Raw genomic sequence first — 230,686 nt, 5'->3', positions numbered from 1 at the left:
CGGGTTTGGACTAAGGAAATCTCAAACAGTAATAATGCGAATTCTATCTACATCCCAACGCACTTATTTTACAGCACATTAAATAATAAATTATATCTATGGGGAGCCTTTAATTCAAGAGTAAATGTATTAGGAAATATTTTTAACAGCTCTGTTTTCCAAAGTCTTTTAAGCGAATTCAATTCAGACAACGGTGCATTATTAAGAATTAAAAGATTTGACAATAACTCAGGCGCTGCTATACCAAGCGTACTTGGCAGCTCATCGGGAAACAACGCTTATATTGCTGAAAAAAATAACGAACTATATATCCTATCAAGTTTTCGAAGTACAATGAATTTTCCCAATTCATCTGTAACAAGTACTACTCGTGCTGAGGATTTGATTCTTTTTAAAATCGACCTAGCGAATTTTGAACCCGAATATTTATTAAAATCATATGGTGTTCAAAATTTAAATCATAATGTAAATAACTTTGCCGGACCAATATTATTTAAAAATGATGATCTGTACATCACGTCTATATTCCAAAGCAAACCTATTTCATTAAATAACAGTACAATTAACAACAATAGTGGCAATAATAATTCAGATGTTCTATTTTACAAGTATAATACTGATGAAAATTTGAATAATGAAATACTAGTAACAAACACTTGCTTGAATAATAGTACGGAATTTGAAATGACTGGAACATTTGATAATATCACTTGGAATTTTGGTGACAATTCATCAAACAACAACACATCGACCAGCAATACTGCCTCACATTTATTCAGTAGTCCTGGAAATTATCATATATCTGCTACAATTACTTGCGGAACTTCCAACATTACAATTGCAAAAGATATTGTAATTTCACCATTACCGGTAGCATTTCCCGTTCCTACACAAAACAAATGTGAAAGCATATCTGGTTCAGGAATTTCAACAGATTTTAATACTTCCAATTTTCAATCAGTTATAATTGGTAATCAACAAAATGTTATTGTTAATTATTATTCTTCTGATGGCAATCCTTTACCTAATCCTTTGCCTAATCCTTATACAAATCAAAACATTGGTGGCGACAGTATCTTGGCTAAAGTATTTTATCCAAGCAATCCTAACTGTTATGCAGAAACAACAATACAACTTAATGTATCGACGAAACCTACAATTCCAATAACAACCAATAACCCAGTATTTTGTTTAGAACAAAATGCAACTTTAAACAATATAACCATTACCGGTCAAAACATCAAATGGTATGATGCACCAACCGGAGGAAATTTATTGGCAAGCATCACCCCTTTGCAAAATGGGGTAACCTATTATGCTTCCCAAACGGTTAACAGTTGTGAAAGCGCAAGAGTTCCTGTAACTGTCACTATTCAAAATACGCAGGCTCCAACAGGGAATATAGCTCAGAGTTTCTGCAGTTCCCAAAATGCGACTTTGAATGACATTACTGTTTCGGGAAGTAACCTTATCTGGTATAACAGTGCCACGGGAACAAATGTTTTACCTGGGACAACTTTGCTTGCAAGTAACACAACCTATTATGCCACCCAAACGGTAAACGGTTGTGAAAGCCTTACCCGATTGGCAGTAACGGTTATACTAATCAATACATTAAGCGCCAACAACTATGCTGAAACACTTTGCGATGATTTAAATAACGGAAGCGAAACCGTAAATCTTTCCAATTACAATTCCGATTTAATAGCAACGACAAACGGCAACACATTTACGTACTATCATTCTCAAAATGGTGCCGAAAACCAAATCAATTCTGAGGCAATTACCAATTTTGCTAATTACAATCTGTCTGTCGGAAACAATGTGATTTTTGTCCGAATTGATTCCAATAACGGCTGCCATCAGGTAGTGGAATTAAATCTTACTTTAGTCAGTAAGCCCGTTATCCCGATTACCGATATCATGCCGATTTGCGAAGGCAGTTCCATAACCGTAAATGCCGGCAATGGTTTCGACAGTTATCTATGGTCGACTGCGGAAACCACGCCTTCCATCACGATTTCGAATCCTGGGAATTACTCGGTTTCGGTTTCTGAAAATCATGGATCGTTAACCTGTACCTCGGTTAAAAACTTTACGGTGGTGAATTCGAATGCCGCAACGATAGCCGAAATCATTACTTCGGATTGGACAAACAATCAAAATACAATCACGGTTTTACTCACCGGAAACAGCGCGGGTGATTATGTGTATTCACTTGACGGAACTCATTATCAATCAAGCAACACATTTACCGGATTACAAAGCGGGGAATATATCGTTTACGTTAAAGATAAAAATGGTTGTGGCATAAAATCGGAGGATTTTTATTTACTGATGTATCCGAAATTCTTCACTCCGAACGGAGACGGCTACAACGATTACTGGAAAATCGTATTATCGGAAAAAGAACCAAACATGAAAATCATGATTTTTGACCGATTCGGAAAACTGATGAAAGAGTTAGGAGCCGATTCACAAGGTTGGGATGGTACTTTTTCAGGAAGCCCGGTTCCGTCAAGTGATTATTGGTTTGTGGTGGAGCGACAAAATGGTAAAGAATACAGAGGGCATTTCAGTTTAAAGCGATAAGAACATTTCCCAATGCGATGTTAAACCGATTTCCCCTACATTTATTTTTTTTAATTTAGCAGAAATAAAAATGAGACCATGCCGACCGACCCCATCAGTTATCAGAATTCAGGATATTTTTCAAAACTTATCGTCGATTATTTGAATCAGGAACCTGAAGTACAGTCGTTGTACCATCGTTTCCCTACGCTGGAAAACTTCAGACTTCAGGCGGAAGAAAAAACAAACCATTTCTCAGAAGAAAACCGAAATATACTGGTAAATGCATTAGAAAAACAGTATTCCGGTTTTGAGATTTCACAGGCAACTAAAGCAAATATTGCATTATTGAAGGATAATAAAACGCTTACCATAACCACAGGGCATCAGCTAAACCTGTTCACCGGTCCGCTTTATTTTCTTTATAAGATTGTTTCGACCATTAATCTGGCAAAACAATTAAAAACCGCTTATCCCGAATTCAATTTTGTGCCAGTTTACTGGATGGCTACCGAGGATCACGATTTCGAAGAAATCAACTACTTTCAGTTTAAAGACAAAAAAATTCAATGGAACCGTGAAAGTCAGGGACCTGTCGGAAGGTTTTCCACTGAAGGATTAGAAAATGTTTTTGAAGCCTTTTCAAAAGAATTAGGCATCGGAGACAATGCAGCGTATTTAAGGGACTTATTCAAAAAAGCGTATCTGGATCATTCCAACTTAACCGATGCTACACACTATCTTGCCAATGAACTTTTTAAGGAGCATGGCTTGGTAATTATCGACGGAGATGATGCCGCTTTAAAAAAACTATTCGTTCCTTATGTTAAACAGGAGCTGATTGAACAAACTTCATTCACGAAAGTTTCCGAAACAATTAAAGAGTTCAAAAACTATACAGTTCAGGTAAACCCGAGAGAAATAAACCTTTTCTACATTGACGACAATTTAAGGGAGCGCATTCTTTTTGAAGAGGGCATCTACAAAATCAATAACACAAATCTAACTTTTTCAGAAAGCGAACTGCTTGCCGAACTTGAAAACAACCCTGAAAAGTTCAGCCCCAATGTAATTTTACGTCCTCTATACCAGGAAGTGATTCTGCCTAACATCTGTTACATTGGCGGTGGCGGGGAAATAGCGTACTGGATGGAACTGAAATCCACGTTTGAAGCTAATGAAGTTCTGTTTCCGATACTCTTATTGCGAAATTCGGTTTTACTGACCACGGAAAAACAGGCTGCTAAAGCCGATAAATTAAACATGAAATGGAGCGATTTGTTCTCAAAGCAGCATGATTTGCTTAACCGAAAAACCGCTGAGTTCTCTAATTTCAATTTGGATTTTTCAGGGCAGAAAGTAATTTTAAAGCAACAGTTTGAAAAACTAACTGATATTGCATCCCAAACGGATAAATCGTTTTTAGGAGCCGTAAAAGCGCAGGAAACGAAGCAGTTAAAAGGGCTAGACAGTTTAGAGAAAAGATTACTAAAGGCTGAAAAAAGAAAGCACAGCGAAGAATTACTGCGAATTTCAACCCTGCAAAACGAACTTTTCCCGAATCAAAGTTTACAAGAGCGAAAAGCCAATTTCTCAGAATTTTATCTTGAAAACGGATCAGGTCTCATCGCACGACTTATTGAAAACCTGCATCCGCTTTCAAACACATTCCAGGTAATCACCCTATAAGTACGTTTTATTTTTTCACTAAAATTTGCACTTACTATTTTTTATTTCAGATGACAATCTTATCCTGAATATTACCTGGAAGCAGGTTATTCAATATTGTAAGCTAAATTGGAATCCAATCAGTACAAACGAGTTCTTTGATTTGGAAATAACAGGAATAATTACCAAATAATTTTCTGTTAACTGAATTGTTTTTCAGTAATAAAACAGTAATTTTGCACCCAAATTAAAAAAAAACAAACAAAAATGGCAACTAACAGAACATTTACAATGATTAAGCCTGATGCGGTTGAAAAAGGACACATCGGTGGAATTTTAAATATGATTACTGAAGGTGGTTTCAGAATCGTTTCTATGAAATTAACTCAGTTGACTGTAGCTGACGCTCAGAAATTTTATGCTGTACACAGCGAAAGACCTTTCTACGGAGAATTGGTTGAATTCATGAGCAGAGGTCCGATTGTTGCTGCGATCTTGGAAAAAGACAATGCTGTAGAAGATTTCAGAACTTTAATCGGAGCTACTAACCCTGCTGAAGCTGCAGAAGGTACTATCCGTAAAAAATATGCTACTTCTATCGGAGAGAATGCAGTTCACGGTTCAGACAGCGATGACAATGCTGCTATCGAATCTGATTTCCACTTTGCAGGAAGAGAGCAATTCTAATATTCGAATTACCTTTTTTAGATAATAAAAAATCCCGGTTCTTATGAATCGGGATTTTTATTTGGTTTTATTCTTAAGCTAACAGCAAAAGGAACAATATCGGAAATACAATTCCCGCAAGTGCTAACTTCCACCCTCTGCGCTTAAAAGTATGCTTCCCGGCAGAAATCATTAAAGCCCCTGTAACCGCGATAGTAATTAAAGACAGCCCGAAAATATCCGAATAATAAATCCACCAATTCGATGTATTTTTATGCAACTTCATGGCCTGACTTATTAGTGGTGTCTTTTTAAATGAAACGATTTCCCCTTTTCCGGATTCGATGTCGATTTCCACATCGGTATTCTCGAAAGAAATCTTCAGCATTCCCTTTTTTACGTTTGATCTTCTGAATTTATCGTCGACTCCCATTTCCTTCGCCAGATTCTCGGCATATTTTTCGGTAATCTGATCTTCCGGCAGTAATTTGGTTTGAATTGCTTTAGTTTCAATTGTATATTTTTCAGGATGCCAACTGTCTCTGTGGTTCATCAAAACCCCAGATGCAGCAAATGAAATTATCAGCCCTAAATAAAAATACCCCAAATCGCGGTGGATAGCCCTGATGTTTTTTTGCTTCTTCATATTTAAAATTGATATTTTAATGTTGTCATCACCTGACGCGGCGCTATCGGGTTCACACTATAATTCTCATGAACAGTGTAATTCAGCTCATTTGTGATATTGGATAGCCTGCATAGGATGGAAAATTGTCTCCATTTGTAACCTGCAGAAACATCAATCGTAGTATAACCGTCAAGCGGAATGGTCCTGTCGGGAATTGTCTGTCCGTTAGTGTTATTCCAACCGGCGATTCTTTCTCCTATGTAATTAGCTATAGTTCCTACTGAAAGTCCTCTGAATTTCCCATCAGGAATAGTGTAGAAAAAGCTCATATTAGCCGTATTCGCAGGAGTTCTCACCAAACGGTCCCCTTCAATATAACTTCCAGTTAAGCCGCTTGTTTTGGTATAGCGCATATCATTATAACTGTAACCTGCAACAATGTCCATACCTTCGATTGGTCTAACAGTCGCCCCCACTTCAATTCCTTTGCTTGTGGTTTGTCCGGACAGCGCTTTAACGTTCGGATCGGTGTTATTTGTCCCATCTGCCTTGAATTCAGCGGTCTGTGCCAAATTATTATTCACAATCTGATACAAGGTCAAATTAGCTGTTAAAATACCATTCCAGAAATCTTTTTTAACGCCTGTTTCAAATTGATCAATAATGGATGCCTCCAGCGGCTGATTGTAAATATCAACCCCAGTATTTGGTGTAAATGAATTGGCATAGCTGGCAAAAATCGAAGTGTTTTTAACCGGCTGGTATACCAAACCTACTTTTGGCGAAAAAGCGGCGTCAATGCGTTTTGGATCTGTTTTGGGATTTGGATCGTCCTCAGGCGCATATTCATTCGCTTTATAATTATAGGTGGTTGCCTCCGACTGCTGCCAAGACCATCGAATACCTGCCAATAACTTAATTTTTTCGGTAAAAGAAACTAAATCCTGTGCATAAACCCCAACGCGATTAGCCTCTGTCTTCACAATTTTAGTATTCGTAGCCTCAGGAATTCCGTGATCGGTTTCATAGGTTGACGGATCATAAATATTTACCGTATCGTAGTTGGCCGGGCTGTAAACATAGGTATAGCCCTGAGTGAAGGAATAGTCCGTATCAACACCGGTCGACAATTGATGCCTTACGGAACCCGAGTTAAAAGTTCCCTGCAAATTGAATTGCTGACCCGCTATGCTTTCTAAATTTTTATTTTTTCCCAGTGGACGGTTCAGAGTACCGTCAGCAGCCGGCTGAATACGTTCTGTTCCTTCTGACGATCTTCCGTAATCCTGAAACGAAGTGTTGGAACTGAATTTCCAATTCTTATGAAATTTATGGCTGATTTGCCCTGTGAAAGAAGCCTGCGTAGTTAAACCATTGGACCATCTTGCTCCCAAATAAGTGTTACGTGGTAAATCGACTACTTCTCTGCCAATGGCTCCCGTTCCAAAATCAGGAGTCCAATTATCCCGCAGATAATCACTCTGTAATAAAAAGTACGTTCTCTTTCCGGCTTTAAAAAGCACCGACGGATTTACATAGAAACGCTCTCTAGTAACAACATCCCTGAAACTTTCGGCATTTTCATAAGAACCAATAAATCGGTAAGCAATTGTTGAATTTAAGGGGCCGTAAAAATCAACCGTCGGTTTGTAATATGCGTAGCTTCCCGCCTGAAATGAAACCGATCCGCCTCTGGTGAAATTAGGGGTTTTAGTTACCATATTAAGGATTCCCCCAGGTGCAACATTTCCGAATAACAGAGCGGAACTCCCCATTAAGGCTTCCACCTGTTCCAGAGAAGCTACCTCTGGCATCGATCCTCCGTTGTAACGAAAACCGTTTTTAAACATATTATTCGCCGTCATGTCATATCCTCTGGACCACAGAGATTCCTGAGCACCTCCGCGCGCCGAACCAACATAAACACCATTTACATTTTTGATGACATCACTTAGTCTTGTAACTTGCTGTTGTTCCAGCATTTTTCGGTTGATGACCTGAACACTTTGCGGCAGGTCGATGGTTTTGATACCTGCTTTACCGTTAGCCAGCGTCCTATTAATGACGCTTCCCGATACGATTACTTCCGATAGGGTATTCGAAGCTTCAACTAAAACGATTTGGGGCACTACTGAAATTCCTCCTGCTTTTACACTAACCTGAGCGTTTGCAGATATAAATCCGACATGAGAAAAGATCAATGTGTATTTTCCGGGTTTTACATTTGAGATACTGAAATTACCTTCGGCATTCGTCATCCCACTAAAATCTCCATTTTTAGTCGTAATTGTAACCTTCTCAAGCGGTAAATTTTTAGAAGTAATGACTTCACCTTTTATCGTTCCGTTGTTTTGAGCATTAAGTTGTAAGGTGAAAAATATAATCGCTAACAAAAATTGAATAGGGCTTTTCATTGTTTTAAGCTTATTTAGATTGATTAAACTTAATACAAAACTAAATAAGCCCTGGATAGCAAAACATGATTTATATCATCAAATCAAGATAATTATATCTTTTATTCACGATTACCTAAAAACCAACTCTCTAACAACCTCTTTTCGAAGCTCTTCATTGATCATTTTGATGATTTTTTGCTTACCATAGCTCAATTCTTCCCTCAAAACAGCGGAAGAAAGAGCCACATAAAGTGTACTGTTTTTTAAAAGAATTTCGGTGGTATAATTATTTACCCCGTTGCCCATAAGATTTTTCCAGGCGTCCCTTACGTCAATTTTATCCATTCCGGCCTGCAATTTATTCTCCTGAATAAAAAGCTTTAATACGTCTCCTATTGAGTTCTCTTCACTAAAACGCTTTGCCATTATTTTACCGAAAAAGGTTTTGCTCTTTTGTAATAGTATTCTATATCCTGATCGTTTTTTACAACCAGTTTTTCATCTGTAATTGAGACGATTGTTTCTTCCCATTTAGCATAAGGCGTGGTATAGTTAAATATTACATCACCATCTGCAATGTCTACCACAATGGTTTCGGATAAGTCATTCATCATGTATTTCCCGTCAAGCTGAGGCATTACTTTTTTTCTGAAACCTTTCTTTCCTTTAATTTCAAAAAAATCGATTGTTGAATTAATCTTATATTCTTTCTTACTGCCATCGGGCAATTCTGCTTTTTCAATTTCCCAATACCCGTTTATTTTGGCCAGATCTTTTTCGGTTATATCTTGTTTACAACCTACCAGCAGTACAGCGGCAACAACAGCAATAAAAAAATTTTTCATTGGATTTTACTTTTTGCAAAGTTAATTTTTAAAACCATTCGAAAAAGACAAAACCATTAAACTATTTGCTGATTTTAGAGTTTGATTTAAACAAAAAACTATATCACTATTACGAGAAGTGTGGCACTTTCTGATTTGATGAAGTTATATTGCAAAAAAAAGGCGCTATATGAATAACGCCTTTACTTTTATTTTTTGCTGAAGAATTTTATTGTTGCATATATAACCAACATAAAACTGATTAGTCGTAATGCCAAAAAACCATTTGGAAATGATTTTTCAAGAAACATAGAAACAAAACCTATTAAAAACGTAATCAGAATAATTTTAATTGGCGATGCCCTTTTAAAAAAATCAATTACTTTATTCATGCCGATTTTTATTTAAAGAAAGAATCTACAAATTCGTATTTATTGAATACCTGCAAATCCTCAATTCCTTCTCCTACTCCGATATATTTTACAGGAACCTGAAACTGATCGGAGATTCCGATAACTACTCCACCTTTAGCCGTACCGTCTAATTTTGTAACTGCCAAACAGCTTACTTCCGTTGCCGCGGTAAACTGTTTTGCCTGTTCGAAGGCGTTTTGTCCTGTAGACCCGTCCAAAACCAATAAAACATCATGAGGTGCATCTTCTACCACTTTTTGCATTACGCGTTTTACTTTGGTTAACTCCGCCATCAATCCTACTTTATTGTGCAGACGACCGGCTGTATCAATGATTACCACATCAGCATTTTGTGCTACAGCGGATTGCAATGTATCAAAAGCTACAGAAGCAGGATCACTTCCCATTTGCTGACGAACGATAGGTACACCCACCCTGTCAGCCCAAATTTGCAGCTGGTCAATGGCAGCGGCACGGAAGGTATCGGCAGCACCAAGCACTACGCTGTGTCCGGCTTTTTTGAATTGGTATGCTAATTTTCCAATGGTTGTAGTTTTACCAACACCGTTTACACCAACCACCATAATAACATAAGGCTTTTTATCGGCTGGAATTTCAAACTCGGAAGCTTCACCGGAATTCGTTTCTGACAACAATCCGGCAATCTCCTCGCGAAGAATTCCGTTTAGCTCATCGGTACCTAAATACTTATCTTTGGAAACGCGTTCTTCGATGCGCTCAATGATTTTCAGGGTCGTGTTTACCCCTACGTCTGAAGCGACCAGAATTTCTTCCAGGTTATCCAATACCTCATCGTCTACTTTCGATTTTCCCGCAACGGCTTTGGTCAGTTTGGAGAAAAAAGAAGTTTTGGACTTTTCAAGGCCTTTGTCTAATGTTTCTTTCTTTTCGGATGAAAATATTTTTTTAAAAAAATTCATTTTTTAAATTATGAATTACAAGTTATAAAATGCGTTTAATAGAAGCCGAGAACTTTCTTCAGCCCTGATGGGAGCGGCATCCTTTTTTGATGATCATTGAGGCTCTCGAAATGATTATCTAAAAAGATTACTCCGTCAATTCGCTACACTCGTGTCAGCGGACAGCAGGAACTACGCATAAAAAATGCCCAAGCGATTGGCTCCTAAATTTCAACAAACCGAAATAAATTTCGATTTCCCCTCAAAAATATAAATTTTTTACGAGGTTCTTTTCTTCCTTAGGCTAAATAATGCCAAGGAAATAATCTAAAAATAAAAAAGCCACTTCCGGATGAAAGTAGCTTTTCTATATATTGTATAACGGAATTATTTCTTTTTTAAGAACTCATCCACTTCTTCAGGAGACATTACTGCTTCAACGAAAGTATAAGCACCAGTTTTAGGTGATTTTACCATTTTGATAGCTTTAGTCAATCTCTTTGAAGCTGTCTGTAACGATGCAACGGTTTTCTTTGCCATGACTTACTATTATTTAATTTCTTTATGTACAGTTACTCTTTTCAAGATTGGATTGAATTTTTTAATCTCTAATCTGTCTGGAGTATTCTTTTTGTTTTTAGTTGTGATGTAACGAGATGTTCCTGGTACGCCAGAAGTTTTGTGCTCTGTACACTCTAAAATAACTTGAATTCTATTACCTTTCTTTGCCATTGTGATATATATTTAAAGGTTACGGAATTATTTAACTAATCCGTTAGCTTTAGCTTCTTTCAAAACCGCAGCGATACCATTTTTATTAATCGTTTTTAAAGCAGATGTAGATATTCTTAAAGTTACCCATCTGTCCTCCTCAGGAATGTAGAAACGTTTCTTAACTAAGTTTACACTAAACTTTCTTTTAGTTTTATTCATAGCGTGAGAAACATTGTTTCCAACCATTGCTCTCTTACCTGTAAGTTCACAAACTCTTGACATTGTACTTATCTTTATATTTCGTTATTCAAAATCAGGGTGCAAAGAAACAAAAAAGAAACCTATTACACAAACTATTTCGACTAGTTTTTTAAAATTTGTTGATAAATTTTTTCCAATGCCTTGCTAACCGCCCTATCAATCACTTTCTCACGGGGCTGTCCAAAGTTATATTCTTCGGTCTCCACGCCTTTGGGAGTCGCTACTGCGACGATAACCGTACCTACTTCGGCATCGGCATCACCTTTGTTTGGACCGGCATTTCCGGTTGTAGCAATTGCATAGTCAGTTTTCATAATTTTCTGAATATTCAGCGCCATTGCTTCGGCCACTTCCTTACTCACCACCGAATAATCGTCAATCGTTTTTTGAGAGATTCCGAGTACATTTACCTTCGTTTCGGTAGCATAACTTACCACACTGCCTTTAAAATAATTCGACGAACCTGAAACAGATGTCAATGTTGCAGCTATTTTCCCACCAGTACAACTTTCTGCCGTTGAAATCGTAAGTCCTTTTTCCGTAAATAATTTCCCTAAAACCACCTCGATGCTTTCATCATCATCATAACCAATTATAGACTCTCCGATAATTGCATCCAATTTCAACACCTCATCTGAAATCGCCTTATATAACAAAGCTTCATCGCTTCCGCGGGCAGTAAGACGCAAACGCACCTGACCAGCATGCGGCAGATAGGCTAATTTTATAAATCCGGGTAAATTATCCTCCCAGGTTTCAATTTTTTCAGCTAAAAGGCTTTCGCCGATCCCGTAAGTACGAATGGTTTTATGGACAATATAAGGCCGTTTGAATTTTTCCACAAGCCTTGGAATCACCTCGTATTCTACAAGATGCTTCATTTCAAACGGAACGCCCGGCAAGGAAATAAAAACAGTATTTTCTTTCTCCATCCACATACCGGGAGCGGTCCCAACAGGATTAAACAACACCGTACATTTCGAAGGCACCAGCGCCTGATCTTTATTGATTTGTGTTATGGGACGTTTAAAATAATTCTCAATCAAATTGGTTACGTGCGCCAGAACAACCTCGTCCGTCACTAGTGCGTCCTGAAAATAATCGCAGAATGTTTTTTTGGTAATATCGTCTTTGGTAGGTCCTAACCCACCAGTCATAATGACCACATCTGAATGGTTTTGAAGTTTGGAAAACGTATCCAAAATATGCTGCTTATCATCTGTAATGGACAGCATTTCATACACGCCAATACCAATTTTATCCAGAGCCTTAGCAATAAACCCCGAATTAGTATCAATTATTTGACCGATGAGAATTTCATCGCCTATAGTCACAATAGTTGCTTTCATTTTGTCTTTAACAGATAAGCAACAAATATACTATGCTTTATGCACAATAATGTAAGGAAAAACAATCATTAACATTTATATTGGGAATCGCTAATGATTTTGAAATAACACAAGGAAATTTATTGAAAAAGACTAAGGCTTTACGATGGTATCTATCACTTTAAGCATTAAAAGCAAAACGATAAATACACCGACCAATTTAATATAAAGCCCCATAAAATTTTTCTGCTCACTCAAATCAGCAAATTGGAGCGTTTCATAATTGGCGACAATTTCGTTTTTCCGAAGCAAATCCTCAACCTCCGGTCTGTCTTTTTGGGATAAATAATAAGACACTAAAGAACATTGTGAAGACTCATCCTTACAATTTAAATAAAAGTCCAATCCTTTATTGTTCAATTCGTTCTCGAATGAAACAACGTCTTTGTATTGAACCGCTACTCTAAAATGTTTTCCTAATTTTACTCGAATGGTTTTAGGCATTATCGCTGAAAGTTAAATATTGTACTCTTTCTTTACTTCTTTCAGGGCGTTTTCAATGTGTTCTTTTAAGCTTTTAAAAACTTCTTTTATTTCTTTTTTCTTGCCTTCGGATTTTGTCCATTCCATAACCTGCAGGTTTTCTTCATAGGCAGCATCCATTCCCAATAAATCCAAGGTAGGTTTGATCTTATGGGAAGAGGCATATGTTTTTGCATAATCTTTTTCTTCAATACCTTCTTTGATGGATTTTAATTCCACAGGCACTTCTTCAACAAAAAGATTTATGATTTGTAGAGCGAATTCGGTATCATTGTCCGAAATTTCGTAGACTTTTGATAAGTTATAATGTAATGGCATCTGCTTTACTTTACCTGTATTTTAAAAAGTTGTTTTCCTTCTATAAAACCTTCCAAAACGTCATCCGCCTGAACTTTCGCTACTCCGGCGGGTGTTCCTGTAAAAATAACATCTCCTGTTTTCAAGGTGAAATATTGTGAAACATAAGCAATTAACTCGTCTATTTTCCACAACATCTGGCTGGTATTTCCACTTTGAACGACCTTACCGTTATTCGTTAACTCAAAGTTAACATTTTCGAGTGAACTGAAATTTTTTTTCGGTAAAAAATCACTTATTATCGCTGAATGATCAAATGCCTTTGCTTTTTCCCATGGAAGTCCTTTGCTTTTTAACTCAGTCTGTAGATCACGAGCTGTAAAATCAATACCCAATCCGATTTGATCATAGTATTTATGTGCGAATTTCGGATCAATATACTTCCCCACCTTATTGATTTTCACTAAAACCTCTACTTCGTGATGCACGTCATTACTAAACTCGGGAATAACAAAAGGGGTTTGTTTCGGCAAAACCGCCGTATCCGGTTTCATGAAAATTACCGGTTCGCTCGGACGTTCGTTTTGCAATTCGGAAATGTGGTCGGCGTAATTCCTCCCAATGCAGATTATTTTCATTTTTTTGAGTGGTTAAGTTACTGGGGCGCTGAGTTACTAAGTCTTCTACAGTTTTGTATTGAGTTTTCTAAGTTTAATTGCGGTCAGCACCTTTTTGGTATATAATGGGAAATCGGCGTTTTGAATCCATCCGAAATAACCCGGTTCTTTTTCCAATACCTCATCTACCAAGGCACCTTTGTGCTTTCCGAAAGTAAAAATTTCCTTTCCTTCATTATTCAAAGCAATAAAGCCGGCAAAATCAACCGATTTTTTTCTTGTGGTGAATTCCGACAGCGCTTTCATATCGTTTTCCAGATCCGGATAACGTTCTAATTGGGCTTTCAGGATTTCGTAAGTCGCCATAGTATCTGCTTCCGCACTATGAGCATTGTTCAGAATCTCTCCACAGTAAAATTTATAGGCCGCACTTAAGGTACGCTCTTCCATTTTGTGGAAAATGGTCTGCACATCCACAGAAACACGGTTTTTCATATCAAAATCAACTTCAGCACGAAGCAATTCTTCTGCTAAAAGCGGAATATCAAACCGATCTGAATTGAAACCGGCCAAATCCGAATCCTTAATCATATTGTGAATCTGAGAAGCCAACTCTCTAAAAGTAGGCTCATTGGCTACCTTTTCATTGGTAATTCCGTGAACTGCCGTAGCATGCGCCGGAATAGGAATTGTAGGGTTTACCAACCAAGTCTTACTTTCCTTATTTCCGTTGGGATATATTTTTACGATTGCAATTTCAACAATTCGATCCTTACCCACATCAATACCAGTGGTTTCTAAATCGAAAAAACAAATCGGTCTGTTTAATTTGAGTTCCATTTTTACATTTTGAATCGATACAAATGTAATTTTTAAACCCAAATATTACTAATTTATTTCGGTAAAAAAAGAAAGGCGGTATCTACAAAACCGCCTCTCAATTCCTAGCATCTCCTATCGATTCACAATAATACACCGAACCTCTTTTTTCCCTTCACTTTGAAATTGAATAAAATAAACCCCGGTATTAAAATCCTGAGTATCCATAACCAGCATATTATCGGCCATGGAAGAATATTGGATCTTCATTTTTTGTCCAAGGGAATTATACATGGAAACCTCATATTGGCTGATCCCTTCTAATTCAATAATCAGTTTATCATTGGCAGGTACAGGATACAGTTTAATATTTGCGGCCGTATTTCCATAAGTACCCAACGTTGACTGCACATCAATTGTATGCAGCAAATTATTATACCCTGTATTGATTTCCCAAGTAGACTCGTTGGAAAAACGCAATGAATATTCCGGGCGCAGTGCCAAATTCTCTTTTCTGTCTGGGAGGTATAGATACATTTTATAATTCCCGGCAACCATATTAGATGGCAGCACTACCTCTTCGCTAATAACCTGTTCTGTTTTACTCGACCAGAATCGGGGATCAGTAATCAAAGGAAGTCTATACTCCTGACTATTGGAGGTGTTCCTTAAAACCAAAAACACCGTTCTGGCATTAAATAATGAGGCAAAACCAGAATTTTTCACCTTAAGACCAACAGTCATAGCTGTACCGGCGCGGGCCGTTTTCAAAAAAGTTCCACTAATCAATTCAAACCGGTATCCTAATTTTTTCTGCATATCCGGAAAACAACCCTCAGCCTGAAAACCGCTTGTCACCGCAGGATTAAAACTGACATTCAGATAGGTCCAGTGAAATTTTTCCATTTCAGACAATGCGGTGACACATTTTGACCTTGGTTCGTTTACGGAACAGGTTTCTCCTCCCATAACCAAATACTTGGTTTCCTGTTCCAAATAAGGATATTCGACAGAAACATTTTCATACGTTCCATAATCAGTAGAACTGGCTAAAAAACAATCATTATGATGCCCTATTCTCGCCAAATCTGTCCCCTTAAAAGCCTGATCTTGAGACAAAGGATCTGTCACATTATAGGTTTTCTGCTTTAACTTAGGCGTCCTGATCTGAACCATTTTTGAACTGGGCAGCGATGTCAGTATTGCATCAACCACTTCTTTTCTGTTGGCATAATCTGAAGCAGAAGGCGGCCTTCCAAAGTGATCCGTATAATACCATTCTCCCCAGGCACCTATGAAGCCCGCCTGCAGTGAACAAATAACATCCTCATTTGAAACCAACAGGTTTTTCAGCTGGGAAATATGCTGTAAAACAACTGATTTAGGAGCATCGAGAACCCCCGCATCTTTATTATCGGAATAGGCAAAACGGACTATGCATTTCAACCCGGCATTCCTAATTTTATTAAAATCAGACTGCATATTACTTAAGTAGGAATCCGAGATAGGCCCATTTACAAAACTTTCCATATAAAAAACCCGCAGTATCAAAGTAATATTATTATTTTTCCTGTAACCTTCTAATGTTGACTGATTTAACCCTATATAACTCGAGGAATGTACTTCGGTATGCCTGTAAAACCCTCTTTCCGGATTAGCAATATTTTCCGAAGACGGAGTATAATTTACCATAGCTGTTGTTTGAGCAATTACCGCAAAAGGCAACAGTAGCAAGGTAAGAACAACTCCTTTGAAAGATCTCTTAAATATGATTGTATTTTTCATTTCTAAATTGTTTAATTCTGATTTTTAGCACATTATCATTACATCTTGATAAAACGCCGCAGTTTCATACGCTGAAATTTATAGTCCAGCATTGTAACCGCTCCATTTTAAATTCCATGATCATTTGCTACTATCTTCCTATTCCTGAATCATATCGCTGTATCACAAAATGAGGATGGTATGACATGAGACCTTCCCCGGACTCACCTCCGATTAAAATCTTCCCGTCCGGCTGTATCAGGACACAGTTAGCCTGACTGCTGGTTTCCGGGCCATCAGTAGTAACCACAACACCGTTCGTTCCAAATGTGGTGTCTGGTGTGCCATCGGCCTGCAGACGAATCATCGCAATATCATGAGCGCTTGTTGTTGAAACTGCACCTACAACCAGTATTTTAGAATCGCTTTGAAACTGAATAAGCTGTTCGTGTGCATTGAATTTAATTGGCGAACTAAACACCCCGGATTCACCGAAACCAGTATCTATATCGCCATTTGGAAAAAGCCGAATTACCTGAAAAGAAGTCGTTTGTCCCGAAATGGAAGAAGACCAGCCACTAAATACTATTTTATCATCAGACTGCATTTTTACAGATTGTGCTTCATCCATATCATCAATATCTATTATTTTGATTCCGTTGGTTCCGAAAGAGGTATCCAGATTTCCGTCACCAAAATATCGGACAATAGCAAAATCGCTATGATATTCTCCGCTAATATTTTGGACCGCTCCAACCAACACAATTTTTCCATCAGATTGTATTGTAATGTCATGTGCAAAATCTTTTGCCCCTACTGATGTAGTTACCACGCCGTTAGTACCAAAACCGTCGTCTACACTTCCATCGGGATTGAATCGAAGCAATACGAAATCTCTGTTCGAATCAGCAATCGAAAAGCCGGCTACCAGAATTTTTTCGTCCGACTGAGCAATTATCGATTTTACATTCAGAAAATTTCGTAAAACAAGACCGTCCGTTCCAAAAGAGTTATCAAAATTTCCGTTGCTGTCAAATCGGGTCATGACAAATTGCGAATCCACATAATCATTATATACAATTCCTCCGGTTACTATCATTCCGCTTGATTGTAATAATGCGGAATTCAATGAAATCTTACCGGTTGAAAAATTACCAATCACTAAACCTGCGGTTCCAAATGTAGGATCAAGTTTACCACTGCTATCGAACCTAGCTAATGCAAACTGTGAAAAAAGGCCATGATTTGATACGGTACCTCCTGCAATTATCTTTCCGTCCGGCTGCAGAAGCATGGAATGCACGGCGGAGTCGAAAACATTAAACGTAGCCAAAACCCTCCCGTTACCGTTAAAAGTGGGGTCAAGGGTTCCATTCTGCGCAACTATTATTTCTGTTATCAGAAACAGTAGTAAAAAAAACCAATATTTCATCTTTTTACAATTTAATTTACCGATAGATGTACGTAATACTGCAAGAACCTACGACTGCCTGCCAGTAACAATTAATAAATCACTTCAAATATTATTTCCACACACAGGTTCGAAAAAAGTACTTGTACAAAAAAAAATCAGGCATTTAACAACTGTATGTCTTGCAATACAGCATCCTTACTTTTAAATTTTTACCACCAGAACTCTTTACATCTGAACCAAAGACTCACTTGAAAACCATTCATGACAAATCAAAAAACAGTCTCAATTACATTGCTTAGTTTCAAAAGAAACGACTTTAAATTTGGGGGGAATCTCCATCGCTTTGACGTGCTTTAACATCACCATTATTGGGGCAGTATTGTCAAAAAAATCCGAGCTGGGCAACTCTATGAAGAACAGAATCCGTGAGAATGGATTATTATAAATTGAATCCATGATAACAGACTATTTACATCAAAATTCAATATAAAAAGAAGCAAAACTTTTAACTTCATTTTGCTTTACTTATTTTTTCACTATTCTAAAATTTTTGGTTTCATTCTCACCCGAAACCGTTATGAAATAAATACCTGCAGCCAACGTTCCGGAAAAATCCAGTTTCTGAGAATTAAATCCTGCCTTAAAACCTTGATCTTTCAGCAAAGCAGTTACTTTTCTGCCGTCGAAGCTGTATAAATCCATAGAAAGCACTTCAGGCTGATTGAGGGTAAAATCAAATGTCAGGGTTTCCCTGAAAGGATTTGGGTAAATCAGAAAGGGATGATTTTTGTCAAATTCCGAAACCACAAGCCTTCCGCTTGGATCATTTCGAAAAACCACAGTATGACGGTGACAAGAGAACCAGGCTTCACAAAAGGTTGCTCCCGAAAGAATTTTACCATCAGGCTGAATAGCTAATTTGCCATCTAAGGCTCTGCTGTTTATCAGTATTGAGGTTATATACCCCTTATTGCCAAAATTCGAATCTAAATCTCCGTTCGTTTTAAAATGCACGATTCCTAGTGCAACCGGCTCAAAATTATTGGTTGGATCAGGATTTTCACTTGTTTCATAAGTTCCTGCAGCTATTAACTCTCCGTTTTCAAGTTCTTTGAGTGACTGCAATCCCAGAATCGGATATTCTATTACTTTAATTCCGTCTGTACCGAAAGTATCATCCAAATTCCCTTCCTCATTTAAACGTACCAGTCTATTTACGACTCCGATACTGGGAAATAACCCATAGCTGGAGCATAAAAATACCGTTTTCCCACTGGACTGAACCAAAACATCTGTTGTGTCATCTACATCCAAAAAATTAAAACTTCTCACCCCTTCATCACCGAAAGTTGTATCCAAATTGCCATCATCTTTTAACCTCATAAAAAAAACGTCTCTTTGATAGTCATCAGGATTAGCACTTCCATAGTTTCCGCTTATCATAATTTTCCCATCCTTCTGACTTATAATATCATGCAGCGTAATATTTGTCTGAGGCATCAAAAAATCAATCACTCCATTACTTCCGAAATCAGTATCCGGCATTCCGTCCGGTTTATATCTCTCCGCTGTGAAACTAACAAAGGCTCTGGCACTTCCAGCCTCTTTAACTGCCAAAATTCTGTCATCTGCCTGAACTGATATTGATTTTATAATATTTACCGGATCTGTTATGGTTCCGTTTGTTCCGAAAGAGTCATCTATAGAGCCATCCGGATTTAAGCGAAATATATAACTGGACAAAGAGTTAAAATCTCCCTGCCAGACTAGACCAATAATTTTACCATCCGACTGTAATTCAACATCTTCAATATTATTCTGTAAACTACTTGTAACAAATCCTTTAATTCCGAATGCCGGATCTAAAACACCATTTTTGTCGTATCTGTTAATAACATATCTAGGATCCGTGCCGCGCAGATTAAAATTTATAGCAGTGAGGAACGATCCGTCCGGCAGTAATACAATCGATTTAAACTCAGATTCCAAATCCATAGTATTATCACTATACATCTGAAATATGATTCCGTTTGTTCCAAAACTCTGATCAAGAAACTCATTTTGGCTATACAACGAAAGCGGAGGAAATAAAAGGTACACTAACGTACATAAAGTAATCTTTTTCATAACCTTTTTTTGAAACCATTACTCTTCAAATACTAACTTGCAAAATTTGCGAACCTCAAAAACAATAAATTGGAGTCATCCGAAATAAATATCCCTTTCGTCTTACTTCACAATTTTAATAGTCACGGCGTTATTTCCGTTGAAAACTTTCAAAAATGAACGTCATGTTTGGAAACCGCCCCCCTCAATTATTTTTACATTCAATTTAATTATCAGTTGAATAAATAGAAGAATCACAGAAATAAAATAACGTAAAGATCATCATTGTTCTATTAAATGAACCATCTGACATTCGTTCGGAATTGAGCCGACAATAAATTCATTGTAAAAAAGCAATGTAAAAATCGACTGCCTTTTTTTAAATCCCAACAACTTAACAACCTTAAAACCACACCTTACTCAGCTATTTATGGTAAATAAATCCATATTTTCATTTAAAAACACTTTATTTTTTCTATAAATGCAAATAATCATAGATAAAAAAAACGACTCCTATTTTACTATTTTAAAAACTTTAGTACCTGAATCTGAATTGATATTTAAAAAATACACCCCTTTGGACAAATGCGCTGGGACAACCAATTCCATCTGATTGTTACCATGAGAGAAAAACTCATCTTTCATCAAATTCGATATCACTTTCCCGCTTACATCTAATAAATCTACCGAAACTTTTTCGGAACCAGAAAGCGTAAAATCAACTTTCAACGGAGAGCCATCCCTAATTGGAATAGGATACAGCTTAAAGGAATCGTCAATAAAATTACTCGCTGTATTTAAAGAACTGCCCATTGTATAACGTAAAAGCCAACCTCCACTCACAGAAAAAAATGTATTGAATCCTACTGTTATAGTATTTGGCAATTGAAAATCGGGTTCGATGAAAAAATGGGTATCATACCCAAGAGCGGTTGTTACAGTCCCATTAGTACCAAAAGTAGTATCCTTCGTTCCATTTGGATTTAAACATGTCATTGAAAATAAATTGCGTGAGTTCCCAGAAATCCCTCCAGTAATAATCTTGCCATTAGGTAGTCCCCACAAAAACGGATGAATAAAATACGAAGAATAATTAAGATAATACTCATTAACGTTGATTACACCGGTCGTGCCAAAATTCAAGTCTAATGAGCCATTATTCGTCAATTTTACTATTTTGGAAAATCTATTGCCCAAATCCGTCATAAAATTGTAGGAAAGCAAAATTTCACCAGAAGACAAAACCCGCCAACAAGAAAATGTTCCGTTTGTGACCTCGGCAACAGAATTCAGGTACCTGATCCCATTAGTCCCAAAAGAGGAATCCAATCCTCCTGCACTTGTCAGTCTGACAATGTAGTCTCCACCAAATTCCCGTGGAAAACCAAATGTATATTCGTGTTCGTTTACACTTAAAAATAATTTATCATTTGAATCTGCCGCCATAGCAAGTGTTAAACCATCTGTACCTGCTGGATTCCAACTAAATTCCCCGTCTACACCAAAACTTAAATCTTTACTACCATTACTATTAAAACGCAACAATAAATACATTGTATCTTCATTAGTATTATTGGTAAATTTTAAAGAAACCGTTATCTTCCCGCTACTATGCAACACGGATCTAATTTCGTCCAAACTATCAAAACCCTTAGGCCGTGAATTCCAATATACAACTCCTCCCACCCCAAAAGATGGATCTAATGAACCGTTTGTATCATAACGTGCCAAAATATTACCTCCCGTATCCGGCCAGCCTGCGATTAAAAATTTATTATCCGCTTGCAAATTGATTGAATAGTTATCACTGGACACCGGTGATATGATGTACCCATTATTTCCAAAACTTTTATCTTTGGTTCCGTTGGCATTGAACCTCATTACATAACCATAGTTTGCTACCAATATTTTGGAATCTTGTTGCACCGCCATTGCCTGTATCCCTATCGGAGATTCATTAATGGTAACTTCTTGAAATCCATTAGTACCAAATGTCGTATCCAAAACCCCATTTTGCGGAAAAACCCCACTCAAGGAGGTACTTAATACTACTATAACAATTAATATAAACCTTTTCATTATTTCTTACTTTTATACTTTAAAATCATAAATTTTCATAATCCCAAAAAACTTACAACCTAAGTTTAACAGTAGTTATCACATGCCACAAAATCTCTTTAAAAATAATATTGATCTATAAAGATTCTGACAGCAATAATATTTTAGTAATTTTTAAAAGATTACAAACCAACTAAAAACAACATCTTTTTTAGATTTTCAGCAAATCAAAATAGCCGTCGAAGATATGTCATGTTTAGTAGTGTGATAAAAGTGAAGCAATTTCTGAGTTTCCTATTTTACTACTTAAAAAAACTTTCTTCCCAATATTTGAATGTATTTACAGGAAATACACTCCCAGTGATTGTAGTCGGTACTTTAAGGTTCAACTGATTACTACCAGGGAAAAAGTTTGTTTTTTAATTAATTGTTTAATTAATTTTCCATCCAAATCATATAAATCGATGGAAAGATCATCCGTTTGACCAAGATTGAAATCAACGCTTACACCATTTTCTTTAATTTGGTTAGGATAAAACATAAAACCATTTTTAAAGGAGCTAAATTCAGACTGTTCCAAAAGCCTTGAATTATATTTTAACAAAAAAGTACGTGGATAATAAGATGAAAGATAAACTTCTGAAAAATTGGCTCTTACAATAATTTTATCATCCGTTTGAACCAATACCCCTCCAAATTTTGATTCGCTATAGCCAATAAAGTGAAGGCACGGTTTTCCGTCTTCGTCAAATGATGCATCGAGTACACCATCCCGGGAATAGGAAACCGAAAAAGCTAAAATCAGCATCCATAAAAAAAGGAAAGTAATTTTACTCATGATTTCTAACTTTTTGATTGCCATAAAGTTACAAAAATATAACCCGTTCTAAATTTACTTTAGTGTTAAAAAAAAAGACCTCAAAAATGAGGTCTTTTACAAAGCTATCAATGCCATCATGGGATTTGGATAGTAACTTAAGTTTGAGTTGTCAAATTCTGAAGAATGCAAAAAAGTTCCCGAAATAAACATTACTTTCTTCCTACTTCACAATTTTAATGGTAACAGCGTCATTTCCGTTGAAAACCTTCAAAGAATAAACGCCATCTGCCAGCGCTCCCGGAAAATCCAGTTTTTGGGAATTGTATCCCCCTTGAAATTCCTGATTCTTCATTAAATTGGCCACTTTTCTGCCATCATTACTGTACAAATCCATCGAAAGTATTTCAGGATCGTCAAGCGTAAAATCTATCGTTACTGACTCCTTGAAAGGGTTTGGATAAACACGAAAAACATCCGTTTCATTAAATTCTGAAACTGCAAGTCTTTCTCCCGCATCATATCTTAAAACCACAGTATACGGATGACTAGACATCCAGGCCTCACAAAAAGTTGCCCCTACAAGAATTTTATCATCACGCTGCATAACTAATCGGCTTCCTAAGGCCCTGCTATAAGGCAACGTGGTCCTTATATAACCATTTTGACCAAAACCCGCATCCAATTCTCCATCCCAATTAAAGCGTGAAATTACTATACCGACAGGTTCCTGATTATTTTCCGGTGTCGGATTTTCACTTGTCTGATAAGTTCCGATAGTCATTAGTTTTCCGTTTTCAAGTTCTTAAAACGACGAAAATAAAGGGGGATATTTCATTATTCTAATTCCGTTTGTTCCGAAAGTATAATCAAAATCTCCATCCGCATTTAAGCGTATTAATCTTATTACACGTTCACTACTGTCTGACGATAACCCATAACTCAAAGTTAAAAACACCATTTTCCCATCGGAGTTAACCAAAACTTTTGAAGCATAATCAGTATCGTCAAAATTAAAAACCCTCAACCCTTCTTCACCGAAAGTTGCATCGAAACTGCCATCCTCATTTAATCTCACAAAAAGAATGTTAGTTCGATAGTCATCGGGATTGGCAGTTTTAACAAGAACATTTAGCAGTATTTTTCTATCCGCCTGGCTTACAATACCCAGCAACGACAAATTCGCCTGAGGCAGTGAAAAATCAATTGCTCCTTTATTTCCGAAACCAGCATCCGGCGTTCCGTCCGGTTTGTATCTTTCGACTGTAAAACTAGGGAAGACCCAATCATACCCGATGGTTTTGCCAACCAAAATTTTATCGTCTGACTGAATTGTTAATAACCGAAGAGAATTTACCTCATCCGTAACGGCTCCATTAGTTCCGAAAGAGTCATCTGGCGAACCATCTGCATTATAGCGAAATAAATAATGTGTTAAAGATGGATAAATTCCTTCCGCGGCAAGACCAATAATCTTTCCGTCCGATTGAAATTTGATGTCGACAATATTATTATTCACTTCACTGGCAATAAAACCATTTTCTACAAATGCCGTATCTAAAGCTCCGTCATTATTGTACCGGATTATTACATATCTGGGATCCCTGCCGTGGAGATGATAATTTGAAGCGGTAATAAACTTATCATCAGGCTGCAAAACAATCGACACAAAGTTTGACTCGCCACCGTGACCTGTTTGCAGATCAGTATAGTTTTGAAATATGATTCCATTTGTCCCGAAAGTTGGGTCGAGAAATTCATTTTGGCTAAACAACCAGAGGGGATTAAAAAAAAGGTTAACCAGCAAACATAATATAATTTTACCCATATTTGCTAACTTTTTGATTACCTTAAAGTTACAAAAATAAAGCCCTCCCTAAATTCGCTTCAGTGTAAAAAAAAGACCTCAAAAATGAGGTCTTTTAAAAAATTGTATACTTATTTTTAGAAATCTCTATTGATATCCCAAGCCTCTAAGTACTCGGCAACACGTTTCACAAAACTTCCTCCTAATGCACCATCCACAACTCTGTGATCGTAAGAGTGCGACAAGAACATTTTCTGACGGATTCCGATGAAATCACCATCCGGAGTTTCAATAACCGCCGGCACTTTTCTGATAGCACCTAAAGCTAAAATACCTACTTGCGGCTGGTTGATAATCGGAGTTCCGAAAACAGAACCGAAAGTTCCAACGTTAGTTACTGTATATGTTCCGCCTTGTGTATCGTCTGGTTTCAATTTACCTGCTTTAGCACGGTTTCCTAAATCGTTTACCGCTTTAGCCATACCTACAAGGTTTAACTGGTCTGCATTTTTGATCACTGGAACAATAAGGTTTCCGTTTGGTAAAGCCGCAGCCATACCTAAGTTGATATTTTTACGTTTGATGATGTAATCACCATCAACAGAAATATTCATTCCAGGGAAATCTTTCAGCGCTTTGGCAACTGCTTCCATCATAATTGGCGTGAAAGTCAATTTCTCACCTTCTCTCTTTTCGAACGCATTTTTCACTTTATCTCTCCATTTCACGATGTTCGTCACATCCACTTCAATGAACGACTGAACGTGAGCCGAAGTTTGTATCGAAGCCGTCATGTATCCGGAAATCAGCTTACGCATTCTGTCCATTTCCACGATTTCGTCACCACCGTTAACAGAAACAGGGGCTGCCTTAGCAACTTCTGGAGCAGCAGCTTTTGGAGCAGGAGCCGCAACCGGAGCCGGTTGGCTTCCTCTATTTTTAACGTAATTTAAGATGTCTTCTTTATTTACACGGCCGTCTTTTCCGGTACCTTGAATCGACTCTAATTCCGCTAGTGAAATTCCTTCTTCTTTAGCAATGTTTTTCACTAGTGGAGAGAAGAATTTATCAGAACCAGAAAAATCTGCTGGGGCTGCTGTTTCTTTAGCCGCCTCAACCGTTTTAGCTACTTCTGCAACAGGTGCTGCAACGGCCTCCGCTTTTGGAGCTTCCACCGCCCCGCCTTCAGTTTCGATGATAGCAATGGTTTGTCCTACTTGTACCACATCATCTGTGTTGAAAAGAATTTCAACAAGTGTTCCCGCCACTTCAGAAGGTACTTCACTGTCTACTTTATCGGTAGCAATTTCAAGTACTGCTTCGTCCATTTCAATTTTATCTCCAACCTTTTTTAACCAGTTGGTAACGGTTGCTTCAGCAACACTTTCCCCCATTTTGGGTAATTTCAATTCAAACTTTGCCATATCTTTAAACTAAAGTTGTGTTTTCGTCTTTCGTTTGCAAAATTAATAAATATTTTGAGCCTTAGCGACGAATTAAACAAATTTGCGTGATTTTTTTATATTTTTCAAAATTACGAATCTTTTAATTCGAATTTTTAAGCATAATTACCTCTCCTCTGTCATTACTGTTATTACTCCCTATTATAAAAGAAGACTTTTCAGGAAGAATCTTAAAAGTAAAACCCTTGTTTTTATTTTTCTCCAGAATGCCGATGATTTCCATAAACGAAAAACGGTTGTTATCCAATACGATTTCCAGTCGGCCTCCTTTCGGAATTTCCTGCGAAAATAAGTCATTTTCATCAATATCAGCAGCCTGAATTACCTTTTTTTGCAACTGTTTTTCCAATTTTCCCCCCAAGCTTTCATCGGAAGAAATAAGCACATATTCATCTGGTTTGGAAAAGATTTGTTGCTGTTGCTGTTTTTTTAGTATCGCAAACAGGAAGGCTCCGATTTGCATGAAAACATCGAAAACAAAAGAACCTCCAAAATGCTTTTTGTAGAAAAAATGCATCGCTTCACGGAAACGCTTCATATAGGTTCCGTCTCGCACCGTACTTTCTCCTTTATAATGGATTACCGAAGTTTCATGAAAGTAATAATTCGATTTTCCCGTTTTTAAAACCGTATAACTCAAATCGATATCATCCGAATACATAAAACAGTTTTCGTCAAAACCGCCGACTTCAAGGTACAAATCGCGCTTCATCACCATAAAAGCCCCGACGAGTATATCTACTTTCCCGGTTTGGTTTTCGGATAAATGCTGGGCATAATATTTATTGAAGAGACCCGATTTCGGAAAAATTTTATATAACCCGAAGATTTTTGTAAAAGCCACCCAAGGTGTAGGGGTTCCGCGTTTGCATTCCGGAAGGAAGTTCCCCGTACCGTCAATGAGTTTGCAGCCTACAATCCCCAAATCGGATTTTGATTCGGCGAAGGCCAAAACTTTTTGAAATGTATCTTCAGCTACGACGGTATCCGGATTTAAAATACATATGTATTTCCCTTTTGCTTCGGCCACACCGATATTATTCCCTTTAGGAAAACCAAGATTGGCCTTGTTTTCGATGAGTCGGACGTTTGGAAAACGCAGCTTCATCATCTCGCAGCTGCTATCCACAGAAAAATTATCAACAACGATAATTTCACCTTCAATACCCGAAAGCGCTTTCTGAACGCTCAAAACACATTGCTCGAGAAAATAACGTACGTTGTAATTAAGTATGATTACGGATAGTTGCATCCGACAAATATAACGCGAAATTAATCGATTCTGAAAATTAGAAATTCTCAGCCAAACTGACACGCAATGACCAGTCGTTTTTACTCACCCCAAAGTCCAGGGTTACATTATTATTGTTTTTCTTGTTCCATTTCACGCGCAATCCCGTTCCCACTGCGGGGTGCCATTTGGTAAATTCCGAAGTATATAATTTTGAAACTGAAGAGACATTCGCAAAAAAAACAGCTCCAAAAAAACCATCTCTGGTAATATCTGTCCTGTATTCACTCTCAAAATACAATAAGCCGTTACTTCTGAATCTGTTTCGGGTAAAACCTCGCCCCGTTTTCCCAAAACGGTCCCAACCGATACTCGGCAAATCCAGATAATGCGGATCTCCCCAAAAAGTAGACCAGTAAAAGAACCTACCTGCCAATACTCTATGAAGTTTTTTATGCAAGGAATAATACTTTCTCAAGTCAACATATATCGATTTCCAGTCCTGATTATCCAACCCTCCATTAAAATTATTACGATAATCGAGCTCTGCATAAAACCCTTGCTCCGGATTAATCACATTGATTCTTGAATCATATAAAAGTTGAAGCGCAATCCCAAAAGAACTCACATTGGAGAAATCCCCTTTCATGTATTTAACGTAATCAGTTTCTCCTTCAATAAACGATTCTTCTGAAATACCTTCATAACTATCAAATAAAACACCAAGCCCCATCCTGAAATTTCCGGCAACTTTTCGGGTAGCAAACTGATAAAAACGCCACTGTTTGTACTCTAATCTTGATATTTCCGTTTCCGAATTATTATTCCCTAAACCATATGTAGGCTGCGGATAGATCATGTAACGATAATCACCTGTAAAATTGTAAATGTTTCTATTGGTATATAAATAAGTCGTAATCGGAAAAACATATTGGCCATCCAGACTGAAATAAGGCGTAAAAATCACCTCAGACATCCTGGTATTTTTAGTGTCTTCACCGAGGTAAAAAGTTGTCAAAAATGAAATTACAAATCCACCACCGGCATCTGATCCTGCAGGTGAAGGAAACAAGGAAAATGCAATTCTTTTATCTTTAAACTTGTTAATCGAGTCGTTTTTCACAAAAATCTTTTTGTAAATATCCCGAATGTCCTTACTGTTATACTTAATTGAATCACTTTGCGAATAACCAATATCCGTTGAAAAAAGAAATATCGCCAGTATCGCTACAAATAAATGATTCATCTTTTGTTTTTTTTACAACACCATTATTACAAATTTAAGCTATTTATTGAACTGTACGTAAACACTTAACAACGTAAATCAAAATTACCTGAATCCGACATCGCTATTAGCCTAAAGAAAACATAAACTCTCCTTGAATCACCGTTAATTGATTACTTTTGCACCCGAAACCTTTTTAGGTTCGAATTGTACGAAGTAAAAAAATATATCAGGTGAATTATCTTTCAGTAGAAAATATATCGAAATCATTCGGAGAGCGTACGCTGTTTGAAAACATTTCGTTTGGGATTAACAAAGACCAAAAAATCGCTTTTATTGCCAAAAACGGTTCAGGAAAAACCTGCATCATGAAGATTATCAATGGTGAGGATGAACCTGATACGGGTCAGGTTGTGGTGCGTAAGGACATCAAAATGGCGTTTTTGTCGCAGGACCATAATCTGCAGGATGAACTGACGATTGAAGAAAGCATTTTCGCTTCAGACAACGAGATCCTGAAAGTGATTGAACAATACGAAAAAGCGTTGGAACATCCGGAAGACGAAGAAGCCTATCAAAAAGCTTTCGACAACATGGACCGTCACAATGCCTGGGATTTTGAAACGCAATTCAAGCAGATTTTATTCAAACTGAAGCTGGAAGATTTCAAACTGAAGGTAAAAAACCTTTCGGGAGGACAGAAAAAACGTTTATCATTAGCCATTATCCTGATTAACCGCCCGGATTTATTGATTCTGGACGAGCCGACGAATCACTTGGATCTGGAGATGATCGAATGGCTGGAAAGTTATTTTGCCAAAGAAAACATCACGTTGTTCATGGTGACGCACGACCGTTTCTTTTTGGAGCGCGTTTGTAACGAAATCATCGAATTGGACAACGGAAAATTATACCAATACAAAGGGAATTACTCCTATTATCTGGAGAAAAAAGAAGAGCGTATCGCTTCGGAAAATGCCACTATCGACAAGGCGCAGAACCTTTTCGTCAAGGAATTGGCCTGGATGCGCCGCCAACCGAAAGCGCGTACTACCAAATCGAAATCGCGTCAGGATGATTTTTATAAAATCAAGGAAGTAGCCGAAAGCCGCAGAAAAGAGAATGTGGTCGAACTGGAAATCAACATGGAACGCATGGGAAGCAAGATTATCGAGCTTCACAAAATCTCTAAAAAATTCGGTGACAAGGTTATTTTAAATGATTTTACTTTTGATTTTCAACGTGGGGCACGAATTGGCATCATCGGGAAAAACGGAACAGGAAAATCTACTTTCCTTAATTTACTGACAGGCACTATTCCGCTTGACGGTGGAAAAGTTGTGGTTGGTGATACGATTAAAATAGGTTACTACACCCAAAGCGGCATCAACCCGAAACCGGGACAACGTGTTATTGACATTATTAAAGAATACGGGGAATACATTCCGCTGGCAAAAGGAAGGATTATATCGGCTTCGCAATTGTTGGAACGTTTCCTTTTTGATGCTAAAAAACAATACGATTACGTAGAAAAACTGAGCGGTGGCGAATTGAAACGTTTGTATTTGTGTACGGTTTTGATTCAGAATCCGAACTTTTTGATTCTGGATGAGCCAACAAATGATTTGGATATCGTAACATTAAACGTTTTAGAAAGTTTCCTTTTGGATTATCCGGGATGTTTATTAGTCGTTTCACACGACCGTTACTTCATGGATAAGATTGTAGATCATTTGTTTGTTTTCAGAGGTCAGGGCGAGATTGAAAACTTCCCAGGAAACTATTCCGATTTCAGAGCGTATGAAGACAGCGCCGACGTAGCCCAGAAAGAAGAAAACAAAGCCGAAAAGAAAGACTGGAAACAGCAAAACAACACTAGCGGCTTATCGTTTAACGAACAAAAGGAATTCCAGAAAATAGAACGCGAAATCAAAGATCTGGAATTCAAAAAGAAAGAAATCGAGCAATTGTTTTCAGACGGAAAAGTAGCCGATGCCGATATTGAAAAGAAAGCGAACGAATTGCAGAACGTCATCAAAAAAATAGAAGAGAAAGAAGAACGTTGGTTTGAACTTTCTGCTAAGATTGAAGGCTAAAAGAAGAAAAAAGAAATAGGTTAAAACAAAAACCACAGCAGATTTTTATTTTGCTGTGGTTTTTTATTAAAAATTTGTGCAGACTACCATGAAATGGGCCTATAATCTTTTAAGAATTTTCCGCACCAGTGTTTTCCTGTATTAATGCCGTCAAACAAAGGATCCATGACTCTGGCTGCTCCATCAACAATATCTAAAGGTGGCTGAAAATCTTCTTCCTCTTGTTTTCTTTTTGCCATTTCAGCAGGATCTTCGTCAGTAACCCAGCCCGTATCTACCGCATTCATAAAAATACCCTGTTTCGCCAAAGCCCCTGCAGCAGTATGGGTTAACATGTTCAGTGCTGCTTTAGCCATATTGGTGTGCGGATGACGGGCATCTTTATAACCATAATAAAACTTGCCTTCCATAGCGGAAACATTAATGATGTGCTTTTGTCCTGTATTATCTTTCTTCATTACCTCTGCAAGGCGGTTACACAAAACAAAAGGCGCCACAGCATTTACGAGTTGTACTTCTATCATTTCAGTAGTTTCTATTTCACCCAATTTTAAACGCCAGCTGTTTGTTTTTCTTAAATCGACTTGCTGCAAATCGGCATCCAGCTCTCCTTCCGGAAAAACTTCATTTGCTACCAACGTATTATCGAAAGAATAAGGGATTTGCGACAATTTAGCCGAAGCCCGTAATCCAATTCCCGGTTCCGGTCCATGCCAGGTAACCGGCATATTTTGATTGGATGAAGCTCCCGAAGTCAATATTTTCAATTCCTGTAAACAATCGGTATGGTCCAATAATAAATCTTGCACCTGTTTTGGTAAAGAGATGACAGGACGCTCTTCGTTCTCCATTAAATGAGCATAAAACCCGGCGGGACGTCTTACTGTTTGCGCCGCGTTATTGATCAGAATATCCAAACGACCATATTTTTGCTCAATAAAATTGCAAAAAATCTCTACGCTCGGAATATGTCGTAGATCCAATCCGTGAATTTTTAAGCGATGCCCCCATTCCATGAAATCCTCTTCCTGAGCAAAACGCAAGGCAGAATCGACCGGAAAACGAGTCGTTGCAATAACGGTTGCTCCTCCGCGTAAAAGCATCAGCGTAATATGATACCCTATCTTTAAACGAGAACCTGTTATCACCGCTATTTGTCCTTTTACATTTGCTGTCTGAAAACGTTTGGCATAATTAAAATCGCCACAATCGCTGCACATCGTATCATAAAAATGGTGCAGCTTAGTAAATGATGTTTTGCAGACGTAACAATTTCTGGGTGTTTCCAGTTCCAATTGTTCCTTATTGGCAAGATCTGTTAGTGCCAGTAATTTTGGAGCAATAAAAACACTTGCTTCGCGCGCATGGCGTATTCCGGTTTCTTTTCGGGCGGTTTTGTCCTTGTTTTCCTTTTTGCGTTTGGCGGCTAATTTCCCGTCTTTTTTTCTACGGGAAAGCTCCTCCCGATCGGGTCTGGAAAATTGCCCGGCCACTTTAATCAAAGCCGTTCTTTGCGCTTTCGGAATATCAAATATCTGATCGGTATCCGTATTTAATTGCGTTAATATTGCAATGCATTTGTCAATTTCTTCCAAAGTTATTGCATTGGTAATTTCTATTTCATCTTTCACTTTCATAAAACAAGGTGTCGATTTTGGCGTAACTGCCAAAGCTGCAAATATAGTTTTAAAATCCGGTTTCAACTTTTTACTATAAAAGATTCAGTGTTTCTAAAATGGCTTTGTATCTTCGTCTCCTGTTTGTAAAACCTTGTGTAATGTTATTTCAAATCAAAGCATATCTAAACTTCCTCTGGAACTCCAAAAACCAACATGGAGTACATTCACCGTTTGTCTATTCTTTGGTAACCAAATGTTTTTACGATAAAAAACCGAAAGCGGAATATAAAATTCTGAAACAATACCGAAACAATCTGCTTCAAAACAAAAAAACGATTGAAGTGACAGATTTCGGAGCCGGATCGCGTGTTTTCAAATCAAATAAGCGACAAATTTCAAAAATTGCCGAAACAGCCGGAATTACTCGAAAAAGAGCCGAATTATTATTCCGTATCGTAAATTATTTTCAGCCTGACCCGAGCGACAGCGAATTGGCGGAGCAAAGCATTTTAGAAATTGGCACTTCGTTAGGGCTGGCCACTTCTGCCCTTTCTTTAGGAAATCCGAAAGCGAAAATTACCACTTTAGAAGGCTGTCCGGAAACCTCTGGAGTTGCACAAAAGCAATTTCAAAAATTCAACTTTAACAATATTGAAAGCGTTGTAACCGAGTTTACCGAGTACTTCAAAAACTCCCGGCTAAACACTGAACACTACCAACTGATTTACTTCGACGGCAATCATTCCAAAAAAGCCACATTGGAGTATTTCGAGTTTTTACTTCCAACCGTTACCAACGACACGGTTTGGATTTTTGATGACATTCATTGGTCCGAAGAAATGGAAGAAGCCTGGGAAGCCATAAAACAACATCCTAAAGTAAAAGTGACCATCGACACATTTCAGTGGGGACTGGTATTCTTCCGTTACGAACAGGAAAGGGAAGATTTCATTATCCGAATCTGAGTTTTTAGTAATTTTGATGTTCAGAAAGCAAGCGACAAGAGAGACTTAAAGGTACATGGCTGGATATTCGAATTCATACCGGAAAACTCGTTGACTTAAAAATTGATTTTCCAAAAATCCTCGAAGGAATAAAGGAAATTTACACAATTTCACTATAACTTTTTAAAAATCAGAATTTTAACAAACAAATAACATCGATAAAAAATCGTAACTATTTAAAAATCAATATCTTTGTGTTGCGTTAAAATCACATCTATAGATGATTAATAGCAATCATACTTTTTTGGAACTCCTCATCTTATCAATGAGGAGTTTTTTTATACCTTGTTGTAACAATATTCCGCATTTAACTACTTATACCTTATCCAATTCGTTTTTGGACTTCTAAAACCGAAAAATCACGAAAATGTCAAAACCCATCATTGAAATAAAAGGTATTACACGAGACTTTCCGCTAGGAAATGAAATTGTTTACGTGTTGAAAGGTATCGATTTACACATCAATAAAGGCGAATATGTTGCCTTAATGGGACCATCGGGTTCAGGAAAATCAACCCTGATGAACCTTTTAGGCTGTTTGGACACTCCTACCGCAGGCTCGTACGTTTTAAACGGAAAAGACGTAAGCAAAATGAAAGACGATGAACTGGCCGAAATCCGAAACAAGGAAATCGGGTTCGTTTTTCAAACCTTTAACCTCATGCCGCGAACGACTGCTTTGGACAATGTCGCACTACCCATGATTTATGCCGGGTACGACAAAAACAGCCGAACCAAACGCGCCACTACAGTTTTGACTCAGGTCGGACTGTCAGACCGTATGGACCACAAACCCAACCAGCTTTCTGGTGGACAACGCCAGCGTGTAGCTGTTGCAAGAGCTTTAGTGAACCATCCTTCAATTATCCTTGCGGATGAGCCTACGGGTAACCTGGACAGTAAAACTTCCGTGGAAATCATGAACCTTTTTGACGAAATCCATGCGAACGGAAATACCGTGATTCTGGTTACGCACGAAGAAGATATCGCCAAACACGCCCACCGCATCATCCGTTTGAAAGATGGAATGATTGAAAGCGATAATCCGAACAGGTAGCGAGAGACAGTATTCAGTGATTAGATTGCAGAAAGCACAGGGCAAGTTGCAGAAAAATTCTATCTGAAAATCCGTAAAAAACCGCATTCCCAAAAGTTTTTTTTGAAGCGAATGGTCCCGATAGCTATCGGGAGGGCTTTATCAGCAGTCCTTATTCCCGCTTTTCACTTTACTTCGTGCCGTTCCAAATGCGAAGCATTCACTGAACTCCTATAAAAATAAAAATTTAGTGAAGTAATCGGGGCTAGCCAGGAATTGTATTGAATATTTGCAAACTTCCGAAAAAACCTCAGTAACTTAGCGACTCACAAACTCAGAAACTTTAAAGATGAAACGAGCTTTCAGCGAGTTCCATCGAATACCAATAACAAATAAACCATAATGAGATGAAAGTATACACCAAAACCGGAGATAAAGGAACCACGGCACTTTTTGGCGGAACACGCGTTCCCAAACATCATATCCGCATCGAAAGTTACGGAACAGTGGACGAATTAAACTCATACATCGGACTTATCCGTGATCAGGACATTAACCCGCTTTACAAAAATGTATTGATTGAAATACAGGACCGACTTTTTACCGTGGGGGCCATTTTAGCTACTCCGCCGGAAAAAGAAGTACTCAAAAACGGGCAACAACGCCTGAACATCAACCGCATTTCAGATGAAGATGTCCATTTTCTTGAAAACGAAATCGACACTATGGATGGCTCATTGCCACAAATGACACATTTTGTGCTTCCTGGAGGCCACACAACCGTGTCATATTGTCATATCGCCCGTTGCGTTTGCCGCCGCGCTGAGCGTTTAGCCACACATCTTCACGAATTAGAACCGACAGATATGCAGGTTCTCACCTATTTAAACCGACTTTCTGACTACCTTTTTGTATTGGCACGAAAGTTGTCCAATGACCTGAACGCTGACGAAGTGAAATGGATTCCCAGAAAACAGTAATCAGTCGCGGTATTCAGCTGGAACACACAGTGTAAGAAAATGCTAACCATTACTGAAAACTGAATCCAAAAAACAACGTTCTTAACTTTTTTTAAAATAAAAGAAATTTTACTTGATTTTTTCAGTATAAAATTTATTTTTGCATAAAACTATAAATCAATCAAAGATGTATTGGACATTAGAACTGGCATCATATTTAAGCGATGCTCCGTGGCCAGCCACAAAGGATGAACTTATCGACTATGCTATCCGAACTGGAGCTCCTCTTGAAGTAGTGGAAAACTTACAGTCAATAGAAGACGAAGGTGAAATCTACGAATCAATGGAAGAGATATGGCCAGATTATCCGACCGACGAAGATTACCTTTGGAACGAGGATGAATATTAAAAAATAAAGCACAGCGAAAAAGTCTCTCACGAGGCTTTTTTTTTGTGTAAATTTGCACACTATTATCAGAATATAAACCAAACCAGATTATGAGTTTCATAAACAGCATATTAAAAGCTTTTGTGGGTGACAAATCCCAAAAAGACGTAAAAGCAATTCAACCGATTATTGCCAAAATCAGATCATTTGAACCTGCTTTAGCGGCCTTATCAAATGACGAACTGAGAGCAAAAACAACCTATTTTAAAGAGCAGATTAAAGCCGCTCGTGCTGAAAAAGATGCTAAAATAGAAGCGTTAAGACAAGAAGTTGAAGCTACGGAAGACATCGACAAAAGAGAAGATATCTATGCTACTATCGATGCTATCGAAAAAGAAGCTTATGAAATCTCTGAAAAAGTATTGGGCGATATTCTGCCGGAGGCATTTGCAGTGGTTAAGGAAACGGCTCGTCGTTTCAAGGAAAATACGCAAATCACCGTTACAGCTACTCCTAAAGACCGCGAATTATCAGCAGCAAAATCATACATCACCATTGAAGGAGACAATGCTGTTTGGGCAAACTCATGGGATGCTGCCGGAAAAGCCATCACTTGGGATATGATCCATTACGACGTACAGTTAATTGGTGGAACGGTTTTACACCAAGGTAAAATTTCCGAGATGCAAACGGGAGAAGGTAAAACGTTGGTAGCAACCCTGCCAATCTATTTAAATGCCTTGACTGGAAACGGAGTTCACTTAGTAACCGTGAATGATTACCTTGCAAAACGTGACAGCACGTGGAAAGCGCCTTTATTCGAATTCCACGGATTGACTGTTGACTGTATTGACAACCACCAACCAAATACCGATGCAAGACGCCGTGCTTATGAGGCTGATATCACTTACGGAACGAACAACGAATTCGGTTTCGATTATTTGAGAGATAACATGGCACATACGCCTGGTGAATTGGTACAAAGAAAACACAACTACGCGATTGTCGATGAGGTGGATTCCGTATTGATTGACGACGCACGTACACCGTTGATTATTTCTGGTCCGGTGCCACAGGGAGACCGTCACGAGTTCAACGAATTGAAACCGAAAATCGAAAACTTATATAACCTTCAGCGTCAATTAGCCAACGGTTTCCTTACCGAGGCAAAACGTTTGATGAAAGAAGGAAATGGCAAAGATGCCGGATTCCAGTTATTAAGAGCGTTCCGTGCTTTACCGAAAAACAAAGCATTGATCAAATTCTTATCTGAAGAAGGCGTTAAACAATTACTTCAGAAAACGGAAAACGAATACATGCAGGACAACAACCGTAAAATGCCGATTGTTGACGAAGCCTTGTATTTCGTAATTGAAGAAAAAAACAATCAGGTTGAACTGACAGATAACGGAATCAAATTCCTTTCTCAGGATACTTCCGATGATTTCTTTGTCCTTCCGGATATTGGTACTGAAATTGCCAACATCGAAAAACAAAAACTTTCGAAAGAAGCCGAAGCGGAAGTGAAAGAACAACTATTCCAGGATTTCTCTGTAAAAAGTGAGCGTATCCACACATTAACGCAGCTTTTAAAAGCTTATACCTTGTTCGAAAAAGATACGGAATACGTTATCATGGATAACAAAATCCTTATCGTAGACGAGCAAACAGGACGTATCATGGATGGCCGTCGTTATTCTGACGGTTTACACCAGGCGATTGAAGCGAAAGAAAACGTAAAAATTGAGGCTGCTACGCAAACGTTTGCAACCATTACATTACAGAATTACTTCCGTATGTACAGCAAATTAGCGGGTATGACCGGTACTGCTGTTACAGAAGCAGGCGAATTCTGGGAAATTTACAAATTAGACGTAGTGGAAATTCCAACCAACAGAGGAATTGCCCGTAAAGACAAAGAAGATTTAATTTATCGTACAGTTCGTGAAAAATTCAACGCGGTTGCGGAAGATGTTCAGCAATTGGTTGCGGAAGGCCGTCCGGTATTGATCGGTACGACTTCAGTTGAGATTTCCGAATTATTGAGCCGTATGCTTAAAATGAAAGGCATCCAGCACAACGTATTGAACGCGAAATTACACAAACAGGAAGCACAGATTGTTGCCGAAGCAGGTAATGCAGGGGTAGTAACCATTGCAACAAACATGGCCGGTCGTGGTACCGATATTAAATTATCTCCGGAAGTAAAAGCAGCAGGTGGTTTAGCTATCATTGGTACAGAACGTCACGATTCTCGTCGTGTAGACCGTCAGTTACGTGGTCGTGCAGGACGTCAGGGAGATCCGGGAAGTTCACAGTTCTATGTGTCTTTGGAAGACAACCTGATGCGTTTGTTCGGCTCTGAAAGAGTAGCAAAAATCATGGACCGAATGGGAATCAAAGAAGGTGAAGTAATTCAGCACTCAATGATGACCAAATCTATCGAAAGAGCTCAGAAAAAAGTAGAAGAAAACAACTTCGGTACACGTAAACGTTTATTGGAATATGATGATGTAATGAACGCACAACGTGAAGTGGTTTACAAACGTCGTCGTCATGCATTGCACGGAGAACGCTTAAAAGTGGATTTGGCAAACATGATGTATGACTTGGCTGAATTGGTTGTGGAAAACAACAAAATTGCCAAAGCTTTCAAAAACTTCGAATTCGAGTTAATCCGTTACTTTGCTATTGAATCTCCGGTTTCCGAAAGTGATTTCAACAGACTTTCCGATATGGAATTGGCTGGTAAAGTGTACAAAGCCGCACTAAAGCATTATGACGAAAAACAGGATCGTAATGCCAGAGATGCTTATGCTGTAATCAAAAATGTATACGAAAACAACAATGGTCAGTTTGAACGTATCGTTGTTCCGTTTACTGACGGCATCAAGACACTTAATGTAGTAACCGATTTAGAGAAGGCTTATATTTCACAAGGAAAAACGCTTTTGACTGATTTCGAAAAGAACATCACTTTAGCCATTGTTGATGAAGCATGGAAAAAACACTTGCGTAAAATGGACGAATTGAAACAATCGGTTCAGTTAGCCGTTCACGAGCAAAAAGATCCATTGCTGATTTACAAATTTGAAGCATTTAACCTGTTCAAGAAAATGCTGGACGGTATCAACAAAGAAGTAATTTCATTCTTGCTTAAAGGTGATTTACCTTCACAAAATCCTGACAATATTCAGGAAGCACATGAAGAGCCAATACAAGAAGATTATACTATTTCAAAAGAAGAAGTATTAAACACTGACGAAATCGCTGCCAAGCAACGTGAAGCTGCTCAAATGCAACAACAGCAACATCATCATCATGTTACTGAAACCATCGTTCGCGATCAACCTAAAATCAACCGCAACGACAACGTGACGATTAAACACGTTATGAGCGGAAAAACAGAAACCATGAAATTCAAAAAAGCTGAACCTATGTTAGCTTCAGGAGAATGGATCGTTGTTAGCGAGTAAGTAAAATCCTAAATAAAATTAATCCCCAATTACGGCTGTAGTTGGGGATTTTTTATATATTTATCCAAAATTTTCCCAAAAAATGAAGCTAAAAATCACATTAGTAACTTTATTTATTGTCACGGGTATTTCCGCGCAATCAATAGACGAATTAAAGCGTGACTCAAAAGCACTATATGATGCTACCTACAACATGTCATTTGACACAATGCTCGATTTCACCTACCCGCTTGTTTTTAGATTTGTGGAGAGAGCAGATATGTATGGAGCATTAGAAAGTTCTTTCGATAACGACACGTACAGCATTCAATACCTGTATACCACACCTCATTTTTCATATTCAAATATTCAAATGACGGAAAATGGTCTATACTGTGTCATAAGTTATGAAAATTCAATGGTTATGACCTATAAGCAACCCATAAACAATGAAGCCACATTAAAAAGGATTATGGAAACGTTGCATAAAAACTTTCCGAATTCGGTCATCCAGTTTTCAAAAGAAATCAATGCCTTTAACATCATTAAAACAGATAAATTGGTTGCCATTTCTGATGACTTTACAGAAGGCAGATGGAAATTCATAAGCTTCGACCCTAATTACAAGGAATTACTTGATGCTGTTATTACTGAAAAAGTACGCAAACAATTAGGTTTATGAATCGGTTCTGATTTTTACAAGTTTAGCTATTTAATCCAAAAAAAATCCCCAACTACAGCCGCAGTTGGGGATTTTTATAGCGATTGTTCATTATCTTCCCGCTACACTTTTATTTTTTACTGATTTGCTGATTTTACGATTTCCGATGCGGACTGTCCTATACCCCACTTTCCCATCTTTACCTCCCTGACTCCATGCTACCAGAACTTCTGTTTCGCTCAAAGATTTCACTATGGGGAATGTAGACATACCTTCGGCAGACGACGTTACAAATTCGGTTTCGAGAACTTTACCGTTTTTAGCTCTGTGCTGCAGCCCAATTCTATTGAAATAATTACCGCTAATTTCTGCACTTTCGTCCCATACGATGACTACATTACTATTCTTCAAAGCAGAAATCTGAGGATGTTTTGCGGAAGGATTTGCACTGACATTATCCCTTTTCGAAAAACTCTTTCCGTTATCGGATGAATTAGCATAAAACACCCCGGCTCCTCCGCCCATGGTAAACCAGGCAAAGTGCAATCCGTTTTCGTTTTGCGTCATGGTCGGCCCCGTATGAGGACAGCCGTTTATTTTCCAATCATCGGCGCTTATTCTTTTTGGTTTTGAAAATGTTTTTCCGTTATCCGAAGAATAACTGAGTACCATATCTCTGATTTCTTCGTTGATAATATCCCTGTAAGCTGCATAAATGACTCCGTTTTTCCCAACAAATAAATCCGTACGGCAGCATTGGCATGTCGTTTCTCCTATGACTTTTTCATTTTGAAAACCTTTTTTCCCTTTGGTAACTGCATAATACAATGTAGAACCATCCAAATCCGTTTTAGTGCGGTTATCCAACCAGATAATAGCCACTTCTCCACTAGGGAGCAGGTCAATATCAAAATAGCGCTGATCGATTCCGCTTTGATCATTCACCAATCGCTTTGCCGGTGTCCAGTTTTTTCCGCCGTCAAACGACTGGGAATACTGAATCAAACCTCCATATTTTTTCTTGGGTGTCGGGTTATCGATTCCCCAAACTGCAATGATTTCACCATTGGGTTTGAATACCATCTTCGGCATATTCTCACCATGAAGTTCTACCCCTTTACTGGATGGGATTTCAATTGGGACGCCAAAACTTCTTGCTTTAGTATTGAAAACCGCATAATTAAGAACAGCATCCTTTCCTGCGGTTTCATTTCCGTAGGTCATCACAGTCCGCCCTTTTCTGTCAGAGGTAAAAAACGGACAGCTTGTTGTAGTCCCATTTTCGGAAGAAATATATTTTGTTTGGGTTTCCCTAGTTTGGGAATTACTGTTTTGCGCTGCAAACAATGTTATCGTAAACAGCAAAAGAAGTTTATTTTTCATCGTTTTTTTTCTTGTTAAGTTGTAACTGATACTGCAAACCAAAAACAAAAGTGCGTGGCGCCGCAGGGGTATAACTAGGTGCAGATGTAGGCGTATTACCTCTGGTCACATTATAAGCATACAATTTATCAGTAAAATTCATCACATTCATATACATTTCCAACCCCTTAAACTGGTAACCGATTCGTCCGTTAAACACATTATATCCATCATATTTTACGGTATTGATTTGATCCTGATACCAGCTTGAAACCAATTGCCATTCTACTCCCGCTCTTAAATTTGGCAGCCATTTCGGATAATAAGTGACTTCCGAATTCGCCACCCAGTGGGGAGCCGACGGCATTTCCTTTCCATCTAAATTCTGAACCGGATCGGTAGGTCGATACGACAATTTAAAATCTTCAAATTCATGTATAGCATAGGTCCCTCCTGCCCTGATTTTAAATTGGGAATTCGGAAAATAATTTACAGCAAATTCAACTCCTTTGTGAAGTGTTTCTCCGGCTGAACGATAATCAGTTGAATTGTCAGGAAGGCGAACATTAAGCAGTTCGTTTTTTCCCTCCATATAGTACACCGAATACTCAATATTCATCTTTTTCTCCAGGCAGCCAATCCATCCTCCCACTTCATAATTATCGAATTCGGCTGGTTCCAAGTTATAATAGAATTCGGCCGGAATACCTGTACTTCCTCCTGTTCCCGGTTTAGCCCGGAAAACGGAAGTCAGTCCCGGAGGCGCGAATCCCTGTGAATAATTGGCATAAAATCCTGCACAAATGAATGGATTGTAATTAACACCTCCCTTAAAGGTAAACTGATCATAAACTTTACTTCCAGTAGAATGATCAATATTGTTGTTGTAGTCAAAAGTCATGTTATCGTAACGTACACCACCAGTAATAATCAGGTTATCGACAGGTCGGAAAGTATACTGTGCGAAACCGGCCGCATTGTAAATTCGGGCATTGTAGTCTGCGAGCTTAATATCAGGACGCTCTGCAATAATCTCATAACTGCTCACCGTTTGCCCACCCGGATTTAAATTGGCTTTCAAATCCAACTGATAGGCATTATAATCCACGGGGGAATTATCATATAAACCCCCTGCAACCAAGGAACCGTCAAAAAAATCAAACTTCTGAGTGTGCTGCGCCAATACGCCGTAACTCTTAAAATTATTGGAGTTGATTTCCCCTTTGGCAGTGGTTTGTCCCGGCGTCCATTTAATGCCACCGTTATATGCCGGACTTTGCTCTAATTCATTGTCTCTGGTGAAAACCGTTACCGATGTTTGTGCCTTGGAATTCCATTCTTTTTCAAAAGTTAATCTGCTTCGCAAGGCATCCGATTTTCTATAAGTGAAATCAGTGGTACTTTTATAAGTGCGGTTGTAAAAATCAGATTCGTTTACAGGACTGCTCATATCCGAATAATATTTTCCGTAGAATAACGTCCAGATTAAACGGGTGCTTTTGTTGATATTATAATCCAGCCTCGCGTTGATATTGTCTTTGTTGTAATCGGAGTATGTCATCCATGAATCGCGCTGTGCACTGGTCAAACCGGCAACGTACATTCCTACCTTTCCAACGGTCGCTCCTGCAGCAGCCTGTAAGCGTATGTAACCCCACTGATCAGCCTGAACACCTACTTTCATTTCCGGCTGCAGTGATGGTTTCAGCGATATCAAATTCACTGCACCGCCAACTGCTTCCGGCCCGTAAAGCGACGAAACCGGTCCTCTGACCACTTCAATATTCTGCAGGTTGAACTGATTAATCTCTAAAAGCGCATTGTGGTTAAAAACCCCCATCGGACGAATCGACAAACCATCTTCCAGATACAAATAATAAGGATTCGTGGTCATTGGCTGGCGAATAGCCATAGAATGCTGTTCGTTCCCCAGGTTAACCATTAAAACACCTGGCGTTTTATTTACGATCTCATAAACCGCCGTGGCTTTGGTTTCATTTATAGTTTTAGTTGTTACTTTCGAAATAGCTACCGGCACTTCCCTTCTCAAAGCGGCTCCTCGGTTAGCTGTAATCACAACATTATCAAGTTGTTTTGATGCGGCAGAGTCTTTCTCTGTTTTATTTTGACTGTACAGTATTTGTCCAAATACCAATACGGCAAAGTATATTTTTTTCATGGTATATGTCTAGTTATAGGATACACCTGTCTCATTGCTGTAAATCAATGAACAGTGCTTTCCTTTTAAGAACAACGAAATTGAAAACCTTCGAAGTTTTCCGTCTTGGGTCTGAAACTGCAAGCTCAAGTACTAATACAATTTAAAATATGTATGTAATTAAGCCTGCGCCTAAAAAAAGACACCCGAAATCAGCATGACGGAATAAAAAAACAACTAAACTGTAGGGGGATGAAAAAAGGCGTTTGTATTTTCGTAAAAGTACAAATCAGAGTATTTCATGTTGATTTCTTTCTGAACAGGAGAATTCAGATTTACGATTTCAAATGAAGGTGATTTTTCTAAAAAGAGGATTTCAAATTCGACATGTGACGTTTTTTTATCCTGAGAAACCGGATTATCCGTATCGGAAGCTTTTGCCAATTCTTTCATCAAGTGACATTTACCGTTACATTTCATTTCCGGCTTAGCTTTGTTCTCACAAAGTTCTTTTACAATATAATCGTAATTGAAAACGTATTCCAAAACCGGAAGGATCGGCTTAAGGAAGAAAAGGAATACAACTATTACAATTACTTTTTTCATGAGGTAAAGATAATCCATAATTCTTTTGAAAAACCTGATTTAAATCAGATTTCTATAAATTCAACATGATAATCCATTTAAAAAGAAACAATACCACTTTGGTCATAATCAAAAAAGTTATTTTTGCAATACAATTACTGTTACAAATTCAAACAGAAACTAAAAAATGATAAGCAATCCGACCTATACCGAATTTTTCGACAGCGTAAAAGCCAGCATCCAGGATGGGACTTTTGCAAAACTGACATTAACCAAAACCATTGGCCGTCCCGAACTGCAAAACATTTACGTAAGGACTGCTGTGGAAAACGGCGTTTTAAAATTATCCGTGATCCATAAAATTTACAAAGAAGGTTTGCAGGAAATCGAAAAGATTGTGGAACTGGACGAAATGGAATCGGAGCTGACACCCTACATCAATAATCCGTTCATGTGGGTTTTACTGTTTACGACAGAAGCCGACATTACCATGAAATTAAACAAAAAGCGAATTGCCAACATTACAGAACATCCACCTACTTTTAAGCATCCGGATGCTGTTTTGGCTGAGTTTAGAAACGGTGATACCATTTAATTTCAAAAGACTACAACAAGACTATCACTAAATACCCTGTCATTCCGACGCAAGGAGGAAGCTCTTTTGTTATTCATATTATGAGCTTCCTCCTTGCGTCGGAATGACAAAAAGTAATGTATAAATTCCAGTATTTTTAAGATTAGATTGTGTCCGGAAAAATTTTCCCCGGATTCAGAATGTTGTTCGGATCGAAAACCTTTTTAATATTTTTCATCAGGACCAACTACGAATTATCGAAAGCTATATTCATGAAATTCTTCTGCATATAACCAATTCCGTGTTCGCCCGATAGAGTTCCTTTCAATGAAACCCGATAGCGCGGACTCGGTTTTGGAGGAGTTTAGAAGTAATAATTAAAATTGTACTATTGGCCTTAAATTCTTTGTGGACACGGATTGCAAATCCGCGCTATCGGGAGCTATCGGGATAAAAACATATTTTCCTTAATTCATAGCTTAACAATAAGATTGCAAAGCTAACTTTCAATTCAAATCAAAAAATCAAAGAACGAGTGTAATGCATTGGTATTTATGCTGTTGCGATTTATTTTTAAAAATTAACGCATCACTAGTATTTCTGCATTAAAAACATTTTCTATCTTGCCCGAAAACTATTTTACAGAAACGGATACGTTTGCTTCGGCACGCAAAACCTTTTTAATTACCATGAAAACGCTATTTTTAACACCATTGATTTTGCTGGGAACCCTTAGTGTTTTCGGGCAGCGAAAAAGCATTGCGATACAGCAGACCGACACCCGCTTTACCATTTCTGCGGAACGGACAGGACTGAGCTCCGGATATGAAAGCTATTATTTTTATGTCCAGAATAATACCAATCGGGAGTACAAAATTGTTGTAAATGTGACACTTGACCTGGCCTGTGAAGGAAGCAAATCGTATGTTCTTGGGAATAATGACATTCTTCAGCTAAAACCTAACGAACGATATTCGTCTTCAAGTCGCGGAGAAGTATATAACAATTTTGGAAATAAAAATTGCGCTATTGCAGAAGGACAATCGTTCACGCTTTTCAGGGGAATGCGTTACAGTATTGGGAATGTGATCGATGTAACCAAAGAGAATGAAGATGCGGCCACAAAAAAGAAAGCCGACGAAGCCAAAAAAAATCCAGTGACACAAGAGCAAACTCACAGCCCAGCCAGGCCGCAAGCAGGATCAACGACAAGTTCATCTTCATACCCAAGCAGGAATTCAGATCAAAATACAACCTATACTCCAAAAGTAACCGCTGTTGATGTCTGGAATAAACAAGTAGAGCAAGATAAGCAGGCAGAAAAACAAGCGTTAGATAACTTTGGGACACTTTTAGGCAATCTTGTGAACCCGGAGCAGCCAAACGATGACGAGCTCGCAGCACAAGAAGAAGCAGCACTGATCGAAAATATCCAAAGACGACAACGGGAAACCGCCGAGCGTAATCAGAAAGTAGCCAATCGAAAAAATGCTTTTGCACAATTAGATGCAGCCGACATTCCACTTGCGTCAATAGAAAAAGCCACCAGCATATATTATTTTGTCTATGCTTATGACAATCTGGCTAATGATAATCCAACGGTGTATGTCAGCAACGTCTTTGAAATAGGAAAATATAAAGACGGCACCCGTGCTTATACGGCAACTGTTAAAAACGAAATTGCAAACCTTACAGGCCTTACAGAAGTATTACACGGTTATTACTACTCACAACAACAAGCCCAACAGGTGCACAACAATCTTATAAGCGAGCTGCAAAATAATGGCGTCGCTGTAAAAAACATCTATTATAAGGGCAAACCTTCCGCTTCAACTACAGGAAATACCAGCAATGGATCAAAATACGGTACGGTTATCGGCACTGCAAAAATTGACACAAGGCCCACCAATGGCGTCATGCCGAATAATAAAATAGATGAAGACAAACCAAAAAAAGATTACGGAAAAATTATTAAATAGATGAAAAACTTAATCCTTACCATTTTTCTTTTAATAAGCACATTAACCTTCGCGCAAGGCGGCGCTCTGGCTGATTTAAAATTTGAAGATGCAGAAGCCGCTTTTAATAACGGCGATTATAATCTTACACTAAAAAAAGTAGATGAGTTTGAAAAAGCATTGGGTAACATGACGAGCAAGTCGCTGTATTTGCGTGTGGTTTCACAGGATAAGTTATTTAATCCCGGTATTTATAATGAAAATCAATACCAGTTCTATAATTCATTGATATCAAATGTTGAAAAATACCTGAAATCGATGGAAAGCGAAGGCCTGGACGATAAATTCCGGGAAGTATATGCCATCAGCGAAAAACTCAACGATCTGAACCTGCCAAAAGACAAAGCGGGTTTTGAAAAGGCGCTTAAAGCGAGAGCATCGCAGAACGCAGCGCTAAACGCAGAAAATGAAAAGTTTCAAAAACAGGCCAATTATGTCAATAGTCTCACTGCTAAATATAAGTTTAAACGGGATTTAACATTAAATCAGTTTTTACAATACAATCCTGATGCAAATCGTTTGGTCCAGACATCGAAATTCAGAGACCCTAATGGCAAATTGTATAGCAACGACGGCTATTTGAATGACAGATCAGGAAACCCGAATCCTGAAGGTGCGTCTACTATTGTCCTTTCCGAAGGTTTTGTAAACATTTATGGATACACAATAAAATCAGGCAAAAATATCCATACAGAAGTCCACAGCATGTACCAAGCCTTAAGGCAGGAAATAATTAATAATATTGACGCGAAATATTTAAAACAGGAAACGAATTTCATACTTATTGAATTTCCTGGTGTCGAAGCAAATCGCATAACAGTGTCGCTACAAAATTTCTCCGAAAAATTCCCTGCATATACTATCACTTTCAGCAATAAAAAACAATGAAAACCTTACTCTTTATTTTCCTTTTAATAAGCTCATTTGCCTTTGCCCAAGGCGGCGCAATAGCTGACCTAAAATTTGAAGAAGCCGAAACAGCTTTTAATAATGGCAATTACAATCTTACGCTAAAAAAAGTAGATGAGTTCGAAAAAGCATTGGGCAACATGACGAGTAAGTCGCTGTACTTGCGCATACTTGCACAGGATAAGCTATTCGCTCCTGAGAACTTTTACGCCGATGAAAACCAACTTACGAAATACAATGAATTAACTGCCAATGTGAATAAGTATCTGTCAGCCATGGAAAGTGAAGGGCTGGACGACAAATACCGTGAGATATATACCCTTGGCGGAAGACTCAATGACCTGAATCTGCCAAAAGATAAAGCAGGTTGGGAAATGGGAAATAAAGCGTTAGAAGACCAAAAACAACTTGCAGAAGAAAAGGCGAAAAAAAAATTAAAGTACGCCCAGGATTTTATGCTTTTGCTTGCTCAAAAAATGGACTTTAAGCCCAACATGACACTGAGCGAATATGCAGGCTTAAGTGCCCAAAGCAAAGAAATGGCAGACAAGAAAGTTAAAAGTTCGTTTAACGGCATTGTAAGGGAGAAGACAATTCATCAAACCCAAGCTCCATTTTATTTAAAAACCGAGAAAAACGCTTCAGGTGAGGAAATTGTAACTGAGCTTCGGTATTGCATTAGTGGCGATCTACGGGAAAAATACAACGATGATGTAAAGAGAAGTTTCGAAGACAAACTAAACGTGATGATACAAAATTTAGGCAACGACCAGTATGTGAAGCGAACTACCTGTGAGCAATGCGTTCCGCCATACAAAGATGAGCTTGAAATAGTTGTTCCTGGTTTAGAATTTAGCGCCGCTTTCCGTTACACGGCTGACGACGATATCGAAATGTGGTTTGAGATGATCCGCAAAAAGTAACCATGTCCTGATTTCAACACCCGATAGCGCGGATTTGCAATCCGTGCCCGCAATCAAATTCAAAGCCAACAAATAAAAGGAAAAAGAAAATACTGACAATATCCCTTTTTATGCATTTTCACTTTTAAATGTTATCCGGGAAAATTTTCCCAGGATTCATAATCCCATTCGGGTCGAAAACTTTTTTAATATTTTTCATCAGAACCAACTGTGAATTATCGAAGGCAATGTCCATAAAATTTTTCTGTACATAACCAATTCCGTGCTCACCCGACAAGGTTCCTTTTAACGAAACCGTCAGTTCAAAAATTTCACGAATACCTTTTGGCACTTCTGTTTTCCAGTTTTCGTCTGTCATATCGGCCTTGATGATGTTCACGTGTAAATTTCCGTCACCGGCATGACCGTAACAAACCGATTTGAAACCGTATTTGTTTCCGATTTCTTTAATCCCTTTTAGCAGGGTTGGTAATTCATAACGAGGCACCACTGTATCTTCTTCTTTGTAAACCGAATTTGATTTGACGGCTTCAGCAACGCCGCGGCGCATTCTCCATAAAGCGTTTTTCTGGTCTTCCGTATCGGCGAAAAGGATTTCATCGATTTCGAATTGCTCGACTACGCCCATTATTTTTTCCGCTTCAAGCATTAAGATTTCAGGGTAATTGCCGTCGACTTCAATTAACAGATGCCCCTGAATATCGTCTTTAATATCCACGTTTACGCCTTCAATGAATCGGATGGCCCAATCTATGGCATCGCGCTCCATGAATTCCAAAGCGCTCGGCACTATTCCTGCCCTGAAAATCGCCGAAACCGCTTCACATGCCTGCTCTGCTTTGTAAAAAGGAACAAGCATCAGAACGTTATGCGAATTTTTAGGCCATAATTTCAGAACTATTTTGGTAATGATTGCCAACGTCCCTTCACTACCCACCATTAATTGTGTCAGATTGTATCCTGTGGAATTTTTAAGCGTGTTGGCGCCTGTCCAGATGATTTCCCCGGTTGGCAAAACCACTTCCAGATTCAGCACATAATCTTTGGTAACGCCGTATTTCACTGCTCTGGCACCACCGGCATTTTCGGCTACATTTCCGCCGATGAAACAACTTCCGCGGCTGCTTGGGTCTACGGGATAAAACAATCCTTTTTCCAGAACCTTATCCTGTAAAACCTGAGTGATAACCGCCGGTTCGGTGATTACCTGTAAGTTTCTTTCGTCGATTTCCAGAATTTTATTCAGACGGTCGGTCGACAAACCAATGCCCTGATGAATGCTCAGCGCACCACCGCTCAATCCGGTTCTCCCTCCGATAGGAACCACAGGAATTTTGTACTCGTTGGCTAACTTAACAATTTCTGATATTTCCTTGGCTGAAGCCGGTTTTATCACGACACTCGGCGGAAAGACATAATCTTCGGTTTCGTCGTGACCGTAATTGTTTCGGGTTTCTTCGTCGGTAAATACGAATGATTCGCCAACAATATGCTGTAATTTTTGAAGTATTTCGGGTGTGATTTGCGTTGTCATAACTATGCTACAAAGATGTTAGTGTCAAAGTTACAAAGTTATTTCATCAAATCGCAATCTTCATTCGCCCCGTTTACTTCACTAAATTTTATTTTTTAGCGGAGTTCAGTGAACATAAATGTTTGCAGCGGTATCATTTTCAAACGTTCATTTCGAGAGCCTCAATGACCGTTTTGAAAAGATATAGCGTCCCGATAACTATCGGGAAGCGGGAACAAGCTCCTAAAAAAACTAATGCTTCTTCTTAAGATTCGGCAAGAAATAAGCAATCATTCCGATTAATGGCAGGAACGAACAGATGCCGTAAACAAATTCAATAGAGGTCACATCGGCCAGATACCCCAGAACTGCAGAACCCAAACCACCTACTCCGAAGGCAAAACCGAAGAACAATCCGGAAATCATACCCACACGTTCAGGCATTAATTCCTGTGCATACACCAAAATGGCGGAGAAAGCCGAAGCGATTATGATTCCGATGGCAACTGAAAGAATTCCGGTCCAGAACAAATTGGCAAACGGCAGCATCAAGGTGAACGGTGCCGCTCCCAAAATCGAGAACCAAATAATGTATTTTCGTCCGAACTTATCTCCTAACGGACCTCCAATCAACGTTCCAACTGCAACTGCTCCCAAGAACCAAAACAAGTGGTACTGCGCCTGCAATACGGAAATATGGAATTTTTCTATCAGATAGAACGTGAAGTAACTCGACATCGAAGACGTGTAAAACGATTTCGAAAAAATCAGGATCAGCAGTAAAACCACTGACAATTTTACCTTCATCGGAGAAAGATTATGAATTCTCTCCCCTCCTTTTTTCTTTCCTTTAATGGAAATCAGTTTCTGTTGGTACCAAAGGGCGATTCTGCTCAACACTATGATTCCGACCACGGCTGCTAATACAAACCAGAGAATATGCGACTGTCCGCGAGGCACAACTATTAATGCCACCAACAACGGTCCGATTGCTGTTCCAGTATTTCCACCCAATTGGAAAATGGATTGTGCCAAACCTCGTTTTCCGCCTGACCCCAAGAACGCTACGCGGGAAGCTTCGGGATGAAAGATGGACGAGCCAACTCCAACCATTGCTACCGAGGCTAAAATAAGTGGAAAACTGGAAGCCTGCGAAAGCATTATGATTCCGCTTAGCGAGAACAACATCCCGAAGGCCAGCGAATACGGTTTCGGTTTTTTATCGGTATAAATTCCAACGAAAGGCTGCAACAAGGAAGCGGTAACCTGATACGTAAAAGTTATCAGACCGACTTGTGTAAACGTCAGGCCGTAATTGGCTTTCAAAACCGGGTACATCGCCGGGATTACCGCCTGTAACAAGTCGTTGATCATGTGCGCGAAACAAATCGAAAACAAAATGGAATACATCGTACTTTGTACTTTGTTTTCTTTCTCGATCGTTGCTGTTGCCGTTGCTGTTTTCATCAGATATACTGTAAAATATAATACCAGAAAATTAATGTGATAAACGAAATCGGGATCCCGAAGCCAATCATCATACTGCTGAGTTTAGGTTTTAATCCGTAAGTGGATGCCACTATGGTTCCTGTTATCATAGGAGCCATGGCCGCTTCAAATATGGAAACCTGTACTTCCAGCCCCTTTCCATTTAATAACATCACATACAACAAATAGAAAAAAGCCGGAGTTATGAATAATTTAAAAAGTAATCCCAAAGTAAGGAACTTATAATGCTTACTTTTTCTGTCGAATTCCAACTGCATTCCAACCGAAACCAGTGCTATTGGGGTTACGGTACTTCCTAAACGCTGAAAAACCGATTGCAGTATCAGAGGGAAATCCATTTCTAAAACGATTAACAGGCAAGAGATTGCAAAGGCTATGAATGGCGGGAAGAACAGTATTTTTTTCAGAATCGTATTGGTGCTTGTGGTTCCGCGGGAACACATCGTCGCTACGAGAACTGCTAAAGTTGAAACCACTACGAACGAACCCGGCTGATCTACGATAACAGCCGTTTCAAGTCCCTGCTTCCCGTAAACGGCTTCAACCAATGGGAAACCCACGAAAGATGTATTTCCAAGTCCAGCCGTGATAATCAAACAACCTGTGAGTTTTTTGGACCAGCCGAACAATTTTCCTAAACCGGTAAAAAAAACGTACGACAGCGCGAATCCTAACCATGCAATTCCGAGTGGAAACAACAATTTTGAACTGATTTCCAGTTTCGGAATATAATACAGCGCAATGGACGGCAGCGATACGTAAATCACAAACTGATTAAGTGTTTTATAACTTAGCGGAGGAAATGCCGGAACTTTTTTGAGTAAAAACCCCAAAAGCATGCAAACGAAAATGAGTAAAATATTATCCATAGTGATTTAAAGCAGGGCAAAATTACAAGTAAATCCACTATCTGACGGAGGTTTTCGTTTTTTAACTAAATTTTAATCCATACATGATCTTTGGATCTGAAAAGTAATAGAATCTTCAAATATCCTTGAACGCTGTGTCCTTTTTCCTTATTTTTACTGCTCTAATTCATTCTTGTGGCACTTAAAAAAACACATCCTTCGGCTTTAAAAGAAAATGACGGCATTGAACAGCCGGACAGCATTAGTTCAGCTTCTGTGGAGCATATACAGCAATTCCGCAGAAAACAACCGTCTGCCGATGAATTAGTGGCCAATATCCTGAAGGGGGACAAAGTTGCCTTGAGCCGTGCCATTACTTTGGTGGAAAGCACAAGTTCAACTCATCTGGAGAAAGCCAATGAAGTCATCAAAGGCTGCTTGCCGCACGCAAACAATTCGCTCCGAATTGGTATTACGGGTGTTCCCGGCGTTGGAAAAAGCACTTTTATAGAAGCTTTCGGAAAATACCTGACTTCAATTGGGAAGAAAGTTGCGGTTTTAGCGGTCGACCCGAGCAGTTCTATTTCGCACGGAAGTATTTTGGGGGACAAAACCCGAATGGAAGAATTGGTTAGAGACGAAAATGCTTATATCCGTCCGAGTGCTTCAGGTGAAAGTTTGGGAGGTGTGGCAAGAAAAACACGTGAAGCGATTATCCTTTGTGAGGCTTGCGGATTTGATACGATACTGATTGAAACCGTTGGCGTGGGTCAGAGTGAAACTGCCGTTCACAGCATGGTCGATTTCTTTTTATTGCTGAATCTGGCCGGAGCCGGAGATGAATTACAGGGAATCAAACGCGGAATCATGGAAATGGCCGATGCCATCGTAATCAACAAAGCCGATGGCGATAATGTAAAACGTGCCCGATTGGCCAAAGTCGATTTTAATCGTGCGTTACACTTGTTCCCACTAAAAAGTTCAGGCTGGTCTCCAAAGGCAAACACCTGCAGTGCACTGACGAACGAAGGCATTTCAGATGTTTGGGAAACGATTACCGACTATTTCACACTTACCAAAGAAAACGGTTTCTTCGACAAAAAACGTAAGGAACAGAGTCAGTACTGGATGCTGGAAACCATCAACGAGCAATTAAAACTGAATTTCTACAACCATCCTGAAATCCAGAAACTGCTGGAGGAAAATAAAAAAGCGGTGCAAAACAATGAAATATCACCGTTTGCAGCCGCTCAGTTGCTTTTGAATTCCTATTTTAAATAATTGAAATTTGTTTTACTAAAGCAGAAACACTATTTTATGTCATTCCGACGAAGGAGGACTCGAGAGCTTGCTCGACTGGCGAAGCAATCTCATAAACTGAACTTCTGAATAAGATTCCTCCTTCGTCGGAATGACAAACAGGCAACATATTCACTGCCTTCTTTTATCTGCTTTCTGCTTCCTGAAAACTACTCCTCGTAACGTTTCATTTCCCTGTCATAGAACTCGCCTGCGTGGTTGATTAGTCTTTCCATTTCCGCTTCGATTTCTTCCTCTTCTTCTTCGTCCAATTCTTCTAAAAACTCAATTTCATCGTCCTTAAGGTTTATGATGAATCGTGGGTAATCCAAGTGAATGATGAAGATATCGTCCGGAAAATCGGTGTTGTCTGCTAAAACGAATTTTGGTAATTCCATATATTTTGAATTTGATTATTTGTTGATTTGTCTATTCGTAGAGCAAAGAAACGAATAAATTTGGCATAAAAAAACCGCCTGAATCATCAGACGGTTTTTGAATTAAATTTTATGATTATCAATATTATTTTTTAATCACTTTAATTGCTTTAACAGCATCATCAGCAACAACCTTAACTAAATACATTCCTTCGTTCAAACCAGACATATCAATAGAAGCCGATATCGCGTTTACAGTCTTAACCAAAACTCTTTGGCCCGTAATACTGTAAACCTCAACAGTAGAAATTGTTTGCTCGTTCTCAATATTCATTATATCTGTAACCGGGTTCGGATATAATTTCAGGTTATTTAAAACAAAGTCATTTACTCCCATTGTAGTGCCTGTTTCGTTATAACGAGCCACAAAAATAGCTTTATTATGCAGCGTTGTTAAATTATAAGTAGATACAGAAGGATCAAAATCGGCGGTATTTTGAAAAGAACCTGTGATATAAATGTTTCCTACGCCGTCGATAGCCAGAGAATAACCAATATCTTCACCATACCCTCCCATTGATTTTGCATACACATAATTCCCCGAACCATCGTATTTTGCGATAAAAATTTCAGCCCACCCTGAACCCTTCAGGTTAGCCACACCAGCAGAAGGATCAAAATCAACAGTACCCGCAAAAGAACCCGTCAGATAAGCATTCCCACTACCGTCTACCGCAATATCCCTACTGTCGACACCATATGTTCCCCCTATCTTTTTTGCATACACATAATTCCCCGAAGAATCGTATTTCGCAAGAAAAACATCAGAATATCCGCCGGTACTAGTCAAGTTAGCCACGCCAGCAGAAGGGTCAAAATCGGCCTCCCCTCGAAAAAATCCTGTAACATATGTATTTCCGTTGCCATCTACCGCTATACCACGACCTAGCTCAGAAGATGTCCCTCCAATGGAAATCGCATAAACATAATTGCCCGAAGTATCGTATTTCGCCAGGAAAGCATCTTGATCTCCAGCGCTGACAAGGTTCGCCACACCTGCAGATGGGTCAAAATCTACAGTATTTTGAAAATATCCTGTAATATATGCATTTCCGCCGGTGTCTATCGCAATATCATGACTCTCGTCAGAAGATGCTCCACCAATTTTTTTCGCATACACATAATTGCCCGAACTATCATATTTCGCCAGGAAAATATCACGCTGTCCGGCACTGCTCAGGTTAGCCACACCAGCAGAAGGGTCAAAGTCAGCAGTACCACTAAAAAAACCTGTCACATAAGCATTTCCGCTTGCGTCTACCACTATACAACGATCTTCGTCATGATCTGCTCCCCCAAGCTTTTTCGCATACACATAATTCCCCGAAACATCGTATTTCGCCAGGAAAATATCACCCTGTCCGGAACTGCTCAGGTTAGCCACACCAGCAGATGGGTCAAAATCAGTTGTGCTAGCGAAATTTCCCGTAATATATATATTCCCACTGCCATCTATGGCAATACTATTTCCAAACTGTTGACCCGAACCACCAAAAGATTTTGCAAACACATAATTACCCGAAGCATCATATTTTGCAAAGAAAATATCATACATACCGTCAAAACTTACAAGGTTTGCCACCTCACCAGATGGGTCAAAATCAACAGTCCCTGTAAAAATTCCCACTACATAGGTATTACCTAAAGCATCTCGGGTTATACCATGCCCTTCAGCGTAATCAGGTAAACTATCATAGCCTCCCAAACTTTTGGCCCATATATAATTCCCGGTACTGCTATATTTTCCAATAAAACAATTATCCTGGCCCCCACCGGATATCAGGTTTGCTGTCGCTGCAGAAGGGTCAAAATCAGCAATATAGCAGAACCCACCCGTTACATAAGCATTACCGCTGCCGTCTACCGCTATACCACTACCATTGTCATGCTGTAATCCTCCCAAGGCATTCGCATACATATAATTACCCGCAGCATCAAATTTCGCCAGGAAAATATCATTCCATCCGGCACTTCTCAGGTTAGCCACACCAGCAGATGGGTCAAAATCTACGGTATACTGAAAACCACCTGTAATATAAGCATTTCCACTGCCATCTACCACTACACAGCTACCCCAGTCAGATCCTTCATCCCCAAAGGATTTCGCATACACATAATTGCCCGAGGCATTGTATTTCGCCAGGAAAATATCGTCACTCCCTCCGACACTAATCAAGTTGGCGACACCTGCAGATGGGTCAAAATCAACGGTTTCAGAAAAACTACCTGTTATGTAAGCATTTCCGTTGGTGTCTACCGCTATACCACCCCCTCCGTCAAAATCTGCCCCCCCTAAGGATTTAGCATACACATAATTACCCGAACTATTGTATTTCGCAAAGAAAATATCCTTATATCCGGCACTAGTCAGGTTTGCCACACCCGCAGATGGGTCGAAATCAACGGTTTCAAAAAAAGATCCTGTAATATAAGCATTGCCACTGCCGTCTACCACTATACCGCTACCTGAGTCAGAAGATGCCCCCCCTAAGGATTTCGCATACAAATAATTGCCCGAACTATTGTATTTCGCCAGGAAAATATCCTCAATCCCGGCACTGCTCAGGTTAGCCACACCAGCAGAAGGGTCAAAATCAACGGTGTCAGAAAAATATCCCGTTACATAAGCATTCCCGTTGCCGTCTACCGCAATAGCCGTACCTACGTCATCACTTGTTCCCCCAATCTTTTTAGCATACACATAATTGCCCGAAGCATTATATTTCGCAAGGAAAATGTCATTACTACCTCCGGCACTAATCAAATTAGCCACGCCCGCAGAAGGGTCAAAATCAGCGGTTCCAGAAAAATATCCCGTAATATATACATTCCCGCTGACGTCTACTGCAAGACCAGCAGACTGATCCCAAAAAAATCCTCCTAAGGCTTTCGCATACACGTAATTCCCAGAGGCATCGTACTTCGCCAGGAAAATATCCCAAGCCCCGGCACTAGTCAAGTTAGCTACACCTGCAGATGGATCAAAATCGGCAGTATTTTGAAAACTCCCCGTAACATAGGTATTTCCCGAAGCGTCTCTTTTGATATCGGACCCATAAATTGCTCCTCCGCAAATATTGTTATGGCGCAAAGCATTTGCCCAATTAAGCAACAAATCGTTTTGCCCCCAGGCAGCAGGCAGGCAGCCTAAAATAAGAAGCAGTATAAAGTAATATTGTTTATTCATCTTCCAAAATAATTTAATCGCATAAAAATAATACTTTTTTTTCTTACATATTAAACTATTCAAAAACAACTGTTAATCATTGTATTCTTATTTACTGGAAAGTAATAGCGATTGGTTAACCGCAAAGAAAGCTAACAAAACTTCATCCATAATAATTGAAGTTTTGTTTATAGAAATATTTTAAAAATATAATGATTTATATAATAGTTTGGAGGTTGTTGTGCCTGTTATTTTGATGTTGCTAAAAGGCACGGATTGCACCGATGCTTTAGCCGAACTAACGAGGTAAATCCTTACTGTCGATTGGTTTCTAGCTCGCACAAAATTTCATTTGTGGCATTTTATTCGTGGCGAAAATTTTGCCACAGAAATTTTGCCACAGAAATGCGGCAACAATTTACATCTGATCTTTTTGCCACAACTCTGGTAGAGGAGTTAAAAATTATGAGTTGCGAACAATCAACTTATTGCTTAAATGATTGAAGCGTAGATACAAAAATATTGCAGCTGCAGTTAGTCCGGCTAAAAGTCCGATCCAGATTCCCACCGCTTTCAGGTCGGTGTATAGTCCCAGATAAATCGAAATCGGAAACCCGATAAGCCAGTATGAAACAAATGTCATATACATCGGGATTTTCACATCCTGCAAGCCGCGAAGCGCTCCTAAAACCACAACTTGGATACCATCTGAAATCTGGAAAATAGCTGCTATAATGATTAATTGAGACGCGATTGAAATCACTTCGGCATTGTCTTTCAAATGTGCCATATTCTCGGCATTCATAAACATCTCCGGCAAGTAACTATGGAAAATCACGAATACCAAAGCGAAAAACACCTGAACAATAAGAGCCAGCAACAATATGGAACGCGCCACGATTCGCAGCCCTTCAAAATCCTGCGCCCCTTTAAAATTGCCCACACGTACCATCCCCGCAACGCCGAATCCGGACACGAACATAAAGGTAAATGTAGCCAAGCTCAATGCAATCTGATTGGCCGCCTGACTGGTTGTACCGACTACTCCGGAAAGCCATACAGCACCTGTGAACAAGGCTACTTCAAAAAACATCTGCATGGCAGAAGGTAAACCAAGGTTCACAATTTTCTTCACGATATCTTTCCTGTATTCACTGAATGAAAACTGCTCAAAATAAGTCTGAAAACGTTCTTTATGTTTTAAGGACAAGTGTATGAAAATCAGCATCACAAAACGGGAAATCACAGTCCCGTAAGCCGCGCCCAGCATTCCCATTTTCGGGAAGAACCAAAGTCCGTAAATAAGTACGATATTTAATAATATGTGAACGATGTTACAAAGCAGGTTCGCCCACATGGCCACTTTCGTCTCCGATTTACCGTCTGCGAATTGTTTGTATCCCTGGAACATGATTAAGGGAATCAATGAAAAGGCCACTACATCCAAAAACGGCTTGGCCATCTCTACAACCGCTTCCGGCTGACCCATATAAACAATCAGCGGTTTTGAAAAATAGATTATCGAGAACAACGCAATTCCCAAAATGGTACATAACACCAATCCATGATGGAAAATGGTGCGCTCTTTCTCTACGTTTTTTTCCCCGTCGGCTTCGGCAACCAAAGGTGTAATCGCTGTAGAAAACCCTATTCCGATCGACATGGCTATGAATACGAAACTGTTTGCCAAAGAAGCAGCTGCCAATTCAGTCGGACCTAATTTTCCAACCATGATGTTATCGACAATCCCCACTAAGGTATGCCCCAACATTCCGAGGATAATCGGATAGGCTAATTTTAAATTATTGGAGAACTCTTTGGTGTATACAGACAAACGCATTTTTTAAATTTTGCGCAAAGGTAATCACTAGATTTTCAGAAAATGTTATTAAAAATTAAAAAATCCATCCAATTTTGATTTTTACGTAAAAATTTAAAAGTCAAAACAATACACACTCCCAGCAGTAAACCTTAAGAAACTTTAACACTTCACTACAAACTAAAAAACCGATTTTTCTGTTCTCATACTGAAAAACTAACCCAAAATGTATTTTTAGCATGAGAACGATCCCCAAAATCTCAAGTCTGTTTGCTGTTGTGGCTGCAGTATTATTCACCATCGAAACCAAGGCACAAGCACAAGAGGAACAGCCTCTGAAACCAGAATACCTCCGTCACTGGCGTATCGGGTACGGACTCAACTTAGGCATCCCTTTCAACAATGATTACAATTTCACTTTAGGAGCCGATGCCCGTTTGCAGTATGATATCACTACCAAAACCTCTTTGGCCTTTACCACAGGGTATACCCATTTATTCAGCCCAGATAAAGATTCCGGGTTTATCCCTGCGAAATTAGGCTTTAAGTCCTTTTTAGGTAACCAGTATTATGTATTGGGGGAAGCCGGGGCGGCTTTCGGAGTCACCAAAGAACTGGGAAATTCTTTTTTATGGGCACCGGGAGTTGGAATAGCGACCAAACATATCGATATCAGTCTGCGTTATGAAAACTATTCAGGTTTTGACATGGGACAGATTTCACTGCGTCTGGCATACGGTTTCAGTTCTAAAAAAATCAACAACTATCAAAACAGCAAGTTGAAAAACAAAAAAACGCCGCGATAGGCGTTTTTTTTTATTTCTTTAACTGCTCTCTGTATAAAGCAAAATTAGCTTTCACTTTTTCGTCCAATTCCGGTTCTTTAATATCCTTATATTGTTTCATTTCTTCCCAGATGATTTTAGCCACCATATAACGGGCCATTTCCTTGTCATCGGCCGGAATCACATACCAAGGCGCATGCGGTTTTGAGGTTTTGTTGATGGCTTCTTCATAAAACTTCATATAATCATCCCAACGTTCGCGTTCTTTCAGGTCTCCGGGAGAAAACTTCCAATGATGCTCCTCTTCTTCCAATCTTCGCAACAGGCGTTTGCGCTGCTCTTTCTTGCTCATATGAAAATAGAACTTCAATATGATGGTTCCGTTTTGTGTGATGTGTTTTTCAAAATTATTGATTTGCTCAAAGCGGTTTTCCCAAAAATCAGCAGGAATATCTTCTACTTTTTCGATTCCGGGCAGGTTTTCGTTTAAAATATATTCCGGATGCACACGGGTAACCAATACGTTTTCGTAATGTGTACGGTTGAATACAGCAAACTTCCCTTTTTCGGGTAAAGCCAAATAATGGCGCCATAGATAATCATGTTCCAGTTCGGTAGAATTTGGTGTTTTAAAACTGTGTACCACCACGCCTCGCGGATTGAACTCTTTAAAAACCTCCCGAATCAGACTGTCTTTCCCTGAGGTATCCATTCCTTGAAGGCAGATTAAAACTCCATACCTGTTGTGGGCATACATCGCGTCCTGCAGTTCGCTCAGCTTTGCCTGAACCTTGTCGAGTTTCTCTTCTTTTTCGTCGTCATCTAGGTGGGTTTGCAATACCGTTGGAAAATCATTGATATAAAAAGGAACGGTAATTTTAAAATTGTCGGGATTAAATACTGCCATCTTTTTCAGTTTATATTCGTAAATATAAGTATTTTTAGAAGCTTTTTCCCGCTGTGCGCTGTATCTTTTTCCGATGGCTTCGAGACCCTCAGCCACCGGAAAAAGGATTTCGTTGCTCCGATAGCTATCGGGACGGGGCTAAACCAAAAAAACAAGACATGCATAAATTCACCTTAGAAATACTGTTTCAAATTGTTGGGATTGGCTCGGCCTCCGGACTTATCTTTAATAACAACCAATTGTACATTATTGGCGACAACAGCAATTATCTGTATGAATATGCAATAGGAACCCAAGAATTAAAGCGATATCCGCTAGCTGAAAATCCTTCGGAAAACATCCCAAAAGCAAACAAACCCGATTTTGAAGCGGTAACCGAATACGATGGGAAATTATATGTGTTCGGTTCCGGATCTACCGAAAACCGAAATAAAATGGTAACCCTTGATTCCAAATCCAAGGAAATCATCGCGACCTCCGACTTGAACGATTTGAATCTCGCCATGCAATCGTTTGCCGGACTACCTCAAAATGACCTTAATATCGAAGGCGCGGTTTATAATGGAACCGAGTGGTTTTTCTTTAATCGCGGCAATGGGGCCAGTGGAAAAAACATTGTTTTCACAGTCCAAGGAAAAAATCTCACTGAAGAGTTCAATATCATTTCCACAGAATTCAAACTCCCTAAAATAAAAGGCATCCGTTCCAGTTTTACCGATGCGGTTTTGGTGAAAAATAAAATTTACTTTCTGGCCACCGCCGAAAACACGACTTCAACGTACAATGACGGAGAGGTCTTGGGCAGTTTTATCGGCTGCATCGATCTTGAAAAAATGAAGATTGATTTTACTCAAAAAATCACAGATACAATTAAATTGGAAGGACTGACATTGTACAGAGAAACAGAGAAAGAAATCACTTTTCTGCTATGTGAAGATAACGACACCTCCAAATTAAAAACCGCGGTTCACAAGCTCGTTCTGACAAAAAAATAAGAAGCTTCTTTTCTCTTCATTAAAACTAAAAAGTCTCGCCTATCCTTACGATCTATGCGTTTTATAAGCAATACGGAATTTTCTGTTTTGCACAAGATAATATTTTTCCTAACAAATTACCTGATATTCAATTTTTTATAGTAATTTTAAGTATGTGTTTTTAAATCTTTACTCTATGAAAAATATGACCATTAAAGGAGTGTTATTAGGAAGTATGCTAACCTTACTGTTTTCCTGCAATAACAAGAAAGAAGAAACCGCGGCGCCGGTGGTAGACAAAGAACAAATAAAAAAAGAAATACAGGCGAAGGAAGATGAATTTGCCGCAACGTATAATGCCGGAGAATTAAAAGACATTGGCTATTATGCAGACGATGCGACGACTTTCTTTCAAAACAGACCTCCTTTAGTAGGCAAACCGGCCATCATAGAATTTTTAAAATCCGATTTAAATGGAGGTTCCAAAAACAAAATCTCATTTCAGACCAACGATGTTTTTGTGTCAAACGACGGAAATCAAGTTGTAGAAGTAGGCTCTTATAAAGTAGTTGACTCCACCAACACTACCGTTAACAGCGGAAATTACATGAGTCTTTTTGAAAAGAGAGACGGCAAATATGTGTGTGTTAGAGACATGAGCGCTTCTGATATGCCTCTGCGATAAAAGTTTCGAAATGATATAAAAAAGAGTGGGAGAACAGCTGTTCTCCCACTTTGTTTTTATTGCCATTACAAATTCCTGCGAATTATCTTCTTCGGCCGCCGCCACCGCCGCCGCCTCGCATTCCACCGCCGCCGCCGCCGTAGCCTCCACCTCCTCCGTAGCTGCCACTGCTTCTGGTACGGCCTGAGCTCATTGAACTAGAACTCGTAGATGGACGTGATGACGATCCGGAGTAGCCTGAAGAGGGACGTGTAGATGCTGAAGTTCCCATGGATGAGCGGTCTGATGTTCCTGCAGATGGGCGTGTTGACGCAGCATTCCCTGTTGACGGACGATTAGAAGTTCCGGCTGATGGACGATTTCCGCCTCGATCAGAAGTTCCGGCTGAAGGACGATTACCACCTCGATCGGAAGTCCCTGCAGAAGGGCGGTTGCCACCTCGGTCGGAAGTCCCTGCAGAAGGGCGATTGGAACTCCTGTCGCCAACACTGGAGTTGTTTCGGTAACTTCCATCACGGTTGTATTGGTTTACAGTATTGGAACGGTTTCGGTTACTATTATAGTTATTGTATGTATTATGATTGTGCACCACGGTTGTATTGTGATAGTGCCCGCCATGGTGGTGATAATAATGATTACTGGCATAAATCCCCCATGCCATTACCGTAAACGCTGCGAAATACGGAGGGTAATATCCGTAATAATACGGCGGGTAATAAGGCGCATAGGCTGGTGAATACACATATTGCACGATTGGAGTCTGTTCTACGACAACAGTGGTTGTTGACTGCTGGGTCTGCTGAGTCTGCTGAGGTTCTTTTGTAGACGGCTCTGCCCCGGTGTAGCCGGGATTGGGAGTTTCTTTACTTCCCTTCGGTTCAACAATATAATCCTTTCCATACAAATCCTCATCACCGACTATCTGCATTGTAACTTTTCCATTTTTATCTTTATCCAATAAGATTGCAGCCACGTCCTGCGTTTCGTTTTCTTTGACATCGACCTGCAGAACGAACGTAAAGTTATCCCCGTCTTTCTTAGTAGTCACTTTAATAAAATCGACTTTCTTGTCGTTGTTCAGGTCCAGATTATTGACTTTTTTTTCTGAATCGTTCAGTGATTTTTCAAAGGCCTCGATGGTTTTTGATTTTTGGAAAACATCCAAAACCGCATACAAATCCAAACCATCCCCCGGCAATCCTAAACTTTCAGGTTCCTGACCTTTTTTCTTGTCTTGCGAATAAACGGACACACTCAGAATACTGACCACAAAAAGGATGACTATTTTTATCTTGTTTCTCATAAAACTATAATCTTTTAATTACAACATATTTAACTAAAGTTACAAAAAAAACTTTAAACACACTGAAAAACAAATAGTTATTACTCTTATTTTCCTACAAACTTTATTTTTTATCGTTTAAAAACATTTTCCTTTTCAAAAACCATACTTTATGGTGTTGTCTACTTTTGAATATTTGACAGTCAAAAAAATGGGACATATATAAAAGAAAACCCCCAGACAATACATGATTGCCTGGGGGTTTCAGCGTTGTGTGTAAAGGTAATTAGTTCACGATTAATTTCTTAACTTCAACTTGTTTTCCTTTTTGGATTTTAACCATATAAACACCAGTTCTTAAGTTGTTTTGGTTAAACTCAACCATATTATTATCGGCTGTTCTTTCTGCAACAACTTTTCCTAAAATATCGTAAACAACAATTTCAGATCCCATCAAATCGTCACCTTCCACTGTAAAGTGTCCTTTAGATGGATTTGGATAAACGTTGATTACTTTTTTAGAAATAATATCATCAGTAGAAAGTAATGTATTCACAGAGAAACTATAGTCAACTCCACCTCCAAAATCAGGATTCAATGTTTTAATAACATTGTCGGATGCATCCAGGATCTTAAGCGAACCAGTTCCTTGAGCACTAGAAAAATAACTATACAAACCGTCATTTTGGGAATCATTTACTCTCAAATGATAGCAGCTATTCGGAGTCTGAGCTAATTGATACGTGAACGTATGAATTGTATTTGCATCACTAAACGTTTGTGTATCTAATTCAAATCCATTAGCATCATACAATGTAAAACTGTTTTGAGTCGGATAATTGTTTGTTCTTAACTGAACTTTAAACGTCGATGGCATAACATTCGGCAAGCTGAATGTAGAAACCGACTTGTTATTGTTAGCATAACCATCAGCAGCACCATTAGCCGTATTTATTTTCACATTAAACTTATTATTTGAACTGCTAACCCCAACCTTCCACAAGTTATTTACCGGTAAAAGAATATCCGTTGTTGCCATTGAAGCTATTGCCCCTGTCCATGTGTACGTTTGATGCGTACTTGCGTTATTAATCCAATACTCTAATACAATTGATGTTAGGGTATTTGCACCTGTATTTCTGATGGTGACGATTGGTCTTTCACACATTGGGTTAAGTCTGGTGAATTCAGCATTAGCATTATTTGGCGCTTTAATTTGTTCGATTGCTGCATCCACCGTAAAGTTAGGCGCTCCATATCCAACAACCTGATGAGTAGCAATATACTCATAAGCACCAGAAGGTTTCGCAGGACTTGAAGTTCTGTAGTCCATCGCAACAGTGCTTCCTGGAGTAACATTTGGTGTCAAATTATGCTCTTTCATCAACGTTCTTTGACCCGGACACCATCCTTGTCTGTCAAAAATCCATGATCCTCCCTGAGGGTAAATAGGATTTTCAGAACATTCTTGCGAAATTACCCAATTATATTTCTCCACGTTATTCAATAAAATCTTGTGATTAACCTGTCCTCCATTTTGCTGGAACTCACCATCACTACCGTGTCCTGTAATTGAAGACTTTAATTTGAACGAAGTAGCCGATGGATTGAATGAAAAGTTATTTGTTGTGAATTTTGAACCATTAATGATATTAGCAATACTAACATTCCCCATACGGAAATGTCCTTGCCATACCTGATCGTATTGTATTACATTTCTTGGAGGTGTTCCTACGATAAATAAAAATTCCAAATCCATTTCTTCTTGCCACTTACCTCCGTTAACTACCAATCGTTTGTTACCTTTAAGTAATTTCACATAATCAGACATGTCAAAGTACCATGTTTTTCCGTTAGGACCTAAATCCAATCCGTTACCATAAGGTGAAACAAACGACATTATTTCATTATAGTAAGGATATCTCTTGTAATAATCCAAATCTACAATCGATAAAGTACCTTCCGGCGTCACAGGAAGTGTGCTTAGCAAGGCGCCTGTATCTCCATTATATACGTTTTCTGGAGTTGTATCAAACATGAAAGTAGTAGACACTGTATTTATAACGTCATTTTTCATAGGCACTACACCTTCCATAGAAGTGATCGAGTGGTTTTTAACCGTTTTTTTGCTTCGCGGATTAGAAAAACGAGTTACCACATTCGTAACCGTTTGGTTATATGTTCCACGGTAAAAAGTAATATTTGGTAATACAGAAGATTCTGTAAAAGTTGTTGTTAACTGATCACCTCTTTCGAAATCCCAGCTCAGATTTGCTCCCTGAGAAACTACACCATTCTTAGCGTCGGTTACAGTTTGTCCAGTCTGCTCATCCAGCTTATAATAAGCCACCAGATTAGCATAATCAGGGTGTGTATTATCGATTGTCTTATTTTTCCATGCCAATACAGTTGCTACAGGCAATTCTTTATCCCAAACGGATAATTCCCTGATTCTACCCATATAGTTATTATTATATACAGGAGTATATAATCTACCCAAAACAAAGTTCATGATATTCATCACTTTTGTTTTTCCGGTACCTGTATGCCACAAAGCGCCATTTAAATAAACATTCATTACACCTGTGGTAGCATTTTTTGTAAAAGTCCAATGATTCCAAACATCTTTGATTACACTGGCAGATCCATACGCTTTTTGCAACCTGTCGAAAGTAGTTCCTACATAACCGCAATCAAAATAAACATCCGAATTCCACGGCATGTGAATATTTAACTGTCGCTCATCTGTATTATTATTTGAATACCCGTAAATAATACTGTTACTTACCGGCATAACGCTATCTCCTTTAGTCCAGAAGCTCACAGTAACCTGGCTGTTGATCGTGTTGAAAAATTGCGTACCGATATCAACATACCCACCACCTGAAACATTGATCGCAGAAATATTACTTGCTGCAAGCACTCTGTTTTCAGCATTAGGGAATCCTACGAACTCAATATTGGTTCCGTTAGTCCCATTGGTAAAGGACATCTCAATGATGATGTTACTGGTTCCGTCCCAGTTAAATGGTGTATGAAACTGAATTCTGTTCGCACCGTTTACAAAAGCATAATCTCTGAAAAACACATCGGTAAAACCAGTAAAGCCAACCGCGCTTGCCTGCATGCTTGAAGCAGTGCTGTTTTTCATTTTTATTTTCAGGAATTTCGCCATTCCGCCACTATTTGCTACGTTTAATCTGATGGCATTAATATTACCTGCAGTAAACCCGGCAGTTGTCAATTGAGCAGCTGTAATAAGCATTTGTGATCTTCCACTTTTCAGGTTAGTTTTAACCAAATTTGTCATCGAAACACTACCGCTCCCAACCTGAAATGCATTTTCAGAAGTCGTGGAATTTAACACTACATTTTTCTGAGTAAAATCATAATGATCATACGTTTGTTGAGAAGTGTAAGGGAAAGAAGTCCCAGTAAAGCCCGTAATTGTGTAGTTAGGCTGTTTTGAAAGCGCTTTTTCAACTTTTGCACTATCGGCTATAAATGTATTAACCGAGTAATCCCATTCGCCACAACCGGTAACACCGTCTTCCGCCCCGTATCTTACCGTTGCGTTGCGGCATCTCAAATTGTATTTAAGAATAATCTTTTCAAAAGTTAAACTCGGATTGTTTGGAAAGCCAATCAACGTATCTCTGCTGATACTGTTATGATTAAAGCCTCGTACCCGGATGGTATCCCCGACGCTCTGCGCCGACATCAGATTGGCCTGAATCAGAACAAAGAATAAGAGTAGTAATTTCCTCATAGTTAAATGTATTAATTGGTTTTTTGGTATTTCTTTCCGAAAATAACAAAAAAAGTTACCAAAAATTCAATAAAATAACCGAAAAACTAACATTCTTACATTTTATAACAAAAAAATCACAAAGTGTTTTTTTTGTTATAAAAAATATTAAAACCAACTGTTCTATCCAAATCCAAATGACCTCCCGGCAAGTCCAACTCACCATTACCTTATTCTCTTGTGAATCGATATACTTAAAAACAGAAAAGACTATATTAAAAGAAAAACACCCAAACAATCTAATATCGCTTGGGTGTTTCTTTGTTGAATGATTAAAGAGATTAATTCACGATTAACTTTTTAACTTCAACTTGTTTGCCTTTTTGAATTTTAACCATGTAAATACCCGTTCTTAAGTTGTTTTGATTAAACTCAACAAGATTTTCATCTGCTGTTCTTTCCGCTACTTTTTTTCCTAAAATATCGAAAACAACAATTTCAGACCCCATCAAACCCTCGCCTTCCACTGTAAAGTGTCCGTTGGATGGATTTGGATATACATTGATTTCGTTTTTAACAACAAAATCATCGTTAGAAAGTAGAGTGTTCACAGAGAAACTGTAATCAACTCCACCACCAAAATCAGGATTCAATGTTTTGATAACATTATCTGATGCATCCAAAATTTTGATAGAACCTGTTCCCTGAGAGGCGTTTGCCCACCAAGATAATCCATCTTTAGCAGCATCATTAACTCTCAAATGATAACAACCATTGGCAACCTGAGGCGATTGATACGTGTATGTATGCGTTGTATTTGCAGCACTAAAGGTTTTTGAATCTACCTGTGCTCCAGAAGCATCATATAATGTATAACTGTTGTGGGTAGGATAATTGTTTGTTCTTAACTGTATTTTAAATACTGACGGCATAACATTCGGTAAGCTGAAGTTGGAAACCACCTTGTTATTGTTTGCATAACCATCTGCGCCACCGTTAGCCGTGTTAATTCGTACAGTAAACTTGTTATTTGTACTGTTAACCCCCACGTTCCACAGGTTATTTAACGGTAAAAGAACATCTGTAGTAGCCATTGATGCCAACGAACCTGTCCAAGTGTAGGTTTGGCGTGTACTTGCATTATTGATCCAATACTCGAAAACAACATTAGTTAAGACATTAGCTCCTGTATTTTTAAGCGTAATAATCGGTCTTTCGCACATTGGATTGATTCTTTGAAACTCAGCATTGGCATTGTTAGGCGCTTTAACCTGATCGATGGCAGCATCCAAAGTAAAGTTAGGCGCTCCGTATCCAACAATCTGATGCGTAACAATATAATTGTAAGTACCAGTAGGCTTCAAAGGGTCAGAAGTTTTATAGTCTAATGCCATTGTGCTTCCGGCAGTAACGTTTGGTGTCAAATCCAGTTCTTTCATCATCGTTCTTTGACCCGGACACCATCCCTGTCTGTCGTACACCCATGTCCCTCCTTGAGGGTAAACCGGATTTTCAGAACATGGTTGAGTAATTGTCCAATTGTATTTCTCTACATTATTCACTAAAATCTTGTGATAAACCTGTCCTCCATTTCCTGTACCTGGGAACTCACCCTCATTTCCGTGTCCTGTAATCGAAGATTTCATTTTAAAAGAAGTACCCAGCGGACTGAAAGTATAGTTATTTGTTGTGAATTTTGAACCATTGTTGATATTTGCGATACTCACATTCCCCATACGGTATTGTCCTTGCCATACCTGATCGTACTGCACTACGTTTCTTGGCGGGGTTCCTACGATAAATAAAAACTCCAAATCCATTTCTTCCTGCAAGACACCTCCGTTCGCTACTAATCGTTTATTTCCTTTCAGTAATTGCACATAGTCAGACATGTCAAAGTACCATGTTTTTCCGTTCGGACCAAAATCCAATCCTTTACCATAAGGCGAAACAAACGATACCAGTTCATTATAGTAAGGATATCTTTTATAATAATCCAAATCCACAATAGCAATAGTTCCTTCAGGTGTAATAGGAAGCGTCGTAATCAAACTTCCAGTATCCCCATTGTAAACGTTTTCGGCAGTAGTATCGAACAAGAAAGTTGTAGAGACTGTGTTAACAACATCATTTTTCATCGGCATTACACCTTCCGTAGAAGTGATCGAATAATTTTTAACCGTTCTTTTGCTTCGCGGATTAGAAAAACGAGTTACCACATCGGAAACCGTTTGGCTATAAGATCCACGGTAAAAAGTAATATTAGGCAAAACAGAAGATTCAGTAAAAGTTGTTGTTAACTGATCCCCTCTTTCATAATTCCAAGCCAGATTGGTTCCTGCAGATGTTATGCCATTTTTAGCATCATTTACGATTTGCCCTGTTGCCTCATCCAGTTTGTAATAAGCCACCAAATTGGCATAATCCGGATGTGTGGCATCAATCGTTTTATTTTTCCAATTCAGAATGTTTGCAGCCGAAAGCTCTTTGTTCCATACCGTGAATTCTCTAACATTCCCTTTATAATATTTACTGTCAGGATTCACGCCATCAGCAAGTTTTCCTAAGATTAATTTCAGTAAACTGATAGTTCTCGTTTTTCCTGTACCGGTTTGCCACAAAGCACCATTCAAATAAATATTCATGACACCTGTACTGGCATTTTTAGTAAAAGTCCAATGATTCCAAACTCCTTTAATAACGTTATCAGTACTGAAGGGTTTATTGATTCTATCATATGCACCACTCGCATTTCCGCTATCAAAATAAATATCAGTAGCCCAAGGCATATGTACAGTAACTTGTCGCTGGGTGACATCGGTTGAATAGCCATACACTAAAGTAGTACCCGAAGGAAGATCGCTAGCTCCCTTTACCCAGAAACTCATCGTCATCTGATTATTGATGGAATTAAAAAACTGAGTCGCGACATCGACAAAACCATCTTCAGAAAGATTAACCGAAGCTATATTGCTTGCAGTTAACACTCTGTTTTCCGGATTAGCGAATCCTGAAAATTCAATGTTGTTTCCGTTACCAGGATTTGAAAATGACACTTCAATAATAATATTGCTAGTACCGTTCCAGCTAAATGGCGTGTGGAACTGAATTCTGTTAGCACCGTTCACGAAAGTATAATCTCTGAAAAACACATCAGTAAAACCCGTAAAATCAAGTGCACTGGCTTGCATGCTGGATGCACTGCTGTTTTTGATTTTCAGTTTCAGGAATTTCGCCACTCCACCCGCATTGGATACATTTAGACTGATCGCATTGATATTACCCGCAGAAAATCCGGCAGCTGCCAGTTCCGAAGCTTTAATAAGGATTTGAGATCTTCCGCTTCTTAAACTAGTTTTAACCAAATTTGACATTACAGCACTGCCGTTTCCAACCTGATATGCATTTTCAGAAACAGTGGAATTCAAGACCACATTCTTCTGGGTAAAATCATAATGATCGTAGGTTTGCTGTGATGTATATGGAAAAGAAGTTCCTGTAAAACCGGAAATCGTGTAATTAGGTTGTTTCGAAAGTACTTTCTCAATTTTAGAACTGTCGGCAATAAAAGTATTAACCGAGTAATCCCACTCACCACAACCGGTAACACCATCTTCATTTGTCATCAATACTTGTGCATTCTTGCAACGCAAGTTGTACTTAAGAATGATCTTTTCAAAAGTTAAATTGGGATTGTTCGGAAAGCTAATCAGCTTATCCCTGCTGGTACTGTTGCGAGTAAAGCCCTGTACCCTAATGGTGTCCCCAACACTCTGTGCCGACATCAGATTGACCTGAATCAGAACAAAGGATAAGAGTAGTAATTTCTTCATAAATTAATTTGGTTTTAGTTACTTTTTGAATTTTAATTCAAATTAACAAAATTTATATCCCATAAATTCAACAAATTAACCCAAAAGCAATCATTTTCTCAGTTTATAACAAAAAAACAGCGAAGTGTTTTTTGTTATAAAAAATATTAAAACCAACTGTTTTATCCAAATCCAAATGACCTCCCGACAAGCCCAACTCGCCATTATCTTATTCTCTTTTGAATTGATATACTTAAAAACAGAAAAGACCTATATTAAAAGAAAAACACCCAAACAATTTAATATCGCTTGGGTGTTTCTTTGTTGAATGATTAAAGAGATTAATTCACGATTAACTTTTTAACTTCAACTTGTTTGCCTTTTTGAATTTTAACCATGTAAATACCCGTTCTTAAGTTGTTTTGGTTAAACTCAACAAGATTTTCATCTGCTGTTCTTTCCGCTACTTTTTTTCCTAAAATATCGAAAACAACAATTTCAGACCCCATCAAATCTTCGCCTTCCACTGTAAAGTGTCCGTTAGATGGATTTGGATATACATTGATTTCTTTTTTAGCAACAAAATCATCGTTAGAAAGTAGTGTGTTCACAGAGAAACTGTAATCAACTCCACCACCAAAATCAGGATTCAATGTTTTGATAACATTATCTGATGCATCCAAAATTTTGATAGAACCTGTTCCCTGAGAGGCGTTTGCCCACCAAGATAATCCATCTTTAGCAGCATCATTAACTCTCAAATGATAACAACCATTGGCAACCTGAGGCGATTGATACGTGTATGTATGCGTTGTATTTGCAGCACTAAAGGTTTTTGAATCTACCTGTGCTCCAGAAGCATCATATAATGTATAACTGTTGTGGGTAGGATAATTGTTTGTTCTTAACTGTATTTTAAATACTGATGGCATAACATTCGGTAAGCTGAAGTTGGAAACCACCTTGTTATTATTTGCATAACCATCTGCTCCACCGTTAGCCGTGTTAATTCGTACAGTAAACTTGTTATTTGTACTGCTAACTCCCACATTCCACAGGTTATTTACCGGTAAAAGAACATCTGTAGTAGCCATTGATGCCAACGAACCTGTCCAAGTGTAGGTTTGGTGTGTACTTGCGTTATTGATCCAATATTCAAACACAACCGTAGTCAATGTGGTAGCTCCTGTGTTTTTAAGCGTAATAATCGGTCTTTCACACATTGGGTTGATTCTTTGAAACTCAGCATTGGCATTGTTAGGTGCTTTAATCTGATCGATGGCAGCATCCAAATTAAAGTTAGGCGCTCCGTATCCAACAATCTGATGCGTAACAATATAATTGTAAGCACCAGTAGGCTTCAAAGGGTCAGAAGTTTTATAGTCTAATGCCATTGTGCTTCCGGCAGTAACGTTTGGTGTCAAATCCAGTTCTTTCATCAACGTTCTTTGACCCGGACACCATCCCTGTCTGTCGTACACCCATGTTCCTCCTTGAGGGTAAACCGGATTTTCAGAACATGGTTGAGTAATTGTCCAATTGTATTTCTCTACATTATTCATCAAAATCTTGTGATAAACCTGTCCTCCATTTCCTGTACCTGGGAACTCACCCTCATTTCCGTGCCCGGTAATCGAAGATTTCATTTTAAAAGAAGTACCCAACGGACTGAAAGTATAGTTATTTGTTGTGAATTTTGAACCATTGATAATATTAGCGATACTCACATTCCCCATACGGTATTGTCCTTGCCATACCTGATCGTACTGTACTACATTTCTTGGCGGGGTTCCTACGATAAATAAAAACTCCAAATCCATTTCTTCCTGCAAGACACCTCCGTTCGCTACTAATCGTTTATTTCCTTTCAGTAATTGCACATAATCAGACATATCAAAGTACCACGTTTTTCCGTTCGGACCAAAATCCAATCCTTTACCATAAGGCGAAACAAACGACATTATTTCATTATAGAAAGGATATCTTTTGTAATAATCCAAATCCACAATAGTTATAGTTCCTTCAGGTGTAACAGGAAGCGTCGTGATCAAACTTCCAGTGTCCCCATTGTAAACGTTTTCGGCAGTAGTATCGAACAAGAAAGTTGTAGAGTCTGTATTGATGACATCATTTCTCAGAGGCACCACACCTTCGTTTGACGTTATAGAATATTTTTTTACGACTCTCGAATTTCTTGGATGAGAATAACGTACCACAACGTCTGTAACCGTTTGGCTGTAGATTCCTCTGTAAAAAGTAATGTTTGGTAAAACCGAAGACTCTGCAAACGTAGTAGCTAACTGATCTCCTCTTTCAAAATCCCAACTCAGGTTCGTTCCCTGTGATACTACACCGTTTTTAGAGTCGTTAATCGTTTGTCCTGTTTCTTCATTCAGTTTGTAGTAGGCAATAAGATTAGCGTAGTCAGGGTGAGTGTTGTCTATTGCCTTATTTTTCCAGCTCAGTATAGTCGCCGCTGACAGTTCTTTATTCCAAACGGATAATTCTTTTAAATTACCAACATAGTTACCACCTATAGCAAAGTTCAAGATACTGATCACTTTTGTTTTGCTGGTACCGGTATGCCACAATGTGCCATTTAAGTAAATGTTCATTGTACCTGTAGTAGCGTTTTTAGTGAAAGTCCAGTGATTCCAGATATCTTTGATCACATTGCTTGTACCGTAGGCCTTGTTGATTCTGTCATATGAATTGCTGGTATTCCCGCAGTCAAAATAAATATCATTAGTATGTGGCAGGTGAATATTTAATTGTCTTTGACTTGAGTTTGTAGAATACCCATAAATGATGCTGTTATTTACCGGCAAAGAGCTGTCCCCTTTGGCCCAGAAACTTACTGAAATCTGGTTGTTAATCGTATTGAAAAACTGTGTTCCAATTTCAGCAGATCTACCCGACGAAAAATTAATCGAGGTAGTATTACTTGCTGTCAGCACTCTGTTTTCAGCGTTAGAGAATCCTAAGAACTCAATATTGCTACCGTTTGTCCCGTTGGTAAAGGACATTTCAATAATGATGTTACTTGTCCCATTCCAGTTAAACGGCGTATGGAACTGAATTCTGTTTGCACCGTTCACGAAAGTATAATCTCTGAAAAACACATCCGTAAAACCAGAAAAGTCAAGGGCACTAGCCTGCATACTGGTTGTAGCGCTGTTTTTCATTTTTAATTTCAGGAATTTCGCAAGACCTCCCGTATTAGATACGTTTAGACTGATGGCGTTAATGTTGCCCGCAGTAAACCCGGCCGCTGTCAATTGAGCAGCAGTAATAAGCATTTGCGATCTGCCGCTTTTTAAATTTGTTTTTACCAAATTTGACATTAAGACACTGCCGTTCCCAACCTGATATGCATTTTCAGAAGTTGTTGAATTCAGCACCACATTTTTCTGAGTAAAATCATAGTGATCATACTTTTGCTGAGCGGTGTAAGGGAAAGAAGTCCCTGTAAAACCTGAGATCGTGTGATCAGGCTGTTTGGCAAGTTCTTTTTCAACTTTCGAACTATCAGCTATAAATGTATTCACTGAATAATCCCATTCTCCACAACCGGTAACACCATCTTCATTTGTCATCAATACTTGCGCATTCTTGCACCGCAAGTTGTATTTAAGAATAATCTTTTCAAAAGTTAAATTGGGATTGTTCGGAAAGCTAATCAGCTTATCCCTGCTAGTACTATTGCGAGTAAAGCCCTGTACCCTAATGGTATCCCCGACACTCTGTGCCGACATCAGATTGGCCTGAATCAGAACAAAGAATAAGAGTAGTAATTTCCTCATAGTTAATTTGATTTTAGTTTCTTTTTGATTAAGCGCCAATATTAACTAAAAACTAGGTTCAAAATTTTCGAAATCAACTGAAAGACAGGATAGTTATGCTTTTCTAACAAAAAAAACACCTGCTGTTTTTTAACATAATAAAAAGTCAAAATCCCTATCTTAATTCACAGAAAGAATCTAATTTTTCAACTTTTTATTCACTTTTACACTTATAGTCAAGAATATTATAACAGAGCCTAAACTGATTTTTTTCCCGAAAAAAACGCATTACATCCCTATTCATAGAAAAAAACAAACCCGACAGCAATTAAACTGTCGGGTAAAATAATACTTGAACATTATATCGTTTTTTTTCTATTTCTCGATCTCCTTCAGATTCTCCATTTTCTTGTGAGCCAGAAAACCTTTAATATCTTCAAAGTGTTCCTTAACTCGTTTGTGACCGAATTCGAATACTTTTTCAGCCAATCCGTCAAGGAAATCACGGTCGTGTGAAACTAAAATCAATGTTCCGTCAAAATCCTTCAGCGCATCTTTGATGATGTCTTTGGTTTTCATGTCCAAGTGGTTTGTCGGCTCATCCAGAATCAGAACGTTGACCGGTTCCAATAACAGTTTAATCATCGCCAAACGGGTTTTTTCTCCTCCGGAAAGCACTTTTACTTTCTTCTGGATATCATCACCTTTGAACATGAAAGCACCCAATAAATCTTTGATTTTGGTACGTACATCCCCTACTGCAATCTGGTCGATAGTATCAAAAATAGTGAATTCACCATCCAGCAAAGAAGCCTGGTTCTGGGCAAAATAACCGATCTGAACATTATGTCCGATCTCAAGTTTTCCGCCGTCAAAATCGATTTCTTTCATAATGGCTTTAATCATGGTCGATTTTCCTTCCCCGTTTTTCCCAACGAAAGCAACTTTCTGACCACGCTCAATCACTAAATTGGCGTCTTTAAAAACAACATGGTCGCCGTACACTTTCGACAAATCTTCCACAACCACAGGATATTGACCCGAACGTGGCGATGGTGGGAACTTCAGTTTCAAAGCCGAAGTATCTACTTCATCCACTTCAACAGGAACTAATTTTTCCAGCATACGTACGCGTGATTGCACTTGTTCCGTTTTAGAGAAGGTCCCTCTAAATCGTTCAATAAAAGCTTGATTATCGGCAATAAATTTCTGCTGCTCATCATACGCTTTTTGCTGATGTATTCTTCGGTCTTGACGTAAAACTAAATAATCGGAGTATTTTGCTTTGTAGTCATAGATTCGACCCATGGTTACCTCTATAGTACGATTCGTAATATTATCGACAAACGCACGGTCGTGGGAAATCACCATTACCGCTTTCGCCTGATTGATCAGAAAATCCTCCAACCACTGAATACTGTCCATATCCAAGTGGTTCGTTGGCTCATCCAACAAAATCAGATCCGGTTTCTTTAAAAGGATTTTCGCCAATTCAATACGCATTCTCCATCCTCCTGAAAACTCGGAAGTGGAACGGGTGAAATCTTCTCTTTCAAAACCTAAACCTTTCAGTACTTTTTCAACCTCAGCTTCGTAATTCACTTCTTCAATCGAATAGTATTTCTCGCTCAACTCGGAAACACGCTCGATCAGTTTCATATAACCGTCGCTTTCATAATCGGTACGAATCGTTAACTGCTCATTGATTTCGTCGATTTCCTTCTTCATGTTCAAAACATCGGCAAAAGCCTTGGACGTTTCTTCCATTACCGTACAATCATCAGCCGTCAACAAATGCTGCGGTAAATAAGCAATTACAGCATCACTCGGAGCCGAAATCCCACCACGGCTTGGTTTGTTTTCTCCGGCAACTATCTTTAACAACGTAGATTTCCCTGCGCCGTTTTTCCCCATAAGGGCGATTTTATCATTTTCGTTGATGGCAAAAGTTACATCGCTGAACAATGTCGTTCCGCCAAATTCTACCGCGATATCGTTTACTGTAATCATTACTGAAGTTTGAATTTAGAGGTTAAAAATCCGAAGAATTCCAACCATTTTTAAAGGCGCAAAGATAGTTTAATTTAGAAAGGAGGCAATTTGAATTTTGAAATGATTTTTAAGTAACTTTGATAGAATCAAAATTCATCAGTCATGAAAAAAGAAAAATTCACAGTCGTTATTGGTGCTCCAAAAGAAAAAGTATGGAATGTGTTATGGAATGACGACACCTATCAAAAATGGACTTCGGTTTTCAGTGAAGGTTCAAAAGCTGTCACAGATTGGAAAGAAGGCAGTAAAATACATTTTCTTGACGCCAACAACGACGGAATGAACAGTTTGATTGATAAATGCATTGAAAATGAAGTCATGAATTTCAAACACATTGGAGTAATTAAAAACGGAATTGAACAGCCGCTGGATGCCGATACCGAAAAATGGTCGGGTTCTTTCGAAAATTATGCACTGAGTGAAACAGACGGAATTACGACACTAAACGTTGAGATGGAAATCATTCCTGAATATCAGGATTACTTCAACAAAACACTCCCTTTAGCTCTGGATTTGGTAAAGAAACTGTCAGAAGAATAACAAAATAATTTTCGCCGAAATGTAATAAAAAGATTATTTTCGCATTGAATCAAAAAAATTCTCTGCATGAAGAAAATCTTTACTTTTTTGTTGCTTGTAAGTTTTGGGTCTTTGATGGCTGCCAACACTACAGAAGAAGTGACCTGTCCAACAGCTTCTGCAACAGTTTCCTCCTCAACTATTTGCTCCGGAGAAACCACTGGTATTGCGTTAACTAGCAATGTAGTCGGCACAACGTATACCTGGCAAGTCTTGCCAAACAATCTTCTTGGAGCTTCATCAGGTTCAGGAAATGCAATTAATCAAACCTTAGCTGTCATAAACAGCAATTATTCGGGAACTGTCGATTATATTATTACACCTTTCGCTGATAACTGTACCGGAACTCCGATACAGGTTACCATAACTGTAAATCCAGGACCTGAAATTTTCGCATCACCCATCCCACAATCGATTTGCAACGGAAGCTCCACCTACCTCTCTTTAAGTAGTTTCAACCCTGACACAACCTATTCTTGGAATGTTGTAATGACCGATGTGACAGGTGGATCAAGCGGAACAAATACAACCGGATCTATTAATCAAATTTTAACATTAACAGGGCAAGGCCCCGGACAAGCAGTTTATACTGTTACACCTTTTTTAGGAGGCTGCATCGGAACTCCTGTAACAATTATATGCAATGTTTACCCAAGACCAACAGTAACAGTTAACAGTCCAACCGTTTGCAGTGGTTCAAGCGCCACGGTTACTGCTACACCGGGCGCCAGCGGAACATACACTTATTCATGGACGGTTCCTCCAGGAGCTGCAAATCCTGGAAATGTTGCCAGTTTTACCACTACAACGGCAGGTACTTATAGTGTTATCGCCAGCAATAACGGGTGTGAGAGTGCGAGTGCCTCGGGAGTTGTAACCGTAAAGCCAGCTGCAGGGTCTTTTAATTTGCAATGTGGCGGATACAATGATCCTGGTCATCCTAATGCCTTATATATCGATTGGAGCAATGTCGTAGGTATTACCAATTTTAATTACAGCTATTCCATCAATGGTGATCCTATTGTAACCGGCAGCCAATCTGCTCCAAGCAGCATGTATATCACTACCAACGGCCAACCGGTAACCTTTACGTTATCCGGAACCGGAACTGTATGTGTCGCTCCGGAGACCATAACTGTTAATCCAATACCAACAGTAACAGTTAACAGTTCAACCATTTGTAGTGGTTCAACTGCCACAGTTACCGCAACACTAGGTACCAGCGGTTCACACTCCTATACATGGACGGTTCCCGCAGGAGTGCCAAACCCTGGAAATGTTCCGAGTTTCACCACTACAACGGCCGGCACTTATTTTGTGATCGTCAGCAATAACGACGGGTGTGGGAGTGCGAGTGCTTCCGGCATAGTGACAATTTTACCGTCTCCAGATATTACAGCTACAGCAACAAATCAATCAATAAATTCAGGAGATTTGACTAACATTTCACTTTCAAGTAATTCCCCTGGAGCCACATATCAATGGACAGTTACCCAAAATAACGTAACAGGAGCAACTTCCGGTAGCGGAAATACAATTAATCAACAACTTTCATTGATAAACACAGCATTACAAGGAAGTGCTACTTATACAATTACATCTATGTCCGGTGGATGTTCAAGAAACGTAACTGCTATTACAATAACAGTAAACTCAAATTTAGACACAAATGATTTCAATTCTCCAAATTTCATAGTAAGTCCAAATCCGGTTACCGATATTCTGAACATCAAAAACAACCAAACCATCAACAAGGTTACCGCTTTTAATCAGTTGGGACAAATGGTACTTCAGAAAGAATACAACAACAACGAAGTGCAGCTTGATTTTTCAGCATTAAAAACAGGCATTTATTTTATTTCGGTGGATTCCGGTAAAAAACAAAGCACTTTTAAGATTGTGAAAAATTAATAACCGTCTTTTTTACACATAAACAAAAGCCTCGATACTGTCGGGGCTTTTTTGTTCCAGTTACTTTTCCGGTAAAAAAACTGACAGAAGAACAACAAAAAAACATTACTTTGTAATAAAAAGATTATATTTGCGGCGAATTAAAAAAATTCTTTGCATGAAAAAAATCTTTACCTTTTTGTTACTTGTAAGTTTTGGATCTATGATGGCTGCCAAAACTACAACAACCTGCCCTACCATTACTGCAAGTGCTATGGTTCCATACATATGTAGTGGAGATTCCACAGGCATAATGCTTCATAGTGATGTAGCCAACACAACTTATACCTGGACGGCTGTACGAAACGGAGTAACAGGAACAGACAGTGGTTCATTTCCCGGAAACAGCGGATTAGACACAATAATAACCCTAACACTACACGCAACTACAGCTAATACAGGCCAAGTTGTTTATACCATTACTCCGTTTGCAGACAATTGCGCCGGCAATCCTGTTACTGTAACAATAACTGTGTCCCCAGTACCGGTAGCTACTGTAGCAGTGGCTACACCAACCATTTGTCCCGGAAATACTGCCACGCTTAGTTTCACCGGAACACCAAATGCAACCATCTATTTTACCGAAAACGGGGCGCCACAAAATATCACTTTACCTGCTTCAGGGACTGCCACACTACCCACATCACCTCTCACATCTAACACTACTTACCAGCTGACACATGTCACATCCTCCGCATGGTGCTATATTCCGCTTTCGGCATCAGTTATCGTAACTGTTAATCCATTACCAACAGCCACTATAGCTTCCAATCAAACCATTTGTGCCGGAGATGGCACTACGATAACTTTCACTGGAACGCCAAATGCTACCATCACCTATACTATAAACGGGGGCGCAAACCAGAATATCATATTAAATTCTTCAGGGACAGCAACGTTATTTACAGGTTCCTTAACATCTACTACTGTTTATAACCTGGTAAGTGTTTCATCGTCGACAGGGTGCTCAAGCCCAACTTCGGGATCAGCAACCGTAACAGTCAATCCGAGACCAACAATTTACGGCGCTTCGGTGGTTTGCGAGGGTACTTTAATTCAACTCTTAGGTACAGGAATTCCCGCAGCAAGCAATCCGTGGATATCTTCAAACACCTCGGTAGCCACAGTAAATCCAACAGGATTGGTTTCTGCAATGTCTGCAGGATTTACAACCATTACGCTTACAAATAATAACGGGTGTGCTGTCACACAATCATTTACGGTTAATCCAATACCAACAGTAACAGTTAACAGCTCAACCATTTGCAGTGGTTCAAGCGCCACGGTTACAGCCACACCAGGCACCAGCGGAATATATGATTATGCTTGGACAGTTCCTGCAGGAGCACCAAATCCCGGAAATGTAGCCAGTTTTACAACTTCAGTCGCTGGCACTTATAGTGTGATTATTTCAAATGCTGTAACGGTTTGTGCAAGTATGAGTGCTTCGGGAACAGTAACAATTTTACCGTCTCCAGATATTACGGCTACAGCAACAAATCAATCAATAAGTTCGGGAGATTCGACTAACATTTCACTTTCAAGTAATTCCGCCGGAGCTACCTATCAATGGACAGTTACCCAAAATAACGTAACAGGAGCAACTTCCGGAAACGGAAGCATAATTAATCAGCAACTTTCACTGATAAACACTGCAATGCAAGGAAGTGTTACTTATACAATTACCTCCTCTATGTCTGGCGGCGCATGCTCAAGAAACGTAACTGATATTACAATAATGGTAAATCCAAATTTAGGAACAGATGATTTCAATTCTCAAAATTTCATAGTAAGCCCAAATCCGGTTACCGATATTTTGAACATCAAAAACAACCTGACCATTAACAAGGTTACTGCTTTTAATCAGTTGGGACAAATGGTACTTCAGAAAGAATACAACAACAATGAAGTGCAGCTTGATTTTTCAGCATTAAAAACAGGCATTTATTTTATTTCGGTGGATTCCGGTAAAAAACAAAGCACTTTTAAAATTGTAAAGAATTAATAACTGTCTTTTTTACACATAAACAAAAGCCTCGATACTATCGGGGCTTTTTTATTCCCATCACTTTTTCAAACAGCATTCCTGATTTTAAGATTAACAAATTTTTAGTTGTACTATTTTGAAATTTTTAGTAAAATTGCTTGATATATCAAACAACTAGCAATGAACAGGATTATACTACCAATAGCCCTTCTATTTACAACACTTATCGGAATGGCACAGACAAAGCCAAGGGCTCGTGATTTAGGACTTCCACTCGAAGGAACACCCGGCAAAAACAATGCGATTACCGACGTTCCGGGGATTGAAGTCGGCTACAAAACAATAATTGAGGGTACCGGAAAATTAGAAACAGGCAAAGGTCCTGTCCGCACCGGAGTTACCGTAATCCTTCCCAAAGGAAAAACACCTAAAAGTTACGCAGCAGCCTGGTTTAGTTTAAATGGTGACGGCGAAATGACCGGAATCCCGAATATTGAAGATTACGGTTTAGGCTACGGCCCTATCGGAATCACTAATACCAACAGCGTGGGAACGGTTAGAGATGCAATTGGTGAATGGAATTACAAGAAATTTTCAGAAGGTGATTTTATAGATTTTTCTTTTGGCTTACCTATAGTAGCAGAAACCTGGGATGGTATGCTGAATGACATCAACGGATTCCACGTAAAAAAAGAACACGTTTGGGAAGCTCTGGACAATGCAAAAGCAGGTCCGGTACAGGAAGGTAACATAGGCGGCGGAACCGGAATGGCACTATATCATTTTAAAGGCGGCAGCGGAACAGCTTCCAGAACCTTCACAATAGATGGAAAGCAATATACATTAGGCGTTTTCATTCAGGCTAATTTTGGAGGAAGATCGGATTTAATGATTTCGGGAGTACCTGTCGGAAAAGAAATCAAAGATTACAAACCCGTTTTACACAATCCGAAGCGAAAAGACGGTTCAGCCATTGTAATTGTAGCCACCGATGCGCCTCTCTTACCCAGTCAGCTAAAACTGGTAGCCAAACGCGTCACCCACGGAATTGCACGGACAGGTACATTTTCCAATGACAGTTCCGGTGAAATATTCTTAGCGCTTTCCACAGCCGAACCGAAAACAAATGAGAACGAAACCATGCAAACCTGGAATGCACTGCCGAAAGAAAAATTAAACCCGATTTTCAGGGCTACAGTAGAAGCCACTGAAGAAGCCATCATTAACACTCTGGTAGCCGCCGAAGACATGGAAGGCATCAACAACAATAAATTTTTTGCCCTTCCGCATGATGTCCTGCAAACCATCCTGAAAAAATACAATCGCTACAAAAAGTAAACAAAAAAGCTTCAACATTGTTGAAGCTTTTTTTATCCAATCTTTTGAAATTCTACTTTCAATTAAACTGTTCGATATAAAAAATAGACTACATTTACCTTATAAAAACTAATACCGCTTATGAGAAAAATCTACTCTTTATTATTGGTATTCTTGGGATGCTCTTTATGGGCTTCCGGAAGTAAACTAACCTGCCCAACCGCTATAGCGTCGCCTACATCTGAAACTCTATGCAGCGGACAAACAACCAATATCCAACTTAGCAGTAATGTAGCCAACACAACATTTACCTGGACTGCTGTTCAAACCGGAGTAACCGGTGCCAGTAATGGTTCCGGAAACGTAATCTCCCAGGTACTTAGTACAACTTCGGTTAATGCAGGTCAGGTTGTTTACACCATTACTCCATTTGGTGATAGTTGCTCCGGCAATCCTATTACTGTGACAATATTTGTAAACCCTGTTCCGGTAGTAAATGTTAATTCAACTCAATACTCTATTTGCAATGGAAGCTCTACGAATATTACCATGAGCAGCAATGTAAATAACACTACTTTTTACTGGAATGTTGTTTCCTCAGGAGGAGTAACCGGTGCAACAAGCGGAACCGGAACATCTATTAATCAGGTTCTTACAACAACAGGCACGACTGTAGGTCAAGTTGTTTATACAATTACACCGGTTGTCAATGGTTGTCCCGGTACCCCAAAAACAGTTACGGTTACTGTTTATCCGATTCCAAATATTACAGCAAGCCCTTGGTCATCAACCCTCTGTTCAGGAGAAACAACCTCTATACATTTGACCAGTAATGTCCCCGGAACTGTTTTCAATTGGACTGCAATGCCAACAGGTGTGCTGGGAGCAACGTCCGGATCCGGATACTCAATCTATCAAACCTTAACCACAATCGGCATTTATCAAGGTCAAGTTACCTATACCGTAACTCCAACTATTAACGGATGTACAGGTACACCAATCAGTGTTACTGTAACGGTTAACCCCACTCCAGAAGCGTTTTCTTTAACTGGCACGTCACAGATTTTGTGTAGCGGTGAATCTGTAGGAATTCTTATTAACTCAAATATACCAGGAACTACCTTTACATGGACAGCAGTCCAAAACGGAGTTGACGGTGCTTTTGGCGGCAACGGAACTGAAACAACTCCCGGAGCCGGAATGCCAATCAATCAGGTTTTAACTACTACAGGTAATACCCCCGGGACAGTAACTTATACCATTACTCCAGACACTAATGGTTGTACAGGAAGCCCAACTGTCGTAACATTAACAGTCAACCCTTTACCTGAATTAAATATTCCGGACGGACTTATTTGCGTGGATGAGAACACAAACGAAGTCCTTACACCATATGTGTTAGAAACCGGGTTATCCCCTAATGATTATCTTTTCAAATGGCATCTTAACAACGATATGAATACCGTGATTGGGGAAAGCAGTTCTTATTCGGCAACTGAAGCCGGTCAGTATACTGTAACCGCTATGAATTGGACATCAGGATGCACCGAAACACAAACAATTTACGTCTCTGAATCTTCTCCCATACAATCTGCAAGTGCAGTTTACCATGAACAATTCGATGGAAATTATACCGTAGTCGTAACTACAGATGGAACCGGAAGTTATTTATATCAGATTGATGGTGGAGAATTACAGACTTCAAATACGTTCAGCGATATTACTTTCGGACAACATGTAATTCATGTAACAGATGCAAACGGCTGCTCCGATAAAACCGTAAATATTGATTTACCTGAAGTTATCTCAAGGCATGTAGCAATCAGTCCGAATCCTGTTACCGACGTATTAACCGTACAGAACGATCAAATCATCACCAAAGTAAACGTCTTGAATCATCTAGGGCAAACCATTATGGAAAATAACTCGCACTCAAAAAGCGTTGAATTAAATTTAAGCGATTTGAATACCGGAATCTATTTTATTAAGATAGAGTCTGACAAAACCGAAACCGTTAAAATCATAAAAAACTAACTACCGGATTGATACAAATAAAAAAAGCTTCAACAATGTTGAAGCTTTTTTTATGCATTTTTTTAAAATTTTCCTTTCACTTAGGCAGTTGCCACGTTTAAATTAGAATGTTCTTTAGCAGCTAAATAACGCTCGGCATCCAAAGCAGCCATACATCCTGTACCAGCAGCCGTTACTGCCTGACGGTAAACATGATCAGCAGCGTCTCCTCCTACGAATACTCCCGGAACATTTGTTTTGGCAGTACCTGGCTCATTAATGATGTAACCTGTTTCATCCAAATTCAGATAATCCTTAAAGATATCCGTGTTTGGTTTGTGTCCGATTGCCACGAAAAATCCGGTCGCCGGTATTTCAAAAATCTCTCCGGTCGTTTTGTTTTTCGCAAGAATACCTGTTACCACGTTTCCGTCGCCCAATACTTCTTCGGTTTCGGTGTGAAGTAAGATTTCGATGTTTTCTGTTTTTTTCACACGCTCTTCCATGATTTTAGAAGCACGGAAATTTTCGCTACGCACCAACATCGTTACTTTTTTACACAATTTGGATAAATAATGCGCCTCTTCACAAGCACTGTCCCCTGCTCCAACAATCACTACTTCCTGATTTCTGTAAAAGAAACCATCGCAAACTGCACAAGCAGAAACACCTCCACCCAATTGAAGATAATGCTGCTCCGAAGGCAATCCTAAATATTTTGCAGAAGCTCCTGTTGAAATAATAACCGTATCGCAGTGAATTTCTTTAGTATCGTTGATCCATACTTTATGGATATCTCCTGAAAAATCAACTTTGGTTGCCCAACCGTCACGAACGTCTGTTCCGAAGCGTTCTGCCTGTTTTTGCAACTCGATCATCATTTCCGGACCTGAAATCCCGTCCTGATAACCCGGAAAGTTTTCCACTTCATTCGTTGTTGTTAATTGACCACCCGGTTGCGTTCCTTGGTACAAAACCGGATGCATGTTTGCTCTGGCCGCATAAATTGCAGCAGTATAACCTGCTGGACCAGAACCTATAATAAGACATTTTACTTTTTCTATAGTATCAGACATAATTGTATTGTGTTTTTATTCTTTAGTAGGCCACAAATGTAAGTTTTAATTAAAAAAGATTTTCAAAAAATATATCAGTTTTAACTATTCAAAAATAATTTCAATTTATTTGTAAAAATATTTTGGGAATAAAATTTTAGCTCTATATTTGCACCACAATTACACGGGGTGTAGCGTAGCCCGGTCATCGCGCCTGGTTTGGGACCAGGAGGTCGCAGGTTCGAATCCTGCCACCCCGACAAAAGGTTATCTTTAATTAGATAGCCTTTTTTTTATTTACTCATATGTTTTTTGTTTACATACTTTTTAGCGACTCCAAGAACAAACATTATGTTGGCCAATCCAATAATATTGAAGATCGACTCCACAGACATAACTCAGGACACGAAATTTCAACAAAATCAGGAACTCCCTGGGAATTAATTTATCATTTTGAAGTCCAAACACGCTCCGAAGCAATGTTACTGGAAAAAAGAATTAAAAAAAGAGGAGCCAAACGTTTTCTTGAAGATTTAAAAAACGAACGATAATCGCGTCACGCTTTGGCGTGAAGGTCGCAGGTTCGAATCCTGCCACCCCGACAAACAAATCCCTTCAGCTTTGCTGAAGGGATTTTTTGTTTTTGGTAAAATTCAAGTCAGCTTGAAATTTTATTAAAAACAAAAAAGACCAAAAGTTTCACAGAAACTTTAAAGGATTTGTTTAGTAACAAACCCAAATCAGGATCATGGAATAATCCTGCCACCCAACTTGACAAGCAAACACGCTTTTTCTCAACATCTCAAATACCCCAACGAGTACTTCCCGTATTTAACTACAATCCTTAATTTATTTAACCAGAAAGCAATTCGCTGGAATTTAGACCTTGTTAGACTCTACCCACCCTCCTAACCTAGAAAATGGCTAGTAGACACCTAAAAACAAGACAAAAGTTAATTTTCATTCTGTCATTGGCATTCAATATACCAATGAATCGAACAATTATGCAACCAAAACATAATCAACAACATAGCTTAAAATATATTTTATTTTTTGTAAATTTATACACCGTTTTTTTTTGTTTTTCAACAACTAAATCCCATTTAGCATGAAAAAGTTATTCTTTTTGTATTTAATATACATTTTGTTTCAACCCATATCATTACTGGGACAGGATAAAAAAGGGGAAGTTCTTCCAATTCTTCCTCCCAAACAACCTCAGATAACCGAACAAGATTGGCGGAAAGTCCCTCCTCCAAAGCCTTTTGAAGTAAAGCCTCCTGCGGGCGCACCCAATATTGTTATTGTGCTAATGGATCAGACGGGCTACTCAGATCCATCAACAATGGGAGGCAGCATTAACACACCAACGATGGATAGGATAGCGAAAAATGGTTTACTCTACACTAATTTTCACGTAAATGCTTTATGCTCTCCAAGTCGTGTAGCTTTATTGACTGGCAGAAATAGTCATCAGAATCATATGGCGGGAGTTACCGGCACCAACACGTCATATCCGGGAGATGATGGAATTTGTCCACCCTCAATTTCTACAATTGGGCAAATTTTACAGGCCTGGGGCTACTGTACCGGTTATTTTGGCAAGTGTAATGAGGTTCCCGATAATCAGGTTAATATCAGTGGACCATATAATCTTTGGCCCGCCAGAAGAGGATGGGACAAGTTTTATGGTTATCTCGCAGGTGAGCAATCATCATTTTTCCCAAGCCTTATTGACGGAACTACCTGGATTGGTACACCCAAAGAGAAGAATTACCATTTTAACTCAGACCTTACTACTAAAACTTTGGAATGGGTTAGAGCTACACGCTCTCTGACTCCTGATCGCCCTTTCATTGTTTACTATGCGCAAAGTGCGAGTCATCCGCCTCATACCCCTCCAGCTGATTGGATGAAAAAAGAAAAATATAAAGGAAAATTTGATGTGGGTTGGGATAAATACAGAGAAGAAGTATTGGCTCGTCAGATAAAAATGGGCATAGTTCCTCCCGGTACCAAATTAGCCAAGAATCCTGAAACTGTTCAAAAATGGAATGAGCTTTCAGCCGATGCAAAGAAAGTTCTGACCCGCCAAATGGAAGTTTATGCGACTCTTACCGAACATGCCGATTACGAAGTAGGCCGATTGATGGACGGATTACAGGATATTGGCGTACTTGATAACACCTTATTCATTTACATCTTTGGCGATAATGGTTCTTCTGTAGTTGGGGATTTAAACGGGACATTTGTGGAATGGTCTGGATTGAATGGAGCTCCAGAAGAAATTCCTTATTTATTAACCCGTCTTCCGGAATACGGCGGGCCAAACTCTTATCCGAATTACGCTGTTGGATGGGCAATGGCAGGTGGCACACCATGTACTTTAGGAATTACTTTTGCTCACGGAGGAGGCAACATAGCAGGAATGGCACTTCAATGGCCCAAAGGAATAAAGGTAAAGGGAGAAAAACGCAGACAATACACGCACTTAATAGACATTGTCCCGACTATACTGGAGGCTGTAGGTATACCGGAACCTAAGATTGTCAACGGAATTGAGCAAACTCCGATTGCAGGTGTAAGTATGGCTTATTCATTTGAAAATGCCAATGCTAAAGAAAAACATACCATCCAATATAATGAAACTGCAGGCAATAGAAGTATTTACCACGACGGTTGGATAGCAGCTACCATACACAGTGCTTTATGGGAGCCCCAGCTTCGTACCAATGATTTTAATAAAGACAAATGGGAGTTGTATAATATGAAGGAAGATTTTGGATTGGCCAATGATCTTGCTGCCAAATATCCTGAAAAACTGGAAGAAATGAAAGCACTCTTCACCAAGGAGGCACTGAAGAATAATGTGTTTCCAATTGACGATCGAAGAGCTGAAAGGTTAAATCCAGTGGTTGCAGGCAGGCCAGACATTATGTTTGGAAGAAAGACACTCACAATCTATCCCGGTATGCCCGGTTTAACAGAAAATAGCTTTATAAATACCAAGTCCGTTTCGATGACGATTACAGCATATCTTGAAATACCTGAGACTGGAGCTGAAGGCGTTATTTTTTCACAGGCCGGAAAATTTGGAGGCTGGAGTTTATATGTAAAAGATGGAAAACCCAAATATGTTTATAATTGGCTTGCACGGGAAAAATATGTTATTGAATCGAATGAGAAACTTCCGAAAGGAAAGGTGACTCTAGTGTATGATTTCGATTATGATGGAGGAGGAATTAATAAGGGAGGAACCGGTAAAATATTAGTCAACGGAAAACAGGTTGCGCAGGGCAGAATAGAGAAAACAATGGGACAATTGTATTCACTGGCAGCAGAAACTGCAGATATTGGCAAAGATGCTTATTCACCAGTTACAGATGACTATGACGAATGGAATAATGCATTCACAGGCAAAATAGATAAAGTAACTTTTAAACTAAAATAACGGGTTTGACGTAACTTCAAAAATATGTTTAACAATTTGAGTTCATATTGGTTATCTGGTTATCTTGCAATGCAAATAGTTTTTTGCTTGATTACATTTTGACTTTCCAAAACAAAACGAAAGGACTGATTTAGTATCTTAGCACTTTTAAAAGTAAAGTCAACATCAAACAAAGAAACACAAACAATAATCTCTCTTGATATGAAATCCATTTTCAAATTAGTAATAACATTCTTCTTATTGTCATCGGTTTCGAACACTGTTTTGGCCCAACAGTCCAAAAAAACGCAAAAAGCTGTTATCAAAACTACCATTACCTGTGATCACTGCAAAGAGTGTGAAACCTGTGGGCAATTATTTCAAAAAACATTGGTAAAAGAAAAAGGAATACAAATGGTCACACTTAATGTCGAAGAAATGACCATCGAAGTAATTTTCAATTCCAAAAAAACCGACTTAGCCGCAATTAAAAAAGCTATCAGCAACTTAGGATACGACGCAGACGACATTAAAGCCAATCCTGAAGGTTACGAAAAACTAGACGGATGCTGTAAAGTTTAAACTACAATATTAAAAACTTAAAATCCCTTCTGTTTTCAGAGGGGATTTTTGTTTGTATTAAATAAGACCTTTTTTATTTATAATCCGGTTCATACATTTTACTTTTGATAAAAGCCCGAATGTCTTTGGGCTTGTCAACATCCGCCAATCCACTATTGAAAATTTCTTCGGCTATTTTTTCGGCTACATTTAAAGAAACCTGCGCGATATTGTCGACATGCGGATAAATCAAACCTTTTTGAAAATCTTCATCAGATATTTGTTCCGCTACGGCTTCGGCGGCAACGATGAGCATTTCATCGGTAATCCTTTTGGCCTGTGTTGCAAATATTGCCAATCCCATTGCCGGAAAAATAAAAACATTATTGCCTTGTCCCGGTGTAAATGTCTTCCCTTCATAGGTTACAGGAGCAAACGGACTCCCGCTGGCAAAAATGGCTTTTCCTTTACTCCATTTGTAAGCATCTTCTGCTGTACACTCCGAATGCGAAGTAGGATTGGAATACGGAAAAATTATCGGTTGTTCGTTTACCATACTCATATTCTCAATAACCTGCTGATTGAAAGCTCCTCCAACGGTACTCACTCCTAGTATTGCTGTTGGTTTAATCCTGAGGACAGCCTCAGCAAAATCACTACAAGCTTCACTTTCATGCGCAAAAGCCTTCTGATGTTCCGCCAGATCGGTTCGCGACTTCACGAGCAATCCGTTAACATCAAACATCCATATTTGACTTAACGCTTCCTCTTCACTTAAGCCGTCTTTTTTAAATTTTTGTACTAACATATTAGCAATTCCAAAGGCCGCAGCACCGGCACCCAAAAAGAGGAAGCGCTGCTCACGGAATTTTTTTTTCATAAGCCGGCTGATGGCAATAAAACCGGCAGTAGCAATAGCGGCGGTACCTTGTATATCATCATTGAACGTACTGATCTTATTACGGTACTGATCCAAAATACGAATAGCATTCACCCCCGCAAAATCTTCCCACTGAATACAGATTTTAGGAAAAACTTCATTTATTGCATCGACAAAAGCCTCGATGAAATCATCATACTCTTTACCGGTAACCCTTTTTTGTTTTATACCCGGATAAAGCGGATCTTTTAAAAAATCTTCATTGTTAGTCCCCACATCCAAAACTATGGGCAAAGTGTGTTTCGGAGGCACTCCAGCACAACTGGTATAGAGGACCAGCTTGCCAATGGGAATGCCAATACCGAAAACTCCTAAATCACCAAGCCCGAGGATACGCTGACCATCAGTGACCACGGCAAATCTGACATCAGTGGTATACCAATTTCTGAGTATTTCCTTAATACGGTCCTTTTGATTAATGGAAATATAAAGGCCTCTCGGACGCCTTGCAATATGTCCAAATGCCTGACAGGCTTCCCCAACAGTCGGCGTATACACCAAAGGCAGGTAAACTGACGGTTTGCTTGCAACAGTCCTAAAAAACAGGGTTTCATTCGTGTCGTACAAATTCATCAGATAAATGTACTTATTTATCGGTTTTTCAAAATTATTTAGCTGCCTATGCACCCGCATCATCTGGGTTTCAATAGTCTCTACATTATCTGGCAGCAACCCTTCCAAACCGAATTCCCGTCTTTCTTCCATTGAAAATGCGGCCCCCTTATTTTTTCCTGGGTTGCGCAACAATGAATAACCTCTGCCTTTTTCCATTTTTGAATGATTTTAGTGATTATCAATACGCCAAAAAATATCCTCAACAGTAATTTTTAAATTAATCTTTTTTCAATAAACGAAAATGGGGACTTTCAATAAAAAGACTTAAACTGCTGATTTTAAACTAGTTTAATACAGTAAATTTAACAATAATATTTCATAATCGTAAGAAAATCCGTTTTTATATTATCCTCAGACAGGCTCAATAAACACAACCTTTATCAGCTCTATCTGCAATGACCTCATCAACAAAGAGAATTATGAAAAACAGTAAGAACACCGTTAAAAACCAAGCCTTCAAATCCTTTCCTTATTCAGCAGGGATTTTTTGTTTGTATTCCGTTCCGATAATCGTTTTTTTCAATTGATAAATTCCTATTTTTGCCAAGACAAATTAACAAACGATTTTATGCTGATTATTGGAATTGCCGGTGGTACGGGAAGCGGAAAAACAACCGTAGTTCATCAGATCATGAATGAACTTCCGGAAACCGAAGTGGGGATCATTTCTCAGGACTCATACTACAAAGCCACTCAAGGCCTGAGTTTCGACGAACGCGCCCTTATCAATTTCGATCATCCAAGAGCTATCGATTTCGAATTATTGGTCAGCCATCTGAAAGATTTAAAAGAAGGCAAAACCATTGAACAGCCAATTTATTCCTTTGTAACGCATAACAGGACAGACGACACCATCGTTACACATCCTAGAAAAGTAATGATTGTAGAAGGTATTTTAATCCTTACAAATCCAGAATTACGCGAAATGTTCGATATTAAAATCTTCGTTCACGCTGATTCCGACGAACGCCTAATACGTCGTTTAAAACGTGACATTGCCGAGCGCGGACGTGACATGGAAGAGGTTTTAAATCGTTACCAAAACACTTTGAAACCAATGCATGAGCAATTTATCGAACCTACCAAAGCATTTGCCGACATCATTATTCCGAACGACAAATACAATACGGTAGCCATCGATGTGGTTCGTGCGGTTATCAATCAGCGAATCGGATAACTTTCATATATTTAAACAATGAAAAAAGCATTTCAAAATTTAGCCGTCAAACATCCGTTTCTGAAAGTTTTCGGAAACCGATACATATTGGTGTTGCTTTTTTTTACGATCTGGATGCTTTTTCTGGACAACTACTCCTACCTGGAGCATCGTGTTTTAGACAAGGAAATAGAAGAACTCGAAGACAACAAACAATACTACCAGGACGAAATCCTAAAGGACAACAGTAATATCAAAAAACTGAGAAATCCAGCGCAGGTAGAAAAATATGCTCGTGAGAAATACTACATGAAACGCGAGAACGAAGACATTTATATAATAGAATTTGAAGATGAAGCTCCTAAAGAGGGTGCGGAATAACTCAAAACACACACTATGAGCGAAAAGCTGTTTACTGAATTTGAAGGCGTTTCTTCCAAACAATGGAAAAATCAGATTCAATATGAACTGAAAGGTGCCGATTACAATGAAACTTTAGTTTGGGAAAGTCCGGAAGGCATAAAAGTACGTCCATTTTACCACGTTGACGAAGAAACAAAATCGTTTTCCGCCAATACGCAAGCGACCAATTTTAAAATCGTTCAGAATATTTTTGTACACGATTTAGACAAATCCATTGCAAGAGCTTTGGAGACCTTGAACCGAGGCGCCGAAAGTATCCGTTTTACTTTGGAAAATGATTCTGTTGAGATCAATAAATTATTGACAGCACTTCCGCTTGCAACTACGCCGGTTTATATTTCGATGCGTTTCTTATCGGAAGATTTCATTAAAAAGATTGATGAAATTGCTGCAAAACATTCGGCTACCATCCACGTTTTAGTAGATCCAATCGGACAATTCGCCAAAGAAGGCAATCTGTTTTCTAACGTAGAAGGTGATTTTGCTGTCCTAAACAATCTGGTAAAAAGCTGCAAGAACATTTCGTTTTTAAGCATTAACGCCGGATTGTATCAAAATGCAGGTGCGAATATGGTGCAGCAATTGGCTTACACTTTGGCACATGCTAACGAATATTTCAACCGTGTAACAGATTTCAGTCAGCAAGTAACCGTTCAGGTGGCTGTCGGAACAAATTATTTCTTTGAAATTGCCAAATTGAGAGCATTGCGCATTTTATTCAACACGTTGGCCAAAGAATACAATAACGAAATCAGTTGCCACATCATAGCTACACCTACAAAACGCAACAAAACCTTATACGATTACAACGTAAACATGCTTCGCACCACAACCGAGTGCATGAGCGCTATTTTAGGAGGAGCCGATGCTGTTTCAAATTTAGCATACGATGCCATCTATCATAAAGACAATGAGTTTGGTGACCGAATTTCGCGCAACCAGTTATTGGTTTTAAAACACGAAAGTTATTTTGACAAAGTGAACAATCCGGCCGACGGTACTTATTACATTGAAACCCTGACACAGCAGTTAGCTGAAAAAGCGTTACAATTATTCAAAGACATCGAGGCAAATGGCGGTTTCATCACGCAGTTAATTGAAGGAACTATTCAACGTAAAATCAAGGAAAGTGCTGATAAAGAACAGGAATTATTCGACAATGGAAAGGAAATCTTATTAGGAACCAACAAATACCCGAATAAAGACGACCGTATGCACCATGAGTTGGAATTGTTCCCGTTCGTAAAAACCAATCCGCGTAAAACATTAATCACCCCGATTATTGAAAAACGATTGGCAGAGAAAATAGAACAGGACCGTTTAGAAACGGAAAAGTAATAAGCATTTGCATAGAAAATGAGAAAAGACATTCAACATATTAAATTAGAAACTTCAGACGTTAAAAGTTCGCAGTCGCAAGACCAAAACTTTGTAACCGCTGAAGGTATCGAAGTAAAACAAACCTATTCCGAATCGGATTTGGAAGGTTTGGAACATTTAGGTTTCGGAGCCGGTTTTGCACCGAATTTGCGTGGGCCTTACGCTACCATGTATGTACGCCGACCTTGGACTGTACGTCAATACGCAGGATTCTCAACCGCAACGGAAAGTAACGCATTCTATCGTCGTAACTTAGCGGCAGGACAAAAAGGATTATCGGTTGCTTTTGACCTTGCTACACACCGAGGCTATGATTCCGATCACGAGCGCGTTGTGGGTGACGTTGGAAAAGCCGGAGTGGCCATCGACTCTGTGGAAGACATGAAAATCCTTTTCGACCAGATTCCATTGGGAGAAATGTCGGTTTCCATGACTATGAACGGAGCTGTATTACCAATTATGGCTTTTTATATCGTAGCTGCCGAAGAACAGGGCGTTGATGCCAAATTACTTTCGGGTACGATTCAGAACGACATCCTTAAGGAGTTCATGGTGCGTAACACCTACATCTACCCTCCTACACCATCGATGAAAATCATTGCTGATATTTTCGACTATACTAGCAAAAAAATGCCGAAATTCAATTCGATTTCAATCTCTGGTTACCACATGCAGGAAGCCGGAGCTACTGCCGATATTGAGTTAGCTTATACTTTAGCAGACGGTTTGGAATACATCCGCACAGGATTGGCAGCAGGAATGAAAATTGACGAATTTGCTCCGCGTTTATCGTTCTTTTGGGCGATAGGTATGAACCATTTTATGGAAATTGCCAAAATGAGAGCCGGACGCATGCTTTGGGCTAAACTATTGAAGCAATTCAATCCGCAGGACGAAAAATCATTGGCATTGAGAACACACTGCCAGACTTCGGGTTGGAGTTTAACCGAGCAGGATCCTTTCAACAACGTAGCTCGTACAGCTATTGAAGCAGCAGCAGCGGCTTTCGGAGGAACACAATCCTTACATACGAATGCATTAGACGAAGCGATTGCTTTACCAACCGATTTCTCTGCACGTATTGCTCGAAATACACAGATCTTTTTACAGGAAGAAACGAAAATCTGTAAAACGGTAGATCCTTGGGCAGGAAGTTATTACGTGGAAAGCTTAACGAAAGAAATCGCGGATAAAGCCTGGGCGTTAATCGAAGAAGTAGAATCTTTGGGTGGTATGACCAAAGCGATCGAAGAAGGAATTCCGAAATTGCGTATCGAAGAAGCAGCAGCGCGTAAACAAGCGCGTATCGACAGTGGACAGGATATTATCGTTGGGGTGAATAAATTCCGTCTGGAAAAAGAAGACCCGTTACACATATTGGAAGTAGACAATCAAACCGTTCGAAGAGAACAGATTGAACGTCTGGAAAACATAAAAGCGACCCGAAACACCCAAAAAGTACAGGAATGTTTAGCAAAACTGACAGCCTGCGCCCAAGGTGGTGAAGGAAACTTATTGGATTTGGCGGTAGATGCAGCACGTCACAGAGCCACTTTAGGGGAAATCAGTGATGCACTGGAAACCGTTTTCGGAAGATATAAAGCACAAATCAGATCATTTAGCGGCGTGTACAGTAAAGAAATTAAAAACGACGACAGCTTTGAAAAAGCAAAAGGTCTGGCCGACGAATTTGCGAAAAAAGAAGGCCGTCGCCCACGTATTATGATTGCCAAAATGGGTCAAGACGGACACGACCGTGGCGCGAAAGTAGTAGCTACCGGTTATGCCGATGTTGGTTTCGACGTAGACATTGGTCCATTGTTCCAAACTCCGGCTGAAGCAGCCAAACAGGCTGTTGAAAACGACGTTCACATTTTAGGTGTTTCTTCTTTGGCAGCTGGACACAAAACTTTAGTTCCGCAGGTTATTGAAGAATTAAAGAAGTACGGTCGTGAAGATATCATGGTGATTGTGGGCGGAGTTATTCCGGCACAGGATTACCAATATTTATTTGACGCCGGGGCAGTTGCGGTTTTTGGACCGGGAACTAAGATCAGTGAAGCGGCAATTACCATTTTGGAAGTTTTATTGGAAGATTAATTTATCATTCGCTATAGAAAAAAGCCTGATTCCTAAGGATTCAGGCTTTCTTTTTTAAATTTGTATCGAAACCAAAAAACAGGGTGCAATATTTCTAAATACAGAAACATGGAAATCAGAATCCGTCAGGAATACCCAAATGATTATGCAAAAGTCGCTGAACTCATCGAGGCAGCTTTTCGGGATTTGGAATAAAGTGATCACAGGGAACATTTTTTAGCGGAACGCTTGCGAAAGTCGGATGCTTTTATTCCGGAACTGTCAATTGTAGCTGAAATTGAAAACGAAATCATCGGACATATTTTATTGACCAAACTGCTAATTATAAACGAGACCAAATCGTTTGAATCACTCGCTCTGGCACCTGTTTCAGTAAAACCGGAATTTCACCGACAGGGAATCGGCTCCAGATTAATTACCGAAAGTCACGCTATCGCAAAAAAATTAGGCTACAAATCCATCATTCTCTTGGGACACGAAAACTACTACCCGAGATTTGGATACGAACCCACCAGCAAATATGGTATCACAATGCCTTTTGAAGCTCCCGAAGAAAATTGCATGGCAGTTTCTTTAACAGAAAACGGGCTTCTTGGCGTCAGCAGAGAAGTAAAATATCCTGCAGCGTTTTTCGAATAAAATCAAACAACTGCAGCATTTCATAATTGGACATAAAAAAACCACTTCATCATATGAGAGTGGCTCTTTTTCTCTTTATCGCTTTTTCTACAACAGATGGACATCATACCATTTGGCGGCAAGTTTGTCTAAGTCTGCCCTCATCAAATCATCGGGAGTCATGACAGGTTTGAATTCACAGGCAGCTTCAAAATTCAAAAACCACGGCTCAGCTACGACCGGAATCTGGGAGGCCTCTGAAATCTCTACAATCATTGATGCAGCACGATTCCCTTCTATTTCCGTAAAATAAATACTTTCAGGCTTTATGTCGTCAATGATACGACCTAAAATTTCACTTGCTTTACCACTTCTCACGAGCGAGTTAAACGGCTCTATAGGCAGAATAATATTGACTAACATTTTCATGACGTTGAAATTTAAAAAATTACTTACTTAAAGTTACGAAATAATCATTATCAAAATAACCATAATTAACCTACTTATTGTCAAAAAGATAAAAAACAACGTTAAAAAAATGCCTATAGTGTTGCTCCAAAAAATAACTACATTTACATTTCAAATTTTCTCTTATGTCCAAATTACCTAACGTAACAACCAGTATTTTTTCTGTAATGTCGCAATTGGCAAATGAACACAGTGCCATAAATTTATCGCAAGGGTTCCCAAATTTTCCGGCAGACGAACGTCTGTTGCAAATTTCCGAACGACTCGTACGCGGAAATATACATCAATATACACCGATGGCTGGTTTACCTTCTTTAATGGAAAAAATCGGCAAATTGACTTTTCAGTATTATCATAGAAACATCAACAGTTCAACAGAATTACTGATAACTGCCGGTGCCACTCAGGGAATTTATACCGCAATAAATACGTTTGTAAACAAAGGAGAAGAGGTGATTCTTTTAGATCCAAGTTACGACAGCTATGAACCATCAGTGATCATGGCTGGCGGAATTCCGGTTCGCATTTCGTTAAACGATGACTATTCACCCGACTTTAACCGAATCGAAGACGCAATTTCCCCAAAGACCAAAATGATCATCATTAACAACCCGCATAATCCGACGGGACGAATCTGGACCGAATCTGAATTTGAGACCTTGGAATTGTTGCTCGAAAAACACTCACAGATACTGATTTTAGGGGATGAAGTATACGAATACATTTCATTTTCAAAGCCTCATATTTCATTTCACACACGGTCGAAATTAATCAATCGGACTATTATTGCCTCATCTTTCGGAAAATCACTGCATGTAACCGGTTGGAAAATAGGTTATCTGATAGCACCTGAAAACCTGATGAACGAAATTAAAAAAGTACACCAGTTTTTGGTTTTTAGTGTGAATAGTTTTTCCCAACATATCATTTCCGAGTATCTTGACATTGTCGATTTTAATGCGATTTCGAAAATGTACCTTCAGAAACGTGATTTATTCAGGGAACTGATAAAAGACAGCCGATTCGAATTGTTGCCCTGCGACGGTACCTATTTCCAGTTGGTAAACTATCAGAGTATCAGTAAACAGAACGATGTGGATTTTTCAAGAGAGCTAATAACAAAACATGGTGTGGCAGCCATTCCGCTATCGGTTTTTTACAAAGACGGTACCAACAGAAACGTATTACGATTTTGTTTTGCCAAAACCGATGAGACGCTTATCGAAGCCGCAAAAAAACTCAAAAAGGTTTAAAATACTTAAAAAATAACATTTTGTAATATTTTTTTTTAACTTTATATTAACAAAAAAAAATATAACCATGTCGCACCACAATCTTTACATTGACAACAAGCTTGTCATTTCAAGAGATTTTAAAGCCCCAAAAAATCTTGTTTTCAAAGCGTGGTCGGAAGCAGAACGTTTCGAACAATGGTGGGGACCGGCAGGTTTTTCTACCAGCGTGATTAATTTTGATTTCCGTCCACTAGGTTTCTGTCATTATTGCATAGAGTCGCCCGACACACTTAAAATGTGGGGCAGATTTATATACAAAGAAATCATACCCAATAAAAAAATAGAATTCCTGAATTGTTTTTCCGATGAAAACGTCGGGGTTATCCGTGCCCCTTTCAATGAAACCTGGCCGTTGGAAATGTTCAACATCCTTACACTTGAAGAAGACAACGGAATAACTACCGTAACCCTAATAATAGCCCCATATAATGCATCCGATACGGAAATAAGAACCTTTGGGGAAAACCATGAAAACATGGAATTAGGCTTCAAAGGTACATTTGACCGTTTGGAAGACTACCTGCTCAAAAATTAATACTTATTATGCAAGCATAGCATTTTTAATTATCTTTACGATTCTAAAAAACTGACATTATGAATTTTTCAGCAAAAATGCTACGCGATAACGCATTGGCAGACAAGGTTATTGTAGTAACAGGAGGCGGAAGCGGATTGGGAAAAGCCATGACCCGATATTTTATGGAATTGGGTGCAAAAGTCGCTATCACCTCCCGAGATCTGGAAAAACTGCAAACCACAGCCAAAGAATTAGAATCGGAAACCAACGGAAATTGTCTTGCCGTTCAATGTGATGTACGCCATTACGATCAGGTGGAAGCCATGTTAGCAGAAGTCTTGAAAGCTTACGGAAAAGTAGATGTCCTGCTGAACAATGCCGCCGGGAATTTTATCTCTCCGACCGAGCGATTATCAGCCAATGCCTGGGACACTATTATTGATATCGTTTTAAAAGGTTCAAAAAACTGTACATTGGCTTTTGGCAAGCACTGGATTGAAAACAAACAAACCAATACCAACGTATTAAATATAGTAACTACTTATGCCTGGACGGGTTCTGCTTATGTCGTTCCAAGCGCCACAGCAAAAGCCGGAGTTTTGGCCATGACACGCAGTTTGGCTGTAGAATGGGCAAAATATGGCATCAGAATGAACGCTATCGCACCAGGCCCCTTCCCTACCAAAGGCGCATGGGACCGTTTATTACCTGGTGACTTAAAAGAGAAATTCGATTTAGCTAAAAAAGTGCCGCTAAAACGTGTGGGTGACCATCAGGAACTGGCCAATTTGGCAGCCTATCTGGTTTCGGATTTTTCTGCCTATATCAACGGTGAAGTCATTACCATTGATGGTGGAGAGTGGTTACAAGGAGCCGGTCAATTTAATTTATTGGAACAGGTTCCCACCGAATTATGGGATATGTTGGAAATGATGATTAAGTCGAAAGGAAGTAAATAGTTAACAGAAAAAAGTTGGATGTTGACAGTTATAAAAGGGCGAAAATTTTCGTCCTTTTTCTTTTTACATCTTGTAAACACTTAGCTAAAAACTCCTAAGTATTAACTTTAGAACATTGTTAACAAATAACATTTTCATAAACCATAATAAATTGTATTTTTACGCTTCAAAATTTGAGAAGAAAAAATGGGGAAAATCATTGCGATAGCCAATCAAAAAGGTGGCGTTGGAAAAACTACAACTTCAGTTAACTTAGCGGCTTCTTTAGGCGTTTTAGAAAAGAAAGTTCTTTTAATTGATGCTGATCCTCAGGCAAATGCATCATCCGGATTAGGAATAGATGTTGAAACCGTAGAAGTAGGAACATACCAGATTCTGGAACACAGCAACACACCCGACGAAGCTACAATGGAATGCTCGGCTCCAAATGTTTCGTTGATTCCGGCGCATATTGACCTTGTTGCTATCGAAATTGAGTTGGTAGACAAAGAAAACCGCGAATACATGCTGAAACAAGCATTGGAAAGCGTAAAAGAAAAATACGATTACATCATTATTGACTGTGCTCCTTCTTTAGGATTACTGACACTAAATGCATTAACCGCAGCGGATTCTGTTGTTATCCCTATTCAGTGCGAGTATTTTGCATTGGAAGGTCTTGGTAAACTGTTGAATACCATCAAGAGTGTACAGAAAATCCACAATCCGGAACTGGACATCGAAGGTTTATTGCTGACGATGTACGATTCGCGTCTGCGTCTATCAAACCAGGTGGTGGAAGAAGTACAAAAGCACTTCAACAATATGGTTTTTGAAACCATCATCCAAAGAAATATCAAATTGAGTGAAGCTCCGAGTTTCGGCGAAAGCATCATCAATTATGATGCAACAAGTAAAGGGGCTACCAATTACCTGAGCTTAGCGGAAGAAATAATCAAGAAAAACAGCAACTAATACTATTTTATGACAAAAGCGATAAAAAAACAGGCATTAGGAAGAGGATTATCGGCGTTATTAAAAGATCCTGAAAACGATATCAAATCGGTTGAGGACAAAAATGCGGACAAAGTTGTCGGAAATATTATTGAGCTTGACGTAGACGCGATTGAAATCAATCCGTTTCAACCCAGAACCAATTTCAATGAAGAATCACTTCAGGAATTGGCATCATCGATCCGTGAATTAGGTGTTATCCAACCTATTACGGTAAGAAAAACAGACTTCAACAAATACCAGTTAATTTCCGGAGAGCGTCGTTTACGTGCTTCAAAATTAATCGGTTTAAAAACGGTTCCTGCCTATATCCGCCTTGCGAACGATAACGATTCACTGGTAATGGCCTTGGTGGAAAACATCCAGCGCCATGATTTGGATCCGATTGAAATCGCTTTGTCATACCAAAGATTAATTGACGAAATTCAGTTGACTCAGGAACAAATGAGTGACCGCGTTGGTAAAAAACGTTCTACGATTGCCAACTATCTGCGTTTATTAAAGTTAGACCCAATTATCCAAACCGGTATCCGTGACGGATTTATCACTATGGGACACGGTCGTGCCATTATCAACGTTGAAGACCTTGACGTACAAACCGATATCTACCAGAAAATTGTCAGCCAAAATCTTTCCGTTCGTGAAACTGAAGCGTTGGTTAAAGCCTATCACGAAAGTTTAAAACCCGCTCCGGCTAAGGCTCCGAAAGGAACTTCTTTTGATGTTGATGCTGATAAGAAAAAAACCATTACAAATTTCTTCGGTGCGAAAGTTGATGTAAAAGTGGCTGCTAACGGAAAAGGGAAAATTACGATTCCATTCCATTCTGAAGAAGATTTCAACAGAATCTTAAAACTAATTAACGGATAGTGAATAGGTTACTTCTAATATTCTTTTTCTCACTGTTCTTTACATCGCAAACAGTTCTCTCTCAAACGGAAGCTCCGCTGCTGATCGCCAAAGACTCTGTTAAATCGGATCAAATTGACGTTCTTGCTCCTGCCAAAGCCGCTTTTTACTCGGCATTGGTTCCGGGATTGGGACAGGCTTACAACAAAAGATACTGGAAAGTCCCCATTATTTATGCCGGACTTGCAACCAGTATTTATTTTTATGTAGACAACAATAAAAAATATCAGGAATTCCGCAACGAATATAAAGACCGGTTAAACGGTACTTCACATTATCAGGACGACGATCCTTATTATGGTCCGTTAGACAATAACCGTCTGATCGAAGGGCAGAAATTTTACAGAAGAAACCGTGATTTATCGGCTTTCATCACTATTGGCATTTACATCTTAAACATCGTAGACGCTAATGTTGACGCGCACTTGATGCAGTTCAACGTAAACGAAAATCTTACAGTTCGTCCGGACATCTATCAAAACGAAATCAATTACAAACAAAATGTCGGTTTGACACTGAATTATAAATTCTAATCTGAACATCATGAAAATTGCACTTTTAGGCTACGGAAAAATGGGTAAAGTAATCGAACGTATTGCTTTAGAAAGAGGTCACGAAGTTGTTCTTCGAAAAGACCACGGCGACACTTACGACGGATTGGAAAATGCCGATGTTGCTATCGATTTTAGTGTTCCAACTGCAGCAGTAAGTAACATTTCACAATGTTTTGCTACTAATGTACCGGTTGTATCCGGAACTACAGGCTGGTTGGAGCAATATGACGAAATGGTAGCGTTGTGCAAAGAAAAAAATGGAGCTTTTATTTATGGTTCCAATTTCAGTTTAGGAGTTAATATCTTCTTTGAACTGAATAATTATTTAGCAAAAATGATGGCTAACCTGGAAGAATACAAGGTTTCCATGGAAGAAATACACCATACTCAGAAACTGGATGCACCAAGCGGAACGGCAATTACATTGGCTGAAGGAATTATTGAAAATTCAGATTATTCCTCTTGGACGTTAGAACAACCAGGTGCTGACCAAATTCATATCGAAGCAAAACGCATCGAAAATATACCTGGTACACACAGTATTTTTTACGATTCTGTTGTAGATCAGATTGAAATAAAACACACAGCACATAGCCGCGAAGGTTTTGCATTAGGGGCCGTTGTTGCTGCCGAGTGGATTCAAGACAAAAAAGGTGTTTTCACCATGAAAGACGTTTTAAATTTAAAATAATCAGACGATTCGATTATTTAGAATTAATGGATTGTTAAAAATCGGAATCATAAAAAGATGATTCTAAATCAACAAACCGGCAAATAACTGAATAACCCGATCAATTAAATAAACGAACAAAAAACAACCAGATTATGACGCTAGTACAATGGTTTATTTTTTTCCTAATCATTCAAGTTGTACATTTTTTAGGAACATGGAAATTATACGAGAAGGCAGGCCGAAAAAAATGGGAAGCCGCTATTCCTGTTTACAATGCCATCGTTTTGATGAAAATCATTGACCGTCCAACCTGGTGGACTATTTTGTTGTTTATCCCGATTGTAAACCTGATTATGTTTCCGGTTATATGGGTAGAAACCCTGAAAGCCTTCGGAAAAAAATCCGACATTGACACAGCTTTAGGAGTAGTGACTCTAGGTTTCTACATTTACTACATCAACTACACTCAGAATGTGACCTATATTCCGAACAAAAACGCTGTAAAGAAAGAGAACACAGTAAGTTCCTTACTTTTTGCTGTAATTGTGGCGACATTGGTCCACACCTATTTCATACAGCCTTTTACAATTCCTTCATCATCCCTTGAAAAATCATTGTTAATTGGCGACTTTTTATTCGTTAGTAAATTTCATTACGGAGCCAGAACACCCATGACTGCCATTGCTGCTCCAATGGTTCACGACTCTATCCCGGTGGCAGGAGTAAAATCTTATTCGAAATGGCCGCAATTACCAAATTTCCGTTTTCCAGGTGCACAAAAAATTAAACGTAACGACATTGTGGTATTCAACTGGCCAGCCGATACAGTGTATCGATTTTTTGACCGTTCCGGGAGAAGAGCCGACAAACCAATCGATAAAAAATCAAACTACGTAAAACGTTGTGTAGGAACACCTGGCGATAATTTATCTATCAAAGACGGTATTATTTTTATTGACGAAAAAGAACTGGTGCTTCCGGAAAGAGCAAAGCCACAATATTCATACAAAATTTCCATTGATGGTCAAACGCCTATCAACTTTGAATATCTTTTAAAAGAGTTAAACATTACCGATCCTGCCGGACAGACTGCGAAGGACACTATTTTATTCAGCGCCTTAACATCTGAAAGTGCTTTGCGATTAAAAAACACTCCAGGTATTACTTCCGTGACTCGAATTATCGATAAAACGGCAGACAAACGAATCTTCCCACATACGCAAGCATGGAGCCAGGACAATTTAGGTCCGATTTACATTCCGAAAGAAGGAAAAACAGTAGAATTGAATGCCGAGACACTACCTTTTTATAAAAGAATCATAACCGAGTACGAGCACCACGATTTAAAAGTAACCGGTAATGATATACGAATCAACGGACAAATTGCTAAAAATTACACTTTCAAACAGGATTACTATTGGATGATGGGAGACAACCGTCACAACTCGGAAGATTCGAGATATTGGGGATTTGTTCCTGCGGATCATATCGTAGGAAAACCGGTATTCATCTGGATGAGTTTAGATCAAAACGTTCCATGGAGTAAGGCTATTGATAAAATCCGTTGGGAACGATTATTTACCACTGTTGGTGGTGATGGGCAACCTGTTTCGTATTTCAAGTATTTCATGTTGCTGCTTTTAGGCTATTTCGGCTATAATTTTTACAAAAAGAGACAGGCAAAGAAAAGAGCATAAATGAATATATAATTTAGAGCTTGCAGCAGATTGAATAATCTGCTGCAAGCTCTAAAAAAATAAGGATATACAAAAATGGACATCTTAATACATCCCACCTACTTTCCCTCCATCAGTCATTTTGTAGCGATGGTAAAAGCAGACACTATTACATTTGAAATGGAAGATAATTTCCAGAAACAAACCAATCGTAACAGGATGTATATTTATTCGCCAAACGGAATACAGATGTTGAATATCCCTGTTAAGCACGGTTCGACAGCAAACCAAAAATTTAAAGATGTACGCGTTGAAAATGATTTTAACTGGCAAAAAAACCATTTCAAATCCTTAGAAGCAGCCTATAGAACTTCGCCTTTTTTCGAGTATTTCGAAGACGACATCAGACCAATTTTTGAAAAGAAACACGATTTTATGATGGACTTAAACTTCCAGACTATCGAGATCATAAACGAATGCCTGGGAGCTAAATTCAACTTCGAAAAAACGACTGAATATTTTCACGATGCCAATGGTTTGACCGATTTTCGTTCTTTGGCCAACGGAAAGAAAGACACTTCTGTTTTCGAACCTTACACACAGGTTTTCGAGGAAAAACACGGCTTTATAAACAACTTAAGCATTTTGGATTTGTTGTTTAATGAAGGCCGTTACGCAATGGATTATCTTAAAAATCAGGTTTTGTAATTACTCTTCCGGCTTCAGCATAAGTCGGGTGGTAATCGGAAAATGATCAGAATTGACGAAGTTGTCAAAGTTCTTGAAATTCTTCACCTCAAAGGCCTTATCGACTAAAATATAATCGATTCTGGTAGGGTAAAATTCAAAATCATATGTTTTCCCAAATCCTTCACCAGCTTCTTCGAAAGCATCTTTCATATTGCCTTTAATATTGCGATACACATACGAAAAAGCGCTGTTGTTCATATCTCCACAGACAATTATCGGATAATGGCAATCGGTTTTATGTTCTTTTATTAACTCCGACTGTACTTGCTGCTCGGCAAAAGCTTCACTCATACGGCGGAAAATCTTCTTTGACTTAGCCTCATCAATCTTCTCATTGATATCCGGACTAATCTTAGTAGACTGCAAATGAATGCTGTACACACGAATCGTATCGCGTCTCATTTTAATATCCGCAAAAATCACATTGTTGTCGGAATTCGGAAAATCAATCTCCCCTTTATCTATCATCGGAAATTTTGAAAAAATAGCCTGCCCAGTGCGGATATTATCCCCCTGCATCAGGATATACTTGTATTTGTAGGCTCTTAAATCTAATTTAACTGATGTGGAATATTCCTGAATACACAAAATATCAGGATTCTGAGAAGCGATAAAATCGGCAATATCTTCCGGGATGTTCTGCTTGCTCATCCATTCAAAAACATTGAAAAGACGAACGTTATAACTCATAACCGAGAAATCATTTTCCTCTACAATCAGGTCTTTTCCGGAAAATTTATAAAACTTATTAAAAAAAGTAATCCCGATTAATAAAACAACAGCCGAAAGAAAAACCTGTTTCTTCAACTGGATTCCCCAATAGAATAGAAAGATGCCATTAAGTATCAGCATCAAAGGCAGTATCAATGTCAACACCGATAAAAAAGGAAACATCTTTGGTGCCAGGAAAGGAAGCAGATAAGCCACAAAAGTCAATATCATCAGGATGATATTGAAAAAAAAGACTATTTTATTTAACCACGATAAGTTTTTCATTAATTGAAAACTGTCTGCACAGATTATTAAACACTTGCTATTTGTTATTCCCTACCTTGAACAAAAAATCTTTCTCTTCTTTAGACAGACTATCGTAACCCGATTTACTGATCTTATCCAAAATCTCATCTATTTTCTTCTGAGTACTGTTTTTGTCAATTATTGTACCGGTATTCTTTTTGTATTGTGGTGTGACATTTTTATGCACTTTTTTAAACGGAGTTGTTCTTCTTGGGGAAAACAAAGAAACAAAATAATCAATAACTTTAGATACAATTTTGCTCATATCAGTCCCACGTTGCAATGTTTTAATGTATATAAAACCAAACAGTGATCCTCCCATATGTGCCAGATGTCCACCTGTATTATTCATGGGAACCTGTATCAGATCCAAAGCCAATAAAACCAAAGCAATGTGCCATAATTTTACATTCCCGATTAACAACAACCTGATTTCCGAAAAAGGAGCATAAGTCGCAGCGGCAATCAGCACTGCCATAATAGCACCGGAGGCGCCAACCAGAATCGTATTCTGTTGTAGGAACAAATCTGTAAGCACAAAAACCAACCCTGCAAAAATGGCGGCCAGTAAATAAGCGCCAAACAATTGCTTTTGGGTAAAATAGGTCAAAAATAAACGGCTGGTGAAATTCAGCACAATCATATTAAACAACAGATGCCAAAAATCAGCATGTAAAAAAGCATAGGTAATGAATGTCCAAGGTTTCAGGACAGCGGTATTAATGTCGGAAGATAAACAAAGCCAAGTCTTCAGAATCTCAAACAAAGACGGGAAAAATGATTGTATAACAAAAAAAGGCAACGCAATACCCACATTCCAGAAAATAAGTTTCTGAGTGATATCCCCTGCTTTATACTGCAATTTAAAATCGTCTATAATATTCATCCTTAAAAGTATGATTTAAATATTGTATCTACTAACTGAGTCTTGTTAATCTAAAACTTCCCTACGGATTAATTCCATCGATTGTTATTAAACTGGTTTTTCTTCCAATATGACATCATTATAAATCCTATTATCGCACCACCAATATGAGCAAAATGGGCTATTCCCGTACCGCCTCCAAAAATAGAATTCCCTTTAACGCCCAGGAACAAATCCAGCAATAATAACCCCGGCACGAAATATTTTGCTTTCACGGGCACTGGTAAAAAGATAAGCGCCAGACCTGCATTAGGAAACATGAATGCAAAAGCAACCAAAAGTCCGTAAATGGCGCCGGAAGCCCCTAACATTCGTCCATTATAAATTTCTAAAATCGATTGCAAATCACTTTGTCGTATCAATTCAGCATTATATTTAATCGAACCTGTATCTAAGAACGAACTGATTTCACTCGGTTTTAGCCCTGAATTAATCATTGTATCATAAATAGAATGAAACGCAAAGTAATTTATAGCATTATGAAGGAGCATTGCTCCCAATCCACATGAAATGTAAAAAAACAAAAATTTTCTTCCTCCCCAAAAATGTTCCAAAGAACTTCCGAAAGAATACAATGCAAACATGTTAAACAAAACATGCATAAAATTAGGAAACGGTGCGTGCATGAACATGTGCGTTATTACCTGCCACACTTTGAAACTCGGGTTTTCAAAATAGAACATTGGCAGGAAATCCAAAGCCGCGGGAACCATAATTGTACCCACATAAAGAAGCACGTTAATAATAATCAACTGTTTAACAGTTTCGGTCATGTTCATCATACGGCAAAACGTTTGTCTAAATCTTCCACACCCATAGTAATGAAAGTAGGTTTATTAAAAGGGGAAACATTTGGGTCTTTGCATGCAAATAACGAATTTACGATGTTTTCCTGTTCTTTTTCAGTTAAATAAGTTCCGGTTTTCACCGAAAGGCTTCGTGCCATCGATTTTGCAATACGGTCGCTTTGACTGAAACTGCTCTCCGGAAGTTCGCCCTGTAAATCACGGATTAATTCTTCCAAAAGCCCGTTCACTTCGCTTTCTGCAACATTAACAGGCAGCCCGGAGATAACGAGAATTTCGGAAGTCATGGCGTCAAAAACAAAACCTGTATTTTCCAAAGAAGACCTCAATTCTTTAATCATAGCCATTTCCGATTGCGAAAAATGCAATTCCAAAGGAAAGAGCAACTGCTGACTTGCAGCGTGATGTATCGTTATATTAGTTAGAAATTGTTCGTATAAAATACGCTGGTGCGCCCGCTCCTGATACAAAATCATCATTCCGGATTTAATCGGACTGACAATATATTTTTTATGAATCTGATACGTACGGTTCCCTGCCGATTCCGCTTCGGCATCGTCAAATAGTGATCCGGTTACTTCTTCGCTTTCAAACTGGATTTCACCCAAGTCTATTTCTTCCGTAGCGGTTTTCAAACCAACATACAGACTCTCCCAACTTGCGCTGCTTTCCTGCTTTTTATATCCTGAACTATAGCTTGACCCACCTGATCCAAAAGAATGTGAACCTCCCGAAGAGGATGAAAACGACCTCGAAGGAGTATCAGTTTCCGTAGTAAACGGATTAAAATTGGCATCTACCTGAATTAAAGGAAATTCACTTTCCTTTTCTTTATAATCGTATGGAACATCTAGGGAGGAATCTCTTTCGAAATCCAAAACCGGAGCCACATTGAATTGCCCTAAACTGTGTTTGATGGACGATCTTAAAATGGCATACATCGCCTGATCGTCATCAAATTTGATTTCGGTTTTGGTCGGATGGATATTGATATCTATCGTATGTGGAGGTACATCGAGATATAAGAAATAACTCGGCTGACTTCCGTCTTTCAACAAACCTTCATAAGCCGCCATTATCGAATGATGCAGGTATGGACTCTTGATAAATCGGTCGTTGACAAAGAAAAACTGCTCTCCTTTATTCTTTTTGGCAAATTCGGGTTTACCCACAAATCCCTGAATCCCCATTATTTCAGTACTTTCCGTAACAGGAACCAGCTTTTCATTGGTCTTACCTCCGAAAACGTTCACAATACGCTGACGCAGATTGGATTGCGGCAAATTAAACATTTCACTGCCGTTATGATAAAGCATGAAATGAATATTCGGATGTGCCAAAGCCACACGTTCAAAATCGTCCACAATATGACGAAATTCCACCGTATCGGACTTTAAGAAATTGCGTCGTGCCGGAATATTAAAAAATAAATTTTTTACCGAAAATGAAGTACCCCTAGGCAACACAGCCACATCCTGAGAGACAAACTTACTCCCTTCAATAACAATGTGCGTACCTAATTCTTCCTGATCCTGTTTGGTTTTCAGCTCTACATGGGCAATTGCCGCGATGGAAGCCAATGCCTCTCCGCGAAATCCTTTCGTGTGCAGTGAAAATAAATCTTCCGCCTGACGGATTTTGGAAGTTGCATGGCGTTCGAAACACAAACGTGCGTCGGTAACCGACATTCCTTTTCCGTTATCAATTACCTGAATCAGTGTTTTTCCCGCATCTTTTACTATAAGTTTGATTTCGGTAGCACCGGCATCAACTGCGTTTTCCACCAATTCTTTCACCACAGACGCTGGTCGCTGCACAACTTCTCCGGCAGCAATCTGATTCGCAACGTGATCGGGTAGTAATTGAATTATGCTTGACATTGAAAATAAGTAAGTTAAAAGTTATGGATTATAAGGGAGCCCATGTTTACAAATTTAAGCAAAAGGTTTCTGTTATTCTACCCAACAGAATCATAAAAAACAAAAAAACCTACTCTTTCGAATAGGTTTTTTCAATATCAATCTCCATGATAAACAACATCGATTTTTACATTCAAAAAACTCGAACGCCGTTTATGCCACTTACTAATTTTGAATGGTCGCCTCACGACCGCTATTTCTTCTCAAATCAGCCATCTTAATTGCTGCAATAGCTGCTTCCGTACCTTTATTTCCGTGTTTTCCTCCACTTCTGTCAATGGATTGCTGTTCGTTATTATCGGTTAAAAGACAGAATATTACCGGAACATCGGTTTGCACGTTCAAATCCTTGATGCCTTGCGTAACACCTTCGCATACAAATTCGAAATGCATCGTTTCCCCTTTAATAACACAGCCGATTGTAATGACACAATCAACTTCCTGCGTTACAATCATTCGCTGCGCACCGTATACCAGTTCGAAACTGCCGGGCACGTTCCAACGAATAATGTTTTCCGGAAGTGCACCGCAATCTAAAAGTGCCGCTTCGGCTCCGGAATACAATCCTTCCGTGATTTTATCGTTCCATTCTGAAACAACAATCCCAAACCGAAAATCTTTCGCGTTTGGGATTGTGTTTTTATCGTAATTTGATAAATTTTTATTTTCTGTTGCCATAATTTTAATTTAGAAATCAGAAGTTAGAAAAAAGAAACTGAATTCTAAATTCTACCCGCTGCCTTCAATTTACTCAACCATTGCAATCATTGCATCAATAGTAGCTCCTTCCTGAGAAGTTTCATATTTTTCTTTGATTTGAGTAAAGAATTTTAAAGCTTCTGCTTTTTTACCCATCTCTAAAGACAATTGACCAGCTTTGTATAAATATCTTGGCGTAGTAAATTCATTTACATTAGCATCAGCTGCTTTTTGGTACTGACTTAAAGCATTTTCTTTCTGGCCTAATTCTGAGTAAGCATCACCAATAGCTCCGATAGAAATCGCTTTCAAGAACATATCGTCTGATTTAAATTGCTCTAATTGCTCAACCGCTTCTTTGAACTTACCTGTATTTAAATAAGCCATACCTGCATAGTAATGTGCAAGGTTAGCCGCTTTAGTTCCAGAATAACTATCTGCAATTCCGATGAAACCTAATTTTCCTTCACCACCTTTTAAAGCAAGGTTATACAAAGAATCGTTAGCTGTTTGACCATCTACCGCTTGTTGGAAATATTGCTGTGCCTGGAACATTTCATTGGCAGCCTCATTTTCTTTTGGCTCAACAATAAACTTATCATATACCAAATACACTGCAGCCGCCAAACCAATAGCACCTACAACTCCGAAAATATATTTTTGATTTTTAGCAACCCAATTTTCAAGCTTGTTAGCACTTTCATCCAAAGTATTAAATACCTCAGCCGTTGCACTATCTTCCTCTTTGACGCTGTCTAATACATCAACATCAACTTGTTCTACAACTGCTTCGTCTTTTGGTTTTGGAGCTTTATACCCTCTTTTGTTATATGTTGCCATCTATTTTTAATTTAATGAACGGCAAAAATAAAATTTTTATTCATATATGAAAATCCTTTTTATCGATATTTTTCAATAATTTGCACCCACCTTAAAAAAGGCTATAAATTTTAGGAGATAATTCGGATTTCAAGTGCACCTGAAACAACTTTCCCTTTTCAATTACAAGAATATTGCCGAAGCAACATTTGACTTCGATGCAAAAATCAATTGCTTTGTAGGGAAAAACGGCATCGGAAAGACCAATATTCTGGATGCCATTTATCATCTGGCTTACGGGAAAAGCTATTTTAACCCATTGGCAGTTCAAAATATCAAACACGGAGAAGAGTTTTTTGTGGTTGACGGCGTCTTCGAAAAAAACCAACGCGCTGAACAAATTGTATGCAGCCTGAAAAAAGGACAGAAAAAAATCCTGAAACGCAACAACAAATCCTACGAACGTTTTTCGGAACATGTCGGACTTATCCCTTTAGTGATTATCTCTCCTTCCGATCAGGATTTGATTATTGAAGGAAGCGAAACCCGCAGAAAATTTATCGACAGCGTTATCTCACAACTCGACAACACCTACCTGCAACAGTTGATTCAGTACCAAAAAATAGTTGCACAACGCAATGCCTTACTGAAATATTTCGCTGCCAACCAAACTTTTGACAACGACACGCTGTCCATATACAACGAACAGCTCGACAGTTTGGGAACGTCAATTTTTGAAAAAAGGAAACAATTTCTGGAAGATTTTATTCCTATTTTCAATCAACATCATCAAGCCATTACCGATTCGGCAGAAACGGTACAAATCGTATATCAGAGTCAGCTTTCAGAGAAACCCCTGTTAAAACTTTTCGAGGAAAACCTAGCCAAGGACCGCGTACTACAATACACCAGCGTAGGTATTCACAAAGACGATCTGTCGTTTGAAATCGATTCATTCCCGATAAAGAAATTCGGTTCCCAAGGCCAGCAGAAATCATTTCTGATTGCCCTGAAACTAGCGCAGTTCGAATTCATCAAAAAGCAGAGCGGCTTCTTACCTATATTATTATTCGATGATATTTTCGACAAACTGGACGAAACCCGCGTGAGCAAAATCGTGGAAATGGTAAACAACGAAACATTCGGACAATTATTTATTTCCGACACACATCCGGAACGCACCGAAAACATCGTAAAATCCACCCATCAATCATATAAGCTATTTAATTTGTAAATTTGCATATATAAATACCACAGTAAAATGAAAACAATAAAAATTTTAGCAATACTTACAATCGCTTTATTTTTCAGCAACTGCAGTAAAGGTCAAAATGCAGAAACAATTTCTGTTGCCGATTTTGAAACCAAATTAAGCGCTACCGAGAATGCACAGTTACTCGATGTAAGAACAGTCGGAGAATATACCGAAGGACATTTGGATAAAGCCAAAAACATCGACTGGAACGGAAATTCATTTGAAACCGAAGTTCAGAAACTTGACAAATCAAAACCTGTATTTGTATACTGCTTGGTTGGAGGACGAAGCAAAAAAGCAGCCGACAAATTGAAAGATATGGGCTTTACAACCGTTTACAATATGGACGGAGGTTACATGAAATGGAGTGAAGCGCATCCAAAAAGCCAGAAAATAGCAGATGCAGGAATGACCAAAACCGATTACGAAAAACTAATTGCTTCCGATAAAACGGTTGTAATTGATTTTTATGCGGAATGGTGCGGCCCTTGTAAAAAAATGGCTCCGTATCTGACCAAAATGGAAAAAGAATATCAAGGAAAAGCCAAAATAATTCGAGTGGATGCCGATAAAAACAAAGCCCTTTTCAATGAATTAGGCTATCAGGAACTTCCGGTAGTCATTGTCTTTAAAGACGGTAAAGAAACCTGGAAGAAAAAAGGTTTTGTATCGGAAGAGGAGTTAAAAGCACAGCTTAAGTAATTAAAAGCCTTAGATTCAATGCAGATAGAACACAATTTTTCACTTAAAAATTACAACACATTTGGCATCGAAGCCAAAGCAAAATCATTCGTAGAAGTTACCAATACTGATGAATTAGCTCAAATTTTAAAGGAGCACAAAAACGAAAAACTGTTCATCCTGGGCGGCGGAAGCAACATGCTTCTAACAAAAGACATTGATGCTTTGGTGGTTCACATCAATCTAAAAGGCCAAAAAGTCCTGAAAGAAGACGATGATTTTGTTTGGGTTCAGGGAAATGCAGGTGAAAATTGGCACGAGTTTGTATTGTGGAATCTGGAACAGAATTTCGGAGGCATCGAAAATATGTCATTAATCCCCGGAAATGTCGGCACTACTCCTATCCAAAACATTGGTGCTTACGGAACAGAAATCAAAGACACCATGGTTTCCTGCGAAGCCATGAAAATTGACACCCAGGAAATACATACGTTTACCAATGAAGAATGCCAATTTGGATACCGCGAAAGCATCTTCAAAAACGAGGCAAAAGACCAGTATGTTATCACTTCAGTTGTTTATAAACTGACGAAGAAAAATCATAAAATCAACACATCATACGGTGCCATTGACGGCGAATTAGCCAAACACAACATTACCAATCCTTCCATTAAGGATGTCAGCAATGCGGTGATTGCCATTCGTCAGAGTAAATTACCAGATCCAAAAGAACTGGGCAACAGCGGAAGTTTCTTCAAAAACCCGATTGTAGCTAAAGAACTTTACGAAAAAGCCCATGCCGAACATGCTGACATGCCTCACTATACCGTTGGCGAAAACGAAGTAAAAGTCCCAGCCGGTTGGTTAATCGAACAGGCCGGTTTCAAAGGAAAACGTTTTGGAGATGCCGGGGTACATAAATTACAAGCCTTGGTTTTGGTAAACTACGGAAACGCTACCGGTCAGGAAATCTTCAATTTATCAAAAGAAATACAAAAGACTGTGCTGGAGAAATTTGGCATTCCTATAGAAGCGGAAGTGAATATTATTTAATTGATTCATTAAATAATTCGTAATTTAAAAATGTACATACCCGAGCTATACAAAAACGAAAACGCAGCCGAAATCAAAAGCTTTTTAAAAAGCAACAGCTTTGGCGTTCTGGTAAATCAGACAGAAGGAAGACTTTGGGGAACCCACATCCCATTGGAACTGGAAACCAATCAACAAGGAAAAGAAGTGCTATTCGGACATATTTCCAAAGAAAACCCCCAATGGAAAGCCTTTGAGAACAACAATGATGTTTTGGCAATATTTTCGGGTCCACACTCCTACATATCTTCTTCCTGGTACGACCATGAGAACGTTCCTACATGGAATTACATCGCGGTTCACGTGTATGGCAAAACACGAATCATCGAGGGAAACGAAATGCTTTATGCTTTGAAAAAACTGGTCGACAAATACGAAGCCAATTCCAAAAACCCGGTGAGAATTGAGAATCTTTCCGCAGAAAGCATGAAACAGACAGAAGGCTTTGTGGCTTTTGAAATTGAAATCACCGAAATCCAAGCCGTTAAGAAACTTTCACAAAACCGAGATGATAAAAACCATGCCCTGATTATTTCGGAACTGGAAAAAAGCACAGACCAAAACGCCGTAACCATTGCCTGTGAAATGGCCCGGGAACGCAAACGATAATTCAAATCTGAAAGGTAATTTTTACGTTCTGTCAACTGTTAAAAACTCTTAAAAAACACTAAATACATATTAGAGTTTAGTAAACACTTTTTCATAAATTTGCTGCACACTTTTAACATCGATTCAGATTACCCATGCTGCAAATTTTACTTTACGTTTTTATCGGAATCATTGCCATTCAACTTTTTTACTATCTGATTGTTTTTGGGAAATTTGCATATGCCAAAGCCCAGAAGGTAACTCCGAAACGCATCCCGATTTCGGTAATTGTTTGTGCAAAAAACGAAGCAGAAAACGTAAAGAAATTCATTCCGCTTTTAGCGGAACAGAATTATTCTGATTATGAAATCGTGCTTATTGACGATGCTTCAAGCGACGAAACCCTGGAAATCTTTGAAGCCTTCCAGCGCAAGTACTCCAATATGAAATTAGTTAAAGTACAAAACAACGAAGCCTTTTGGGGCAACAAGAAATTTGCTTTAACATTGGGAATCAAAGCCGCTTCCAAAGAATACCTCCTTTTTACAGATGCTGACTGCTACCCTACTTCCAAAGACTGGATCTTAAACATGAGTGGGCAGTTTACCATGCACAAAACCATTGTTTTAGGTTATGGCGCTTATGAAAAAATTAAAGGCTCATTCCTTAATAAAATTATCCGTTTTGAAACCATGCTTACAGCTACCCAATACTTTTCATGGGCAAAAATGGGCAAACCGTACATGGGTGTCGGAAGAAATCTGGCATACAAACGCGAAGAATTTTTCAGGGTAAGCGGGTTTATGAACCACATGAACGTTCGCTCGGGCGACGATGATTTATTTATTAATCAGGCTGCTAAAGCAAACAATACTACCATTTGTTATGCTCCGGACAGTTTTACCGTTTCGAAACCAAAACAAACCTGGAAAGAATGGTTTAACCAGAAACGCCGACATGTATCAACAGCCAAATTATACAAAGGGTTCGATAAATTTCAGTTAACATTATACTATTTCAGTCAGCTGTCATTCCTGATTCTCGCAATTCTTTTGCTTGCATTTCAGTTCCAATGGATGATTGTGGGCGGATTGGTTGTTTTCCGATATTTATCCGCATGGATTACTTTAGGCTATGCCGCTGGCAAACTCAAAGAAAAAGACGTAATGTACTGGTTCCCTGTGATTGAAATTATCCTTATCTTCACACAACTAAATGTTTTCTTAACTAATTTAGTTTCAAAACCCGTACATTGGAAATAACTTCGGAAATCATACAGCAAAACATAGAAAAAGCAAAAAAAGGAGACCAGGTAGCCTTTACTTTTTTATTGGATCTTTTTTGGAATGAAGTTTACGGGTTCATGCTTAAACGCACAGAAAATGAAACCGATACCGAAGACATCGTCATTGAAACTTTCGCGAAAGCATTTGATAAAATAGCAACCTACAATCCTGAATTTGGGTTCAACACCTGGTTGATTGCTATCGCCAAAAATGTACATATCGACATGCTTCGCAAGAAAAAATCGTCATTATTCGTCGACTTCAATGATGAAGAAGACCGACAAGCTTATGATATAGCCGACACTACCCCAAGCGTTGAAGACGAAATAATCAAAGAACAAAACCTTGCCCGACTTCTTTTGTTCATAAAAGAATTGAAACCGGCCTATCAAGAAGTGATACAATTGCGTTATTTTCAGGAAATGAGTTATCAGGAAATTGCCGATGAACTCAACGAACCTTTGAACAATGTAAAAATCAAACTTTTACGCGCCAAGAAACTTCTTGCGGAAATCATTCAGAAAAAACGCTAAAGAACTTATTCATCTTTAAAAAAGCACATCTTTTACACGCGTTATATTTATTAAAAATGTTAATACAAACTTTATTTTATATTATTTTAACATTTTAAATACTACAACCTCATAGTTTTCGTTATTTAAATAAAACAATTTATTTAACCTTAAAACTATTTATCATGTCCAAAATCAACATTTACGAAACCGGTTGGCTTAACATGGTTTTCGAAGGTAGAAACAAAGCCTATGGCGCTTATCAGCTAAGATCTGAAAATCCAAAAACAACAGTAAAAGCCTTTTTCTCTGCAATACTTTTATTAGCCGGTGTGGCAGCAATCCCGGTATTGATTAACTATCTGGAACCTAAAAAAGTCACCGCAGATGTCACTCCCCTCACTCTCGATGACGACATCATACTCGTAGATGCAGATACATTTATAGAGGAAGAACCTAAAAAAAAGGATATTGGCCCAGCTGATTCAAAACCTTTAACAGACGAAAAGGTTATCAAATATGTCAACATGGTTCCGACAGAAAAAGAAAAAGTAACAGAAGAAGCAACTAGAAACGAAGAATTAGAAACCGGAAAAATCGGAACAACAAATCAGGACGGCAATGAAAGCAACAGTAACACTGCGGCCGTAACAACGACAACTGATCCCAATGGCGGATCAGGAAACGAAAATCCATCTACTGTTGAAGTACTCGGAACATTAGAAGTGATGCCACAATATCCGGGCGGTGTAGCTGCTTTCCTGAATACTGTCGGCAAAAAATTCAAAACACCCGAGGTAGACGAAAACGTTAAATTATTGCGAGTGATCGTTTATTTTGTTATTGAAAAAGACGGGACACTTTCAAATATTAAAGTAACGAAAGATCCGGGCTACAACCTTGGCAAAGAAGCGGAAAGGGTTTTAAAAAGCATAAATACAAAGTGGACTCCAGGTTATAAAAACGGAAAACCTGTACGAACCGCCTACACCCTTCCTATCACTGTCAACATCCAATAAAAAAGCAAAACTCCGGTTTTGCTTTTTTATTTATAATTCTTCGCCATGAACCTCATCACCCTTGAGTGAACTGTTAAGAAAAACATATCCGATAATCCCCGCCGCAAGAGACGAAATCATAATCGCTATTTTAGAAACAGTAACAGCCTCTGGATATGACTTGAACGCCAGAAGAGTGATAAAAATAGACATAGTAAAACCGATACCCGCCATAAAACCCACAGCTAAAACATGTTTCCATCTTACACCGGGCGGTAAACTGCACCATCCCAAAGCGACTGCGAGAAAGCAAAACAGTAAAATACCGAGAGGCTTACCCGTTACTAATCCAAAAAAGATACCGATACTGTTTTCATGAATCAATCCTTCAACCCAGTCACTTTCAATAAAAATAGCAGTATTAGCCAAAGCAAAGACCGGCAAAACAAAAAAGGCCACCGGTTTATGAAGAAAGTGCTGCATCTTTGAGGAAATCGTTTTCTCGCTCCCATCCCCAAACGGAATTACGAATGCCAGCAAAACACCTGAAATAGTAGCATGGATTCCTGAATTCAGCATAAAATACCACATTCCAATCCCGCCAATTATATAAGGAATCCAACTGGACACTTTCATCCGATTAAAAATGAATAACACTCCCATAATCCCTAAAGCAATGCCTAAATTGAACAGCGAAAGATTATCAGTATAAAAAAAAGCAATTACTAAAATCGCCCCAAGGTCATCAATAACAGCTAAGGCGGTTAAAAAAACTTTTAAAGATGTTGGCACCCTATTCCCCAGTAACGACAAAGCTCCCAAAGCAAAAGCGATATCGGTAGCCATCGGAATTCCGGCGCCAGGCTGAGTAGGAGTTCCGTAGTTAAAAAACATGTAAATCCCTGCCGGAACCAACATTCCTCCTACGGCAGCGATTATAGGTAAAAGCGCATTCTTAATCTTAGATAATTCACCGATATAGACCTCTCGTTCTAACTCCAATCCAATCAATAAAAAGAAGATAGTCATCAGTCCGTCGTTTATCCAATGTTCCACCGAATGATGCCCCAGTTGGTAATGCCATATTTGCTCATAGTTTTCCCTAACTATAGAATTCGCCAGAACCAGAGAAACAATCGTACATATAATCAAAATAATTCCGGAGGCTTTTTCACTTTCAAAAAAATCGGCAAACAATTTGGTTACTTTCATCGGATTTTGGCTTTTAAAATGATTAACCGCTAAAATAGCATTTTTTATCCGGACAGAAAAAACACCGGGAACCTATCCAACCCTCCCTATTAAAAATGCGTTAAACGAGTCGTCAGATTAACAACAATGCTTATCTTTGCACAAATATTTTTGAGAAGATGAACACGGTTTTAGAATCCAATATAGTTCCCACAGGAAAACCAAAATGGTTACGCGTAAAGCTTCCTACAGGTAAAAAATACACTGAATTAAGAGGATTGGTTGACAAATACAACCTAAACACTATCTGTACTTCAGGAAGTTGCCCTAACATGGGTGAATGCTGGGGGGACGGAACCGCTACGTTCATGATTCTTGGAAATGTTTGTACGCGTTCGTGCGGATTTTGCGGTGTAAAAACCGGAAGACCGGAAACAGTGGATTGGGACGAACCGGAAAAAGTAGCCCGTTCCATCAAAATCATGAACATTAAACACGCTGTTATAACCAGCGTTGACCGTGACGATATCAAAGACATGGGATCTATCATATGGGCGGAAACCGTAAAGGCTATCAGAAGAATGAATCCTGAAACCACTTTAGAAACGCTGATTCCAGATTTTCAGGGAGTGGAAAGAATCATTGATCGAATTATTGAAGTGAGTCCGGAAGTAGTTTCCCACAACATGGAAACCGTTCGTCGCTTAACCCGAGAAGTACGCATCCAGGCAAAATACGACAGAAGTTTAGCTGTCTTGAAATATCTGAAAGATCAAGGTATCCGCAGAACCAAGTCGGGAATTATGCTTGGTCTTGGCGAGACTGAAGAAGAAGTAATCCAAACGATGAAAGATTTACGCGAAGCGAATGTGGATATCGTAACTATCGGACAGTACTTACAACCAAGTAAAAAACACTTACCGGTCAAGGAATTCATCACACCGGAACAATTTGCAAAATACGAGCAGATCGGAAAAGAATTAGGCTTCCGTCACGTTGAAAGCGGCGCGTTAGTTCGTTCTTCATACCATGCTCAAAAACATATTTTATAATTCCGAATGTCTAAAACACGAATAGCAATAAACGGATTTGGCCGTATTGGCCGTAATCTGTTCCGATTATTACTCAATCATCCCACGATTGAAGTAATTGCTATTAACGACATTGCCGATGTAAAAACTATGGCTCACCTGGTGAAATACGACAGTATTCACGGAGTATTGCCTTATACCGTTACCTCAACCGATAATTCTATCATTGTTGACGGAAAGCCCTTTTTATTCTTCAACGAAAAGAAAATTTCAGACCTTGACTGGAGTAGTTCCAATATCGATTTTGTAATTGAATCTACAGGAAAACACAAAACCTACGAGGATATCAGTCAACATATCACTGTTGGAGCAAAAAGAGTCATCCTATCGGCTCCTTCGGAAACAGAATTGATAAAAACGGTTGTTTTAGGTGTAAACGAGCACATTCTCGACGGAAACGAACACATCGTTTCCAATGCAAGCTGTACTACTAACAACGCAGCTCCGATGATTAAAGTCATTGAGGAGTTATGCGGCATTGAACAAGCTTATATTACCACCGTTCACTCGTTTACAACAGATCAGAGTTTACACGACCAGCCACATAAAGATTTGAGAAGAGCCCGCGGCGCCTCACAATCAATTGTTCCTACGACCACTGGGGCAGCAAAAGCTATCACAAAAATCTTCCCACATCTGGAAGGAAAAATGGGCGGTTGCGGTATCAGGGTCCCGGTTCCGGACGGTTCGTTGACCGACATAACTTTCAACGTAAAAAGGGAAGTTTCGATTGAGGAAATCAACAGCGCTTTTAAAAAAGCATCTGAAAACGAACTTAAAAACATCCTTGATTATACGGAAGACCCTATTGTTTCTGTCGACATTTTAGGCAATACCAACTCCTGTCTTTTTGATGCCCAACTGACATCTGTAATTGACAAGATGGTTAAAGTTGTCGGATGGTATGACAATGAAATAGGCTATTCCTCGCGAATAATTGACCTCATAAGTTTTCTTTCTAAGAAATAATTTCCTATATTTATGCGAATTTCGAGCATAATACAATATGAGGCATTTATACATTTTACTCTTTTTTTTAATAGCAAAACTTAATTGTTTTTCACAAGAGAAAAATGCAACTATTAATGTTGACAGTGTACCCTATTATCTAGAAGTTTCAAATTTCCACAAGAGCAGCTTTGATTACGACAAAGCACTTATCTATGCCAGAAAGGCGAAACAATATGCCATTAAAAACAAACTTCAGCGCGAACTGGCAGACAGCCATCTTTCCATCGGATGTATTTACAATGAATTGGATAGGCAGGATGAAGCCATTGAAAATTACATCCGCAGTATAACCATTTACAATGACTTAGAAGCTTCATCAAACAGCGCTTTTTGTTACTATTCCCTTGGAATAAGCTATCTTAGAAAAAACAATCTGAATCTTGCCGATAATTATTTCAACAAGGCTTTGGCCGAATATAAAACGGTAAATGTTCCGGAAGCAACTGATTTAATTGAACTTCAAAAGGGGATTATAGAAAAACACAAAGGCAACACCAAAGAGGCTATAAAAAAATTCAATGCCATCACAGCCAAAGCTTCCCTTGAAACTGTTCCCGACGCAAAAGTGGAGGCCTATTTTGAACTGGCAGAAATAGACACCAAAACTAATCCACAATCGGCTATCAGCAATCTGGAAAAGGCCTATGAAATCTCAAAAGAAGGTCACAATACCAATCAAAAATTACGGATACTCAAACGTTTGAGTGCTCTCTACGAATCAACGGACAACATAATCAAAGCCCACAACTACTTAAAAAAGTTCAATATTCTCCGTGATTCTATTTTCAACATCAGAACAAAAACGACTGACGTACCAGCTTACGAAAGGTACATCGCAATGGAACAATTAAAATCTATTGACAAGACAAACAGGGAAAATAAAGCGCAGGAAAAATCAATTAAATTCTCCAAACTGATCAGCATCCTGAGTATCGCCTTAATATCCATTCTATCCCTTTTAAGTCTTTCTCTGTACAAAAACAATATAATCCGAACAAAAACAAATCAGCTCCTAAAAGACAAAAACCAGGAGCTTGAAATTGAAAAAGAAAAAGCGGAAAGAGCCTCAAAAGCACGTGCTGAATTCCTTTCAACGGTAAGCCACGAATTGCGAACCCCGTTGAACGCCATTAATGGAATCACACATATCCTGATTGAAGACAACCCAAAACCCACCCAGATGAATTACCTAAATTCATTGAAGTTTTCAGGAAATTATCTACTGACATTCATAAACGACATCCTTGAAATAAACCGTGTTGAATCCGATGCTGTTGAAGTAGAAAACATCGACTTCGATTTAAGGGATTTACTTGAAAATATTGTCGGTTCATTCTCCGAAATAGCGAACAAAAACAAAACGGTTTACCATCTTGAAATTGATGAAAAGATTCCTTCCACTTTAATTGGAGACCCAACAAAATTGTCTCAAATTTTCATCAATCTTATCAACAACGCCATTAAGTTCACTACAAACGGAAATGTCTGGGTTTCAGCCACAATCAAAAAAGAAAAAACAAATTCCGTCAAGATACATTTTGAAGTACGCGATACCGGAATAGGAATACCTAAAGACCGATTGAACACAATTTTTGACAGTTTCACCCAAGGCTCAGTAGAAATAAACAGAAAATATGGCGGTACCGGTCTGGGGCTGGCCATTGTCAAAAGACTAGTCGCTTTACTGGGAGGCAAAATCAAACTGGAAAGCGAGGAAGGCAAAGGGTCGCGGTTCCATTTCGATGTTTCTTTCAACATCAGCAACAATGTAATCGAAAAAAGAACAGAGCCTGTCTATGATGAAAGTTTACTGGTAGGCAAAAAAATCCTTTTGGTTGAAGACAACAAAATCAATCAGATGATTACGCAGAAAATGTTGGAAAGAAAGAAAATGCATTGCCATATAATTGAAAATGGTGAGGACGCCGTAGAACATATGCGTGACAATATTTATGATTTGGTTTTAATGGACGTCCACCTTCCAGGCATCAACGGAACCATCGCCACAGAACATATCCGGAAATTCAATCAGGAAACCCCTATTATTGCACTTACAGCAATTTCTTTAGATGAAAACAAGGAAATGCTGCTTTCTTACGGAATGACCGATGTAATCACAAAACCGTTTGATCCGGACAAATTCTATGAAGTCATAGCTGTCACCATCTGTCAAAGAATCAATACTGAATAATTAAATTTTTGATTAGGTTTCTGACTTTAGGCTCAGCTTCTTTTGCTGCTTCCAAAACTTCAGCATGAGAAACTGTTCCGATACTTGCTTCGTCGCCCATATCTGTAATCACAGAAACACCAAAGGTTTCCAGCTCCATATGCCTAGCCACAATAACCTCAGGAACCGTTGACATCCCGACACAATCACAACCTAACGCTTTAACCATTTTGTATTCGGCTAAGGTTTCAAAAGTCGGCCCCTGCAACCCGAGGTAAACTCCTTCCTTAATCTCAATACCCAATAAAACTGCAATTTCTTTGGCTTTGCTGATCATTTTCTGACTGTATGGTTCACTCATATTAACGAAACGAGGACCAAAACGTTCGTCATTTTTTCCACGAAGCGGATGCTCCGGCATCATATTCACATGGTCTTTTATCAACACAACAGAACCCACCTTATAATTCGGATTCACTCCTCCGGAAGCATTGGATACGATAAGTTTATCAACCCCTAAATACTTCATTACACGCACAGGAAAAGTAACCTGCTTCATGTCATATCCCTCATAAAAATGAAAACGACCTTGCATAGCAACCAACTTTTTCCCCCCGACAGTCCCAAAAACCAATGCACCTTTGTGGCCTTCAACCGTAGAAACCGGAAAATTTGGAATTTCACTGTAAGGCAACGTATGCTCGATTTGGATATCATCTGTAAATCCACCCAAACCGGAACCCAAAATCACACCGTATTCCGGAGTAAAACCAGTCGTTTCTTTTATATAATTAACGGTTTCCTGTACTTGTTCCCACATATTGCTTAATTGTTTTATCAAAATCTTCCTGAGCGGTTATAAACGAACTCATAATCGGCAAATAGTACAATTGTTCTTTTGGCAATTTCCCTTTTAAACGGACAAAATCTTTTTCGGTCGTTACGATGATATTACCCCTTGCTTTTGTTCTTATTGTTTCTATGTCCTGTTGCGTAAAATCGTGATGATCAGGAAAGACCAACCTTCCGTTTTTTTCAGCCTGTAAATGCGTAAAAAAAGGTTCCGGCTTAGCGATTCCCGCCAATATCAATTTATCTTTCGATATGATTTCTTCTAACGGAAATCTCCCTTCTTCAGAGTACACATGACTGTCGTAGTCGATGAATGTAAAAAACACCTGCTGACGGTTAGCTACATTCAATCGCGATTTTATGTCATCCTGTTGTTCCTTGGTTAGTTGCGGCGGACATTTAGTTACCACTATCACATCAGCACGTTCCGCCCCGCTCCTGCTCTCTCTTAAGTTTCCTGCCGGAAGTATCAAATCGTCACAATACAAATCACTGTAAGCAGTAAGCAATATATAAAACCCTGCTTTTACTTTTCGGTGCTGAAATGCGTCATCCAATAAAATAATTTCGGGTGCATCCTTCTGAGAAAGAAGCTGCGTAATTCCATTCACCCTGTTTGCATCCACCGCAACCTGAATGTCTGGAAATTTCTGATGAAACTGGTACGGCTCATCACCCAGTATTTCAGCATTAGAAGCAGCATCTGCCAAAACAAAACCTTCCGATTTTCTTTTATACCCGCGGCTTAGTGTTGCTATTTTATAGTTTTTAGACAACAATCTTATCAGATATTCGATTTGGGGCGTCTTACCTGTCCCGCCCACACTTAAATTCCCAACAGCAATAACCGGAAGGTCAAAAGACACGGATTTCAAAATTCCCTTATCAAACAAAAAATTGCGTATGGAGGTGACCAGCCCGTACAAAACGGAGAACGGAAAGAGTAATTTACGAAGAAAATTCATAATACGAATGTAGCTATTTTTTATCTTTTTGAAAAAAGTTATAGGTTTATTCGTTACTTTGTTATTCAGAAAATTATTCCACATGAAGATCGCAGAAATCCTTTCCCGTTTAGAAGAAATGGCGCCACTGGCCTACGCAGAAGATTTTGACAATGTCGGACTTTTAGTAGGAGACGCCAATATCGAAGCCACCGGAGTCCTAGTTTGCCACGATGCTTTAGAATCCGTAATTGACGAAGCCATTGCAAAAAAATGCAATCTGGTTGTTTGTTTCCATCCGATTTTGTTTTCGGGATTGAAGAAAATTACCGGAAAAAACTATGTGGAACGCGCCATAATCAAAGCTATTAAAAACGATATTGCCATTTATGCCATACACACAGCTTTGGACAATCACAAACAGGGCGTCAACAAAATTTTCTGCAATGCTTTAGGCCTAACCAACACCAAGATACTTGTTCCGAAACAAAATTTCATTCAAAAACTGGTTACCTATACGATTCCAGAAAATGTGGAAGAACTGCGCAATGCGTTATTTGATGCCGGAGCGGGAAAAATTGGCAATTATGAAGACTGTAGTTTTAATTCAAAAGGCATCGGAACCTATATGGGCAATGAAGACAGCAATCCGCAGGTCGGAGAACGTTTTGAATTTGTAGAAAATGACGAAATCAAAATCGAAGTGACTTTCGAGAAACATTTGCAGGGAAAAATCCTGAAAGCGCTCTTTAAAAAACATGCGTATGAAGAAGTAGCGTATGAAATTTACAATTTAGAGAACCAACATCAGAATATCGGTCTGGGAATGATCGGCGAATTAGCGGCTGAAATGCCGGAACATGATTTCCTTCAATTTGTAAAAGAAAAAATGGATTGCGGCGGTATCCGACACAGTCAGTTTTTAAACAAACCGATAAAAAAAGTAGCTGTTTTAGGCGGGTCGGGAAGTTTTGCCATAAAGAAGGCCATAGCTTCCGGAGCGGATGCTTTCCTTACGGCTGATTTGAAATACCACCAGTTTTATGAGGCCGAAAACAAGCTCTTATTGGCCGATATCGGACATTTTGAAAGTGAAAGATTTACAAAAAACTATATAGTTGATTATCTTACCGAAAAAATTAGTAATTTTGCAATCATTTTATCGCAAGAAAATACAAATCCAGTTAAGTACTTTTAAAATATGGCAAACATCAAAGAACTAAGTGTAGAAGAAAAATTAAGAGCTCTTTATGATTTACAGCTAGTCGATTCAAGAATCGATGAGATCAGAAATGTTAGAGGAGAACTACCTCTTGAAGTGGAAGATTTAGAAGATGAAGTTGCTGGATTAAGCACTCGTTTAGACAAATTAAAAAACGATTTAGAGACTATCGAAGAGCAAATCAAGGAAAAGAAAAATGCTATCGAAAACCACAAAGAATCGATTAAAAAATACGCACAGCAACAAAAAGAAGTTCGCAACAACAGAGAATTCAACGCATTAACAAAAGAAGTTGAGTTTCAGGAGTTGGAAATCCAATTGGCTGAGAAGCACATTCGCGAAATGAAAGCTTCTATTGAACACAAAAAAACGGTTTTAGGTGAAACTAAAGAAAGATTAGACGCTAAACAAACCCACTTGAAACACAAAAAATCAGAGTTAAGTGACATCATGGCTGAAACAGAAAAAGAAGAAAACTTCTTATCTGGTAAATCAGTAGAATTCCGCGATCAAATCGAAGAGCGTTTATTAAGCGCCTATGACAGAATCAGAACCAGCGTGAGAAACGGTTTGGCTGTTGTTTCAATCGAGCGTGGTGCTTCTGCAGGATCATTCTTCACTATTCCGCCTCAAACACAAATGGAGATTGCTTCCAGAAAGAAAATCATCACCGATGAGCACAGTGGAAGAATTTTGGTGGACAGCGCTTTAGCCGATGAAGAAAAAGAAAAAATTCAGCAATTATTTGCGAAATTATAAGTAACTTAAAGTCTCCAAACGGAGGCTTTTTTTTATGGAACAAATCGACAAAATAGCTTATTTCATCCTAACAAAATCCATCGGGTTATATATCAACCTGATGAGCTATTTTTTTCCCGAAAAAGCAACCTTGTTAGCCTACAAATACTTTGCGGTGCCACGAAGCGGAAAACTGCTCCCTAATACCATTCCAGACATCCTAAAAGAAGCAGAACACGAAGTCCTCGTTCATGAAGACCACAGTATTCAAACCTATACCTGGAAAGGCAATGAAAACAAGATATTACTTGTTCACGGATGGGAAAGTAATGCGTCCCGATGGGAACAATTCATCAAATATTTAAGAAAATCGAAAAGCACTATCATCGCATTAGACGGCCCGGGACAAGGACTCTCCAGCGGTCTCGAGTTCAACATTCCGCAATACGCAAAACATGTCAACGCTTTGGTTGAACGTTTTCAACCGCAATACATTATCGGACATTCCATGGGAGGAGCAACTTGTTTATATTATCATTTCAAGTACAACAATCCCATTTTACAAAAAATGGTCATTTTAGGAGCTCCGAGCGAGTTTGAAATTCTCCTGAACAATTACAAAAAAACTATCAGTCTTAATAACAAAACTTTTCAATTACTGACTGAGAAGTTCACAGAACGCTTCAACCTGCATCCATCTGAGTTTTCAGGAAAAAGATTCGCTTCGACATTCAACCTTAAGGGATTAATAGCGCATGATATAGACGACGATGTCGTTGCTTTCAATGAAGGCAGAGAAATTGCAAACGCATGGAAATCAGCTAAATTCATTGAAACCAAAGGTTTAGGACACAGCTTACATGACGAAAAACTGTATCAGCTAATCAACATCTTTTTGTTCGAAGAATAAGATTATCGTTTTATGATTTTTTTAGTCTGCGTTCTTTTTCCATCAGTTATTTTCACAAAATACAATCCATGAGATAGTTTTGCTACGTCATACCCATTATAGCCGGAATGTACGGGTTGTTCTACAACTTTTTGCCCTAAAGCCGTGTAAATTTCCAATTTAGCATTATCGTCAATCGATTGTTGAATAATTAATTCCAAATGATTATCCACTGGATTAGGAAACACTGTAAAAGCCAAAGTTTCATTTTTAGCAACATTCAGAGCCTGATTAATTTGCAAAATAGCCGCCTGCATGTTAGGCAAAGGCCCTATGTTTCCGGCAACCCCAGTACCTTGCGGAATTCCGGTTGTTTGCAATAATTGACGCATCGCCAGTGGTGTCAAATATTTTCCCGTAAGACTTTGGTAATAGGACTGAAGTACAACCACGCAAGAAGCCACTATAGGTGTAGCAGAACTTGTTCCCGAAAAATTGGTATACCCCTGATTAAAATCACCTCCAATCTTTATCAGATCACCATAACCACAAGCGCGAACATTATTGGCCCAACCCTGAACATCCACACGAGAGCCATAAGTACTATAAGAAATTCTGTTATGCGCCAGGTCTTCGGTCCCTCCTCCAACGATAATGGCCCCTGAGTTCCCTCTAGCCATATAAGAGGCATAATAAGCCGAATCCAAATTCTGATTCCCGTTAGCTGCAGCTTCAACGATAATTATTCCTGAATCAGTAGCTGCCTTGGTTAAATCCCAGACAACACTGTTAAATTCTGCTGGAACATAAGCATTGTTCTCCCCGTAAGCCTGCATTTCATACACAATCACATCGCCGGCAACTGAATTAGCAATGGCCTGTGTAACAGCATTTACCCTGCTATAACCGCTTTGTTGCCATTCCGGAAACAGCACCATTTCTGAAGCACCATAAGCCATTCCTGAAATTCCATAAGCACCCTTATCGGCATACATGATACCAAAAACCGAAGTGCCGTGCTCTGTATAAGAAGGCGTGGCATTTGTTGAAATATTCATTCCGGGAGCAATGAAAGCATTGCGATCTACTAATTCTTCATGATTCTTGTTAAAACCGTATTCCACATCACGAATACGAATACCGCTACCGGTCAGCCCCAATTCCCAAGCATATCGCATGTCTACACCTGGATTTGCATCCAAGTAAGTTTGAATAGCCTCATAATTTGGTGTTGATGGCGTAATATCATTAGGAGGAGCAATCGGTTGTAAAGGCAATAAACTACAGTAATTAACCTCGTTCAATTCTTCCAAACGTTTTGCAAGAGCTAATTGGCGTTCATTGGTAGGATTTTCAATAGCCACTTTAAGTATGTTCTGTAATTTCAAAACCGATTTCCCATCATGTCCGTTTTGTTTGGCAGCCAAAAAAAGTGCACCAATTTTTTTATCAGGAATTGAAATCCCTTTTTGAAATCGGACCCCAAATTCCTCCATTACGTGCCTAATTTTATCAACCTGTGAAAACACCTGTTGATAATTTTCATCCTTAAAAACAAACTGTTCAGAAAAAGAAACATACAATTCGTGTTGATCGGTATTGGGAACCAAATACAACTCTCCTTTCCTGCTTTGGGCAAAAAGAGACAAGTTGAACAACAGGAATAGCAGTAAAGTTTTCTTCAATTCGCTAACAATTTAAGCCTCAAAGATATAAAAAAGTTAATCTACACTCTAAAAGAGAATGCCTTTAATTTAAATAAGTACTATTTTTGTACTATGGAAGAAAACAAAACACGCATCAACAAATTCCTTTCGGAAACAGGTTATTGCTCAAGAAGAGAAGCTGACAAACTCCTTGAAGAAGGCCGCATAACCATCAACGGAATAGTTCCTGAAATGGGTACAAAAGTGTCGCAGGAAGATGAAATCCGCGTGGACGGAAGGTTGATCCGAGAAAAAACTTCCAAACCGATTTACCTAGCATTCAACAAACCGGTCGGAATCGAATGCACAACGAATCAGAACGTAAAAAACAATATCGTTGATTATATCAACTACCCAAAACGAATTTTCCCGATCGGACGACTGGACAAAGCCAGTGAAGGACTGATTTTCATGACCGATGACGGGGATATCGTAAACAAAATTCTTCGTGCACGGAACAACCACGAAAAAGAATATGTCGTAACCGTAAACAAACCAATCACCGAACGCTTTATTCAGCGAATGGGTAACGGCGTACCTATTTTGGATACCATTACCAAAAAATGTAAAGTTGAGCAAATCAGTAAGTTTGTTTTCCGAATCATACTTACACAAGGTTTGAACCGACAAATTCGCCGTATGTGTGAATATTTAGGCTATGAAGTGACTGGTTTGAAACGTATCCGAATCATCAATATTTCTTTAGACGTACCAATCGGACGCTACCGCGATTTAACAGATGCTGAAATCCAGGAACTAAACCAACTTATTGAACCTTCCAGCAAAACGGAAGAAGCGAGTTTACCAAAAGTGGAAACGAAAAGACCCGCTCAACGCGAATTCAAAAAAACGCTTCCACCGAGAAACAGTAATCGGAGACCAAACCGAAAGTAGATAGTAACCAATGTTTTTATTTTCTTAGGTGAATAATTTCGACTCGCTTAAAAAATAAAACCCAAGATTTAAATCTTGGGTTTTTTATTTTTCTATAAAGGTTTTTCCATAACGAAATCCTCCATGAGATAACCATTACCTATTTCAATATCTTCCTGATGGATGATTTCAAAACCAAGGCGTTTATAGAATTCCTGAGCGTTGTTATATCTATTTACATTAAGAAAAACATGCGAGTTTCCTGCTTTGAGAGCTGCTTTTTCAACTTCTGACAAAAGCAGTTTCCCTAATCCTTTTCCTTGTGTTTCCGGCAATACATAAATTTTATGCAATTTGGTTTTCCCGGCAGATTTGCAATTTACTTCGTATGAGGCAAACCCGTAAAAAACTTCATTTTCTTTCGCCAGTAAAAACACATGCCCCTTTCCCAACTGCTCTTCCAAAGCCGGTATGGCATAGAAATTCTCAAGCATATAATCCAACTGAGCTTCCGAGAGAATTTCCCCGTAAGTATCCGGCCAGATTTTATACGCTAAATCGCGAATAATGGACAATTGATTTTTATCGGCAATGAATACCTGCATTTATTTTGCCATTTTTTGTTCTCTGGCCAATAAAGTATTTTTCATTAGCATGGCGATAGTCATAGGTCCTACTCCACCAGGAACAGGTGTAATGAAAGATGCTTTCTTTGAAACATTTTCAAAATCAACATCGCCGGTAATTACATATCCTTTTGGATTATTTTCATCCGGCACACGAGTGATTCCCACGTCGATTACCACTACATCATCCTTAACCATTTCGGCTTTCAAATAATTTGGCACCCCTAAAGCAGTAATGATGATATCAGCCTGGCTGGTAATTTGGGTAATGTTTTTAGTATGACTGTGCGTTAATGTAACCGTTGAGTTCCCAGGGAATCCTTTACGGCCCATCAAAATACTCATCGGACGCCCTACAATGTGGCTTCTTCCGATAACTACAGTATGTTTTCCGGCTGTATCCACGTTGTAACGCTCCAACAACTCCAAAATTCCGAATGGTGTTGCCGGAATGAACGTACTCATATCCAACGCCATTTTCCCGAAGTTTTCAGGGTGAAAACCATCAACATCTTTACTCGGGTCAATTGCCATAAGCACTTTCTGCTCGTCAATTTGCTCCGGTAATGGCAACTGAACAATGAATCCGTCGATATTACTATCTTCGTTCAATTCCTTAATTTTTCTCAGCAATTCAGTTTCCGAAGTAGTACTTGGCATTTTAACCAGTGTCGATTCAAAGCCCACACGCTCGCAAGCTTTTACTTTGCTTCCAACATAAGTCAAACTTGCACCATCATTACCTACGATGATTGCAGCCAAATGAGGCACTTTTTCCCCTTTAGCTTTCATCTTCTGAACTTCGGCAGCAATTTCCACCTTAATATCTTCTGCAGTCTTTTTTCCGTCTAATAGTTGCATTTTATATCTGTTGTATTTTATTAAAAAAAGAAGACGCGATTGCTCACGTCTTTATTATCTCTCTATCTCATTCCTTTCATTCCGCCCATCATTCGCATTAGGTTTTTACCTCCTGCTCCCTGCATCATCTTCATCATTTTGCTCATCTGGTCGAACTGTTTCAGCAACTGATTTACCTGTTGGATATCGGTACCCGAACCTTTTGCGATTCTCAGTTTACGTTTTGCATCTAAAAGTGCAGGTTTAGTCCTTTCTTCAGGTGTCATCGAATGAATAATCGCCTCAATATGTTTGAAAGCATCATCTTCAATCTCTACGTCTTTTAACGCTTTTCCTGCTCCTGGGATCATGCCTACTAAGTCTTTCATGTTACCCATTTTTTTCACTTGCTGGATTTGTGTTAAGAAATCGTCGAAACCGAATTCGTTTTTGGCAATTTTCTTCTGTAATTTACGTGCTTCTTCTTCATCGTATTGCTCCTGCGCTCTTTCCACCAAGGAAACAACGTCTCCCATTCCAAGAATACGATCTGCCATACGAGACGGGTAGAAAACGTCAATCGCTTCCATTTTTTCACCCGTACCGATAAATTTAATCGGTTTATTCACTACGGATTTGATGGAAATCGCTGCTCCACCACGGGTATCACCATCCAATTTGGTCAATACTACCCCGTCAAAATTCAATCGGTCATTAAACGCTTTTGCTGTATTCACGGCATCCTGTCCAGTCATGGAATCCACTACAAATAGTGTTTCCTGAGGCTGAATAGCTTTGTGAACGTTTGCGATCTCGGTCATCATCTCTTCATCCACCGCCAAACGACCGGCCGTATCGACAATTACAACATTGAAACCGTTAGATTTAGCATGTCTGATTGCATTTTCGGCAATAGAAACGGCGTTTTTATTTTCAGGCTCTGAATATACTTCAACACCTATCTGCTCACCAACTACATGCAACTGATTAATCGCCGCAGGACGGTAAATATCACAAGCTACCAAAAGCGGTTTCTTTCCTTTTTTGGTTTTAAGGAAATTAGCCAACTTTCCGGAGAAGGTTGTTTTACCCGAACCTTGTAAACCTGACATCAAAATCACGGTAGGACTTCCTGTCAAGGTAATTCCTGACACATCACCTCCCATCAATTCGGTCAACTCATCTTTTACGAGTTTCACCATCAACTGACCTGGCTGTAATGTAGTTAATACATCCTGACCGATTGCTTTCTCTTTTACACGTGTGGTAAAATCTTTGGCAATCTTAAAGTTAACATCGGCATCAAGTAAAGCACGACGAACCTCTTTTAAAGTATCAGCAACGTTTACTTCAGTGATTTTTCCGTGTCCTTTTAATATATGAAAGGCTTTATCGAGTTTATCGCTTAAATTATCAAACATGATAGTTTTTGTTTAATGAGGTGCAAAGATAATATAAAGTCGCAAAGGTGCAAAGTGACAGAGGTGCAAAGTTTTAACTTCCTTACACTAAAAAACCAGCCCTCAGACTGGTTCTATGTATTAATTCTTTTCAAAAGTGAGATAATCGGTTCCTCCGTTTCCACCGCTAACATGTGTTAAGCGCAATTTAGTATCGGTATGCTCCAAGATATGCCAATCTTCTGACAATTCTGCAAAATCCGGTGGACCGGCAAAAACAATATTAAAATCGATATCGTCCGGACTATCGTCACCACTGTTACTATCGGTAACCGACCATGCTCCTACATTTGTGTTACCCCCATTGGTCGCTGTTAAAATACTGTTAGAACCAAAGGTAAAATTGTAACCGTTAAAATTTGACGTTTCATCGGAATCGGTATCAAAGAAATAGGTTATTCTCCAAGTGCCCGACATAACTTCTTTTTTGATTTCTTCGATTGTCTGATTATTGTTTGATGGTGAGCTGCTGTTATCATCATCGTCCGAACAAGCCAAAGAAATCACCAGTAGAAAAACTGATACTGAAAGACTAATTATTTTTTTCATAATCTTGATTTTAAGTATTTTGTATAAAATTAGCTCTTTTTTCGGTAAAATTCTAAATAAAAAAAACCCCGATAAATCGGGGCCTAACTGTCATAATTTAAAAATTATGCTTTTTTAGCGCAACAAGATTTTTTCTCTCCCACTGCACAAGCTTTCTTATCTTCTTTAGAGCAAGCTTCTTTTTTAGTAGTCGCTTCTTTTTTAGCTGGTCCGCTAACTTTTTTCTCCTGAGCAGCCACATTCATTGATACTGTAAATAATGCCACTGCTAAAATTGCTACAATATTTTTCATAATATTTTAGATTTAAATTTATTTAATTGTTTGATCTTAATTTGTTTCTTGATTGATGTTCCTTCGTTAGGAAGTGATTTCCGGCGGATGCCAAAACGTATTGTAATAATTAGGTATGAACGTTTTTTCGTAATTTAACTTTTCATGTTTTTTATCATCGAAAACATCTGGAATTGAGACGTCCTGAATCTGCTGGACAATAAACTGTCCGGTTGAAAAATTCAGATTCAAAACACATTTCTCTTTCTGACAACCGTCAGGTATACCGTCACTCTGACAACAACCATTATCTGCCGCAATCTCACAGCAATCTGAAAAATGCGATTTTATTAAGCGCAGCGTAGCAGCCCCGCTCAGAAGCACAAAATAGAAAGTTAGTATGGCTGTTAAAATTTTCATCGATTCAAATATAAAAATAAATTTGAATTAAGAAACTTGTTAAAAACCTATAATTTTCTTAAAATTTAGAACTGAAAATAAATAAACGGCTGAGGACCTGCAGAAGCGGTAGCGTAAACCAACCAATACACCAAACCTAAAAGTATTGCTTTCAGGATAATTGGCAGGGCTTTGAAAATGCTCTGCATTTTTTCCACTAGCTTTTCCGGAAGATAATGCCATGCAAATCCAATAGCCATTAAAAGGAATACGTTTTTATATCCTTCACCGACAATTTTCCATTGTTCCCAATCAAACGTTACATTCCCGATATTATTGATCAATTCCAACGCGGTACTAAAATCTTTGGCTCGGAAGAAAATCCAACAGAACGTTACAAAATGAAAGGTTAACAACACTGATATCACCAACCAGACAGTTCCAAAAAAGGATGCCTTATCATCTTTTCGGGATGGAAAAAACTCCAAAATGATCTTATGAACCGCTAATGCCATTCCGTGCAATGCCCCCCAAATGATGAAACGAAGACTGGCCCCATGCCATAATCCCCCCAATAACATTGTTGTCATCAGATTGACATTGGTAAACAGTGTGCGTTCTTTTTCTTTAGACAACAAACAGGTCAGCGCAAAAAGAACTGTAGCACCAACAGCTACAATAAGCGGAATATTACTGGTAGGTGACTGCGTGATTCCCCATACAATCAATCCGAAGAAAAACAAGGCCGGGAATAAAAATCCGGCAAACGTCCCGTTACGGTTACCTCCTACCGATATGTATAAAAAGTCTTTTAACCACGTTGACAATGATATGTGCCATCTTCTCCAGAATTCGGTAATCGAAGCCGACTGATATGGCGTTCTGAAGTTGGTAGGCAACTTAAATCCAAGCAATAAAGCCACACCTATTGCCATATCGGAATATCCCGAGAAGTCACAATAAATCTGAATCGCATAACCATAAGACGCCATCAGATTTTCAAAAGCGGTGTATGCAGAAGGCGCATCAAAAACACGGTCCACAAAATTGATGGAAATGTAATCGGAAATCACTGTTTTCTTGATTAATCCACCAATTATCAAAAGAAAAGCCCTGTTGATATCTTCCTTGGTTACATTTAATTTCTGATAAATCTGTGGAAGAAAATCCTTTGCACGCACGATTGGCCCCGCTACCAACTGAGGGAAAAACGATACGAAAAACACGTAATCCACATAGTTTTTGGTTGGCTCAATTTCTTTACGATAAATCTCGATAATATAACTGATCGACTGAAAGGTATAGAACGAAATCCCTACCGGAAGTATGATTTTCTGAAATTCAAAATGACCGTCAGCTACCGAATTATAGGTATCAATGATGAAATTCGTGTACTTGAAATATCCTAAAAAACTAAGGTTTAGCACTATACTAAAGGCAAGACACAATTTCTTATTCAATACACTTTGCGTTCGGTGCACCAAATTCCCTAAATTATAATCCACTATAGAAGAACCTACCAGCAACAAAAAGAAAATACCACTCGATTTGTAATAGAAAAACAACGAGAACAAGATAACGTATACCAATCGTGGGTAAAACGTATTTTTAAGTGCAATATATATACTGTAAAAAACCAAAAACAGTCCCAAAAAAAGACCTGTATTGAACAAAATCGGCTCTTTCGGATTATAAACAAACCAATTTTGAACCGTTTCTGCGTTTATGGATGTAAAAAGTGAGGCAATATTTTGGGCAAACCAATCCTGCATATTATTTCTTCTTTGTTGCTTTAAAATTTTCGTAAGCGTCTATCAATGCCTGACTGAATAACGCTCCCTGTTTTTCATACCCTGCTTTCGTGTAATGTACCTTATCACCCGACATTAAACCCTGATGGTAATTGCGATTCACGCCATACATTCCGCCCATAATGGCAAACAAATCCCAAGATGCATGATTGGCCGCTACAGTCTGATCATTGATAGCACGTGCGTAATCATCAGCAAAACGATTCAGCGAACGGCGGTATAACAAGGAAGGCGGCGTTGACATTACCAAAACCTCTGCATTTGGGTTTTTAGCTTTAATGTTCGACAGAAAAGTGTTCAACTGATTCATATAATCCTGAACCGGCATTTTGTCGAATGTTTCGTTGGTTCCCAAAGAGACGATAATCAAATCGGCTTCCAAAGCAGGAACCTGTTCAAAAAACAATGGGTATTTATTATAATCTGAAACTTTAGCCCCATTTACACCGATGGCGCTATAGGTAATTCCGGGTTCATTTCTTTCAAAAACCAGCCCGTTTAAGGCAAAAGTTGATGCGTTTTTATTCGGAATCAGGTAAATTTTATCCATCAATGTCTCCGAATAAAAAGCATGCGTAGTAGCATCTTCAGTCAGCGGAAGGGGAATAAATTCAGAACGCTTCACGCTTCTTTTCTGCATTTCATCCGTTGGTATTTTCAGTGTTTTTCCGGCACGGATCTTATCCGATTTCAAACCGTTCGCTTTTTTTAACTCGGCTACGGAAATATTGTATTTATCGGCAATTGTTGAAATAGCTTCACCATTTTTAATTTTGTGAACGATTTTCTTAGGCACATTCGACTCCAAAACTATGGTTTTAGAACTGGTCGCCATATCAAATTGAGCCGCATTACCCGGAGTCACGATTTTCAGCGTATTAAACTGATAATTGTTGTCCTTAACATTGATTTCTACCGCAAAACCTTTGCTTTTGGTGGTAAGTGAGATTCCGCTCAAACCAACCGGACTGCCGTTTTTCTCCCTGGTAATTTTATGTGTATTCCAATCCGCATTGGAAGAATATCGCATAAAATAGCTTCCGTTAGTTCTTGCCAGATTGTGCGGAAAGGAAAACCCTAAACCTCCGTTTCCGAATTTCTCCTGAAGATTTTTTCGAATGACACCGGTAAACAAATCGGCCTGTATGTGGGAATCACCAATATGAACTACACGTACTTTTCCTGTTCTAGTCGTCTCCAACAGATACAGTTTCTCGAAGAACTTTTCTAAGGCTTTAGTATTCGAAATAGCATTTTCACCATAACTTACTTTGGCCTCCATACCCAGTGTATCGACTTCCACCATAGTAGAATCGACCACCTGAGCAGCTACTGTTGCCGAAAACAACAAACCAAAAAGTACTACGAAAAGCTTATTCCACATGAACACTGTCAGTTTTAATGCTTATACTATCTATTTTCACAACAGGTTTCGGTTGCTTTCTGTTGGCTCGCAAACGCTTAAACTGCTCGTAACCATCGTAAACCTGATTGTAAATCATACTCGAAATCTTCTTGGCACCGCGATAGTTAAAATGCGTGTAATCTTTATTAGCCGACGCAGGTACTTCTTCCACCCATTTCACCATCGAACCGTCACCTCCCATTAAAGCGTACAAATTCACATAACCGGCTCCTGATTGAATAGCATATTTTTTCTGTGCTTTGGTTAATGGAACTACAGCCGAATCCGTCTTCATTTCCATATCATATTTCGTGGCTTTGTCTGCCGTGGAAACAATTAAAATAGCAACACCAGGGAAACATTCTTTCAAATGATTTACCACGTTTTTCATACGTTTTTCGTACCAGATATAATTTAAGGAACCGTAATTCAACACATTGGTCCCGTAATGAAGTACAATTAAATCATATCCCAATTTCTCATGAAAATGACGCATTACCTTCGTATTGAAAGTAGAAATTGGTAATCCCGAATTCCCTCTGTTCGAGAAATTATCTACGTGAACACCTTTTCCATCGTCGAAATTCAATCCGTAAACCGGAATGGAATCCGCTTTGATAAAATCTAACTTCAGATTTTTTGTAGTATTTCCGATTACCAAAGTATTCACCAGTTTATTTGGCGAAAGCTTCTTGTAAATAGTGTCGTTACCTTCTTTAAAGGCAATTTTTCCTTTTTTATTATTTGATTTTCCGTAGAAAAGGGTCGGATTAGATAATTCGGACAAGTTTGGAAGTTTGCTTGCCTTGTATCGCACCCATTCCACATTAGCCGTATCGTTTGCAAAAAACACGTGACCGTTCACACCAAAAGGACTGCGCGGGTTTTTCACATTCAGATAGGATTGGGTTTTCCAATTCCCCGAAAATTCGTGTTTGATCGAATTACGCGAAGCTGCAGATTCTGAAGTAATATTCACGAAACCAACACCCTGACCACCAAATTTATCCTGAAAATTAGCTCTGAAATCCTGAACAATCATATCACCATCGGTCATGGAATCGCCGAAATAAGCGATCCGGACATTCCCCTGATGTTTCGTTTCCAACTGATACAATTTCTCATAAAACTGAATCAAATGCTGGAATCCTTTATAATCCTCAAATTTTTCATCAGGAAACGTGATGCCATCCACAGCCGTAAAAGAGATCGGCTGGTTGGAAAGCGTGTCGCCATCGGCAGCATCTTTATCTTCTTCTAAAGCTTCCAAAAGCAAACTGTCAATTACCACATTTTTGGAATTGACCGTGCTCTCCGAAAAAAGTTTCTTTGGCAAAATCGATTTAAAAACAAGGAATGCCGCTATGGAAACAGCAAAAATTGTAAACGATTGAACAAAGTAGGATTTATTTTGATTCATTTTATTTTTTTAGGGATTAGTTAAAAGGGATAAGGAAATAGTCCAAAACTTATATCTGTAATTTTCTTTCCCCTTTTCTCTAGTCACTTTTATTTTTACATTCTCTCCGGCACATCGATTCCAAGCAAACCAAATGCTGATTTAATGACTTCACCTACTTTTTTGGATAATTGAACGCGGAATACTTTCTTCGCCAGATCCTCTTCCCCTAAAATAGAAACGGCCTGATAAAATGAATTGTATTCTCTCACCAAATCATATAAATAATTTGCTATTAACGCCGGACTGTGGTGTTTAGCCGCATCTTGAATTACCACCGGGAATTCTTCCATTAGTTTTAGCAGCTCTTTTTCTTTTTCGTGAATTTCAACTACTACATCTGTATTTAGGTCGAAATCAGTTTTTCGTAAAATCGATTGGATACGCGCATACGTATATTGAATGAAAGGCCCTGTGTTACCCGCAAAATCAACCGATTCTTCCGGATTGAACATCATTCCTTTTCTCGGATCTACTTTAAGCATATAATACTTTAAAGCACCCATTCCGATCGTTTTATACAACTTCGATTTTTCCTCTTCGGAATAACCTTCCAGTTTTCCTAATTCTTCAGAGATTTCACGTGCGGTTACCACCATTTCTTCGATCAAGTCATCGGCATCTACAACAGTTCCTTCACGGGATTTCATTTTTCCGGATGGCAATTCCACCATTCCGTATGACAAATGGTATAAGCTTTCTGCCCAGTCGAAACCTAATTTTTTCAGGATCAGGAACAATACTTTAAAGTGATAATCCTGCTCATTTCCAACCGTATACACCATTCCTCCAACATCCGGATTGTCTTTCACACGCTGAATCGCCGTTCCAATATCCTGCGTCATATAAACCGCTGTACCGTCAGAACGCAATACAATTTTTCGGTCTAAACCATCTTCGGTTAAATCAATCCAAACCGAACCGTCCGGATCTTTTTCGAAAATGCCTTTTTCCAATCCGAAGCTCACAACTTCTTTTCCTAACAGGTACGTATTGCTTTCATAATAGTAAGAATCGAAGTCAACGCCCAAATCTTTATAAGTAACTTCAAAACCATCATAAACCCATTGGTTCATGGTTTTCCAAAGCGTTACAACTTCTGGTTTTCCGGCTTCCCAGTCCAAAAGCATTTGCTGTGCTTCCAGAATCATAGGCGCCTGTTTTTTAGCTTCATCCTCTGATTTACCCTGCGCCATTAACTCGGTTACTTCGCTTTTGTAGGCTTTATCAAACTCTACATAATATTTTCCGACCAGTTTATCGCCTTTCAAACCAGATGTTTGTGGCGTTTCTCCGTTGCCGAATTTCTGCCAGGCCAACATCGACTTACAGATGTGGATTCCGCGGTCGTTTACAATTTGGGTTTTATATACTTTTTTACCCGATGCCTTGATAATTTCAGCCACGGAATAACCCAAAAGGATGTTTCTAACATGCCCCAGGTGCAATGGCTTGTTTGTATTTGGTGAAGCAAATTCCACCATGGTCGCTTTTGCATCCTCTTTCGGGGTTACAAAACCGTAGTTGTCTGTATTTTTTATACTGTTGAAAAAATTCAGGTAATACGAATCAGAAATCACAATATTCAAAAATCCGGAAACAACATTAAAACGGGCTACTTCTGTTACATTTTGAACCAAATAATCGCCGATTTTGTTTCCTAATTCCGCCGGATTGCTTTTTATCAATTTTAAAAGCGGAAAAATCACCACGGTTATGTCGCCTTCAAACTCCCTGCGGGTTGCCTGAAATTCCACTTTCTCTAGTGTCACATCAAATATATCCTGAACCGCTTTCTGGATTTTTTCCGTAAGAATTTGTTGAAGCATCATATTTTTTGATTTTTTAAGGGTGCAAAGATACGTTTAATTGCAGAATTTGAAAATTCGAAAATCAGAAATTTCAACATTGAAATTCAGCTCTTTATCGAATAAAAATCACAAATAAACTTTTTTTTCAGAGTTATTTGTAACAAAAGTACACTTTTGGAGTCTACTATAATCATTCGGCAGATCTATTTCTCCGCCAATAAATTTTACAACAACCCTAATTAATCATCAATCAACCCGAGGCGCAGCCGAACCGTTTGGAGCGCAACGGAAAAAAATCAAAGGCATGAAACTTAAATTGTTTTTAATTTGTTTCCTGAGCACACTGGGTGCGACATTTGCACAGGCACCATCAGCAGCGCTTGGAAGTGTTTCAGGAAAAGTAATCGACAAAGCCACAAAGGAACCTATCGGCTATGCTTCGGTTTCTGTAAAAGAAGGCGACAAAGTAGTAACCGGGGCGGTTACGCAGGATAACGGTAACTTCAACATTACCAACTTGGAATTAAAAAGTTATACTTTAGTAGTTCAATTCATCGGATACAAAACTTTTAGCAAAGCATTTACGTTAACCAGTGCTGATAAATCGATAAATTTTGGCACCATCGCCATTGAATCCGAAGCCACGCAACTGGAAGGCGTTAACATTGTAGCCGAACGTTCCAACATCGTACAGAAAATCGACCGAAAAGTCGTAAATGTGGGGAAAGACTTGATCGCATCAGGTACGACTGCTTCCGAAATCATGAACAATATTCCGACGGTGAGCATCGACCCTCAAACCAAAGAATTAAGCCTTAGAGGAAACTCCAATGTTCGTGTATTAATCGATGGAAAACCATCAAACATAGAAGCTTCTCAGTTGTTACAGCAGATTCCGTCTTCTTCAATCAAACAGATTGAATTAATCACCAGTCCGTCTGCAAAATACAATCCTGAAGGAATGAGCGGTATCATCAATATCATTTTACACAAAAACACGAACGATGGTTTTAACGGAAGTATTAACGCCGGAGTTACCTTTGGTATAACGCCAAAAACAAATACAGCCTTAAACCTTAACTACAGAGTAGGAAAAGTAAATTTCTACTCGAATTACGGGTACAATCATGGTATCAACGCAAATAACGGTTGGGTAAACAGTGCCAATCCGGGCAAGGAAAATTTGCAAAATTTCGAGTTCCGAAACCTTGGCAATTCACACGTTTTAAAATTGGGCATGGATTATTACATCAACGAAAAGAACACGTTTTCTTTCTACACCAATCAAAACATTGCCCATACGGATGGTTACGGACAAACTACCACAAACTATTTTGCTGATACCAAAAACGACCTCTACCAGCATTTTGACAACGAAAATGAGAACAAAACCCATACTTACGATTTGGCCTTCAAGCACGATTTCGATAAAAAAGGGGAAAACATAGAGTTTCAGGCGAACTATTCGAAAACAAAAAACAATGAGAATACGGACTATGACAATACCGCCACGGTAACCAATGGCCCTTTATTCTCAGAATCAACAGCTTTAAATTTGATTGACGGAGTTACGGATTATGCCCAGTTTAACATTGACTACGTAAACCCTCTATCAGAGTCATTGAAAATGGAATTGGGTGCAGAAAGCCGAATTCAAACAACTGAAAATGATTTTATCTCTACAGAAGACGGAAGCGAATACTTTTCTCCATATACATTCTCCAAAGATTCCAACTACGATTTTACGTTCGACAGAAATATCCATGCTGTTTATTCCAATTTCAGCAAACAATGGAATTCTAAATGGAGTTCCCAAATCGGATTAAGAGCCGAATATTACGAGATTGAAGGCGATTTCCACCGTGTTGATGACTACTTCCAATCCAATCTGACTCCGCCTTCTACTACTGAAACACAAGATGATACAGTTACAGACGAAATCTTCACCGTATACCCTTCCCTATTTGTAAATTATATGGCTGACGAAAAAAACTCTTATAATTTCAACTACTCCAGACGTGTGGACCGACCTAGTATCGGACAATTAAGCCCTATCAGGGAATGGACAACACCATTGATGGAATCAAAGGGGAATCCAACCCTAGAACCGCAATTCACCAACTCTGTTGAAGTAAATTACACCAGAAATATAAAAATGGGTTCAATTACTTCCGGAGTATTTTACAGACATATTACTAACGAAATTTCGAGAGTGGTTTTCAATGACCCTAACAATGTAGAAAGAAAGATCCTTTCTTACGACAATTTTGACGATAACAATGCTTTTGGTGTTGAGTCATCCGCGAATCTGAAATTTACAAAATGGTGGGCTGCCAATGTTAGTGCCGATGCTTATTTCAAGACAGTTAAAGGTACTGTTCAAAACGCAATCACGAGCGAGCTTGAAAATGCACAAGCCGATGTGACCAATTTTAATGCCCGTATGAATAATACGTTCACTGCTACAAAAGATATTCGTTTCCAGTTGTTCGGAATGTACAGAGGTGAAGATTTAAGTTTACAGTTCAAACGTAAAGCAATGTATAAAGCTGATTTCGGAATGACTTACAATGTTCTAAAAGGAATGGGAACATTTACGTTGCGATTCAACGATATTTTCGACACTATGCATTTCGCTTTCGACGGAAACATCCCTTACAGACAGTATGGTGAATTCTACTGGGAAAACCAAACAGTTTATATGGGCTTCAACTATATGTTTGGCGGAGGAAAGAACAAAGCTTTACAGCGCAAACAACGTGACGCCAACGAAACACAGGGTGGCGGAATGTTCTAAAAATTGAGTTTTTTAGTTTTTCAATATTTATATTTCAAAAAAACCTCGGAGAATGTCAACTCCGAGGTTTTTTGTTTCTTATTTATCAAATTTCAGTGCATCTGCTTTTTCTTTATCCTCTTTGTGCTTGCGGAAGTCAAAAGTAGTTCCGAAAACCTTATCCCAAAAAGTGTTACTTACGCCGTATCCCAAATGCTCATCTCTGTAATGATGCATCTGATGGTTTCTCCACAAAGGCCTCATAAATTCAAAAGGCGGTTCAACAGCGTGAATAGCATAATGCATCGAAGCATATAGCAAATAACCAAACATGAAGCCAGGAAAAAAAGCCCAATTGTAGTCCCACAAAATAAGATAATGCAGCCCAAACAATGCTGAGGACAATATCAAACTCGGCACAGGAGGCATAAACAAACGGTCTTTATCTTTTGGATACTCGTGATGATTGCCGTGCATGATGTATGCGACTTTTTTCATCTTGATATTCTCACTTACCATGTGGAACAAATAACGATGCGCCACATATTCAAAAAAGGTCCAATAAAGCATTCCGCCCACAAAAAGACCCGCTGTTAACAAAACTGATAACCCATAAACTGAATGGGCACGAAAAACCAGATAGGACAATATAGGAATATACATGCTCCATATCAGTATCGGATTGCCCTTGGTGAGCATTTCCAGATACTTGTTCTCAAATAATCTTGCCTGACCTTCGTTGAACACCGCTACTCTTCTTGCCATTTGTTTCACATTTTAAAATTAGTTTCCTAAAATTAATAATTAATTTCAAAAATCAGCAAACAAAAATCAGCAAATTAACACAAAAGTAAATTACCAGCGAATAATGACACTTCCCCAGGTAAACCCGCTTCCGAAGGCCGCTAAAACAACCAAATCACCTTCTTTAATCTTTCCTTTCTCCCAAGCTTCGGTTAAAGCAATCGGAATAGAAGCTGCTGTCGTATTTCCGTATTTCTGAATATTATTGTAAACCTGATCATCTGTCAACTTAAATTTCTGCTGAATAAACTGTGAAATTCTCAGATTCGCCTGATGCGGAATCAACATATTTATATCTGAGACCTGCAGATTATTCGCTTGCAATCCTTCGTTGATTACCTCACTGAAACGAACCACTGCATTTTTGAACACAAATTGCCCGTTCATATACGGATAATAACTTTCATCGTTCGGATCGTCGTCTGCAATGATATCGGTTATCCAACGTTTCCCCATTCCCGGAGCCTGCAATGCCAGTTCTTCGGCATACTGTCCTTCCGAATGAAGGTGTGTGGAAAGAATCCCTTTCGTTGTATCTTCTTCACGACTAAGTACCGCTGCTCCGGCTCCGTCTCCAAAAATAACGGAAACGCCACGGCCTCTCGTGCTCATGTCTAATCCAGTGGAATGTACTTCAGAACCGATAACCAAAATATTTTTATACATCCCGGTTTTGATGTACTGATCAGCAATTGAAACCGCATACACAAATCCGGAACACTGATTTCTTACGTCAAGCGCACCAACAGTTCGCAATCCTAAATCACGCTGCACCAAAACTCCAGGCCCTGGAAAATAATAATCCGGACTTAAAGTGGCAAAGATTACAAAATCGATATCTTCCTTGGCAACTCCCGAACGTTTAATGGCAATGGCCGCAGCCTTCACCCCCATTGATGTTGTAGTATCTTCTCCTCGTATAATATGACGTCGTTCCTGAATTCCTGTTCGCTCCTGAATCCATTCGTCGTTGGTATCCATTATTTTAGACAAATCGTCGTTTGTAACAATATTATCCGGGACATAATATCCTAATCCCGTAATTTTTGAGTGGTACATCATTTTAGTTTTTATTAAAAAGGGTTCCTCAAATTTAAACATTATTGGAGCCGGAATAAGTAATAGGTTACTTTTTTTCGATGCATAGCGAGCATATCCGATAAATCCTTCATTTTTAACATCATTTTCGTCTGATTTTTTACCAACTTGTAGTATTTTAGAAGCTTCAAATTCATTAAACCAATCACTTTTTATGAAACTACTTTATAAATCAGTGTTTTTTTTACTTTTAGGACCTTCTCTGTTTGCACAGGAAAACCTTAAGTATCAGAAACCTTCCAAAGAAATTTTAGCGCTGGCAGACTACGAAAGGGCTCCATCTGTAAGTATGGACACCAAAAAAGAATGGATGCTTTTAACTTATCGTAATACTTACAAAAACCTGGACGATTTAAATCAGGAAGAAATGAGACTGGGTGGTTTACGAATCAATCCATTAACCAACATTTCAAGTACGGTCACCTACATCAGCAATCTGAAAGTACGTCGTATAAAAGACAAAAATGAAACTCAGGTTACCGGTTTGCCTGAAAATGCAAAAATCGCAAACCTATCCTGGTCACCCGACGAGAAGAAAATTGCTTTCACACACACCACGAATTCCGGCGTAGAGCTTTGGGTATTGGATATTGTTTCCGCCAAAGCAACCAAACTTACTTCTGCCAATCTTAATGCCAACATGGGCAACCCGGTTAACTGGTACCGTGACGGACAAAACCTTCTGGTAAAAATGCTGGTTCCTAACCGACCTGCATTAATTGATCCTAAAAAAGATTTACCAACAGGCCCAACAACGTCCAACAGCGAAGGAAAAGTATCTCAGAACAGAACTTTTCAGGATTTGCTTAAAAATAAAACCGACGAAACCAATTTCGAAACATTAGTCCGTTCGGAATTATACAAAATCGATTTAAACGGAAAAGCCGAATTATTTAAAAAAGCCGACATGTATGCTGGCGAAAGTTTTTCTCCGGACGGAAATTACCTTATGATATCCACACTTCAAAAACCGTTTTCCTACATCGTACCACTTAGCCGTTTTCCTCAAAAAACAGTTGTTTATGACAAATCCGGAAACGAGGTTAAAACGGTGAACGAAATTCCGCTTAACGAAATTATGCCTAAAGGTTTTATGGCTGTTCGTACCGGAAAAAGAAATATGGGTTGGAGAAACGACACTCCTGCTACATTATATTATGTTGAAGCTTTAGACGGAGGCGATCCTGCAAATAAAGTCGATTTCAGGGACGAAGTTTTCCTGTGGAATGCACCATTTGCATCGTCACCAGTTTCATTAGTAAAAACGCCGCAACGTTACGAAGGAATCACCTGGGGAAATGACAAAATTGCCGTGGTATATGACGGCTGGTATGACACCCGAAACACTAAAACGTACTTAATCAACCCGTCAAATCCATCTGAAACTCCGAAAGTGATTTCCGACCGAAATTCGCAGGACATTTACTCCGATCCGGGGAATTTTGAAACAAAAAAGAATGATTACAACAGACATGTCCTGGCTTTGGAAGGAGACAACGCTTACTTGCTTGGAGATGGTTTTACCAAAGATGGTCAATTTCCTTTTATTGATGAATTTAACATCAAAACTTTAAAATCGAAACGCTTATACCAATCGGCGTTCAAGAATAAAAAAGAAGCTATTTTATCCATTGAAGATTATAAAAAAGGATTGGTTTTGGTGCAGATTCAATCACCAACAGAATTCCCGAATTACTATTTCAGAGATATCAAATCGAAGGACAAAATCACTCCGATAACGACGTTTAAGAATCCTTTTGAAAGTATTAAAAATGTTCACAAGGAAGTTCTGAAATACAAACGTAAAGATGGTGTGGAATTATCAGGAACTCTTTACCTTCCTGCAAACTACGACCTAAAAACGAAGAAGGAGAAACTTCCACTATTAATCTGGGCTTACCCTGCAGAATTTAAAGACAAGAATTCGGCCGGACAATCCAATCAAAACCCGAACGAATTCACATTTCCAAACTATGGTTCTTTTGTCTATTGGGTAACCAAAGGATATGCAGTTTTGGATGATGCTTCTTTCCCAATCATTGGAGAAGGAAAAACAGAGCCAAATGACACGTTCATTTCTCAATTGGTAGCCAATGGAGAAGCCGCTATCGATGCTGTCGACAAATTAGGTTACATCAACCGCAAAAAAGTCGCTGTGGGCGGACATTCGTACGGCGCTTTCATGACTGCTAATTTATTGTCTCATTCCAATTTATTTGCCTGCGGAATTGCGCGCAGCGGAGCTTACAACCGAACCTTAACGCCTTTTGGGTTCCAAAACGAACAGCGAAATTACTGGGAAGCTTCAAACATTTACAATGAAATGTCTCCGTTTATGAATGCCGAAAAAATGAAAACACCTTTATTATTGGTTCATGGCGAGGCTGACAACAACCCTGGTACGTTTACTTTACAGACCGAACGCTATTTCCAGGCATTGAAAGGATTAGGTGCACCGGCCAGAATGCTGATTTTACCTAAAGAATCGCATGGTTATGCCGCAAAAGAAAATATTTTCCACCTGTTATGGGAACAGGATCAGTTTTTGGAAAAACACTTGAAAAACTAATACCAAATTAAAACCCCGAACTAATAGTTCGGGGTTTTAATTTATAAAAAACGTTCTTTTATCATTTTCATTTTCAGATTACGTTCCATCGAAAAAGTAGCTGTTTTACTGTCGATATGCTCGTAAATCCGCAATGCTTTTTTACAAAAATCTTCCACATTGGTTTTCACTAAAATATCAGCAAACAATTCGAGATTTTCGACACTGAAATACTCATTTTGAAGTAAAAACGGAACCACTTCCTCCAAAGACAACTTTTGAATATCATTAAGATCGAAACCTAAGGTTTCTTTTAACTCGGCATTATTTTCGGAAACTGTTTCTGTCATAATGTCCCCGGAATCATTACCCTTCATTTTCTCAAACATTTTTCTGAGAAAGAATCCCAATTGGTTTATCTGTTTGGACAACAAGTCTTCTTTTGCCATGATTAGCTTATCATTAGAGTTACTTCTTCATTGATTTCCAATTCAGTTTCGTGTTCGAAGAAAATTACTTTCCGATCCGAAACCGCTTTAATCAGATAATGACTCCCTTTATAATAACACTGTCTGACATTCGCCTTTAAAAAACCATTTTCCACAACTTTTAACTGGTGAGGATACAGCAAAAGCGTTTCGTCTTTGTCTACCTCATCTGTCAGTTGTGACAGCTGCAGCTCATTAACCTCTCCGAAAAGTGAAGCTACATATTTTGTTTCCGGATTATTATAAATAGTGGCCGAAGCTCCTCTCGCGACTACTTTACCATTCCTGAGAACAATCGTCTCATCCGAAAATGAAAGTGCATCTACACTATCGTGCGTAGCGATTATAACGGTAATCCCTTTGGATTTCAGGTAAGCGAACAAATTTCTTCGCAAGGCATTTTTTCTGAAATTATCAATATGACTGAAGGGTTCGTCCAACAATAAAACCTCTGGCTCCAAAGCTAAAACTTTGGCCAATGCCACTCGTTGCTGTTGCCCTCCGCTAAGGTATTTTGCTTTCACATCAGCAAATTCCGTCATCTCAACAATTTCAAGCAATTCATGAATCCGTTGTTTTTTCTCTTCAGGATAAAAATTGGAAAGATATTTACCCACGTTTTCAGCGACTGTTATGTAAGGCATCAAATCAAAATCCTGAGCAAGGTATTTCATAAACGGCATACCAGGCACCAAATTAAATTTCGGTCCCAGGACTTCGATTTCATTCCAAAAAATATGGCCTTCATCCAAATCATGCAATCCATAAATCAGTTTTAACAGTGTACTTTTTCCGCAGCCGCTCTCACCCAAAACAGCTACGTTTTTACATTTTGGAACAGTAAACGCTATGTTGTGAATTATTTTCTTTTCTGTATATCCGAATGAAATATTTTTTACCTGTAACATTGTTTTTTATTAGGTTTGCAAATTTAATTGCTATTGGGCCATATCTGAATTATTGTTTCCATTTTTTTAATAAAACTTCAGATATTTAAAAGTTTATATCTAATATTGCACGCCCCTTAACTATTAATCCTACAAACACATGAAATTTATGTCTAAAAAAATGATTTTGCTATTATTGTTTTGTACGGCATCTGCATTTAGTCAGCGTACATATAATAATGTTTCAATTGATGCCAATTATGGCATCTCCGGAGTAAAAGACCCAAAACTAATTGATCCTGTTCATTTTGATTTCGGCGTGAGATACATGTTTGGAGAAGTCTGGGGTATAAAACTAGATTATGGTTTTGACAAATTCAGAACCCAGGAATCACCCAAAGAAATGGGCCTTAATTCCAACAGGATTTCCTTCCAAGCAGCCTGTAACCTGACCAACCTAGTGGATTCGAGAAGTTACTTTTACAACCGTAAGTTCAACTTAATGACACATGCGGGCTTAGGATACTCAATGCAAAAATCAATAACTGTTGAGAATGGCGGTATTGATGAAATAGGACATGTGATTATTGGTATTAATCCGCAGTATTCAATTACCGATAACCTTGCCATCGGAATTGATTTTACGGGATTAGTCCATTTCTCCCAGCATTATTGGTTTGATGGGAAATACACCTACACTGACCCCGTTTTTAATGGAACTCCTAACGGAACATCGACACTTATTTATAACCTGAGCGCTGGATTATCCTATACTTTCGGAGAATAAGTCCTAAATGATAAAATAATTACAATAAAAAAATCCCGATTAACTCGGGATTTTTTTTGTTCTAATAATTATAAATTAATTACCTGCTTCTTTTTTAGCCTCCTGGATCATTTTCTCGTTGGCTGTAATAGCAAATTCCACACGTCTGTTCATACTTTGTCCTTCTTTAGTATCATTAGGCGCAATTGGCTGCTCCATCCCCATTCCTTTAGTTACAAATCGGGACGAAGCCAATCCCTTTGAAATAAGGTACACTTTTACCGCCTCAGCTCTTTTTTGAGACAGGGTCAGATTATATTCTTTTGAACCAACATTATCGGTAAATCCGTAAATATTAATATTTGTATCCTTGTATTCATTAAAAATTGGTATTAACTTATCCAAATTTGTCTGAGCCTGTGGAGTAAGTGTCGATTTGTTTGTGGCAAAACGAATTGCATCTTCTTTTAAGGTAATATGAATGGCTTCACCTACTCGCTCTACGTCGGCACTAGGCAATGCTTCATCAATAGCACGAGCCTGTTTGTCCATTTTGTTACCGATAATTGCTCCGGTACCTCCGCCAACAGCAGCTCCAATGGCAGCACCCCAAGCGGCACTGTTTTTACCTCCTACCAATGCTCCCACTCCCGCACCTAAAAGCGCGCCTCCCACAGCACCATAAGCGGCACCTTTTTGAGTGTTGTTTGCAGTCTTACAACTTGTAAATACAGTACTGACAAGTAATAAAATCGCTAAAGCTGAAATTTTATATGTTCTCATGATAAATACTTTTAATAATTAGTTTCTCTGAAAATAATAGGTCACATTTTTCTTCTGTCCGGCTATATCGACAACATCAACCAACTCAAACGATTGCTCTGTTGCATTCTGAAACTTAGACCAATACCCTTGTGTCTGGTTTTTGGCTTTTGTTCCTTCACCGATAAATTTCAAACCAAATTGACCTTCTTTACTTACCTGCCATTTAATAGCCGATGTAAACGACGGACAACCTGACTGGTTTAAAGTAACCGTTCCGGTATTATTGTTCTGAACAAAAGTCCAAGCACTGCCTTCAAAACACTTTGGTTCGGCAATACCAAACGCGTTTACCTTGAAATAACCGCTTCCAGGAAAATCAACTTTGACAATTTTCCAGTTTCCGTTCAGATTTTTCTCCGATTTTGTATCCAGTTTTACTGCATTAGATGCACTGGCCGTTGCAGGTTTTGGAGGTTTTTCTGCACTGCTACTTCCTGATTTACAACCAATTGCCAAAGCTAAAAAACAAACTAATAGCCCTACTCTTTTCATACTTCTCTTTTTTTAATATAGATTTTAAAATTACAAAAAATTCTTAAAAACAGTATACTTTAAGCAAAATATGGCAAATGTCATTTTGACATACCATCTGCAATGGTATATTATTTGTAAAAACACAACCTAAAATAATTTAAAAACTAACATACCTATGACAACAGGAAAAATTAATGTATCGGTAGAAAACATCTTCCCGTTAATCAAAAAGTTCTTATATAGTGATCACGAGATTTTCCTTCGTGAATTGGTTTCAAATGCAACAGATGCCACCTTAAAACTTAAGCATTTAACCAGCATTGGCGAAGCTTCTGTAGAATATGGTAATCCGATTATCGAAGTGAAAATCGACAAGGAAGCCAAAAAACTGCATATTATTGACCAAGGTATTGGTATGACTGCCGATGAAGTGGAAAAATACATCAATCAAGTTGCCTTTTCGGGAGCAGAAGAGTTTCTTGAGAAGTATAAGGATTCGGCTAAAGACAGCGGCATTATCGGACATTTTGGCTTAGGTTTCTATTCGGCTTTCATGGTAGCTGAAAAAGTGGAAATCATCACTAAATCCTATAAAGAAGAACCGGCAGCACACTGGACTTGCGATGGAAGCCCTGAATTCACTTTGGAAGCAGCCGACAAATCAACCCGCGGAACCGAAATCATCCTTCACATTGCAGAAGACTCACTGGAGTTTTTAGATGATTCCAAAATCCGTCAGCTTTTGACCAAATACAACAAATTCATGCCTGTGCCGATTAAATTCGGAACCCGCAAAGAACAAAAAGCTTACGGTGTAGGAGAAGAAGAAAACATGGAAGAGATTGAGGTTGACAACATCATCAATAATCCGACTCCGGCATGGACAAAGCAGCCTACCGAATTAAATGATGATGATTACAAAGATTTCTATCGTGAATTGTATCCGATGCAGTTTGACGAACCTCTATTCAACATTCATCTTAATGTGGATTATCCGTTCAACTTGACAGGGATTTTGTATTTCCCAAAAATGTCGGCCGATTTACAGATTCAGAAAGATAAAATCCAATTATACCAAAACCAGGTATATGTTACAGATAACGTGGAAGGTATCGTACCTGAATTCTTAACCATGCTGAAAGGAGTGATCGATTCTCCGGACATTCCGTTAAACGTATCTCGTTCCTATTTACAGGCTGACGGCGCCGTTAAGAAAATATCAAACTATATTACCCGTAAAGTAGCCGACAAGCTAAAATCATTATTCACTGAAAACAGAGAAGATTTCGAAAAGAAATGGAACGATATCAAAATCGTTTTAGAATACGGAATGTTATCGGAACCTAAATTCTACGAAAAAGCTGGCGCCTTTGCATTATACCCAACAGTTAGCAATAAATTCTACACTTTAGAAGAATTAAAAGAGCTTGTAAAAGACAAACAAACCGACAAAGACGGAAAGCTAATCCTATTATATGCCTCTAATAATGATGCACAACACAGTTATGTGGAAGCAGCTGAAGCCAAAGGATACGAAGTGCTTTTATTAGATTCTCCAATTGTTTCGCATTTGATTCAGAAACTGGAAGCAGATAACGAAAATCTTCAGTTTGTACGTGTTGATTCAGATCACGTTGACAGTTTGATCAAAAAAGAAGAAAGTGCAATTTCAAAACTTTCCGATGAAGAACAAGAAAGTTTAAAAACAGCCGTTGAAGGTATTGTACCGGCTACAACTTATACGGTACAACTGGAATCTTTAGACAGCAAAGCGGCTCCGTTCATGATTACACAACCGGAATTCATGCGTCGTATGAAAGAAATGAGTCAGTCCGGCGGCGGCGGAATGTTCGGCATGGGCAACTTCCCTGAAATGTACAATCTGGTAGTGAACACCAATTCGGATTTGGCATCAGCTATATTAAACGAAAAAGACAAAACAACTCAGGAAAACTTGGTAAAACAAGCTCTGGATTTAGCAAAACTGTCACAAGGCTTATTAAAAGGTGAAGACCTGACAGCCTTTGTAAAGCGCAGTTTCGAATTGATCAAATAAAAAAACAAACCCGCAATAAACTTGCGGGTTTTTTATTGCAACCTACCTCCAAAAAAACAGTTAAATCAGCAACATTGCAGCAGCAGACAAAACAGCAGGCAGTCCTTATAGTTGAAACGAGTTATAGGCTTAAAACAATCCAAATCACTTATCTTTACTGGCCAAAATTGAAATAATGATCAAAAACAAAGCAATCAAAGGAGCTTTCCTGGTAGGCATAGGCGCTACAAGCTATGGTATGCTTGCTACTTTCGTAAAATTAGCCTACAAAGAAAATTATACGACCGCCGAGGTTCTTTCCTCTCAATTCATATTAGGGATCATTGGTATATTAATTATCAATTACTTCCAGAAAACTAAAAAAAGAGACGAAGTAATAAACGCCTCCAAACGTAATATTTTCCATCTGATGCTTGCCGGAACTTCCACTGGAATGACTGGTATTTTCTATTATCTTGCTGTAAAATACATTCCGGTTTCCATTGGGATTGTATTGTTGATGCAAACAGTCTGGATGGGTGTTTTACTGGAATGGATACTCGATAAAAAGAAACCGTCATTGCAAAAAACAGCAGCTGTGGCTATCGTTTTAATCGGAACCGTCTTAGCGACTAATTTGATAAAAACAAACATTCAGCTGGATTGGCGAGGCATCGTTTGGGGAATATTAGCTGCAATATCCTTCACTACAACCATGTTTACGGCCAACCGAATCGCAATCGGCATCTCATCGGCACAACGAAGTCTGTACATGCTTTTAGGAGGAACTATCATTGTTTTGGGATTTGCGATAGCCACCCAGACTACTCCTTATAATATCAATATCTTCATGAAATGGGGAATTATCCTGTCTCTTTTCGGGACTATCATTCCCCCTCTGCTAATGAATGCCGGTTTTCCAAACACAGGGATTGGTTTAGGCAGTATTGTTTCGTCTTTGGAATTGCCTGTTTCTGTAATGATGGCCTATTTCATTTTGAATGAAACTGTAGTTTTAAGTCAATGGATTGGAATTCTGCTTATCATTACAGCAGTTATCATAATGAATGTCAATTTTAAACAAAAATAACCCCTTCCTCTTTTTTTATTTTTGAAACATGGATTTATTCGCAACCGATAAAATTGTCTTCGATTTACCTGATGCCGAAATCGAATACTACCCGAATTTCTTCTCAGAAATTGAGGCAAACGTTTTATTTCAACAACTCCTGACTGAAATTCCATGGCAACAGGACGACATTACCATTTTCGGAAAAACATACAAACAACCCAGATTGACAGCTTTCTTTGGCAACGAAGGCAAACCTTATTCCTACTCAAATATCACTATGCTTCCTCACGTGTGGAACGAACTTTTATTGAAAATTAAATCGAAAGCGGAAAAAACCACAGGGCATTCATTTTCTTCAGTGCTGCTCAATTTATACCGAGACGGCAAAGACAGCAACGGCTGGCACGCCGACAACGAAAAAGAATTGGGACAAAACCCCGTTATTGCTTCGGTAAGTTTCGGAGAACAGCGAATCTTTCAATTAAAACACAATACCCTAAAAGACCAAAAACAAAATATCGTATTGGAAAACGGAAGCCTGCTATTAATGAAAGGCACCACACAACATTATTGGAAACATCAAATCCCTAAAACATCAAAACCCATCAAACAGCGAATAAACCTCACCTTTCGAACCATTTTTTAATACAAAACGCAAATAGAAATCTTTTTTGTGACGAATTTTTGAAAATTCAAAAAAAATAAAAGTCCGCGATTTACAAATCCATTTTTTTAGTAATATTGAGTATTGAACTTTTAAATATTATTAAAACTTATTATTGAATTAATTTTTCATCTGATGAAAAAAAGTAAAATTTCAGAAATGGACCATGAGACATTAAATCGTATTGTTACCATGGCACAAGAGGAAAAAAAACCTTTTGAAGTAATAAAAGAAGAATTTGGGATTTCAGAAAATGATGTTACTGAAACGATGCGAAAAAAATTGTCAAAAGACAATTTCGAACTTTGGAAGAAAAAAGTCACTGCAAGTAAACCAAAACCAAAACCTCAAAAATTTAACGATCTCGAGGACGACGATTTAGACAGCAAGTATTATTTTAAAAATAAAATGGATTAAAAAAAATCCTCCTTTAACAGGAGGATTTTTTTTAATTCAAGTAAAACTGTAACAAAAAAAGAAGCTCAGCTACATATTATTCATCAAAACATAAATAATGAAAAAATTTATTTGCACGTTGGCATTAGCCGCAATACTTGTAAGTTGTAAAACAGCGCAAGGAACTTCAAAAACAAACGATGTTGGCGTCGCTATTGACTTGGTAAACGTAAACGATGACAAAGTGATGGTAACAATCACACCGCCTGCCTTTACCTCCGAGACGACGACGTTCCACATACCTAAGACCGTTCCCGGAACTTATTCTGAAGACAATTACGGTAGATTCATCGAAGATGTAAAAGCTTTTGATGCAAAAGGAAATCCTTTATCAGTGACAAAAAAAGACGAGAATTCCTGGACAATATCCGATGCAAAAAAAATAAGCAAACTGACTTACCTTGTAAATGACTCGTTTGACACAGAAACTTCCGGCGGTATTGGAGGTAAAGACGTGTTCTCTCCAGCCGGGACCAATATTGCTGCCGGTAAAAACTTCATGATAAACACACATGGTTTTATAGGTTATTTTGAAGGTAAATCCGAGTTACCATATAAAGTTACCGTTTCGCACCCGGCCAATTTATGGGGGGCGACATCCCTGACCGACACTGACACAAGTAACGACAGGGATATATTTACCGCTGCCCGTTATGCCGAATTGGTTGACCATCCGATTATGTATTCCGAACCGGATTATACAACATTTAAGGTGGATGACATGGAAATCCTGATCAGCGTATATTCTCCAAACGGAAACTACAAGGCGGCAGACATAACTCCGGCCATGGAAACCATGATGCGCGCTCAGAAAAAATTCTTAGGCCCTGTGAATTCGACTAAAAAATACAGCGTCTTATTGTATTTGTCGGATATGAAAAAAGCCGACGCTAAAGGGTTCGGAGCTCTGGAGCATACTACATCCACAACTGTTGTTATGCCTGAGATGATGCCAAAAGCAGCATTATTAGAACAATTGAAAGACGTGGTTTCGCATGAGTTCTTCCATATTGTAACTCCGCTTACCGTTCATTCGAATGAAATCCAGTATTTCGATTTCAACAATCCTAAAATGTCTGAGCATTTATGGATGTATGAAGGGGTTACTGAATATTTCGCAAATCTTTTCCAGGTAAACCAAGGTTTAATTACTGAAGACGAATTTTACAACAGAATGGTGGACAAAATAGAGCAATCCAAACGTTTCGACGAAAAGATGCCATTTACGACCATGAGTAAAAACATCCTTGACAAACAATACAAAGATTCTTACTACAATGTATACCTGAAAGGAGCCTTAATTGCCATGTGTATTGACATTCAAATGAGAGAAAGCAGCAACGGAGAAAAAGGTATTTTAGATTTGATGCATGCTTTATCATCGGAATACGGAACTAAAAAACCATTCAACGACGACGAACTGTTTGCAAAAATCACTTCATTGACTTACCCTGCGGTTGGTGAATTCCTTAAAACATACGTTGCCGGCGAAACTCCGATTCCTTACGATAAGTATTTTGCAAAAATGGGCGTTACCAATGCTAAGGTTAAAAAGCCGGGCAACCCTTTTATTAAAGATCAAACGACTCCATACATTACAGTAGATCCCTCAACAAAAGAAATCAAAGTTCTTCCGGACGGTGATTTGAACAAATTCATGACAGCACTTGGAATCAAACATGACGATACGATTTTAGCTGTTAACGACACCAACTATAATCTGGACAACATTTACGATTTGCTTATGTCTAGCTCTGAGTGGAAAGAAGGCGACCCAATAACCGTAAAAATCAAACGTGCAGGTAAAGAACAAACTCTAAAAGGAAAAATATCGCTTCCGACTGATGAGATTGAAGGCTATCAGGCAACCGATAACAGTAAGACTAAATTAAGAGAAAGCTGGTTGAAAGGCTAACGACCTGTTACAACAAAAATAATCCCCGACATGCTATGTATTTCGGGGATTTTCATTTAATAATATCGGCTTGGAAAACTGTCCAAACGTTAATTAATAGGCGTTTCAATTTATTTTCTTTACTTTGCAGCCATTAAACAAAAAAGCATGAAAAAATTACTTATTGCAGCTTTGGCGCTAACAGCTTTAGTTGCCTGCGATAAAAAAGAAAGTGATAAAAATTTGCACCTTTCCGGAAAAGTAGAAGGATTGAAACAGGGTAAATTATACATACAACATATCGTCGATACATCATTAGTAACACTTGACAGCATTACTGTAGAAGGTGATTCCAATTTCAAAAGCGAACTTCAGATAAGCGAGCCTGAAATGCTTTATTTAACCTTAAACCGAGGCGTTTCTAAATCAATAGACAACGTTTTACCGTTTTTTGCTGAGCCAGGAACGATGACTATTGAAACAACACTAAAAGAGTTTTACGCAAAAGCAAAAATCACCGGTTCAAAAAACAATGACTTGTACAGCGATTTCATGAAAATCCGTATGCGTTATAATGACGAGCAAAACAAGACATTAAGTCTTTCGCTATTGGCTAAAAAAGTAAACAACGCTCAAAAATTAGACAGTCTAAACCAACGTGCCGATAAATTAACAGTCAGAAACTATCTGGACGCTATTAATTTCGCCGTAAACAACGGAAAACACGAAGTAGCGCCTTATATTGCTTTAACCGAAATACACGACGCAAACATCAAATATTTGGATACCATCCAAAAATCAATGTCTCCGGAAGTAGCCAAATCCAAATATGGCAAACAGCTTACTACTTTTATTACCGAAAGAAAGAAACTGGAACAAACACAGAATTAATAAAAAAGCGACCTTAGGGTCGCTTTTTTTTGCTGCACTTTTATTTTATTGTGTAAATACCCGAAAAATTAGTTTCTGCGTGGTAAAATGAAATTTCAGTCTATAACTGGAACTACCAAAAACAAAAAAGGTTTTCATTTCTGAAAACCTTTTGAGCCGATGGAGGGACTCGAACCCACGACCTGCTGATTACAAATCAGCTGCTCTAGCCAGCTGAGCTACACCGGCAACTATATCGTTGCTTTTTGTATCATGAAAAAACCACTTTGAAAGTGGTAAAAAAATTGAGCCGATGGAGGGACTCGAACCCACGACCTGCTGATTACAAATCAGCTGCTCTAGCCAGCTGAGCTACACCGGCGTCTCAATTCGAGTGCAAATATAAAGGAGTTTTTTAAACTTCCAAACAGTTACCTGCACTTTTTCAAGATTTTTTTCCGACTACAATTTATTGATTTTGTCAACCAATTGAGTAGCAACATCTTCCAAATCTTTATTTATTTGTCTGAAATGCTCTTTTTTATTTTCCACATCCTTTTGGTTCAATTTTGAGATTAAACCATCGAAAGATGTGATAGCTTCTTCAATCAACGCATCAGTTTCAGCAGTGGGTTTTCCTGTTGTTGTCATCTCATGGATGTAAACCGCTTCAATAATATCTCCTAATACGAAGTTGATGTCTTTTTTTAAGTTTCTTACGCTTGCCATTTTATTTTATTTAAAATTTCGTTTACAAAATTACAATTATTCTTCACATATAATCAGTTAGGAAATAAATATTTCCAACAAGGTCGCAAAACCAACCAATTCAAAATCAGTGAGTGCTGCCGGAAGTAAAATGGTATCACCCATTTTAAATTTAAATTCCACTCCAGATCCGTTTACAACCGAAAAATCACCTTCTGTACAAACCAAAACTGTAAAAGAAGTTCCGTTCTTGGTGAAATTCATTTTCCCGTCAAGCGGAATCACATTCGTGGAAAAATAAGCACAGTCCACAACCGGATTACTCATGTTTGCAACCGTTTCGTACTTCTTTTTCGATGCTACTTCATCATAGGTAATTGCATCCAAAGCCTGTTCAATGTGCAATTCCCTCGCATTTCCTTGAGCGTCTACCCTGTCCCAATCATAAATGCGATAAGTAATATCCGAAGTCTGCTGAATTTCCGCAATAACAGTTCCGGCACCGATAGCATGAATGGTTCCGGTTTCAAGAAAAAAAACATCTCCCTTCTTTACGGAAACCTTATTCAAAATGGACGGCAGCGATTTATTCTCCAAATGGTACAAATACTCATCCGCCGATGATTTTTCTTTAAAACCAACAATAATTTCTGCCCCCGGATCAGCCTGCATCACATACCACATTTCCGTTTTTCCAAAAGAATTGTGCCGCTTTTTAGCCAATTCATCATTGGGATGCAACTGTATAGACAAATCTTCTTTGGCATCCAAAAATTTAAAAAGCAAAGGAAATTCGGTCCCGAAATTATCGTAGACATTCTTTCCCATTATTTCTTCAGGAAATTTCAAAATCAGGTCATTAATCGATAAGCCAGCATAGCCGCCATTGGCCACAATGCTAACATCACCTGGAACTGTGGACAATTCCCAACTTTCACCTGTAGTGTCTGTCGGAATCGATTTATGCAAAAGGGAACTGAGTTTCGTCCCTCCCCAAATTCTCTCTTTCAAGATTGGTTCAAAAACCAAAGGATATACTTCAAAATTCATCTACATAAGACTTTTTACCATTTCCAACACTTTAGGAAAATGATTTTCGGCATTCATACTATCAAAAACCAATCGGACAATCCCTTTTTTATCTACCACGTAAGTCACTCTTCCGGGAAGCAGTCCCAATAAATTTGTGGGTACACCAAAAAGTTTTCGCAGGCTTTTATCCTCATCAGAAAGCAAGGTAAACGGAAGATCGTATTTTTTGGCAAACTGTTTATGAGATTGCACACTGTCACCACTAATACCGATAACTTCAGCCCCCATGTCTTTAAATTCCTCAAACTGGTCACGAAAAAAACACGCCTGTTTTGTACAACCCGGAGTATCGTCTTTCGGGTAAAAATAAATCACCAATACCTTTTTATGCAAAACAGAAGCAATGTAAAAATCATTCCCGTTTTGGTCTTTAGCACCGAATAACGGCAGCTTATCGCCTACTTTGATCTCATCCATTATTTACCGGAATAGGTTACAAAATTACGCGGCGTTTCATACAAAACAACTTCCAGATCATTTTCGGAAGTGATTCGTTTACGGATCAGATTCCAAATCACCACTACAATATTTTCCGCAGTAGGATTTAATTCCTGAAATTCAACCACATCGAGATTCAGGTTTTTATGATCGAAGCGGGATTCAACTTCCTCATAAATTATATCGGCCAACTCCTTAATATCAATCACATAGCCCGTTTCCGGATTTATTTTCCCGGTAACACTCACTATCAGTTCATAATTATGCCCATGAAAATTAGGGTTGTTGCATTTGCCGAAAATGCGCTCGTTTTGCTCATCCGACCAATCTTTACGATATAATCGGTGCGCAGCATTAAAATGGGCTTTTCTTGAAACGGTTACTCGCATTACAATTTATGATCTTCTAGATAATGATAAAATTCGTCAAATATAATTTTAAACCAAACGGTATAAATACCCGGATTTGACTGCATATCTTCCTTTACATCCTCAATCGACATCCATTTCCAGCTTTCCACCTCATCGGGATTAATTTTCGGTTCTCCGCTATAATAACCAATTAAAACATGATCCAACTCGTGTTCTGTCAAACCATTATCAAATGGAGCTTTATAGATAAACGAAAACAAATCCTTTAAATCAGTTGCAAACCCCATTTCCTCATACAAACGACGCGTTCCCGCCTGAATATTAGATTCTCCCTCCCTTTGGTGGCTGCAACAAGTGTTAGTCCACAACAATGGTGAGTGATATTTCTGATGTGCGCGCTGTTGAAGCATAATTTCATTCTTACCATTCAACACAAACACCGAAAAAGCCCTGTGAAGCAAAGCCTTTTCATGCGCCTCCAACTTTGGCATTAAGCCAATCTGTTCATCTTTTTCGTTGACTAATATTACGCGTTCTTCCACAATCGATGTATATATAATTGGTCAAAAATACAAAAAAAGAAATGGTTACATGGATTATTCAGACAATTCTTCACCGTTGAAAAATCACCAAAAAGGCACACTTTTCACTCCTCCAAATAGAGCAATTCTTACTGCAAATCACTGAATCTTACAGTAATATTCAGAGTACTAATAGTAGAACACGAACAATGCAAATAAAATCATGCATTCAAAAAACCTTCAAACTCAAGTTCCCCAGGTTTTCTTTTCCTACTTCATGGTCTCCACGCACTTAATTGCACACTTCTCACCATCAATAGCTGCAGAAATAATTCCGCCCGCATACCCCGCACCTTCTCCGCACGGATAAAGCCCTTTGATCTCAAGATGCTCTAAAGTCACATTATCTCTTGGAATGCGAACCGGTGAAGAGGTCCTGCTTTCCGGCGCGTGCAAGATAGCATCGTTGGTATAATAACCACGCATGGATTTTCCGAATTGGACAAAACCTTCCCTCATGATTTGCGTTAGGAAGCCCGGAAACACTTGCCCGAGTTCCACCGAAGTCGTCCCGGGAACATACGACGTTTTAGGAATATCACTGGAAACTTTGCTTTGCGTAAAATCCACCAAGCGTTGAGCCGGTACTTTTTGCGTTTCTCCCGCCAAATACCATGCTTTTTGCTCGATAGATTTCTGAAATTCCATACCAGCCAAGGCTCCGAATTTAGCAAACGGTTTAAAATCTTCCAGTTTCAATTCGACCACAATACCCGAATTAGCAGTTGCCTGATCACGTTTGGAAGGCGACCATCCATTGGTAACCACCTCGCCCGGACTAGTGGCACAAGGCGCAATCACACCACCCGGACACATACAGAAGGAATACATTCCGCGCCCATTCACCTGTTTTACTATCGAATAAGGAGCTGGAGGTAAAAACTCTCCTCTGAAATCGCAAGAATATTGAATAGTATCGATTAAACTCTGCGGATGTTCTGCCCGAACGCCTAATGCAAAAGGCTTGGCTTCAATCAAAACTTTCTTTCTGTCCAACAATTCGAAAATATCCCGTGCGGAATGCCCTGTCGCCAAAATAAGTTTCTTCGCTTCGATGATAGCACCGTTTTGAGTTACAACACCTTGCACTTCATTATTTTTGATGAGAATATCGTTTACGCGGGTTTCAAACAACACCTGACCTCCACATTCGATAATTTTCTCTCTGATATCCTGAATAATCTGTGGTAATTTATTGGTTCCAATATGAGGATGAGCCTCTACCATAATATCCGGCGTAGCTCCAAAAGCAACCAATAAAGCCAATATACGGTCAATATCACCACGTTTTTTCGAGCGGGTATATAATTTTCCATCGGAATAGGTTCCTGCTCCGCCTTCTCCAAAACAATAATTGGAATCTTCGTTTACGATATGATCCACATTGATGGCTTTCAGGTCACGGCGACGGCCGCGAACATCTTTTCCTCTTTCGATTACGATCGGCTTTACGCCTAATTCAATTAATTGCAAGGCAGCAAACAATCCGGCAGGACCTGCACCAACTACAATCACTTCCTGAGCATTGGCTACATTTTTATAATCCGGTAGTTCAATTTTACTTTCCACAAAGGATTCGCCCTGAAAAAAAACAGTGACTTTCAGATTAATCTTGATGGCACGCTGACGGGCGTCAATGGAGCGCTTAAGTATAGCAACATGTTGTATTTCTGCAGTTTTAACATGCATCAACTTGGCCAAATGATCGTTCAGCAAAGTTGAATTCGCAGCGACTTCCGGCGCCACTTGTATCAGTAATTCTCTAGGCATAACGTAGGTAAATTTTTATTTTACAAACAAATTCTTTGACAAAAGTACGAATTTGAAATCGATTATTCCGGAAGCCCCTTTCTTTGCTCAAAAGCTCTCAATGCGAAAGAAGCCAACCAATGTTCCCCTTCATAATTTCCATCCGTCAAAAAAGGCAGCGAGTGCTTCAAATGCAGATCGCCTACCGCTTTCAAATGCCTGAACTTTTCAAACTGAGCAGCAAGGGCATAAAAATGCCAGGCACGACTAAAATTCAATCCGTCGAGATGTACTAAATGTCCGTCTGTCCTGTCGGATACCTTTGCGGTTTCCCAAGCAAACTTCTTATCAAATAAAGGTTTTGCAAACTTTTTGGCCCATTTTAAGAATTCCTCTTCGGTCAAAATACGCTGCATGATCCCCATTTCTTCCATACAGGGCGATAAAAAATCGATACCGCTCGGCTCCCAGGCAAAAGGGCAACCCTCATCATTTTTAAACATTCGTAAAGCATTGTCTTTCAGTACTTTTTTGAATTTTTCATTTTTGAAATAAACAGCATAATCCCAAGCCAATGCCATCCCAAAAGCCGTATTATTGTGGGTTCCCACCCTAACCGGATAGTACAGTTTGGGTAAAAATTCGATATACATTTCAATTAACAAGTCAGATAGCGGCTGGAGATTTTGTGACAATTCCTGAGCAAACGGTTCGTTGCAATCTGACAATTCCTGTTGCAATTTCAACACCCAGGCCCAGCCGTAAAGTCTTTCAAAGGATTTTTCGTGTTTTTTCTTCAGATATACCACTTCTTTCTCAATATTCTCTTTAGAAAGATTGATTTTCAGTTTCTGAATGATTTCCTGGCGGTTGTCCAAATCAGGAAACTGTTTCAAAAGATAAACCAACGACCAATGACCATGCACGGATGAATGCCAGTCAAAACAACCGTAAAAAGAAGGATGTAATTCTTTTGGCGAGGCAATTTCCGTTGAGTCCAGCAACAACTGTCCTAATTTGTTGGGATACTCCTGTTGCATACATTTTAATGGTAATGATGCTAATCGATTGGCTTGTTCCAGATTCAACTGTTGGGAAAAACCGGTAAATGAAATTAAAAAAACGAAGGTTGTGACAAGTAAATTTCTCATTGCAAAAAACTAAGATTTACAAAGCTAACGATTTAAACTTAGAAATTTCAACTGCATCTTATTACCTTTACACTTTCAAACATATCCGAAAAAATGCAACGTCAGATCAAACTAATATGGGATTTCAGAGGACCGGCAGCAGCCAAAACCGCCGAGCATCATGAAATTCATTTAAAAGAATACATTGAAATCGAAAAATTACCCATCACCATAACCGGATTTCAGATTATTAATGAAATGTACGCCATTGCCTTTATGGTGGTTACCGATGAAAACATGATTCAGGTAAGAGACGCACTGAAACCACATCGAGGAGAATTGTTTCAGTAAAAAAAGTCACAGTTAACAGACAAAACTGTAAACTGTGACTGTATACTTTTTATAGTGCAAAACTCTAGTTAGCTACTTCGCTGATAAATTTGATACGCATCAATCGTAATTCTTCCGTATCATAATCACCTTCGAATTCATCCAGTGCATCCTGAATTTTATCAGAATGGGATTCCATGAAATAATCGTGAATTTCTTCCTGCTGATCTTCGTCCAGAATGTCATCCAACCAGTAACTGATATTCAGCTTCGTGCCGGAATAAACAATCTGTTCCATTTCTTTCAGGAGCGTATCCATATCTATTCCCTTGGCTTTGGCGATATCATCCAATGGCAGTTTTCTGTCTATATTCTGAATGATGTATAATTTCAGTGCAGAATTGGCTCCCGTTGATTTCACCACCAAATCATCCGGTCGCATAATGTCGTTATCTTCCACATAACGGGCGATTAGTTCGACAAATTCCTTACCGTATTTTTTAGCTTTTCCTTCTCCCACCCCATGAACATTGCTTAACTCATCGATAGAAATCGGGTATTTCAGCGCCATGTCTTCCAAAGAAGGTTCCTGAAAAACCACAAACGGCGGAACACCTAATTTTTTGGCTACTTTTTTTCGCAAATCCATCAGCATGGTCATCAGCGCTTCATCTGCCGTTCCTGAAGATTTGGCCGCAGTTACAATTGCTTCATCTTCAGTTTCACTGTATTCATGGTCTTCCGACATCATAAAAGAATACGGTTTTTTAATAAAATCCTTTCCTTTTTGTGTCAGTTTTATAACACCGTATGTTTCAATATCTTTAGAAAGCAATCCATCCACCAGTACCTGACGTATTAATGCCATCCAATATTTTTCATCATGGTCTTCCCCTTTAGCGAAGAATTTCTGAGCATCAGTCTTATGGGCCTTAATGGTTGCGTTGATTTTTCCGATAAGGGTAAAAATCACTTCTTTCGACTTATACAATTCTTTAGTGTCGCGAACAGTTTCCAAAAGCGTTACGACCTGATCCTGAGCTTCTACTTTCTTCTTCGGGTTGCGAACATTGTCATCCATATCAGCCCCTTCACCGTCCACATCATCAAATTCTTCACCAAAATAGTGGAGTAAAAATTTACGGCGTGACATTGACGTTTCTGCGTAAGCCACTACCTCCTGCAGCAAAGCAAAACCAATTTCCTGCTCAGCCACCGGTTTTCCGGCCATGAATTTTTCAAGTTTCTCGATATCTTTATAAGAGTAATAAGCCAAACAATGACCTTCTCCTCCGTCCCTGCCAGCCCTACCAGTTTCTTGATAGTAACTCTCCAGAGATTTCGGAATATCGTGATGGATCACAAAACGAACGTCCGGCTTGTCAATTCCCATACCAAAGGCAATGGTAGCCACCACTACTTCTACATCCTCCATAAGGAACATGTCCTGGTGTTTGGCTCTAGTTTTGGCATCCAATCCTGCATGATACGGAACCGCACTGATACCGTTAACCTGTAAAACCTGAGCAATTTCCTCAACCTTTTTACGGCTTAGGCAATAAATTACTCCCGACTTTCCTTTATGCTGTTTAATGAAGCGGATAATATCGCCTTCAATATTTTTAGTTTTGGTACGTACCTCATAGAATAAATTCGGACGGTTGAACGACGCCTTAAAAGTATTGGCATCTGTCATATCCAAATTTTTAAGAATATCTTCCTGAACTTTCGGTGTAGCGGTTGCCGTCAACCCAATGACAGGGATATCTTCCCCCAACTGCTTAATGATACTACGCAGGTTTCGGTATTCCGGTCGAAAATCATGTCCCCATTCCGAAATACAATGCGCCTCATCTATGGCCACAAAGGAAATAGGCACTCCTTTTAAAAAGTCGACATATTCTTCTTTTGTTAACGATTCGGGGGCGACGTATAACAATTTGGTCAATCCGGAAGTAATATCCTTCTTCACCTGATTGACTTCAGTTTTGGTAAGCGAAGAGTTTAAAACATGCGCAACGCCAAATTCAGAAGACAAACTCCTGATGGCATCCACCTGGTTTTTCATCAAGGCAATCAGCGGGGAAACAACTATAGCTGTACCATCCAGCACCAAAGCCGGCAGTTGGTAACACAATGACTTACCACCACCCGTAGGCATAATCACAAAAGTATTGTTATGAGTAATAATACTTTTGACAACACCTTCCTGTAAACCTTTGAACTGGTTAAAACCAAAAAATTTTTTTAACTCTTTATGTAAGTCAATTTCGCTTGGCTTCATTATCTATTAATAGGTATTTTTACATAAATTTGCAGAGAATAAAGATACGAAAATCTTTCATATTCACAAATTAATAAAATTTCTATTTTGACAGTCAGGGAAACCATTTTAAACACGGCAAAAAAAACTATATTATCAGAAAGCGAGAGCGTTGCTAATCTTATAAATTTCATTGATGATGATTTTGCAAAAGCGGTAGAGTTAATCTACAGTTGCAAAGGCCGCCTAATAGTTACCGGCATCGGAAAAAGCGCCATCATTGCTACTAAAATGGTAGCAACTTTCAATTCCACAGGCACACCTTCCATGTTCCTTCATGCAGCCGAAGCTATTCACGGCGATTTAGGAATGGTCCAACCCGGAGATGTGATTATCTGCATTTCTAAAAGCGGCAATAGCCCGGAAATCAAAGTACTTGTTCCTTTATTAAAGCGTTTTGGCAATACCCTTATCGGCATGACCGCTAATAAAAACTCTTTTCTGGGCAAAGAATCCGACTGCGTTTTAAACGCTCATGTAGATATGGAATCCTGCCCTAATAATTTAGCTCCAACCAACAGCACTACGGCGCAATTGGTTTTGGGAGATGCGCTTGCCGTTTGTTTGATGGAAATCCGAAACTTCGGAAGCGAAGACTTTGCAAAGTACCATCCAGGTGGTGCGTTAGGCAAAAAATTATTGCTTCGCGTGGTCGATATGCTGGATCAGACACATCGCCCTCAGGTAACTCCGGATTCCGATATCAGACACATAATCATGGAAATTTCCGAAAAGCGTTTGGGCGTTACCGCTGTAGTTGAAAATAATCATGTGGTCGGCATCATAACCGATGGTGACATACGAAGAATGCTTGAAAACAGAGACAGTTTCGGAGATTTGACCGCCAAGGACATCATGACCAAAAATCCAAAAACGGTACAATTATCAGATATGGTTGTAGATGCATTCAACACCATGGAAAACCACTCCATTACACAAATGATTGTTATCGACAGCAACCAATACAAAGGCGTTCTTCACATTCATGACATTTTAAAAGAAGGAATTATATAATGGCAGCGAATAAATCCGGAAAAGAAATGTCTTTTTTAGAACATTTGGAGGAATTCAGATGGCTGTTGGTACGAAGCACAATTGCCATTCTTATAGGCGGCTGCGTAGCCTATCACTTTAGCGATTTCATTTTCGACACTGTTATATTCGGCCCAAAAGACGGTAATTTCATAACCTACCGCTTCTTTTGCGAGATAGCCAACCAATACGATTTGGACAAAAGTTTCTGCATTCAGGAATTACCATTCGAATTGCAAAACCGAACCATGGAAGGGCAATTCTCAATGCTAATCTGGACTGCGATTACGGTAGGATTCATAATTGCTTTCCCTTTTATCCTGTGGGAATTATGGAAATTTGTCAGCCCGGCCCTATATGACAAAGAACGCAAAAACATTAAGCTTTTTATTTTTATTGCTTCACTCTTATTCTTTATGGGAGTAGCATTCGGTTATTTTGTCCTGACACCGCTCTCCATTAATTTCCTGGCCAACCTAACCATTAGTGACCATGTCAAAAACGCCATCGACGTAGAATCATACATCGGATTGGTAAAAACAACCTCACTTGCTACAGGTTTGGTCTTTGAATTGCCAATCGTAATTTATTTCCTTTCAAAGCTTGGAATCGTAACACCTCAATTCTTGAGGGATTACAGAAAATACTCGTATGTTATCATCCTAATTATAGCCGCAATTGTCACACCTCCTGATGTAATCAGTCAGACGATTGTAACCATTCCGCTTGTAATTCTGTATGAGATAAGTATTTTTATATCAAGTTTTGTAACCAAGAAGGAAGAACTTAAAACCATTTAATCATGGCTGATTTAGTAAAAGAATTCAACGACTACCGTTCGAAAATGAACGAAAAATTATTGGCCGATGACAATAAAGTTATCAAACGAATTTTCAATTTAGATACCAATGCCTATATGGAAGGCGCTTTGGATGTAAAAACCAAAGAACTTTTGGGATTGGTTGCTTCAGCAGTATTACGTTGCGATGATTGCATCAAATACCATTTGGAAACCGCATACAAAAACGGGATAACCAAAGAGGAAATGATGGAAACCATGGGAATTGCCACTTTAGTTGGCGGAACTATTGTTATTCCGCACCTGAGAAGAGCTTACGAATTTTGGGAAGCTTTAGAAAATCAGGAATAATTATTTGTTAATTTGTTGATGCAAATATCCTGTTATTCGTTTATTTGCAAACACAAAAATTTAGTCACTCAGCAACATTGATTACGCTGCAACTTAAAAAAGATGAAATTAAGAGCCGATAATATTGTTAAAACCTACAAAGGCAGAAGCGTGGTAAAAGGCGTTTCGGTGGAAGTAAATCGTGGAGAAATCGTTGGTTTATTAGGCCCGAACGGAGCCGGAAAAACCACTTCCTTCTACATGATTGTTGGTTTGGTAAAGCCCAATGCGGGAAACATCTACCTGGACGACACCAATATTACCGACTTCCCTATGTATAAACGCGCACAACACGGTATCGGATATCTGGCTCAGGAAGCTTCGGTTTTCCGAAAACTGAGCATTGAGGACAATATTTTAAGCGTATTACAGCTTACAAACCTTTCCAAAGTGGAACAGGAGGCTAAAATGGAATCACTGATTGACGAATTCAGCCTACAGCATATCAGAACTAACCGAGGGGATCTACTTTCGGGAGGAGAACGCCGTCGTACGGAAATCGCACGTTGCTTGGCTACTGACCCGAAATTCATTTTATTGGATGAGCCGTTTGCGGGAGTTGACCCGGTGGCGGTAGAAGATATTCAGCGTATCGTCGCTCAATTGAAAAACAAAAACATCGGAATCCTTATTACCGACCACAACGTACAGGAAACCCTTGCAATTACAGACAAAACCTATCTAATGTTTGAAGGAGGTATCCTAAAAGCCGGAGTACCGGATGAGTTGGTGGAAGACGAGATGGTACGTCGTGTATATTTAGGTCAGAATTTTGAGTTGAGAAAAAAGAAACTGGAGTTTTAATTAAGACAAAAAGTCAGCAAACTTCTGTCTCTGCAGCAAATGGAAAATCCAGATAAGGAAACTTTAGACAACTGGCACAAAGACCCAAATAACTGGAAATGGGGAATTTTCTATTACAATCCGAAAGATCCGAGAGTCATGGTTCCTAAAAAAATTGAATGGATGGGCTGGACCATCAATTTCGCCAACACCAAAGCCGTTCTTTTATTCCTTGGAATGGCTCTTTTCTTTATTTTCGTGGTAACGTTAATTTCTAATCATTAACTACTGAATACAAAGCGCCTTTAAATCTTCGCTGTTTCCGTTAAACACATTAACATCAACCATTCCCTTTATACCCGGGATCTGGGCTTTCTCGGTAAACTGCCAAAAATGCCAGTCTTTCTGAATCCGCTCCACAAAGAAATTGTAATTCGCAATCCACAATGGATACCCTTTAAATTCTTTCTTTAGAAAATCGGTATAATAACTCTCTCCGGAATAAATAATCGGCTTTACCTTATAATGTTTTTCGACATGCTTTAACCAACGGCGTAAGCCTACTTTCAAACTGTCGACAGATTGTTTTCTGGGTAATTTCTCAATATCAAGCACCGGAGGTAAATCTCCTTTTTTGAGTTTTACGGTTCGGATAAAATTCTCAGCCTGAGCAATTGAATTCTCATTCGGTCGATAATAGTGATAAGCCCCCCGAACAAAATAATGCTCTTTGGCCGCTTCCCAGTTTTCTTTGTAACGGGAATCAGTTTTGGCGCTTCCGGCTGTAGCACGAATAAAAACAAAAGATAATGGAAATTCATCTTCGATCTTATCGATTTTCCCCCATTCTATTTCCGATTGGTATTCGGAAACATCAAAACCAACCAGTTGGGTATCGTGCCTGCTCAGCACTTCAAAAATGCGGATATCCTCAATTTCGCGTTCATCTTCGGTGAGCTCGTTTACATTTTTATCGGTTTTAAATCCCAGATAATAAAGCAGTCCGTTTCGGTAATTATAAACCACCCCAATTAACAAAACCACAAAAAGCACTCCCAAAGTAAACAGCAATAATCGCCCAAAAGGAGTTTTGGTTGTTTTTGAAGATTTTGACCGTGATGTTCTTTTCGGTGGAGTTTTCTTTGCAGAAACACGTCTCATGAATTAAACCTGCTTATTTAAAACCTTATTATTTATCACCGAAAGGAATACATAAAAAAGAATAATCAGTGGAATAGCCAAATACTGGAACATCACTAATAATATAGCACAAACAGCTAAAAAGAACACTTGAAGTTTATTTTTCTCCCAGCTAAAATATTTCACTTTCAATGAAAACAAAGGAATTTCGGCATTTAACAGATAAGCACTTAAGAAACTTAAGCCAACCAGAAAATAAGGGTTACTCAAAATATTTGAAAGCCATTCGTACTGACTGGCAAACAAAATCATCGGAATACTCATGATTAATAGCGCATTTGCCGGTGTTGGCAATCCGATGAATGAATCGGTTTGGCGGGTATCAATATTGAACTTCGCTAAACGATAACATGATGCAATCGTAATTATGAAACCGATATAAGGCACAATTGCCATGTAATTGGTCTCAGGCGTCAGGGTATAAATATCTTGGTTCTCCTGAATATCAGACAGCATTTTATACATCACTAACCCAGGTACCACACCACTGGTCACCATATCGGCAAGCGAGTCCAACTGTACACCTAAAGGACTTTGTGCATTAAAAATACGTGCAAAAAAACCGTCCCAAAAATCAAAAAAGATACCTAGGCAAACTAAAGAAAATGCTTCAGGATAACTACCGTTAAAAGCGTGTATCAACGCCAAAAGTCCTGCAGTAAGATTTAAGAATGTAATAAGATTTGGGATCTGTTTTTTAAATGACATGCGTTTTCTTTTTAAACTGACACAAAGTTATACAATAAGTTAATATAAAACGGAGTTTAGTAATTGAGTTTTTTAATTCTTGCCAAAAAGTTGTTGTGCAATAAATTCAGGCACTGAGTCCTTACGGCAACAATTTGAAGGAATGTTTTTTAATGACCGTTTCATCTTATTATGTTATATTTGCGCAAACCAGAAAGGATACACATATTAAAAACATCTTGTAAGCAATTATCTCTCTGGCTTATTTCATATAGTAATAACAAATGACTTTGAAAAAGACCTGCCTTTTATTGGTGCTTTTTATATCAGTAATCACTCACTCACAGGTTGTTAGAAAATACTCTAACGAATTCATGAGCATTGGTGTAGATGCTGCAGCACTGGGCATGTCGAATGTGGTGGTATCCCATACTGCCGATGTTAACTCCGGATACTGGAACCCTGCCGGCCTTTTAAAAATGGAAGACAATCAGGTTTCGTTAATGCACGCCAGTTATTTTGCCAACATCGCCCAATACGACTATGCCGCCTATGCCATGCCTTTGGATGACCGTAGCGCTGTCGGTGTATCGTTAATCCGTTTCGGGGTTGATGACATATTAAATACCACACAACTTATAGACAGTCAGGGCAATGTCGATTACAACCGTATCAGTTTGTTTTCAGCGGCTGATTATGCTGTTACGGTGTCATACGCAAGAGCGCTTCCGGTTCAGGGATTCAACTATGGGATCAACGCAAAAATCATACGTCGTATAATTGGTGATTTTGCCAGCTCCTGGGGATTTGGTTTTGATCTGGGATTACAGTATGAAACACAGGACGAATGGAAGTTCGGACTTATGCTTCGCGATATCACCACAACTTACAACACTTGGGCCATAAACGACGAAGAGTTCCAAAAAATAAAAGATGCCGTTCCCGGCGAAAATCAGGAAGCCCCAGAAACTTCGGAAGTCACTTTACCGAAGGCACAATTAGGGATGTCCAAAAAGTTTATTTTCCATTATGATTACAGTCTTTTGGCGGCAGCGAACCTAAACATGCAGTTTGCCCGAACCAACGACATCTTCTCATCAAATCTGGTAAGTATTGATCCTGCCATCGGATTTGAAGGCGGGTACATCGATTTGGTTTTTCTTCGTGCCGGCTTGGGTAATTTCCAGAAAATTACCGAAATAGACAATTCTAAAAAAGTGAGTTTTCAGCCCAATATCGGTATCGGATTTAAATACAAAGGCATTCAGGTGGATTATGCCCTGACCGATTTAGGCGACCAGAGCGCTGCTTTATATTCCAATATTTTTTCGCTAAAAGTTGATTTAGGCATTTTCAGATAATGATACCACATATTTCATCCGTCAGGTTTTTCAAATATTTACTGATTACTTTCTTTTTTATCACTTCGGCAGGAGCACAAAATGCCATTTTATCTGAAAAAGCTACGGTAAGCCTGCTCACCTGCGGAACCGGAGCGGAATTATATTCTTTATACGGACACACCGCGCTTCGCATTAATGACCCCGCAAACAATATAGACATTGTTTACAATTATGGTACTTTCGACTTTACCACACCAAATTTTTACGGAAAATTCGTTAAAGGCGATTTGGAATACTTTGTAAGCACCAGCAGCTTTGAAGAATTCAATTACAGCTATGTCTATGACGACCGCGATATTTTCGAACAGAAATTGAACCTCACTCAGGCGCAAAAACAACAGATTTACGCAGAGCTAGGCGATGTTCTTGCCTCTGAGAAACGCTTCTATACGTATAAATTCATAGATAGGAATTGCACCACCATGGTACGCGATGTGATAAACAAAGTATTACCACATCCGATTTCGACCAATGTTCCTGATACCCAAAAAAAATACCGACAGATCCTTTATGATTACCAGACCGATAAATTCTACGAGAACCTGGGAATCAACTTGATGTTTGGAGCTAAGACCGACAAACAGTGCGACCAGTTATTCCTCCCGATAGAATTATTGCAGGGCATTGAACAGACAAAAATTGACGGTAAAAAATTAAGCGGCAGCACGGTAACTGTTTTTAAAAGTTCACAAAACGGCGCCCAAAAATCGCTTTGGAACAACATTTATACTTTTGCGCTGGCCTTGTTGGTCTTAGCTTATTTGGTTTACAAAAAGAGAAAGGCAGCAATTGTTTATTTAGCTGTTGTGGGAACAATGGGGTTATTCTTTTCTTTGGTGGGATTGTACTCTCTTCATCAGGAAATATTGTGGAATTACAATGCATTACTGATTAGTCCTCTTTTCCTTCCATTGGTTTGGCTTGTATTGCAAAAAAATACAGTTTGGGTTAACCGTCTTGTACTGGTGAGTTTTGGCTGTATTGCGATTTATCTTATTTACATGCTCAACAAGGCACATTTGATAATGATGATTCCAATAGTAGTAACTACATCGGCTTCTCTTTGGAAAGTGCGAAAAACTTCGGTTTAAAAAAGAAATACTTCCCCCTGAACCATGGAGCCTTAAAATCTGTTCATTAGCCCTGATGTAAGTGGCATCCTTTTGTGGAGCCTCGCGGAACAAAAGATAAAGCGGACAGCAGGAATAGAGTTTACAAACAAGTCCAAACGATTCGCTTCAAAAATTCCCACTATAACTCTAGCTTTCTAAAATTCTAACCCCTTATCCTTCACCTCTAAAACTACTAACTCAAATTCGTAATTCACAATTCGTAATTTCCTTTACTGTCCCCTAAAAAACAAAACGGCACTAAGTGTTTTCAGGACAATATTCACGTCCAGGAACAAACTGCGGTGTTTGATATAATACAGGTCGTATTGCAATTTAATTAAACTGTCTTCGATAGTTTCCCCATAAGAATGTTTTACCTGCGCCCATCCGGTAAGTCCGGGCTTGATAACGTGACGGGTCTGATAATAAGGCATGATTTCAGCAATCTGGCCCACAAAAACCGGACGCTCCGGACGAGGCCCTATTACCGCCATATCCCCTTTTAAAATGTTTATGAACTGAGGAAATTCATCTATTCTGCTTTTTCGTAAAAACTTCCCAAAAGGGGTAATTCGGGCGTCGTTCGCAGTGGCAAAAACAGCACCGTTAACTTCGGCATTAGTTACCATCGAACGGAATTTATAAATTTTGAAAGGCACGCCGTTTTTGCCTATACGCTCTTGGGTATAAATCAAGGCGCCCCTATTAGCTGCCAAATTCCCAAGCAGAAGAAAAGGTGTCAGCAGCAAGCCCACGGCCAATCCTGTTAAGGATATAACGACATCAAACAATCGGCTGGCATATATGTACAATTTATTCTGATTGCTCCTGCTAAAAGGAAAATATTTATAAAAATCTTTTTCTGAAAAATGAACCGGCAGTCGGTATGTACTGGTCTCATACACTTGTGAATACTCCCGTATAACAATTCCTTTCTCTAAAAACGACAACAACTTATCATAAACAACAACCGGTACTTCTTCGTTGGATTTGTTGGCTATTACGATTTCCGAAACAGAATTTTTCAAAATAAAAGACTCAAGATCTTCCGGAAATATTTTTGTGAGTTTCACTTTTCTTTTATTGGATTCCCTGGTACTCAAATACCCCATTACTTTATAGTTGGGATCGGCCTTCTCAAGTTCGCCAACTAAGGCGTCAACTGTTTTATCATCAGCCAGAAAAAGTACTTTCTTATAAAAATGATGCGAAGCCAGAAACTTCTGGTAGAACATCCTCCATAAAAATAAAGCACCTAAGATAGCGATGTAGAAAAATATAATCTGCAATCGGTTTTTAGGCAATGGTGGGGTAAAAATGGGCGTCAGCAAATACACAAACACCGTTGCTGTTGCGGTCAGAATAATACTTTTAATAATCTGAAACTGATTTCCGGCCACCTGAAGATTATACATTTCGAATATGGTTCCGAAAAACAACGTATAGAACGCTAACACAAAGGTCCAATAATAGCTGTGTATGGAAATACTAAAGTAGTCAAATTCAAGGTAAATCCCCAACAAATACAAGGTAATAAGAATCAGCAATACATCAAACGCCCTAAGCAAAATCTTGCGTTCCGATATCTCAAAATGTATTTTCTTATTTTTTGTCATCACCTTTAACTATAGGTGCAAAATAACAAATAATTATACAGAAAAACACTAGCATGTAACAATTAACAAAATAATTGTTTGTGACCAGCCATCTATCCTCCGTTCAGTAAATCATTCCAAGACACCTTTACGACATCCCAATCCCACATTTCAGCCTTTCGTCTTGCTTTTACTCCAATTTCTTGAGCAATTTCATGATTTTCGATCAGATAATGAACTGCGTTGACCATCGCTTCTGTATCATTATCATTTACCAGCAAAGCGTCCTCTTTATCGTTCAGTAAAAAAGGAATTCCCCCTACATTAGTTGAAACCACCGGCAAACCCAATGCCATGGCTTCCATGACACTCACAGGCGTATTATCGAAACGCGTTGTATTGATGAAAATATCATAGTCTTTTGACATTGCTATCCATTCTTCCTTAGACAACCTGCCTGTAAAACGAATGTTCAACCCCAATGAGCGGGCATACTCTTGTGTCAGAACTCCGCTCCCATCCTTATCTGGGCCTACCATGCATAATTTTGCTTCGGAATATTTTCTTTGTAATTCACACAATACATCTACCGCCATTTTGGGATTATATATTGCATCGAAAGCACGCACCCACAAGAGTTTTGGAGCTACGCTTTTTCTTTCTTTATAAGAATACTTATGAATTTCTACTGTATTTGGGATAAACAAAAGATTAGTAAATCCAAACTCTTTAAAGGCTTGATACAAATAATGGGAAGGAGCAACATTTTTATAGGCATTTTCAAACACCATTGCCGACAACTTAGGATTATTCTTTAATCGATTAGGTAAATTACCACCATGAAGTATTGGAATATACCGGATTTGTAAAATTCTGCACAGTTGGCTTGCAAAAAAAGCAAACCAAAATCCGGAGGTACTGTAAGTATCAATCAGGACAAAAGCGGTTTTTCGATTTATTACCACAGCCCACAGCATATCCGCCAGCCTCATAAACCAGTTCTTCTTGTCGGACGCACTGACAATATTATACCCCGCCTCTGTCAGTTGGGCACTCAGCGTTTCAACAGTGGTTACATTAAGTCCTTTTCCGGAAAGCTTATTCCCGAGGTACAGCAGGCTTTTCAAGGGCATATACTTTTAAAAGTGATAAGGCATAAACAAACGCAGGGGCTGCAATTCGCATGGCCGCGTGATTAATGGTCAGCAACCAGAAAACAACAAAAGACAGCAAAAACAGATGTTGTCGGTTATCCAGATACAATACCAAAGGAGTTATCAGTAAAATTAAAAGACAAACAACACCCAACGAGCCATGCTCTGCAAGCATGCGGCTTACTTCGTTGTGAGAGGCTGCTTCAATACCGGTCATCTCTTCTCTATATTCTTTATTTTTCCCTACCCCGATACCCAAAATCGGGTTATCCAAAAACATTTGGAATTCAGATTCAATTAAGCGCTCTCTACCTGTTAGTTTACTCTTTTTTATTCTTCCTCTTGCATCTTGGTTTGCATAACGCTTATTAATTAATCCACCGGTCTGAATAGAACTGTAGGTCCATATGCCTACTAAAAGAAAAAATACAAGTGCAACAAATCGTGCTATTTTTGATTTCGCTGCGGATTTTGTTGTTAAAAAAAGTATAGCTAAGAGTAGCACAATCATGATACCGCCCGCAATAACCCCTCCACGGGAAAAAGTCACAATCCCTCTAAAAGTAATTACTCCCAAAATAATGATATCGATGATGCGATGTTTTTTACTTTTAGACAAAATCATGATTTTGGAAAAAAAAAGAAAAATACCCAGTCCCAAAATAGTAGAAACCTGATTGGGTCCAAATCCTCCGGACGTTTGAAAATTAGAATCAGTATTGGTTACTACATCTTTAATGCTAGGGGTATACAGATACATGTAGGTTACTGTCGTCAAAATCGGAAAAGCCAAGGCATTAACAACACCCATCATTTCAGATAAGCTGATTTTTCGTCGGTAACAATAAATTGCGGAAACCGCCAAGCAAACAGGACCGATAATATTAAAAGTAATTGCTTTTCGTATATCGGTTTCAAAGTTAAGTGAAAGCGTACCTACAATAATTCCCGGAATAAGTAAAATCATAAAAACAAAGTACAACAAAGCGTTTTTGGAAAATCCTCTGTAATACATGCCAAAACCCAAACTTCCCATAACTACATACTTTGCAAATTGTTCTCCGAAATTCCCTCCGGTCATCCGGAGAAAAACCTCTGCACCTACTACATAAGCAGCAACATAAAGGGCTTCATTATTAGCATTCTTCTTTTTAATTATAATATAAAACCCCAATAAAACAATAGCTAAAGCATACAATTTTGAAAAAAGAGGCAAAAAATACACGCTTATTCCAATCAGAATATGCAATAGGACCAATTCACTATAGGATATCTCTTTTTTTTTCATTTTTACATTTTTTTATAAAAATCAATAGCTTCACCAACAACAGCATTCACTGAAAACTTTTTAGAAACAATAGTATTTAAATTATGTGCAAATTTATCTCTTAACGCTTCGATTTCAGTTAATGTATTTAATCTGGCCTGTATACTGCCCACTTCTTCCGGTGCTATTAAAAAACCATTCTCGTTATCTTCAATAATCTCGGGACAATACCCTACATTAGTCGATAAAACAGCCAGAGGAGTCAATCCGTATTCCAAAAGTGTTACCGGAAAACCTTCATAAGTAGACACCAACACTCCGATATCGGATTGCTTTAAAACGGAAAACACATCCGGACAACTCCCGTAAAAAAAAACCTTGTCCTCCACTTTATTTTCCTTCACAAAATACTTCAATCTCAGGGAGTAATCATCTTCATTATCTTTTCCGATAAGATGCAGCGTCCAGCCGGATTGCAAGGCATTGGAAGCAGCAAATGCTTTCAGAAGCGTAATATGATTTTTAGGGGTTCTCAGATTGGCAAGACAAACAATCCTTTTACCTGCAGTCCCTTTTAAAAAAGTAGTCTGTATTTCCTGCTCGGGAACTTCCGAAAAATTCGGAAGATATAATATGTTTTTGCACTTTAAATAAGACAATGCCCATCGCTCCAATTCGGTATTACAGGCAATAACGCCGTTAAAAAAACAGGAAAACCACACGATTTTTCTGTTACCCGACAAAGGAAGATACAAGCGATTCCCATTATGATCATGCCACACAATTTTAATTCCGGGAGAAAGTAACCGTACCAGAACAGCAATAAAAAAAGAACTGCTGTGCGCATGAACATGCGTAACTTTATTATGAGCGATGTACTTTCTTAGCTTCAAAATAGCCGAAAGATCAACTGTTCTTTTTTTGTTTAAAAAAAGATAACCAACCTTAGAAGACAACTGCTCTTTCAGCACCCCTTCATTTCGAGTCGCGACCAATCCGGAAAAAGTGATCCTATCCGCTAAGGCATTGGCATAATTCACAGCCATGCGCTCCGCACCTCCGGTCTCCAGACTATCTATTAACTGTACAATGCGCACGCTCTTATCTCTTTAATTTATTAATCAACCTTTTTTTTACTACTGTTATCCTAAGATTTTCACTTGTTATCCTGAACTTACGAAGGATCTCTGTCATCCCGACGAAGGAGGTAGGAGGGCTTTGCTCGAATTGGCGAAGCAATCTCTAAAGACACAAAACCTTCACTCAAATTGGTGCAGCAACCTGCTTTCCCCCTTCTGCCTTCTGACTACTCCCCGTTCAACAGTACCCTAATCTCTTCTTCAAAATAATCCAAAGTATATTTCCGCGACCAATGTAACGCTTTTTCCGCTTTCACGGAATAATTTTCAGCATCGTTTATACAAGCGGACAACTGTTTCACATCACTATCCTCATCCAGGGTAAGAACAATCCCCCTGTTTCCCAAATCCAACATATAGGAAACACAGGATACAGGTGTAGCAACGGGAACACAACCCCAAAACATGGCTTCCGCCACCACCTTAGGCCACCCTTCACTTTTAGACGGTAAAAGTACAAAATGACTTTGTTGATAAGCTGTCTTCACCGTTTCCGCAGTCTGATTACCATATAAAACAATATTTCCTTCTAATCCTTTATTTTTAATATAAGACTCCAACACAGGTCGTTCTTTACCCTCACCATACAAATCCAAACATACCGGATACCCCAAATGCAGTAACCGTTCCACCAACTGAACCGCATACAAAGGCCGTTTCCCTACCGATAAAGTCCCCACAAACAAAAACCGAATGCTATCCTGAACTTGTCGAAGATCACTTTTCTCTTTTCCCTTTTCACTTTCCCTATAAGAAGCCGTAAAAAAAGGCTTAATATTTCTACTGCTCCCCTCCCATTCCCCATATACTAGCACCTGCATGTTTTGGGTTAGAAAGGTAGTACTCAAAATCCATTTCTGAAGACGGTAACTCAGGGGTTGCTTTGCTTTAGGATCCCAATTCCCGGCATACTTAGCTGTCTTCGGGGTATTCGGAAAAAAAATCTGAACCAGACAGCCTAGTAACCCTATATTACAAGGACAGCGAAAATGAATATGATCCGCACTTCGAAAAGCTTTCGCAATAATAAATAGGTTTATTAAAACAACTTTTATCGTTCTCAAAATCTGGGAAAAGGAAGTGATATCAAACTCTTTTAATGGAATAACATTCGCAATAGCAAAAGGAATATCGGAAACCAACAGATTTCGATCTGAAGACCATACTGGACAGCAAAAACTCACCGAATCAGCATATTTAGCCCAAAGTTCCATCTCTTTCACATAGGGTCCGTATGCTTTCCAACCATCAGTTGCAGGTATTAACGGGGCTGCGGAAATAACTAATAATTTCATCAGATATAGCCCTTAGAACCTTTAGTGGAAATTTCAACAGCTGGTACTCCCAAAACAACCGTACCTGTATTTACATTGTTGGTAACCAGGGAGCAGGCACCTATAACAGCATTATCGCCCACAGTAATTTTTCCGGCCACGACCGAATTAGCGCCAATGTATACATTGTTCCCTATCACGGGAACACCCCTGTTTTCGCCGGTACCCGAAACACCAATAGTTACCCCCTGTGATATGTTGCAGTTAGTACCGATAACCGTTTTTGAATTCAATATGATACCGCCAAAATGACCAATATAAAAAGAATGTCCTATAGAAGCTGAAGCCGGAATGGAAATCCCTGTTGTTAGTTCAATTCCTTTTTGCCACAAAAGACAAAGAAAAAGCAAAATTTGGCGAAGCAATGGCACACGAATGGTTCGGTAAACAGCATTAGCGGTTCGGTACTGAAAAATAGCCCAGAACCCTTGTGTAAAAAAAACTATAGTAATAAAGCGGCCACCGTATTTTTTGTATTTTCTATAATCAGAAAGTAGCATAATTACAAGATAGATTTATAAAATTCTATGTTTTGATTAACAATAGTTTCCAAACTAAATCTTTCGGCAATATCTAATCTTGCACTTTGTCCTATCAATTTACATTCGTTTGAATGTTCTAAAGCCCATTTAATTTTAACAGCAATATCTTCGGGAGAAGAAGGATTAGCCAAAATACCTGTTACACCATCCTTAACTGCTTCAGGTCCAGGCCCTGTTAGACTACCAATAAATATTTTGCCCATAGCCAACACTTCCAACCAAGCAACCGGCATCGCTTCCATATGACTTGGATAGCAGCAAATGTGTGCCTTCGCAATAATTTGAGGCATTTCAATATTAGGAACTATTCCAAGAAATTTAATATGTTTAGCTGTTTTATCTGTAATTGATTTTTCTAAAACCGGAAGATATGGAATTCTTGTACCTGGGAGATTCCCTCCTCTTCCCGCAATAAGCAGCCGTATGTTTGGAAATTGATCAACCAAATACTCCAACGATTCCACTAATTGTCTAACTCCCTTTTTTTCAACGATACTACCTGCAAATAATATTGTCTGAGGGATATTTTCTTCATTCGAGGCATCAAAAAATTTATCAATATCAATGGGATTAAAAATTACTTGAATAGGAACTTTTCCTAAATCAAGTAAATCTCTGGTAGTTTCCCCTACATATTTCGAAACCGCGATTATATAATCCGCTTTTTTAAAAGAACGTTTTTCCTGAAAAGCTTTCCACCATTCAACAGGCCTGTTTTCCGCTTTTGCGAAATAGTGATGACCACCATGCATTCTGATTACATATTTAACTCCATTAATCTTAGGTAAAAAAGCCATACCTAATTCTGGAGTTTCTACAAAATCAATACGGTTTTCTTTGTGGATGACTTCAATTTTTCTTGCAATTTCCCTAGAATTAATTAACCATTGCAATCCTTTTACCTTCTTTGCAGCTAATCGATAAACAGTTATATTATTTATGGTTTCTTTCTCTTCTTTTGAAGTATAATTTAAACCAATAACACTCACTTTAATTCCTTTTTCTGCTAATGATTTCCCCAATGTCGCCACAAATGTACCTACACCACCGTGAGGAAACCCCAATTTTGGAAACTCAGATGTAATAAAACAGATGTGCATATTACTGTAATTTTAAAATAGTTCTAATATTTGATGAGGCATTTTTATAATCAGCAATAATAACTGATTTCCATTGAGCCATGACAACCACATTATTTTTTTTAACTATTTTTTTGGTTATTTCGCTACTATTATTCAGCCATATTACCGCTTCCTTTGCCGGCATGCTTCTAAAATGCTGAAATTGATAGATAGTTTCAACAGACCAATTTTCAACATTTTTTTTTCTTTGATCATATTTTATAAAAATGCAAGGCTTTCCAAACATAGCAAAATCAAATGCCATAGTTGAACCGACATTAATCACCATGTCAGAATAATAAGCTGTGCTGACAAGCAAGGAAATATCTTCCCTTGAAGGATAGACCATATTCCAGTCTTTTGATTTCTTAAACAACCAGATTGGTGGAGCCTCTTTAATAAGATCATTGTATTTTTGAATAATCGAATCAAATCTCCCTGACAAATCCACAGGACAACGACGCAGCAAAATCTGATATTCTGCATCCAACCCATGCTTTAAAATTTCGTTAGCAATATCTTCAAGATATTGAGGATCATCTGGAGAAGTTAAACTATCATCACCTGAATAGCAAATAATTTTCTTATTCAAATCCAAGTTATATCTGCTGTAAAATTCTTCTTTTGGAATAATATTTTCGGGATTATCATAACATTCAAACTGCGGTGTCCCGGTAATATGAATCTTCGATTGCGGAATTTCCGGATAATACATTTTCATTTCTGCTTTCATGTATTCAGACCACACCAAGTATTTATCGGCCCGAAGCGCCATTCTCGCCTTAGGTAAATTATCCCAAGAGTATATTACAGTTGTCGTCTCGATACCCAAATCTTTTGCGGCAGCGAAAACTGTTGCACATTGTAAACCTCTTTGATGGGAACAAAACAATTTATCCGGCTTAACTTCTTCAAGTATTTTTTTTACTTCAAAATAAAACGGGTTTTTCCGAATTTCTTTCTGATAGGCAATTTCCAATTTCGCAATACTTTCGTATTTTTTAAACATAGGAGCAGAAAATGCTATTACTTTATAAAAAATTTTCTTAAAGTAACCTTTATGGGATGTTTTCCAGTTAGTGAGAATTGTTCTATTCCCGGTTAAAGTGGTATTGTAATGCAAACGGGAAATACAAATCAATTCTCTGATGAATTTTTCCTTTGCACTTTCAAAATATTTTGGAATTTTAAGCGCCGTCGAAACATTAGTAATTTTCTTTATTTCTGCTTCCGTTTCATCATCAAAATTATGGAATAATATGAGTTCATCTTCCGAAGCTCTGAAAATATCAGAATACAGATAGTTTCGGATTCCGACACCATCAGGGAATAACAACATTAATTTATTTTTTGACATTATATCTCTAACTTTTTGGTGATTCAATTGCCAAATATCGTTTTTTTTTCAGCAACACAGTATAATTTCAAAATCAAATTTTGACTTGAAAATTCAATTTAAGACTTTATTTTGAAACAGATTAATGTTAAAAATCACATTTTACATATCCAATTTATTGCACATCTGTAATCTCGCTAATTTTTCGGTATAACTGTCGCTGTTAGGAAACACATTTCCATCACCTCCACTAAAATAATACGAAATGATATATAGACTCGGATAATGGAAGATAGCAAATAGGTCATTGTCTCTTAAAGAAATGTTTTAATTTATTTCAGACAACCAACAGCCATTATTTATTCAGTAACAATCCTAAATTCACCCATTGCCAAATATGAAAACTGCTTTCCTGATTTCCTTTAAAATACGTTTCCAATTCTTTTTGCAATTGCTTTTTGTCAAACCAGTCACGGTTTTCCAAAGTACTGACAACGGCTCTCACCCAATCCTGCAATTCATTGGCGAGCCATTCACGTTGCGGCGTCTGCAAAGGACGTTTGGGCGCTAAAGATACTTCTTTATTTAAATAATTATTGGCTATTTTTCGCAACAGCCATTTTTGCTGACCTTCCTTTATTTTAAAGTCAATGGAACGACTGAATACATATTCCACCAAACGATAATCTAAAAAAGGTTCACGCAATTCAGTACCATGAAGCATGGAGACCCTGTCATTAAAACGTAAAGCTCTCGGAATTTTAGTATAAAACAAATCCCGATATTGTAAATTCAGTAAATTATCGGAAAAGGGTTTCTCATAAACTACCTTATCTGATAATTTCAGAAAATCCTCTTGTAACGCATTCGTTTTAAAAGGAGATTGGGAAACCCCTTGAATTACTGACCCATTATTTTTAACATAATAATCATAACCCGCCCAAGCCTCATCAGAGCCCTGACCGTCAAGAAGTACTTTTACACCTTTGGAACTTGCTCTCCTGAAAACTTCACTATAAGCCAATGTTGGAATCCCTCCGAAAGGTTCAGCCTGCAAATATGCCATTTCGCTTGCTTTCTCAGGAATTTCGCTTGCGGTTAACAAACATTTATTAAATGGATAATTTTTCCCATTGAGCATTTGTTTTACCCAATAGATTTCGTCATATTTTTCGTCATTAGTATAAAAAGTAAACGTTTCAATGTTTTTGCTTTGGTCCTTAAACTGACGATCTATCAGGGCTAATAAAATACTGGAATCGAGTCCGCCACTCACATTGAACCCCACAGAAACATCGGCGCGGAAACGTAATTTTACTGCATCCAATAATAATTCGGTAATATATCCTTCTTCATTTTCTTTAGAAACCGGAAACAACTCGTTTACATTAGCAACAAAATCATACCATTTATGGAATTTTATTATGCCATCTCTAAATTCCAGATAATACCCTGGTTGCAATTGCATAATGCTTTCCCAAAATGTTTCTGTTGGATTCCCGTAATGCCCTTGGGTTAAGAATTCAGCCCAAAGTGATGCCTTGGGTTCTTTTTTTATTCCCGAAGCAAACAAAGCATTAATTTCTGAAGCAAAAAAAAGTGAATCATTTTGTAATGCGTAATAAAAAGGCTTCACACCAAATCGGTCACGGGCGGCAAAGAGTTTTTTTTCCTGTTTGTCCCAAATGGCAAAAGCAAACATGCCATTAAATCGAGTCATGCAGTTACTCCCCCATTCTTTATAGGCATTCAGAAGGACTTCTGTATCGGAAGCCGTTTTAAACGTATATTTCGATTTTAATTCCGATTTTATTTCAATGTAGTTGTAGATTTCTCCATTAAATACCATTAAATATCGACCGCAATCACTCTCAAAAGGCTGATTAGCTGCTGAACTCAGGTCAATTATACTCAATCGGTTATGACCGAAGGCAAATTTATTCTCAGACAGAACTGCTCCTGTATGGTCAGGACCTCGGTGTTTTTGGGCTGCCAACATTGCATGCAATGTTTCTTTCATTGCTTTACCCCCAATTATCCCAGCAATTCCACACATATCATTGTTTTTTTATGAATAAAGAAGCCTTTTCCCAATCCTCAGGAGTATCAATATTTACATAATTCTCCGGATTACTCTCGATATAAGCCAATTGATTACCATATAACGAACCGGCTTTTATAACTTCCGACTTTGTTATATAGATGGAACCATCGCGATGATAGGCTTGCGGCAGATCCTGCCTTCTGGAGATTAATTTTTCATCACCTGTTGCAATGGTCAGGAGGCCGTTTTCATCACATTCAAAAGTCCAATGTGGGTTGTATTCATGTGGAACAGGTAATACACTTACCAACGCATCAGCATTAGTTTCCATAAATTTTTCTATAGCGCAGTCTATGAAACCGTTTTCCCGGAAAGGACTCGTAGGTTGTAAAAGACACACTGCTTCAAAAAAAGCACCGTTACTTTCATAAAAATCGAGCACATGCTGCAGTACAGCTAAAGTTGGTGTATTGTCTTCCGCCAGTTCTTTTGGTCTCATGAACGGTATACCTGCACCATAGTCTAAAGCTACTGCTGCAATGGCATCACTGTCTGTAGAAACAATAATTTCTGAAAGCAACTTACTTTTTTTTGCACTCTCAATGGAATAAGCAATCAGAGGCTTACCTCCTAACAGTTTTATATTTTTGCCAGGAACACCTTTAGACCCCCCGCGGGCAGGGATAACCGCAAGAAGCTTCATCTTAATACATGATGGTTTTGTGAAACTGTAAAGGAAGCGATGCCAATAACGAAGCTATCTTTTGCCCTGCCTTTCCGTCACCGTATAATAAAGACGATAATATCGTTCCATTAGATGCCGACTGCAGTACGGCTTTCTCAATCTGTTCCTGACAATAATCAACATCAACTACGTTATTGCCGCGATCTCGTCTGTTCTGACGGGAACCTATATTAACAACCGGAACACCTAAATAGGCACATTCCCGAATACCAACACTGGAGTTTCCGATCAAACAACTACTGTTTTTCAACAAATGAAGAAAATCCTTTCCCTCCATATTTTTAAAAAAATGAACTTGTGGTAAGTGGTGTTGCTCTCTGAAAGCACGTATTCCTGTTGAAGTACCATCAGCACCGGCATCCACATTAGGCCAAAACCATAATGTCGGTTTATTTACCTTGTGTACCGCTTCAAGCGTGGCTTCAATATGTTTTCTGGAATCTTTATATTCTGTCGTTACAGGATGCTGCATTACAACTAGATAACCTTCACTCAAATTGGGTTTCGCTCCCACACCTCCATATTTTTCATAGGGGTTAAAAGGCAACTCTCTACTGTTTGTTATTTCTTCAGCCAGATCAATGGAAGGACAACCGGTGTTGAATACCATTTTAGGATCTTCACCTAATTTTATTACTCTTTCCTTTGCACTCTCTGAGGCTACAAAATGATAATCTGCTAATTTAGTTATGGAATGACGCACTTTTTCGTCAATATTACCTGTCACTTCTCCTCCTTGAATATGAGCTAAAGGAATATTCATATAAGAAGCAGCAATGGCGGTAGCCATGGTTTCAAAACGGTCAGCTACGGTAACAACAATATCCGGTTTTAAATTATCAAAAACCGTGGATAATTCTAAAATGCCTATCCCGGTAGTTTTCGCGGCAGCAGTTAGATTTTCTCCTTCTAAAACATTAAACACCCGTGCTGCAATATCAAAACCGTCTTTTTCAATATAATTTACGGCAGAACCATAGCGGTCTAACAAAGCCGAAGCGGCTACGACCAGTTGAAGCTCCAGTTCGGGGTGTTTTTGAATGGCTGTCAAAACCGTCTTAACCCTACTGTAGGAAGGACGGGCGGTAATAACCACAGCTATTTTTCTTCTCGGCATTTTCTCTTTATTTCAAGCGCTAAAAATAGACAAAAAAACGGAATGATGAAAAGGTTGTTTGGAGTATTAACACTAAGGAATTTTTAACAACGATGAGCGCACTGTTACCCTATATTGTATTATGAAATAAAAACATCTTTTTAAAATCCAAACACGTTACCGAAATTGTCCCTTGAGTTGACTTTAGGGGTGTTTGGCTTTGTGGTAGGTTGCAAATGTTGCCAATACAGTTCATCCTAACTCAGTAGGACACAAGACCTTTACTCGGATTAACAAAGCAATCTCCTGTCATTTCAGGCCTTCAAAAAATCAATTCTCACAAATCAACATCCCCCTCATTCAAAAAATCCCACTTTTTTAAATCTTTATTCAGTGGTTTTCCGACAACCTCATGAAAACGCGTGGCATCCATACCAAAACCTTTAGGCTTTTTGGTCTCAAGATCGTCAAACGCTAACAGATGCCCTTTTGGCAACTCTTTATTAACAGCCAGTGATTTTTCAAAGATGGCTTTCAGATTACCGAATTGTTCATTATTATTTTTGTCTACAGGATTTTGCAATGCCGTATAAACCATTGAGACATCGCTTACCATTTGGGAAACCTCATCAAGAGTTAAAGAAGATTTTGTATCGGGACCAAACATACGCTTATCAAAAACCACGTGAAATTCGAGTATTTCCGCACCTAAAGCCACTGCTGCTATATTCGTTGCGATTTTTGAAGAATGGTCGGAAAAACCAACAGAAACATTGTAACGCTCTTTTAATTCTTTAATCACATTTAAACCATACTGTTCCGGTTGTGTTGGATAGGAAGTTGTACATTGTAATAAGGAAAAAGCAACTTTTCTTTCTTTCAGAAAAGCAACCGTTTTATCCAATTCATCGTAGTTACTCATTCCAGAAGAAAGAATAATTGGCTTACCTGTTTTAGCAATTTTATCCAACATAAGCCAATTACTCACTTCACCGGATCCGATTTTATAATATTTGACTCCGATGTCCTCAAGCCAATCTACTGCTAGATTAGAAAATGGAGAGCAAATAAAATCAAGCCCAACCTCGTCGCAATGTGCTTTAATCCCTTTCCATTGGTCCAAAGTAAACCCCATCCGTTCCCAATAATCATATCGGGTTTCATCCTCAAGCGAAAACTTAACACGGAAAGGCTCGTGGATACTGCTCTCGGCTTCGGCAATATGCATCTGAAATTTAATAGCCTGAACTCCGGTCGTAGCCAAAGCGTCTATATAGGAGTGCAGTATACCGAGACTTCCTTCGTGAGCCTGTCCTATTTCAGCTATGAGGTAGGGTTTAGTTATCATAAATACTTTCTTTGTTTGTAAAATCTTTTAAAAAAAAAGGTTTTATTATTTCTAATTCCGCATCTGATTTATTCCACCATTGTAAGGCTTCTATTTGCTGAATAATGGTGTCCGAGAATCGTTTTCTGATTGGTTTAGCAGGAACACCCGCAACAATGGTATAAGGAGGAACATCTTTTGTAATTACCGAACCCGCAGCCAAAATAGCTCCGTTACCAATGGTCACATTTCCTACAACAATGACTCCATGTCCTACCCAAACATCATTACCCACAATTATCTTATGCTCTTCTTTAAATTGTTTTAATTCTCCGTTGAACAAATTAGAGTTGATATAAGTTGTCATATGGCTTACAGGATGATTTGAAGCGTGAAAAGCCGCATCTGCTCCTATCTGACAGTATTTCCCAATAGTCACATTTCCTGATAAAAGATTATTTACACCCAAAGTGGTAGCATATCCTATACGAATAGTATCACTCAAAAACTGGCAGCGTTCCGGAACTCCGTTTTTACCTTCAAAGAATACTTTCCAATATCCGGAAGTTTGTGCCGATATAAAACTACCTTCTTTCTTCCTTTGTTTTAAAAACTTATACCGTTGATATTGCGTCCACTTTTTATATAAAAATAATTTTATCATTTATTTTCAGCAAATAAGGCAGTTAATAGTGCATTTTGATTCTCCCAACTCACATAATGTTTTAAAGCCGGGGGAACATCTATTACTTTTTGTTTACTTTTCCATAATTCCCACAATGTAACTAAAATTAAATAAATTCCATCTTCATTGTCTGTTTCAGTTATATATGGGTATTTATCACCAAAAAGTCTGGATATTTCTGATTTTTTTGGTGTTAATGCCATAATATTCTTTTCTGCTTCTATATAATCAGTCAGTTTTCCCGGCATAAACGGACTATCCTCTCCTACTGCTTCAATAATTAACAATACATCCGCCTTAGCAAAAATTTCTTTACTTTTTTTATAACTTACCCTTTTCCTAATCAAACGAATATTAGTCTCATATTGGTTCAAATCAATCTCCGTAACTTTGTTTTTCCTGTCAATGTGCCCAATGATATTTAAAATTGCTTTTTGTCTTCTTTCTTCATCTCCATCAATAAATTTTTTGAAAGCCCGAATTAAAAACTCTGGGTTTCTTGAGCCTAACAAAGAGCCAGCATGAACAATATTGAAGCGATTTTCATTCAAAGTAACTTCAATGTCCTCCTCTATTTCAGGCAAATCTTGGAGTAATCCGTTCACATGGGGAAAAACAGTTGATTTATATTTTAAGGCAGGATGGAATTGAGTCATCCATTCAAGAAGTCGCATAGAAGGAAAACTTACTATCGTAGCCTTATTAATTATATCGTTCGATTTCTTTGTTTTAATTTTAGCCACCCGATTATTAGACCCAGTGTACGGAGCCGGATATTGATTATCAGGATAGGGATCATGATAATTCACCATAATTGGAATGGTTGTTTTAACTCCTAAAATAGAGAAATAGTTAAGCATGGAATTACCAGCCCCCAAGAACAGAATTAAATCATATTCGTTTTCACAAAGTGCTGTTTTCAAACTTCTCTGCCATGCTTTGATTTTTTCATTTTGTTCTAGAGTAAATCCGGTTAAACGAACTACAATAGCATCACCTTTGGGTATTTTGCATATAGTTTTAAATAATAAACTAGGTTGATTTGACGAAATAGACTTTATTTTAAGTAACGATGATTGTAACCATGGGAAATCATCCGAATGAGCATAATCATAATAACAGTCAATCTGATGCCCATCCTTTATCAAACCAGATAAAAAATTAGAATTACAAATTCCCCCAGAGGATGTATTTATCCGTAAATCTTCAACCAGTGCAAGTATTTTCATTTTCTTTTATTTCACTAATTATAATTCTCTTTCTCTGCAACAATCACAGCAACTTAAGAGTAAATTATTTTCTCCACGTTTTTTAAGAGCTTAAAACTTTTTATCTTTTCACAGATTGGTTTTTCAATATAAACATAAATAATACCCAAACTAATACTAAAGCAATAAATAGAATAAAGAAAGTCAATGTAAAATCCGCAACTTTATCAATCAAAAAACACTTGTAAGTCTATTCTTATTTATAACACTCCAAACAGTGTTTTGAAGAAATATATTTCAAAAACTTATTTCCCTCACAAACACATAAATTTTGCTGCAAAACAAAATCTATCAAAATTCCATTATTTAATGATATAAGAATAATTAAAGGAAAGAAGGAATGAATAATACTGCTAACAACTTCTCGGATTTTGCACCTCTAAAAATTCCATAATACGTGTACTTGCCTTACCATCTCCATAAGGATTATGAGCTTTACTCATTTTTAGATACAAATCCTCGTCGTCCAATAATTCTGTACATGCAGCTACTATTTTAGTACTATCTGTACCAACCAAAATCACTGTTCCCGCACTAATTGCCTCAGGACGTTCGGTGGTATCACGCATGACTAAAACTGGTTTTCCCAAAGAGGGAGCTTCTTCCTGAACACCCCCAGAATCTGTAAGAACTAAATAACTTTGCTGCATCAAATAGATAAATGCAGGATAATCAACAGGTGGTATTAAATATACATTATCAAGATTCCCCAAAATACGATTGACCGGTTCCTGCACATTCGGATTTAAATGTACCGGATAAATAACTTGTATAGCCCTCCGGGACGCAATTACTTTAATGGCTTCACACAAATTTTCAAAACCATCTCCAAAATTTTCTCTTCGGTGACCGGTTATAAGTATAACTTTTGCATTAGGAATAATCACAGACTTAACCATCTCTAAATCCACACAACTATAGCCCTTTTTTATCTCATCTAAACCCAGATGCAAAGCATCTATTACCGTATTTCCGGTAATAAAAACATCATCTTTATTAATATTTTCATCAAAAAGATTGCCCGCAGCCCATTTTGTCGGCGCAAAATGTATATCTGCAATTCTACCGGTAATTTGACGATTCATTTCTTCAGGAAATGGAGACAACTTATTAAAGGTTCTCAACCCTGCTTCAACGTGACCTACTTTAATCCCCCTTTGAAAAGCGGCCAAAGCTACCATCGTTGAAGTTGTGGTATCGCCGTGAACCAATACGTAATCGGGTGAAAAATCAGTTAAAACAGAGTCGACCGCATTCAAAATTCTGGAACTTAACTGATTTAAGGATTGATTTACCTGCATCAAATCCAAATCAAAATCGGGCACGATTCCAAAAAAATCCAATACCTGATCCAGCATTTGTCTGTGCTGCGCTGTAATGCAAATTTTTATATCATTCTCCGTTTTCTTTAAAGCATAATATAGTGGCGCCATTTTAATGGCTTCTGGACGAGTACCAAAACAAAGGAGGATTTTCATATTACTTTAATAATCGTTTTTTTAATTTATATAACCTGCTTTTAATTCTAATTTTAAAATAATAGAGATTGTAATTAAAAGTATTATCCTCATATAAAACAATAAGATTATCTTTTAAATTATATTCTTTAAAAGAAATAGAAGTGCGGATAAAATATTTTTTAAGCTTTAAATTAAGTAATCCATTTTTCTTAAGATTAATAACAACCATCTTAATTGCTTCAACATTAGATTGAACTCTAATAGGATTTGCTTTATAAAATTCACCTGTATTTGAATTTGAGTGCTTGAAATTATAGTACAAAACAGCATTAATAGATTTACCTAATTTATTATTCAGTAAAATTCTTGTATAACACTCCCATTCTTCGGCATACATTAAATATTCATTAAAACGAACATCCATAAAGCAATCTCTATTCCATAATATAGTACAGGATGCCAGACCTACCCTATGTGTCAGATGATCTTCCAAAACTACATCGTTTGTTAAAAAATTAAAATCTTTCGAATAATCAATTATTTCTGGCAAACTAGTCTCGTAAGCTTTCTTTCGAAAATGGACAAAATCTACGTCCAGCCTTTTAATAAATTTCAAGGTTATTTCTAAATTCTGCGGATGCACAAAATCATCGTCGTCAAAAAAAACAACATACTCGCCTTTGGCCAAATCAAGACCGTAATTTCGACAACCGGGTAAACCTTTTTTATAATTATCTGGTCTTTTCAAATAGTGAAAACGACCGTCATTATTTAACAAATCAGCTATCACCTCTTTTGTATTATCGGTTCCGGCATCATCAATGATAAGGCATTCCCAATTGCCAAATGTTTGATTTTGTATGGAACGTAAAGTCTCTTTTATAAAATGAGCCCTATTGTAAGTGGCCATTATAATGGTTACGGCTGGTTTCATTTATTTGAAAAAAGAATACTTAATTAATGTTTTAAAACTGTTTTTATCAAGTACCAAAATATATTTTTTTAAAATGAACATACTTTTTCCAAAATTACTTTTATCATCCTGATTGTTAACCAGTATTTTTATAAATTGCTTTAAGAAAGCGGTCTCAACAATTTTATCGCTACTAATATTCCTATTCTGTTTTAATTTATCTTTCAGAAGAGTTATATTTTTGTTTTCTTTTTTCAAAAGCCCAAAATCAATATATTGGCCTGTTAATTTATCTGCAAAAATTGCTGCAATAGATTCATAGTCTTTTAAATAAGTCGAAAAAAAGCCGAAATACATTTTATTGCAGTTTTCTTTCCATAATTTTTGCTTCTTATCATTAAACCTAATTTCGCTTGACAAACTGTCTTTATGGGTTCTGTATTTATATAACGCTTTTTTGATGTGTTTAAACTTACTGTGTTCAAATGCCCTAAGCCAAAAATCATAATCTTCAACTAAAAACAAACTCTCATTATAACCAGCATTTCTCTCATATACTTCTCTTTTATAAAGAAATGAAGCTCCGATAATGTTTCCAAATAAAAAATTTCCTATTTCAGGCAGTTGCGTTTCTTTTTTTATAATGTCATTCTCATCTATAAGATAAAAATCGGAATATACTACATCAGCTTGATTATAGTATAGAGCTTTAGCCATTTCCTCTATGGCATCCGGCTCGTAAATATTATCATCACTAGTCCATGTAAAAAATAAGCCTTGAGCATCGCGATGTCCTATATTAAGACTTGCAGGTAATTTTTTATTCACCTTATTATGAACCACTTTAATCCTGCCATCTAAATTTAAATAACGGTTTACTATTTCAGAAGTCTTATCTGTCGAACAATCGTTTACAATTATAATCTCAATATTAGTATAGGTTTGATTCAGACAACTTTCAATTGATTTAGATATATGCTTTTCACCATTATAAACGGGTAATATTATAGAGATCAAATCATTTTTCATTTTTCACCAAATTTCTCTTTGTTTCTTTAACGACTTCCAACCACCTATGCCCAAATTTTTGATCAGGTTCTAAATGATTTCCTTCCGCCCATTCATTCCATGACTTAATTATAATAAACGGAGATGCATTTTCATTTAGATATACTTTTTTAACAGCTTCTTCAAGATGTCGTTTCCAACTTTCCGGTGTAGCATTTTTAAAGATCAATGACTTCTTGCCACTTCTTGCTGAGTTATCCCAATTAGGAAAAACACATTGTAAATATTTACTATGAGTAACTTCTACTTCAAGTTTTTTTATTGCTATAGAATAATCAAAAACTAAAGGAGTTAATCTTTTACCGATATGATTAGTAAACCCAAGAAATGTTTTTATTCTTCTTTCAAGCCAGCCCAAATATCTAACTTCCTGAAAAACAAAACCCTTTTGATATCTCATTTTAGAGAACACATCTGTCCCTACCTCTCCCTTAATAAAAGGATGCATCAAGATTTCAGCATGTGGGATATTTGTTCCATTTATAAAATGAATACCATCGAATCCATTATCAATAGCCCATTGATTAAATGATTCGATAAAAAAACACCAATCCGGAATTTCTTGGATTCTATATACATGAAACATCGGTTTATTATCGACTTTAATATATCTTTTATCTTTGAAAAAAGGCAATAAATAATCAAAGTACGCTTCATAATCCCCCCCGCCTTGATATGTTTGCTCAATCAAAATATCGGGATTATCCAACCCATGCCAAATTCCTTTCCACGTTTCATTGGCCCAACAAAAGCAAAACGGAATGTCTACTTTTTCATTTTGTAACATAGCTTCAGCGGGTTTTTCCAACAACATTTTTCCGTTGCCAAACCAGTACTGATAATAAATGAAACCATCTATCCCATATTCCTTTGCCAAATTTGCTTGAGCTTCCTGTACTTCGGGAAGTCGTAAATCATAAAACCCTAAGTCAGCAGGCAAAATAGGTTGGTAATGTCCTTTAAACAAAGGCTTTGCCTTGGCAACATTAGTCCACTCGGTAAAGCCTTTTCCCCACCAGAGATCATTTTCGGGGATAGGGTGGAATTGTGGAAGATAATAAGCAAGAAATTTTATATTTTCCGACATAAAACTATTTATTTATGCTTTCGCATAGTTTTTAAAACAATATTAATTAAATTTTAAAGCTTTAAGAGAAGTACCTTTTAAATAATTTCATCAGAATAGGAGGCATAACATTATTCACAAGTTTAAAAAAATACCTTCTTTCATAATGAAATGTTACACAAATATTATTTTCACGTTCTTCAATTAATCTAGATGAAAACTTTTTAGCATCCAATATAGATTTTAATTCCACTTCAAATTTATCGCTAGATTTCGCTTCAACAGCGTGTTTATTCATTTGGCTGTTTAACGTCATTCTAACTAGACTTTTAGTGTTTTCCGCACCTGAATAATGAAATACAAAACTATTTAATGCGCATTCGATATGAAAAAACCAATCTTCATATACTAAATTTCTAAAATATATTTTCTCAAAAATTTTCCTCCTATATAAGGCAGAACAATTAGTACATATATTTCGATACACTAAAACGTCTTTTTGATAGCGGTCATTTTTGTGCATTTCAATCAATGGGATAATTCCATTATAATGTATTGGGTATAAATTTAGTTTATCTCCATGGAAAAAATATCTACTAGATCCATAAACAATGTCTATCGCTAAATCCTTATTAAGAACATTAACTTGGTAAGCTAACTTATTATTTTCTAAAATATCATCACCATCCAAAAATTGAATATATTCTCCTTTTGATAATTTTACACCCAAGTTCCTAGCCCCACTAACTCCTTTGTTTTCGATGTTTATGCATCTAAACCTTGTATCTATTTTTATCCACTTTTTAACTACCTGTTTTGTCTCATCTAAAGAACCATCGTTTACAATAATGCATTCCCAATTTTGGTATGTTTGATCCAATACCGACTGCAAACACTCATCTAAATATTGTGCTTGGTTATAACAGGGGACAATAACGGAAACTAATTTAGAATTCATTAAGTAATCTGAGTTTTTGCAATAGTTTTATTTTTTTCGAAGCCCTTAAATTTTTAATCTCTAATCTAAGTGATTTCAATTCCAATATTTCATTATATAAGAACGATAACTCGTTATCGAACACTTTTTGCTTTTCAATTAGTATTAACCGACTCTTATCACTTTGCGAACTTACTCCATCTAAATAAAAAATTGAAAAAACACAATCCACGTATTTATAACTTGCATTAGATTTAATCAATGCAAAAATAAAAAACTTCCAATGAGAAACAATTTTTAAATTTTCATCATACAAACCAATTTGTTGAATAATGCCGCTTTTATAAAAGTTGCCGGATGCAGTAATGTATCATTTACAAAATAGGAAAACAACAATTCATCCGGATATTTTTTTACAAACGTATTTTTTTCACCAACCACATTAAGATTAAAATACACATGTCTTGCGATCCCAGAAAATTATGGTTTTGTTTCAGTACATTATTATAAAAAAAATGATCTCCACTATTCAAAAACAGCAAATACTACCTGTGGCTACCTGAATTCCTTTGTTCACGGCATTGTAAATCCCTTTGTCCGGTTCACTCACCCAATAGTCAATTTTATCACCGTGGCTTTGAAGATAAGTTGCACTGCCATCGGTGGAACCGCCGTCAATAGCGATACACTCGAACTCCCTCCAAGTTTGATTGGCAACACTTTGCAGTCCTATTCAGGCCTTCCAGGTTGTTATAATTGATCGTTATGATCGAAATATTAGGCATTAGCAATTAATTCAAAATCGATAAAAGTCTGATTAAGGACACTTTTGACCGCTTCCTCAATAAAAGTAGAACCGTTAAAAACAGGCATTATAACAGAAACAAGAGGATTAATCTTCATATTTTATGCTTTTTACAAATCGTCTAATTACCTTTTTTAAAGAATTACTGTCAAAGTAATTCAAATATAAAAACATTATGATAAACCATTCTGAAAGGTGTATTTTTCTCATTTTTTTAATACTGATTTCATATCGATCAAGCAATCGTTTACGCTGACTTTTATTATAAAACTTTAATTTGTTTAAAATTATAAATCTGAAAAACTCAACTGTTGCTTCCTGTTTTTTATTTATATTATCTGATTTTCCAGAAATACTGCTTTCCGAAATTCTTACATATACAACGCTCTGATTAATAGAAAAAACAGGCTTCTCTTTTGAAAAATCCAACCAAGCACGATCATCGCTACACCAAGCTAAAGGATAATCTTGAAAACCATATTGGAAAAATGATACTTTAGAAAAAACGTGTTCAGACAAAGAACCCCTTGTTAAATATTCAAATTTCCTAAAAAAAGAATCTGTTGCAGATTCCCATTTTGGATTTACATAAACATCCGATACTGTCTTTGCATTTTCATCTATTATTTTAGAGGCAAATCTCACAACATTAGCTTTCCCTTTAAAAATATTATATTCCTTATAAAACTCTTCCACCACATTTTTTTCCAATACATCATCATCTCCCAAAATCATCAGCCACTCCTCCGGTCCCGAAAGGGCAATACACCGTTCCCATTGCTTCGTCAATGAAGTTCCGCCTAGATTATTTTCAAATCGATAGTACGCAAAATCAAATTTTCCTTCAAACTTTCTAAGCAAAGAAGAACAATCCTCCGGACTGGCATCATCTCCAATATAAACTTTAAAACGTTTGTCGGTTTGATTGGCTAACGATTGTAAAGTTGTTTCAAAGAATGTGAGGTTGTAAAATGGAATGACTATAGCAAGCATTAGCGAAATTTATTATTAAAAATCAACATTCTTTCCTTTATCAGATGCCAAGAAAGATAACCAAATAACATAGATATCAAAACAGAAAAAAAATTAAAGTGTTTGTATTTAAATTAAAATAATACATTAATGTTTGTTGAATTGGGAACCCATAAATATAAATTCCCCAATACATTTGTTTTACTTATAGGATGAATTGCAACTAATCCAAATAAAAGAACAAACAATGTTAACAATATGTGTTTCGTGGCATCATAAAAATTAAATTGCAATGCAACTAATATCATCACAAATAACAACAATAACAATCCTTCTTTATATTTTATAGTTTCTACCCTGCTTACCCCTAATAATGCTCCTGCAACAAAGAAAGTTCCTAGATTAAAAAAACTTGAAACTTGCATTCCAAATCGATAAATTGCACCGTATTGTTCCATTAGAAAATTATAATCAAAAAACATCAAGAGAAAGGCAAGAAATAATAGTACAAATCTAACTCTATTGTTTTTAATGAAAAATAAAAAACCTAATAACAAGTACATCGAAAACTCGTAACAACTTGCCCAAAGTGACCCAATAATTGCTGATGGATAAGGATTATGATCAAAAACACCTTTAATGTTGTATTCCAAATCGTATAAAAAAAGATTCCTTGGTAAATAAGAAAACACCTCCCTATTCTGCATATAAGGTGTTGTGCTTTCATAAACCATGGGCGCTAAAAGAATGGTTAGCAACAACACAACCAATAAAGCTGGAAATAATCGCAAAATGCGCTTCCAGAAGTAGCTTATAATTGATTTACTCCTTTCTAAACTTTGAAAAATCAAATAACCGCTAATAATAAAAAAACCATTTAAACCAATATTTGAAAGTTCTATCTGTCCGCCGGTAAATTGATAAATCCATTGTTTGGCTACTAAATTTCCCGATAAAGGATAACTGTGTGCAATTACTACAAATAGGGCAAAAATCAATCGAAGAAAATCAAAATCATTTTTCATTGATTTATTTGAATTTATTTTTCACCTTTCCCCAAAATTTAGCAGGTTGACGTAACGACTTTAAAGCCTTGAAAAAAACGCGATTAGAAACAAAAGCTTCTGAATATTCACTTCGTATCAAATATTCTGTATAGTCAAAACTAGGTAGTTGCCGCTCTAAAAGTATTTGATTAATCTTTGGATTCTTAGAATATGATAATAATAAAGTAAATAACTTAAAATTAGCTTTTGCCATCTTTATTTGAGTATGTGTAGAGTGTATTCCCACCCCAAAACGATACACTGCCATTTCTTCTTCAAAATACTTCAACTTCCCATGCTCAGCTAACAACATATATAAAAAATAATCACCTATCGGAGACATTACAAACTCGGGAGGAAATTCCAGAATTACATTCCTAAAAACTACCGAAGGCGTATGAATATAATTTCCCAAACGTGCCAGCGTTTCTATCGTTTCGTAGTTTTCTGGAACATTAGTGATAAAATCCTTAACCAGTTCACCATTAGGTTTTAATACCTCCACTTGATGAAAACTTAACACATAATCTGGATTGGCTTCTAAAAAATTCACCTGCTTTTGTAGTTTTAAAGGATCGGTCCAGTAGTCATCGCCTTCGCACATGGCTATATATTCTCCTTGGCAAGCTTTGAATACCTCCTCTTGATTCTTAGCAGCCCCAACGTTGCTTTCATGCAACAGAAGTTTAAACTTACCTGGATACTTTTTATTATACTCCAGGAGAATATCCCTAGATTTATCTGACGAACAGTCCTCTCCTATAACAATTTCAAAATCGAAATCAGTTTTTTGCATTATAAAACCATCAATGCATTTTTTTAAAAATGGCTCATGGTTATATACCATGCAAAATACACTCACTTTGGCTTTTTTCATCGAATCCAATATCAAAGTCATTTTGGTTTCATCACCACCCCCCTTAAAACCACAGTTCTCATACAACTTTACGGCTGCGTTATTGCTTGGATTTACATGTAAATAAATTTCCTTCAGTTTCAAATTATTTTTTGCATATCTAATAATTTGTTGCGTTGCCGCATAGCCTACTCCTTTTCCCCAATAATTTTTATCTCCTATAAAAATATGATATTCTGCATCTGAGGCAGTTATATTTGTAAGTTGTATATTCCCTACATATTGATTATCCACTGTAATAGCAAATCTTTTGGAATAAGGATCTGCTAAAACTTTAATTATCCATTCTTTTTCAATTTCAGGAGTTATTGGAATTGATGGTCTGCTTCCCGTATATTTCCAAATTTCCGAATCGTTTCTCCATTTCCATGAAGTCTCCGCGTCAGATATAACTAATGGCCTTATCAATATTTTATACATTATCTATTATTTTTAATATTGATTGCATGTCATTTATTGTATATCTCTGATCTATCGGTATAGCAATAATCTCCTCTGTAAGCTTATACTCTAATTGAATATCAGAACACCATTCTTTCACATTGGGCCAATAAGTTGGGCAAAAAATTTTACAATTTCTTAGTCTCTTTTTAAGCTCAACGTCATTAGTCCGGTATGGGTAAACCATTGGTACCTCATCTTCGTTTTTATTAAGTTTCAACAGATTTGAAACATTCAATCTAGAGTGCAAAAAATCGAAATTCTCAATTCTTCGAGCTTTAATAAAGTCGTAGTCGACAGCACTAAGGATTTTTTGCGTTAGTCTAGACATTTTTTTAATAGGCTGATTAACTAAGCTAGCATCATTGTCTAAAAACATAGCATAGGCATCTTCAGCACCTACATCTAATCTTTTTAAAAGATGCCCCATTCTCTCAAAACTATAATCCAACTCAAGGGATGTGCTTAACATTTTATTAGTATATAAATATGCTCCATCTGCCACCCCTATAAATTTTCTGGCAGAATAAAACGTATCAATTCCACTTATTGGTTTTGAAAAAAATGACTGAGAATTATCGATAATTAAATTTACATCTTGGGCAGCTAACTCCTTGATATAATTATCTTTTAATCCAAAATAATTAGTATAAAGAAATGCCGCATTTGAATCTAGTTTATTAAAATCAAAAATAGGCTCAAGGTTCTCATCAATCGAATAAAATTCGAATTGGATATTTAACTTATTAAAAGGCTCTAATATTGCCTCACATGTAAAATATGGTATAAATACTAACTGGTAATTGCGTCCAAACAAAATGTATTCCAGACAATTTCTGGAGGTATTAAGAGCTATACATTTTTTTTCCTTATGATAAGCTTCTTTCTCTCTTAAATCCAAACCAAAGTATCCACCAATCGCATCATTTAACATACCTATCAATATTTATGTTCTAAATCAGTTCGTGTTTTTCAAGCATGAATTTAATTTCTTCTGGACTATTAAACATCATTACATCAATGATTGAAAGCCATGGTAAAAATTCATTTTTAAATTGTGGATATTCAATTGGTAATGATTTAATAAAGCTAAGTTCCACACCATTTGATTTAAAATCTCCTTTATCATATAACTGCATGCCTCCACTAACATTTACATAATGTCTTGCCTGCTCTTTATAGCATATATCCAAGACCCTATTTTTTGCTTTCAAATCATCATTATTGTATACTGAAGAAGTTGTAACAAACTCAACATCAACACCTATATATTCAGACACTTTTACAATACTATCCAAGGACAGACTAGCAATGGACTTTCCTAAAACATCTTTATTAAGCACCGATAAAACAAGTTCATAAGTTTGCATAAAAAAAGGTGCTTTTTTATACGATTGTTCAAGTGTAATCAAGAACTTATTTTTCCATATACTATATAAATTATGATTAATACAGATTTCATTTATCTTAAGAAAAGAACTTTGATTTATTAAAGGCACCGTAAACATAAAAGGCTGACCCTGAACCATTACTCTATTTCTGTTTATCCATCCTTGTTTTATAAAATTTACATCATCATACATGACAAACTTATCTACAGCGTTTATTAGCTGAAAATATCCTATATAAGGAAACAAATAAGGTTGCATTATGGCTAGATGCATGAAACTGTTTCGTTTGTTATAGAAATTATTCTGTTCAATTCATTTTCCTTTAACCCAACAAATAAAGGCAAGCACATGATTCTAGAAGAAATACTCTCCGATACAGTCATATGTTGTTCTTTCAAGTAATCAATTGTATTCAACGATGGATAAAAATACCTTCTTGGAAAAATTCCATTTTCATTAAGTCTTTTCTGAATTTCTAAAAGTAAAGTTTCACTTTCAAAAATCACTGGATAATAGCTATAATTCCATTCTGCATTTTCTCTTATCTTTAAACTTTTAAGTGTCGAAAAATCAAGGTTCTGATTATAAAAATCAACTACTCTTTTACGCTCCTGAGCAATATAATTTATATAGGGCAATACTGAAAGCCCCATAGCAGCTTGTAATTCTGAAATTTTCCCGTTTATCCCTAAGCCATGAAAAGCCAACGGTCCATCATGTCCAAAATTGTGGCTGTAAAAAAGTTTATGCTGTAGTTCTTTATCTTTAGAAAACAAAGCCCCTCCTTCTCCTGTGTGAAACAGCTTCGTCCCATGAAAACTGCAGGTGCTTACATCGCCATAATCAAATATAGATTGACCTTTATAACGTACCCCGAAAGCATGTGCAGCATCATAAATCACTTTCAGATTGTATTTTTCCGCAATTTCCGCAATTACCTCAACATTACAGGGATTTCCAAAAACATGAGTCGCTAAAATCGCTGTAGTTTTCGAAGTGATTGCCTCTTCAATTTTGGTTTCATCAATGGTTAAATATTCTGGATGAATATCCACAAAAACAGGCGTACAGTTCTCCCAAACGATAGCCGCAGATGTGGCCACATAACTGAAAGGGGTAGTGATAATTTCACCGCCTTTACCCAACAATTTCAAAGCTATCTGAATCGGAATGGTTCCGTTATTGGTAACCAGAATATGATCAACCGACAAATAATGTTTCAATTTTTCTTCCAGTTCCAATACCAATTCCCCGCGATTAGTAAGCCACTTATTATCCCAGGCCCGCTGTACTTGTTTTTGGTATTCTTCAATTGGTGGAAAAAAAGTTTGAGTTACGTTTATCATTTTTTTAGTAGCTAATCTTATAAGTATCTAAAACACCATTCTTTTTAACAAATGCTAATTCCACCAGCCACAAAACATAAGGTTGAAACGGTCGGTTTAAATCGGTTATTTCAAATAAATTATATCCTTTTTTATCCATATAATCTATCATTTTAAGTAAACTATTTTCGAATTCTTTATTAAAAATAGCTGCTTCAACCATAAATACTTCTGTTCTCCCAAACAAATCTGAAGCACCTTCCAAAACAGCAATATCCAATCCTTCCGCATCAATCTTAACTAAATCAGGAAAAGGCAGCGAATGATTTTTAGCTACCATTTCATTCAAGGTAACTATTGGAATTTCAATTTGTTGATAGCCCCCTGCTTTTGCCTCTTCCTCAGTATATCGAAACGAACAACTGTCATCTCTGTCTACAATGGTAAACATAAACGATCCCGATTTATCGCCGGCTCCAACTGCATTAAACGACACTTTAGAATTCGTGTCTAAAATATCCTGTAAAGATGGTTTTAACCATTCTTGGGGTTCTACCAACGTGTAATAAGAATCCGGGAAATATTTCAAAGTCTCTCTTGTCCATGTTCCGTGATTGGCTCCCACATCAATAATGTGTTTTGGTGCAAAACCCATGGCTTTTATATTAGAAAAGAAAATCTCTAATAGGGAATTCTTATCAAAAAGATTTTTCGTAAACACTACTTTTTGTCCTCTTGAATATCCTAATCGGGTCGCTATCGGATTAATTAATTTAATCGCTATTTTTTTTATTACCTTTTTCAAAATTTTATTATTAAATATTTACCCAATCAAATATTGGCTTAATAAATCCTGGTTCTTTACCCATCCAACCGCCAAGAGGCCTAGGACCTTCCTGAATTGTAAAAGCCATTATATCAGCTTCGTGAAATACGGTCCTTTTAGCATCTTCAATAATATATAAATCCAGGTAATAGTTTCCAATATTTAAAAACCCCTTAGGGAAACTGCACACTAATTTGTTGCCCCCTTCTTTTAAGGATGCTAAACCAGAAGTTGAAAAAGTAAATAATGCTTCGCCATTACAGTTTTTTAACACATACGTCAAATGCAATCGTTCCGCATTAGCTTTTATTTCAACTGAAGTACGAAACTCAATTTCGTGGTACTCGTCTAAATTCTCTTCAGAAGTCAATCCTTTGGGATTAATACTGATTTCCTTAATATAAAACTGCTCACAATTGAAATCATCTCCGAAATTTTTATGATTCAAATTCTCAGACTCACCCGCTAAATATTTTGAAACAGCATTGTCGGATAATCCCTCATAAAACATCCCTCCATTTTTCAGAACTATCCCTTTCCGGCACAAACTCTTCACAGCCGCCATATTATGACTCACAAAAAGAACAGTCCTTCCTTCTCCCTTACTCACATCGTTCATTTTCCCCAAACACTTCTTCTGGAACTCCGCATCACCCACCGCCAAAACTTCATCCACAATCAATATTTCCGATTCCAGATGTGCTGCCACCGCAAACGCCAAACGCACATACATCCCCGAAGAATATCGCTTTACCGGCGTATCAATATAACGTTCCACCCCCGAAAAGGCTATGATTTCATCAAGTTTGCGCTGAATCTCATGCTTGCGCATGCCCAAAATGGCGCCATTAAGAAAAATATTTTCACGGCCTGTCATTTCAGGATGAAAACCAGTTCCTACTTCTAACAAAGAGGCAATTCTTCCTTTAGTATAAATTTTTCCGGTTGTAGGCTGTGTTACCTGACTCAAAATTTTTAAAAGCGTACTCTTTCCGGCTCCATTACGACCTATAATCCCAACAGAATCTCCCTTGTTAATCTCAAAATTGATATCACGCAACGACCACACATAATCGCTTACGCCTTTCACGGCACGATTATTAGCCTCCCCAATCTTCAAAAATGGATCTTCCTTACCGCGTAGGTTATACCACCAGCGCTTCATATCGTCTTTTACGGTACCTGTTCCAACCAGTCCCAGACGATATTGTTTAGAGATATCCTCAGCTTTTATTACTACTTTACTCATTCCTTTTAATCATTTCGCTTTCCGCTTATCTTATCACCTACTCCCTTATCCCTTATCTCTTGCTTCTTATTTCTACACAGTATCCATAAAAGTACGTTGCGTCTTATTAAAGACAACCACACCAATTCCTAAAATCATAAGTGCAAAAACACTCGGATAAACCAATGAAAAAATAGAAAATTCACCTACTCCCAAATAAGCATATCGAATATATTCAAACAGCCCCACCAAAGGGTTCAGGTTAACTACCCATTCGTACCCCGAAGGAATTGAAGAACTTGGATAAATCACAGGGGTGGCGTACATGAACAACTGTATCCCAAATGAAATTAACTGGTTTAAGTCCTTATACTTGGTCGTCATCGAAGACAATATCAATCCGATTCCCATAGAGATAACCGCCATTAAGACAATTACAACCGGTGTCAGCAGTACCCATAAATTAGGCTGAATTTGCCCCTGAAAATAAAAATAGAAAACAAACAGGAGAAACATGGCAAACTGTACCCCAAACTTCATAAGATTGGAAATCACAATCGTTAAGGGCATAATGAGTCTCGGAAAATAGACCTTCCCAAAGATACCTGCATTGGCATTAAATACACTGGATACGCTGGTTAGACAGGTCGAAAAATAATTCCAAAGCGTGATCCCTGCCATATAAAAAACTACCTTCGGAGCCCCATCGGTAGATAACTGGGCCACATTTCCAAAAATAATGGTAAACGTAATTGTCGTTAAAATAGGCTGAATAAAAAACCAAAGAGGCCCCAAAATGGTTTGCTTGTAAACCGTTACAAAATCACGGCGCACAAACAACACCAGTAAATCGCGGTAATGCCATACCTCTTTCAGCCGTAAATCAAACAGTGAACTGCGCGATTGAATCACATAATCCCATTCACTTTCAGCCAAACTCCTCTTCTCCATGTTTATCAAAACGGTATTTTTATAAGCTCCCAAAATTAAACTATTTTAAACATTGGCCAAACCACAGTTGTTAAAATAAAAAACAAATTTTCACTCAAACAGCAAACAGTGTTATATTACCTACTACTTTTACTGTTAAATTTTAAATAAAAAACTATTCCTTTCTTTTGAAAATTTCAGATTTCACACAACCGTTTACACAGGCGGTATTTCTGAGCTTTCGAAAAAAGTTTCCGGCCTTGCTGAATTTTGTCATGGTTTTTGTGTGAAAATAAAAACTGAATTACGTTTTCACACAAAAAGTGTGTGAAAATTAAAACTGAATCGCGTTTTCACACATTTTTTGTGTGAAAATTAGCCTCTAATTTTAAATTATCACAAACAACAATTATGAAAAAGAATACTATTTGCAAACTAACAGGGCTAACACAGGAAGAAGCCGCGATGTGGCTGTGCGTGGGCCAAAGTCAATGGTCTATGTTTGAATCGGGTAAACGAAGTTTGTCTGCCAATAGCTATCTTCGGATTTCCGACATGATGCATCATATGAAAACCAATAGTAAACCCGAAAAAGCAATTCAGGAATTTATGTCTGAAGAATTAAAAGCAGCCCATTCGAAACTACATAAACAATTACAACAGGTAACCATAGAAATTATTTTACTCCAGAAAAAAATTATGAAATTCGAAGAGAAGCGCGACAAATGTCTTACTGCGCTTAATGCCGCTTCCTTTATAGAAAAAAACGTCCATGCCAAAACCCCAAAAGATCTGCATAAGGTCATCCGAAACCGTTGTCTGCAAACCTTAAAGCGCTATCCTCTACACCAATTGGTAGTGATGAAACATAAAGCAGACACCCTAATCGACAGTAAAAATAAATTAATGAACATACTCACATTGGAACATACCGAGGAACCAAAGTAAACGCAAACCAAAAATAAGCAGAAAAAACCTGATAAGTAATTGGCATAAAATTTGTAAAAGTAAGATTATTTTTACTCAAAAATTCATTCCTATGTATCCATTTGAAAATCTTACCAGTCCAGAACAGTGCATTAAACTATTAACCTGGGCACACACCAAATCCCGCTCGCTAATCCTGCAAAAAAAGTCTTTTCAAGAGAAAATTGACAAAGTTATTGCTACTGAAAATGTCGTTGCAGAAGAACTGAACCACCTGATAGAAAGAATAAAAATTCTGGAACAATTGATAGAAAATCTATCCGAGGATTTACAAAAAGAAAAATTCAAATCCCAAATTAAAAAGATGCAAAATAGTTTTTGTATGGTCTCCATAAGAGAAAGTAAAGCAGCACATAAAAAAACAGTCCTTGATTTCCAGATCCAACACCTGACCAAAGAAATACTTGAACTCAATACATTCCAAGAAGGCATTGAGGCACGCAAAAAACTACTCAAGAAACAGTTCGCAGAAAGTAGTAAAGAAATATAACCCTGAATGTTCATCGTGACTTCGCTGCATTGCTACCCATCCCTGCTGTCTCCCCATCTTGTCATACCCCTATTGTCATCCCGATACTTCCCTTGTCAGTACCGGCTTCGGAGGGATCTCAAAAAAAGAGGACAACACTATCATCATCCCCCCACTGTCATCCCGACGGCAGGAGGGATCTCTCAAAATCGAAAAACAATAAACATGAAAACACCGGGCACCCACAATTACTATATCTACATCCTTACAAACAAAACCAAAACCGTTTTATACATTGGTTTTACCAATAATTTAAAAGAACGCTTATATTATCATAAAAACCCAGACACGAGCAGCAAAGCGTTCACCGCAAAATATAACTGCTTCCACCTTATATATTGGGAACACTATCAGGATGCAGAAACAGCAATTGCAAGAGAAAAAGAACTAAAGTCATGGAACAGAGCGAAAAAAGAATCTTTAATAAATAAACTAAACCCTATCTGGAAATTCCTAAACGATGAAATCGAATAAATAATGAGATCCTTCCTTACGTCAGGATGACAAAAAACAGCAATCATGAAATCGAGTAACATAAAAGATCCTTCCTGACGTCAGGATGACAATCAACAGTGCACAGCCACTTCCCCCGCTGTCATCCCGACTAAAGGAGGGATCCCATTTCATTCAAAAAAAAAAAAAAAACGACCATCTCAAAACATCAACTTACTTAATAAAAATCAATCCTCATAAAAGAAACAACGCAGGAGATCCTTCCTTCGTCGGGATGACAATCAACAGTGTACAGCCACTCCCCCTCTGTCGTCCACCTCTGTCATCCTGACCGCAGGAGAGATCTCAAAAAAATACGACAACACTACCATCGCCCCCCTTATCATCCCGACGAAGGAGGGATTTACACGAACCCCCTCATCTTTTCCCCTTTCCCTTTTCCCTTCCCTCTTTTCCCAATAATTTCTGCCTCAAACCATACCACAAAAAGCAATCAAAACCCAAAAATCCCTACCTTTGCGGCATGTTATCATTGTTAAAGTCAAAACCTGTTTTAAAAGACCTCATCCCCGACGGTTATGTGGACATTCATTCGCATATCTTATTCGGAATAGACGACGGCGCCAAAACGATAGAAGACTCTAATTTCTTAATGCAGTCGCTTTTGGATATGGGTTTCGAAAAGTGCATTACCACTCCTCACATCAATGAGCACATTTGGGACAATACCAGGAATAGTATCCAGAAAAAACTTCTTGAAGTAAAGTCACTTTCTCCATCGTTAACGGAGAAATTATCGCTGAGCGCGGCTTCGGAATACATGATAAACGAGAATTTCACCAAACTATTTGAAGCGAAAGAACTGCTCACCCTAAAAGACAATTACGTGCTAGTAGAACTGTCCTATATGGCCCCTCCATTTCAGCTGTACAATACACTATTTCAGTTACAGCTGGCCGGATACACTCCTGTCTTGGCACATCCGGAAAGATACAGTTACTACCATTCCAACTTCTCGGAATACGAAAAACTGAAAAAAGCAGGTTGTTATTTTCAGTTGAATTTACTGTCTACCGTTGGATATTACGGACCTGAAGTGGCAGACGTTGCCAAAAAACTCCTTAAAAAAGGCATGATAGACTTTACGGGATCGGACGTCCACCATAAAAACCACATCGACTTCTTTTCAAAAAAAGTAAAAATAAAAGATACGGCTCCGCTGATTGAAGCCATGAAAAACAATAGTTTTTTCAGATAAACAACTACTGTCTCAAAAGTGCCACGAAACGTCCATCTTGTCATTTCGACGAAAGGAGAAATCTCACAACCAAAGTGTTAAAATTATAAGATTGCTTCGCCAGTCGAGCAAGCTCTCAAGTCCTCCTTTCGTCGGAATGACAGTCTTTTGAGAAAACCTCAGGAATAAAATATTTTTTAGACAGTCGCTTTTATTTTGTTCAGCAACTGCTTGTGCAGCGGTACCTTTTCTTCTTCCGGTCCGTACCCGTAGCCGTAACCGTAAGTACCATAACCATATCCGTACCCTTTTTTCACCTCGGTATCATTAAGGACGATTCCGATATTAGGCATTTTCTTTTCAGTATGCAGCTGATAAGGAACACGCAAAAGGTCTTTATCCAAATAATTGGCACGAACTACGTAAACAAACGAATCAGCGTGATGTGCCGTCAACAGAGTATCGGTCACCAAATGCACCGGCGACGTATCCACTACTATGTAATCGAATTCCTCTTTCAATATCGCAAACATCTCATCGACTTTCCGACTCATCAAAAGTTCGGCCGGATTCGGGGGAATTACACCCGATGGCAATACGTACAACTGATTGAAATCAGGAATTTTATGGATCAATGAAAGTAAATCACAATCTTTAGTTGACAGATAGTTGGTCACCCCTTCTTTTGGCAGATCCAGATAGCCATCAATCTTAGGATTTCTGATATCCATTCCGATAAGCAGTACTTTTTTACCTGAAAGTGCAACGGTACTGGCAAGATTTACAGATAAAAACGTTTTCCCTTCTTTCGGAACTGTCGAGGTTACAAATACCGTTTTAGCCCTTTCATCAGGAACATGATTGAGCATAAACTCAAGATTTGTGTTTACAATACGGATCGCTTCAGCAGTCCCGGAACGATTACTGGCATTGATGATTTCTTCACTGGAATCCGATGTTGGTATATCTCCTAAGTAAGGTATGGACAACTTGTTTTCCACATCCTGTCTTACTTTAACTTTGTTGTCCAGCATGTTAAGCAGGTACAAGACCCCGAAAGGCAAAAACAAGGCAACGGCGAAAGCGGCAAGATAGATAGAGCCTTTCACTGGGGAAATAGGGGATTTTGAGGATAAGGCCGGATCGATAACCTTTGCATTAGGTGCCGTAACGGCTAATGAAATAGCAGTTTCCTCCCTTTTTTGCAGCAAATAAAGATATAGAGACTCTTTTATTTGTTGTTGACGCCCCAATACTTTCGATTCTCTTTCTAAGGTTGGAATTCTGGAAATTTTCCCGTTAAACAGCGCGTTCTGATAAGCAAGATCCTTCTTCTTTATTTCCAAAGAAGTTCTTAAGCGCGCAAGACTAGAATGGATGTTCTGTTTTAGCGATTCGATTTTTCCATCAAGCGTTTTTACCACTGCATTTTTCGGACCTGCATTTTTAAGGAGGCGGTTGCGCTCCAGAATCATTTGGTTATACTGATCGATTAATCCCGATGCATTAACATCGGAAGTTAAAATATTGACAGGAATCAATTCATTGTTACGGCCGTTGTTCACATAATCAGCCATGGTGGCAACAATCTTAAGCTGTGTATCTGTTTCGATTTCTTTTCGCTCAAAATCACTGGCGTTAGCCAGAAACAGATTGGCTTCTGAAGTAATATCCGTTACATGATTTGTACGTTTGAAGGTTTCTGCATCGCGTTCCACATCCCCCAAATCGCCTTCAATCAACTTAAGCCTTTCATTGATAAATTGGGAGGTATTTTCAAAAACTCGATTTTTGTCTGCCACAACATCTTCATTATAAACTTTGATCAGTGTATTTAAAAAATCCTCCGCTCTTTGAGGAATTGGGTCAACTATCGACAATTCGACAATACTGGTTCGGTCGCCTACTTTCTTAATATTCAGCCTTCCCTTATAGCTTCCGGCTACGCTGCCCACAGGTCGGGCAATCATGGAGAGTTTATATGGATGCGCCACATATTGCTTCGGATTGATAACGGTCAGAACAACCGCATCACCCTCAGGCAACTGCATCGTTTCACCATAATAAAACACTCCTTTTTTAACACCATCTCTGTCAAACAATACGAATTGGCTAGACGAGACCCCCATCAGACTGTAAACAATGGTCTTGTCTTCATACTTTGGATTCAACTTGGAAAACATGAAATTTACAGGTGACTTTTTATAAATCTCCTGTGATTTCACCCTTCCTTCATTAACATAGGTAACGTTGAGCCCCAAATCTTTAACCGCAGACTTAACAATGGCAAGGGACTTTAGCACCTCTATCTCATTATCCAGATTACTCTTTACACCCGACAAAACCGCAAGATCGGAAAAAGCGGTTTGCTCAGAATCAACGCCTCCTTTCTTATCGTCCTTAATCATCAGCAACGTAGTAGCACTATATTGAGGAATCGTATATCGCATATAAAGAAAAGCTGCAGCCATTACCATAAAGAGACTGACCACAAACCACTTCCAGTTGCGGATATAGTACGCAATTTGACTTTTTATATCAAAACCATTGTCAAACGGATTATTCTGCTGTGTTGAAGTATCGTTCTGCATAATTTTAATTTACAGCTATTAAAATAATTCCGAGTGCTATTGAGAATAATGAAAGCCCTATAGTAACACTGGGACCAACAAGCGATGATCCCATCTTAACCCTATTGGCTTCCACATAGATGACATCATTTTGGGAAAGGTAGTAATACGGTGAATGTATAAAATCGGCTTTAGTGATATCCACAGTCGCAATCGCCTTTTCTCCGTCTTTTTCCCTGACAATCATAATATTATTCCTTTTCCCATACATTGTCAAATCTCCCGAAAGACTTAAGGCTTCCAAAAGGGTTATTCGCTCTGAAGAAATGGTATGGGATCCCGGTCTGGCAACTTCCCCCAAAACCGAAACTTTAAAATTCACAATACTAAGATATACCGTGGGATTCTGAATATAATCCGTCAACTGTTTTTTTATTTTCTCAACCGCTTCCAATCGGGTTAACCCTGCCAACTTTATTTTCCCCAGCTGCGGAAACTCAATCTCTCCGTTTTTATCTACCAGATAGGCCTCTAATTGATTCTGATTGGAATTATTATTCCCGGTAACGTTGTTTACCGTGACCGTCTTTAAATTATAAGGAGCGGCTACTTCAGGGTTTTCAGCAGAGACGATGATATGGAGCATGTCATCATTTTGAATCATCGGCTCATAAAGTGATTTTTCCTTTTTCTCATCTTTATCTTCGGCTGACATATTTTTTTCTTTCTCAGTATCCGGAGTTTGCAAATAAACCATTTTTTTTCGGCTGGCACAGGAACATAAAACACACAGCATTGCAAATACCAAAAAAAATTTTACTTTATTTTTCATTCTGTATTGAAAATATTTTCTGCAAATATAATTTTTTCATTTAGAAACATTTAAAAACAGACAGCGTTTAATTGTCTAGTTTTTCATAGGATGAATTCATGCTTAGAAATTCAGGAACAATTTCTTTCATTTTCATCACAATGTCGTGGGACACAAAATCAGAGGTAATTGACAAAAGCGTTTTAATCTCGCTGTTCAGGGTTTCAAACTCATCGGTAACCTCTTTTACAATCATTATCTTTTCGTTGTGCGTCGGTAATGTTTTACTCGAGTCATTTAACAACTCCTCAAACAGCTTCTCGCCCGGTCGCAACCCAATAATCTGGATTTTAATATCTTTTTCGGGACGAAGTCCAGCCAACCGAATCATTTTGGTAGCTAAATCGATTATTTTAACCGGTTTACCCATGTCAAAAATAAATATCTCTCCTCCGTTGCCCATTGCACCGGCTTCCAGAACCAATTGACAGGCTTCAGGAATGGTCATAAAATACCTTATGATTTCAGGGTGGGTGATGGTTATTGGTCCGCCATTGGCAATTTGCTGTGAAAATAAAGGCACAACCGAACCATTGGAACCCAATACGTTTCCAAAGCGCGTTGTGATGAATTTTGTTGTGCTGCCACCTGAACGGTTCAAAGACAAAGATAATGACTGTACATATTTTTCGGCGATGCGTTTGCTCGCTCCCATAACATTACTGGGGTTTACAGCTTTATCCGTAGAAACCATAACAAAGCGGTCAACCTCATATTTTACAGAAAGGTCCGCAAGATTTTTTGTCCCCTGAACATTCGTATATATAGCCTGGGCAGGATTTTCCTCCATTAAAGGAACATGTTTGTAAGCCGCGGAATGGTATACAAAATCCGGTTTGTATGATTTAAAAACAGATTCAATAACACTGTAATCCCTGATATCGGCTATAATGGAACGAACCAAAACCTCCGATTTTAGTTTATCAATCTCAATACTTAAATGATGAAGCGGCGTTTCGGCCTGATCAACCAAAATGATTTTTTCCGGTTGAAAAGCATGAATCTGCCACACGATTTCACTTCCGATCGAACCGGCCGCTCCGGTAATCAAAACGGTTTTCCCTTTAATCTGATTGGAAATAGTATTATTATCAAGCTGAATAGGCTGGCGTTCCAATAAATCGGTTATCTGAACGTTTTTAATTTTTCTTAAGATGCTCTCTTTATCCTCAAAATCGGTAATTTTCGGAATAGAAAATACTTTCTGATTGTATTCAAGGCAACTGTCAATGATTTCAAACCTTTCTTCATTTGTCAATTCTTCATCAGCTATAATAAGCCCCTCTGCACCATTGTAACGTAACAATACCGGGATAGGTTTGTTTAATTCAATAATCGACAAATCTAAAATACGCTTTGAGGTATTTTTATTGGCTTTATCAATAAATCCCACAACTTTAAATCGGGCAGGACTTTCCATTTGCACCGCATTGGCAACTGCAATGGCATTTGCTTCCGTACCATAAATAAGTACTTTGGAAATCTTATTGTTTTTTACTTCCCTGATATAATTTTCAAATGCAATTTTTACAATTATGCGATACAGTAATAAAAATGAAAACGACAGTAAAACCGATATAAAAAGACGGGTATTTAAGAATAATTTCCCTTCCTTAAAAATATCCCAAAAAGTATTGAGAAACAATAAAAACAAAAAAGTTGAGGACTGTGCCATGAACAATTTTACCGCATCGATAAAGGAAGAATGACGAATAATCCCTGAATAAGTCCTGAATACCCAAAAGAAAAAAACGGTGATGCTTAAGTATAAAAATAAGATCATCCACACATTTTTATTTACAAAAAAATCAAAGCCGATTCCCTTAAGCAGTAAATGACCTAAAAAACCAGATAACAGCACCATTAAAACATCAATGGAAAGTACAATCCATCGGGGTAAATAGCTTAAGTTTTTAACATTAAAGCTAAAACTGGCCTTTTTCAAAGCCTGCCAAAAAACACTTTTTATATTAACTATACTACTCGTCCTCAAATCCTACTCACTTTTTAGAAAAAGAAATCATTCAAAACATCTTCCAGTCTTGCATAATCATTGTCGGTTAAGTTGGAACCAGAAGGAAGGCATAACCCGTTTTTAAATAAATCAGCAGAAATATCGGTTCCATAATAAGGGTATTTTTCGAAAATCGGCTGCAGGTGCATCGGTTTCCATAACGGACGGCACTCTATGTTCTCTTTTTCAAAAGCAAGACGCAGGTCTTCCGAAGTTTTCCCGGTCTTCTCCGGATCAATCACAATACCGGTAAGCCAATGGTTAGAAAACCAGTCTGAATTAGGCTCTTCCAATACTTTCACTCCGTCAATTGCCGAAAAATAAGTGGAATAAAATGCATTGGCTTTTCTTCTCAGTGATACATGTTTATCCAAAACTTCCATCTGACCTCTTCCGATACCGGCACAAATATTACTCATTCTGTAATTATAGCCTATCTCACTGTGCTGATAGTGCGGCGCATTATCACGCGATTGCGTTGCATAAAAAATGGAGCGGTCCTTAAGTTCTTTTGACTTAACCACAATGGCCCCACCCCCAGAAGTAGTAATGATTTTATTTCCGTTGAACGATAAAACGCCTATATCTCCAAAAGTGCCGCATTTTTTTCCTTTGTAAGAACTTCCAAGTGCTTCCGCACTGTCTTCAATAAGCGGAATTCCGTATTTTTTCGAAACAGCTGTAATTTCATCTGCTTTAAAAGGCATTCCGTATAAATGCACTGCAATGATTGCTTTAGGCTTATTGCCTTTTGCTATCCTGTCTTTAATAGCTTCTTCCAATGATTCTGGACACATATTCCAGGTATCCGGCTCACTGTCAACAAACACAGGCAAAGCCCCTTGATATAATATAGGATTGGCAGATGCTGAAAAAGTCATACTCTGACAAATAACTTCATCACCTGAGGAAACACCTAAAAGAATTAGTGCTAAATGAATGGCCGCTGTACCTGAGCTAAGAGCCCCAACAAAAACAGGAGTTCTATTTTGCAAATAGCCTTCAAGATCCGATTCAAAACCTAAAACATTAGGCCCTAACGGAGCTATCCAATTGGTATCAAAAGCCTGTTGTATATAGGATTGCTCACTGCCTCCCATGTGAGGAGACGAGAGCCAAATTTTCTCTTTGCTCATTATTTTAAGGGCTAATCTAGGCTGGGAAAAACCTGAAACAAAAGTAATGAAACTTTCAAAAAAACCACATTCCAAATGTTAAATTAACCTAATTTATAAAATAATGTTTTAAAAATGATTCTTATGTCTCCCAAAAAAGAACGTTCATAATAATACTGAAGGTTTAAGCTTACTTTATCCGGAAAAATCACTTCATCGTTATATTTCAAGGGGTTATCCTGTACTGCCAAAAGCTGTTCTTCGTTATAGTACTTTAAAGAGGCCTCACTTGTCAGTCCCGGACGCAATTCGAGTACTTTTCTGTCTTCTCCTTCAAGACAGTCATAATAACCCGGCAAATCCGGACGTGGCCCTACGATACTCATGTCGCCCATTAAAACATTTATAAACTGAGGTAATTCATCAATTTTGGAATTTCTCAAAAAAGCGCCAATTTTAGAAATCGAAGTACTTCCTGCTTTATCTCTTCGGATAGTTCGAAGTTTTATAATAGTAAAAGGCTTTCCGAATTGTCCTACTCTTTTCTGAAGAAAAAAACCATTAGTTTTGGTATCCAAAGCAGCCAGAATCCAACTCAGAACTATAATCCAGCCCAATAAAACAAGGGCTGTAATTGAGAAAACAATATCGAAAAAGCGTTTTGCCATATCAGATTGCAGTATTGTATTTCTTTACTTTACCGGGATTCCCCACGACCACAGCATAATCAGGAACATCAGTGATAATAACTGCGCCTGCTCCAATGGTGGCCCATTTCCCGATGCGTATCCCTTGAACAACTGAAGCACCAATCCCGACATGACACCCTTCTTCCAAAATAACGCCTCCTGCCAAAGCGGCATTTGGAGAAACATGAACAAAATTCCCTAAAACACAGTCATGCTCGATAACCGCACCTGAATTGATAATACAATGGCTGCCTATGCTGGCAAAAGCATTCACAACCGCATTAGGCATTATTACGGTTCCCGGACCGATTTCTGTTTTTTCGGAAACAAAGGCCGTAGGATGAATAGCGCTCGGGAATATCATATCCAAACGCTCTGCTATTTTTTTGCGGACAGCATTATTTCCTATTGAAATGATTACCGAATCCTGAGTTTTGAAATCTCCCTCTGAAGGGACCACAACAGGAACACCATAAATTGAGGCAACCGAAGGCGCATCATCAAAGACTGCCTTGACTTCAATAGCATGTGCTTTGAGTATATCGATAATAACTTTGCTGTGCCCGCTCGCCCCGTATAAATACATCTTAATTTCCTTTAAACTTTTCCATTGTAACTGCTTCATCCGCATTAATTCCCTCACGAACAAATACTTTTTTAATGGTCATGAAAACAATTTTGAGATCCAATATTAAACTTAAATGTTTTACATACCAAACATCATATTCAAATTTTTGATTCCAGTCGATAGCATTTCTCCCGTTTACCTGCGCCCACCCCGTAATTCCGGGACGAACAGTATGTCTTTGCTTTTGGAATTCATCATACAAAGGAAGATATTCCGGCAACAGCGGCCGCGGACCAATAAGGCTCATATCACCCAACAGCACATTAATCAGTTGCGGAATTTCATCGACGGATGTTTTACGGACAAAACGACCAATAGCTGTAAGACGTTGTGCATCAGCAAGAGGATTTCCCTCTTTGTCTTTCTTATCGTTCATCGTTTTAAACTTGATGATTTTGAAGAGTACTTCATTTTTACCAGGGCGGTTCTGAATAAAAAAAGGTTTTCCGTTATTGGCAAAAAACAGTCCGATCGTGATCAATACGAAGACCGGACTTAACAAAATCAAGCCGATCAAAGAAAGTAAAACATCCGAAAAACGTTTAAAAAAACTCTTATACATTATTTTCCAGACTTCTATATTCATTTAAAATAGCCTCCCAAACCAAAGCCTGTTGATAACGATCAACAATCATTTCTCGTGCGTTTTGTTTCAAATGAGAATACAAATGCACATCTTCCAATAATCGTAACATCGCTTCAAAAATTGCGTTGGTTGATTTTGGACGGATAATGATTCCATTTACACCTTCCGCAATAATTTCATTACAGCCGTTTATATCGCTTACTATAGACGGAACCCCCATAGCACCGGCCTGCATCACAACATTTGGAAAACCTTCGCGATAACTTGGAAAAACCAGACAATCACTAATGGCAAAATAAGACCTAACATCATTCTGATAGCCAGCCGTGATAATATTTTCGTTTGTTTCAATCGCTTTTTCTGTTTCCGGAAGCAAAGGATCCAGTTCTTTTTCAAAAGGACCGACAAGCAATAATTTGCAGTTTTTATGCTGTAATTTTAAAAAAGCCTTTACCAACTCATTGATGCCTTTGTCGGCAACAATTCTTCCTACGAAAATAAATACAAAGTCATCACTTTTGATTCCCAGTTCCGCTATCAGTTTCGCTTTTTGTTCTTCGGAAACTGCATGGTGCGCAAAATATTCGGTATCTATCCCGTTGGAACTCCCTTTTCCAATTACTTGTAATTTGCCGGGTTTGCAGAATTTCTCCTCGAGTATAATTTCTTTTAATCCGTTAGAATTAGGGTAGACTTTAGTTGCCGAAGCATACGTGATTTTTTCAACAAGGTTTAGCAATCTTCTTTTGTTGCCGTCGGTTTCTAAAAGCGGCAAACCGGCTACTGTATGCAAACGATTGGGAACACCAGCCAGTTTTGCAGCCAGCATACCAACTGTCCCTGCTTTGGGTGTATGTGAATGAACTATAAAAGGCTGTTCCTTTTTAAAAAAACGATAAAGCTGCCACAGTGCCTTTAAATCTTGAAGCGGGGTTATCTTTCGTGTTAAACCCGCCTCAAACGTTCTAACGCCCTGATTTTCACCAAAGTTTTTCAAACGTTCCTCCTCTGAAGAGACAGCAGTTACTTCATAATGATTCTTCATATACCCCAACTGGTTCTCAAGCAATTTTTCAAGAGAAAGCGGAACGGTAGTAATACGAACTAATTTTTTCATTTGGTTTTATCAATCGTTAAATTTCTTACTTCGGCTATTATCCAAAGCAACACTAATAAAACAAAAGGCTGCATCATGATTTTTGTCCTCGCAAAAATACCAAACCCGGAGTAACGTTGGACTACCAACAGTCCAGAAACTAAAGCGAAACAAAGAATTATTTTAAAAACAAACGGAAAACCTAGCTTTTTGTAATACCGGACAACCAAAACCAACGCTACGATATGCAACAAAAGCATGATCAGGTTTTCTATTCCCAAAACCAATCCATAGAAAGTCGGAACCTCACTGATAAATGGGCGAAAATAGAACGTAAAAATTTTATAAGGATAGGAATACTCAATAATCGGAACATAAGTCCCGGAATCTTTAAAGGACAGCAGTGAAAATTCATTAAAGCGCTGTATACGGGAAACATCAAATCTTTTAATTTCTGATAGCTGTAAAAACATATAAAACAATCCTGAAAACACAGCCATAGCAACGCAGGAAAGCATCAGTTTGATTCTCAGACTTCCCTTTTCGAAAAAAAGATATACTGTGAAAACACTAAAAAGCAGCATCAAGGCGATATGTGGACGAATCAGAATCAGAAATACAACCGATACTATCATTGCGGCTGACCGGTAATTCCTTTTAGCCAATTCCAACAGGATTGTCGAAATGAAAAGAAAACACAAAGCCTCCTTTCCCAGCATGGCAGTCCAATAATGGAGATTGGGTAAAAAAAGAAGCAAAAGATAAATATCAATCCCTTTACACACCCATTTTCCCTGCATAAAAAATTTGCAGAGATTATAAAATTGAATGATCCCCAATAACCCAATGAGGCTGTATATCAAAAATCCAAACCGTATATCAAGTCCAAGCCCTTTTGTAAAAGGATAATTAAGTAACAGGATGAGATCAGAACCATAATACTTCAGTCCGGAAACCAATTTCGAAGCAGACGAATCCAGCTGAAACCAATAAAAAGCAGCATCACCACTTTTTTTTGAGTAATAATCGAAAGTTAAAAAAGTAAACAAAAGATGATAGCCCGATAAAAAAATCAGGAAAATTTTCTCTTTAAGACGTTTCCATCCCGCTGTCATTTTTTCTTCATTTCGAGTTCTTTCCTATAAGAGAAAGACCAAAGGATAAATAATAACAAGCCGGGCAAGAACATATTTCGCATACGGATCATGATTCCCAAATTCCCCAATGACTGTGAAAATGCCAATGTACCGATAATGAGAAAAATAACTAGACCTTTAACCACAAACGGAGCTGCTTTAAAAGTTTGAACCGGTTTGTTTCTGAAAATGGAAAAAGAAATTATTAAAAGTAATAAATTTTCCACCGAGGCAATCGCTGCCGGAATTCCGTTGATGTCAAAAAACAAAGGACGGTATAAAAAGGTAAATACCTTCAAAGGAAAGGGATACGAAGAAATATCAATTCGGGAACCGGAATTCGCACGGCTCAGCAAATCGGCTTTTTTTTCAGAGAACTGTTCGAAACTTTCCATAGTAGTTTCCTCAATTTTGGCAAATTCCATCACCGAGGGCAAAATAGCGATACCGATTCCGATTAAAATAACGGAAAGAACAATCCTTTTTGCACCGGACACTTTCGAACTCATTATGTAAGACAAACCAAAGGAAACCAACAGGAACAATGTAATGTGCGGTCTGACAATATAGGAAAGAACCAAAGCTATCGCAATAAGAAAAATTCGCCTTGATATGTTAAGTAGCCCATAGGAAAACATTCCGATGCACAAAAACAATAAGGTATCCTTGCCTACCGCCGAACTCCAAAAATGAAGATTAGGCATAAAAAAAACCAAAGGAAACAAGGTATAATTCCCAAATTTAGAATTGTATGAAATTGTTTTTACGGCCAAAACATAGAAAAAAGTCAGCCCAATGAATCCCAACAAAGAATAAATCATGGTTCCCGAAAAATAGGAAAGACCTAGTATTTTTGCGGGGAAATAATTCAATGCGAATAAAACATAAGTCCCCTTCTCCCCCACAATAAACTTGTTAAAATCGTCGGAAGTCATGTTTTGGGCAACTCTCCAATATCCTACCGCATCACCTGAAACAAAAAAACAATAATACGCTCCGAACAACAAATGGTAAAACAAAAGCTTTCGCAGCCATTGCAGCTCCGTGGCAGACAATTCCTTTTTAAAGTAGGAAACAAAACCTAATCCCAATGTAATAACAATCAATACTGCTATGATGTCCAAATCTTTTGCCTTTTTTTACGGTTAGCAATAACTGATTTTACAATTCGAGACACATGCTTTTCAAAAATCACAAAGTAAAGATATCCTAAGGAGCAGCAGAGGGAAAGCGTAAAAATCAATGCTAATGCAAATTGAAATCCATTTGAAATTTTAGGCCACAACCGAAGCACAAGCATTTGCAACGGATTATGAATCAGATACACCGAATAGGTCGCATTTCCGATAAGCATAAAAAGATTTTTCCTACTCAAGGCAAAATTAAACCGGGAAATAAGAAGATATAACAGCCCAAAAACAAAGACAGAAAAAATAAAATTAATTGAAAAATTGTCCCCAAAACACTTGCTGTAAAAAACATAACAAAACAACCCAAATGCAAAAAGTACAAATCCAAAAATAAAGCCCACAGGAACCTTTACATCTCCCAACACCAACTTCGCCAACAAAAAACCCAGGATAAACTCAAGATTATATGGTGATAAAAAGACCTTTAAAAAAGCCGGAGCAGTGGTCTCCGAAACAAACGCGGCAATAGCGAACAAAATAGCCGTAACCCATAACACCACAAAAGAATTCCAGATTTTTTGATAAAAAAAAGTGATACTAAAAAAAAGGTAAAAAGCTAATTCAAAAAGTAAAGTCCAGGCTACTGAAAGCGCCGGGTTACCGTAAGGGATAAGCGTTAACGATGTAAAAAGACTGATATCCCTACCGGAATTCGAAAATTCCGGAAACAGGCGGTACAACAATACCATCGCAATTCCAATGGGCAAATATGGAATATAAATCCGAAGCAGCCTTCCTCTCAGATACTTTTGAAAAGCCTCCGGCTGATTATACCGAAAAGAAGCAGAATAGGTAATGATAAACCCCGACAGTACAAAGAAAAAATCAACTCCTAATTTCCCGAAGGCCCCGGCGAAATTTAAAACCGGATGATCGATGCCGTGATAATAGCGAAAAGACCCCACGGAATGATGGAGTACTACCAACAGGGCCGCAATACCACGGCACACCTGAAGTACATCTAGATAATTATTGTCTTTTTTTGTTTGTGTAGGCATTCACTAGGGGCGTAAAAGAATTACTTTTTCATAGTCAGAACATCCAACACCTGTTGTAATTGCACTTGAACAGTATAGTGACGTTCAACAAGTCGGATACCTTCGCTTCCAAAAATACTACATTTCGCAGGATTTTTTAATAACTCTTCCAAAAAAGCATACCATAATGCCTCGGTATCGGCAAGATACCCGTTAATGCCATTTAAAACGACCTCACGATTCATCCCCACGGGCGAAGCCACAACCGGAAGACCACAGGCCATATATTGAATCAGTTTATAAGCGCATTTCCCTTTTTCCCAACATGAATTTTCCAACGGCATAATCCCTATATCAAAAGCAGCAATGGAATCCACTTCAGTATATTCCGCCCATTTAATAAATTGTACAGGAAAAGAAACAGGAACATCTTCATTAGCTCCAACTATATGGACTTCTATGGGATAGTGCTTTGCCAGCTCCTCGAAAACAGGAAAAATGTTTTTTACATATTTAAACGTTGAAGGAGAACCAATCCAACCGACTACTATTTTCTCCCGATCCCTTAGCTGCACTGTATCATATCTCGAAATATCAATAACCGTGGGTATAATTACAACATTTTTTGCTCCTGAAACCCTTGCTTTTTCCGCTAAATACTCGTTTCCTGCGACAACGTTTTCTGCATTCTTCATAACAATACCGATTTTATTACTGAGAAAAAAACGGATCATTTTATTATTACTTAAATCGTAATTATGAAAAATGGCATCATCATAATCAACAATATAGCAAACCCCAAAAAGAGATAAAAAAAGTTCAAAAAAAGCAGGAAAATAAGGAAAGAGCTCTTTTTCTATGACAACTTTATCATACTTAAAAACACTAAATAATACCACAAACCGTTTCAGATATGCAAAAAAAACAGTTCGCAATGATTTTTTACCATTATAAAGTGCTTCAAGATAAGCGTCGTTGAACAACGGACTCACGGAAACATTTATACCTTCTTCCTTTAAAAAAGGAAAATACTGAAAACTCCTTAATCGACTACTGGCTCCTAACCGACTGTATTTTGTCAAATAAAGTACTTTCATAATTTATTAAAAGCATTTAAATAACTCTCAGCACTTCTGTCAAGAGAAAAAAAAGTTTGCCCGACTTCCCTTAGTCCGTTTGAATTATTCCGATTTAGTGAAATTACAAAGTCTTTGGCTTTTGAGATTCTTTCTGTATCCTGATGATCGAATAACAAACATCCATTCAATCTTTCCAGAATCTGTTCGGTGTCACCAATTCCTTTAGAAGCAATAACCGGAAGTCCCATGAGTAAATATTCACCAAGTTTTATTGGAGCAACTCCCTGCATACTGAAAGTAGGTTTCCGGATGGCAAAAGCAACATCGGCTGCATTCAAAAATTTAGGAACTTCATCAATAGGCACTTTTTGAATAATTATTTTATCCCTTAAACTTTCGGGCAATCTCTGTAATGCAAACTCAGTATTTCCTGTAAGTAAAATCAATTTTGATTGATTGTTAGATTCTGAATACAACTTGAAAATAGCCATCATTTCTTCCCAACCGTACTGTGGGCCAAGGGATCCGCAATATACAAACACAATATCTTCCTTTGAAAAACCTAAAAGAGCTCTAACCGATTTGCGATCTTCTTCACTGGGTTTAAAAGCCGCTGCATCACGACCATTAAAAACCACATCAAACTTAGAACGAAATTCTTTTCCAATTGTATTTAAATGTACTTCAACTGATTTCTCTGAACGAGTCAATACCCCATTTGAATTTTTTAGCAATCGCGTTTCTTCATTTTTAAGCCATCGATATTGCTTACTCTTCCTGGAAAGCCCTGAAAAATCAATACGTTCTTCCAAAGGCAACCCATCGGCATCAAATAAAACCTGGAAATTGGTTTTCTTCAATCGGTTTATCATGATGGAAGGCATGGTACTTCTAGGCATCACAATGTCAATCTTATGGCTGCGAATATATTTTTTCAGGAATTTTATCCCGGTATACAATGTAAGTAAACTTCCCAATGTTGCCACGGGTTTTCTGGTAATTGGCCTGGCTGTGTAAGTGATGTTTAAGTCTTGTGCTTTTCTTTGGGTAATGGCTATCCTTTCTTTAGTTCCCCACGTGAATTGAATTACATGGATTTTGTAATCGGCTTTTTTTTGAACTTCACTCAGTATAGGCATAAACAAACCTTCCATATAACTGGTTTGTGGTCCGTCCCAAGTAATGAAAAGAACATTTTTCATAAATATTTTATTGGTCTTTGGGCAATCCAAAAACGATGACGGCAAAGGTCAGGAAAATAATTAAACCACAAAATTAAAATGCGGGCCTTTTGAAAATGTCAGGAAAGTTGGGTCGAGTCGACTCGGTTTAAGATTGAGTGTTGCGGCCATTCTTTTGGTCAGCTCCACTTCACCCGGCCGGTCTGAGTTATCAATAAAAATTGTGAAATTATCGGCTAAATTATCTTTGATAAACTTGACATTGGAAGCCCTGCTCATCACATTTTTTTTCTGCCAAGCTGATGGTCCGTCAACCAATACCAAATCAAATTTTTTATTGGCAATTGCTTCAAAAACTATAGGGCTGTTGTATTCATAAGACTGGTGCAAATCGCCGCTTGGTTCGGTTGGTGCGCAAACAAATTTCACATAATCGAGCAGATTTTCTTCTTTTAAAATTTTTTTGATAATTCCCTGCCATTCGGCGCTTTCATCAACAGTTGTAATGGTACAATCGAGGTTGTTCATTTTCATCAATCGGGCGGCAATGATGGTTGAAATTCCCGAACCGAATTCTAAAACAGTTTTGCGGTTATTGACCACTATATCATTAACCAAACAAGCCAAAAAACGAAACTTCAGTGACGAAGTCGTAAAGGGTAAATAACTTCCCTGATGATACAATTTACTCAACAAGAAACTCGGCAATTCTTCATTTTTATGAAGGAAAAACTTTCTTATCAGTGCGTCTATTTTATTTTTTACCAATTTCAGTTGTTTTTACAAAAATATAATTTTATTCAATTATCATTTACCTTTTAACCAAAGACAAGTATAAGTTTTCCACTTTTTTCACATATTGTTCTTCAGTGTAATGCAGCATCGCTTTTTGGTAACCGTTTTGACCAAATGTCAACCTGAGTTCTTTGTCTTTTAGCAATCTTGCTATTTGTGCTGCTATTTGGTCTACGTCAAATTTTTCCACCAAAAAACCGGTCTGGCTGTCATCTACAATAAACTGCATACCGCCAACCCGAGTGGCCACAACTGGCAGTTTGTGCAACATAGCTTCTGCCAAAACCAATCCGAAAGATTCATGTGCCGAAACCAACGAGAAAATGTCCATAACATAATAATACTTCGAAACATCTTTCTGGTACCCTTCAAAAGACACAAATCCTTCAAGACCAAGCTCTTTAACAATATTTTCGTAATGCCATTTCTCTGGCCCATCGCCAATCAGAATCAAATGAACATTCTGGTCAACTTTTACTAAAAGCGCGAATGCTTTTATCAAATCTGAAAAACGTTTGGTATTATCGTTTAACATTCTCCCGACCGAACCAATTACTATTTTTCCGTTAAGATTGAGCCTTTCCTTTATAAGTTTAGTTTCCGATTTATTTTCAACTTTAGGAAGAGCAACACCATTTTCAATCAGTTGTATTTTTTCATTCCCTATTCTTAGGACATTCTCCAAATAATCTGTTGAAGCCCTTGAAACACCAACAGCTTTTGTACACAGGAACGAGAACAGCTTCATCAGCAAATTCCCTCTCCAAGAACGGTTTTGCGGATCGGAGGTTTCTTCGATAATGACTATAGGCACTTTCATCAGAAAACCGTTAACAGCCGCCATTGTAACTCCCTCAAAAACTGCCCCATGAACAATGTGGGGCTTATATGTCGCAATTATCTTTTGAACTTTCTGATGTTGGCTCCACTGAAAAGGTGATTTCAAGATACCGATTGGAATTACTTCAACACCTTCCTGTCTGAACTGTTCAATAAGTTCATCGGTTGCTTTGGTGCAAATAATTTTTAGTTCAAACAGATCTTTGTTCAAATATTTGGCTAGCGAAAGTCTTCTACGCTCCACACCTCCATAAGCCATTGTTTCCAATATGCCAAGTACTTTAATCATAAAGGCTTTCGTATACGTTTTCTAAATTTTCGACATACTTTTCAGAAGAAAACTTATTTAATATCCTAACTTTTGAAACTTCCCCAATAGCATTGCGTTCGTCTGGTGAAAGTGACAATATTTTATTCAATTGCTTCAAAAAATCCTGTCTATCATTCGGATCAAACAACCAACCAGAAACACCTTCTTCGATAATTTCTGACAATCCTCCTACTTTTGAACACAAACATGGAACACCATACTGTATCGCTTCTACTGCTGCAATTCCAAAACCTTCCGACAAAGAAGGAAGCACAAATAAATCCGCTTTGGCTAAATATTTTTCAGGCTCAGGTGTAAATCCCGTAATAAAAACTTTTGATTTCAGATTGAGTTCGGTAATTATATTTTCAAGGTATTTTCTTTCTCTGCCATCACCAACCAAATACAATTCACAATCCTGTCGATCTAACTGAGCAAAGGTTCTCAGCAAAAGTTCCTGATTTTTCACTTTTTCAAGTCTTCCGACGGAAACTATCGTAAATTTAGCGGACTGCAATTTATGAATCTTTTTTGCTGGGCTTACCGGATTATAAACCACTACTCCGTCAGTAGGTTTTATTTCTTTAATCGAAACCAAAAAGTTTTTCACCGATTCGGAAACACAAATCACTTTATCCGCCAATGTATATATGAATCTGAATGACAGTTTAGCTTTAACCGAATGATTCGGAAATCCAATTTCTTCTGCCACAATTCTAGGCACTCCTGCTAATTTGGCTGCCAAAATCCCATGAAAATTAGCTTCTGCGGCAGCAGTATGTACCACATCCGGCTTTTCTTTTTTTAACCATTTGTACAACTTCCAAATATTTTGGAAATTCGAAACAGACGGATTCTGATTAAAAATGACAACAGGAAATCCATTTTTCATTATTGTTTCTTGGGCAAATCCCCCGTGGCCAATTGCCGCAAAAATATAATCGTTTTTATGCATAGACTTACTCTCGGTAAAGGAAATATATTTTTTTTCCTGTCCGCCAAAATCCAGTAACGTTGTCAGTCTGATTATTTTCACGGTAATAACTCCTAAATAATAATTTCACTTATAATATAGTCCCGCAAATTACGCCTAAATTCATTAAATCAAAACTAGAATTCCCTTATATTTTTTTTACAATAAGTACATAACTTTAAAAAAAGGTCTTTTTTTTGCTACACATATATTATTAAAGTCTATTTTAAGATTCTTAAACAACTCCATACATTTTTGAATAATTGAAGCTAGTCAGTTTTTTTGTGGTTGTTAAAAAATCCACTTATCTTAATTTACCAAATATTTATGGAATCACATCCACGACCTCCTTAACTATAGTTCACATCTCACATTCCAAAAGCGTCTCAGCAACACAAAATCTTTATCCCCTCCTTCTTTTCTCTATTTATCAAAAAAACAATTTTCTTTTTTTATAGGACTTACGGTAAGCCGAAATAGTTTTAAAACTTACTATGGGATAACAAGACAGTTTAACAAAAGCCAAAAAATTACCTTTCGTCAATTGTTGTAAGGCATATCTCGCAACATCCTTGGCACAGTGCACATAACTTGACTTAATGTCATGCATCATTGCAACTTTATTAAGATCAACATGTTTGTTAATAAATTTTGAGGACAGCTGCCCTTTACGTTCTTCACGACAATGATGAATAAACACATTAGGCACTATCACACTTTTAAAGTTAAAATAACGCAATCGCCCAATAAAATTAACATCTTCCCCGTAATGAAAAAAAGCGCTTGAAAACAATCCCCCCAAATAATCTATTGTATTGGTTTTTACCAGCCAGGCAGCGGCATTTACAAATCCAATTGTGTAAAACTGTTGTAATTGTCCTAACGTAACATCTGTTATATAGTTTGGGCAACTTTTAGCAGTAATATACCCCTCGAACTTCGCATCAAGTTTTATTCCAGTATCGTTTAAATGCATTGGAGAAACCACCCCAATCGCATGATCTAATTCAGCTATTTTTATTAACTTACAAATGTTGTTGGGATAACTAATAGTGTCCTGATTCAACAAATAAACATAATCAGCGTCAGCCTGTTTTGCCATTTGCCAACCCAAATTATTCGCTTTCCCAAAGCCTAAGTTAATATCAGATTCTACAATTTTGACTTCTGGAAAATTGGTTTTGATAAAAGTTACCGTCTCATCATCTGAATTATTATCCACTACCACAATAGTAAGATCGATTGCATCTTCCTTTAAACTGGAAAGACATTTTTCAATCCATTTCATACCATTGTAAGTTACAATAATACAATATACTTTCACTTTATTTTTCATTTTTCACTATAGCCATTAAGTTTGAAATTACAGATTTTTCAAAAAAGAGAATTAGACACCCGTACAATAATATGCCCGTAAAGACAGAAGTAACCAAACTTGCAATTTCCACAAGCCCTCCACTCTGTAGCATTTTATTCACAGCCGACGAAACTAACCCTGAAAATGAGGAAATCCCGACAAACCGCAATAAAATAAATATCGTTTCATAATAAGCAATCGATAAATATTTTGATGTAAAATAATTTATTATACAGTAGCTCACAATCGCCGAAATAGGAATAACTATCATTAAAACATCTATAGAAAAACCCAAAACAACAACTGCCGTAATAAAAAGAAGTGTTTGTAATTTGTTAAAAGATTCTATTTTAAGAATCAGACTAGATTCCCCTTTAATTTTCAACATCGTCAAATTAAAATTACAAACAACAGAAAGCATCCCCGCAGCAGCAAGCGAAACCAAAAAAGGAGCGGTAGCTTTCCATTTTTCGGTGTATAACAGAACCACAATAGGCTCCGAAAACACAATCAAATAGGTCAGAATCGGTATAATGATAAATAACAGAGTAGAAAAAACCTT

General features: G+C 38.2%; 201 protein-coding genes, 3 tRNA genes and 1 pseudogene (2 of these 205 only partly in view). 76 read left to right on the top strand and 129 right to left on the bottom strand.

Translation table 11 applies throughout. From position 1 onward, the window contains the following. The 3 genes from LZF87_RS07450 to LZF87_RS07440 form a co-directional block, all read left to right on the top strand. A protein-coding gene (locus LZF87_RS07450) for a T9SS type B sorting domain-containing protein (RefSeq protein ID WP_244338123.1) crosses the window boundary here: on the top strand, positions 1-2,592 show its 3' portion. 729 nt of this gene lie to the left of the window's left edge; only the last 2,592 of its 3,321 coding nucleotides appear in the window; its start codon lies beyond the left edge, outside the window; its stop codon occupies positions 2,590-2,592. A gap of 78 nt (positions 2,593-2,670) precedes the next feature. Then, positions 2,671-4,260 (top strand): bacillithiol biosynthesis cysteine-adding enzyme BshC, encoded by a 1,590-nt coding sequence (bshC, locus tag LZF87_RS07445; RefSeq protein ID WP_244338121.1) that lies wholly within the window; start codon positions 2,671-2,673, stop codon positions 4,258-4,260. 246 nt (positions 4,261-4,506) lie between these two features. Beyond that, on the top strand, positions 4,507-4,926 hold the full coding sequence (locus tag LZF87_RS07440) for a nucleoside-diphosphate kinase (RefSeq protein WP_035629680.1): 420 nt from the start codon (positions 4,507-4,509) through the stop codon (positions 4,924-4,926). Between the two features lie 73 nt (positions 4,927-4,999). Here the strand turns inward: LZF87_RS07440 and LZF87_RS07435 are convergent, their stop codons facing one another. The 23 genes from LZF87_RS07435 to LZF87_RS07325 all read right to left on the bottom strand — a co-directional run bounded on the left by LZF87_RS07435 (position 5,000) and on the right by LZF87_RS07325 (position 28,571). Continuing rightward, entirely contained in the window at positions 5,000-5,551 is a 552-nt protein-coding gene (locus tag LZF87_RS07435) for a PepSY-associated TM helix domain-containing protein (RefSeq protein WP_244338119.1), read from the bottom strand. Positions 5,552-5,553: 2 nt separating this feature from the next. Continuing rightward, entirely contained in the window at positions 5,554-7,947 is a 2,394-nt protein-coding gene (locus tag LZF87_RS07430; protein ID WP_244338117.1) for a TonB-dependent receptor, read from the bottom strand. 111 nt (positions 7,948-8,058) lie between these two features. Next, positions 8,059-8,355, bottom strand: coding sequence for a DUF721 domain-containing protein (locus LZF87_RS07425; RefSeq protein ID WP_244338115.1), 297 nt, complete (start codon positions 8,353-8,355; stop codon positions 8,059-8,061). Then, positions 8,355-8,774 carry a lipocalin family protein gene (locus tag LZF87_RS07420; protein ID WP_244338113.1) on the bottom strand — a complete coding sequence of 140 codons (420 nt, stop codon included), beginning with the start codon at positions 8,772-8,774 and terminating at the stop codon, positions 8,355-8,357. Before LZF87_RS07420 ends, LZF87_RS07425 begins: the two co-directional genes overlap by 1 nt. Before the next feature lie 379 nt (positions 8,775-9,153). Then, a complete protein-coding gene (gene ftsY, locus LZF87_RS07415) occupies positions 9,154-10,107 on the bottom strand; it encodes a signal recognition particle-docking protein FtsY (protein ID WP_244338111.1) in 954 nt (317 codons plus the stop codon). 366 nt (positions 10,108-10,473) lie between these two features. Next, on the bottom strand, positions 10,474-10,626 hold the full coding sequence (locus LZF87_RS07410) for a DUF4295 domain-containing protein (RefSeq protein WP_244338109.1): 153 nt from the start codon (positions 10,624-10,626) through the stop codon (positions 10,474-10,476). A gap of 9 nt (positions 10,627-10,635) precedes the next feature. Continuing rightward, on the bottom strand, positions 10,636-10,818 hold the full coding sequence (rpmG, locus tag LZF87_RS07405; RefSeq protein ID WP_008253902.1) for a 50S ribosomal protein L33: 183 nt from the start codon (positions 10,816-10,818) through the stop codon (positions 10,636-10,638). 27 nt (positions 10,819-10,845) lie between these two features. Beyond that, positions 10,846-11,082, bottom strand: a complete 237-nt coding sequence (rpmB, locus tag LZF87_RS07400) for a 50S ribosomal protein L28 (RefSeq protein ID WP_026981159.1) — start codon at positions 11,080-11,082, stop codon at positions 10,846-10,848. Between the two features lie 80 nt (positions 11,083-11,162). Continuing rightward, a complete protein-coding gene (locus tag LZF87_RS07395; protein ID WP_244338107.1) occupies positions 11,163-12,410 on the bottom strand; it encodes a competence/damage-inducible protein A in 1,248 nt (415 codons plus the stop codon). A 132-nt stretch (positions 12,411-12,542) separates the two neighbouring features. Next, positions 12,543-12,893: a hypothetical protein gene (locus tag LZF87_RS07390; RefSeq protein WP_244338104.1), complete on the bottom strand. Its 351-nt coding sequence runs from the start codon at positions 12,891-12,893 to the stop codon at positions 12,543-12,545. 12 nt (positions 12,894-12,905) lie between these two features. Beyond that, the gene (locus LZF87_RS07385; protein ID WP_244338102.1) at positions 12,906-13,250 is read right to left on the bottom strand and encodes an Hpt domain-containing protein; all 345 of its coding nucleotides are present in this window, start codon (positions 13,248-13,250) and stop codon (positions 12,906-12,908) included. Positions 13,251-13,255: 5 nt separating this feature from the next. After that, positions 13,256-13,867 (bottom strand): fumarylacetoacetate hydrolase family protein, encoded by a 612-nt coding sequence (locus tag LZF87_RS07380; protein ID WP_244338100.1) that lies wholly within the window; start codon positions 13,865-13,867, stop codon positions 13,256-13,258. Positions 13,868-13,912: 45 nt separating this feature from the next. After that, a complete protein-coding gene (locus tag LZF87_RS07375; RefSeq protein ID WP_244338099.1) occupies positions 13,913-14,686 on the bottom strand; it encodes a 3'-5' exonuclease in 774 nt (257 codons plus the stop codon). 114 nt (positions 14,687-14,800) lie between these two features. Then, positions 14,801-16,450 carry a DUF4832 domain-containing protein gene (locus LZF87_RS07370; RefSeq protein WP_244338097.1) on the bottom strand — a complete coding sequence of 550 codons (1,650 nt, stop codon included), beginning with the start codon at positions 16,448-16,450 and terminating at the stop codon, positions 14,801-14,803. Between the two features lie 130 nt (positions 16,451-16,580). After that, on the bottom strand, positions 16,581-17,861 hold the full coding sequence (locus tag LZF87_RS07365) for a hypothetical protein (RefSeq protein WP_244338095.1): 1,281 nt from the start codon (positions 17,859-17,861) through the stop codon (positions 16,581-16,583). A gap of 507 nt (positions 17,862-18,368) precedes the next feature. Continuing rightward, on the bottom strand, positions 18,369-19,970 hold the full coding sequence (locus LZF87_RS07360) for a T9SS type A sorting domain-containing protein (RefSeq protein ID WP_244338094.1): 1,602 nt from the start codon (positions 19,968-19,970) through the stop codon (positions 18,369-18,371). Between the two features lie 492 nt (positions 19,971-20,462). Continuing rightward, positions 20,463-22,028, bottom strand: a complete 1,566-nt coding sequence (locus tag LZF87_RS07355) for a T9SS type A sorting domain-containing protein (RefSeq protein WP_244338093.1) — start codon at positions 22,026-22,028, stop codon at positions 20,463-20,465. Positions 22,029-22,392: 364 nt separating this feature from the next. Next, positions 22,393-22,845 (bottom strand): hypothetical protein, encoded by a 453-nt coding sequence (locus tag LZF87_RS07350; protein ID WP_244338092.1) that lies wholly within the window; start codon positions 22,843-22,845, stop codon positions 22,393-22,395. Between the two features lie 202 nt (positions 22,846-23,047). Continuing rightward, positions 23,048-23,608, bottom strand: coding sequence for a T9SS type A sorting domain-containing protein (locus LZF87_RS07345; protein WP_244338090.1), 561 nt, complete (start codon positions 23,606-23,608; stop codon positions 23,048-23,050). Between the two features lie 21 nt (positions 23,609-23,629). Then, positions 23,630-24,652 carry a hypothetical protein gene (locus LZF87_RS07340; protein WP_244338088.1) on the bottom strand — a complete coding sequence of 341 codons (1,023 nt, stop codon included), beginning with the start codon at positions 24,650-24,652 and terminating at the stop codon, positions 23,630-23,632. 116 nt (positions 24,653-24,768) lie between these two features. Then, entirely contained in the window at positions 24,769-26,055 is a 1,287-nt protein-coding gene (locus LZF87_RS07335; RefSeq protein WP_244338086.1) for a dihydrolipoamide acetyltransferase family protein, read from the bottom strand. Positions 26,056-26,176: 121 nt separating this feature from the next. Next, a complete protein-coding gene (locus LZF87_RS07330) occupies positions 26,177-27,346 on the bottom strand; it encodes a glycosyltransferase family 2 protein (protein ID WP_244338084.1) in 1,170 nt (389 codons plus the stop codon). A 37-nt stretch (positions 27,347-27,383) separates the two neighbouring features. Beyond that, positions 27,384-28,571 carry a hypothetical protein gene (locus LZF87_RS07325; RefSeq protein ID WP_244338082.1) on the bottom strand — a complete coding sequence of 396 codons (1,188 nt, stop codon included), beginning with the start codon at positions 28,569-28,571 and terminating at the stop codon, positions 27,384-27,386. A gap of 212 nt (positions 28,572-28,783) precedes the next feature. On the opposite strand from LZF87_RS07325, the gene LZF87_RS07320 reads away from it, so the two are divergent. After that, positions 28,784-30,646, top strand: coding sequence for an ABC-F family ATP-binding cassette domain-containing protein (locus tag LZF87_RS07320; protein ID WP_244338080.1), 1,863 nt, complete (start codon positions 28,784-28,786; stop codon positions 30,644-30,646). 83 nt (positions 30,647-30,729) lie between these two features. Here LZF87_RS07320 and LZF87_RS07315 read toward each other — a convergent pair whose 3' ends face one another. Further along, entirely contained in the window at positions 30,730-32,283 is a 1,554-nt protein-coding gene (locus tag LZF87_RS07315; RefSeq protein ID WP_244343761.1) for an SDR family oxidoreductase, read from the bottom strand. A 140-nt stretch (positions 32,284-32,423) separates the two neighbouring features. Here LZF87_RS07315 and LZF87_RS07310 point away from each other — a divergent pair, with 140 nt between their 5' ends. The 6 genes from LZF87_RS07310 (at position 32,424) to LZF87_RS07280 (ending at position 39,789) form a co-directional block, all read left to right on the top strand. After that, positions 32,424-33,230, top strand: a complete 807-nt coding sequence (locus LZF87_RS07310; protein ID WP_244338078.1) for an O-methyltransferase — start codon at positions 32,424-32,426, stop codon at positions 33,228-33,230. Positions 33,231-33,636: 406 nt separating this feature from the next. After that, complete coding sequence (locus LZF87_RS07300) at positions 33,637-34,326, top strand: ABC transporter ATP-binding protein (protein ID WP_272494271.1); 690 nt, start codon at positions 33,637-33,639, stop codon at positions 34,324-34,326. 386 nt (positions 34,327-34,712) lie between these two features. Next, positions 34,713-35,285, top strand: coding sequence for a cob(I)yrinic acid a,c-diamide adenosyltransferase (locus LZF87_RS07295; protein ID WP_244338076.1), 573 nt, complete (start codon positions 34,713-34,715; stop codon positions 35,283-35,285). A 166-nt stretch (positions 35,286-35,451) separates the two neighbouring features. Further along, positions 35,452-35,673: a DUF2795 domain-containing protein gene (locus tag LZF87_RS07290; protein WP_002986941.1), complete on the top strand. Its 222-nt coding sequence runs from the start codon at positions 35,452-35,454 to the stop codon at positions 35,671-35,673. An 89-nt stretch (positions 35,674-35,762) separates the two neighbouring features. Next, the gene (gene secA / locus LZF87_RS07285) at positions 35,763-39,128 is read left to right on the top strand and encodes a preprotein translocase subunit SecA (RefSeq protein ID WP_244338074.1); all 3,366 of its coding nucleotides are present in this window, start codon (positions 35,763-35,765) and stop codon (positions 39,126-39,128) included. 82 nt (positions 39,129-39,210) lie between these two features. Beyond that, positions 39,211-39,789, top strand: a complete 579-nt coding sequence (locus LZF87_RS07280) for a hypothetical protein (RefSeq protein WP_244338072.1) — start codon at positions 39,211-39,213, stop codon at positions 39,787-39,789. 90 nt (positions 39,790-39,879) lie between these two features. On the opposite strand, the gene LZF87_RS07275 is transcribed toward LZF87_RS07280, so the two are convergent. The 3 genes from LZF87_RS07275 to LZF87_RS07265 all read right to left on the bottom strand — a co-directional run bounded on the left by LZF87_RS07275 (position 39,880) and on the right by LZF87_RS07265 (position 43,894). Further along, the gene (locus tag LZF87_RS07275; RefSeq protein WP_244338070.1) at positions 39,880-41,151 is read right to left on the bottom strand and encodes a sialidase family protein; all 1,272 of its coding nucleotides are present in this window, start codon (positions 41,149-41,151) and stop codon (positions 39,880-39,882) included. Continuing rightward, positions 41,141-43,309: a TonB-dependent receptor gene (locus tag LZF87_RS07270; RefSeq protein WP_244338068.1), complete on the bottom strand. Its 2,169-nt coding sequence runs from the start codon at positions 43,307-43,309 to the stop codon at positions 41,141-41,143. Before LZF87_RS07270 ends, LZF87_RS07275 begins: the two co-directional genes overlap by 11 nt. Before the next feature lie 216 nt (positions 43,310-43,525). Next, entirely contained in the window at positions 43,526-43,894 is a 369-nt protein-coding gene (locus tag LZF87_RS07265) for a hypothetical protein (protein WP_244338066.1), read from the bottom strand. A 166-nt stretch (positions 43,895-44,060) separates the two neighbouring features. Between LZF87_RS07265 and LZF87_RS07260 the strand changes: the two genes are divergently transcribed. Then, positions 44,061-44,468 (top strand): hypothetical protein, encoded by a 408-nt coding sequence (locus tag LZF87_RS07260; protein ID WP_244338064.1) that lies wholly within the window; start codon positions 44,061-44,063, stop codon positions 44,466-44,468. Between the two features lie 142 nt (positions 44,469-44,610). Here the strand turns inward: LZF87_RS07260 and LZF87_RS14720 are convergent. Continuing rightward, positions 44,611-44,775 (bottom strand): annotated as a pseudogene (locus tag LZF87_RS14720) (FAD-linked oxidase C-terminal domain-containing protein). Between the two features lie 361 nt (positions 44,776-45,136). On the opposite strand from LZF87_RS14720, the gene LZF87_RS07250 reads away from it, so the two are divergent. Genes LZF87_RS07250 through LZF87_RS07240 form a run of 3 tightly spaced genes read left to right on the top strand, consistent with a single transcriptional unit; the run spans position 45,137 to position 48,297 of the window. Next, positions 45,137-46,426, top strand: coding sequence for a hypothetical protein (locus LZF87_RS07250; RefSeq protein ID WP_244338062.1), 1,290 nt, complete (start codon positions 45,137-45,139; stop codon positions 46,424-46,426). Then, complete coding sequence (locus LZF87_RS07245) at positions 46,427-47,353, top strand: hypothetical protein (protein WP_244343683.1); 927 nt, start codon at positions 46,427-46,429, stop codon at positions 47,351-47,353. After that, entirely contained in the window at positions 47,350-48,297 is a 948-nt protein-coding gene (locus tag LZF87_RS07240; RefSeq protein WP_244343681.1) for a hypothetical protein, read from the top strand. The genes LZF87_RS07245 and LZF87_RS07240 overlap by 4 nt, the downstream gene beginning before the upstream one ends. Before the next feature lie 124 nt (positions 48,298-48,421). Here the strand turns inward: LZF87_RS07240 and LZF87_RS07235 are convergent, their stop codons facing one another. The 3 genes from LZF87_RS07235 to LZF87_RS07225 form a co-directional block, all read right to left on the bottom strand. Further along, entirely contained in the window at positions 48,422-49,831 is a 1,410-nt protein-coding gene (locus LZF87_RS07235; RefSeq protein ID WP_244343679.1) for an FAD-binding oxidoreductase, read from the bottom strand. Between the two features lie 231 nt (positions 49,832-50,062). Continuing rightward, the gene (locus tag LZF87_RS07230) at positions 50,063-51,277 is read right to left on the bottom strand and encodes an MFS transporter (RefSeq protein WP_244343678.1); all 1,215 of its coding nucleotides are present in this window, start codon (positions 51,275-51,277) and stop codon (positions 50,063-50,065) included. Then, positions 51,277-52,188, bottom strand: coding sequence for an AEC family transporter (locus tag LZF87_RS07225; protein ID WP_244343676.1), 912 nt, complete (start codon positions 52,186-52,188; stop codon positions 51,277-51,279). Before LZF87_RS07225 ends, LZF87_RS07230 begins: the two co-directional genes overlap by 1 nt. A gap of 174 nt (positions 52,189-52,362) precedes the next feature. On the opposite strand from LZF87_RS07225, the gene meaB reads away from it, so the two are divergent. After that, positions 52,363-53,448 (top strand): methylmalonyl Co-A mutase-associated GTPase MeaB, encoded by a 1,086-nt coding sequence (gene meaB, locus LZF87_RS07220; RefSeq protein ID WP_244343674.1) that lies wholly within the window; start codon positions 52,363-52,365, stop codon positions 53,446-53,448. Positions 53,449-53,636: 188 nt separating this feature from the next. Here meaB and LZF87_RS07215 read toward each other — a convergent pair whose 3' ends face one another. The 3 genes from LZF87_RS07215 to LZF87_RS07205 form a co-directional block, all read right to left on the bottom strand. After that, positions 53,637-53,864, bottom strand: coding sequence for a hypothetical protein (locus LZF87_RS07215; protein ID WP_023574249.1), 228 nt, complete (start codon positions 53,862-53,864; stop codon positions 53,637-53,639). Between the two features lie 124 nt (positions 53,865-53,988). Continuing rightward, positions 53,989-57,090 carry an SBBP repeat-containing protein gene (locus LZF87_RS07210; RefSeq protein ID WP_244343667.1) on the bottom strand — a complete coding sequence of 1,034 codons (3,102 nt, stop codon included), beginning with the start codon at positions 57,088-57,090 and terminating at the stop codon, positions 53,989-53,991. Positions 57,091-57,532: 442 nt separating this feature from the next. After that, positions 57,533-58,909, bottom strand: coding sequence for an MATE family efflux transporter (locus tag LZF87_RS07205; RefSeq protein ID WP_244343656.1), 1,377 nt, complete (start codon positions 58,907-58,909; stop codon positions 57,533-57,535). Positions 58,910-59,127: 218 nt separating this feature from the next. Here LZF87_RS07205 and LZF87_RS07200 point away from each other — a divergent pair, with 218 nt between their 5' ends. After that, on the top strand, positions 59,128-59,694 hold the full coding sequence (locus tag LZF87_RS07200) for a hypothetical protein (protein WP_244343654.1): 567 nt from the start codon (positions 59,128-59,130) through the stop codon (positions 59,692-59,694). Positions 59,695-59,704: 10 nt separating this feature from the next. Here LZF87_RS07200 and LZF87_RS07195 read toward each other — a convergent pair whose 3' ends face one another. After that, positions 59,705-60,580 (bottom strand): PPK2 family polyphosphate kinase, encoded by an 876-nt coding sequence (locus LZF87_RS07195; RefSeq protein ID WP_244343755.1) that lies wholly within the window; start codon positions 60,578-60,580, stop codon positions 59,705-59,707. A 158-nt stretch (positions 60,581-60,738) separates the two neighbouring features. On the opposite strand from LZF87_RS07195, the gene LZF87_RS07190 reads away from it, so the two are divergent. Together LZF87_RS07190 and LZF87_RS07185 are read left to right on the top strand one after the other, a co-directional pair. Beyond that, positions 60,739-61,575: a DUF6929 family protein gene (locus LZF87_RS07190; protein ID WP_244343652.1), complete on the top strand. Its 837-nt coding sequence runs from the start codon at positions 60,739-60,741 to the stop codon at positions 61,573-61,575. Between the two features lie 175 nt (positions 61,576-61,750). Continuing rightward, positions 61,751-62,239 carry a YybH family protein gene (locus tag LZF87_RS07185; RefSeq protein ID WP_244343650.1) on the top strand — a complete coding sequence of 163 codons (489 nt, stop codon included), beginning with the start codon at positions 61,751-61,753 and terminating at the stop codon, positions 62,237-62,239. 82 nt (positions 62,240-62,321) lie between these two features. Here the strand turns inward: LZF87_RS07185 and LZF87_RS07180 are convergent, their stop codons facing one another. The 5 genes from LZF87_RS07180 to LZF87_RS07160 all read right to left on the bottom strand — a co-directional run bounded on the left by LZF87_RS07180 (position 62,322) and on the right by LZF87_RS07160 (position 76,873). Continuing rightward, complete coding sequence (locus tag LZF87_RS07180; protein ID WP_244343648.1) at positions 62,322-63,542, bottom strand: hypothetical protein; 1,221 nt, start codon at positions 63,540-63,542, stop codon at positions 62,322-62,324. Between the two features lie 265 nt (positions 63,543-63,807). Continuing rightward, the gene (locus LZF87_RS07175; RefSeq protein WP_244343646.1) at positions 63,808-67,290 is read right to left on the bottom strand and encodes a T9SS type A sorting domain-containing protein; all 3,483 of its coding nucleotides are present in this window, start codon (positions 67,288-67,290) and stop codon (positions 63,808-63,810) included. A 320-nt stretch (positions 67,291-67,610) separates the two neighbouring features. Continuing rightward, positions 67,611-71,102, bottom strand: coding sequence for a T9SS type A sorting domain-containing protein (locus LZF87_RS07170; RefSeq protein WP_244343644.1), 3,492 nt, complete (start codon positions 71,100-71,102; stop codon positions 67,611-67,613). Positions 71,103-71,422: 320 nt separating this feature from the next. Then, entirely contained in the window at positions 71,423-74,884 is a 3,462-nt protein-coding gene (locus tag LZF87_RS07165; RefSeq protein ID WP_244343642.1) for a T9SS type A sorting domain-containing protein, read from the bottom strand. 354 nt (positions 74,885-75,238) lie between these two features. Continuing rightward, positions 75,239-76,873: an ABC-F family ATP-binding cassette domain-containing protein gene (locus LZF87_RS07160; RefSeq protein WP_244343640.1), complete on the bottom strand. Its 1,635-nt coding sequence runs from the start codon at positions 76,871-76,873 to the stop codon at positions 75,239-75,241. Positions 76,874-77,017: 144 nt separating this feature from the next. Here LZF87_RS07160 and LZF87_RS07155 point away from each other — a divergent pair, with 144 nt between their 5' ends. The 5 genes from LZF87_RS07155 to LZF87_RS07135 all read left to right on the top strand — a co-directional run bounded on the left by LZF87_RS07155 (position 77,018) and on the right by LZF87_RS07135 (position 84,782). After that, positions 77,018-77,455, top strand: coding sequence for an SRPBCC domain-containing protein (locus tag LZF87_RS07155; protein WP_244343638.1), 438 nt, complete (start codon positions 77,018-77,020; stop codon positions 77,453-77,455). Positions 77,456-77,521: 66 nt separating this feature from the next. Further along, positions 77,522-79,405 (top strand): PKD-like domain-containing protein, encoded by a 1,884-nt coding sequence (locus LZF87_RS07150; protein ID WP_244343636.1) that lies wholly within the window; start codon positions 77,522-77,524, stop codon positions 79,403-79,405. Between the two features lie 157 nt (positions 79,406-79,562). Continuing rightward, positions 79,563-81,449: a T9SS type A sorting domain-containing protein gene (locus LZF87_RS07145; protein ID WP_244343635.1), complete on the top strand. Its 1,887-nt coding sequence runs from the start codon at positions 79,563-79,565 to the stop codon at positions 81,447-81,449. A gap of 162 nt (positions 81,450-81,611) precedes the next feature. Then, a complete protein-coding gene (locus tag LZF87_RS07140) occupies positions 81,612-82,769 on the top strand; it encodes a P1 family peptidase (RefSeq protein WP_244343634.1) in 1,158 nt (385 codons plus the stop codon). 120 nt (positions 82,770-82,889) lie between these two features. Further along, positions 82,890-84,782 carry a PKD-like domain-containing protein gene (locus LZF87_RS07135; protein ID WP_244343632.1) on the top strand — a complete coding sequence of 631 codons (1,893 nt, stop codon included), beginning with the start codon at positions 82,890-82,892 and terminating at the stop codon, positions 84,780-84,782. Between the two features lie 80 nt (positions 84,783-84,862). Here LZF87_RS07135 and trxB read toward each other — a convergent pair whose 3' ends face one another. Further along, positions 84,863-85,837 carry a thioredoxin-disulfide reductase gene (gene trxB / locus LZF87_RS07130; RefSeq protein WP_244343631.1) on the bottom strand — a complete coding sequence of 325 codons (975 nt, stop codon included), beginning with the start codon at positions 85,835-85,837 and terminating at the stop codon, positions 84,863-84,865. Positions 85,838-86,001: 164 nt separating this feature from the next. Between trxB and LZF87_RS07125 the strand changes: the two genes are divergently transcribed. The 4 genes from LZF87_RS07125 to LZF87_RS07110 all read left to right on the top strand — a co-directional run bounded on the left by LZF87_RS07125 (position 86,002) and on the right by LZF87_RS07110 (position 89,828). Then, positions 86,002-86,076 (top strand) — tRNA-Pro (locus LZF87_RS07125). 45 nt (positions 86,077-86,121) lie between these two features. Then, positions 86,122-86,367, top strand: coding sequence for a GIY-YIG nuclease family protein (locus LZF87_RS07120; RefSeq protein WP_244343630.1), 246 nt, complete (start codon positions 86,122-86,124; stop codon positions 86,365-86,367). Between the two features lie 557 nt (positions 86,368-86,924). Further along, a complete protein-coding gene (locus LZF87_RS07115; protein ID WP_244343629.1) occupies positions 86,925-89,267 on the top strand; it encodes an arylsulfatase in 2,343 nt (780 codons plus the stop codon). 201 nt (positions 89,268-89,468) lie between these two features. After that, positions 89,469-89,828: a heavy-metal-associated domain-containing protein gene (locus tag LZF87_RS07110; protein WP_244343627.1), complete on the top strand. Its 360-nt coding sequence runs from the start codon at positions 89,469-89,471 to the stop codon at positions 89,826-89,828. A 73-nt stretch (positions 89,829-89,901) separates the two neighbouring features. On the opposite strand, the gene LZF87_RS07105 is transcribed toward LZF87_RS07110, so the two are convergent. After that, entirely contained in the window at positions 89,902-91,518 is a 1,617-nt protein-coding gene (locus LZF87_RS07105; RefSeq protein ID WP_244343625.1) for an NAD-dependent malic enzyme, read from the bottom strand. Positions 91,519-91,930: 412 nt separating this feature from the next. Between LZF87_RS07105 and udk the strand changes: the two genes are divergently transcribed. From udk to LZF87_RS07080, 5 genes are all read left to right on the top strand, one after another. Continuing rightward, positions 91,931-92,539, top strand: coding sequence for a uridine kinase (gene udk / locus LZF87_RS07100; protein WP_244343623.1), 609 nt, complete (start codon positions 91,931-91,933; stop codon positions 92,537-92,539). A gap of 18 nt (positions 92,540-92,557) precedes the next feature. Then, positions 92,558-92,899 (top strand): FtsB family cell division protein, encoded by a 342-nt coding sequence (locus LZF87_RS07095; protein ID WP_244343621.1) that lies wholly within the window; start codon positions 92,558-92,560, stop codon positions 92,897-92,899. Positions 92,900-92,914: 15 nt separating this feature from the next. Then, positions 92,915-94,279 (top strand): methylmalonyl-CoA mutase subunit beta, encoded by a 1,365-nt coding sequence (locus tag LZF87_RS07090; RefSeq protein ID WP_244343619.1) that lies wholly within the window; start codon positions 92,915-92,917, stop codon positions 94,277-94,279. Between the two features lie 18 nt (positions 94,280-94,297). Further along, entirely contained in the window at positions 94,298-96,421 is a 2,124-nt protein-coding gene (gene scpA, locus LZF87_RS07085; RefSeq protein WP_244343617.1) for a methylmalonyl-CoA mutase, read from the top strand. Positions 96,422-96,649: 228 nt separating this feature from the next. Next, positions 96,650-97,060, top strand: a complete 411-nt coding sequence (locus tag LZF87_RS07080; protein WP_319800069.1) for a GNAT family N-acetyltransferase — start codon at positions 96,650-96,652, stop codon at positions 97,058-97,060. Positions 97,061-97,147: 87 nt separating this feature from the next. Here the strand turns inward: LZF87_RS07080 and LZF87_RS07075 are convergent, their stop codons facing one another. Next, positions 97,148-97,468: a panthothenate synthetase gene (locus LZF87_RS07075; protein WP_244343604.1), complete on the bottom strand. Its 321-nt coding sequence runs from the start codon at positions 97,466-97,468 to the stop codon at positions 97,148-97,150. A 164-nt stretch (positions 97,469-97,632) separates the two neighbouring features. Here LZF87_RS07075 and LZF87_RS07070 point away from each other — a divergent pair, with 164 nt between their 5' ends. The 9 genes from LZF87_RS07070 to LZF87_RS07030 all read left to right on the top strand — a co-directional run bounded on the left by LZF87_RS07070 (position 97,633) and on the right by LZF87_RS07030 (position 105,791). After that, complete coding sequence (locus LZF87_RS07070; RefSeq protein ID WP_244343597.1) at positions 97,633-98,760, top strand: methionine aminotransferase; 1,128 nt, start codon at positions 97,633-97,635, stop codon at positions 98,758-98,760. Between the two features lie 67 nt (positions 98,761-98,827). Next, positions 98,828-99,337: an SRPBCC family protein gene (locus LZF87_RS07065; protein WP_244343593.1), complete on the top strand. Its 510-nt coding sequence runs from the start codon at positions 98,828-98,830 to the stop codon at positions 99,335-99,337. Between the two features lie 59 nt (positions 99,338-99,396). Beyond that, complete coding sequence (locus tag LZF87_RS07060) at positions 99,397-100,278, top strand: SDR family oxidoreductase (protein ID WP_244343591.1); 882 nt, start codon at positions 99,397-99,399, stop codon at positions 100,276-100,278. Between the two features lie 186 nt (positions 100,279-100,464). Further along, on the top strand, positions 100,465-101,232 hold the full coding sequence (locus tag LZF87_RS07055; protein WP_244343588.1) for a ParA family protein: 768 nt from the start codon (positions 100,465-100,467) through the stop codon (positions 101,230-101,232). A 9-nt stretch (positions 101,233-101,241) separates the two neighbouring features. After that, on the top strand, positions 101,242-102,141 hold the full coding sequence (locus LZF87_RS07050) for a ParB/RepB/Spo0J family partition protein (protein ID WP_244343586.1): 900 nt from the start codon (positions 101,242-101,244) through the stop codon (positions 102,139-102,141). Beyond that, on the top strand, positions 102,141-102,713 hold the full coding sequence (locus LZF87_RS07045) for a DUF5683 domain-containing protein (RefSeq protein ID WP_413614299.1): 573 nt from the start codon (positions 102,141-102,143) through the stop codon (positions 102,711-102,713). The genes LZF87_RS07050 and LZF87_RS07045 overlap by 1 nt, the downstream gene beginning before the upstream one ends. Before the next feature lie 10 nt (positions 102,714-102,723). Next, positions 102,724-103,425 carry a 4-hydroxy-tetrahydrodipicolinate reductase gene (gene dapB / locus LZF87_RS07040; protein ID WP_244343584.1) on the top strand — a complete coding sequence of 234 codons (702 nt, stop codon included), beginning with the start codon at positions 102,724-102,726 and terminating at the stop codon, positions 103,423-103,425. 134 nt (positions 103,426-103,559) lie between these two features. Continuing rightward, positions 103,560-105,104, top strand: a complete 1,545-nt coding sequence (gene lepB, locus LZF87_RS07035; RefSeq protein WP_244343582.1) for a signal peptidase I — start codon at positions 103,560-103,562, stop codon at positions 105,102-105,104. A 75-nt stretch (positions 105,105-105,179) separates the two neighbouring features. Beyond that, a complete protein-coding gene (locus LZF87_RS07030; RefSeq protein ID WP_244343580.1) occupies positions 105,180-105,791 on the top strand; it encodes a WbqC family protein in 612 nt (203 codons plus the stop codon). Here the strand turns inward: LZF87_RS07030 and LZF87_RS07025 are convergent, their stop codons facing one another. From LZF87_RS07025 to LZF87_RS07000, 6 genes are all read right to left on the bottom strand, one after another. Then, on the bottom strand, positions 105,792-106,829 hold the full coding sequence (locus LZF87_RS07025; protein ID WP_244343579.1) for an endonuclease/exonuclease/phosphatase family protein: 1,038 nt from the start codon (positions 106,827-106,829) through the stop codon (positions 105,792-105,794). 37 nt (positions 106,830-106,866) lie between these two features. Next, on the bottom strand, positions 106,867-107,736 hold the full coding sequence (locus LZF87_RS07020) for a rhomboid family protein (protein WP_244343578.1): 870 nt from the start codon (positions 107,734-107,736) through the stop codon (positions 106,867-106,869). Between the two features lie 68 nt (positions 107,737-107,804). Further along, positions 107,805-108,557 carry a rhomboid family intramembrane serine protease gene (locus LZF87_RS07015; protein ID WP_244343577.1) on the bottom strand — a complete coding sequence of 251 codons (753 nt, stop codon included), beginning with the start codon at positions 108,555-108,557 and terminating at the stop codon, positions 107,805-107,807. Further along, complete coding sequence (mutL, locus tag LZF87_RS07010) at positions 108,554-110,461, bottom strand: DNA mismatch repair endonuclease MutL (RefSeq protein ID WP_244343576.1); 1,908 nt, start codon at positions 110,459-110,461, stop codon at positions 108,554-108,556. Before mutL ends, LZF87_RS07015 begins: the two co-directional genes overlap by 4 nt. A gap of 204 nt (positions 110,462-110,665) precedes the next feature. Next, on the bottom strand, positions 110,666-111,178 hold the full coding sequence (ribH, locus tag LZF87_RS07005; RefSeq protein WP_244343575.1) for a 6,7-dimethyl-8-ribityllumazine synthase: 513 nt from the start codon (positions 111,176-111,178) through the stop codon (positions 110,666-110,668). Positions 111,179-111,247: 69 nt separating this feature from the next. Further along, on the bottom strand, positions 111,248-112,039 hold the full coding sequence (locus LZF87_RS07000; protein WP_244343573.1) for a tetratricopeptide repeat protein: 792 nt from the start codon (positions 112,037-112,039) through the stop codon (positions 111,248-111,250). 133 nt (positions 112,040-112,172) lie between these two features. Here LZF87_RS07000 and recF point away from each other — a divergent pair, with 133 nt between their 5' ends. The 7 genes from recF (at position 112,173) to LZF87_RS06965 (ending at position 118,451) form a co-directional block, all read left to right on the top strand. Then, positions 112,173-113,252, top strand: a complete 1,080-nt coding sequence (gene recF / locus LZF87_RS06995) for a DNA replication/repair protein RecF (protein WP_244343572.1) — start codon at positions 112,173-112,175, stop codon at positions 113,250-113,252. Between the two features lie 27 nt (positions 113,253-113,279). Continuing rightward, a complete protein-coding gene (locus LZF87_RS06990; RefSeq protein WP_244343567.1) occupies positions 113,280-113,975 on the top strand; it encodes a thioredoxin domain-containing protein in 696 nt (231 codons plus the stop codon). A gap of 18 nt (positions 113,976-113,993) precedes the next feature. Beyond that, on the top strand, positions 113,994-115,007 hold the full coding sequence (murB, locus tag LZF87_RS06985; protein WP_244343564.1) for a UDP-N-acetylmuramate dehydrogenase: 1,014 nt from the start codon (positions 113,994-113,996) through the stop codon (positions 115,005-115,007). Between the two features lie 30 nt (positions 115,008-115,037). Further along, entirely contained in the window at positions 115,038-115,655 is a 618-nt protein-coding gene (locus tag LZF87_RS06980; RefSeq protein ID WP_244343561.1) for an FMN-binding negative transcriptional regulator, read from the top strand. Between the two features lie 134 nt (positions 115,656-115,789). Further along, the gene (locus LZF87_RS06975) at positions 115,790-116,896 is read left to right on the top strand and encodes a glycosyltransferase (RefSeq protein WP_244343560.1); all 1,107 of its coding nucleotides are present in this window, start codon (positions 115,790-115,792) and stop codon (positions 116,894-116,896) included. After that, positions 116,887-117,453 (top strand): RNA polymerase sigma factor, encoded by a 567-nt coding sequence (locus LZF87_RS06970; RefSeq protein WP_244343559.1) that lies wholly within the window; start codon positions 116,887-116,889, stop codon positions 117,451-117,453. The genes LZF87_RS06975 and LZF87_RS06970 overlap by 10 nt, the downstream gene beginning before the upstream one ends. Before the next feature lie 164 nt (positions 117,454-117,617). Continuing rightward, positions 117,618-118,451 (top strand): energy transducer TonB, encoded by an 834-nt coding sequence (locus tag LZF87_RS06965; protein ID WP_244343558.1) that lies wholly within the window; start codon positions 117,618-117,620, stop codon positions 118,449-118,451. A 30-nt stretch (positions 118,452-118,481) separates the two neighbouring features. On the opposite strand, the gene nhaA is transcribed toward LZF87_RS06965, so the two are convergent. Next, entirely contained in the window at positions 118,482-119,642 is a 1,161-nt protein-coding gene (gene nhaA, locus LZF87_RS06960; RefSeq protein WP_244343555.1) for a Na+/H+ antiporter NhaA, read from the bottom strand. Between the two features lie 158 nt (positions 119,643-119,800). On the opposite strand from nhaA, the gene lipA reads away from it, so the two are divergent. The 3 genes from lipA to LZF87_RS06945 are packed head-to-tail and all read left to right on the top strand — an operon-like array spanning position 119,801 to position 123,914. After that, positions 119,801-120,673, top strand: a complete 873-nt coding sequence (lipA, locus tag LZF87_RS06955; RefSeq protein ID WP_244343554.1) for a lipoyl synthase — start codon at positions 119,801-119,803, stop codon at positions 120,671-120,673. A gap of 6 nt (positions 120,674-120,679) precedes the next feature. Then, entirely contained in the window at positions 120,680-121,681 is a 1,002-nt protein-coding gene (gap, locus tag LZF87_RS06950; protein ID WP_244343537.1) for a type I glyceraldehyde-3-phosphate dehydrogenase, read from the top strand. Between the two features lie 37 nt (positions 121,682-121,718). Next, positions 121,719-123,914, top strand: a complete 2,196-nt coding sequence (locus LZF87_RS06945) for a tetratricopeptide repeat-containing hybrid sensor histidine kinase/response regulator (RefSeq protein ID WP_244343533.1) — start codon at positions 121,719-121,721, stop codon at positions 123,912-123,914. Here LZF87_RS06945 and LZF87_RS06940 read toward each other — a convergent pair. Both LZF87_RS06940 and lpxK read right to left on the bottom strand, forming a co-directional pair. Next, a complete protein-coding gene (locus tag LZF87_RS06940) occupies positions 123,901-124,713 on the bottom strand; it encodes a purine-nucleoside phosphorylase (RefSeq protein ID WP_244343531.1) in 813 nt (270 codons plus the stop codon). The genes LZF87_RS06945 and LZF87_RS06940 overlap by 14 nt on opposite strands. Then, on the bottom strand, positions 124,685-125,710 hold the full coding sequence (gene lpxK, locus LZF87_RS06935) for a tetraacyldisaccharide 4'-kinase (protein ID WP_244343527.1): 1,026 nt from the start codon (positions 125,708-125,710) through the stop codon (positions 124,685-124,687). The genes LZF87_RS06940 and lpxK overlap by 29 nt, the downstream gene beginning before the upstream one ends. 82 nt (positions 125,711-125,792) lie before the next feature. Here lpxK and LZF87_RS06930 point away from each other — a divergent pair, with 82 nt between their 5' ends. The 3 genes from LZF87_RS06930 to LZF87_RS06920 are packed head-to-tail and all read left to right on the top strand — an operon-like array spanning position 125,793 to position 128,559. Beyond that, positions 125,793-126,887 carry a Nif3-like dinuclear metal center hexameric protein gene (locus LZF87_RS06930; protein WP_244343521.1) on the top strand — a complete coding sequence of 365 codons (1,095 nt, stop codon included), beginning with the start codon at positions 125,793-125,795 and terminating at the stop codon, positions 126,885-126,887. Between the two features lie 3 nt (positions 126,888-126,890). Then, positions 126,891-127,670 carry a zinc ribbon domain-containing protein gene (locus tag LZF87_RS06925; protein ID WP_244343512.1) on the top strand — a complete coding sequence of 260 codons (780 nt, stop codon included), beginning with the start codon at positions 126,891-126,893 and terminating at the stop codon, positions 127,668-127,670. 34 nt (positions 127,671-127,704) lie between these two features. Continuing rightward, complete coding sequence (locus LZF87_RS06920) at positions 127,705-128,559, top strand: alpha/beta hydrolase (RefSeq protein ID WP_244343509.1); 855 nt, start codon at positions 127,705-127,707, stop codon at positions 128,557-128,559. A gap of 2 nt (positions 128,560-128,561) precedes the next feature. Here the strand turns inward: LZF87_RS06920 and LZF87_RS06915 are convergent, their stop codons facing one another. Then, positions 128,562-130,223 carry a S8 family peptidase gene (locus LZF87_RS06915; protein WP_244343486.1) on the bottom strand — a complete coding sequence of 554 codons (1,662 nt, stop codon included), beginning with the start codon at positions 130,221-130,223 and terminating at the stop codon, positions 128,562-128,564. Positions 130,224-130,316: 93 nt separating this feature from the next. On the opposite strand from LZF87_RS06915, the gene rluF reads away from it, so the two are divergent. Continuing rightward, positions 130,317-131,138: a 23S rRNA pseudouridine(2604) synthase RluF gene (gene rluF, locus LZF87_RS06910; RefSeq protein ID WP_244343483.1), complete on the top strand. Its 822-nt coding sequence runs from the start codon at positions 130,317-130,319 to the stop codon at positions 131,136-131,138. Positions 131,139-131,230: 92 nt separating this feature from the next. Here the strand turns inward: rluF and LZF87_RS06905 are convergent, their stop codons facing one another. From LZF87_RS06905 to argS, 10 genes are all read right to left on the bottom strand, one after another. Next, a complete protein-coding gene (locus tag LZF87_RS06905) occupies positions 131,231-131,722 on the bottom strand; it encodes a GNAT family N-acetyltransferase (RefSeq protein WP_244343481.1) in 492 nt (163 codons plus the stop codon). After that, entirely contained in the window at positions 131,723-132,604 is an 882-nt protein-coding gene (locus tag LZF87_RS06900) for a bifunctional 5,10-methylenetetrahydrofolate dehydrogenase/5,10-methenyltetrahydrofolate cyclohydrolase (RefSeq protein ID WP_244343480.1), read from the bottom strand. Positions 132,605-132,666: 62 nt separating this feature from the next. After that, positions 132,667-134,004: a signal recognition particle protein gene (gene ffh / locus LZF87_RS06895; protein WP_244343478.1), complete on the bottom strand. Its 1,338-nt coding sequence runs from the start codon at positions 134,002-134,004 to the stop codon at positions 132,667-132,669. A 120-nt stretch (positions 134,005-134,124) separates the two neighbouring features. Next, positions 134,125-134,592 carry a hypothetical protein gene (locus LZF87_RS06890; RefSeq protein ID WP_244343477.1) on the bottom strand — a complete coding sequence of 156 codons (468 nt, stop codon included), beginning with the start codon at positions 134,590-134,592 and terminating at the stop codon, positions 134,125-134,127. A 104-nt stretch (positions 134,593-134,696) separates the two neighbouring features. Continuing rightward, positions 134,697-134,885, bottom strand: a complete 189-nt coding sequence (locus tag LZF87_RS06885) for a hypothetical protein (protein WP_244343475.1) — start codon at positions 134,883-134,885, stop codon at positions 134,697-134,699. A gap of 66 nt (positions 134,886-134,951) precedes the next feature. Beyond that, positions 134,952-135,284 (bottom strand): hypothetical protein, encoded by a 333-nt coding sequence (locus LZF87_RS06880; protein WP_244343468.1) that lies wholly within the window; start codon positions 135,282-135,284, stop codon positions 134,952-134,954. Positions 135,285-135,349: 65 nt separating this feature from the next. Then, positions 135,350-137,035: an MBOAT family O-acyltransferase gene (locus tag LZF87_RS06875; protein ID WP_244343452.1), complete on the bottom strand. Its 1,686-nt coding sequence runs from the start codon at positions 137,033-137,035 to the stop codon at positions 135,350-135,352. A 1-nt stretch (position 137,036) separates the two neighbouring features. After that, positions 137,037-138,458, bottom strand: coding sequence for a GDSL-type esterase/lipase family protein (locus tag LZF87_RS06870; protein ID WP_244343438.1), 1,422 nt, complete (start codon positions 138,456-138,458; stop codon positions 137,037-137,039). Next, positions 138,448-139,899 carry a hypothetical protein gene (locus LZF87_RS06865; protein WP_244343437.1) on the bottom strand — a complete coding sequence of 484 codons (1,452 nt, stop codon included), beginning with the start codon at positions 139,897-139,899 and terminating at the stop codon, positions 138,448-138,450. The genes LZF87_RS06870 and LZF87_RS06865 overlap by 11 nt, the downstream gene beginning before the upstream one ends. A gap of 95 nt (positions 139,900-139,994) precedes the next feature. Beyond that, a complete protein-coding gene (gene argS, locus LZF87_RS06860; protein WP_244343435.1) occupies positions 139,995-141,770 on the bottom strand; it encodes an arginine--tRNA ligase in 1,776 nt (591 codons plus the stop codon). Between the two features lie 283 nt (positions 141,771-142,053). Here argS and LZF87_RS06855 point away from each other — a divergent pair, with 283 nt between their 5' ends. Then, positions 142,054-144,546 carry a TonB-dependent receptor domain-containing protein gene (locus LZF87_RS06855; protein WP_244343433.1) on the top strand — a complete coding sequence of 831 codons (2,493 nt, stop codon included), beginning with the start codon at positions 142,054-142,056 and terminating at the stop codon, positions 144,544-144,546. 78 nt (positions 144,547-144,624) lie between these two features. On the opposite strand, the gene LZF87_RS06850 is transcribed toward LZF87_RS06855, so the two are convergent. Together LZF87_RS06850 and LZF87_RS06845 are read right to left on the bottom strand one after the other, a co-directional pair. Further along, on the bottom strand, positions 144,625-145,290 hold the full coding sequence (locus tag LZF87_RS06850) for a sterol desaturase family protein (RefSeq protein WP_244343430.1): 666 nt from the start codon (positions 145,288-145,290) through the stop codon (positions 144,625-144,627). Between the two features lie 90 nt (positions 145,291-145,380). Continuing rightward, positions 145,381-146,388 (bottom strand): 3-oxoacyl-ACP synthase III family protein, encoded by a 1,008-nt coding sequence (locus LZF87_RS06845; protein WP_244343738.1) that lies wholly within the window; start codon positions 146,386-146,388, stop codon positions 145,381-145,383. A gap of 193 nt (positions 146,389-146,581) precedes the next feature. On the opposite strand from LZF87_RS06845, the gene LZF87_RS06840 reads away from it, so the two are divergent. Beyond that, the gene (locus tag LZF87_RS06840; protein ID WP_244343428.1) at positions 146,582-148,996 is read left to right on the top strand and encodes a S9 family peptidase; all 2,415 of its coding nucleotides are present in this window, start codon (positions 146,582-146,584) and stop codon (positions 148,994-148,996) included. Positions 148,997-149,037: 41 nt separating this feature from the next. Here LZF87_RS06840 and LZF87_RS06835 read toward each other — a convergent pair whose 3' ends face one another. Continuing rightward, positions 149,038-149,424 carry a hypothetical protein gene (locus LZF87_RS06835; protein WP_244343426.1) on the bottom strand — a complete coding sequence of 129 codons (387 nt, stop codon included), beginning with the start codon at positions 149,422-149,424 and terminating at the stop codon, positions 149,038-149,040. 2 nt (positions 149,425-149,426) lie between these two features. After that, positions 149,427-150,371: an ABC transporter ATP-binding protein gene (locus LZF87_RS06830; protein ID WP_244343424.1), complete on the bottom strand. Its 945-nt coding sequence runs from the start codon at positions 150,369-150,371 to the stop codon at positions 149,427-149,429. A gap of 160 nt (positions 150,372-150,531) precedes the next feature. On the opposite strand from LZF87_RS06830, the gene LZF87_RS06825 reads away from it, so the two are divergent. Then, a complete protein-coding gene (locus tag LZF87_RS06825) occupies positions 150,532-151,137 on the top strand; it encodes an outer membrane beta-barrel protein (RefSeq protein ID WP_244343421.1) in 606 nt (201 codons plus the stop codon). Positions 151,138-151,212: 75 nt separating this feature from the next. Here LZF87_RS06825 and LZF87_RS06820 read toward each other — a convergent pair whose 3' ends face one another. Both LZF87_RS06820 and LZF87_RS06815 read right to left on the bottom strand, forming a co-directional pair. Further along, a complete protein-coding gene (locus LZF87_RS06820; RefSeq protein ID WP_244343419.1) occupies positions 151,213-151,899 on the bottom strand; it encodes an OmpA family protein in 687 nt (228 codons plus the stop codon). An 18-nt stretch (positions 151,900-151,917) separates the two neighbouring features. Then, the gene (locus LZF87_RS06815; RefSeq protein WP_244343416.1) at positions 151,918-152,433 is read right to left on the bottom strand and encodes a lipocalin family protein; all 516 of its coding nucleotides are present in this window, start codon (positions 152,431-152,433) and stop codon (positions 151,918-151,920) included. A 157-nt stretch (positions 152,434-152,590) separates the two neighbouring features. On the opposite strand from LZF87_RS06815, the gene htpG reads away from it, so the two are divergent. The 6 genes from htpG (at position 152,591) to LZF87_RS06785 (ending at position 159,427) form a co-directional block, all read left to right on the top strand. Continuing rightward, complete coding sequence (htpG, locus tag LZF87_RS06810) at positions 152,591-154,471, top strand: molecular chaperone HtpG (RefSeq protein ID WP_244343414.1); 1,881 nt, start codon at positions 152,591-152,593, stop codon at positions 154,469-154,471. A 175-nt stretch (positions 154,472-154,646) separates the two neighbouring features. Further along, positions 154,647-155,540 (top strand): DMT family transporter, encoded by an 894-nt coding sequence (locus tag LZF87_RS06805; RefSeq protein ID WP_244343412.1) that lies wholly within the window; start codon positions 154,647-154,649, stop codon positions 155,538-155,540. A 28-nt stretch (positions 155,541-155,568) separates the two neighbouring features. Next, entirely contained in the window at positions 155,569-156,168 is a 600-nt protein-coding gene (locus LZF87_RS06800; protein WP_244343407.1) for an alpha-ketoglutarate-dependent dioxygenase AlkB family protein, read from the top strand. Between the two features lie 153 nt (positions 156,169-156,321). After that, a complete protein-coding gene (locus LZF87_RS06795; protein WP_244343405.1) occupies positions 156,322-156,603 on the top strand; it encodes a TIGR03643 family protein in 282 nt (93 codons plus the stop codon). Positions 156,604-156,700: 97 nt separating this feature from the next. Then, positions 156,701-158,557 carry a peptidase M61 gene (locus LZF87_RS06790; RefSeq protein WP_244343403.1) on the top strand — a complete coding sequence of 619 codons (1,857 nt, stop codon included), beginning with the start codon at positions 156,701-156,703 and terminating at the stop codon, positions 158,555-158,557. 147 nt (positions 158,558-158,704) lie between these two features. Then, a complete protein-coding gene (locus LZF87_RS06785) occupies positions 158,705-159,427 on the top strand; it encodes a DUF4369 domain-containing protein (protein ID WP_244343400.1) in 723 nt (240 codons plus the stop codon). Between the two features lie 154 nt (positions 159,428-159,581). On the opposite strand, the gene LZF87_RS06780 is transcribed toward LZF87_RS06785, so the two are convergent. The 9 genes from LZF87_RS06780 to LZF87_RS06740 form a co-directional block, all read right to left on the bottom strand. Beyond that, positions 159,582-159,655 (bottom strand) — tRNA-Thr (locus tag LZF87_RS06780). Between the two features lie 59 nt (positions 159,656-159,714). After that, positions 159,715-159,788: transfer RNA gene (locus LZF87_RS06775), tRNA-Thr, on the bottom strand. An 80-nt stretch (positions 159,789-159,868) separates the two neighbouring features. Beyond that, positions 159,869-160,135: a hypothetical protein gene (locus tag LZF87_RS06770; protein WP_244343398.1), complete on the bottom strand. Its 267-nt coding sequence runs from the start codon at positions 160,133-160,135 to the stop codon at positions 159,869-159,871. Positions 160,136-160,192: 57 nt separating this feature from the next. Then, on the bottom strand, positions 160,193-161,164 hold the full coding sequence (locus tag LZF87_RS06765) for a type I phosphomannose isomerase catalytic subunit (RefSeq protein ID WP_244343390.1): 972 nt from the start codon (positions 161,162-161,164) through the stop codon (positions 160,193-160,195). After that, on the bottom strand, positions 161,165-161,623 hold the full coding sequence (locus tag LZF87_RS06760) for a peroxiredoxin (protein WP_244343376.1): 459 nt from the start codon (positions 161,621-161,623) through the stop codon (positions 161,165-161,167). It abuts the gene before it with no gap. Continuing rightward, positions 161,623-162,033 carry a 6-pyruvoyl trahydropterin synthase family protein gene (locus LZF87_RS06755; RefSeq protein WP_244343375.1) on the bottom strand — a complete coding sequence of 137 codons (411 nt, stop codon included), beginning with the start codon at positions 162,031-162,033 and terminating at the stop codon, positions 161,623-161,625. The genes LZF87_RS06760 and LZF87_RS06755 overlap by 1 nt, the downstream gene beginning before the upstream one ends. Continuing rightward, entirely contained in the window at positions 162,033-162,560 is a 528-nt protein-coding gene (gene idi, locus LZF87_RS06750; RefSeq protein ID WP_244343737.1) for an isopentenyl-diphosphate Delta-isomerase, read from the bottom strand. Before idi ends, LZF87_RS06755 begins: the two co-directional genes overlap by 1 nt. A 246-nt stretch (positions 162,561-162,806) precedes the next feature. Further along, complete coding sequence (locus tag LZF87_RS06745) at positions 162,807-164,366, bottom strand: NAD(P)/FAD-dependent oxidoreductase (RefSeq protein ID WP_244343374.1); 1,560 nt, start codon at positions 164,364-164,366, stop codon at positions 162,807-162,809. Positions 164,367-164,428: 62 nt separating this feature from the next. Next, a complete protein-coding gene (locus LZF87_RS06740; protein WP_244343373.1) occupies positions 164,429-165,496 on the bottom strand; it encodes a DUF2891 domain-containing protein in 1,068 nt (355 codons plus the stop codon). A gap of 93 nt (positions 165,497-165,589) precedes the next feature. Here LZF87_RS06740 and LZF87_RS06735 point away from each other — a divergent pair, with 93 nt between their 5' ends. Beyond that, positions 165,590-165,826, top strand: coding sequence for a hypothetical protein (locus LZF87_RS06735; protein ID WP_244343372.1), 237 nt, complete (start codon positions 165,590-165,592; stop codon positions 165,824-165,826). A 64-nt stretch (positions 165,827-165,890) separates the two neighbouring features. On the opposite strand, the gene LZF87_RS06730 is transcribed toward LZF87_RS06735, so the two are convergent. Beyond that, positions 165,891-168,089 carry a RecQ family ATP-dependent DNA helicase gene (locus LZF87_RS06730; protein WP_244343370.1) on the bottom strand — a complete coding sequence of 733 codons (2,199 nt, stop codon included), beginning with the start codon at positions 168,087-168,089 and terminating at the stop codon, positions 165,891-165,893. An 87-nt stretch (positions 168,090-168,176) separates the two neighbouring features. Here LZF87_RS06730 and LZF87_RS06725 point away from each other — a divergent pair, with 87 nt between their 5' ends. The 5 genes from LZF87_RS06725 to LZF87_RS06705 all read left to right on the top strand — a co-directional run bounded on the left by LZF87_RS06725 (position 168,177) and on the right by LZF87_RS06705 (position 171,417). After that, on the top strand, positions 168,177-169,142 hold the full coding sequence (locus LZF87_RS06725) for a KpsF/GutQ family sugar-phosphate isomerase (protein WP_244343369.1): 966 nt from the start codon (positions 168,177-168,179) through the stop codon (positions 169,140-169,142). Continuing rightward, positions 169,142-169,960 (top strand): twin-arginine translocase subunit TatC, encoded by an 819-nt coding sequence (gene tatC / locus LZF87_RS06720; RefSeq protein ID WP_244343368.1) that lies wholly within the window; start codon positions 169,142-169,144, stop codon positions 169,958-169,960. Before LZF87_RS06725 ends, tatC begins: the two co-directional genes overlap by 1 nt. A gap of 2 nt (positions 169,961-169,962) precedes the next feature. After that, entirely contained in the window at positions 169,963-170,310 is a 348-nt protein-coding gene (locus LZF87_RS06715; protein ID WP_244343367.1) for a carboxymuconolactone decarboxylase family protein, read from the top strand. Positions 170,311-170,412: 102 nt separating this feature from the next. Next, on the top strand, positions 170,413-171,153 hold the full coding sequence (lptB, locus tag LZF87_RS06710) for an LPS export ABC transporter ATP-binding protein (RefSeq protein WP_244343366.1): 741 nt from the start codon (positions 170,413-170,415) through the stop codon (positions 171,151-171,153). A 39-nt stretch (positions 171,154-171,192) separates the two neighbouring features. Continuing rightward, entirely contained in the window at positions 171,193-171,417 is a 225-nt protein-coding gene (locus tag LZF87_RS06705; protein WP_244343363.1) for a DUF5808 domain-containing protein, read from the top strand. On the opposite strand, the gene LZF87_RS06700 is transcribed toward LZF87_RS06705, so the two are convergent. Next, positions 171,418-172,293 carry a glycoside hydrolase family 25 protein gene (locus tag LZF87_RS06700; protein ID WP_244343360.1) on the bottom strand — a complete coding sequence of 292 codons (876 nt, stop codon included), beginning with the start codon at positions 172,291-172,293 and terminating at the stop codon, positions 171,418-171,420. A gap of 3 nt (positions 172,294-172,296) precedes the next feature. Continuing rightward, positions 172,297-173,040 carry a CDP-alcohol phosphatidyltransferase family protein gene (locus LZF87_RS06695; RefSeq protein ID WP_244343357.1) on the bottom strand — a complete coding sequence of 248 codons (744 nt, stop codon included), beginning with the start codon at positions 173,038-173,040 and terminating at the stop codon, positions 172,297-172,299. A gap of 263 nt (positions 173,041-173,303) precedes the next feature. Here LZF87_RS06695 and LZF87_RS06690 point away from each other — a divergent pair, with 263 nt between their 5' ends. Together LZF87_RS06690 and LZF87_RS06685 are read left to right on the top strand one after the other, a co-directional pair. After that, the gene (locus LZF87_RS06690; protein WP_244343354.1) at positions 173,304-174,380 is read left to right on the top strand and encodes a PorV/PorQ family protein; all 1,077 of its coding nucleotides are present in this window, start codon (positions 173,304-173,306) and stop codon (positions 174,378-174,380) included. Continuing rightward, on the top strand, positions 174,380-175,513 hold the full coding sequence (locus LZF87_RS06685) for a DUF4105 domain-containing protein (RefSeq protein WP_244343351.1): 1,134 nt from the start codon (positions 174,380-174,382) through the stop codon (positions 175,511-175,513). The genes LZF87_RS06690 and LZF87_RS06685 overlap by 1 nt, the downstream gene beginning before the upstream one ends. Before the next feature lie 251 nt (positions 175,514-175,764). On the opposite strand, the gene LZF87_RS06680 is transcribed toward LZF87_RS06685, so the two are convergent. From LZF87_RS06680 to LZF87_RS06540, 30 genes are all read right to left on the bottom strand, one after another. Beyond that, complete coding sequence (locus LZF87_RS06680; RefSeq protein WP_244343341.1) at positions 175,765-177,150, bottom strand: exopolysaccharide biosynthesis polyprenyl glycosylphosphotransferase; 1,386 nt, start codon at positions 177,148-177,150, stop codon at positions 175,765-175,767. Between the two features lie 92 nt (positions 177,151-177,242). Beyond that, positions 177,243-178,262: a glycosyltransferase family 4 protein gene (locus LZF87_RS06675; protein WP_244343340.1), complete on the bottom strand. Its 1,020-nt coding sequence runs from the start codon at positions 178,260-178,262 to the stop codon at positions 177,243-177,245. Further along, positions 178,228-179,571: an O-antigen ligase family protein gene (locus LZF87_RS06670; RefSeq protein WP_244343339.1), complete on the bottom strand. Its 1,344-nt coding sequence runs from the start codon at positions 179,569-179,571 to the stop codon at positions 178,228-178,230. Before LZF87_RS06670 ends, LZF87_RS06675 begins: the two co-directional genes overlap by 35 nt. 2 nt (positions 179,572-179,573) lie before the next feature. Then, positions 179,574-180,647, bottom strand: a complete 1,074-nt coding sequence (locus LZF87_RS06665) for a glycosyltransferase (RefSeq protein ID WP_244343338.1) — start codon at positions 180,645-180,647, stop codon at positions 179,574-179,576. A 209-nt stretch (positions 180,648-180,856) separates the two neighbouring features. Next, a complete protein-coding gene (locus LZF87_RS06660) occupies positions 180,857-181,984 on the bottom strand; it encodes a glycosyltransferase (protein ID WP_244343336.1) in 1,128 nt (375 codons plus the stop codon). Beyond that, positions 181,984-182,523 (bottom strand): serine O-acetyltransferase, encoded by a 540-nt coding sequence (locus LZF87_RS06655; protein WP_244343335.1) that lies wholly within the window; start codon positions 182,521-182,523, stop codon positions 181,984-181,986. Before LZF87_RS06655 ends, LZF87_RS06660 begins: the two co-directional genes overlap by 1 nt. 2 nt (positions 182,524-182,525) lie before the next feature. Further along, positions 182,526-183,665: a glycosyltransferase family 4 protein gene (locus LZF87_RS06650; protein WP_244343322.1), complete on the bottom strand. Its 1,140-nt coding sequence runs from the start codon at positions 183,663-183,665 to the stop codon at positions 182,526-182,528. A 1-nt stretch (position 183,666) separates the two neighbouring features. Then, on the bottom strand, positions 183,667-185,043 hold the full coding sequence (locus LZF87_RS06645) for a CDP-glycerol glycerophosphotransferase family protein (protein WP_244343308.1): 1,377 nt from the start codon (positions 185,041-185,043) through the stop codon (positions 183,667-183,669). 334 nt (positions 185,044-185,377) lie between these two features. Continuing rightward, the gene (gene asnB, locus LZF87_RS06640) at positions 185,378-187,078 is read right to left on the bottom strand and encodes an asparagine synthase (glutamine-hydrolyzing) (protein WP_244343305.1); all 1,701 of its coding nucleotides are present in this window, start codon (positions 187,076-187,078) and stop codon (positions 185,378-185,380) included. 1 nt (position 187,079) lies between these two features. Further along, entirely contained in the window at positions 187,080-187,769 is a 690-nt protein-coding gene (locus LZF87_RS06635; protein ID WP_244343302.1) for a cytidylyltransferase domain-containing protein, read from the bottom strand. Position 187,770: 1 nt separating this feature from the next. Continuing rightward, the gene (gene neuC / locus LZF87_RS06630; protein ID WP_244343299.1) at positions 187,771-188,928 is read right to left on the bottom strand and encodes a UDP-N-acetylglucosamine 2-epimerase; all 1,158 of its coding nucleotides are present in this window, start codon (positions 188,926-188,928) and stop codon (positions 187,771-187,773) included. Between the two features lie 316 nt (positions 188,929-189,244). Continuing rightward, positions 189,245-190,255, bottom strand: coding sequence for an N-acetylneuraminate synthase family protein (locus tag LZF87_RS06625; protein ID WP_244343296.1), 1,011 nt, complete (start codon positions 190,253-190,255; stop codon positions 189,245-189,247). Beyond that, a complete protein-coding gene (locus LZF87_RS06620; RefSeq protein WP_244343293.1) occupies positions 190,245-190,898 on the bottom strand; it encodes a CatB-related O-acetyltransferase in 654 nt (217 codons plus the stop codon). Before LZF87_RS06620 ends, LZF87_RS06625 begins: the two co-directional genes overlap by 11 nt. Then, positions 190,895-192,148 (bottom strand): hypothetical protein, encoded by a 1,254-nt coding sequence (locus LZF87_RS06615; RefSeq protein WP_244343290.1) that lies wholly within the window; start codon positions 192,146-192,148, stop codon positions 190,895-190,897. Before LZF87_RS06615 ends, LZF87_RS06620 begins: the two co-directional genes overlap by 4 nt. 392 nt (positions 192,149-192,540) lie before the next feature. After that, the gene (gene wecB, locus LZF87_RS06610) at positions 192,541-193,665 is read right to left on the bottom strand and encodes a non-hydrolyzing UDP-N-acetylglucosamine 2-epimerase (RefSeq protein ID WP_244343287.1); all 1,125 of its coding nucleotides are present in this window, start codon (positions 193,663-193,665) and stop codon (positions 192,541-192,543) included. 1 nt (position 193,666) lies between these two features. Next, positions 193,667-194,581, bottom strand: coding sequence for a glycosyltransferase family 2 protein (locus LZF87_RS06605; RefSeq protein WP_244343284.1), 915 nt, complete (start codon positions 194,579-194,581; stop codon positions 193,667-193,669). Beyond that, the gene (locus LZF87_RS06600; protein ID WP_244343281.1) at positions 194,582-195,589 is read right to left on the bottom strand and encodes a glycosyltransferase family 2 protein; all 1,008 of its coding nucleotides are present in this window, start codon (positions 195,587-195,589) and stop codon (positions 194,582-194,584) included. After that, positions 195,579-196,715 carry a glycosyltransferase WbsX family protein gene (locus LZF87_RS06595; RefSeq protein WP_244343277.1) on the bottom strand — a complete coding sequence of 379 codons (1,137 nt, stop codon included), beginning with the start codon at positions 196,713-196,715 and terminating at the stop codon, positions 195,579-195,581. Before LZF87_RS06595 ends, LZF87_RS06600 begins: the two co-directional genes overlap by 11 nt. A gap of 61 nt (positions 196,716-196,776) precedes the next feature. Further along, on the bottom strand, positions 196,777-197,652 hold the full coding sequence (locus tag LZF87_RS06590) for a glycosyltransferase family 2 protein (RefSeq protein WP_244343274.1): 876 nt from the start codon (positions 197,650-197,652) through the stop codon (positions 196,777-196,779). A gap of 508 nt (positions 197,653-198,160) precedes the next feature. Further along, positions 198,161-198,310: a glycosyltransferase gene (locus LZF87_RS14715; RefSeq protein WP_262917912.1), complete on the bottom strand. Its 150-nt coding sequence runs from the start codon at positions 198,308-198,310 to the stop codon at positions 198,161-198,163. A gap of 98 nt (positions 198,311-198,408) precedes the next feature. After that, positions 198,409-198,534 (bottom strand): glycosyltransferase, encoded by a 126-nt coding sequence (locus LZF87_RS06585; RefSeq protein ID WP_244343271.1) that lies wholly within the window; start codon positions 198,532-198,534, stop codon positions 198,409-198,411. Further along, positions 198,524-199,429: a glycosyltransferase family 2 protein gene (locus LZF87_RS06580; RefSeq protein WP_244343269.1), complete on the bottom strand. Its 906-nt coding sequence runs from the start codon at positions 199,427-199,429 to the stop codon at positions 198,524-198,526. The genes LZF87_RS06585 and LZF87_RS06580 overlap by 11 nt, the downstream gene beginning before the upstream one ends. A 113-nt stretch (positions 199,430-199,542) precedes the next feature. After that, the gene (locus LZF87_RS06575; protein WP_244343254.1) at positions 199,543-200,433 is read right to left on the bottom strand and encodes an acyltransferase family protein; all 891 of its coding nucleotides are present in this window, start codon (positions 200,431-200,433) and stop codon (positions 199,543-199,545) included. 4 nt (positions 200,434-200,437) lie between these two features. Beyond that, the gene (locus LZF87_RS06570) at positions 200,438-201,790 is read right to left on the bottom strand and encodes a GNAT family N-acetyltransferase (protein WP_244343238.1); all 1,353 of its coding nucleotides are present in this window, start codon (positions 201,788-201,790) and stop codon (positions 200,438-200,440) included. Next, a complete protein-coding gene (locus LZF87_RS06565; protein WP_244343236.1) occupies positions 201,783-202,745 on the bottom strand; it encodes a hypothetical protein in 963 nt (320 codons plus the stop codon). Before LZF87_RS06565 ends, LZF87_RS06570 begins: the two co-directional genes overlap by 8 nt. A 19-nt stretch (positions 202,746-202,764) precedes the next feature. Beyond that, positions 202,765-203,475, bottom strand: coding sequence for a WbqC family protein (locus LZF87_RS06560; protein WP_244343235.1), 711 nt, complete (start codon positions 203,473-203,475; stop codon positions 202,765-202,767). Continuing rightward, positions 203,466-204,548, bottom strand: coding sequence for a DegT/DnrJ/EryC1/StrS family aminotransferase (locus LZF87_RS06555; RefSeq protein WP_244343232.1), 1,083 nt, complete (start codon positions 204,546-204,548; stop codon positions 203,466-203,468). Before LZF87_RS06555 ends, LZF87_RS06560 begins: the two co-directional genes overlap by 10 nt. 4 nt (positions 204,549-204,552) lie before the next feature. Continuing rightward, positions 204,553-205,332 (bottom strand): FkbM family methyltransferase, encoded by a 780-nt coding sequence (locus tag LZF87_RS06550; protein WP_244343229.1) that lies wholly within the window; start codon positions 205,330-205,332, stop codon positions 204,553-204,555. Between the two features lie 10 nt (positions 205,333-205,342). Then, positions 205,343-206,602: an ABC transporter ATP-binding protein gene (locus LZF87_RS06545; RefSeq protein WP_244343226.1), complete on the bottom strand. Its 1,260-nt coding sequence runs from the start codon at positions 206,600-206,602 to the stop codon at positions 205,343-205,345. 72 nt (positions 206,603-206,674) lie between these two features. Then, a complete protein-coding gene (locus LZF87_RS06540) occupies positions 206,675-207,532 on the bottom strand; it encodes an ABC transporter permease (RefSeq protein WP_244343223.1) in 858 nt (285 codons plus the stop codon). Between the two features lie 390 nt (positions 207,533-207,922). On the opposite strand from LZF87_RS06540, the gene LZF87_RS06535 reads away from it, so the two are divergent. The 4 genes from LZF87_RS06535 to LZF87_RS06520 all read left to right on the top strand — a co-directional run bounded on the left by LZF87_RS06535 (position 207,923) and on the right by LZF87_RS06520 (position 210,738). Continuing rightward, the gene (locus tag LZF87_RS06535; RefSeq protein ID WP_244343221.1) at positions 207,923-208,459 is read left to right on the top strand and encodes a helix-turn-helix domain-containing protein; all 537 of its coding nucleotides are present in this window, start codon (positions 207,923-207,925) and stop codon (positions 208,457-208,459) included. A 91-nt stretch (positions 208,460-208,550) separates the two neighbouring features. Beyond that, positions 208,551-208,988, top strand: coding sequence for a hypothetical protein (locus tag LZF87_RS06530; protein WP_244343219.1), 438 nt, complete (start codon positions 208,551-208,553; stop codon positions 208,986-208,988). Between the two features lie 204 nt (positions 208,989-209,192). Beyond that, positions 209,193-209,501, top strand: coding sequence for a GIY-YIG nuclease family protein (locus LZF87_RS06525; RefSeq protein ID WP_244343217.1), 309 nt, complete (start codon positions 209,193-209,195; stop codon positions 209,499-209,501). Positions 209,502-210,003: 502 nt separating this feature from the next. Continuing rightward, a complete protein-coding gene (locus tag LZF87_RS06520; protein WP_244343214.1) occupies positions 210,004-210,738 on the top strand; it encodes a tyrosine-protein phosphatase in 735 nt (244 codons plus the stop codon). A gap of 176 nt (positions 210,739-210,914) precedes the next feature. Here the strand turns inward: LZF87_RS06520 and LZF87_RS06515 are convergent, their stop codons facing one another. The 18 genes from LZF87_RS06515 to LZF87_RS06430 all read right to left on the bottom strand — a co-directional run. Continuing rightward, on the bottom strand, positions 210,915-213,308 hold the full coding sequence (locus tag LZF87_RS06515) for a GumC family protein (protein WP_244343207.1): 2,394 nt from the start codon (positions 213,306-213,308) through the stop codon (positions 210,915-210,917). Positions 213,309-213,312: 4 nt separating this feature from the next. Continuing rightward, positions 213,313-214,044 (bottom strand): polysaccharide biosynthesis/export family protein, encoded by a 732-nt coding sequence (locus tag LZF87_RS06510; RefSeq protein WP_244343192.1) that lies wholly within the window; start codon positions 214,042-214,044, stop codon positions 213,313-213,315. A 142-nt stretch (positions 214,045-214,186) separates the two neighbouring features. After that, positions 214,187-215,941: a polysaccharide biosynthesis protein gene (locus LZF87_RS06505; protein WP_244343190.1), complete on the bottom strand. Its 1,755-nt coding sequence runs from the start codon at positions 215,939-215,941 to the stop codon at positions 214,187-214,189. A gap of 224 nt (positions 215,942-216,165) precedes the next feature. Further along, complete coding sequence (locus LZF87_RS06500) at positions 216,166-217,308, bottom strand: DegT/DnrJ/EryC1/StrS family aminotransferase (RefSeq protein ID WP_244343188.1); 1,143 nt, start codon at positions 217,306-217,308, stop codon at positions 216,166-216,168. 83 nt (positions 217,309-217,391) lie between these two features. Then, positions 217,392-217,955, bottom strand: a complete 564-nt coding sequence (locus LZF87_RS06495) for a sugar transferase (RefSeq protein WP_244343186.1) — start codon at positions 217,953-217,955, stop codon at positions 217,392-217,394. Between the two features lies 1 nt (position 217,956). Beyond that, entirely contained in the window at positions 217,957-218,562 is a 606-nt protein-coding gene (locus LZF87_RS06490) for an acetyltransferase (RefSeq protein WP_244343184.1), read from the bottom strand. A gap of 1 nt (position 218,563) precedes the next feature. Continuing rightward, positions 218,564-219,166 (bottom strand): sugar transferase, encoded by a 603-nt coding sequence (locus LZF87_RS06485; RefSeq protein WP_244343181.1) that lies wholly within the window; start codon positions 219,164-219,166, stop codon positions 218,564-218,566. Next, complete coding sequence (locus LZF87_RS06480) at positions 219,159-220,307, bottom strand: glycosyltransferase family 4 protein (RefSeq protein ID WP_244343178.1); 1,149 nt, start codon at positions 220,305-220,307, stop codon at positions 219,159-219,161. The genes LZF87_RS06485 and LZF87_RS06480 overlap by 8 nt, the downstream gene beginning before the upstream one ends. After that, complete coding sequence (locus tag LZF87_RS06475) at positions 220,304-221,401, bottom strand: hypothetical protein (RefSeq protein WP_244343175.1); 1,098 nt, start codon at positions 221,399-221,401, stop codon at positions 220,304-220,306. Before LZF87_RS06475 ends, LZF87_RS06480 begins: the two co-directional genes overlap by 4 nt. After that, positions 221,398-222,546, bottom strand: a complete 1,149-nt coding sequence (locus tag LZF87_RS06470; protein WP_244343172.1) for a hypothetical protein — start codon at positions 222,544-222,546, stop codon at positions 221,398-221,400. The genes LZF87_RS06475 and LZF87_RS06470 overlap by 4 nt, the downstream gene beginning before the upstream one ends. Then, positions 222,534-223,610: an acyltransferase family protein gene (locus tag LZF87_RS06465; protein ID WP_244343169.1), complete on the bottom strand. Its 1,077-nt coding sequence runs from the start codon at positions 223,608-223,610 to the stop codon at positions 222,534-222,536. The genes LZF87_RS06470 and LZF87_RS06465 overlap by 13 nt, the downstream gene beginning before the upstream one ends. A gap of 20 nt (positions 223,611-223,630) precedes the next feature. Then, positions 223,631-224,686, bottom strand: a complete 1,056-nt coding sequence (locus tag LZF87_RS06460; RefSeq protein WP_244343166.1) for a glycosyltransferase family 4 protein — start codon at positions 224,684-224,686, stop codon at positions 223,631-223,633. Next, the gene (locus tag LZF87_RS06455; protein WP_244343163.1) at positions 224,683-225,870 is read right to left on the bottom strand and encodes a glycosyltransferase family 4 protein; all 1,188 of its coding nucleotides are present in this window, start codon (positions 225,868-225,870) and stop codon (positions 224,683-224,685) included. The genes LZF87_RS06460 and LZF87_RS06455 overlap by 4 nt, the downstream gene beginning before the upstream one ends. Positions 225,871-225,930: 60 nt before the next feature. Further along, positions 225,931-226,617, bottom strand: coding sequence for a class I SAM-dependent methyltransferase (locus LZF87_RS06450; RefSeq protein ID WP_244343160.1), 687 nt, complete (start codon positions 226,615-226,617; stop codon positions 225,931-225,933). A 43-nt stretch (positions 226,618-226,660) separates the two neighbouring features. After that, entirely contained in the window at positions 226,661-227,773 is a 1,113-nt protein-coding gene (locus LZF87_RS06445) for a glycosyltransferase (protein ID WP_244343154.1), read from the bottom strand. Then, positions 227,766-228,830 (bottom strand): glycosyltransferase family 4 protein, encoded by a 1,065-nt coding sequence (locus LZF87_RS06440; RefSeq protein WP_244343141.1) that lies wholly within the window; start codon positions 228,828-228,830, stop codon positions 227,766-227,768. Before LZF87_RS06440 ends, LZF87_RS06445 begins: the two co-directional genes overlap by 8 nt. Before the next feature lie 367 nt (positions 228,831-229,197). Continuing rightward, positions 229,198-230,103: a glycosyltransferase family 2 protein gene (locus LZF87_RS06435; RefSeq protein ID WP_244343138.1), complete on the bottom strand. Its 906-nt coding sequence runs from the start codon at positions 230,101-230,103 to the stop codon at positions 229,198-229,200. After that, positions 230,093-230,686 carry the 3' end of a lipopolysaccharide biosynthesis protein gene (locus LZF87_RS06430; RefSeq protein WP_244343136.1) on the bottom strand. Its footprint extends 855 nt past the window's final position, so 594 of the gene's 1,449 nt are visible here — the last part of the coding sequence; its start codon lies off the right edge, out of view; its stop codon occupies positions 230,093-230,095. The genes LZF87_RS06435 and LZF87_RS06430 overlap by 11 nt, the downstream gene beginning before the upstream one ends.

Origin of the sequence: Flavobacterium enshiense, assembly GCF_022836875.1 — a bacterium.
In the GTDB taxonomy this organism is placed as follows: Bacteria; Bacteroidota; Bacteroidia; order Flavobacteriales; family Flavobacteriaceae; genus Flavobacterium; species Flavobacterium enshiense_A.
This window is presented reverse-complemented; position numbering and strand designations above follow the sequence as displayed.

What these genes read in the sequence shown, in the direction of transcription:
- bshC (WP_244338121.1), top strand. Translation starts at nt 2,671, where the DNA reads ATGCCGACCGACCCCATCAGTTATCAGAATTCAGGATATTTTTCAAAA.
- LZF87_RS07440 (WP_035629680.1), top strand. Translation starts at nt 4,507, where the DNA reads ATGGCAACTAACAGAACATTTACAATGATTAAGCCTGATGCGGTTGAA.
- LZF87_RS07435 (WP_244338119.1), bottom strand. Translation starts at nt 5,551, where the DNA reads ATGAAGAAGCAAAAAAACATCAGGGCTATCCACCGCGATTTGGGGTAT.
- LZF87_RS07430 (WP_244338117.1), bottom strand. Translation starts at nt 7,947, where the DNA reads ATGAAAAGCCCTATTCAATTTTTGTTAGCGATTATATTTTTCACCTTA.
- LZF87_RS07425 (WP_244338115.1), bottom strand. Translation starts at nt 8,355, where the DNA reads ATGGCAAAGCGTTTTAGTGAAGAGAACTCAATAGGAGACGTATTAAAG.
- LZF87_RS07420 (WP_244338113.1), bottom strand. Translation starts at nt 8,774, where the DNA reads ATGAAAAATTTTTTTATTGCTGTTGTTGCCGCTGTACTGCTGGTAGGT.
- ftsY (WP_244338111.1), bottom strand. Translation starts at nt 10,107, where the DNA reads ATGAATTTTTTTAAAAAAATATTTTCATCCGAAAAGAAAGAAACATTA.
- LZF87_RS07410 (WP_244338109.1), bottom strand. Translation starts at nt 10,626, where the DNA reads ATGGCAAAGAAAACCGTTGCATCGTTACAGACAGCTTCAAAGAGATTG.
- rpmG (WP_008253902.1), bottom strand. Translation starts at nt 10,818, where the DNA reads ATGGCAAAGAAAGGTAATAGAATTCAAGTTATTTTAGAGTGTACAGAG.
- rpmB (WP_026981159.1), bottom strand. Translation starts at nt 11,082, where the DNA reads ATGTCAAGAGTTTGTGAACTTACAGGTAAGAGAGCAATGGTTGGAAAC.
- LZF87_RS07395 (WP_244338107.1), bottom strand. Translation starts at nt 12,410, where the DNA reads ATGAAAGCAACTATTGTGACTATAGGCGATGAAATTCTCATCGGTCAA.
- LZF87_RS07390 (WP_244338104.1), bottom strand. Translation starts at nt 12,893, where the DNA reads ATGCCTAAAACCATTCGAGTAAAATTAGGAAAACATTTTAGAGTAGCG.
- LZF87_RS07385 (WP_244338102.1), bottom strand. Translation starts at nt 13,250, where the DNA reads ATGCCATTACATTATAACTTATCAAAAGTCTACGAAATTTCGGACAAT.
- LZF87_RS07380 (WP_244338100.1), bottom strand. Translation starts at nt 13,867, where the DNA reads ATGAAAATAATCTGCATTGGGAGGAATTACGCCGACCACATTTCCGAA.
- LZF87_RS07375 (WP_244338099.1), bottom strand. Translation starts at nt 14,686, where the DNA reads ATGGAACTCAAATTAAACAGACCGATTTGTTTTTTCGATTTAGAAACC.
- LZF87_RS07370 (WP_244338097.1), bottom strand. Translation starts at nt 16,450, where the DNA reads ATGAAAAATACAATCATATTTAAGAGATCTTTCAAAGGAGTTGTTCTT.
- LZF87_RS07365 (WP_244338095.1), bottom strand. Translation starts at nt 17,861, where the DNA reads ATGAAATATTGGTTTTTTTTACTACTGTTTCTGATAACAGAAATAATA.
- LZF87_RS07360 (WP_244338094.1), bottom strand. Translation starts at nt 19,970, where the DNA reads ATGAAAAAGATTACTTTATGTACGTTAGTGTACCTTTTATTTCCTCCG.
- LZF87_RS07355 (WP_244338093.1), bottom strand. Translation starts at nt 22,028, where the DNA reads ATGAAAAGGTTTATATTAATTGTTATAGTAGTATTAAGTACCTCCTTG.
- LZF87_RS07350 (WP_244338092.1), bottom strand. Translation starts at nt 22,845, where the DNA reads ATGAGTAAAATTACTTTCCTTTTTTTATGGATGCTGATTTTAGCTTTT.
- LZF87_RS07345 (WP_244338090.1), bottom strand. Translation starts at nt 23,608, where the DNA reads ATGACTATCGGAACTTATCAGACAAGTGAAAATCCGACACCGGAAAAT.
- LZF87_RS07340 (WP_244338088.1), bottom strand. Translation starts at nt 24,652, where the DNA reads ATGGGTAAAATTATATTATGTTTGCTGGTTAACCTTTTTTTTAATCCC.
- LZF87_RS07335 (WP_244338086.1), bottom strand. Translation starts at nt 26,055, where the DNA reads ATGGCAAAGTTTGAATTGAAATTACCCAAAATGGGGGAAAGTGTTGCT.
- LZF87_RS07330 (WP_244338084.1), bottom strand. Translation starts at nt 27,346, where the DNA reads ATGCAACTATCCGTAATCATACTTAATTACAACGTACGTTATTTTCTC.
- LZF87_RS07325 (WP_244338082.1), bottom strand. Translation starts at nt 28,571, where the DNA reads ATGAATCATTTATTTGTAGCGATACTGGCGATATTTCTTTTTTCAACG.
- LZF87_RS07315 (WP_244343761.1), bottom strand. Translation starts at nt 32,283, where the DNA reads ATGAAAGTGAAAGATGAAATAGAAATTACCAATGCAATAACTTTGGAA.
- LZF87_RS07310 (WP_244338078.1), top strand. Translation starts at nt 32,424, where the DNA reads ATGTTATTTCAAATCAAAGCATATCTAAACTTCCTCTGGAACTCCAAA.
- LZF87_RS07300 (WP_272494271.1), top strand. Translation starts at nt 33,637, where the DNA reads ATGTCAAAACCCATCATTGAAATAAAAGGTATTACACGAGACTTTCCG.
- LZF87_RS07295 (WP_244338076.1), top strand. Translation starts at nt 34,713, where the DNA reads ATGAAAGTATACACCAAAACCGGAGATAAAGGAACCACGGCACTTTTT.
- LZF87_RS07290 (WP_002986941.1), top strand. Translation starts at nt 35,452, where the DNA reads ATGTATTGGACATTAGAACTGGCATCATATTTAAGCGATGCTCCGTGG.
- secA (WP_244338074.1), top strand. Translation starts at nt 35,763, where the DNA reads ATGAGTTTCATAAACAGCATATTAAAAGCTTTTGTGGGTGACAAATCC.
- LZF87_RS07280 (WP_244338072.1), top strand. Translation starts at nt 39,211, where the DNA reads ATGAAGCTAAAAATCACATTAGTAACTTTATTTATTGTCACGGGTATT.
- LZF87_RS07275 (WP_244338070.1), bottom strand. Translation starts at nt 41,151, where the DNA reads ATGAAAAATAAACTTCTTTTGCTGTTTACGATAACATTGTTTGCAGCG.
- LZF87_RS07270 (WP_244338068.1), bottom strand. Translation starts at nt 43,309, where the DNA reads ATGAAAAAAATATACTTTGCCGTATTGGTATTTGGACAAATACTGTAC.
- LZF87_RS07265 (WP_244338066.1), bottom strand. Translation starts at nt 43,894, where the DNA reads ATGAAAAAAGTAATTGTAATAGTTGTATTCCTTTTCTTCCTTAAGCCG.
- LZF87_RS07260 (WP_244338064.1), top strand. Translation starts at nt 44,061, where the DNA reads ATGATAAGCAATCCGACCTATACCGAATTTTTCGACAGCGTAAAAGCC.
- LZF87_RS07250 (WP_244338062.1), top strand. Translation starts at nt 45,137, where the DNA reads ATGAAAACGCTATTTTTAACACCATTGATTTTGCTGGGAACCCTTAGT.
- LZF87_RS07245 (WP_244343683.1), top strand. Translation starts at nt 46,427, where the DNA reads ATGAAAAACTTAATCCTTACCATTTTTCTTTTAATAAGCACATTAACC.
- LZF87_RS07240 (WP_244343681.1), top strand. Translation starts at nt 47,350, where the DNA reads ATGAAAACCTTACTCTTTATTTTCCTTTTAATAAGCTCATTTGCCTTT.
- LZF87_RS07235 (WP_244343679.1), bottom strand. Translation starts at nt 49,831, where the DNA reads ATGACAACGCAAATCACACCCGAAATACTTCAAAAATTACAGCATATT.
- LZF87_RS07230 (WP_244343678.1), bottom strand. Translation starts at nt 51,277, where the DNA reads ATGAAAACAGCAACGGCAACAGCAACGATCGAGAAAGAAAACAAAGTA.
- LZF87_RS07225 (WP_244343676.1), bottom strand. Translation starts at nt 52,188, where the DNA reads ATGGATAATATTTTACTCATTTTCGTTTGCATGCTTTTGGGGTTTTTA.
- LZF87_RS07215 (WP_023574249.1), bottom strand. Translation starts at nt 53,864, where the DNA reads ATGGAATTACCAAAATTCGTTTTAGCAGACAACACCGATTTTCCGGAC.
- LZF87_RS07210 (WP_244343667.1), bottom strand. Translation starts at nt 57,090, where the DNA reads ATGAATAAACAATATTACTTTATACTGCTTCTTATTTTAGGCTGCCTG.
- LZF87_RS07205 (WP_244343656.1), bottom strand. Translation starts at nt 58,909, where the DNA reads ATGCGTTTGTCTGTATACACCAAAGAGTTCTCCAATAATTTAAAATTA.
- LZF87_RS07200 (WP_244343654.1), top strand. Translation starts at nt 59,128, where the DNA reads ATGAGAACGATCCCCAAAATCTCAAGTCTGTTTGCTGTTGTGGCTGCA.
- LZF87_RS07195 (WP_244343755.1), bottom strand. Translation starts at nt 60,580, where the DNA reads ATGGCAGTATTTAATCCCGACAATTTTAAAATTACCGTTCCTTTTTAT.
- LZF87_RS07190 (WP_244343652.1), top strand. Translation starts at nt 60,739, where the DNA reads ATGCATAAATTCACCTTAGAAATACTGTTTCAAATTGTTGGGATTGGC.
- LZF87_RS07185 (WP_244343650.1), top strand. Translation starts at nt 61,751, where the DNA reads ATGAAAAATATGACCATTAAAGGAGTGTTATTAGGAAGTATGCTAACC.
- LZF87_RS07180 (WP_244343648.1), bottom strand. Translation starts at nt 63,542, where the DNA reads ATGAGAAACAAGATAAAAATAGTCATCCTTTTTGTGGTCAGTATTCTG.
- LZF87_RS07175 (WP_244343646.1), bottom strand. Translation starts at nt 67,290, where the DNA reads ATGAGGAAATTACTACTCTTATTCTTTGTTCTGATTCAGGCCAATCTG.
- LZF87_RS07170 (WP_244343644.1), bottom strand. Translation starts at nt 71,102, where the DNA reads ATGAAGAAATTACTACTCTTATCCTTTGTTCTGATTCAGGTCAATCTG.
- LZF87_RS07165 (WP_244343642.1), bottom strand. Translation starts at nt 74,884, where the DNA reads ATGAGGAAATTACTACTCTTATTCTTTGTTCTGATTCAGGCCAATCTG.
- LZF87_RS07160 (WP_244343640.1), bottom strand. Translation starts at nt 76,873, where the DNA reads ATGATTACAGTAAACGATATCGCGGTAGAATTTGGCGGAACGACATTG.
- LZF87_RS07155 (WP_244343638.1), top strand. Translation starts at nt 77,018, where the DNA reads ATGAAAAAAGAAAAATTCACAGTCGTTATTGGTGCTCCAAAAGAAAAA.
- LZF87_RS07150 (WP_244343636.1), top strand. Translation starts at nt 77,522, where the DNA reads ATGAAGAAAATCTTTACTTTTTTGTTGCTTGTAAGTTTTGGGTCTTTG.
- LZF87_RS07145 (WP_244343635.1), top strand. Translation starts at nt 79,563, where the DNA reads ATGAAAAAAATCTTTACCTTTTTGTTACTTGTAAGTTTTGGATCTATG.
- LZF87_RS07140 (WP_244343634.1), top strand. Translation starts at nt 81,612, where the DNA reads ATGAACAGGATTATACTACCAATAGCCCTTCTATTTACAACACTTATC.
- LZF87_RS07135 (WP_244343632.1), top strand. Translation starts at nt 82,890, where the DNA reads ATGAGAAAAATCTACTCTTTATTATTGGTATTCTTGGGATGCTCTTTA.
- trxB (WP_244343631.1), bottom strand. Translation starts at nt 85,837, where the DNA reads ATGTCTGATACTATAGAAAAAGTAAAATGTCTTATTATAGGTTCTGGT.
- LZF87_RS07120 (WP_244343630.1), top strand. Translation starts at nt 86,122, where the DNA reads ATGTTTTTTGTTTACATACTTTTTAGCGACTCCAAGAACAAACATTAT.
- LZF87_RS07115 (WP_244343629.1), top strand. Translation starts at nt 86,925, where the DNA reads ATGAAAAAGTTATTCTTTTTGTATTTAATATACATTTTGTTTCAACCC.
- LZF87_RS07110 (WP_244343627.1), top strand. Translation starts at nt 89,469, where the DNA reads ATGAAATCCATTTTCAAATTAGTAATAACATTCTTCTTATTGTCATCG.
- LZF87_RS07105 (WP_244343625.1), bottom strand. Translation starts at nt 91,518, where the DNA reads ATGGAAAAAGGCAGAGGTTATTCATTGTTGCGCAACCCAGGAAAAAAT.
- udk (WP_244343623.1), top strand. Translation starts at nt 91,931, where the DNA reads ATGCTGATTATTGGAATTGCCGGTGGTACGGGAAGCGGAAAAACAACC.
- LZF87_RS07095 (WP_244343621.1), top strand. Translation starts at nt 92,558, where the DNA reads ATGAAAAAAGCATTTCAAAATTTAGCCGTCAAACATCCGTTTCTGAAA.
- LZF87_RS07090 (WP_244343619.1), top strand. Translation starts at nt 92,915, where the DNA reads ATGAGCGAAAAGCTGTTTACTGAATTTGAAGGCGTTTCTTCCAAACAA.
- scpA (WP_244343617.1), top strand. Translation starts at nt 94,298, where the DNA reads ATGAGAAAAGACATTCAACATATTAAATTAGAAACTTCAGACGTTAAA.
- LZF87_RS07075 (WP_244343604.1), bottom strand. Translation starts at nt 97,468, where the DNA reads ATGAAAATGTTAGTCAATATTATTCTGCCTATAGAGCCGTTTAACTCG.
- LZF87_RS07070 (WP_244343597.1), top strand. Translation starts at nt 97,633, where the DNA reads ATGTCCAAATTACCTAACGTAACAACCAGTATTTTTTCTGTAATGTCG.
- LZF87_RS07065 (WP_244343593.1), top strand. Translation starts at nt 98,828, where the DNA reads ATGTCGCACCACAATCTTTACATTGACAACAAGCTTGTCATTTCAAGA.
- LZF87_RS07060 (WP_244343591.1), top strand. Translation starts at nt 99,397, where the DNA reads ATGAATTTTTCAGCAAAAATGCTACGCGATAACGCATTGGCAGACAAG.
- LZF87_RS07055 (WP_244343588.1), top strand. Translation starts at nt 100,465, where the DNA reads ATGGGGAAAATCATTGCGATAGCCAATCAAAAAGGTGGCGTTGGAAAA.
- LZF87_RS07050 (WP_244343586.1), top strand. Translation starts at nt 101,242, where the DNA reads ATGACAAAAGCGATAAAAAAACAGGCATTAGGAAGAGGATTATCGGCG.
- dapB (WP_244343584.1), top strand. Translation starts at nt 102,724, where the DNA reads ATGAAAATTGCACTTTTAGGCTACGGAAAAATGGGTAAAGTAATCGAA.
- lepB (WP_244343582.1), top strand. Translation starts at nt 103,560, where the DNA reads ATGACGCTAGTACAATGGTTTATTTTTTTCCTAATCATTCAAGTTGTA.
- LZF87_RS07030 (WP_244343580.1), top strand. Translation starts at nt 105,180, where the DNA reads ATGGACATCTTAATACATCCCACCTACTTTCCCTCCATCAGTCATTTT.
- LZF87_RS07025 (WP_244343579.1), bottom strand. Translation starts at nt 106,829, where the DNA reads ATGAAAAACTTATCGTGGTTAAATAAAATAGTCTTTTTTTTCAATATC.
- LZF87_RS07020 (WP_244343578.1), bottom strand. Translation starts at nt 107,736, where the DNA reads ATGAATATTATAGACGATTTTAAATTGCAGTATAAAGCAGGGGATATC.
- LZF87_RS07015 (WP_244343577.1), bottom strand. Translation starts at nt 108,557, where the DNA reads ATGATGAACATGACCGAAACTGTTAAACAGTTGATTATTATTAACGTG.
- mutL (WP_244343576.1), bottom strand. Translation starts at nt 110,461, where the DNA reads ATGTCAAGCATAATTCAATTACTACCCGATCACGTTGCGAATCAGATT.
- ribH (WP_244343575.1), bottom strand. Translation starts at nt 111,178, where the DNA reads ATGGCAACAGAAAATAAAAATTTATCAAATTACGATAAAAACACAATC.
- LZF87_RS07000 (WP_244343573.1), bottom strand. Translation starts at nt 112,039, where the DNA reads ATGGCAACATATAACAAAAGAGGGTATAAAGCTCCAAAACCAAAAGAC.
- LZF87_RS06990 (WP_244343567.1), top strand. Translation starts at nt 113,280, where the DNA reads ATGAAAACAATAAAAATTTTAGCAATACTTACAATCGCTTTATTTTTC.
- murB (WP_244343564.1), top strand. Translation starts at nt 113,994, where the DNA reads ATGCAGATAGAACACAATTTTTCACTTAAAAATTACAACACATTTGGC.
- LZF87_RS06980 (WP_244343561.1), top strand. Translation starts at nt 115,038, where the DNA reads ATGTACATACCCGAGCTATACAAAAACGAAAACGCAGCCGAAATCAAA.
- LZF87_RS06975 (WP_244343560.1), top strand. Translation starts at nt 115,790, where the DNA reads ATGCTGCAAATTTTACTTTACGTTTTTATCGGAATCATTGCCATTCAA.
- LZF87_RS06965 (WP_244343558.1), top strand. Translation starts at nt 117,618, where the DNA reads ATGTCCAAAATCAACATTTACGAAACCGGTTGGCTTAACATGGTTTTC.
- nhaA (WP_244343555.1), bottom strand. Translation starts at nt 119,642, where the DNA reads ATGAAAGTAACCAAATTGTTTGCCGATTTTTTTGAAAGTGAAAAAGCC.
- lipA (WP_244343554.1), top strand. Translation starts at nt 119,801, where the DNA reads ATGAACACGGTTTTAGAATCCAATATAGTTCCCACAGGAAAACCAAAA.
- gap (WP_244343537.1), top strand. Translation starts at nt 120,680, where the DNA reads ATGTCTAAAACACGAATAGCAATAAACGGATTTGGCCGTATTGGCCGT.
- LZF87_RS06945 (WP_244343533.1), top strand. Translation starts at nt 121,719, where the DNA reads ATGAGGCATTTATACATTTTACTCTTTTTTTTAATAGCAAAACTTAAT.
- LZF87_RS06940 (WP_244343531.1), bottom strand. Translation starts at nt 124,713, where the DNA reads ATGTGGGAACAAGTACAGGAAACCGTTAATTATATAAAAGAAACGACT.
- lpxK (WP_244343527.1), bottom strand. Translation starts at nt 125,710, where the DNA reads ATGAATTTTCTTCGTAAATTACTCTTTCCGTTCTCCGTTTTGTACGGG.
- LZF87_RS06930 (WP_244343521.1), top strand. Translation starts at nt 125,793, where the DNA reads ATGAAGATCGCAGAAATCCTTTCCCGTTTAGAAGAAATGGCGCCACTG.
- LZF87_RS06925 (WP_244343512.1), top strand. Translation starts at nt 126,891, where the DNA reads ATGGCAAACATCAAAGAACTAAGTGTAGAAGAAAAATTAAGAGCTCTT.
- LZF87_RS06920 (WP_244343509.1), top strand. Translation starts at nt 127,705, where the DNA reads ATGGAACAAATCGACAAAATAGCTTATTTCATCCTAACAAAATCCATC.
- rluF (WP_244343483.1), top strand. Translation starts at nt 130,317, where the DNA reads ATGGAAGAAAACAAAACACGCATCAACAAATTCCTTTCGGAAACAGGT.
- LZF87_RS06905 (WP_244343481.1), bottom strand. Translation starts at nt 131,722, where the DNA reads ATGCAGGTATTCATTGCCGATAAAAATCAATTGTCCATTATTCGCGAT.
- LZF87_RS06900 (WP_244343480.1), bottom strand. Translation starts at nt 132,604, where the DNA reads ATGCAACTATTAGACGGAAAAAAGACTGCAGAAGATATTAAGGTGGAA.
- ffh (WP_244343478.1), bottom strand. Translation starts at nt 134,004, where the DNA reads ATGTTTGATAATTTAAGCGATAAACTCGATAAAGCCTTTCATATATTA.
- LZF87_RS06890 (WP_244343477.1), bottom strand. Translation starts at nt 134,592, where the DNA reads ATGAAAAAAATAATTAGTCTTTCAGTATCAGTTTTTCTACTGGTGATT.
- LZF87_RS06885 (WP_244343475.1), bottom strand. Translation starts at nt 134,885, where the DNA reads ATGAAAAATATTGTAGCAATTTTAGCAGTGGCATTATTTACAGTATCA.
- LZF87_RS06880 (WP_244343468.1), bottom strand. Translation starts at nt 135,284, where the DNA reads ATGAAAATTTTAACAGCCATACTAACTTTCTATTTTGTGCTTCTGAGC.
- LZF87_RS06875 (WP_244343452.1), bottom strand. Translation starts at nt 137,035, where the DNA reads ATGCAGGATTGGTTTGCCCAAAATATTGCCTCACTTTTTACATCCATA.
- LZF87_RS06870 (WP_244343438.1), bottom strand. Translation starts at nt 138,458, where the DNA reads ATGTGGAATAAGCTTTTCGTAGTACTTTTTGGTTTGTTGTTTTCGGCA.
- LZF87_RS06865 (WP_244343437.1), bottom strand. Translation starts at nt 139,899, where the DNA reads ATGAATCAAAATAAATCCTACTTTGTTCAATCGTTTACAATTTTTGCT.
- argS (WP_244343435.1), bottom strand. Translation starts at nt 141,770, where the DNA reads ATGATGCTTCAACAAATTCTTACGGAAAAAATCCAGAAAGCGGTTCAG.
- LZF87_RS06855 (WP_244343433.1), top strand. Translation starts at nt 142,054, where the DNA reads ATGAAACTTAAATTGTTTTTAATTTGTTTCCTGAGCACACTGGGTGCG.
- LZF87_RS06850 (WP_244343430.1), bottom strand. Translation starts at nt 145,290, where the DNA reads ATGGCAAGAAGAGTAGCGGTGTTCAACGAAGGTCAGGCAAGATTATTT.
- LZF87_RS06845 (WP_244343738.1), bottom strand. Translation starts at nt 146,388, where the DNA reads ATGTACCACTCAAAAATTACGGGATTAGGATATTATGTCCCGGATAAT.
- LZF87_RS06840 (WP_244343428.1), top strand. Translation starts at nt 146,582, where the DNA reads ATGAAACTACTTTATAAATCAGTGTTTTTTTTACTTTTAGGACCTTCT.
- LZF87_RS06835 (WP_244343426.1), bottom strand. Translation starts at nt 149,424, where the DNA reads ATGGCAAAAGAAGACTTGTTGTCCAAACAGATAAACCAATTGGGATTC.
- LZF87_RS06830 (WP_244343424.1), bottom strand. Translation starts at nt 150,371, where the DNA reads ATGTTACAGGTAAAAAATATTTCATTCGGATATACAGAAAAGAAAATA.
- LZF87_RS06825 (WP_244343421.1), top strand. Translation starts at nt 150,532, where the DNA reads ATGATTTTGCTATTATTGTTTTGTACGGCATCTGCATTTAGTCAGCGT.
- LZF87_RS06820 (WP_244343419.1), bottom strand. Translation starts at nt 151,899, where the DNA reads ATGAGAACATATAAAATTTCAGCTTTAGCGATTTTATTACTTGTCAGT.
- LZF87_RS06815 (WP_244343416.1), bottom strand. Translation starts at nt 152,433, where the DNA reads ATGAAAAGAGTAGGGCTATTAGTTTGTTTTTTAGCTTTGGCAATTGGT.
- htpG (WP_244343414.1), top strand. Translation starts at nt 152,591, where the DNA reads ATGACAACAGGAAAAATTAATGTATCGGTAGAAAACATCTTCCCGTTA.
- LZF87_RS06805 (WP_244343412.1), top strand. Translation starts at nt 154,647, where the DNA reads ATGATCAAAAACAAAGCAATCAAAGGAGCTTTCCTGGTAGGCATAGGC.
- LZF87_RS06800 (WP_244343407.1), top strand. Translation starts at nt 155,569, where the DNA reads ATGGATTTATTCGCAACCGATAAAATTGTCTTCGATTTACCTGATGCC.
- LZF87_RS06795 (WP_244343405.1), top strand. Translation starts at nt 156,322, where the DNA reads ATGAAAAAAAGTAAAATTTCAGAAATGGACCATGAGACATTAAATCGT.
- LZF87_RS06790 (WP_244343403.1), top strand. Translation starts at nt 156,701, where the DNA reads ATGAAAAAATTTATTTGCACGTTGGCATTAGCCGCAATACTTGTAAGT.
- LZF87_RS06785 (WP_244343400.1), top strand. Translation starts at nt 158,705, where the DNA reads ATGAAAAAATTACTTATTGCAGCTTTGGCGCTAACAGCTTTAGTTGCC.
- LZF87_RS06770 (WP_244343398.1), bottom strand. Translation starts at nt 160,135, where the DNA reads ATGGCAAGCGTAAGAAACTTAAAAAAAGACATCAACTTCGTATTAGGA.
- LZF87_RS06765 (WP_244343390.1), bottom strand. Translation starts at nt 161,164, where the DNA reads ATGAATTTTGAAGTATATCCTTTGGTTTTTGAACCAATCTTGAAAGAG.
- LZF87_RS06760 (WP_244343376.1), bottom strand. Translation starts at nt 161,623, where the DNA reads ATGGATGAGATCAAAGTAGGCGATAAGCTGCCGTTATTCGGTGCTAAA.
- LZF87_RS06755 (WP_244343375.1), bottom strand. Translation starts at nt 162,033, where the DNA reads ATGCGAGTAACCGTTTCAAGAAAAGCCCATTTTAATGCTGCGCACCGA.
- LZF87_RS06745 (WP_244343374.1), bottom strand. Translation starts at nt 164,366, where the DNA reads ATGCCTAGAGAATTACTGATACAAGTGGCGCCGGAAGTCGCTGCGAAT.
- LZF87_RS06740 (WP_244343373.1), bottom strand. Translation starts at nt 165,496, where the DNA reads ATGAGAAATTTACTTGTCACAACCTTCGTTTTTTTAATTTCATTTACC.
- LZF87_RS06735 (WP_244343372.1), top strand. Translation starts at nt 165,590, where the DNA reads ATGCAACGTCAGATCAAACTAATATGGGATTTCAGAGGACCGGCAGCA.
- LZF87_RS06730 (WP_244343370.1), bottom strand. Translation starts at nt 168,089, where the DNA reads ATGAAGCCAAGCGAAATTGACTTACATAAAGAGTTAAAAAAATTTTTT.
- tatC (WP_244343368.1), top strand. Translation starts at nt 169,142, where the DNA reads ATGGCAGCGAATAAATCCGGAAAAGAAATGTCTTTTTTAGAACATTTG.
- LZF87_RS06715 (WP_244343367.1), top strand. Translation starts at nt 169,963, where the DNA reads ATGGCTGATTTAGTAAAAGAATTCAACGACTACCGTTCGAAAATGAAC.
- lptB (WP_244343366.1), top strand. Translation starts at nt 170,413, where the DNA reads ATGAAATTAAGAGCCGATAATATTGTTAAAACCTACAAAGGCAGAAGC.
- LZF87_RS06705 (WP_244343363.1), top strand. Translation starts at nt 171,193, where the DNA reads ATGGAAAATCCAGATAAGGAAACTTTAGACAACTGGCACAAAGACCCA.
- LZF87_RS06700 (WP_244343360.1), bottom strand. Translation starts at nt 172,293, where the DNA reads ATGAGACGTGTTTCTGCAAAGAAAACTCCACCGAAAAGAACATCACGG.
- LZF87_RS06695 (WP_244343357.1), bottom strand. Translation starts at nt 173,040, where the DNA reads ATGTCATTTAAAAAACAGATCCCAAATCTTATTACATTCTTAAATCTT.
- LZF87_RS06690 (WP_244343354.1), top strand. Translation starts at nt 173,304, where the DNA reads ATGACTTTGAAAAAGACCTGCCTTTTATTGGTGCTTTTTATATCAGTA.
- LZF87_RS06685 (WP_244343351.1), top strand. Translation starts at nt 174,380, where the DNA reads ATGATACCACATATTTCATCCGTCAGGTTTTTCAAATATTTACTGATT.
- LZF87_RS06680 (WP_244343341.1), bottom strand. Translation starts at nt 177,150, where the DNA reads ATGACAAAAAATAAGAAAATACATTTTGAGATATCGGAACGCAAGATT.
- LZF87_RS06675 (WP_244343340.1), bottom strand. Translation starts at nt 178,262, where the DNA reads ATGCCCTTGAAAAGCCTGCTGTACCTCGGGAATAAGCTTTCCGGAAAA.
- LZF87_RS06670 (WP_244343339.1), bottom strand. Translation starts at nt 179,571, where the DNA reads ATGAAAAAAAAAGAGATATCCTATAGTGAATTGGTCCTATTGCATATT.
- LZF87_RS06660 (WP_244343336.1), bottom strand. Translation starts at nt 181,984, where the DNA reads ATGAAATTATTAGTTATTTCCGCAGCCCCGTTAATACCTGCAACTGAT.
- LZF87_RS06655 (WP_244343335.1), bottom strand. Translation starts at nt 182,523, where the DNA reads ATGCTACTTTCTGATTATAGAAAATACAAAAAATACGGTGGCCGCTTT.
- LZF87_RS06650 (WP_244343322.1), bottom strand. Translation starts at nt 183,665, where the DNA reads ATGCACATCTGTTTTATTACATCTGAGTTTCCAAAATTGGGGTTTCCT.
- LZF87_RS06645 (WP_244343308.1), bottom strand. Translation starts at nt 185,043, where the DNA reads ATGTCAAAAAATAAATTAATGTTGTTATTCCCTGATGGTGTCGGAATC.
- asnB (WP_244343305.1), bottom strand. Translation starts at nt 187,078, where the DNA reads ATGTGTGGAATTGCTGGGATAATTGGGGGTAAAGCAATGAAAGAAACA.
- LZF87_RS06635 (WP_244343302.1), bottom strand. Translation starts at nt 187,769, where the DNA reads ATGAAGCTTCTTGCGGTTATCCCTGCCCGCGGGGGGTCTAAAGGTGTT.
- neuC (WP_244343299.1), bottom strand. Translation starts at nt 188,928, where the DNA reads ATGCCGAGAAGAAAAATAGCTGTGGTTATTACCGCCCGTCCTTCCTAC.
- LZF87_RS06625 (WP_244343296.1), bottom strand. Translation starts at nt 190,255, where the DNA reads ATGATAACTAAACCCTACCTCATAGCTGAAATAGGACAGGCTCACGAA.
- LZF87_RS06620 (WP_244343293.1), bottom strand. Translation starts at nt 190,898, where the DNA reads ATGATAAAATTATTTTTATATAAAAAGTGGACGCAATATCAACGGTAT.
- LZF87_RS06615 (WP_244343290.1), bottom strand. Translation starts at nt 192,148, where the DNA reads ATGAAAATACTTGCACTGGTTGAAGATTTACGGATAAATACATCCTCT.
- wecB (WP_244343287.1), bottom strand. Translation starts at nt 193,665, where the DNA reads ATGAAAATCCTCCTTTGTTTTGGTACTCGTCCAGAAGCCATTAAAATG.
- LZF87_RS06605 (WP_244343284.1), bottom strand. Translation starts at nt 194,581, where the DNA reads ATGAAACCAGCCGTAACCATTATAATGGCCACTTACAATAGGGCTCAT.
- LZF87_RS06600 (WP_244343281.1), bottom strand. Translation starts at nt 195,589, where the DNA reads ATGAAAAATGATTTGATCTCTATAATATTACCCGTTTATAATGGTGAA.
- LZF87_RS06595 (WP_244343277.1), bottom strand. Translation starts at nt 196,715, where the DNA reads ATGTCGGAAAATATAAAATTTCTTGCTTATTATCTTCCACAATTCCAC.
- LZF87_RS06590 (WP_244343274.1), bottom strand. Translation starts at nt 197,652, where the DNA reads ATGAATTCTAAATTAGTTTCCGTTATTGTCCCCTGTTATAACCAAGCA.
- LZF87_RS06585 (WP_244343271.1), bottom strand. Translation starts at nt 198,534, where the DNA reads ATGAAGATTAATCCTCTTGTTTCTGTTATAATGCCTGTTTTTAACGGT.
- LZF87_RS06580 (WP_244343269.1), bottom strand. Translation starts at nt 199,429, where the DNA reads ATGCTTGCTATAGTCATTCCATTTTACAACCTCACATTCTTTGAAACA.
- LZF87_RS06575 (WP_244343254.1), bottom strand. Translation starts at nt 200,433, where the DNA reads ATGAAAAATGATTTTGATTTTCTTCGATTGATTTTTGCCCTATTTGTA.
- LZF87_RS06570 (WP_244343238.1), bottom strand. Translation starts at nt 201,790, where the DNA reads ATGTATAAAATATTGATAAGGCCATTAGTTATATCTGACGCGGAGACT.
- LZF87_RS06565 (WP_244343236.1), bottom strand. Translation starts at nt 202,745, where the DNA reads ATGTTAAATGATGCGATTGGTGGATACTTTGGTTTGGATTTAAGAGAG.
- LZF87_RS06560 (WP_244343235.1), bottom strand. Translation starts at nt 203,475, where the DNA reads ATGCATCTAGCCATAATGCAACCTTATTTGTTTCCTTATATAGGATAT.
- LZF87_RS06555 (WP_244343232.1), bottom strand. Translation starts at nt 204,548, where the DNA reads ATGATAAACGTAACTCAAACTTTTTTTCCACCAATTGAAGAATACCAA.
- LZF87_RS06545 (WP_244343226.1), bottom strand. Translation starts at nt 206,602, where the DNA reads ATGAGTAAAGTAGTAATAAAAGCTGAGGATATCTCTAAACAATATCGT.
- LZF87_RS06540 (WP_244343223.1), bottom strand. Translation starts at nt 207,532, where the DNA reads ATGGAGAAGAGGAGTTTGGCTGAAAGTGAATGGGATTATGTGATTCAA.
- LZF87_RS06535 (WP_244343221.1), top strand. Translation starts at nt 207,923, where the DNA reads ATGAAAAAGAATACTATTTGCAAACTAACAGGGCTAACACAGGAAGAA.
- LZF87_RS06530 (WP_244343219.1), top strand. Translation starts at nt 208,551, where the DNA reads ATGTATCCATTTGAAAATCTTACCAGTCCAGAACAGTGCATTAAACTA.
- LZF87_RS06525 (WP_244343217.1), top strand. Translation starts at nt 209,193, where the DNA reads ATGAAAACACCGGGCACCCACAATTACTATATCTACATCCTTACAAAC.
- LZF87_RS06520 (WP_244343214.1), top strand. Translation starts at nt 210,004, where the DNA reads ATGTTATCATTGTTAAAGTCAAAACCTGTTTTAAAAGACCTCATCCCC.
- LZF87_RS06515 (WP_244343207.1), bottom strand. Translation starts at nt 213,308, where the DNA reads ATGCAGAACGATACTTCAACACAGCAGAATAATCCGTTTGACAATGGT.
- LZF87_RS06510 (WP_244343192.1), bottom strand. Translation starts at nt 214,044, where the DNA reads ATGGTTTATTTGCAAACTCCGGATACTGAGAAAGAAAAAAATATGTCA.
- LZF87_RS06505 (WP_244343190.1), bottom strand. Translation starts at nt 215,941, where the DNA reads ATGATCTTATTTTTATACTTAAGCATCACCGTTTTTTTCTTTTGGGTA.
- LZF87_RS06500 (WP_244343188.1), bottom strand. Translation starts at nt 217,308, where the DNA reads ATGAGCAAAGAGAAAATTTGGCTCTCGTCTCCTCACATGGGAGGCAGT.
- LZF87_RS06495 (WP_244343186.1), bottom strand. Translation starts at nt 217,955, where the DNA reads ATGGCAAAACGCTTTTTCGATATTGTTTTCTCAATTACAGCCCTTGTT.
- LZF87_RS06490 (WP_244343184.1), bottom strand. Translation starts at nt 218,562, where the DNA reads ATGTATTTATACGGGGCGAGCGGGCACAGCAAAGTTATTATCGATATA.
- LZF87_RS06485 (WP_244343181.1), bottom strand. Translation starts at nt 219,166, where the DNA reads ATGTATAAGAGTTTTTTTAAACGTTTTTCGGATGTTTTACTTTCTTTG.
- LZF87_RS06480 (WP_244343178.1), bottom strand. Translation starts at nt 220,307, where the DNA reads ATGAAAAAATTAGTTCGTATTACTACCGTTCCGCTTTCTCTTGAAAAA.
- LZF87_RS06475 (WP_244343175.1), bottom strand. Translation starts at nt 221,401, where the DNA reads ATGACAGCGGGATGGAAACGTCTTAAAGAGAAAATTTTCCTGATTTTT.
- LZF87_RS06465 (WP_244343169.1), bottom strand. Translation starts at nt 223,610, where the DNA reads ATGCCTACACAAACAAAAAAAGACAATAATTATCTAGATGTACTTCAG.
- LZF87_RS06460 (WP_244343166.1), bottom strand. Translation starts at nt 224,686, where the DNA reads ATGAAAGTACTTTATTTGACAAAATACAGTCGGTTAGGAGCCAGTAGT.
- LZF87_RS06455 (WP_244343163.1), bottom strand. Translation starts at nt 225,870, where the DNA reads ATGAAAAATGTTCTTTTCATTACTTGGGACGGACCACAAACCAGTTAT.
- LZF87_RS06445 (WP_244343154.1), bottom strand. Translation starts at nt 227,773, where the DNA reads ATGATTAAAGTACTTGGCATATTGGAAACAATGGCTTATGGAGGTGTG.
- LZF87_RS06435 (WP_244343138.1), bottom strand. Translation starts at nt 230,103, where the DNA reads ATGAAAAATAAAGTGAAAGTATATTGTATTATTGTAACTTACAATGGT.